Source organism: Streptomyces sp. RK62 (genome assembly GCF_018070255.1).
Classification (GTDB): domain Bacteria; phylum Actinomycetota; class Actinomycetes; order Streptomycetales; family Streptomycetaceae; genus Streptomyces; species Streptomyces nigra.
On sequence record NZ_JAGPYD010000005.1, the window covers coordinates 245408 to 419021 of the forward strand.

A 173614-nucleotide genomic window follows, 5' to 3' on the forward strand; every position below is an offset into this window, starting at 1 on the left:
ACGGCGAACTGACCCTCCTCGGGCACTGGGTGGCCCACTGGGAGAACAACCCCGGCGACCCGGACGCGCCCAGAACGCTGCCGCTGGGCGGGTTCAAGATGGCCTGCGCCTCCTGCGACCTCGCCTACCAGGCGGTCAACCAGCACATCGGGCGCCGGCTCGGCCACCGCGTCCAGGCGTCCGGCACCCACGGCATGTTCTTCCCCGGCTGGCGCATGCCCCAGTGGATGCGGGAACGGCCGCTTCTGGTGCAGCACATCAGGGAGAACGCGGAGGACATCGGCGCCTACCTGGACCAGGGCGGCGTACTCCAGGGCGAGCGGACCGAGGGGGCGCACGAGCAGTACCCCGCCGGGTCGTCGTCCGAGTACGAGTCCGGCGACGAGGCCATGGACACCGACGACTTCCCCGGCTCCCCGGCGCGCGGCACCTCCCCGCGGCTGCCGCGGACGGTGGCGCCCGACGAGCCCACCGCCACCCCGCCGGTCCCACGCGGTCCGCGCGACCACCGCCCTCGCTTCGTGGTGCGGTCCGGCTTCGACGCCCGCCGCTTCTCGTACGGGGGCGAGCCGGTCACCGATCTAACAGTGCGCCTGGCGATCCGGGGACCCGAGGACCAGGCCGAGCAGGTACGCCGCCGACTGGACGACGGCGTACGGCGGTTGCTCAACGACCCCGCCCACCGCCTGACCGGCGGCGACCGGCTGCACGTGACCGTCGAGCATGTGGACCCCGCCGACTCACCGCACCTCACCGTGGATCTCGTCGGCCGGGACCGGGCGATGGACCAGACGACCTGGTGGGCGGACGCGTCACCGGCTCACCTCGTCCACGAACTCACCCACCAGCTCGGCCTGCGCGACGAGTACCGGGACGCCGACGCGCCGCACCGCCCCCACGTCCCGGGCAGCCTGCTCGGCGCCCTGGACGAACAGCCCGAGGATGCCTCGCTCACCGCCGCCGGCCTGCGCGACCGGCACCTGGCGCTGCTGAGTGCCCTGATCGGCGAGGTCACACCCCAGCCGCAACGGGAGAGCGAGACGTGGGACGCGGCCCGTAGGGCCGCCACGCCCGTCACCCGACGGTCGGTCTGGGTCGACCCCGTCTCCCTGCCCCGGACCGGTCCGGCCGAAGTCCCGGCGCGCATGCCGCAGGACGCGACCATCACCCCCTTCCGATCGGGCGCCTACGAGTTCACGAACCTGAAGCACACCGACGAGACGTACCGCGACAAGGCCGTCCGCATCATCGACCTGCTGCGCAGGCACGACACGATCCGCGAGTACGTAGGCGGCCGTCCCTGCCGCATCACCCTGCATCTGCGCACCACGGAGACGCCGGCCGACGTGATCGACCGTGGTGAGGCCGGGGTGGACATCAACCTCGCGAGCTACTACTTCGAGAAGTACGACATCGGCCACATCATGGGGATGCTGGCCCATGAGATCGGCCTGCACCCCCTCGCCTCCCGGAACACGAACATCCCCGACGAGGAGGAGATGTTCGCGGGGGTCCCGCTCGCCGTACCCGGCCTGAGCGACCTGAAGACACCGCGCACCATGAGCACCGAGGGCGCGGGCCAGGCCGACCACATCATGGCCGCGTTCCCCAGCAGCACCCGCCACGGGATCTACCGTGACATCGTCGTGAGGATGGCGGACATGCTGGCCCGGGACGTCCGGGCGGGGGAGGAGGGTGCGCGGGACAAGGACGTCACCGACCTGATCGACACCTACCTCATGGACCTGGCGACCATCGCGGTCACCAACGACCGCCGCAAGGACGCGGCCTGGGAACCCCGCTACACGGCGAAGGTGTACAACGCCTACAAGGAGATGTTCGTCGCGCAGCTGCCCGACGACAGCCCCGTCCGGCCGCTGCTGCCCGCGAACAAGAGCTGGTACAACGTCACCGGCAACTTCCTCGGTCTCGGCACCAGCTTCACGTTCAACAACCAGGGCGACAGCATCCAGACCGGCACCGCCGCCACCGACGAAGCCCGTCCACGCCTTCCCCGGGCAGGCACCGGCACGGACCCGCAGCCGACGGAGACGCCACAGCGGCGACGCGACCACCGCCCCCGCTTCGTCGTGCGTTCCGGCTTCGACGCACGCCGCTTCTCCTACGACGGCGAACCGGTCACCGACCTCACCGTCCGTGTCGCGCTGCGCGGCACCGACGCCCGGACGGCCCAGGTGTACGACCGGCTCACCGCGGGTGTGCACGAGTTCCTGAACAACCCGGGGCACCGCCTCCCCAACGGCGACCGGCTGCACGTCACCGTCGAAGCGGTCCGGCCGGAGGACTCCCCGCACCTGACGGTGGACGTCGCGGGACGCGACCGGGTGATGGACCAGACGACCTGGTGGGCGGACGCCGACCCGATCCAGCTCGTCCACGAGCTCACCCATCAGCTGGGCCTGCGCGACGAGTACCGGGACGCCGACGCGCCGCACCGCCCCCACATCCCCGGCAGCCTCCTCGGAGCCCTGGACGAACGGCCCGACGACGCGTCCCTCACCCCCGCAGGCCTCCGAGGACGCCACCTCGCCCTGCTCGCCGCGCTCATCGGACCCGTGACGCCGGCGCCGCACCCCCAGGACGAGGAGCAGACCTGGGACGCGGCCCGTACCGGCACGGCACCGGTCACCCGCCGGTCGGTGTGGGTGGACCCGGTCTCGCTGCCCAGGACCCGGCCGACGGACACCGGACCCGAGATCGCGGCCCGCATGCCGCAGGACGGCACGTTCACGCCCTTCAGGTCCGGCACCTTCGAGTTCACCAACCTGAAGCACACGAACGAGCGGTACCGCGACAAGGCCGTCCGCATCATCGAACTGCTCCGGGACCACCCGACGATCCGGGACTACATCGGTGGGCGCCCCTGCCGCATCACCCTGCACCTGCGCACCACGGAAACGCCTGCCGACGTACGTGACCTGGGCGACGACGGTGTGCAGATCAACCTCGCCAGCTACTACTTCGAGAAGTACGACATCGGCTACGTCATGGGCATGCTGGCCCACGAGATCGGCCTCCACCCGCTCGCCTCCCGAAACCGGGACATTCCGGACGAGGAAGCGATGTTCCGTGGCATCCCGCTCCCGGTGCCCGGGCTGGCCGACCTGAAGACGCCGCGCACCATGAACACCGACAGCGCGGGCCAGGCCGACCACATCATGGCGGCCTTCCCCAGCAGCACCCGGCACGGGATCTACCGCGACATCGTCCTGAAGATGGCCGACCTGCTGGCCCAGGCCGCGCGGGACGGCGTGGAGGGCGCGAAGGCCAAGGACGTCACGGACCTGATCGACTGCTACCTCATGGACGTCGCGTCCATCGCGATCACCAGCGACTACCGGATGAACGCCGCCAAGGAGCCCGGCAACACCGCCAAGGTCTACAACGCCTACAAGGCCCTGCTCGCCCAGCACATGCCCGAGGACAGCCCCGCCCGCCCCTTGCTGCCCGCGGACAAGGGACTCTTCGGCGTCGTACGCGACTTCGCCCAGCTCGCCACCAGCCTGGCGACGAACAATCGCGGCGACAGCATCCAGCAGCCCCTCGCGGGCGACGAGGCACGCCCCCGGCTCTCGCCGGGCAAGGACGCGCCCGCGCAGCAGGCCCGCGCGGTCGCACCCCGCCCGCGCGACGGCCGTCCGCGCTTCGTGGTGCGGGCCGGCTTCGACGCACGGCGGTTCTCGTACGAGGGCGAGCCGGTCACCGACCTCACGGTGCGCCTGGCGATCCGGGGCCCCCAGGACCAGGTGTCGCGGGTGCGCGAACGGCTCGCGGCAGGGGTGCGCGCGTTCCTGAACACCCCCGCCCACCGTCTGCCGAACGGGGACCGCCTGCACGTGACCGTCGAGCACGTGGACCCGTCCGAGAACCCCCACATGACGGTGGATCTGGTGGGCCGGGACCGGCCGATGGACCAGAACAGCTGGTGGGCCGACGCCGACCCGGTCCAGTTCGTCCACGAGCTCACCCACCAGCTGGGCCTGCGCGACGAGTACCGTGACGCGGCGACCCCGCACCGCCCGCACGTGCCGGGCAGCCTGCTGGGTGCCCCGAACGAGCCCCCCGAGGACGCCTCGCTCGCCGCCGGTGGTCTCCGTGGCCGGCACCTGGCCCTGCTCGGCGCCCTCATCGGGGAGGTCACACCCGCCCCGGCGACGGACACCCCGCCGACCTGGGACGCGGCCCGTGCCGCGGCCGTACCCGATCCGCACACGTCGGTCTGGGTGGACCCGGTCTCCCTGCCCGAGCCCGGACCCGGCTCCGGGTCGGGCGACGCGGTCCCGGCGCGGATGCCGCAGGACGCGACCACCCCGGCCGAGCCCGCGTACGTGCCGTTCTCCTCGGGGAACCTCACCTTCACGAATCTGAGGTTCACGGACGACAGATACCTCGCCAAGGCCCTCCGGATCATGGACCTGCTGCGCAGGCACGACACGATCCGCGAGTACGTCGGCGGCCGTCCCTGCCGCATCACCCTGCGTGTGCGCACCACGGAGACGCCGGCCGACGTGATCGACCGCGGTGAGGCCGGGGTGGACATCAACCTCGCGAGCTACTACTTCGAGAAGTACGACATCGGCCACATCATGGGGATGCTGGCCCATGAGATCGGCCTGCACCCCCTCGCCTCCCGGAACACGAACATCCCCGACGAGGAGGAGATGTTCGCGGGAGTCCCGCTCGCCGTACCCGGCCTGACCGATCTGCGCACCCCCCGCACGATGAACACCGAGGGCGCCGGCCAGGCCGACCACATCATGGCCGCGTTCCCCAGCAGCACCCGCCACGGGATCTACCGCGACATCGTCGTGTCGATGGCCGGGATCCTCCATCAGGACGCGGCCGCCGGAGTGGAGGGCGCGCAGCCCAGGGACGTCACGGACCTGATCGACTGCTACCTGATGGACCTCGCCTCGATCGCGGTGACGAACGACCACCGGATGAACGCGGCGACGGAGCCCGGCTACACGGCGAAGGTCTTCAACGCCTACAAGCAGGCGCTCCTCGCCCGGTTGCCGGCCGACTCACCGCTGCGGGCACTCGTCCCGTCGGACAAGAGCATGTTCGGCGTCATCAACGACTTCCGGCGCATCGGCACCTACCTCGCGATCAACAACCGCGGCGACAGCATCCAGCAGACCGACCCGAACTGACCGAGGAATCCCCGCCGATCGTGATTGCGGGAGAAAGTGGCCGATGCCGCGAGGATTCGGGCAGATGAGCCAGGGGTGACACCCCACCTGTTCCGCCCGTCAAGATCCCTCAGTGCCGTCAGACTCCCGAGAGGAAACGCCCGTGCGGGGGCGTGGGCGGGGGTGATACGGGGTGGGTGTGACAGAGCGCGGCGATCAGTGGCGGGACAAGGACCCGTCCCGTCCGGTACCGCGGCACGTGGCCTGCGTGATGGACGGCAACGGCCGCTGGGCGCAGCGGCGTTCGCTGCCGCGCACGGCGGGCCACCAGGCCGCGGAGACCACCGTCATCGACATCATCGAGGCGGCCCGGGCAGCCGGCGTCGAATGGCTGAGCCTGTACGCGTTCTCCACCGAGAACTGGAACCGTCCCGGCACCGAGGTCGACTACCTGATGCGCCTGGTCCGCCGCGTCGTGCGCAAGCACGCGCCGCTGCTGCTCGCCCGCGGCATCCGCTGCCGCTTCCTCGGGGTCGCGGACCCGCGCATCCCCCGTGAACTGGCCCAGGACTTCGACGATCTGGCGACGCTGACCGCCGACAACCAGGGGATGACGCTGACGGTCGCCTTCGACCACGGCGGACGTCGGGACATCGTCGAGGCCGCCCGGTCCCTGATCCGCCAGGGGACACCCGCCGACGAGGTGACCGAGCACCTCTTCGCGGACCACCTTCCGTTCCCCGACACCCCCGACGTGGACCTCGTGATCCGCACGTCCGGCGAGCAGCGCATCTCCAACTTCATGCTCTGGCAGGTCGCCTACGCCGAGTGGGTCTTCCCCGAGGTGCTCTGGCCGGACTTCCGGGCCCCCGACTTCCTCGCCTGCCTGCAGACGTACCGGCGCCGTGACCGCCGCTTCGGCGGCGTGCCATCCCAGACGAACGGAGACCCGTCATGACGACTGGAACCACCACCACGGCCGAGGGAACACCCCTGTTCGGCCCGGAATCCCAGTTCCGTGCCTTCTTCGACGACCCGCGCTGGGCGCCGGCCATGATCCGGGCCACCGTGCTGGAGGCCGCCCACCCCCAGATCGGCGCCGCTCTCGTCGACAACTCCACCTTCGTCGCCCACCCGTGGCGCAGGCTGCGCAACACCTTCCTCAGCATGCGCCGCATGTTCGACGGCGACCCGGCGGTACGCGAACGGGAGGCCGCACGGCTCAACAGGCTGCACGCCCGGATGAGCGGTTCCGACTCCCGGGGCCGCCCCTACGACGCCATGGACCGCGCGACCCGCGCCTGGGTCGTCGCCACCCTCTTCGAGAGCGCCGTCACCATGTGCCGACTGAGCGGCCAGCCGCTCGACCAGGACACGATGGAGCGCATGTACGCCGAGTACCGGGCGTACCTCGCCGCGCTCGACGGCGACGCCGGAGAGCTCCCCGAGGACCTGAACGACTTCTGGCGGTACTTCGACAGGGTCGTCGAGGACGAGCTGGAGAACACCGAGGCCGCCCGAGTCATCCTCTTCCGGCTCTTCGACCACCTGCCCGCCCCGGCACTGCTCGGCGGCGCGCCGACGCTGTGGGCGGCCGGCCGGGCCGTCGTCGGTCCGCTCCTCGGCGCGATCACCGTCGCCTCGCTCCCCGAGTCCTACCGGCGCAAGGCCGGGCTGCCGGAGATGCCCGGTGCCTCGACGCTCATGCAGGGTGCCTACCTCGCCGCCGGGCTGACCCGTTTCCTTCCGGCCGGCTGGTTCGACGCCGAGACCGTCATCGAGGTCCTGTCCCTCTCGCCCGACAGTGACGATCCCCGCGCCCGGACCGTGACCGCGCTGCACGCCCGCATGAAGCAGGCGTCGGCGCTGCTCCGCCTCCTCTCGCCGCTGAGCGCGGACACCGCCCCCGACCCGGCCGCCCCCTCGGGCGAGGCCCGGCGTCCGGCGGAGGAGTTCTTCCGGGAGGTTCTGGACCAGACCGGCGACGGCCACCTCGACTGGCCGGACCTCGCGGCCATGGCACGCGAGCTGGCCACCCGCCTCGACCTGGACGAACCCGAGGAGACCCGGCTCTACGACGCCTTCGCGGCCTGGTGGCGCGAGCTTCAGGCCGCCCTCGACACGGACGGCGACGGCCGGGTCAGCGTCGAGGAGTACGCCGCCGCCGTACCCACGCTCGCCGGCCCCGCGCTCATCCGGGTCGCCGAGGTGCTCTTCGACGCCACCGACAAGGACGGCAGCGGGACCATCGACGCGGAGGAGTACCGGGCCCTCTTCCGCACCGCCTTCCACCGCGACCTCACCACCACCGACGGCACGTACGGGCGCAGCGCCTTCGTGGGCGACTTCCTCGCCTTCATGTCGGGCCGCCGCACGAACACCCCGTACGACCCTCTCCTCGCCGACGCCTGACCGCCTCCGCGAGGAGGCGCCCGGCTGCGCCGGGACGGGGCTCCCGTCCGCCACTCGGACGGAGTGGAGCGGGGGCCCCGACGCGTCGTCGGATTCGGCTGCGCGCGGCGGTCTGTACTCCACGGCCACCACTCCGTCGACAGTCCGGCACATGTCCTTGAGTACGGGGACGGCCGTCCGGGAGGACAGGTGCCCACTGAGCACGACATGGCCGTGCGTGACGTCCACCTGCACTTCGGCAGGGGACTCGCCCAGGGCCTTGACGAGGACCTCCTCGACGATCTCCCTGCGGATCGCCTGATCCGTCCGCAGATACACCCGCAGCAGGTCGCTCCTGCTCACCACGCCGATCAGGCGACCGTCGCCATCGACGACGAGGAGCCGCCGCACGCCGTGCCGCGCCATCATCCGGGCCGCCTCGACCACGCTCCAGTCCTCCCGCACACAGCGCCGGTGACGTCATCAGCCCCGCCGCGTCGGTGGCGCGCGCCTTGGCCCGCCCCGCGGAGGCGTCGGCCTCGTCCTCGCCTCCCACCACCGCTGTGGAGGGAAGCGTCCAGCGGCGCCTGGTGACGCCCCTGGCTCCCTCCTTCGGACATAGCCGCAAGCGCGCGGTGGCCGGCCTCCCAGGCAGGCGTTCGCACGACGGCTGACCGCCGGAGGGGCGTCCGACGCCACCGGCGGCCCTCGGCGACGAAGGCGCGACCTGCGCCTGGGCTTCACCTCAGGCGGTCGTGCCCGATGGCGACCGGGCCTGCGAAGCGTGAGCTTGACTTCAAGCGCTTGAGGTATCGGAGGCTGTCGGCATGGTGAGAGCGACCGGAGAGCAGAGCGGGCACCTGACCGTCCAGGAGATGGCGAGGCGCTCGGGCTTCAGTGAACCCACGCTGCGCTACTACGAGAGGATCGGCCTCCTGGGGGAGGTCGCCCGGGACGCGTCCAGCGGACACCGCCGCTACGCGCCGGCGACCGCGGAACGGGTCGTGGCGCTGGCCTGCCTGCGCTCGTCGGGCATGACGGTGAGCGGCATGCGCCGCTACTTGGACCTGCTCGCAGAGGGAGATTCCGCGGCAGCCGCCCAGCGGGATCTGTTCGCCGCCCAGGCGGACAAGCTCGCCGCCGACATCGAGCAGTCGCAGCTGCGACTGACCTAATCTCCGCCGCAAAGCCGACCTGTGGGACGCGCGGGTCCGTGGGGACGCCGCAGCCGAGAAGCAGGCGGTCGAGGACGTCACACGCGTCATGCACGACATCACACCGAAGGACTGAACACCTTGAGCACAGAAGATCTCATCCGTTCCCGCTCGGACCGTTGCACGGTCCTCGTCACCGGCGGGACCGGGTTCCTCGGCAGTCACTGCGTCGCCCGGCTGATCCGTGAGGGCCATCCGACCCGGGTGACGGTCCGCGCGCCCGGTCAGGAGGCCGAAGTCCGGGCGACGCTCCGGCAGGCCGGCGTCGATCCCGAGGACCGGTTGGAGTTCGCCGTCGCGGACCTCGCCGCCGACCACGGTTGGGCCGACGCCATGGACGGCGTCAGCCTCGTACTGCACCACGCGTCACCCTTCCCGTTCACCCCGCCCGAGCGGGAGGAGGACGTCATCCTCCCCGCCCGCGACGGCACCCTGCGTGTCCTCTCCGCCGCTCGCGGGGCCGGGGTGCCGCGGGTCGTGATGACGTCGTCCTACGCCGCTGTCGGCTACACGCCCAAACCCGGAAACCGCTACGCGGAAGACGACTGGACCGACCCGGACACCGAGGGCCTGCCCGCCTACCACCGGTCGAAGGTGCTGGCCGAGCGGGCCGCCTGGGACTACGTCCGCACCCATACGGACATCGAACTGGCGGTCGTCAATCCGACCGGCATTTTCGGACCCCAGCTGGGCGCCCGGCCGAACGCGTCGGTCGGCTTGGTCGAAGCCATGCTGACCGGGCGGATGCCGGTGGTGCCGATCATGTACTTCGGTGTCGTCGACGTACGGGACGTCGTGGATCTGCACCTGCGGGCCATGCTGCACCCCGACGCGGCCGGAGAGCGCTTCATCGCGGTCGGAGGGCCCGCGATCAGCCTCTTCGGCATGGCCCGGATCCTGCGGAAGCACTTCCCCGCCGCAGCCGATCTGCTGCCCTCCAGGGAGCTGACGATCGAGGAGGTCCGCGAGGCGGCGAAGACCGATCCGGCGCTGCGGGACGCCGCGGTGCTCGGGGGGAGGATCCCTCTGATCAGCAACGACAAGGCCAGGACGGTGCTCGGCTGGAACCCCCGCGACGTCGCCGACTCCGTCGTGGCCACCGCGGACAGCCAGCTCCGGCTCGGGCTGACGCTGCCCGACGCCGCCTGAGAGGTGCGGCCGCACGGACAGACCGCTGCCGACTGTTCCCACCCACTCACCGACCGGGTGGGAACAGGTTCCGCGGCCCGGCGGCCCGGCTATGCCGTGTCGTAGTCCCTCTGCGCGCGCTCGGCCACGGCCGGGTCCTTCGAGTCCGCGATCACCTCCGCGACGCGCAGGGTGCACTCCCACTCCGTCAGCTTGCCCTTGATCACGACCAGGTACGTCTCCTGGTCGGCGAAGCGGTACACCTGACGCCGCTTTTCGATGATCTTCTTGCTCGGCGTATACGTGTGGAGGGCCTCACGGAGTGCCTCCAGCGCATGGTCCCTGGTCTCCAGCCCACGGCGGATGAACTCGGTTCTGTGTACATCGCTGTAGTACTCCGCGATCACGACCCAGTCGCCCATGGACTCCCCCTCTGCGCCGCTGCCAGTCAGCCACAGCGCGGCCTGTGGAGCAAGAGGGGCGACGAGGGAGGGACACACTCGGGAAGCGGTCGCGTCAGGTGAGGTGCCACGTCGCGAAGATGAACAGCGCCGCTTCGATTTGAGCTTGAGTGCGGTCGTCGGTCAGGTCCGTGACGTTGACGCTGACCACTGAGGACCCCGGGTCGGCCGCGAGGCGCAGCGTCACGGGGACGGGGCCGTGCAGGGGTAGTCGTACCAAGTGTCCTGGTCGACGTCCGTCCCCGGCAGAGCGGTTTTGACGGCCAGCCAGTCCGAGTCGCCGAACATGTGTCCGGCGAACTCCGCGACCACTTCGCAGAAGGGCCGCAGGCTGTGGGCGGCCCTTCGTCAGGCCGGGTCGGCGACGTCGGTGACGCCGACCCACACTGGTCACCGGCTCGGTCCCGATGCAGGCGCAGTACCACGGGCGGCAGGGCGTGCTCGATGACGTTGGTGACCAGCTCGGACACCACGAGCAGCACCGACTCCGTGGCGGCCTGGCCCACGTGCCGGCCCCCGAGGATGGCTCGCGTGATCGCTCTTGCCGTACCGCCTCCAGGCTCTTGACCGAGGTGGTGGACGGTGTGATCGCCGCGATGCCGGAGCCGTGAGGCCCGGTGCACGGATCTTCCAGGCCGAGACGGGGTCGCGGCACTGAACCTGCTTCGCCCCGCCGCCGCAGGGCGGTCCGCCGGCTCAGTCGTCGAGGAAGGTGAGGGTTTCGCCGAGCGGGGCCCGGCCTGTGCGGGGGTACTGCGTCGCGGTGTCCTCGTATCCGATCGACATGCCGCAGAACAGCATCAGTTCGTCCGGGGGCCTCAGGATCTCGGCGACGGTCCGGTGGTACTTCGCCCACGCCATCTGGGTGCAGCTGTGCAGCCCCTCCGCACGCAGCAGAAGCATGACGGTTTGCAGGTACATGCCAATGTCGGACCATTGGGCGGGGCCCAGATCGCGGTCGATGTAGCAGAACAGTGCGGCCGGCGCCCCGAAGCACTCCCAGTTCGCGGAGGCGGCACGCTGGCGCGCCTCGATGTCGTGGCGCGGGATGCCCAGCGCTCCGTAGCGCTGCTCGCCGAAGGCGGCCCGACGCTCGCGGTACGGCGACTTGAGGTCCGGCGGGTACTGCTGGTACTCGGGCTCGTCCCAGGGGTCGCCCGCCGCCAGCCGCTCACCGGCGCGCAGACCCAGAGCGAAAGGGGACTGGTCCCCGGGGCGGTCGGTCGCGCGCGGGGCTGCGGTGCGGCGAGGAGTGTCGGCGGCCATGAGGGCCAGCCTACCGCCGGGCATTTCACCCGATACGCCGTGCCGGCCGGGCGTCAGAAGGCCGTGAGGGGCTGGCTGGAGGGGAGAAAGTCACGCCAGTGCTTTGCGGGGAAGAGTTCGTCGGCCAGCTGGAGTATGCGGAGGGGCTGGCGGCTCAACCCCGTGACGGTGAGGGTGCGATGGGCGATGCGGCAGGCCTGGCGCTGCTGGTCGAGCAGGTGGAGACCGGCGACGTCTATGAAGCCGGAGTGCTCGAAGTTCCACGTGAGGTGGGTGACCGTGGGCGGCAACTCGCTCGAGGCGGCGGTGAGCAGGGCGGGCAGGGCCTCGTGGTCGACGTTCCCGTGCGGAGTGATGACCGCGGTGACGCCGTGGTCGGTCGTGGTGATGAGCATGTGACGCTTCCCCCTTCCGGGGGTCATGAGTCCGTCGGCATAGGGGCACTTGTTCCAGCTGCCGTCGTGCCGATGGCGGGTCCGGTTGCCCGTGGGGAGGGCGATGCCCGGGAGGCCCGTGGACCGGCCTCTCGTGCATCTCACCGAGGACCGGTCAATCTCCTGTCCTCTCACTGTCCCACAGCGCACCTCCGGCCCGACAGGCAGCGGTTGCAGGAGAGCTCGCCACCCCTGCGTGCCGGGCCCCTCCCGCGGTGCTCTCGATGCGCAGTCGGCCACATGCCAGGCGGCTGACTTTGCACGGGTCGGTGACGATCTGCATGACGGGGCCCGGCAGGCGCGGTTGGAGAGGGAGTGGGTTCATGGTCATCGCGGTGCGGCGCTACGGTCTGACCTGGACCGACCCCGACGGTGCGGCGCAGGCGTCGGCAGCAGTGTTCGAAAAGTCCGCCGCCATCCGGCGCCGACGCGCGCTCGAAGCCTCGGGCGGTGACGGCACCTGGGCCGAGATCGCCTACACCCGGCCGCAGGCCAAGCCTGTGCGGTTCACGAGCTCCGAGGTCACCCCTGACGCCTGACGGCGCACCCATGCCTCCTGCAGTGCCGTCTGCGCCGTCCGGCCTCCGAATACAGAGAGTCTGAACACGCTGTATGGTTATTGGGGAAATGACGTCGGGCCGCCGTGCGCAGACCACTCTCCCCGCACCGTGACGACGGCCCTCTCCAGGCAGGACACAGCTATGACGCCGATAACCACTCCCTTCGGGATGCGCGCGACCGCCGCCGAGGTGCTCGACGGAGTCGACCTGCGCGGCCGACGGATGATCGTGACCGGTGGGTCCTCCGGGCTCGGCCTCGAGACGGTCAGCGCGCTCGCCGGGGCCGGCGCCGAGGTGACGATCGCCACCCGGAACCCCGACGCGGCCAGGTCTGTCGTCGAAGAGTTCCCCGGCACCCGGGCGGCCGCGCTCGAACTCGGGGACCTGGATTCCGTCCGTGCCTTCTGCGACTCCTGGGATGGGCCGCTTCACGGCCTCGTCGCCAACGCCGGCGTGATGATGCTCCCGACCCGGCAGGTCAGCGCCCAGGGCTGGGAGTTGCAGCTCGCCACGAACTACCTCGGTCACTTCGCCCTGGCCGTCGGGCTTCACTCCGCCCTGAGGAGCGCGGAGGACGCCCGCGTCGTCGTGGTCAGCTCCGGCGCACAGCTGCGAGCCGGGTTCGACTTCGACGACCCCCAGTTCGAAGAGCGTCCCTACGACCCGTTCGTCGCCTACGCGCAATCGAAGACCGCCGACGTGCTGCTGGCCGTCGGGATCAGCCGGCGGTGGGCCGGGGACGGCATCACCGCCAACGCCTGCGCTCCCGGCTGGATCCACACCAACCTCGCCCGTCACCTCGACCAGGCCACCCTGCGAGCGCTCGGCGCCCTGGACGAGGACGGCAACCTCGTCACCCCGGACTACTACAAGACCCCGGCGCAGGGCGCCGCCACGAGCACTCTGCTGGTGGCGTCACCTCTCCTCGACGGCGTGACCGGCCGGTACTTCGAGGACAACCAGGAATCCGAGGTCGTCGACGGCGGGCCCGAGGTGATGGCCGGCGTGGCGAAGTGGTCGGTGGACGCCGAGGCCGCCGACCGGCTGTGGGACTACGCTCTGCCCGTGGTGCGCTGATCCCGCAATCCGCCGCACCCCGCGGAGCGCACACGCGCGAGGACGTACGAGAAGGATCTTGATGAGACCGGTCACACGACGCCAGGCCGACCACCACGCCGCACGCTCGGCCGCGACGGTGGCCCAGGTCATGTCCACTCTCCGGCGGCTCCTGGAGTCCGGCGAAGCCTTCTCCGAGATCAGCGTCCAGCGGATCCTGGAGGAGGCGGGTGTCTCCCGGGCCACGTTCTACGCGCACTTCCAGAGCAAGTCCGACGTCCTGGTCAGGCTCACGAACGACCTGCGGGAGTCGCTGCTCGCGCACGCCCGGCAGTGGAACCCCGCCGCCGGGCCGGACGCGCTCGCGCGCTTCTTCGAAGACGTGATCAAGACGCACCGCCTCCATCAGAGCCTGATCGGAGCGGTGCGCGAGGCCGCTGCCTACGACCCCACGGTGCACGACTTCTACACGGCCGACCTCGAGGGTTTCGACGCGAACGCCCTGCGGTCCCTGCTCGCCGACCAGGCGGCCGGACTCGCCCCGGCCGACCTCGACGCGGCCTCCGCCAGCCGCATCATCGTTTGGGGCGGCGCACAGGCGATCGCCCACCACATCAGCGTCGACGACGGCAGCGGTGACCGCACGTTCGCCCGCGAACTCGCCCGGATCTGGTGGCACGGTGCCTACCGGCGCCCCGGAACCGACGGCGCCGCTCAGACGGACGGCGCGGCCGGCTAGCATCACCGCCGTCCTCGCGCCCACCGCACCGGGTCGTGCCGCGGACGGGTGGTGCGACCGGTGGGCGAGCTCGACCTGCTCGCGAACGGGTGTTTGCCAGGTACAGGGGAAAGTGCTCCGGCCGTAGCTCCCCCCATGGGCGGGTGTGCGTCCGTCGGCGCGGCGAAGCCGGTCAGCACGCTGCTCAGCACACACAACGGCATACCGGCCGAGGGGGCGTACGCGCCGGCTTCCGCCACGGATCGCCCGAAGGCGTCAAGTGAGGAGCGAGCGGCCTGTGGGCTTCAGCCGGAGTTGCCGAGGTGCGGCCGTCTGCTCCCGCTCGATGTCCGGCAGAATCTCGTCCCGTACGCGGGGACGGGCCCGGACATCGGCGAGGTGCCGCAGATACGCGCTCTCGTCGGGGTAGGAGGCGAAGAGCGCGGCGACGTTCTCCCCGGTGCGAACCGGCAGCCTGGGGAACGTGTTGTGCGCCGGCTCCGTGACCAGAGGGCCGAGCGGCGGGGGACCCGTCTCAAGAAGCGCGGGGACCAGGCCGTCCCGGATCCGCGCGGCGCCGTCGTCTCGCCCGGGGGCGAAGGACCACACGGTGGCCGCCACGAACCGTTCGGGCGACGATGCGCCGATCGGAGGCCTTGCCCGGGAGGAGACAGCGAAGTCCGTGTCGGCCGAGGAGGGGCGAAGCAGCAGGACGTCGTCCGAGTCGATCATGGCATTGTTCGCCCGGGCGCCGTGCCTGGCCCAGACGGGTCCGCCGTAGAAAGCGGTGAGGGCGCGATGACGTGCCGTCATGTCGCTGAATCCGCGCAGCCAGACGAAACGGTCCGGATCATCGAGATCCCGGAACTGGCCGAGCACGGTCATCCCGGCCTCCTCCTGCGACTCGACGAACTCCCGGTCGAACAGCTCGACGAACTCGTCGCGTCGGCCGGGACGCAGCGTGTACTGCCGCAGCTCGATCACGGTCGCGCGGTCGGCGAGGTGCGGTGGGGGCACGGGGGTCTCCTGTCATTCGTCGTGGGTCGTGCGTGAGCACGTGGCCGGTCCGGCGGGAGCCGGAGCCGGAGCCGGACGCCGGTCGACGGTAGGGGACTCGTGTGCCAGGTGCTGTCAGGGTTTTCCGAGGAGAATGCGTCCGTGTCTGCCAGTAGGTTGTTGTCGGTGCTGCTGTTGCTCCAGTCCCGGGGCCGCCTGCCCGCGAGGGGGATCGCCGACGAGCTGGGCGTGTCCGTGCGGACCGCGTATCGTGACCTGGCTCGACTCCAGGCGGCGGGAGTTCCGGTCTACGCGGAGCCCGGGCCAGGAGGCGGCTACCAGCTGCTGGACGGATATCGCACCCGATTGACCGGGCTGAGCGAAGGTGAGGCGCGGGCACTGCTCTTCGCCGGACTGCCCCACGCCGCCGCCGACTTGGGGCTTGCGGCCGAAGTGACGGCGGCACGGCTGAAACTGCTGGCCGCGCTGCCGACCGGACTGCGCGAAGAGGCCGCGCGTACCGCCGCCGTGTTCCACCTGGACGCCCCCGGTTGGTACCGAGAGCCCGAGCAGGCGCCGCATCTCACGCTCCTCGTCGACGCGGTACGCACCGGGCACACGGTGGACGTGCGTTACCGCCGCTGGCGGGTGCCGCAGGAAGTGCAGCGCCGCCTTCGTCCCTACGGCCTGGTGCTCAAGTCCGGCGTCTGGTACCTCGTGGCCGCCACGGACCGCGGGATGGCGACCTACCGTGTCGCCCACATCATCGACGCGAGCGTGGGCGACGAGCGCTTCGACCGGCCGCAGGACTTCGACCTGGGCGCGCACTGGGATTCCTATCTCGCGGATTTCCAGGCGCGTCGCTACACGGGCGAGGCCACCATCCGTCTGTCGCCCCGAGGGCGTCGACGTCTGCCCGACAACGTCGCCCCGGAGGTGGTGCGGGCGGTCGACTCCACGGCGACCGCCGTCCCCGGCACCGAATGGGTCGAGGCGGTCATCCCGATCGAAGGCGTCGAGCACGCACGCGGCGAGCTGCTACGGCTCGGCGGGGACGTCGAAGTCGTCGCCCCGGTCGAACTGCGCCGGGCCATGGCCGCCACCGTGCGGTTGCTCGCCCGTACCTACGACGTCATCTGAGCCGCGGGCCCTGGAGATCGGCAGCCGGGCCGGCTCCGCCGTCTCCCGTTCGATCTCCGTTGCCCCGGCCGAGTGAAGGAACGAGGCAGGACGGCTCGCGCCTGACATGCCGCGAGAGGTGAAAGGCGCTGCCCCAGCCTGGCATCGAGCAGTTCGACAACCACCGCTGATCACCGCCTTGACGGGTGACGCGGAAGATTGCATGATTGCGTCACCGCCTCAACCGGTGACGCCACCTAGGTGTCGGCCGGGAGGTGTCCTCACACCTTTCTCGACCCGGACCCAGATATGGAGCCCCAACCATGGCAGTCACCTACACCGCCGTTGTCGACGTCGACGGAGAGGGGCGCAACGGCGGTCACGTCAGCTCCTCCGACGGCCACCTGGACACCAGCCTGGCGATACCGAAGGAGCTGGGCGGCGCGGGTGGCGCGACCAACCCCGAGCAACTCCTGGCCGCCGGATGGGCGGCCTGCTTCCTTGGCGCACTGCGCCGCGCAGCGATCGAGCGCAGGATCCGGCTGACGAGCACCACCATCACGGCGGAGATCACCCTCACGCACGGTGACGACGGGGAGTTCTCCCTGTCCGCCGTCCTCAACCCCGTCGTCGGCGGTGTCGACCAGGCCACCGCCCAGCAGCTCGCCGAAGCCGCGCACCAGATCTGCCCCTACTCCAAGGCGACGCGCGGCAACGTGCCCGTCACCATCAAGGCCGCCGCGGCCTGAGCGGCCACCTGAACGCGGGTCCCGCACACCCCCCCGGATGCGGGGCCCGCACCCCTCTCCGGTCGGCCCAGGCCGCCGTGGCCACACACGCAGGCCGCAACCCTTCACACGTATCCCAGGGCGGACAGTGCCGTCACCCTGGACGACTCATCGCATCATCCGAATCGAAAGTGAGAACTCCGCTGTGGACATGAAGCTCGAAGTCGTCGTTCTGCCGGTCTCCGACGTCGACCGCGCCAAGGCCTTCTACTCCGAGCGCCTAGGCTGGCGTCTCGACGCCGACTTCCCGATCGACGACGGCTACCGGGTCGTGCAGGTCACCCCGCCCGGCTCCGAGTGCTCGGTCATCTTCGGACGCGGTCTGACGGCGCAGGGGCCCGGCACACTCCACGGCCTCCAGCTGACCGTCACCGACATCGTCGCGGCGCAGAAGGAACTGGAGTCCCGCGGCGTGCAGGTCTCCGGACCGTTCCGCGACGCGACGGGCGTCTTCCACCACGCCGGCGACACCCACCGCGTCCCCGGGCTCCACCCGGAACGGGCGAGCTACGGCACCTTCGCCGCCTTCGCCGATCCCGACGGCAACGAGTGGTTCCTCCAGGAGGTCACCGAGCGCGCTCCCGGCCGCTGAGGCCCGGTCCCGGCGCCGTCGGATTCGCCGCAGCGCCGGGACCGCCGATCCGGAGGGGCCGTCGCCCCGCCGCACACCACTCACCTCCAGGAGGCCAGGCATGGCGACCGAGGACTTCCGTACGTACGACGTCATCGTGATCGGAGCGGGTCCGGTCGGCGAGAACGTCGCCGACCGCACCGCGGCAGCGGGCCTGAGCACCGTCATCGTCGAGAGCGAACTCGTCGGCGGCGAATGCTCGTACTGGGCCTGCGAACCCAGCAAGGCCCTGCTGCGTCCAGTGCTGCTGCGCGCCGACGCCGTGCACATCCCGGGCATCGACCCGGCCGTCCGCAACCCGCTGGACGCCAAGGCGGTCCTCGCCCACCGCGACCGCATGTCCGCCGACTGGAAGGACGACGGCCAGGTCGAGTGGCTGGAGTCCGTGGGCGTGGAACTGCTGCGCGGTCACGGGCGCCTGGCGGGCGAGCGCGAGGTGTCCGTCGAGACGCCCGACGGCGAGACCGTACGGCTGCGCGCCCGGCACGCGGTGGCCCTGTGCACCGGCAGCCGGGCGGCGCTGCCCACGGTGCCCGGCATCGAGGACGTGAGGCCCTGGACGAGCCGGGAGGCGACCGCTGCGGTCGCCGCGCCCCGCCGCCTCGCGGTGGTCGGCGCGGGAGTGGTCGGCATCGAGATGGCCACCGCCTGGCAGTCGCTGGGCAGCCACGTGACGCTGCTCGCCCGTGAGGCAGGGCTGCTGCCCCGTATGGAACCCTTCGGGGGTGAACTGGTCACCGAGCGACTGCGAGAGGCGGGGGCGGACGTGTGGTTCGGCGTCTCGGTCACCGCAGTGCGGCGAGTGCCGGCCGGGCAGTCCGACGAAGTACGGGTCACCCTGTCCGACGGAGGCGAGGTCGTCGCCGACGAGATCCTGTTCGCCACCGGACGCGCGCCGCGCTCCGCGGACATCGGACTCGAGACCGTGGGACTCGGCCCGGGGGAGTGGGTCGCCACCGACGACAGCCTGACCGTCACCGCCGTCCCCGGGGACTGGCTGTACGCGGTGGGCGACGTCAACGGCCGGGCGCTCTTCACTCACCAGGGCAAGTACCAGGCCAGGATCGCCGGTGCCGTGATCGGCGCCCGGTCGCGGGGGGAGCGGCCGTCGAGCGGACGCTGGACACCGCACAGTGCCACGGCCGACGGCGCGGCCGTCCCGGGCGTCGTCTTCACGGACCCCGAGATCGCCACGGTGGGCCTGACCGCCGCCATGGCCGAGAGCGCCGGCCGTGACGTCGAGGTCGTCGACTACGAGCTCGGCGATCTCGCGGGCGCCCAGCAGTACCGCCCCGGTTACCGGGGCAGGGCTCGCGTCGTCATAGACCGGGACCGGGAGGTCGTCGTCGGCGCCACCTTCGTGGGGCCGGGAGTGAGCGAACTGCTGTACTCGGCCACAGTGGCGATCGCGGGCGAGGTTCCCGTCGAGCGCCTGTGGCACGCGGTACCGGCCTTCCCCACGATCAGCGAGGTGTGGCTGCGTCTGCTGGAGGCCAGGAGGGACGCATGAGCAGCGCAACGGAACTCGCGCTGATCGCGCCGGGCCTGCCGGCCGCCGAGACCCGGAGCGATCGGATCATGGGGCCGTCTGCGACGGGCTGAGGGTGTACATCACGGAACGGCCCTGCTTATGGCGCCGGATCCGCCCCTTGGCCACCAGGGACTCCAACGTGTTCCGCACCACCTGCGGTGTCGGCCGGCGGTCCGGGTGCTTCTCCAGGAGCCCGTCGCGCAGTTCCCTCGCCGAACACGGCTCGTCGTGCTCGCCGAGCAGCTCCAGCAGCAGGTCACCGAGGAGGGGCCGCCGCTCGGTGGCGGCACTGGTGCGCCTGGGCCTGTCGACGACAGGATCGTCCTGCGACTGCTCGGGCAGCCGGGACGGGGCCGCGAAGCTCTCGTACCGCTGGGCGAGCTTCAGGATGTCGGTCAGGAGGGCCTCCTCCTGCTGCAAAACCGCCAGCCGCTCCGTCAGTTCGCGCTGGCGACGGCGGTTGTCCTCCAGGTCCGACGCGGCTTGGTCCACCAGACGCGACCGGAGGGTGGCGGTTGATCGGCTGGTCACAACCGTTCTAACTCCCTCACATGGATGTTGCTGCGCATGGTACCCACGGTGCCGAAACCTTGCGCACACGTGTCGACCGCGCAGGGCACGCCGGGCATGCTCACTTTTCACGATAGGCGCAGCGGAGCCGATGTATGAGGGAGGCGCAGGTATGTGCCGCCGTCTGCCGCCGGTCCCGGGGCCATGTCCATGCAGCAGGACGCGCGACACGTGTGCCGGGACAGAGCCGGGGGACGGAGCCGGGCGTGGCCGGGCGGTCGTCAGTTGGTGGCGCCCGCCGCCACCGTCTTCTTGCGGGCGCGGTAGGCGGCGGCCTTGTACTTGTTGCCGCACGACTCCATGCCGCACCAATGGCGCCGCATACCCCGTGACCGGTCGATGTAGACGCGGGTGCACTCGGGGTTGTCGCACTCCTTCAGCAGGGGCACGTCCGGTCCGCTGAGCAGCTCGACGGCTTGCCGGGCGACCGTGGCCAGGGCCTGGGCGGGCGTCGCCTCGGTGTGTCGGCCTGCCGGGGTGAGCTGGGGCGTCGCCGGAAGCTCGCGCGCGGCGGCGTTGAGCACGGCGAGGGCTTCGCGGTCGAACTCCTCGCCGAGACGGCGGTCGGTGATCAGATGGTAGAGAGCCTCGCGCACGCGAACCGCTGTCCGGACGTCGTCCTCGTCGGCGGGCGCGATCGCGTCCACGAGCCCGGACTCCAGGTACCAGGCGTTGAGCCGGTCCGGTGTCACGAACATCTCGAAGCGCTTCGACCGCCGGGCCCTGAGGGTGGCCGCGAAGTCGAGCGCCGGATGTCCGCAGACGAAGACATGGTTGAGGTTCACGTCACCATTTTGACAGGTGACCGGGCGGGGGCGCAAGGGCTGATCGCCGTCGTGGTCGGTGGCCCTGGTGAGAAGGGCCCGCCGGGGCCGCGTGCCGCACCCCCGACGGCGCGACGCACGGCGCCCGGTCGGGCCGGAGCTCTTAGGACCGGGCCGGCGTACCCTCCGGCTCCCGGTCGTTGCCCGGGGCGAGCCGGATCTCGCGGCCCGGCCACCGGTGCCGCAGCCAGCGGTCGTGGCTGGCTACGACGATCGCCCCCGGCCCGGTCGCGAGCGCGTCCTCGAGTTCGTCGCAGAGCCGGGGAGAGAGGTGATTGGTCGGCTCGTCCAGCAGCAGCAACTGAGGCGGGCGGGCGACCAGCAGCGCCAGTGCCAGTCGGCGGCGCTGCCCCACCGACAGCCGCCCGACCGGCTTGTCCAGGTCCGCCTCGTGCAGCAGGCCCAGCGAGGCCAGGGGCACCTCCTCCGCCCGGGCCGCGCCCAGCGCCTCCTCGTAGGTGGCGCGGACCGTGCGCTCCGGCCGTTCGAAGACGGTGTCCTGGGTGAGCAGCCCCACCGACAGCCCGCGCCGCCTGTGCACCTCGCCCCGGGTGACCGCCAGCCGACCCGCGAGCACGGCCAGCAGTGTCGACTTGCCCGCGCCGTTGCCGCCCGTGACCAGGAGCCGGTCGGTGGCGGCCACCTCCAGCCCGTCCAGCGTGAGCCGTCCCGGTACCCGCACGTCACGTACGGCGATCAGGGGCAGCGGGCCCTCCTCCGACCGGGCCGCCAGGTCACCGGCGGCGAACCGCAGGGGGCGCGGCGGCTCGGGGACCTGGACGCGCTCCAGTTCCGCCAGTCGCCGCGTGGCGTCGCGGACCCGGCGGGAGATCGAGTTCTGGACCCGGCCCGCCCGGTGGCCGTACCCCATCTTCTCGTTGTCGGTGCGGCCCCGGTCCGGGGCGACCCGGTGCGCGGTCACCCCCGCCGACGTACGCAACTCCTGGAGCTCCTTCTGTTCTTCGACGTAACGCTGTTCCCACCGCTGCCGCTCGGCGTGCTTCTCGGACAGGTAGGCGCTGTAGTCGCCGCCGTAGCGGACGGGGCCGTCCACCGCCGGGTCGAGGTCGATCAGGTCGGTGCAGACGGCGTCGAGGAACGCCCGGTCGTGGCTTGCGAGCACGACGGTTCCGGGCAGCGACCGGACCTGTTCCTCCAGGAAGGCGGCGGCCCGGTCGTCGAGGTGGTTCGTCGGTTCGTCCAGGAGCAGCGCGGAGGGTCGCCGGACGAGCAGCGCGGCCAGGGCGAGCCGTCCGCGCTGCCCGCCAGAGAGCGAGCCCATGGTGCGGTCGTGTTCCACGGCACCGAGGCCCAGACCGTCCAGGACCAGGGCGGCGCGCCGGTCGGCGTCCCAGGACTCACGGTCCTGGGCCTGTTCCAGGCGGATGCCGTAGGCGTCGAGGACGTCCTGGTGGCCGGGGTCGTCCTCGGGCACCCGGGCGAGTTCCCCGGCGAGCCGGTCGAGCTCGGCCAGGTCCTCCCGGGACTCGCGCAGCGCCTCGTCCAGGACCGCCGCGATGGTCGTGCCGGCCTCGAAGGGCATCTCCTGGTGGAGGAAGCCGAGGTCGGAGGGGCGGGTGACACGGCCGGCGTCGGGGTCGTCCACGCCGGCGAGGAGGCGTAGCAGGGTGGACTTGCCGACGCCGTTCTCCCCGATCAGGCCGATGCGGTGGCCGGGGGAGGCGGTCAGGGAGACACCGTCGAGGACCCGGCGCCCGCCCAGGTCGTGGACGAGGTCGTGGGCGAGAAGTGCGGGCTGGGGCACGGTAGGTCCGTCCTTCGTGATCGGTGGTCGGCCCGCCGGGCGCAAGGCCTCGGACGCGGGCCACGTCACACGTCGGCGGATCAGACGCCGGGGGCTCCCACTTCCTGCAGAGTGCCGTCGGCCAGCCGCAGCCATCGGCTGATCCCGATCTCGGCGAGGAACCGCTCGTCGTGACTGACCACCATGAAGGCGCCCTGGTAGGAGTTGAGCGCACCCTCCAGCTGGCCCGCGCTGACGAGGTCGAGGTTGTTGGTCGGCTCGTCGAGCAGCAGCAGGTGCGGGGCCGGCTCCGCGCACAGCACGCAGGCCAGGGTGGCGCGCAGCCGCTCGCCGCCGGAGAGCACACCGACCGGGAGATGGGCGCGCGCCCCCCGGAAGAGGAACCGGGCGAGCAGGTTCATCCGCTCCGCCTCGGGCCGCTCGGGGGCGAACTCGGCGAAGTTCTCCGCGACGGTCCGGTCCAGGTCCAGCAGATCCAGGCGCTGCGACAGGTAGGCGATCCGTCCGTCGTTGCGCTTGATCCCACCGCTGTGCGGGACGAGGTCGCCCGTGACCAGTCGCATCAGGGTGGTCTTCCCGGCGCCGTTGGGGCCGGTCAGTGCGATGCGCTCGGGACCCCGGACGGTCAGGTCGACGCCGTTCGCGGCGAACACGTCCACGTCACCGAGCCGGACCTGCATGCCCTCGCCGAGGAACAGGTTGCGTCCGGCGGGCACCTGGGTGTCGGGCAGCTCCAGGCTGAGCCTGACCTCCTCGCGGAGGGAGCGTCCTGCCTCGTCCAGGCGGGCCTTGGCCTCGCTGACCCGGGCGGCGTGCATCGTGCCGGACTTGCCGGCGGCCTCCTGCGCGCCCCGCTTCATGTTCCCCGCGAAGATCCGCGGCAGGCCGGCGTTCTTGAGGTTCTTCTGGGCGTTGCCGGCGCGGCGCTCGGCGCGTTCGCGGGCCTGCTGCATCTCCCGCTTCTCACGCTTGAGTTCCTGCTCGGCGCTGCGGATGTTCTTCTCGGCGACCTCCTGCTCGGCGCGGACGGCGGCCTCGTACTCGGTGAAGTTGCCACCGTACAGGCGCAGTTCGTCGCTGCCGAGTTCCGCGATGCGCTCCATGCGGTCCAGGAGCGCGCGGTCGTGGCTGACCAGGAGCAGGCAGCCGGTGAAGTCGGACAGGACGTCGTACAGCTTGTGCCGGGCGTCCACGTCGAGGTTGTTGGTCGGCTCGTCGAGCAGGAGGACGTCGGGCCGCTTGAGCAGCTGGGCGGCGAGGCCGAGGGAGACGACCTGGCCGCCGCTGAGAGTGGCGAGGCTGCGGTCCAGCGCCAGGTCGGCCAGGCCGAGGCGGTCGAGCTGGGCGCGGGTGCGCTCCTCGATGTCCCAGTCGTCGCCGATGGTGGTGAAGTGCTTCTCGTCGACGTCGCCGGACTCCACGGCGTCGAGCGCGCGGATCACCTCGGCGACGCCGAGCACCTCGGCGACCGTGAGGTCCAGCGTGAGCGGCAGGCTCTGCGGGAGGTGACCGAGGGTGCCGTTGACCGACACCGAGCCCGTGAGCGGCTGGAGTTCACCGGTGATCAGCTTGAGCAGGGTGGATTTGCCGGAGCCGTTGGGAGCGACCAGACCGGTGCGGCCGGGCGTCACGGAGAAGGACAGGTCCTGGAAGACCGGGGTGTCGTCGGGCCAGGCGAACGAAAGGTTCGAACAGACGATGGCGGCGTCGGACATGACGGAAGACCTCTGAGGAACTGAGGGCGGAGCGCATGGCTCACTGCCCTGGACAGGCGTGGGAAAGGGGTACGACGACAGAGACCACTCGGCAGCGCCCGCGGCGCCGGCCGGTGGCCGTCACATCCGGATCTCACCCGGAGATGTCGTCTTCACCCACCACGTCTGTCACTCCTCGCTGGACGCTCTACGTGATTGCTCAGGATAGCAGTGTGATCTCTCACCTTGGCGTTGACAGCGAAAGGGTCACCTGTCAACATCGTCACCAGTTTAAACGGTGACGCGAGGTGTTTCGGTGATACACACGTGTCGATCCCGTCATTGCACGGCCTCACATGTCGCCGCGTGACGCCTTCACGTAAGGAGCACACTGACCATGGCGGGAAAGCCGAAGCCGGACCCCGAGAGCGGTGCACCTGTCGGCCGGCGGGCGCTGCTGGGCATGCTCGGCGCGGGCGCCGCGGGCCTCGCCGCCGCGCCCTACCTCCAGCGAGGCTGGGAGAACTTCCTCGGTGCAGCCTCCCAGGCCGACGCGACCGGCCTCACCGGCCTGCTGCCCAACCCGGGCGGCTTCCGGTACTACAGCGTCGTCGGCTCGGTGCCGCACAAGGACGAGACGAACTACGGCCTCAAGGTCCGCGGCCTGGTCGACAGGCCGAAGACGTACACCCTGGCCGACCTGCGCGCGATGGCCCAGACCCGGGTCGTCGCCGACGTGCTGTGCACGGACGGCTGGCGGGTGGACGACACACCTTTCGAAGGGGTGAGGCTGGCGGACATCCTGGACGACGTCGGTGTGCGCTCTCTGGGCGCGGCGATCCGCTTCACCTGCTTCGACGGTGCGTACAGCGAGAGCCTCACGTTGGAGCAGGCCCGCCGCTCCGACGTCCTCGTGGCGCTGAAGATGCAGGACAAACCCATCACCCACGAGCACGGCGGCCCCGTCCGCCTCTTCGTGGCACCCATGTACTTCTATAAGTCGGCCAAGTGGCTGTCCGGCATCTCGGTCACCGACAAGGTCGTCCCCGGTTTCTGGGAGGAACGCGGATATGCGATCGACGGCTGGCTCGACGGAGCGGACCGGCACGGCGAGGCGGCCTGACCCGGCCGACCGCGTCCGCCGCTTCAGCACCGCCGAACGCTGGGTCCACCGGACCACCGGCTGGTTGACGCTGGTGTGCCTGGTCACCGCCGCGTGCCTCTACCTCGGTCCGCTCGCCCAACTCGTCGGGCGGCGCCACGTCATGGTCTTCCTGCACGAGTGGTCGGGCATCCTGCTGCCGTCGCCGGCCCTCCTGGGGCTCTTCTCCGCAGACTTCCGCGCGGACCTGCGCCGGCTGAACCGGTTCGCGGTCTATGACCGCCAGTGGCTGCGGGCCGTCCGCCGGGGTCGCAGATCATCGTCGGCGCGCCCGGCCGGTAAGTTCAACGCGGGTCAGAAGATCTACGCGGGCTGGATCGCCGGAGCCGTGCTGGTGATGATGTTCACCGGCCTCCTCATGTGGTTCATGGGGCTGCTGCCCTTCATCTCCCGCACCAGTGCCATCTTCGTCCACGACCTGCTGGCCTGGGCGATCGCCGCGGTCGTCCTGGGCCACATGCGCAAGGCCTTCCAGGACCCGGAGGCACGGCTGGGCATGCGCACCGGGTACGTCACCCGGTCCTGGGCCGAGCGGGAGCACCCGCGGTGGCTGAGCAAGGACGGCGACGCCGGTGTGACCGGGAGGACCCACGAGGTGTGAGGCGGCCTCGGTGAGGACACCGGCGTGGCCAGAAAGGCTCCTGGACGACGGGGGCGTCGGGGACGCCCGGGAGCGGAGCGAACGATCAACCGGCTCAAGAGCTTTCGCGCCGTGACAACCCGCGACGACAAGAGGGCCTACGTCTTCCACGACACGGTCACCGTGGCCGCGATCCGGTTGTGGGGCCGCACACAAGGCATACCCAGGTCGCTGCGGATTTTGCCGCTGATCACCACATGACCGGACGGTTGGCGGACGTGTACTCGTCCGCGACGTTGAAGACGCCGGCGCAGCGCGGGCATTCGGCCTCACCGAACAGGTGGGTTATTCCGTTGGTGAGCACCTCCTGCCCATCGCGGACAGTGATCCGGTGCATCCACCGGCCGGTGCCGGTGAGTTTCTCGCCGACCGCCGGCCTCAGGCCACGTCGGGTCTCCTTGTCTCCGTCCCACACCTGCGAATAGCACCCGAAGTCGCCGATGGCGATCGTCACCCCCACGCCACAGTGGGGACAGTCGACGCCATTGATGTCGTCCTTGAAGCCCCCCAGCGCGTTCGCCCAGTGGTACTCCTCTTCGACTGCCAGCAGGGCACGGAAGGCCACGAGGTAGTCAGCCGGCCGCGACCGCAGGTGCCGATCCAGCACCACACCGAATTCCGCAATCGCCGAGGCACAATCCGCCAGCAGATCATCGCAGCCGTGCGGCCCGGCCGCCCGCTCCAGAATTTTCCCGGCCAGGCCGCGGGCCTCCGCGCTGCGTGGTGCGAGGCGCACCAAGCGCGGCAGGGCGGCGAAACTGGCGGGGGACACCAAGTCATGCTCGAGGACTAGCCTCCATCCCAGCTCCCGCCACGCTTCAGCGTCGGCCTGGCGCTCCACCCGCTCCAAGAGCTCCGGAACGCGATCAAAGTCGAACCAGCAGTCGCGCATCTGTGCCCAGTCCACCACCTGGGCATTGAACCCTCTCGAGGTGGCCAGAGGCGACTGCGCATTCCCACCTCTGCGGTGGTGGCACCTCCGAGCCACCCGTCGGACAAGCCCTAGGCGCATTGACCCGCAGCGTTGTTCACGCGGCTGATCGGTGGGTGACCGCCGAGTGCGGTGGTGCAGGGCCGCACGTAGGCCCATTCGTCGAGGAGGGTGCGGTGAAACGATCGACCTTGCCGTTGGTCTGCGGGCGGTAGGCGCGGGTGAGTTTGCCGGTTGCGCCGAGCTTGCCGAGGGCGTCTTTCCAGCCAGGCCCTTGCGGTAGCCGAGGCGTTGTCCGTGAGGACGCGCTCGATGCGGGTGATGCCGCGGGCGTGGAGGAAGGCGGCTGCGCGGGTGAGGAAACCTGCGCAGGTCGCGGCCTCTCGTTCGGGTGGATCTCGCTGTAGGCGAGGCGGGTGTGGTCGTCGACGACGGAGTGGACGTAGTCGAAGCCCACGCTGCTGCGGCGGGCCCGGCGGGCCCGGCGGGCCCGGCCGGCCTGGCGGTCGAGGGCCTTGTGGCCGCCGCCGTCGGGGATGCGGCCGAGCTTCTTGACGTCGAGGTGGATGAGTTCGCCGGGGTGGTCGCGTTCGTAGCGGCGGATGACCTGGCCGGTGGGCTGGTCCAGGTGGGCGAGCCGGTTCAGGCCGTGCCGGGTGAGGATGCGGTGGCCGGTGGAGGCGGGCAGGCCCAGGATCGGGCCGATGCGGGCGGCTCCCGGGTGACACATGTGTGCCGACGAACCTCCTCCCGTCCCCGAGTCGGACGACCGGTCGCGTGGTGGCCGGTCCGGGCCCATCCAGTACGCCCGGGGAATCAGAGGTGGTCGGCGTCGACCACGGCCTGGGCGAAGTCGGTGGGTGCCTCCTGCGGCAGGTTGTGGCCGATGTCCGCGATCGTGCGGTGCGCGTAGGGGCCGGTGAAGTGGTCTCGGTAGCCCGAACCGTCCCCGGGCGGGGTGAAGGGGTCGAGGGCGGCGTCGAGGGTGACGGTGGGGACATGGATGGAGGGCTGGCCGGCGAGCAGCTTCTCGTGGCGCGCGTACCGGTCGTCCGTGTCCACCAGGCCGATGCGCCAGCGGTAGTTGAAGAGCACGATGGCCGCGTAGTCGGGGTTCTTGAACGCCTCGGCGGTGCGGTTGTACGTGTCGTCGCTGAAGTTCCAGTTGGGGGAGACCAGGGTCCACACGTAACGGCACAGCGCGAGGCGGCTGTCCTCGGCCTCCATGGTGGCCTTCCCCCGAGGGGTCGCGAAGTACCACTGGTACCACCACGTGTGCTCGACGGCCGGGGCGGAGGGCGCGGCCTGTGCCGCACGGTTGGTGATGAGGTAACCGCTGGTGGAGACCAGGGACTTGACCCGCTCCGGCCACAGGGCGGCGATGATGTCGGCGGTGCGCGATCCCCAGTCGAAGCCGGCCAGCACGGCCTTGTCGATCCGCAGGGCGTCCATCAGGGCGATGACGTCCAGTGCGATGGCGGACTGCTCGGCCGTGCGCGGGGTGCGGTCCGAGAGGAAGTTCGTGCTGCCGTGTCCGCGCAGATAGGGGACGACGACGCGGTACCCCAGGCCGGCCAGGAGCGGGGCGACGTCGACGTAGCTGTGGATGTCGTACGGCCAGCCGTGCAGGAGCACGACCACCGGACCGTGCGCTGGGCCGGCCTCCGCGTAGCCGACGTTCAGGACCCCTGCCCTGACCTGTTTCATCTTTGCGAACGAGGTGTGGGTGCCCGGTGCGATGGCTGGAACGGTGGGAACCTGCGAACCGTCGCCCGGCCGCCCGCGCGAGGCGGAGGAGGCGAGCGCGTCGGTCCCCCTGCCGGACAGCGAGACCGCGGCCGCGCCCGTGCCCAGACCGAGAGCCTTGCTGAAAGTACGCCTGTTGATCATGTCGAAACCCTTCGTCATGTGTCGTCCGGTGACCGGCTGGCCTCCGCGGGGCTGCCTCACGCCCGCTGTACGGGCACATTGAGCCGCCGTGGCACGGGAACCCTTGCACAGAACATCGTCACCTGTCCAGCAGGTGACGATGGCGGGAGGGTGAGGCGAGGTCGACACCCCTGCTCCGGCTTCGGGGCTCTGGGACCCATTAGAAGAAGCGGGCCGACGTCTTCGCCGCGGCCGCTCCGGAAGTCGACGGAATGGCGCGACGGCCGATCGGGACACATGTGCGTCAAGCGAGTCCGTCACCTGCTTGACAGGTGACGATGATCAGTGCACGCTGAGGTCAATCGCGGTCCACGACCGAGGAAGTGGAGCATGGTCATGAACAAGGAAGTCGCCACAGACGCCGAAGCGGCGATACGGAACGCCCGCTTCGGCAAGCTTCCCGAGCGGATCCGCTACGAGGACATGACGACGGACACCGAAGCCGTGCCCGGTGGCCGGGGGGACGGTTACGACCCCGAGGGTTCCTGGAAGTTCTACTCGTGTCTCGCCCTCGACCTGGGACTGTAGTGGCGCTGCGGTATCGCCGGGCGGTGCCATGGAGTACGGCCACGCCGGTGATCGGAAGCGGGCGAACGGCGATCGGGGGGTGATCGGAGACAAGCTCATTCTCATACGCACCGCGGCTGTGCCATCCCGACGCATGTGAACACCTGTCGCGCTCGCAGACGGCGGCCACTGCGCCTCCCGGGCACTTGGTGCCTCCGGCGTCGGCTGGTGGTCCTAGCGGCGACCGCCGCGGACATCAAGCGAGATGGAGCCTGTTGTGCGGCTGTCGCTCGAACAGGCCTCCGTCAGCACTCCTCCAGGCCAGCCCTCGGTCCCGCTGTGCATCTCGTCGGGGCGTCGGGCGTAGGCAGCGGACACATATGCTGCCGCAGCTGGGACACGCGCGTATGTCGCTCGGTGACACGTCGGGTCAGACGTCTCCGGGAGGGGCACCGGTCGGCGGACGTCCGTGGACCGCGTGTTCCGTGTCCTCGGAGCCGGAGCCGACCCGCGAGGGCGGTGTCGCAGGCGTCGGCGCGCGACGGGCCTGCCGCGCCCGGTTGAGGCTCCACAGGAGGAGACCGAGGAGTACCAGTCCGGACAGGATCAGACCGGAGCCCGTGGCCCAGCCGCCGAACGGAAGCCCGGGCCGCAGGCCCCACGTCACACCCGCCGCAAGGAGCCCGGCACCGGCCAGTACCGAGGCGGCGAGCCGAAGCGGCGAGGCGACGCTGTCGTCCGCTGCGCGCAGAGCGCGGTCGCGCACCGGATCCACGTATCTGCGGACTCCGGGGAACTCTCGGGAGAGGACCAGCAGCCCGGCGAGAACGAGGAGCAGGCCAGGGCCGGGCAGGACGAGCAGCGCGACTCCCGTCAGCAGCAGTGCGCCACCTGCCACGAGCGCCGTGGCCCGGCGCACCGCGCCACCCTTGAGCATGCCGTCCTCCGTCCTGCCGTGCGTCGTCAGGTCGGCCAGAGACTACCGACCGGACCTTCCGGATATTCCGCCTGCGGTTGCGTCACCAGTCAAGCTGGTGACGAGGGCGTGCGGGGCGCCACACAGCGACCACCGCCTGGTGGAGCCGGCCACTCGCTCACCCTGTCGCCCGCCCCGCTCCCGGCCCTGGTCGTCAGTCACCCCGGCACCGGCGTGAAGGAGCAGACGTCAGGCACCTACGCCCAGCTGATGGCCGAGCGGGGCTTCGTCACCCTCGCCTTCCACGCCGCCCACCAAGGAGAGTCGGGCGGTGTGCCGCGCGGACTCGAGGACCCCGCCCAGCGGGTGGAGGACTTCAAGGCGGCCGTCTCCTACCTGACCACCGGGTCCGAGGTGCACGCCGACCGCATCGGCCTGCTCGGCATCTGCGCCTCCGGCGGATACTCCCTGGCCGCCACCGGAGGCGATCACCGGGTCAAGGCCGTCGGTACCGTCTGCACCGCCGACACCGTCCGCCAGTTCCGCCTGGGCGCCGACGGCACGCAGGACCCGGCCGTCTTCCAGTCCCTGCTGGACGCCGCCGCCCGGGCCCGCACGACCGGGCGCGCGGAGAGGACCCCGGGGTCCTGACGATGTTCCCCGAGACCGCCGAGCAGGCCGCCGCCCTGGGCGGCGAGCACGGAGTCGAGGGCTTCGACTACTACTGCACGTCGCGCGGTGAGCACGAGCGCTCCGCGAAGTTCCTCGCCTGGGAGAGCGTCGACAAGTTCGCCTCCTACGACGCCTTCCACGCCGTTCCCCTCATCGTCCCGCTGTGCGTGGTCTCCCGTACCGCTCGCCGGTGCGTCGACCGCGTGATCGGCGCGGGCACGCGGCAGCAGCTGCCGCGGGGTCGTTCGGGGCGTCCGGGGTGAAGGCCGCAGGTGGACGGCCCTGTCGCCCGGTCAGTTCCTTAGGGCGCCCAGCGCTTGAGCATGTCCTTCATGACGTCGGCCATGGCGAACTGCAGGAGCGGGCCGTAGGTGATGCGGCGGACGCCGAGACGGCGGAACCGCTCGAGGTCGTGCTTGGCGGGATGGGCGGTGGAGTTCACCGGGAGGCCGACGGCCGCGGTCACGGCGCCGAGCAGTTCGTCGTCGTCCTGAATGCCCACCGGGTAGACGCTGTCGGCGCCGGCCTCCTCCATGGCCCGCAGCCGCTCGATCGCGTCATCGAGGACGCGGGAAGCATCCGGCGCGTGCATGAAGAGGTCGGTGCGCCCGTTCACCCAGACCGGGACCCCGGCGTCGTCAGCCGCCGCGCGCAGGTCGGCCACGAAGCGTGCGTGCTCGTCCGTGCTGCGCACGCGGCCACCGTCGGAGTGGACGGTGTCCTCGACGTTGAGGCCGACGCCGCCGACCTCGATGAGCCCGGTGATGAGGTCGGCGGGCTTCTGCCCGTACCCGGCCTCCAGGTCTACGGAGACGGGGACGTCGACGGCCGCGATGATCGGCCGGACAGCGGCGATCACCTCCTCGAAGGTCTGCCCCTCGTGGTCATCGGTCCCTCGGGAGTCCGCGAGGGGATGGCTGCCGATCGTCAGCGCGGGGAATCCGGCGGCCACCGCCGTGCGGGCGGACCAGACGTCCCAGACGGTCGGCAACACGAGCGGCTCGTTCTGGGCGTGCAGTTGCTTGAGGCGTTGAGCGCGGTCGACTGTGGTGTGAAGGTCCATGCGAGGAACGCTACCTCGGGGCTCCAGGGACAACGTGCGCAGGGATGCCGTCCGTTGATGGGAGGGCACACCGATGTGGCGTCCAGTGGTGCCGGGTTCGGTGAGGGCGCGTCGGTCGGCGAGCCGCGCGGCATGCCGCCGCGTTCGGGAGGGTGGGTCAGGCAGGGTCCGGCTGTTCCGTTGCGGACAGCGCCGCCAGCGCCGCGGACACGGCTGCCGCGGCCCGTAGATCCAGCCGAGTGCTGGTGCCCCGGGCGCGGTGCCGGAGCTCGTCGGCCGCGAGGGTCAGCAACTGCGGCAGCAGGTCGGTGCACCGGCGGGCCACCCAGCCGGTCCCCGCCGTGGCGAGCCACCACAGGCGGGCGGACATCGTCGGGCCGGACGATTCCGGCTCGGGCGACGGAGCGGGTCCCGTGGCGAGACCGCGCTCGGCGAGCAGCGCGTGAAAACGCAGGGCCACTTGCCGATGCCCGCGTTCTGCGGGGTGCAACCGGTCCGCGCTCCACATGGCCCGGTCGACGGTCCAGTCGCCCTCGCAGGCGTGCAGATGCAGCGCCCCGTACCGGTCGGACAGGGCGTGGACCACCGCGTTCACGGCCTGTTGCCGCCGTGCCAGCGGACGCGCGAACGCTCCCGGCAGCCCGAGCATCGTGCCCGGGTCGGGCAGGCAGGCCGTGAGCAGCACAGCGCCCTGCCCGGCGCAGGCCGCGTACACCCGGTCGAGCCGGGCGGCGACCGCCCGGATGTCGAACGTGCGGCGCAGGGTGTCGTTGACGCCGACGACGACGGACACAAGGTCCGGGCACAGCCGAAGCGCGACGGGCAGCTGGCGTTCCACCACGTCCGTGGTCTGCGCCCCGCTGACCGCGAGGTTGGTGAACCTGGGCGCTCCGGTCCCCAACCCGGCGGCGAGCAGCGCGGCCCAGCCGCGCCACCCGTCGCCCACCGGGTCCCCCACCCCCTCGGTCAGGGAGTCCCCGAGGGCCACGAAGGTGAGAGGCCCGCCGCTCGTGACGAACGCCGGAGGCCCGGCGCCCGGGCCGGGCCTGCCGTCGCGCGAGGCCGCCCGTCCCGGCGCGGGTCTCATGCCACGCCTCCGGGCACGGTCGGCTCCACCGGAACGGCCGCGTCGTGGGCGGCGAGGAACGCGTCGACCGCCGCCTGCCACCCGAAGCACTCCGCACGCGCACGTGCCTGTTCGCGGCGATCCGCCTCCGGGCGTTCCAGAAGCAGGTCCACGGCGTCCGCGAACGCCTCCCCGTGGTCCGCGGCGACGGCTCCGGCGGAGCCGACCACCTCCGGCAGCGCCGACGACGCGCTCGCCACCACGGGGGTGCCGCACGCCATGGCCTCCAGCGCCGCGAGCCCGAACGTCTCGGCGGGCCCGGGTGCCAGGGCCACGTCGGCGGACGCCTGGAGCGCGCCGAGCAGGGCGGGGTCGCAGACGTGCCCGAGGAAGACGACCGGCAGGCCGCTCACCCGCGCCCGCTGTTCGAGGCGCGCCCGCAGCGGGCCGTCCCCGGCCACGACGAGCACCGCCCGGCGTCCGCGCCGCCGCAGGGCCTGCAGGGCGTCCAGTGCCGTGCCGGGCCGCTTCTCCACGGACAGCCGCGAGCACAGCACCAGCAGCGTCTCGTCCGCGCGCGCGAGACGCCCCCGCAGCCCGGGGTCGCGCAGTGCGGGGTGCCGCTGCGCCAGGTCGACGCCGAGCGGGGCCCTCACCACGTTGCGCGCCCCGATCCGCACGAACTCCCGCTCGGCGAACTCGGTCGTGCACACCACGCGCGCGTACGCGTGGGCCGTACGGACGTTGAGGGCGTCGGCGGTCCGGCGGGCGGCCCACTCGGGCAGGCCCCAGGTGCGCAGGACGCCGTCGGCGGTCTCATGGGAGACCATCACGGCCGGGATCCGGGCGCGCCGCGCCCATCTGCCGGTCCACCGCAGGGTCGTGCGGTCGGACACCTCCAGCCGGTCCGGAGCGAGCAGCTCCAGCAGTCCGGCCACCCGTCGCTTGTCGGCGAGGACGCGGTAGCCGCCGGTGTCCGGCAGCAGCGGTCCGGGCAGCGTGATCACCCGGCCCTGCTCGGTGTCGCGGTCGCTTCTTCGCTCGCCGGGGACCACCAGCACCGGCTCGTGCCCCGCCGCCCGGTACCCCCGGCCGAGTTCGCGCAACGCCGTGCGCAGTCCGCCGGAGGAGGGGGCGACGAAGTTGGCGAGCCGGACGATCCGCAGCGGCCGGCGGTCGGCGCTGTTCGCGTTCATGCCGCGACCGTCCGGCGCCCGGCGAGCACGGCCGCGTAGTGCCCGATGAGCTGGTCCCCGACGGCGGCCCAGGTGCGGCCCTCGACGGTGGCGCGTCCGGCGGCGCCGAAGGCGGCGCGCAGCGCCGGGCCGGCGGCCAGGGCCCGCACGGCGTCCCGTACGGCGGTCGCGTCGTGCGGCGGCACGAGCAGCCCGGTGTGCCCGTGCGCGACGAGGTCGAGAGGTCCGCCCGCAGCGGGTGCCACGACGGGCAGAGCGCTGGCCATGGCCTCCTGGACGGTCTGGCAGAAGGTCTCGAACGGGCCCGTGTGCACGAAGAGATCGAGCGAGGCGAAGATCCGCGCGAGATCGTCGCCGGTGCGGCGGCCGAGGAAGACGGCGCCGGGCAGCGCCTGCTCCAGAGAGGGCCGACTGGGCCCGTCGCCGACGATCACGACCCGGACGCCGTCGAGGCCGCAGGCACCGGCGAGGAGTTCGACCCGCTTCTCGGGCGCGAGCCGGCCGACGTAGCCGACGATCAGCTCGCCGTTCGGGGCGAGTTCGCGGCGCAGCACCTCGTCACGGCGGTCGGGCCGGAATCGTTCGGTGTCGACGCCGCGCGGCCACAGCGCGACCCGGGGCACCCCGTGCGTCCGCAGGTCGCGCAGTGCCGCGCCGGAGGGGGCGAGGGTGAGGTCGGCGGCCCCGTGGACGGAGCGGATGCGCCGCCAGGCGGCGGCCTCTCCGGCCCCCATGTAGGTGCGGGCGTATCCGGCCAGGTCGGTCTGGTAGACGGCGACGGCGGGGATGCCGAGACGGGCGGCGGCCGCCATGCCGCGCACCCCGAGGATGAAGGGGCTGGCCAGGTGGACGACGTCGGCGCGGTGCTCGGCGAGGGTGGCGGCCAGACGGCGACTGGGCAGGGCGACACGGACCTGCGGATAGCCGGGGAGCGGGAGGGAGGGGACGTGGACGACGGGGCACGGCGCCGGGGCGTCCGGCCTGGTGCCCGGTGCGGGGGCCGGGGCGACGACGACGGGGGAGTGGCCGCGCTCGACGAGGTGCCGGGCGGTCTGGAGTGCGCAGTGGGCCACGCCGTTCACGTCGGGAGGGAAGGATTCGGTCACGATGACGACTCGCATACCGGTGTTGTCGCCGGGCTGGACGTGGACGCGTCAACGTCGATCTTTCCGGCCGAGGAACGCCCCGTGAGCGTTGCGATGCGCACCCGTGCAGGTCAGACCGTGTCCATGTCCTCCTGACCCGCGGGTCACCCGATGTTTCTCCGCTGCCGGGCGGAAAAGGGTGCGTTCCGTACTCGGCGCGGGGTCCCCCATGACCGACGACAGGCGGGCCGCGCCCGTCAGCGGCACTGCTCCGGCTCCCTCAGGCAGGGCAGGTGGCCCTTGTCCCGGATGGTCTTCTGGCTGACGGTCTCGTCGAGGTAGGCCAGGAAACCGGCGGCGAGGGAGCCGGCCGGGGCGCGGCCGAAGGTGTAGGCGTACTCGATGTCCTTGTAGGGGTAGCGGCCGGCGCCCAGGTCGATCCGCGCCTCGTTCGGCCAGTCGCCGTCCAGCGGCACCGTGTTCACCCGGGCGCCGCGCTCCTTCGCGAGGCCGACCTCGCTGTAGCCGACGGCGCCGGGCTGCTCCTCGACCTTGTCCAGCACCGCCCGCGTCGAGCCGAGTTCGCAGCGCGTCACGCTGTCGGCGGGCGTCGCGGGCGGCCGGCAGTCCAGCGAGGTGCTCGGCGCCCGCTCCCACCCCTTGAGCACCCGGTCCTGGAAGATCTGCCGTGTTCCGGACTCGTCGCCTCGGCTGACCAGGACGATCGGCAGGCCGGCGAGCTCCTCGCGGCCGGGGACGACATCGCCCCAGCGCCGGTACTCGCCCGCGTAGATGCCCCGTACCTGCCGCGCCGACAGCCCTCGCGGGCCGAGATCGATGCCCGGGTGGACGACGAGAGTGAAGAAGGACAGCGCGACCTCGGTCCCCGTCAGGTTCCAGCGCCCGCCCATCGGCCCGTCGGAGAAGGCGATCACGGACCGGGCGGCGTCCGGCGACCGTTCCCCCAGCTCCGCGAGCTCGGACACGCCGTCCTCGCTGCCCCGCGCCTCGATGACGATGTCGGCGCCCTGACACTTGCTCTCGTACTGCTCGGCGATCGTACGGACGACCGGTTCGAAGGCGGTCGAACCCGTCAGGGTCAACTCGCCCTGCTCGCAGTCGATCGGGTCGCCCGAGCGCAGCACGATGATGCCGGCGAGGGCGAGCACCGCGAGGGCCAGCGCTCCGCTGAGCAGTCGGGCGGGCGGGCTGAACGTACGCTGCTTCTCATCCGGCTTGGGAGCGCTGTTGCGGTGGACCCGGCCGTCGCGAAGGCCGCCGATGAGCTTGACCTCCCCTTCGGCCGGCCCACCGGAGAGCAGCACCAGCAGTTTGAAGTGATCGCCGGGGTTGAGCGGGACACGCGGGATGGTCACGGTGCCGGCGACGTGCTCGAAGCCGTTGGCGTTGGTGAAGTGACTGTTCAGGTGCTCGATGCCGGACGGCTGGGTGACCGAGACGGCCTGGACGGTGCGGCCGGTGAACTCGGCGGTCAGGCCGTGCACTTCGGATGAGGTGTAGTCGTTGTCGGCGACGCTCTGCGAGCCGTCGTTCTCGATGCGCAGCAGCACCAGCGACGCGTCGGCCATGTTCGGTACGTCGAAGTCGCCGAGGCGGGGGTTGAACGAGCCGTCGCCTATCGGACTGTCCATCTGCACGCGGTAGCCGATCCGTTTGCGGCGCGGCACCCGCCGGTCGTAGAGGAACATCGCGATGGGCACGAGGAGTCCCAGGACGGACGTGCCGACGGCGATGACGATCTCGAGGCTCAGCCACTCCACCGGTGGTCCCCCGCCACTCCCAGAGCTCAGATGGTGACGTCACCGTATGCCTGCCCGAACGGCCGGTCACGGCCGGAACGGAAGTGTTCGCCCGACGTTCAACCGATCCCGGGGATCCTGTGGTCGCCATGCCGGGTCGCGCGTGCCGACGCCGTGGTCCCGGCTCCCGGTGGCGGGCCGGTCCGGTGAGTTCGCATGGCCGCCGCCCTCTCGCGCGAGGTTGGTTATGACCGGTCCGAGGCCTCGTCTGCGCATGCCCTGCTGGCTGCAATCAGGGTGAACAGGGCGAGGGGAAGGCAAAGATGGGGGCTCAGTACTACGGCGCCGACAGCGAGAACGGCGACCGCATCGACGACCCCTCCGAGGACGCGCTGTTCATGCTGATCAGCGACCTCAACGACTCCGACAACACCTTCGTGGTCGTCCAGCCCGACGAGGACGACCCTGCCTGGTTCACCTCAGTGGCCGTCCTGAACGAAGGCGGCTTTGAGATCGTCCGCCGTGACACCACCCGCAACGAGCACGAGGTCACCACGGCGACCAGCATCAACGACATCGCCCACGACCTCACCATCTGGATGGCCGCCCGCGACGTCCCCGGACAGCCAACCAAGCAGGTCAGCAAGTTCTGAAACACGGTCCAGGAGGTCTCGGATGGTGGGGAGGCCGCGCGGGCGGACCGTGACGGCCTCCTCAGCGCACGTGGCTGGACGCATCCATTGAGGGGCTTCGGCCGACGAGCCGGAGACGGGCGTGCGCTGTGGACGAGGTGGAGGACGACGGCTGATGTTCCGAGCGGCGGAATGTCGACCGCTACGGCGGCTGTCACTTCCTGGTCGTGCCGGAGCCCCCGCCCATCGATTCCTGGTAGGCATCCGCGTAGGTGGGGGAGTCCTTGATCAGGTCGTCGCAGAACGCGGCGACGTCGGAGCCGACGAGTTCCAGAACCCCCTTGCCCTCGGCGACGCCCTCCTCGAAGAAGTCGACGATGCCGGGGAGGAGGGATTCGTCGAGCAGACTGACCGGCCCGACCTTGAACAGGTACTTCTGCATCTCCTTGTAGACGATCTGATAGTCCGGCGGGAGTGCCTTGACCCTGGCCAGGTGCGCCCGCCACTGCTTCTTGCCTTCGATGATGTCCTGGATGCTCACGTCAGCCTCCCAGCCGGCTCAATTTCCTCGCCACGTTCCTGTTCAACTGCTCGCGCCACCGGTCGCGATAGGTCCGTGCCTCTGCTCCGCCGGCCAGCGCGGCACAAAAGCCTTGGATGTCCTCCCCGAGCACCTCATCGACGCTCTGCCCATCCGCCGCAGCTACTTCGAGCAGCCCCAGGGCGGCGTCGAGGAGAGGCATCAGGTTGCGGCCGCTGAAGTCCCCATAGGGCAAGAGGTGGGTGACGACCTGCTCCCACGCCACCCGGTGGTCGTCCGGCAGGACCTCGGACCGGGCCTCGAACACCTTCCATTCCCTGGTGAGATCGCTGCCGGTGACCTTCTCCCAGAAGTTCATCTCCCGCCCTCCCTGAGCCTGTTGATGCGTGATGAGAGGTACTGCCATTTCGCCCAGAACCTCTCGAGCTCCTCGCGCCCGGCGTCGTTGAGCGCGTAGAACTTGCGCGGTGGACCGACCTCCGAGGGGCGCTTCGTCACCTGGACGAGCCTGTTCCTCTCCAACCGCAGCAGGATCGTGTACACGGTGCCCTCGATGACGCCGGTGAACCCGAGGTCGTTCAGCCGGCGGGTGATGGCGTACCCGTAGGTCTCCTCGCTGCCGATGATCTCGAGTACGCACCCTTCGAGCGTGCCCTTCAACATCTCTGTCAGGTCGTCCACCGCCGGGTACCACTCCTCAACCTTGCCGGTACTACGTGATACCGGGTACCGCTATACGGTATCACCGACTAGCGGAACGGCAACGTCTCCGGTGGGCGCAATCCCACACCTGTGGGCCCGGGTTGGGATCGGGACCCACCCGCGGCCTCATGCCACGGATCCGCGAGCACGCGAAAGCCCCGGCTGGACGGGGGAGGCCGGCCAGGGCTGTCGGCCGGTGGCGTGCGGAGGGGCGGTCGCCTCTCGGCGGAAGGCTCCATGGGGCTCCAGCCGGACGATCGTCCCTGTTCGAGGTAGTCGGCGACCAGGGCGGCGAAGGCGTCCGGGGTGGCCAGGCGGACCCCGAGACTTTCCGCCTTGCATGTGCGTTCACGAGTGCGCGGGCAACCGGTGCGTCGAACGGGGCGGCTGTGCCCCTGAAGCCCCTTGCCCGATCCTCGCCCACCCGACCCCGTGCCGCCGCTCCTCGCCGTATGACGGAGGAGGTCACACAGGCAATGGATCGTCCTGCCCGGCTCTCCGGGTGCCGTCAGGGTATGGGTCATCCGCATCCTGAGCTGAAGGCCGCCCCTGCCCGGCTTGAAGGGGGCTGCGTGTCATCGCCCTGGGTGGCCTGGGTGAGATCGGCCGCAACATGACCGTCCGCGCGGCTCAAAGACGTGACGGTGTGGACCGTGTACCGGCTGCCGCGATGATCACGGCACTGGTGATCGATTGCCAACCAGCGCGAGAGTTCGGCCCCCCTGAGGGCAGTTTGCGCGTGACAGAACCCCTGCGCTGACTCGCAAAGAAAATCTGTCGTGGCGACAGTACAAATGTGTGGGTCGCCGAGCTATGGTGTTGCACGTAACCAGGAGTCGAAGTGAGTGCGGCAGACAGGAACTGCCGCGCAGGCACGTCAAGCAAGGCGCGGCCCGCGGGTCGCGAGCATCCCGCACCAACAGCAGTACACCCCGTGTAGCCGAAGGTAAGGAGCGAAAGCGCCATCAGGATCGCCCGGGCGAGCGAGTCGGCCCGGGTACCGCAGACCCCGGATTGGAAGGTGGTCCCCGGTCACGCATCCGCGATCCCCGCAACGCCGCCCTCCCAGGCGGAACTCCCTGCGGATACAGAAGCCCGGCGCAATGCGCCGGTAGATGGTGTTGAAAGCTCGGGGCCCGGACGCCAGGACGGCGTTCGGGCCCCCCGACGCGTCCCCGGAAGAAGAGGTCTATGCACCCTGCCACGTCGCGTCGCGTCGACAACCTCGACGACGACGACTACCCCGCCTACACGATGGGCCGGGCCGCCGAGATGCTCGGTACCACCCCCGCCTTCCTCCGGGCTCTCGGCGAACACCGCCTGATCACTCCTCTGCGCTCCGAAGGCGGCCACCGCCGTTACTCCCGCTACCAGCTGCGCGTCGCCGCCCGGGCTCGCGAGCTCGTCGATCAGGGCACCCCCATCGAGGCCGCCTGCCGCATCATCATCCTCGAAGACCAACTCGAAGAAGCGCAGCGCATCAACGAGGAGCTGCGCGCACACGGCCACCAGCCGAAGCCCTCGGCCTGACCCCGCGGACATAACCGTCGCTCGTCGTGTCCGCACCGGCTTGGTGCCAGGGCGGCGGACCAGCGTCTCCTACGCGCTGACGAGCCGGACGGGCAGGCACCCGACCGGGCGGCGAAGCAGCCCGTGTACAGCGGCGCCTGCTGCAAGGATCGCGACCGGTATGGGAGATCGCCCAGCCCTCAGCCGAGGCGAGATGCCCACGCTTGTGCATGGAATGCGAACCGCCAGGCGGCGGGACAGCGGCGCCAGGCCGACATCCACTGGGAAACGAGGGTTTGCCAGGGTTCGGGGCAGGTCTTACTGATGTTGAGGGGGACATGCGGGGCGGCTCGACGCCGACACGCCGAGCCGGTCTGAGCCGGACCGCGAGGGCCCCGCCGTGCGCGGGGAGGAGTACGTCGTGGATGTGTGACGCGTCGTCGCGAGAAGACCACAGCTGAGGCAGTGTCCTGCACGCCGGCTGTCGGCTCACCCGTCCGTAATGCCCGCCCGCGAGGAGCAGGGCAAGAAGGGAGCGGCAGGAGGATCCGGCGTCAATTGGTCGAGGGTGGCCGGACCCTGGCCGCCAGCAGCGCCGCGAACACGACGGCCCAGACGTCGTAGCCACCCAGATCTCCACGCGGCCAGTGTCCGTCATCCACGAGCTTCCGGTAGCGCGCCCCAACTCGTACGTGGTGACCGCGTACATACCGATCAGGAAGACGAGTTCCACCAGCCGGCGTGACAGCATCGCCTCGCCCGGCGGGACAACGGTCAGCCGCACGCGGCGAGCGCCGCGATCGCCGTCGCGCCCACGAAGATCCACACGGAGGTCATGAGGCCCTCAGGCTGGATGGGCCGGGCGAGCTGCCTGGTCAGTACGATCGCGGCGATCAGCAGGTACTGGATCAGGCCGATGGCTCAGCTGACCGCGGCCAGTCGATGTGCGGTGCGGTCTACGCGAGTGAGGTCGCACCGATCTTTTCGTGTGGGGATCAGTCGGCTGGAAGGGCATCAGAAAAGTCGTTGCTGGCCCCGGATCGGATCATCGGAATCAGATACGTGGACCGCTCGGTCGTCATTGCCGTGCAAAAGGCTGCTCACGACCGTGTTGGCCACCGCTACGAGAGGCACGGCAACAACGGCACCACCGATTCCGGCCACAAATCCCCCGGCCGCTACGGCGAGAATGACGCCGAGCGGATGCACGCGTACCGCACGCCCAAGGATGAACGGCTGGAGGATATGGCCCTCCAACTGCTGCACGCCGAGCACGATCAGAAGGACCAGGAGGGCGGTGAAGACACCATTGGTGATGAAGGCGACCAGGACGGCGAGGATTCCGGACACCACTGCGCCGACGAGCGGGACGAATGCTCCGGCGAAGACGACGACGGCCAACGGAAGCGCCAGGGGCACGCCGAGAATATAGATGCCCAGACCGATGCATACCGCGTCGATGAGGGCCACGATCACCGTGCCGTGCACATAGGAGGTCAGGGTGTGCCATGCGAGAGGGCCGGCGGCGTCGAGGGAGGGGCGCGCCGCGGCCGGTGCCCACTTGAGGGTCCACTTCCAGATGCGCGGGCCGTCGTAGAGCAGAAAGAGTGTCGAGAACAGTGCGAGGAGGGCTCCGGTGAGGAATTCCAGGACGACCTTGACGCCGTGAATTCCCACATCGGTGAGGTCATTGTTGGTACCGACGCTTTCGTTGAGCATCTCGGTGAAGTCGTTGATACGTTCCTCGGTGATGTGGAACGGGCTGTCGAGCAACCATCGCTTGAGGTCGTCGACGCCGTCCTGCAGGCTGTCGGAAAGGTTGTCCAGGTTCGATACGACCTGCCAGACGACGAACCACCCGACGAGGCCGAGAACGATGAATCCGCAGAGTGTGGTCAAGACGGTGGCGAGTCCTTGCGGCACCTTGTGCCGGCGCAATCGAGCCACGGCGGGCTGGAGAAGAGCGGTGATCAGCAAGGACGCCGCGAGGGCCAGCACGATGACACGCACCGCGCTGACGGCGCGGATCAGCACCCACAAGGTGGCCGCGACGACGAGCAGGCGCCAGCCGGCCTCGGCGGCCACGCGGAGCCCCCACGGCAGGGCCGCAGCCGGCTCGGGCCTCTCGGAGGGAGATGTTCTTCGGGGGGACGGAAGAAGTGCGGCCTCTTCGGGGCTGTAGAGGGTCGTCCTCTTCGTCGGCCGCCCCCGTAGGCCGTCCTGCTGGTGGCGAAGATGACTCAACCACTTCCGAGATCCCACGAAGGCACCGGTTCCTCAGGTGGGGTGCGCTCATCCGCAGCCAGCACCCACGAGCGTACTGTCCTGTCTTCCTCTCGCATTGAGCAGGCGTATCAGACATTGCGCATACCCCGACCTGCGGACTCAAGGGCAATATCACTGAGAATTCATCTCATTGGGGCAATCGCTGTACCGGTGCTCGCGGCCACCGGGAGGCATGGGGCGTCGCCGGTGAAGACCTTTCCCCTGCCACTGACTGCGGGTCCTGCCGACGGGATGCGGTGCCGCTCGCCGCGTGTGCATGGTGGAGTGGTCCGCCGCCCGGGCCGTCTGCGCGATGTGGCGCATCCGATGCTTCGCGGGAGTGACCGGCGGCCGATTCGGATGCCGCCGAGTTCTGGGCGGAATACCGGCGTTCGTTCGGAACGGACGGTTGCCTGCGGCGCTCGTGGCTGTCCTTGAGCTCGATCAGGTGATCAATGTGCGTGACACAGTCCAAGAAGTGACCATCATCGGCTCCGGCCCGGCCGGATACACCGCTGCGATCTACGCGGCGCGCGCTCAGTTGCGGCCGACGCTCTTCGAGGGATCGGTCGCCGCGGGTGGCGCCCTGATGAACACCACCGACGTGGAGAACTATCCTGGCTTTCCCGACGCGGTGCTCGGACCGGACCTCATGACCAGAATGCGGGCCCAGGCGGAGCAGTTCGGTGCCCGGTTGATCGCCGACGACGTCGTGGAGGCCCGTCTCGAGAACGAGGTCAAGGAAGTCGTCGACAGCGCCGGTGGCACCCACCGTTCCAGGGCGGTCATTCTCGCCATGGGGTCGCACTATCGCGAATTGGGTCTTCCGAACGAGAAGCGGCTGTCGGGTCGGGGTGTGAGCTGGTGCGCCACCTGTGACGGCTTCTTCTTCCGTGATCAGGACGTGGTCGTCGTGGGCGGCGGGGACTCGGCCATGGAAGAGGCCACGTTCCTGACCCGGTTCGTCCGCTCGGTCACCGTCGTGCACCGCCGCGACACCCTGCGCGCCTCGAAGATCATGCAGGAGCGGGCCGGTCGCAACGAGAAGATCCGCTTTCTGTGGAACCGGGAGGTCGTGGATGCCCTGGGGAAGGAGAAGGTGTCGGGGCTGCGGGTGCGTGACGTGAACAACGGCGAGGAGACCGACCTGCCGGCGAGCGGTGTCTTCGTCGCCATCGGGCCCGATCCGCGGGTGGACCTGGTCAGGGGACGGATCGCGCTGGACCACGCCGGCTACATCGCGGTCGAGGGCCACTCCACGCGTACGAATCTCGACGGCGTGTTCGCGTGCGGTGACGTCGTCGACCACGAGTACCGGCAGGCCGTCACCGCCGCGGGCACCGGTTGCGCGGCGGCTCTGGATGCCGAGCGGTATCTGGCGGCACTGGACGACTGCTTCACCGGTGAGGAGGCCCGCCTCGAGGCCACCGTCGTGGCCGGACTCGTGCACTGACCCGGACGGCGGGAGTGGCCCACGGTGCCGCTCAGCCTGGTGCGGGGCCCTGGGAGTCCCTATGGACTACGACAATCTGGTCATCGTTCTGGCAGTGGCCGCGGGCGTTCCCTTCCTTCTGGCCCTGGTGCCGCGGGCTCACCTTCCGGGTCCCGTCCTCGAGATAGTGGCCGGTGTCGTTCTGGGGCCTGCGGTGCTGGATCTGGTGCGGCCCGACCAGACTGTTGAGGCTCTGTCCGTCATCGGCCTGAGCTTCCTGTTGTTCCTCGCCGGGCTCGAGATCGACATCAGGCGATGGCAGGGGCCGCTCGCGCGACGTGTCGCGACCGGGACGGCGGGCACGATCGTGCTTGCCGTACTGGTGGGTTGGGCGCTCGGAGTCGCCGGGGTCGTCGAGAACACGCTGCTCGTCGGCGTGGCACTCGTGGCGACCTCGTTGGGGTTGCTGGTGCCGATCCTGAAGGACGCCGACGCCGTCGACCGTCCGGTCGGCCAACTGATCATCGGCGGAGCCTCCGCGGGCGAGTTCTGCGCCGTGGTACTGCTGTCGCTGTTCGTCTCCGAGCACGCCTCCGGCCCTGCCTCGCGACTGCTGTTGCTGCTCGGCCTCGCGTGTCTGACCGCGCTCGTGGTGGTGACGTCCATGCGGGCGGGGCGTTCCATGCGGTTGTCCCGGACCGTTGCCAGGCTGGCGGACACCAGTGCCCAGATCCGGATCCGCTTGACGATGGTGCTGATCGTCGGCCTGTCCGCGGTCGCCATACACCTGGGCTTCGAGGCCATCCTCGGCGCCTTCATCGCGGGGGCCGTGCTGCGCATGGTCGACCCCGACGCAGAGCGAGCGCATCCGCGGTTCCACATCAAGCTGGAGGGTCTCGGCTATGGGTTCCTGGTCCCGGTCTTCTTCGTGACCAGCGGCATACAGTTCGATCTCGACGCTCTGTTCGCCGATGCCGGGACCGTGCTGAGGGTGCCCTTGTTCCTGGCGGCGCTCCTCCTCGTTCGCGGACTGCCGGTACTGGCCTATCGCACCGTGGGACTCTCGCGCGCGGAACTCATGGCCGCCGGACTCCTGCAGGCCACGTCTCTCCCCTTCATCGTGGCCGCGACGACGATCGGCCTGAAGCTCGACGCCATCCAGCCGGACAACGCTGCCGCCTTGGTGGCAGCGGGCCTGGTGTCCGTCATCGTCTTTCCCCTGGTCGCCCTGCCCTTGCTCAGCCGCGGCAGGCGGTCGACCGACGTGCGGTCGGTCGAGAAGCGGGAGTGACGGGAGAACAAGCGCGTCCGGGTGCTCCCGGCGTCGAGATGCTTCGCCCGCTCATGTCCTGAAAAATGGAAGCTGCCCGCTTCGGAGAAGGGGGGCCGACATGTCCGTCGTCTCACGGGGATTCCACGGCCGCGCGCGAGACGCACGGCACCAACTGCCTCCCGGCCAGTACGAGACCACCGGGTTTCCCGTTCTGTCCGCGGGCCCGACGCCGACCGTGCCACTGGACGAATGGGAGTTCACCGTTCGTACGGAGACCGGGGTCAAGCACAGGTGGACCTGGGAACAGCTTCTGGCACTGCCTTCCGAGTCACCCACGGTGGACCTGCACTGTGTCACCAAGTGGTCGAAGTTCGAGACGGAGTGGCAGGGGGTCTCTCTGGACGTTCTCCTTCAGGACGTGGAGTCGAGTGCCGATTACGCACTGGTCCACTCCTACGGCGACTACACCACCAACATTCCGGTGGAAGACCTCCTCGACGGCAAGGCCTGGATTGCTCACCGCTACGACGGCGAGGCACTTCCACCGGAGCACGGCGGCCCGGCGAGGCTGCTCGTCCCGCACCTGTACTTCTGGAAGTCGGCCAAGTGGGTTCGTGGAATCGTGCTGATGCACGAGGAGGAACGGGGCTTCTGGGAGACCGTCGGCTACCACACCTATGGGGACCCATGGCGCGAGCAACGGTACCAAGGAGACTAGGCGAGAGACTCCGCTGGAGGACGGCCCGTCTGACCCGGCGGGAGGACGAGTCCAGCCTCGCGCGGACCCTCGTTCTCGATGTGCCGGGCTGGCCGGGCCATCAGGCGGGACAGCACGTGGACGTGCGGCTCACGGCAGAGGACGGTTACAGCACTCAGCGCAGCTACTCAGTGGCTTCGGCGCCCGACGGTGAGACGGTCGAGCTGACGGTCCAACGGACCGACGACGGTGAGGTGTCCCCCTTCCTCACGGATGAACTGGCCGTGGGCGACCTGGTGGAACTCCGCGGGCCGGTCGGGGGCTGGTTCGTGTGGAGGCCGGAGCAGAAGGAGCCGGTGTTCCTCCTGGCGGGAGGATCCGGTCTCGTGCCGTTGATGGCGATGATTCGTATGCGTCGGGCGGTCGGCAGCCGTACGCCCTTCCGTCTGATCTACAGCGCACGCAGTCCCGAGACCCAGCTCTTCACGTCCGAGTTGAGGAGAGGCGATCCCGGGCTCGACACGACCTACGTCTACACCCGGTCCGCGCCGCCACAGTGGCCGCGGCCGACCGGGCGTATCGATGCCTCCGTCGTGTCGGGCGGGGGATGGCCGCCCGACTTCGAGCCCACCTGCTATGTCTGCGGTTCCACGGACTTCGTCGAAACGGCGGCCGGTCTGCTCGTCGCCCTCGGTCACCACCCGGGCCGCATACGGACCGAGCGTTTCGGCTGAGCCCGGCAGACCACGAGCCCGGCGGACGACACGACATGACGCGGACCGTGCCGCCGCTCCGCGGCACACCGCTCGTCCGCGGGAAGGTCCGGGGCACGTGACAGGAAAGGAAACGGGATCCAGATGACACCCACACCTGACTTCCTCGACGGCAACGCCGCCGCCGGGGACCTCGAGTCGCTGTTCGGAACGGACATGACCATGGCTTCGGGGCAGTGCCACGGCTGCGGTAGGCAGATGATGCTGGCCGAGACGCACGCGTACCTCGGCGGCCCCGGGACGGTGTTGCGTTGCCCGGGCTGCGACGGCGTGCTGCTGCGCATGGTCCGCTCTGCCCATGACATGTGGCTCGACGCTTCCGGCCTGGACCATCTGAGGTTGCCGGTACCCGCGTGACGCACGACAGCCGCTGCCACCGCGAGCTGCGGTGGCAGCGTTGACCAGACGCACGCCGTGGTTCTGCCGCGTCGTCAGCGGCCCGGCAGTCGCTGCATCACCTCCTGGATCACCCAGCCGTTGCCGTCAGGGTCGCTGAACGTGGCAAAGGAGGCATAGGAGGTCCGGTCGGGATGGAGGCCGGCCAGCCGTTCCTGACCCTGGCCGTTGTGCACGATGTCGCCGCCCTCGTGCCCGTGGTAGATGACCCCACCGGCGTCGTGGAAGATGTCGCTCACATCGATGCCGCGGCCGACGAGTTCGGTGCGGGCCTTCTCGATGTCGGACACGACGAGGTACAAGCCCTGGGCCGAGCCCGGTTCGGCGGAGGTCAGACCGGTGCCGAACATGATCGAGCACTCTGACCCGGGCGGGGTGAGGTGCACCGCCCGCCATTCCTCACTGGCGGCCTTGTCGATGTCCACGCGGAAACCCGCGGACTCGTAGAACGCCTTGGCTCGGTCGACGTCGGACACGGGAAGCACGACGACTTCCAGTTTCAGATCCATGAGGATCACAGCTCTCGGTTGTTGCGGATTTCGTCCCGCGCCATCGGTTCGTGCCACCGGTTCGTCCTCGACTCACGACTCGATGGCGCGAGTCGGGCCGATCGCCCGTACGGAGTGCGGCGGTTGAGGGTCGTCGACCCGGTCGACGGCGCGGAACGGGAAGGAGTCGCCGGGGCGGTAGGTCGCTCAGGCGACGTGGATGACCGTCTTCCCGGCCGTGGTCTTCTTCTCCCGGAACACCTGCGGCGCCTGATCGAGCGGACGGACGGCCCCCACCAGGGGACGCAGTCCCCCCTCCCGGCAGATGCGGACGACCTGCACGAGATGATCACGGTTGGGTTCGACGATGAAGTACATCGCCCGACCGTCCTCGGGCCGCAGGGTCGGAGGGTGAGCAATGGTGACGAGGGTGCCGCCGGGTCTGAGGACGGCGGCCGATCGATCGAGCACCTCCCCGCCGACGGCGTCGAAGACGACGTCGACGCGGTCCACCGCTTCGTGCCACGCGGGCTGTTCCAGGTCCACGAACTCGTCCGCGCCCAGCTCCAGTACCTGTTCCCTGCTTCTCGCGCGCCCGGACCCGATCACACGAGCCCCGGCGCCGTGGGCGAGCTGGGTGGCTGCCATTCCCACCCCCCCTCTTGCTCCGTGCACCAGCACGGTCTGCCCCGTCTCGACTCGTCCGTGGACGAACAGCCCCTGCCAGGCGGTCAGGCCCGGCATCACCAGGGCGGCCGCATACGTGTGGTCGATGTCCGCGGGCAACGGCGCCAGATTGCGCGCCTCCACGGCCACATAGTCCGCGAGAGTGCCGTCCCGGTTCCAGTCGGTCAGCCCCAGGACTCGCTGCCCCACCGACAACCCGGTGGTGCCGACGGCGACCTCGGCGACCTCCCCCGACACCTCGTGCCCCGGGATGACCGGGGCTCGGTCTCTGCCGCTCCGGTCGACCCAACTGGCAGGCCAGCCGAGTTCATCGGGTGTGAAGCAGGCCGCGCGCGCCTTGACGATGACGTCGCCCTCGCCGGCGTAGGGATAGGGGGCATCTTCCGCGATCAAACTGTCCACGGCCGCCTCGCGATCGTGAGCTCGTACAGCTCTCATCGGCGCTCCCTTCGATCGCGGGAAGACCAACCACCTTCTCCCAGGATGAGGGCGGGTGGCTCAGGGAGCGAACGGAGGAGCACATCTCAGAAGCCGTCACCATCGGCTGTGTTCGGTGGTGAACAGACAGCGTCCGCGACGGTCCGTGTGCGTCCTGTGCCTCGCTGTTCGCCGAGTGGGCCCCCAAGGCCCGTGTGTGCCAAGCTGACAGGGGCCCCGAAGACGTCTCTCGGCCGGACCGCATCGAGCGGTGGGCCGATTCCGGTACGCGTCGAACGCCGCAGCGCGCGCGTGCACCGGCCGTGCCACAGGGAGGCCGATCAATGCCTTCGCGTGAGACCGTACTCATCACCGGTGCCGGGGGCGTGGGACGACTGGTGATCGAGGACCTGCGCACACACGACGTGCCGGTACGTGTCATGGTGCGCCGTGACGACGACCGTGCGGCCGAGTTCCGCCGGTTCGGCGCGGACGTGGTCCTGGGCGACCTCACCCGGCCCGAGACCGTCGCCGCCGGCCTGCGGGATGTCGGGCGGATGTACTTCGCGATGCCCGTGTCCCGCGATCACCTGCTGGCCGCGACCGTCGTGGCGAGCGTGGCCAAGGAATGCGGAACTCTGGACGCCCTGGTCGGGATGTCCCAGATGACGGTGTCGCAGATGACGGCCACCAGCACCGGCGAGTCCCACCAGCAGCGGTTGCACTGGCTGGCCGAGCAGGTGCTGAACTGGTCGGGGCTGCCCGTGATCCATATCCGGCCCACCTCGTTCCTCGACAACCCGCTCTTCACCTCGGCCGCGGCACAGTCGATCAAGAGGGACGGAACGCTCGCCCTGCCCTTCGGGGCCGGGCGAACATCGCCCGTCGCGGTCAGCGACGTCGCGCGGGTGGCCGCCACCGTGCTCCGGGACCCGCGAGGACACATCGGCAACGTCTACGAGCTGACCGGACCACGGACGATGGACATGGAGGAGATGGCCGAGTCGTTCTCCCGGGCGCTGGGACGTCCGATCACCTACGCCGACGTGCCGCTCGAACAGTGGCGCGCCCAGGTCCTGGCCGGGCTCGGTCTGCCTCAGCACATCGAGGAGCACATCGTCACCATGTGCCGACTGCACCAGGAGAACCGTTACGACCGGGCGACGGACGACGTCGCGCGTCTGACGGGCATACCGGCGCAGACCATCGAGCAGTTCGTCTCCGATCGCAAGGGCCTCTACGTCGACTGAGCCCGGTCGGCGCAGCCAGGCCGGCGGCGCCTTCGTCCAGGGCGTCAGGGCCGGCCGTGCGGCGGGAGATCCTCCGCCGAGATCCGCTCCCCGGCGCGGGCCTCCTCGGTCTCGATCTGCCGCGCGGCGTCGAGAACTCCGTTCAGGCTGCCCGCGGGGATGATCACGGCGCCGGAGGGGTCGGCGAAGGCGTAGTCGCCGGGAGTGACGCACACCCCCGCGAATTCGACGGCCGCGTCCGCCGCGTAGGGCATCACCGTGTCGCCACCCCACCGTGTGGCTTCCCCCCGGCACCAGGTGGAGAAGGGGTACCCACGCAATTGCCCGAAGTCCCGTAGCCGGCCGTCGGCCATGACGCCCGCCAGCCCGTGCCGGACCGCCCTCAGCAGCTTGGTCCCGCCGCCGTGGGACGCCTCCGGGTGACCTCCGCTCGAGAGCACGAGCACCTTTCCCCGCGGCGAGTCGCCGAGCGCCGGGTAGAAGAAGTCCGCGAAGGTCCTGGACGACTCCTCCAGGTCGTCCCGCCAGGGCATGAACGCGATGGTGGCCACCGGGCCGAAGAGGGGCCTGCCCGGATCGGGGCTCGTCAGCGGCAGGATGTGCGCACGGTGGCCGTGCATGCGCGCCATGGCGTCCACGAGCGTGGCGCAGCCGAGGGCACTCAGTTCGTCCCCGAGGGGTGGAACGTCACTCACTCTGCCTCCCGCGGTCGCGACGCGGCAATGGCGGACGACTGACCCGGAGTCCGGATTCCTGACCTGTCTCGCGACGCCACAGCGCCGGAAGGACTCGCCGTCCGGCGCCGGCCGTCCGATGGCCGGCATCCAGGACCGAGCAGGAAGACCGCCACGTGACCCAATTGTCGCGCGCGCGAGCCCGGGGGCAACCGGGGGAGCCCCGGTCCGGTGCGGGGCCGTGCGCGGGGGCTCAGTCCGGGATGACCACACCCTCGGACGAGCCGCTGCCGATGCCTTGCCGATCGCTGGTGCGGGCCAGTGCGCGGCGGGACTCGTCGGGGTACTCCCGCTCCACAGCCGCGTCGAGCAGGGTGAGTTGACCGCGTACCGCACCGCGCCGTTCGTGAGGCATTTCGGCCAAGAGACCTTCCAGCATGGCCCGCAACCGCCTGCACACCTGCAGTGAGCCGACTCCGTACTCACGGATCTCGGTGACGCCGAGTTCGAGGTACTCCTCCCAGCCGCGTCCGGGCATCACCACCCGGGGCACGCCCCGCTTGTCCGCGAACACATGGCGGCCGGACAGTTCCGACCTTCCTACGGTGTGGAGGAAGACCTCGATGTGGTTGAGGACCTGCACAGCCGTCGTCGGGTCGTTCACGGCCGCCGACACGGCGCGGGCGGCGATGTCGACGAGAACGCGCAGGGCGAACGCGGGATCCTGCTCGATGGTCCGCTCTGGGCCCAGGGCCACCAGACCGGCGAGCCGACGCGCGTCCGGCGGTACGCGAGGGGTCCCGTGCACTTCCAGGAGAACGGCGCCGGGAGGGACGAAGTCTACCATCCGGTGGGCCACGACCAGGACGCAGCCGTGACGCGCGGCCATCGCGACGAGTTCGGCCACGCCCACCCCCTGAACGGCCCCGCCGCCGGTGCAGGGCACGATCATCGTCGGCATGCTGTCGGGCGGATGAGCCGGCTCATCGAGGAGCGGGCGATGTCTCTTGTCCCGCAGGTACCTGCCAAGGACGCCGAGTCCCGTACGGCAGACCATCTCGGCGATGGCCACGGGACGCAGGTCGTGAGCGAACCGGTTGAGGTAGACCAGCAGCATCACCAGACTGACGGCCACGGCCAGTCCGGCGACCGTGACGCCCAGATCGGGCACCGTCCCGGGTTCGATCCTGCGGAGCAAGGTGAACGCGAAGGCGAAGGTGCCCGCGAAGGTGGCCAGGACGAGCTTCTGCAACCGGTTGCGATACCACAGCCGCATGTAGCGTGGAGACAGCGTTCCGGTGGCCTGCTGGACCACGAGGACACTGATGGTGACGACGAACCCCAGCAGGGCCACCATTGCTCCCACGATGGCGGTCAGGACGCCTGACGCCGTGGGGGCCGTGTACCGCCACCCGGTCGGCACCCCCCACATGTCGTCCACCGCGAGAGCGACCTCGCCCAGCAGCGCTCCCATGACGAGGCCGAGAACCGGCAGGATCCACAGGCTGGTCCTGGCGTACTGCCTCAGCTGGAACCGGGAAGCCCAGTTCAGCATGGGCGACCTCCGCAGTGGCCGAGGTCAGCGGCGCACCCGACGTGACGAAGCACTACCGGGCGGCACGGTCCCGGTAGGTCTCGAGGATGCGCAGCCAGACCTCGCTGATCGTGGGGAAGGCGGGAACTGCGTGCCACAGCCGGTCCACCGGCATCTCACTGGTGATCGCGACGGTGGCCGAGTACAGCAGCTCCTGGGTTCCGGGACCGACGAAGGTGACACCGACGATGGTGTTGCGGTCGGTGTCGATCAGTACCCGTGCCTTGCCGCTGTAGCCGTCGGCGTACTGGACTGCGCCGGCCAGGCGTCCGATGTCATAGTCCACGACGTCGACGCGTCGTCCGGCGCGCTCCGCCTCGTGAGTCGTCAGCCCCACGCTGGCCACCTCCGGCTCGCAGAAGACCACTTGGGGCACGGCGGCGCTGTCGGCCGTCGGGGCATGCGCTCCCCACCTGCCGTCGTCGAGGGGCTCGTCCTTGGCACGCGCTGCGATCAGGGGGCCGGCGATGCGCGCCTGGTACTTCCCCTGGTGGGTCATCAGCGCACGGTGGTTCACGTCACCGACCGCGTAGAGCCAGCCGTCGGGGACGTCGGTCACGCGGAACGAGTCGTCCACCTCCAGCCAGCTGCCGGGGTTCAGGCCGACGGTCTCCAGCCCGATGTCCTGTGTGTGAGGCGCGCGGCCGGTCGCGAACAGGATCTCGTCGGCTACCAGGGACTGCCCGTCGTCCAAGGTGATCCGGACGGGGCTTCCCTCACCGTTCTCCCGGACCACCCCGGTGACGGAGATCCCGAAGCGCAGCTCCGCACCGGCTTCCCGCAGGGCCTCCGTCACCATCTCACCGGCGAAGGGCTCCATGCGGTTGAGAATGCCCTTGGTCCCGCGGACCAGCATGGTGACCTGGGATCCCAGCGCCTGAAAGGCAGTGGCCATCTCGACGGCGACCACACCGCCTCCTACCACGGCGAGGCGATCCGGCACATGGCGGGCGGCGGTCGCGTCGCGGTTGGTCCAGGGGCGCACCGTGTCCAGCCCCGGCAGATCGGGGAACGCCGTGACAGTGCCCGTGGCGACGCAGACGGCGTGCCGGGCGGTGAGCCGTATGGTGTCGCCGCTACCGGTCTCGACGACGACCTGGCGCGGACCGTCGAGTCGGCCGTGGCCGCGCACCAGATCCACGGAGACGGACTCGAGCCAGTCGACCTGGTCGTCGTCCTTCCAGTACGCAGCCATCTTGTCACGGTGGGCGAACACCGCGGGGACGTCCAGCGGCCCTTGGACGGCCCGCCGCAGTCCGGGGACCCTGCGGGCGTCGGCGCGCGCCACCACTGGACGGAGCAGGGCCTTGCTGGGTTCGCACGCCCAGAACGAGCACTCTCCACCGAGCAGTTCGTTCTCCACGATCACCGAGGTGAGTCCGGCGGCGCTCGTACGATCCGCCACGTTCTCCCCCGCGGGACCGGCACCGACAACCACCACGTCGTAGGCGCGTGAAGTGTCATTCATGCCTGCTCCCGTCCTCATTTCGGCTTCGGTCGCTGCCGACGCGCGGAAGTGGTGGGGCCGCTGCGTGACGCGGTCACTCGTGGGGTCGCGGCAGCGCTTCCCAGTCTCCTCTTCCGGGGGAGACATCGCCTGGTGGGCGGGTGCATCGAGATGTTCCGGGCATGGTGCCACCGCGCCCGTGCGAGCTCTACCCGTCGGCCCAAGAACGACGGCGGTCGCCAACGCCGCCGAGCGCGCCGTCGGCCGGGGACGTGTGTGCGCGAATGTCATGAACCGGTGCCGCGGCACGGCCACGGCCCGCGCGCATCAGCACGACACCCCGACCAGCAGGAGCGCCGGACCGCTCAGGTCCCCGGCCCCGCCGGGAGCGCTGCCCCGTGCTGCTACGAACGATGCGCCCGCCCACATGGGGCACGGTCCGGACATCGGGCGCATCGCTCAGCAGGGGGTGACTTCGGGGTCGACCGGGGGGAGTGCCCAGGGCTCCAGTGTGCCGTCGCAGAGTTCGGCGAGGAACTGCACGGCGCCTCCCTCGTAATGCCACCAGCCGCCGTTGCGAGAGGCGATGGTGACGAGCCGCTGCCGAGGGTTGTCAGTCGGCGTGCTCCACAGGAACTTGTCGCCCTCGTCGGACTCCGCCCACGGGAGCAGGCCGCCTGGTGCCGGATGCGGGCGCAGGCCGATCGACATGTCGGCCTCCGCCCACGCGTGGAGGACTCCTTCAAGATCTTCGCGGATACCGCGGAGATGGTGGTGCTCCTCGCCCGGTTCGGGCAGGCCGACGAGGAGGAAGTCACCGAGGGCGAAGGTGGAGTACCACTCGGCGAGGCGCTTGTAGTCAGCGGGCAGCACGGTGCCCAGGCCGTCTTCGAGCAAGGCCCAGTCGATGGCGGCGGGCGCGGATCGGCGGTTCTCGACGAGTCCGGGGACAGCGCGTTCCAGTGCCGCGATCGCCTCTTCCGGGTCTGTGATGCGGCGCCTCGGCGCCTGGGTGCCGATCAGATCCTCAGTCATGGCGAGCAGCGTGCCATGACCCTCTGACACCAGCAGCTTCGATGTGCCTGGCCTGCCGCACAGGCCGGCGTGTCGCAGGCGGCATCACTCGCCGGCAGGTGGTTCGGGACCGGCCGTTCAACCAGACCGGCCACGAACTGACCAAAGCCCGCCGATGCCGAAGGATACGACCTCATTCGCGACGAAGACGATCGCCGCCAGCACCTCGCGGTCGCAGCGCCGGCGCCGACCGCCGCCCGCGCCTCCGGCACCAGCCGCTAAAACAGCTCCCACAGCTCATCGGGCACCAGCCGCTCAAAGATTCCCACGCCTTGCTCCGCCTACGACCTGCTGGAACACACGGTCTCAGTCCAGATCGCCTGGAGGTCACGGCAGACAATGGTGAGTGTGCCGTCCCAGCAGGCGATCTCGTGACTGCAGCCGTCCCTGTACGGCAGGATCTCGTCGAGAATCACAGCCCCGAGGTCCGTTCCTCGGTCCTCGTCGGCGGGATCGATGATGAAGCTGGACACCCCTGCGTAGCGGATCAGCAGGTCTTGGTCGTGCTTCCAGCAGTTGTGCTGGAACTCGACCTCCATCTCCTCACCGCCGGCACCTCGGATGGCACGAAGCATCAGGTCCTTCACACATCGCCTGCTGCGGAAGTCGTAGTGATCCGTATCAGTGGCGAAGGACCGGGCACCCGGCGGCAGCTCACGACAGATCGAGGGCAGCTGCTTCAGATAGCGAGAGGCGTCCAACACCCCTGACAGGTCGCCGACCTGGGCATCGAGATTGACGTACTCCATCGGCCCGGCTCCCTCACGGCTTCCTACTGGCCGACGGATCGTCGCACAAACTCACCAAACGAGATGACGTCTAAGAGCTCCGAACAGAAGTGGAGCCCGGCTCGCGACGCCTGACCCGCACGCTCGCCGCGTTGTCGAAAGCCCCTGGTAGCCCCGCTACGAGGAGCTTCCGGCGCCTTGCGATCGCACGCACCGGACGCCGAAAGCTGATCGGACTCCCTGCCCCGCACCGGTGCGCGGCTGGGCCACCGGACGGAGCAGGCGCCGGGTCCAGGGGCAGGCCGCGACGTCACGGAAGACGGGGGACGGGCGGCGCATCGATGTCATGTGGAAACCTCTGACGTCAAGGGCCAGTTCGCGTCAGCGATCCCTCGGGCTTCAGCCTCTCTCCAGCCGGAAACGTTAAGTTAACCCAGCAAACAACTTTGCCGGGCTAAGCTGTTTCTTGACCAGCCATTGACCAATACTTGGTCTGCAGTAGAGGTGCGAACCGTCGAGAGGGGGGTGCATGTTCCGAGGTGCGACGACATGGACCGTGGTTGTGGTCGTCGCTGCCGTCCTTTTCGCCCTCCCCTTCTTCGCATCCTCCGGGGAATTCGCAGCCGCGCATACTGGCCGTCAGGCTGAGGCCAAAGATCAGAGGTTAGCCACGCTCTCCGGCAAGGTCCCGCGCGCCGAGGCCGCCGGTAAACGCCACTGCGACCACGCAGGGGACACGGCCGGCCCCCTGCGCACCCGAGACCGGCACCGCGCCGTCGACTTCGCCCCTCAGGGGCCCGGACGTCCCCTGTCGGCCGGGGAGTCGACGGCCGCGTCAGAGTGGATGGCACCAGGCGAGTTCCCCCTGTCGAGTCCTTCGAGAGCTGCCGCCCTTACGGCTTTTCAAGTGTTCCGCTGCTGACAGCAGAGCAGTGCCCCACCGCTGTTCCCCCACCTGCCATGTCAACCGACGCGCCCATCGGCGCGCCAGGTAAGCCCGACGCGCCCCCACGGCGCGCCAGGAGGAGTCACCACACATGCAGCCCCTCATCGACAACGCCCGTATGTTCGGACAGCGCCCTGAGGAGTTCGCCAAGCTGGCCGAAGGCCAGTCCCCACAGGTTCTGTTCATCACCTGCTCGGACTCCCGGGTCGTACCGGCCCTGATCACGGGCGCCCGCCCGGGCGAGCTCTTCGAGCTGCGCACAGCGGGCAACATCGTTCCCCCCTACGCCTCGCAGCACCCGACCAGTGAGGCGGCCACCATCGAGTACGCAGTGGAGGTGCTGGGCGTCCGCGACATCGTGGTCTGCGGGCACTCGCACTGCGGTGCCGTCGGCGCCCTGGTCCGCGGCGAGGATCTGGACGCCGTCCCTGCCGTGCGCGACTGGCTCAACCACGCCGCCCGGCGCCCGTCCGGTACGACCGAGGACCCGGAAGTGGCCGAGGGCGTGCAGAACCACGTCCTGGCCCAGGTGCTGCGCCTGCGGTCCTACCCGTTCATCGACAAGAGGCTGGCCGATGAACAACTGACCCTGCACGCCTGGTACTACGAAGTGCACACGGGCGCCGTGCGCGTCCACCGCACCGAGACCGACGCGTTCGAGGGTCTGTGATCGCCATGCTGACCAAATATCCTCACCTGCGGCAGGACTTCGCCGCCTCCCTGGTCGTCTTCCTGGTCGCGCTTCCGCTCTGCGTGGGAGTGGCCGTCGCCTCCGGCGTCCCGGCCGAACTCGGCCTCGTCACCGGCATAGTCGGCGGCATCGTCACAGGTCTGATGCGAGGCAGCAGCCTCCAGGTCTCCGGACCCGCGGCCGGTCTGACCGTCCTCGTCTTCGAGGCGGTGAACGAGTTCGGACTGCCCGCGCTCGGCGTCATCGTGCTGGCCGCCGGACTGATCCAGCTCGTCATGGGCGCCCTGAAACTGGGGCGCTGGTTCCGGGCGATATCCGTCTCGGTCGTCGAGGGGATGCTGGCCGGGATCGGCCTGGTGATCATCGCGGGCCAGCTGTACTCGGCGGCTGGCCTCGAGGCCCCCGCCTCCGGACCCGACAAGATCCTCGGGCTCCCCGGCGCCGTCGTCGACGCGCTCGGCAGTACCACGGCCCTCACCTCGCTCACCGTCGGCGCGGGCACCATCGCGGTGCTCGTGCTGTGGAAGAAGCTGCCGAGCAAGGCGCAGACCGTGCCCGGCGCGCTCGCAGCGGTCCTGCTCGCCACCCTGGTCACCCAGGTCTTCGACCTCTCCGTCGCCACCGTCGAGGTGAACGGTCTGCCGGCCTCGATCCAGCCGCCCGGCATGGACGCCTTCGGTTCGCTCGCCGACCCCGCCATCCTCGGCACGATCATCGCCTTCACCCTGATCGCCTCCGCCGAGAGCCTGTTCAGCGCCGCGGCCGTCGACCGGATGCACGACGGTCCGCGCACCGAGTACGACAAGGAGCTCATGGCCCAGGGCGTGGGCAACACCGTGTGCGGCGCGCTCGGCGCGCTGCCCATGACCGCCGTCATCGTGCGCAGCTCCGCCAATGTCCAGGCGGGCGCGAGGACCAAGGCGTCCCGGGTCATGCACGGCGTGTGGCTGCTGCTGTTCGCGGCCCTGCTGCCCTCGACGCTGGCGCTGATCCCGCTGCCCGCGCTCGCCGGCATCCTGGTCCACGCGGGCTTCAAGCTGATCCCCTTCCGGGAGATCGTGTCGCTGTGGCGCCACCACCGCGGCGAGGCGCTGATCCTGGTAGCCACCGCCGTCTCGATCGTCGCGGTGAACATGTTCGAGGGCGTCCTGATCGGTCTGGCCCTGGCGGTCGTCAAGACCGCCTGGGAGGCCTCACACCTCAGGCTGGAGATCGTCGACAAGGGCGCGGGCCCGATCCACGCGCACCTGTCGGGCAACGCGACCTTCCTCAGGCTGCCGAAGATCCTCGACAGCCTGGAGTCGCTGCCCCAGGACCGTCCCGTGGAGCTGGACCTCTCCGGTCTGCACCACCTGGACCACGCCTGCCGTTCGGCTCTTGAGAACTGGGCCGAGCGACACAGCGCGGTCGGCACGGAACCTGTGCGGGTCACGGCACCGGAGCTGGTGAAGATCCCCGCCCCGTAGTGCAGCGCCTGCCGGTCCGGGGCCGGCCGTGGCCCCGGACCGGGAACCGGACATCTGGCTACCGCAGCAGACATACAGACCTCTGGGTGACGGCGCTGGAATGTTCCAGGCACCGGTGACGGTGGCCGTGACGGCCGCTTCCGCGGCATCACCCGAGGTGACGTGGCGGTGCGCGTGGACGCGGTGGTCTGCCTCCGGGTCGTCGACGCGGCGAGCGCCCTGGTCAAGGTCGAGGACTACAGGTGCGCCGTCTCCCGGATGGCCCAGCCGGTTTTGACCGGGGCAACATGGAGCCCTGGACCGTCCAGGCTGTGCCGGCAGTCAACGTGAGAGAGCGGGTATGTGGACATTGGATATGAGGCAGCGGTCGACCTCGCCGGCACCGGTCACGGTGAACGAGGCGGCGCCGGCCGGGTCGACGGCGACCGGGACGGTGTCGTAGCGCCACCGTCCGTCCGTGTGGCTCGTCGCCCCAGCCGACGGCAGCAGTGACTCCCACGGCACAGAGAGCGAGTGCAGCGAGCACGGGGCTGGACGCGCGGACTTCGTACGAATAGGTCTCCCAAGGACTGAGGGACAAACCGTGCACAGGAGCGGCGGGGTGTCGCGGGTTCTGTGCCGCGTCGACCCTCGACCAGGTTCGGTCCGCTTCACTGTCTGATCGCGTTGTTGTCGCATCGTGACCAGGCACCTGGAGGTCGGATGCAGGCTGGTCCGGGCGGACCGTCGCATGGGGACTGAGTTTCAGGACTCGGGTCACCTTGACGCCAGGTCAAGTGGCCGCCGCACTGGCAGAGCCGTGCCTCGTGTTCACGGTCGCGGGGCTCGTGTGCACGGGCAAGGCGTACGGCTTCGGCAGCGACAAGTTCTTCCGCGAGGCCGCCGGCGCGGCGCTGGGCATCGGTCTCGGCTCCACCGGCGCCCTGGCCGCGTCCCAGGTCACCAGCCGCGCCGCGCCGCGGCGGCGTTCAGAGCGTTTCACTGCGGTGTCGCGGCGGTCGTGGACTCCTTCGGCTGAGCGGAGAACGGCTGATAAGCCGCCCGGTCCGACAGGAGGGGTGCGGGCTCCGTACCCTCCGGCGGGCGCACAGCGTCATCTCGGCCTTCGGCCGCGCCGTCCGTGCACGCTAGCGGACGTACAGGATCGCCGCGCTGAAGAACACCGGCAGGGTGAGGGTGAGCTGGAGGATCCACGGGGTGCCGGGGCCCTCTTCGTCCGGCTTGCCGGGGTTCTCCGCGCGCCAGGTCATGAAGGTGCGCAGGGCCTTCCAGTGACCCACCTCAGGGCTCCCGCGAGGAGGACGGCGCCGTAGACCGGCAGCCACTTGGTGACGGACTTCTCGTACAGGGCGGCGAACCCCAACAGGACCAGGAACGGTACGACCGGGGCGTACGAGGACACGGCCTGGGTCACGCATCGCGCTTCTCGTCCTCCAGGAGAGGCGCACGAGTGCGCAGCTGCGGCCGCTGACCTCGCCGACCTCGCGTCCGTCCGCGCCTTCGCGACCGGCGTCGCCCTGACCAACCTGCTGCTGCCGAAGATCATGGACCGCGTGGTCACTATCGCCTCCAACGCTCACAAGAACGCCACGCTGGACCTGTCCGATCCCAACTGGGAGCGTCGGCGCTACCGTGCTTCCGCCGCCTAAAGACAGTCGAAGCTCGCCAATCTGCTTTTCACCCTGGAACTGCAAGGCCGGCTGACTGCGGCAGGCGCCGGCGTCCGAGCGCTCGCTGCTCATCCCGGAGCAGCCACCACGGGCCTGAACCGGCATCTGGGACCGGTTATGAAAGCCGTCGCGGCGACGGTGGGCCGCCTCATCATGCAGAGCGAGACCGACGGGGCGCAGCCGACCCTGTTCGCGGCCACCAGAGACCTGCCGGGGGCGAGCTACGTCGGCCCGGACGGACGGGGCGAACAGCGCGGCCGACCGACCCCGGTGTCACGCAGCGCCTCTGCCCAGGACACCGCCAGGAGTTGCCGCCTCCGTGAGCGGTGACGGCGGGCCCGGGGCACCTGTCACGGTTGGCGTCGCTGCTGTCCGCCGCAAGCCGCGGGCGGCGTGCACGGCCGGAATCAGCGGCGCGCTGCTCCCAGGTACGCGGCCGGACGCGGAGCGGACCGCGGTGAAAGGGCGTTTCGAGCTTCGCCCGTGCCGGCAGCCCTGCGTTCTGGGAACTGCACCACCGGCACGGCCGCGCCCGGTAGGCGCTGTCAGGTGACAGCGAGGGCGGCGGCGCGGAGGGCAGCCGCAACGCGGTCGACGGACTGCGTGGGGCGGCGGGCGAGGCCGGCCAGGAGCAGGCGCCGTTGTTCCTGAGGTCCGCCGCGCACCGGCAGGATGCGGACGCCCTCGGGTGCGGCCGGGGCGAGCGCCGCCGACACGGTGGTCAGCCCCAAGCCCGCGGCGACGAGGTGGAGTTTGGCGAGCCAGTCGCGTGCGGTGTGGGCGATCTCGGGGCGTTCGTCCAGGCCCGGCCATACGCCCATCAGGCGGTCCTCGCCGGAGGAGGGGCCCGCGATCCAGCGCTGTCCGCGGAGGTCGGCCACATCGACGAAGTCGCCCCGGGCGAGGGGATGGGAGGCCGGAACCGCCAGGCGCAGGGAACGCTCGGTGAGTGTCTCCACCACGAGCGGGGGCGTCTCGGTGTCCGGCGAGCGGAAGGGCGGCGCGGAGCCGAGCAGAACCAGGTCCAGGCTGCCGGCGCGCAGGGCGCGTACGAGGACGGGGGTGGTGCCCTCACGGCTGATCACGCGCAGACCCGGGTCGGTGCGGCCGAGTTCGGTGAGGGCCCGGGGGAGAAGGACGGCTCCCGCGCTGGGGATCCATCCCAGGCGGACGGTACCGGCCGCTGGGGGCAGGCCGGACAGTTCCCTGGCGGTCGCTTCGATCTCGTCGAGCACGACCGTCGCGTGCCGAAGGACGGTGTGGCCGGCCGCGGTCAGCCGTACGCCTTCGCGCCGGCGCTGCAGTAGTTGCGTGCCCGCTGCCCGTTCGATCGCGGCCACCTGCCGGGACACGGCGGACTGGGTGTAGCCCAAAGAGGTGGCGGCCGCGGTGAAGGTCCCGTGTTCGGCGACGGCGCGGAAGACGCGCAGCGCGGTGAGGGAGACATCCTCGAAGTCCATGACGTTTACGCATACCAGATGTGCCGAACTTTCGTTGGACGCATGGCACGCCGCGTTCTTAGCGTGGCAGGCATGAACGCTTCTCGCATCGCTCTTGTCACCGGCGCCAACCAGGGGCTGGGCCGCGCCCTGGTCGAGGGACTGGCGGCCCGGATGAACGCGGACGATCTCGTCCTGCTCACCGGCCGCAGCCGTCGGCGGGTGGAGGAGGCCGCCCGCGAGGTCGGCCGGTTGCCCGGCACACGTGCCCGCGTCGAGGGCCACGTCCTGGACGTCACCGACACCGATGCCATCGCCCGTCTCGCCGTCGAGCTCAGAGCGCGCCACGGCGGGGTCGACGTCGTCCTGTCCAACGCGGTCGCCCGGCTGTCGCCCGAGGAGTCCCAGGCCGAAAGGGCCGATGAATTCATCGACGTCTCCAACACCGCAACCCACGCGGTCCTGCGGGCTTTCGGCCCCGTCCTGCGCCCGGGCGGCCGGCTCCTGGTCGTGGCCAGCAGCCTGGGCACGCTCGGCCATCTCGACACCCGGCTGCATCACCTCTTCGATGGTGCGAGCCTCGACCAGGTCGAGTACGCCGTGGAGTCCTGGCGCAGCGCGATCCACAACAGGACGGCGCAGGAGACGGGCTGGCCCCTGTGGCTGAACGTGCCGTCCAAGGTCGCACAGGTCGCCGCCGTCCGCGCCGTCGCCGCCGAGCGCCGTGCACGCGACCTGGCCGACGGCACCCTGATCGCCGCCGTGTGCCCGGGCATGGTCGACACGGCCACCTCGCGGCCCTGGTTCAGTGACCACAGCCGGGCCCAGACCCCTGCCCGGGCCGCCGAAGCCGTGCTCGACCTCGTCTTCGCCGAGCACGTGGATCCCGCCCTGTACGGCGAACTGGTCCGGTTCGGGAAGGTTCTGCCCTGGCACGACGGCACACCCCCGGTGGAACAGGACCGGATGCTCACCCCCTGACCCCCTGACTCTCTGAAGACGCCGAGTCGTCGCGCCGGCCTGCGGACGCGGCCGGTCGAAGGCATGGCCCGCTCCGACCACACAGCACATCAAGGAGTTCACCCATGAGCCTCATCACGACCCCCTTCGGTTTCTCCAGCACGACGGACGAGGTGACGCAGGGCGTCGATCTCACCGGCCGTCGTGCGGTGGTCACCGGTGCCTCGTCGGGGCTCGGCGCCGAGACGGCCCGGGCCCTGGCCGCAGCAGGGGCGGAGGTCACCCTCGCCGTGCGGGACGTCGCCTCCGGCGAACGCGCAGCCAAGGACATCACCGCCTCCACCGGACGTCACGAGGTGCACGTGGCGCACCTGGACCTGACCGAACCCGCCTCCGTCACCGCCTTCACCGCCGCCTGGCGCGGTCCACTGCACGTCCTGGTGAACAACGCGGGCGTCATGGCCTGCCCCGAGCGGTACACCGCGCAGGGCTGGGAGTGGCAGTTCGCCACCAACCACCTGGGTCACTTCGCTCTCGCCACGGGCCTGCACCGGGCGCTGGCCGCCGACGGCAACGCGCGTGTCGTCGCGGTGAGTTCCTCCGGGCACCAACGCTCCCCGATCGTGTGGGACGACGTGCACTTCGCCTTCCGCCCTTACGATCCGTGGCTCGCCTACGGCCAGTCCAAGACCGCGAACATCCTCTTCGCGGTCGAAGCGACCCGCCGCTGGGCCGCGGACGGCATCACCGTCAACGCGTGCATGCCCGGCGCCATCCACACGAACCTGCAACGGCACACCGCCGGCCGAGGCAGCGGGCTGGTTCCCGACCATTTGATCAAGACGGTCGAGCAGGGCGCGGCGACCTCCGTCCTGCTCGCCGCCTCACCGCTCCTCGACAGCGTGGGTGGCCGCTACTTCGCCGACTGCAACGAAAGCGACGTCGTCGACCGCCGCACCGGCACCTTGCAGGGGGTCGCCCGCTACGCCGTCGACCCGGACAACGCCGGGCGCCTGTGGGCGCTGTCGCGGGAACTCCTCGCACAGGCTCACTGAGCACCTCTGCCGGACACGACCGCCGGCCACCGTCAGCACGCGGTCGTCACCCGGGGCCTCGACGGGTATCAAGACGAACTCGGGCTTCGGCAACTGCGGCAGGGGCTGGCCCACGGGCAGGATCCTCTCCCGTGGGCGGCCCGGCGATACCCATGGGCCCGCGAGACGGGCGACTCATGCCGAGCATCCGGTCCCGACATCACGCATTCAAGTTCGGTAGCGCCACCTTCTCCGATCAGGACATTCTTGGGGCCCAGCAGGATTTAGGCAGCAGGAGGCTGCAGGGATGTTCGTCTCGTGGACAGCAACGGACCCCGGATCGCGACGGTTCTCCGCGACTGAGCGAAGCTCCGACATAGCGGTTCTGACCGATCACTTTGCCGCACTGCGCTCGCGTGGTCGGGGGTATCTGGAGGTCCGCCTGCCGGGTGGCGAGTTTCCCCTGCTGACCCTGGGGTTCCGAGACGATCAAGCAGTGATCCATCTGTTCGACGCTGCCGAGAAGGCGTCCCTACTCGTCGGCGATGGCACCGCAGCAGTGGATGCGGTCGTGCAGGTGCCGATCATGGGCGATCTAGCTGTGTTCAATGGCGACTGCGTCGTCGCGGTCGATCGCGCGTGGGCCCTCGTTCGCAACTTCATCCAGACAGGTGCGCCTGGCGAGCTGGGTGAGTGGCGGGAGTTGTGATCCCGCACCGATCACCGATCGAGACACCGTAAGGCGACCCCTTCATCACGGCCGCTGATCTCCTCGCCCGACGGCGGTCGCGCGCGATGCCAGGGACGTCACCTGCGCGCAGACACCCCTACGCCCCGTGGTACCCCGCCGAATGCTGGGGCCAGCCGCCGTGGCGACCTGCACGCACAAGCATGACGGCACGCACGCCCTCCCGCTCGATGCTTACCTGACCGGCACTCAGTCCTGCCATGGTGACAAGGGGCCCAACTACGACCACCGGCGGGAATGGCTCCGCACCCGCAACATCGTTCCCCGCATCGCCCGCAGGGGCATCGAGTGAGTCCTCAGCTCAGCTGGGGCGGCACCGCTGGACCGCCGAACGCACCGTGAGCTGGCTGGGCGACTGCCGCCGTCTGCACCGCCGCTACGAACGCAAACCCGAGCACTTCCTCGCCTTCGCCGGCATCGCCGCAACTCTCATCTGCTACCGCCGAGTCACCGAGTGAGGCGACGGTTGGCCGCCGGGTCAGCGCCATTCCGGCGGAATGTTGGCCAGTTGACCCAGCAGATCCCAGTCGGCCGGCTTCAGCTGCGGCCTGTGCCACTGGGCACCGTGACCGACCCAGTAGCCGCGCAGCTCGCGGACTTGCGTCACGGTGTCATCACCGATGCCGGACTCGTTGTAGCAGCACTCGCAGATGATGTATCGAGGGAACCCGTGCTCGTAGAGAGCCTCCCCGTCATCCAGCCCACAGATACGGCAAGCGGTCTCAACCGTGTTCTCCATCCGCACAGACTATCGATCCCACCAAATACAACGACGTCTAACGGCGACCTACCAGTCAGGATCTCACTTGGTGTCAGACTGACGGCGGGCGAGGAGGATTGCCCCCAGGGTGCTGTCGGCCGACGTGCGGGTCCTGTGCTCATCGACGGTGAAATGTGCCTCGTTGAGCCAGCCCATCATCCGGCTGGGCCTGCTGCTGGGCGGTCTCCTCACCGAGCACCTCAACTGGTGCTGGACCCTGCACGTCAACCTCGTCTTCGCGGCTCTCGCCGTCATGGGCGGCATCGTGCTGCTCCGGCCCGACGCGCCGACGCGGCAGCCCTGGCTCGACCTGCCTGGCCCTGCTGGTCTCGGCGGGCCTGTTCGATGTGGGGCTAGGCCTCTCCCGCGCCGAACAACACGGCTGGTCATCCCCCCGGATCTGGGGCTCCCTGACGGCGGTCGGCCTGATCCCCGGGGTCTTCACCTGGTGGCAGACGCACGCCCGACCGATGCCAACTGGACGAGGCGCGCCTATGACTCCACCGCGGCCTACGCTCACTCCAAGCGGGCGAACCTGATGTTCACCTACGCACTGCGGCGGCGCCTTGGGTCCGGCGCCCACACCATCGCGGTGGCTTCCCACCCCGGTGGCGCCGACACCAGCGGCTCCCGGCGCAGCACCGCCGGACGCGGCATCGTCACCAGGGCGCTGTTCGCCGGCGTCGTACGTCCGCTGCTCATTCAAAGCGCCGACCGCGGAGCATGGCCGACCCTGCGGGCGGCCACCGACGCGTCAGTGGCCGGCGGGGAGTACTACGGCCCCAGCGGCTTTCTGGAGAGCAAAGGTCACCCGACCACGGTGCGCTCAGTCGCTGAGACCCACGACGAGGCCGTACAACACCAACTGTGGGACCTTTCGCAGGAACTGACCGGGGGGCGGTACCCGGTTCAGTACTGCGACCGGTCGGACACACCATCTCGTCCGTCGGGGTGGTGACGGTCGTGCCGCTGGAGTCAGAGTCGCCCGGCCTGTTCGAGCGGGCGGGCCGGCCGGGGCTGCTCAGCCTGCCGCGGTTGCAGGTGGTGGAGCAGCCCCGGCCGGTCGGGGTCAGCCTTGGACGGTGGGGCGGACGATGATCTCGTTGATGTCCACGGTGGGCGGCTGATCGAGGGCGAAGCCGATCGCCTCGGCGACGGCGGTTGCGGGGATGGCGAGTTGTTGTGCGGCGGCGCGTGCCGCGGCCTGTGCCTCGACGGCGCCGCCACGGTCGAACAGCTCACTCTCGGTGAAGCCGGGGCTGATGATCGTGACGCGGATGTCGCGGCTCTCCTGGCGCAGCCCTTCTGAGAGGGCCCGAACCGCGTACTTGGTGGCGCAGTACACCGCCGCGGTCGGGTCCACGCGGTGACCGGCCACCGAGGCGATGTTGACGATGTGCCCGCCGCCCTGTTCACGCATCCTCGGCAGTACCGCGGCGATGCCGTAGAGCGTGCCGCGCACGTTGACGTCGATCATCCGGTCCCACTCGTCGACGTGGAGGTCCGCCATCGGTGCCAGCGGCATCACGCCGGCGTTGTTCACCAGCACGTCGATCCGGCCGTAACGGTCGAGTGCCGCGTCGACGAACGACTCGACGCTGTCGCGCCGTGTGACGTCGAGCGCGTGGTGGTCCAGTGCGCCGTTCGCCACGCCGACCTCTCGGGCCAGTTCCGCCAGCCGGTCGGTACGACGTGCTCCGGCCATGACCTGATGGCCCGCGGCGGCCAGGTGACGGGCCGTGGCCTTGCCGATGCCGCTGCTGGCCCCGGTGATCAGGACGACCTTCTTCTCCGAGGGGGTGGACGCAAGCATGAGGGTGATCTCCTTCGTGTGCACGAGGTGGCCTGTGGTGACGGCCACCGGCGTCAGTCCACCCGCCGGGCTGGTGCTCAGGAAGGCCGCGCCAGCCTGGGTGCGCGGCACCAGGGCTGGCGCGGCCGCCGCGCGGTACCGTCGGCCTCATGCACCGTGCGTCCGCCCAGTCCCTCGGAGACTTCCTGCGCGCGAGCCGCGCCCGCCTGGAGCCGTCCGACGTCGGGCTCCCCGCCGGCAGCGGCACGCGCAGGGTCAAGGGCCTGCGCAGGGAAGAGGTCGCCGTACTGGCTGGGGTGAGCGCCGACTACTACATGCGCCTGGAACAGGGCCGGGAGACCCACCCCTCGCCGCAGGTGGTCGGTGCGCTGGGCAGGGCACTGCGGCTGGACGCCGACGCGCGTATCCATCTGCACCGGCTCGCAGGGCTGAGCCCCCTGGCCGAGGTCGGCGGCCTGCGCGACCAGGTGCACCCCGACCTGCTGCGTCTGCTCGACGCCTTCCCGAACGCCGCGGCCTACGTCCTGGGACCCGCGTTCGACATCCTGGCCACCAACGTGATCGCCGACGCCCTCCTCGCACCCTTCGACGGGGAGACCAGCATGCCGCGGATCCTCTTCACCCACCCGCGGGCCCGCGACGTCTTCCCGGATTGGCGGCTGGTCACCAGCGCGACCGTGTACGCGCTGCGCCTGAACGCGGCCCGCTTCAGCGACGTCCCGGAGATCGACGAGCTGGTCCGGGAACTGCTGGAGGCGTCGGCGGAGTTCCGTGCCCTGTGGGAGGACCAGAAGGCCGGTGCTCTCGCCCGGGCGTTCAAAGTCTTCGTCCATCCCGAGGCCGGACGCATCGAGCTGACCTACGAGAGTTTCGACGTGCGGGCCGCGCCCGGCCAGGAACTGCTGGTGGGGTCGGCCGAACCGGGCAGCCGCAGCGCGCAGGCCCTCACCTATCTCGCGTCCATGGCCGCACCCCGCCGCTGACATGGCCTTGCCTCCTGCGTGAGGGGGCGGGAGCCGTCCGCTCGTGTCGTGAAGCGACCGCGGAGCCGACGTGGGGGGCGATGCAGGGGGGCGAGGCCGGGGGAGGAGGTCACGGTTCGATGTCGACCACGACCTTTCCGCTGGCCGTGCCGCTCTCCACGGCCTGGTGGGCGTCCGCCACGTCGGCGAGGGTGTAGCGCGTCCCGTCCAGCAGGGGGCGCAGCCTGCCCTCGTCCACCATTGCCGCGGCTTCGCGCAGGATCTCACCGTGGTGCTCGCGGCCCTGGCCGGTCAGCATCGGCAGCAGGGTGAAGACGCCCGAGTAGGTGGCTCCCCGGAACGACAGGGGTGCCAGCGCATGGGTGCCCCAGCCCAGCGCGCTCACGACATGGCCGGTATAGGTGCGCACCGCCTCGAAGGAGGCGTCCAGGACCGGGCCGCCCACGGTGTCATAGACGATGTCGAATCCGGCGCCGCCGGTGTGCTCGGCGACGTACCTCTCCACGGGAACCGAGGCGTAGTCGATCGGTACCGCCCCCAGTCGGCGCACCACCGGCATCCTGGCCGCGGACACGGTCGCGAACACCTCTGCACCCCTGGCCGCCGCCACCTGGACCGCGATGCTCCCCACGCCACCGGCGCCGCCGTGCACCAGTACCTTGTGGCCGGCCCGTACGCCGGCCCGGTCCACCAGGCCTTCCCACGCCGTGATCACGGCCAGCGGCAGTGCGGCTGCCTCGCGCATGGACAGCGTGGCCGGCTTGTGGGCCAGCAGGCGGGCGTCGACCGCCGCGAACTGTGCGAGCGAGCCCTGCAGGCCGCCGACGCCGCCGGTCAGGCCGTACACCTCGTCCCCGGGAGCGAAGCCGTTCACCCCGGCTCCCGCTTCCACCACCTGGCCGGCCAGGTCCATGCCCAGTACCGCCGGTGGCCGCACGCGGGCGTGTGCCGCCCGGCCTGCGCTGATCTTCGTGTCCAGCGGGTTCACCCCGCTGGCGTGGATCCGTACCAGCACCTGTCCTTCCCCGGGTGTGGGCGGGTCGATCTCCCGCAGCTCGAGCGGACCGGTGAACTCCTCCAGCACGACCGCGCGCATGGCAGCACCCTTCTCCTATGGCTCCGATGCCGGGTGATCCGACTAATCGAACAGACTAGTACGTCTTATTAAGGGGTGCAAAAGCGTGCGGGGCGGGTAGATCGAAACGTACTAGTCTGTCTTGCATGGCGACGCGCGTACGTAAGACGAACACCGAGCAGAAGATCCTCGATTCGGCGGCAGGTCTCTTCCACCGCCACGGACTGAGGGGAGTAGGGGTGGATCAGGTCATCGCGGATTCCGGAGTGGCGAAGTCCACCCTGTACGCGCACTTCCGCACCAAGGACGACCTCATCGCCGCCTACCTGCGGCGCACGGACGAGTCGTGGATGAGGCGGCTGCAGGAGGCTGCCGACGCCGCGGGACCCGACCCCGCACAGCAGTTGGTGAGCCTCTTCGACGCGCTGCTGGCCTCCTTCGACCGCCACGGCTTCTTCGGTTGCCCCTTCGTCAGTGCCGCCGTCGAGGCCGAGCTCGATTCCAAAGCGCACGCGGCCACCGTCGCCCACACCCGGCGCCGCCAGGAGTGGCTGACCGGCCTTGCCGGAGCCGCAGGCGCCGCACAGCCGGCCGAGCTGGCTGCACATCTCGGGCTGCTCATCGACGGAGCCCTGGCCTCCGGACGCCTGCTGCAGGACCGGGCGGTCGTCGACGCCGCCAAGGTGTCCGCCCGGGCGGCCATCCTCGCTCACACCGCCCGAACGGCGAACATATGAGCACTCTGGGATGCCAGTCACCGGCCGATTCGGGCGCATGCGGCGGAGGGGCGCTTTCACGGCCCTTGCCTGCGCCGCGGGCACCGTGATCGGCCGTCGCTACCGGGCGCCACGTCGGTACGACACCCTTTGCCCGGGGGCTGCCACCGCGAGGGACTACCGCCAGACGGTGCCCGCGATCTGGTGCTCCGCGGCGGCGGAAGCTGCCACTTCCGCGTCCCGGTGAAGGACAGCGCGTACGGATACCGCTATGCCGGGCTGCGCCTGTTCCACAGAGCGGGCGGCAAGGTGTTCGTGGTGCCTCGGGAGTGGAGCCCACAGCACGGGACGCTGTACCAGTTGGAACAGAGTGAGTCCGTGCGGATCGAGTACGGGAGGCGCGGAAAAAAGCAGACGGACGAGTGTTCCTCGGGCTGATCCGCCACGCAGGGTGCAGCTGCCCGGAGACCGCGGTGGGGGAGGGCGGCCTGGTCGGTTCGACCGGCCTTCCACACGTGTTCGCTGGGCCTGTCCGCTCACACCGCCGGCGGCGCGATGACGTGGCCACCGGACTGTGCTGTTCGACCAACCGCAGCCCGGTGTGCGCGGCTAGCGCGGGCCCGGCTCAGCTTGTCGTGTGACCCGCTGCGTGCACTGGTCCGAGGCCAGAGTGTCAGTGCCCGGTGATACCTGTAGGGCATGGAAGATGCGATGGCCGTCCTGCGCGAAGCCTTTCCGGCAGAGGTCTGTCACCGTCCTTTGGACAGGGAGGAGCTCCGGGTGTGGGAGCGCAAGCAGGGGGTGGTGTTGCCCGAGCCGTATCGCACTTTCCTGACCGAGATCGCGAACGGTACCGAAGACGGTCCGCCTGACGAAGGTGGTCTGCTGCCCCTGGGAGAGAAACCGGACAGCTGGGCCGACTGGGAAGCGCACTGCTGGATGAGCCCGAAACCGTTCGATGGCGCCGCCCTGCGCCTGCCAGGCCAGCCCTTCCCTCTTGAGAAGGAGTGGCAGTGGGAGTACGACTACTGCGACCACACCTGCCACTCGCCTCTGTTGCACCAGACCTACCAGCACGGCTCCGTGCTGCTGGGCAGCGACAGCCCTGGTGAGTACTGGACGCTCGTGGTGGCCGGGCCGCAACGCGGCCGGGTGTGGTGGCTCAGAGACGGATGCGCCGCACCCTATGCCGACCGCCCCTCCGGTCAGCCGGGGGGCGATTTCCTGCACTGGGTGAGGGACTGGCATGTCGGACAGGGCTGGTGGCGGGCCGAGTAGCGCCTCCACACCCAGGTCGGGGACTCGACCGCTCGAATCCTCCCTCGAATGTGATCACGATCTTGGCGACCAAGACCGTCGGTTACAAGCCCTGCGGCATCTCATCGTGACGTGATCTCAGGGTCGACGTCGTTCGCCAGAGTGAGCGCTCAGCCTGTGCCGGCCTCCAACGGAAGGCGGTCCCGGAAATACTCCGACTCCAGCCACTCCTCCTTCACGAAAAGCGGACGTGTCAGGCGCGCCGCCCCGACCCGCTGTGAGCGCAAAAGAACCCCCAGATCGGTCAGGGAAAGCGAGTCATCAGACGTGTAGAGCACGCAGTTCCCATGCTCCCAGCATGCTCCAGCAAGAACTGCTGACCCTGTTCCAGGTCGCTCCCTGCCAGCGGGAAGCCAGACAGGAAGACCTGCGGACCGGCGACTGCATCCAGCGCAACGCACGCGAGTTTGCCCGCGTCGTAGAACGTTTTCAGCGCGCCCGGGAAGGCCTCCTGCGCATACGGACCGCCAACGCGTTCCTGCGGTTCCGGGACCCCGAGTGCGCGGGCGACCTCGGCTGGTGACATCCCGAACTGCAGAGGCCCCACACCTGCTCCCGACCGCAACTCCCAGCACTCCCGCTCCGCGTTCGCCTCCATTCACCCGCTCCCACGTCCAAGCGGTCCGAGTCCGCTTCTGCTGCTCATGCCGCATCCACAAGGCGAGGATCATGGAGTCTGTTCAGTTCCACAAGTGCCAACGGCACTGTTCCCGGAAGCCGGAGTCACCCTCAATCGATTAGTCGGCACGGTCGAGTGTTGGGTGGGCGAATCGAGTTGGACGTGGCCATTCGAGTCACGGTTTCGCGGGGTGCGTGTCCACGCACCACACCAGGGCGGCTGCCACCGCTGAGTGATGCGTGACCGGTTGGAGTCAGGAAGCGGGCCTGACGCGGCGGTTTCTACAACCACTTCGCGTCCAAGGACGACCTGGCCGCCGAGGTGTGCAACGCCTCGTTGGCGGCGTCCCTGGGCGTGCTGGCGCAGGCCGCCGAGGACGGGGATGCTCCCGCCGGCTCGCCGCAGCGGCGGGTCGTGGACGACCACCTCTCGGCCGAGCACCGCAACGCCCGGACGGCAGCTGCGCCTCCGCTTCCCTGGTGATCGACGCCGCACGCCACGACGAGACCATCCAGCGCTCGTACGCCGCAGGCGTGGAGGGCTGCCTGGCCGGCTTCGCCTCGGAACTCGCCTGCGAGCACGACGGAGAACTCGCTCCGCGAAAGGTCCGCGACCAGGCGGTGCTGCTGCTCAGCCGACTCGTCGGCGCGATGGTCGCTCGCGCCGTACGCGACGTCGAGCCGGGCCTGTCCGACGAGGTCCTGCGGACGTGCCGCGCGCACGCGCTCGATGGAAGGGTGCCGGGCGGAGAGGTCGAGGTCAACTCCTGGCAGCCTGAGTGTCGCTGTCCCGGGCACTCCGCGCGAACGGCACCACCACGATCTGCACGGCGTTCTCGTAGACGACACGTCCCGGATCGGCGGACCGCAGAAGCTGACAGGCGACGCCGTGCGCCGCCAGGATCTGCAGGTAGCCAGGAACGTGAGCGAGGAGATGCGTGGCCGACGGCTTGAACCAGGCCGTGGCGCCGGGGTTCACATGCTCGTCGTAGACCCTGGGGTCGACGGTCGAGGGATCGGAGTAGACGGCGTCGTACCAACGGTTGTTGCGACGTCGGAAGGCTTCCTGCTCCTCTGAGAGCCTGCCCTGCCGCGCGAGGTTGTCCACGAGCCCGAAGACCCCGGTGAACCCACCCAGGCTGTTGCGATGCGGCGACTGGAACCGCAGGTACCGAACGCGCTCGCTGTCGCTGATCCCCTTCGGCACATCCTCGCACCGCCCTGAACGGCGGCGGCACGCTCCTGGCGCTCGAGGGCTCTACCCGCAGACCGGCCAGTCGCTGCCGGCACGGAGGTCTTCCGCCTTGGTGCCGAGAGGCAGCGTCTCCTTGTGCCGGCCGTCGGCTCGCACGACCTCGGCCCGCAGGACGCCGGCCGAGTACTGGTCGAGTTCCACCCCGTAGATCGTTCGCGTCGCGCCACGGGCCTCGATGACGCGTACCTTCCTCAGGGCGAGGCGCTCGTCACCACAGGAGAAGGACAGAACGGTCTCTCGGTCGGCCGCGACGATGAGCCCGACCGCGGGCCCGGCCGCGTACGTGTCCCCCTCGAACCAGCGCTCCAGCGCCGGTGCCGGGCCGATGCCCTCGGCGGGACGCGCCGTACACGACGACGCGCTGGTCGTGGCGGAGTGGAGCACGGAGCAGTACCGCCCGTCGGCGGTCACGTAGAAGAACACCGTGCTCCCGGCCGCCGCACTCACCAGACTCAGGCCCTCACGGTCGGGGGCGTCCCTCCCCGAGGCGATCTCGTCGAGCACGCGCCGACGGTGCCGCTCCACCAGCTCCTGCTGCGACTCCTGCGAGGGCGAGGCGGACGCCTTCCGCTGCGGTTGCGGTGACGTGGAACCACTGTCGCGCGACTCGGCGGGACGGCTCTCCGCCGCGCCCCCCGACCACGACGTGAACATACCCGCCACGATCACGACCACAGCCGCCGCAACGCCCCCCGCCCATCGAGGCCCCATCACGCCGCCCCCTCCCCGCCCCGGCCAAAACGCAGGTCAGTGTACAGGCGCGGGCCGTCGGCAGCCGAACGTGTGCGGAGAGCCGGAGGGCGGCACCTGAGGTGCGACTCCGCAGCCGGTCGGCGTTCCGGGACCGGGCGCCGACCGGCTGCGGCGGGCCCTCAGTGGCGCGGAGCGGGATAGGCCCTGGGCAGCCGCATGCCCCGGTCCTCCATGATGTCCCGCACCCGGTTCGGGTAGTCGGTGATGATGCCGTCGATCCCCATGTCCATCAGCGCCTCGATGGTCGCCGGGTCGTCGCACGTCCACGGGATGACCTTCAGCCCGCGCCGGTGCGCGTCGGCGACCATCTTCCGGTCGGGGTAGAAGCGGAAGCCCGGGTCGGCGACGGTGCCGTTCTGCGGGAACCCGTAGTTCGGGGAGAGCGCCGTCACGCCGGGTACGGTCGCGGCGGCCTTGACGAAGTCACCGTCGTAGTCGTCGGCATCGATGCCCCCGAGCCAGGGCGAGGCGCCGGGCTTGCCGACCTGAAGGAAGTCGTAGTTCGTCAGGGCGACGAGGGGGTACTTCGGGGCGAGCTCGTGCATCGCCTTGAGCGCGCCCCAGTCGAACGACTGGATCGTGACCTGCTTCTCGATGCCGGAGCGGTGGATCTCCTCGTACACGCGCCGGACGAACACCTCGCGCGGGGCGGTCTGTTCGGGTGCGCCGGCCTCGACCTTCGTCTCGATGTTCAGCTTGACCTGCTTGGCCTTGTACCGCTTGACGAGATCGAGGACGTCCTTGAGCTCGATCATGCGGAAGCCCTTGATCTGCTCCTGCTCCGGATAGCCGGGCAGCTGCTGGAACCCGCAGTCCATGGTGCGGATCTGAGCGAGCGTCAAGTCCTTGATGTACTTGCCGACGTACGGGAACTGCGGATCGCCCGGCGTCAGCGGCGCGGTGTCCTTGCACTTCTGCGCGCTGATCTGACGGTCGTGGTTGACGACGACCTTCTGGTCCCTGGTGATCTGGGTGTCCAGCTCCAGGGTGCTGACGCCCAGCCGAAGCGCCTTGCCGAAGCCCTCCAGGGACTCCTCCGTGGTCAGCCCCAGGCCGCCGCGGTGGGCCTGCAGGTCGAAGGCGCCCTGGTGGGGTGACTCGTGGGACGGGGTGGTGTGCGGGTGCGTGGCCGCCTGCGCTGTCGTCGGGAGAGCGAGCAGGGGCAGGAAGGCCAGGCCGGCGACGGTGTGCCGCAGGGACATGGGGTGCCTCGTTCATTTCGTGTATGGGGTCCGACGGGACACGCGACAGGCAAACCCCGGGGCGCGGCACCCGCGGGGACGGCGGATGAGGCGGTGGTGAACGGGCGCCGAACGGTGATCTTTCTGCTTCGGCCGTGAGCAGGCAGGCCTCCGTGCGGCCTGGGGTGCCGTCCGATGCCTGGCCGAGCCGTGACCGATACACGATGAATGGGTGCGGCGGACATAGTGCGCAGTCGAACGACAGGCCGCCGCAACCGGCGCAGTAGCCGTGCGTCTTGATCTCTTCCCAGAGGATCCAGGCGTTCGTGCAGCCCTCGGCCCATCGCTCGTGCAGGTAGGGCTTGAAGTCACCGAGCTTGGTCCTGCGGTTCTGCCACTGCCCCTGGAACAGATCCTCCGGCCTCGCGGCGTCTGCCAGCCGTTGGACGGTTCGGTAGGTCATGTTGAGCTGGCGCTGGATCGAGCGTCGGCTGTGGCCGGTGGTCAGCAGCGCGTGGACGGTGGGGTGCTTGGCGCGGGTGCGGTCGGCGAACCGGTGCCCGGTGGGCCACGGTGTCCCGCTCTCGGCCGGCGCCGGCGCCAAGCGCCGGACACGAAGTCGCAACACCGCCCGCCGTCCCGACACGGGAAGATCGGCGGGAAATCGCAGGTGCAAGACCGCTCAACGGTTCAGCCGTCCGAGGGTGAGACTTCCTGCCCCTGCTCCAAGTCCCTGTGCTGCTCCGCATCGAGGGCGATGGCATTACGCCGAGAGGCTGCGGTCTTGCGGCCCGAGACCGCTCCGATGCCGGCTCCGCGGGCGGTGAGGCGCGGGGAATAGGCAGGGGCCGGGTACGAGAGGTGCACGAGGCGAGTCTGTTCCTGACGCATGTGCATGAGCGACTCGAGGATGTAGCCCACCAGCAGCACGAGCGTGGCGATCGTCATGATCGCGGCGGCCAGAACCGCCGTGGGAAGGCGGGGCACGGTGCCGGTGCGGACGAAGTCGGCGATGACGGGGATGCCCAGGACGACCGAGACGAGGGCCAGCACTCCAGCGATCACGGTGTGCACGAGCGAGGGGCGCTCGCGTCTCGCCAGGTCGAGGATGACCCGCAAGATGCGCCAGCCGTCCCGGTAGGTGCGCAGCTTGCTCTCTCCACCGGCCGGCCGGACTCGGTAGTCCACGGCCACCTCCGCCGTCGGGAGGCGGAGATGGAGGGCATGGATCGTCATCTCGGTCTCGGTCTCGAACTCCCGGGCCAGTGCCGGGAAGGATTTCACGAAGCGCTGCGAGAAGACGCGGTAGCCGCTGAGCATGTCGGTGACGTCGTTGCCGAAGAGGGAGCGCACCGCCCCGGTGAGCAATTTGTTGCCTGCCGCGTGACCCGTCCGGTAAGCCCCGTCGTCCGTGACCCGACGGGCCCCCACGACCTGGTCGTACGGGCCATCGAAAAGCAGATTGACGAGATCCCGGGCTCGGGAGGCGTCGTAGGTGTCGTCTCCGTCGATGATGAGCAGGGCGTCCGCAGCGACGTCGGCGAAGGCGCGGCGGATGACGTTGCCCTTGCCCTTGCGGGGTTCCTGACGGACGATCGCGCCCGCCGCTCGAGCGACTTCGACCGTGCGGTCGGTGGAGGCATTGTCGTAGACGTAGACGATCGACTCGGGGAGTGCCGCGCGCAGGTCGCGCACCACCTTGCCGACGGCCGCCTCCTCGTTATGGCAGGGCACGACGCATGCGATCGTCGGTTCCACGGCCGCTCCTCACTCGAACTCAACCTTCACACAGTAGGAAATACTGCGATATGAGCGCGCCTCGGCCGTGAGGGCGCGCCGGGTCGCTACTTTCACCGTGTGCCGGTCCTCATCTCCGTGGCGCTGCGCGCGCGTGACGCCATAAAGGGCATGTGGCGTGAGGCCGCAAAGTTCGGCGTCGTCGGAGCACTGGCCTTCGTCGTGGACAACGGCGGCTACAACCTGCTCGTCTTCGGCTTGCCAGGTGGCGCGCAGGGCGGGCCGATGGACGCATATCCCGTTCAGGCGTCCGTTCTGGCGACGAGTGCCGCCGCGCTCTTCAGCTGGATCGGGAACCGCTACTGGACCTACCGGCATCAGCACCGCGAGAGGCTGACCCTCGAGCTCGTCCTGTTCTTCGTGGCGAACGGCGTGGGGCTCGTCATCACCGCGGGGACGGTCTATGCCTCCCGGCATCTGCTCGGCCTCGACTCTCCGCTCAGCGACAACACGGCCCGCATCATGGGCTGGGTACTGGCGACCTTGTTCCGTTTCTACGCCTATCGGCGCTACGTCTTCGTCGCATCCTGAGTCGTGAGCACCCCGGCGCTAGCATCCGACATATGGAAAAAATGGGATGGGTGCTGCCGGTGCAGCGCTGGGTCCGGGGACTGGCCGCCGTCGCCGCGCTCTGCTGCCTGGGCACGATCCTCACGTTTGCTCCCGGTTACCTGAGTCCCGATAGCCTCGACCAGCTCCGGCAGGCCAGAGGGATGACACCCCTGACCGACTGGCACCCGCCGGTGCTGAGCCTGTTGTGGCGCGCGCTCATCGCCGCCACCGGGTCGTTCGCGTCCATGGCCGTGCTCCAGTCGCTGGTCTTCTGGGGCGCGCTATGGGTGCTGGCCTGGTGCGTGTGGGATCTGACCGCGAGCCGTCACGGTTCACTCGCGGTGCTGGGGCTCGGTCTCCTGCCGTGGGTGCTGACCTTCGTCGGAGTGGTGTGGAAGGACGTCCACGCGGCGTTCGCGCTGCTCGCGGCATGCGCGGTCGCATTCGTGGGGCTGAGGCTGCGGGACGGTCACTCGCGTCCCGTCGTGCGATGGGGGCTGCTCTGGTTGGGCGTGCTGTTCCTCGCGTACGCCATCCTCGTGCGCAAGAACGCGTTCCTCGCCGCGATCCCGATCTTCGTCCTGCTGGTCCTGGCGCTGTGGCGTGGTCCTGGACGCCATATGTGGGTGAAGTGCACGGCAATCCTCTTGGTCGCCCTCCTCGTACCGGCAGCAGCCATCTCCCTCATCGCGGGCCCTCTCCAGACGCATCAGAGCGCACAGATCGTTCTCGACGACCTGGTCCATGTGCTGACCGTGGAGGAGCTCCGGTCGGCGGACATCCCCCCTGAGCTCAGGGACCGGCTCGTGGCGGCGGCGCGGGAGTGCGACCGGGTCGGTGCCCTGTCGGACGCCTACTGGGCCTGCTACGAACGCCCGGCGGACGGATTGCGCGGGGACTCGGACGAGATGACCTCCCTGTGGCTACGGGAGATGAGCGGGCATGTACCGCAATACATCCAGTACCGACTGCAGCTCTTCGCGAGTCTGCTGTTCGAGACGGGCTATCAGTACAAGGCGGGCGTCACCCCCAACGACCTGGGCATCGAGGTGGCGCACCCTCGGCTGGAGGACACCCTCGGCACCTACGTCAAGGGCATGGCCGAGGACATGCCCTGGCTGTTCCGCGGGTGGTTCTGGCTGGCCGTCGCCATGGTGCTCGCCATTCGGCCCGGCAAGGGCCTGTTCTCGATGCCGGTGCGAGCGCTGGGAATCAGCTCGGCGGCCTACATTCTCGGCTATCTGCCGATCGTGCCCGCGACGGACTTCCGCTACGTCTACTGGCCGGCGATGGCCTGCTCCCTCGGCCTGCTCCTGCTGTGGCTGGGGCGGCGGGCGACGACGCCCCGGCGAACGGCGAGCCCCGGCGCCGTGACAGACCGTACGGTGACGGCGCATCAGCCGACGGACACCGAGAGCCGGTCACCGCGCAGTGACGCTCCAGCCAGTCGTCAGGCAGCCGCAGGCCCGGCACAGGCTGGGCCAGGCGGATGAGACCCGATCCGGTCGGAAGCACCTGGCAGTGCGGACTGCGTCCGTGACCGGCCGGTCCCGAAAGCCGGCACTTGACCGCTTTCGCCACCGTCGCCGGCCGCAGTCACAGGATCTCGCGGGTGCCCTCGACCGCAGCGGCAAAAAGACAGTGGGCCCGTGTGTGCGGGAGTTCCATTGGGTCCCCAGTGCTCTGAACCCATAGGTTCGCCGGGTTGGCGGTCCTGGTCGCGGGGTGTCGATCGATCCAGCCGTAGGCTCCACTGTCATGGGATCAGCGATGTCTTTCATCCATCACCTTGGGGTGTTCGCCTCCGACTTCGAGGCGAGCGAAAGGTTCTACACCGCGGCGCTTGAGCCGCTCGGGATCTCTGCCGGTTACCGGGCAGATGGTGTCGCCGAGTATTGGCATCCGGATCGGGATACGCCCTCGGTGTCGTTGGATCGGGCGGATCAGTCGGCTACGGCGACCCGGGGGATGCACCTCGCGTTCGATGCCGGGAGTCGAGCAGCGGTGGACACGTTCCACTCGGCTGCGGTGGCGGCCGGGGGCGTCTCCCGGCACACTCCGCGGCTTTGGAGTGAGTATCGCGCCTACTGTGCGTTCGTCAGCGATCCCGACGGCAACAACATCGAGGCCGTTCACAAGGAGATCCAGTAGCAGCTCAGCCCTGGTCAAGCTGTCCCAGCCACTGGGCGTCGGCCCCAGCGGATGCCCTTCTCGCGCCGAATGCGGGCGCGTTCGCGTCGGGTTGTGCGGCCAGAACGTCGGGATGGCGGGGCGTTGGCGTTGCGCCAGCACAGGTGCCCACACTCACACGGCCGATCAGACCAACACCGGCCACACCAGCGACGTCGACTACGTCTAGGACGCCACCGGCAACGTCAAATCGATCACCGACCAGGCAAACGGCACGGACACCCAGTGCTTCTCCTACGACGGCTACCGCCGCCTGACCGAATCCTGGACCCCCTCCAGCAACGACTGCATCACCACCCGCTCGACGTCCGCCCTGGGCGGCCCCGCCCCGTACTGGACCAGCTGGACCTACAAGCCAGGCGGCCTGCGCGACACCCAGACAGAACACAAGGCCAGCGGTGACACTAAAACCGCATACGGCTACCCCACCGTCAACGCCGACGGCACCGGCCAGCCCCACACCCTGATCTCCACCAGCACCAACGGAGGCACACCCAAGCCCTACACCTACGACGAACAGGGCAACACGACCAAGCGCTACGGCCCCACCGGAACCCAGCACACTCTCGCGTGGGACATCGAAGGGGAGCTCATCCGCCTCACTGAAGGCACCAAGACCACCGACTACCTCTACGACGCCAACGGCGACCTCCTCATCCGCCGCGGCCCGGGCAAGACCGTCCTGTACCTGGCCGGCCAGGAACTCCACTACGACACCGGCGCAAAGAAATTCACCGCAGAGCGCTACTACCCCGCTGGCGACGCCACCGCCATCCGCACCGAGACCGGTCTCTCCTGGATGGTCGACGACCACCACGGCGCCGCCTCAATGGCAGTGGACGCCACCACCCAGGCCATACACGCCGCTACACCAAACCCTTCGGCGAAACACGCGGCGCCACCACGCCGGCCTGGCCCGACGACAAGGGCTTCCTCGGCAAACCCACAGACGCCGACACCGGACTCACCCAGGTCAGCGCCCGCGAATACGACCCAACCACCGGACGATTCCTCTCCGTCGACCCCGTCCTCGCTCCCGACGACCACGAGTCCCTCAACGGCTACGCCCACGCCAACAACACGCCCGTCACCAAGTCCGACCCCACCGGCCTGAAGCCGGCCGGCCTCTGCGAACGAACCTGCTCGGACGGCAACGGCGGCACCTACCGCGACTACGTGACGATGGGGCCTGACGGAGAATGGGAGCAGCACAGCACGCAGACCACCACCCAGACTTTCCACCACCGGACAGCGAACGGTGGTGTCGGAACCGGCACCATGACCGTCACCGTCCACACCGACGGCGCGACTAGTTCAGCGCAAATAGTCTTCAAGAAGGGGCCCAACCCGAGACCCAAGAAGGACGACGGTAACTGCAACGCCTGCTGGGCGATGGGCGCCAACCCGAATCACGACCCCAACGCCAACGACATCCCAGATTCGGGCAAGCTCAGCACCTGGCAGAAGGTCGCCCTAGGCGTCGTCACAGTTGTAGGGTTGCTAGTCGCCGTGGCTCCGCTAGTTGTTAGCCCGGCCCTTGGGTGCCTAGCCTCTGCGCCCGCCTGCGCCGCAGCGATCGCCGAAACAGCTACCGGTGGTGCCTCCAGCGGAAGCGCGGTAGTGGGAACGGGCGCAGCGGGTATTGCCGCTACTCGCGCGGCAAGGGGTGCCGAAGCGGCACCCTTGGGCCTCCGGCGGGAAGAGTACGTGGCTCGATTGATCGGTGGCGTTGTCGCCAAAGACGCAAAGGGCCAAGACCCCAAAATTGTTATGCCTAACGTAGGGTCCAGCGGCCTAGATGTGATCGGACCGAACGGGGAGTACGTTTTCGTAGGGGGCGGAGGGAAAGTCAAACGTCCTGCAGATTTCGGAAAAGCTCTTAAGATAAACAAACATGCTGCAGACCAGACATGCGTTCCAGCTCACTACTATCTGGACGCATCCAGTACGCCCGAAACTGGAATCAATCAGGCGCGTAAGGTGTTCGGCTCTGATAATGTTCACCTCTTCGAAATGCGGAAGGAGTAAAGATGGGAGACGGTTTCATTCGATGGTATCGGGAGTCGGGGAGCAATTCGATCTTCTCCTGCCAGGTTGTCGCATTCGACCGGAATGGCGTCACTATCGCTCACCCAGACACCGGTGTCGTGGCCGTAGTTAATGTCGATGGCGATGATGTTGCTGTCGACTTCGAGAGGCTCGCATGGCTGATCGGCCTCAGGACTCCGTCCGTCACTGTGAATTGGTGGATCTCGCCGGACACTAACGCGGTGGGCACCTACTCGCATGAGCCGATGGGCTGCGAAGTGCAGACATTCTGGTTGGATGGGGTGAACGCTTCAGAAGTGCAAACCCTTAAGTCTGCAATTATGTCGACGATTTCGCAAGTGTCGACACCGACGCGCGCTTTGGTGTGCGACGTTCGAGGGCTTACGGACGTCGATGACTGGGATTCGGTGGCCCTCTACGAGGGCGCTAAAATCCCTGGTGCTGTCGATTCGTTGCTCCTAGGTCAAGGTGTCGCCGATCGGGTCCTCTCTGCTGCAGGTTTGTGCGGCGAGACGGGGGAGTTCGGTTTCATTGAGGTAATCGCGACCTGAGCGTGTGTTCCGTATCTCTTTCGGCGGGGAGAAAGGCAATGGGGTCTTCCTGCCGAAGGAGACACCATGACATGGGGTACTGAACTTGAGCTCCTGAGCCCCGGCGAGGCCGATGCCCGTCCCCGCCTGTGGTGGATCAAGGGTGACGGCACCTTCCTCATGAGCAACGGCATCACCGCCGCCCCCAACACCCGGGCAGCGGACGGCAGCTGGCACCACATCGTCTACGCCGACGGCTGGGGGCCGGCCACCGACCCGTCGACCGTCCTGGGGCAGCGAAGACCTCCTGTGGGCCGTCGGCTGCCACCCGGCACCGTCCGGGAGACGTGCGACGGCGACCCGGGCGACTGCCCGGCCTCTGGGAGAACGTGGAGCTCGTGGTCGTGCCCGATGCGGCGCCCCGGCGGCCCGAACTGCTGACCCGGCTGCAGGCCCGGGCGGACGCGGCCGGGCTGATCACGTGGGAGGTCAATGTCGACTCCACGATCTGCAGGGCCCATCAGCACTCCGCGGGCGCCCGCCGCAACGGCCAAGCCCAGACGGGGGCGGCCCGGACCGGTGCGGGGCACCCGGATGTCTTCCAGGACGGCGGTGAATTGAGGACTGTCACGGCGCGGGAAGGCCGGCGGGCGGCCTCCTGTCTACGAGATCGTCCGCCGCGACACCACCCGCAACGAGCACGAGGTCACCACGGCCACCAGCATCAACAACATCGCCCGCGACCTCACCATCTGGTTGGCTGCCCGCGACTTCCCGGACGGCCAACCAGGCAGGTCAGCGACTTCCAAAACACGGCCTAGCCGTGGGGTACGACGGCGACGGGCGCGTGAGCGTGGTGGATCACGCCGTGGGTGACGGGCCCGATACGCATGCCGAGGGCGGGCCGGTGCGTCTTACGGCCGACAACCACCAGTGAGGCGTTCGGGGCGGCCTGGAGGACGACCTCCGCAGCGGGAGCGAGGTCGATCCTGTGGGCCACCTCGACCTGCGGATACCGCTTCCGCCACGGCGCGAGGGCATCCAGGAGCTCCTTCTCGACCCGACCCTCCCAGCCGCCGTCCTCGTCACCCATGCGCACGGCCGCGGGGTTGTGCGCGAACACCGGTGGACGGCTCCAGGCATGCACGGCACGCAGCGTGGCCCCACGGGCTGCCGCGGCGGCGAAGGCGAACTCCAGCAGTTCCTCGACGGGCTCGTCCCGGTCCTGGATTCCTACGACCACTTCGCCACCGTCCTGGTCAACGGATCGGGTGCCCTGCGCGGCGTCGCCGTTGCTCGAGCGCACCAGCACCACGGGGACACTCGCCCGGGCGAGGACCTGCTGACCGACGGACCCGAGGAGGAACCCCGCGATGGCGCCGTGCCCACGCGAGCCCAGCACCAGCATCTCGGCATGCTCCGTCTGCCCCAACAGCGCGCGCGGCGCCAGATCGGACACCTGCACGACTTCGATCGGCAGCTCCGGATGCCGGACGGCCAGATCCTCCCTGACCTCGCTCAACAACCCCTGCGCCCATAGCCTCTGGGCTTCCGACTCCTGAGCCGAGGGTACGTCGACCGGACGCCAGATCCAGGCAGTGACCAGCCGCAACGGCACCGCACGGCGCTGCGCCTCGCGGGCGGCCCAGTCCGCTGCCGCACGGCTCTCACGGGAACCGTCCAGACCTACGACGATGGGGCGAAGCATGAGGAGTACCTCCGTGTCCGATACGGCGGGGTCGTGTAATTTCCCGCCGACCCTGGCTCAGAGCGTGGCGCAGGAGCGACGTCGGGCCCATGGGCCGGTGGTCCCGGCTCCGGTCCTGCGGTCCCTCCGACGGGAGGTCTGTTCGGTCCCCATCACGCGGACAACTCCGTGGTTGTTGTCACAGCCCCCGACATCAGGCCGAACGGCCCTCCTGCCGCCCCCGTACGTCCCAGGTCCTACCCGGGGTGGATCCCGCATGCTGGTCTCACACCAGTACTGACCAGGAGGACGACCGGCATGACCGTGCGTGTGGCAATCACCGGATTCGGGCATCGGGCGTAACTGCCTGCGCTTGGTGCTGGAGCGTGCGGGGACGGGCACCGGCACTCCGATCGAGGTGGTGGCGGTCAACGACCTCGCCTCTCCGGCGGCACTCGCCCATCTGCTGGAGTACGACTCGACGTACGGCAGGCTGCACCGCACGGTCGAGCACGACGACACCTCGATCACCGTCGATGGGCACCGCATCGCTGTCACCGCCGAAAGTGACCCCGCCGCCCTGGACTGGGCCGGCCTCGGCGTGGACGTCGTCATCGAGTCCACCGGCCGCTTCCGCACACGCGAGGACGCCGGACTGCACCTCAAGGGCGGAGCCGGCAAGATGCTGCTGTCCGTGCCGGCCGGCACCGGAGCGGCCCGCGCCGTGGGCTTGGTTCTGCCGGAGCTGGCGGAGGGTGTCGTGCCGTGCTGCCCACGGCGTCTGACGGCCGCCCGGTTCGTCACCGACGGGCTGGGCGCTCCCCAGCAGCCGGTGGCCCGCCCGCACCGGTGCTCCAGCGCGGACCGGGCCCGGCTCCAGCTGCCGTACGAGCCATGAGGACGCCTGCAGGAAGCGGCGGAGGGGTGTTCAGTGACGGATGAGCGCCAGTACCTCGTCCCGAACCCGGGTCAGTGTCGTCGGGTCCGTCGCCTCGGCGTTGAGGCGCAGCAGTGGTTCGGTGTTGGAGGGGCGCAGGTTGAACCACCAGCCGGGGGTGGACACGGTCAGGCCGTCGAGTTCGTCGAGGGTGGCTTCCGGGTGTCCGGCGAAGTGGGCGCGTACGGCCGTGAGGGTGGAAGCGGGGTCCGTGACGGCGGTGTTCAGTTCTCCCGACGCCGCATAGCGCTGGTAGCGCTCGACCAGGCGTGACAGCGGCTCCGGCTGCGAGCCGAGGGCGGCGACGACGTGGAGCGCGGCGAGCATGCCGGTGTCCGCGTTGTAGAAGTCGTGGAAGTAGTAGTGCGCCGAGTGCTCTCCCCCGAACACCGCCTGCGTGCGGGCCATTTCGGCTTTGATGAAGGAGTGGCCCACACGTGTGCGGACCGGGGTGCCGCCCAGCTCGCGGACCACCTCGGGCACGGTCCGGGACGTGATCAGGTTGTGCAGCACGGTGCTTCCCGGGTGGTCGGCCAGCAGCCGGGCGGCGATCAGCGCGGTGATCGCCGACGGGCTGACCGCCTCGCCGCGTTCGTCGACCACGAAACAGCGGTCGGCGTCGCCGTCGAAGGCCAGTCCCAGGTCGGCTCCCGTGTCCCGGACGAGGCGCTGCAGGTCGACGAGGTTGGCGGGTTCGAGCGGGTTGGCCTCGTGGTGGGGGAAGGTGCCGTCGAGTTCGAAGTACAGCGGGACGATCTCCACGGGCACGTCCTGGAAGACGGCCGGCACGGTCAGGCCGCTCATGCCGTTGCCGGCGTCCACCGCGATGCGCAGCGGACGGAGCGCGCTGACGTCGACGAGGTCCAGCAGGTGGGAGGCGTACTCCTTCAGCATGTCCCGTCGGCCGATCGAGCCCGCGGGGCGGCGCGCGGCGGGCGGTTCCTCGCCGGACGACCAGCGCTCGACCAGCGTGCGGATGGCGAGCAGCCCGGTGTCCTTGCCGATTGGCGCGGCGCCGGCCCGGCACATCTTGATGCCGTTGTAGCGGGCCGGGTTGTGGCTGGCGGTGAACATCGCGCCGGGCAGATGCAGGGAGCCGCTGGCGAAGTACAGTTCGTCCGTCGAGCACAGGCCGATCTCGGTGACGTCGGCGCCCCGCTCGGCGGCACCCTGCGCGAAGGCACGCGCCAGCCCGGGCGAGCTGGGCCGCATGTCGTGTCCGGTGACGACGGCGTCCGCACCGGTCGTCTCCACGAAGGCGGCGCCGAACAACCGGGCCACTTCCTCGTCGAGCTGGTCCGGGACGAGGCCCCGGACGTCGTAGGCCTTCACCACGGCGGACAGGTCGACGCCGGGTCGGTCGTTCATCGGGGGTACTCCTCGTGGATCATCCATACGCCCGTGTCCTGCGGGACAGTGCGGCCGTCGAGCGGTGCGCTGGACAGCAGTACCCGGGCGCCGTCGTCCAGTGGGACGGGGCGCGCGGAGAAGTTGACCAGGCAGCGCAGCCGTGCCGACCGGTCGAAGGCGAACCACGAGCCGTCCGCCGGGCCTTGAACGCGCAGCACGGTGTCCGCGGCGGGGTGGTCGCGGCGCAGCCGCAGTGCCGCCCGGTACAGCGTCAGCATGGAGTCCTCGTCGTCCTGCTGTGCGGTGACGGTGAGTTCGGCCCAGTCGGCGGGCTGGGGGAGCCAGCAGTCCTCGGGCGCGGCCGCACCGAAGCCGTAGGGCGGGGCGGTGCCGGACCAGGGGAGCGGCACCCGGCAGCCGTCGCGTCCGCGGTGGCGGCGCTCGGAGCGTTCCCACAGGGGGTCGCGGATCCGGTCGTCCGGGATGTCGGCCTGCGGCAGGCCCAGCTCCTCGCCTTGGTAGACGTAGGCCGCACCGGGCAGGGCCAGCATCAGCAGGGCCGCCGCGCGGGCGCGCCGCTCACCGGCGCGGCCGCCACCGTACCGGGTGACGGGACGCACGGCGTCATGGCTGGAGAGGACCCAGGTGACGGGAGCGCCCACGGCCCGCATGGCGCGCACCGACTCCTCGACCACATCGCGCAGTGCCGCTCCGTCCCAAGGGCACTCCAGGAAGGCGAAGTTGAAGACCTGCTGCATCTCGTCCGCAGCGACGTAGCGGGCCAGCCGCTCCCGGTCGAAGATGCCCGCCTCGGCCACCATCACCCGCTCGTGGGGGGCGACTGCGCCTGCAGGCGCGGGGTGGTGGTTGAGCAGGGTGCGCCAGTTCCGGAAGAGCGGGTGCAGTTCCTCCTGGTCGTAGTAGGGCATGAGGTGGTTGCGGTGGACGTCCTGGTGCTGACCGGGGCCGGCGTCCGGCAGGTCGTCGGCCTTGAACAGGGTGTGGGCCACGTCGACGCGGAAGCCGTCGACACCGTGGTCCAGCCAGTGCTTCAGGACTCGTTCGAACTCGGCGGTCACCTGTGGATGGCGCCAGTTGAGGTCCGGCTGCTCCGGTGCGTGCAGGTGCAGGTACCACTGTCCGGGGAGGCCGTCCGCTTCCTCGACACGGGTCCAGGCGGGGCCGCCGAAGGCGGACTGCCAGTCGTTGGGCGGCAGTTCGCCCTTCTCGCCGCGCCCGTCGCGGAACAGGTACCGCTGCCGGGCCGGGGAGCCCGGGGCGGCGGCGAGCGCCGCGCGGAACCAGGGATGCTGGTCGGAGGTGTGGTTGGGGACCACGTCCACCAGGACCTTGATCCCGAGGGCGTGAGCTCTCTCCACCAGGGCGTCGAAGTCGGCCGGTGTGCCGAGGTCCGCGGCGACACCGGTGTGGTCGGCGATGTCGTATCCCCCGTCCGCAAGCGGCGAGGGGTAGAAGGGGGTGATCCACACGGCGTCGACGCCCAGCTCTGCCAGGTGGTCCAGGCGTGCGGTGGCGCCGGGCAGATCACCCGTGCCGTCGCCGTTGCCGTCCGCGAAGGCGCGCGGGTGGATCTCGTAGCAGACCGCCTCCCGCCACCACGGGACGGGACCGTCGGTTCCGGGCACTCCCGTCATCGGGCACCTCTGGCGGATGCGGGGGAGGTCAGGAACACCGTGCGGCCGCTCTGCGCGGACAGGGTCGCGGCCCGGGCCACGGCCACCGCGGACAGCCCGGCCGCGGCGTCGGCCTGCGGGGTGCCGCCGTGGGCCGCGCAGTGGAGCAGGTCCGTCATCGCGGCCCGCACGCTCTCGGCGTACAGGTGCTGTTTGCGGTCTTCGCCGCCCAGGTCCACGACGCAGTCGACCCGGTGCGGGACGTTGCGTGTGACACCCCGGCCGCGGGCCTGGCGGGCGGAGCCGGCATCGCGCGTCACGGACACCGTGATGCGCTCCTGGCCGTGCGGGCGCAGCCCGGGTACCGCGAGCAGCTCCGCGGCCCGTGCGGGCAGCGCCTCCCAGCGGACGGCGCCCGCCTCGTCGGTCCACGCGGTGATCGTGGCGTACGTCGGGATCCAGCCGGTGAGGCGGGCTTCGGCGAATCCGTGGTCGAGCCGCATGAGCTGGCGTTCGGCGCGGTGGGCGTGGGTGAAGGAGTGGGTGTGGGTGGCGACCGCGCCGCCGGGGTGGACGGCGGTGGCCACCACGATGTCGACCGGCCCGTCCTCCCTGCGCACCTCGGTGCCCTGCACCTGGAGCGGCTCGCTGCCCATGAGCGCGTTGGCCGCGTCGAAGAAGTGGACGCCGTGCTCGACGTGGATGCCGCCGCTGTGCGCCGGGTTCCAGAACCAGTGTCCGGCGTCGAGGTCCTCGTCTGAGGCGTCGTTCTCGAAGGCGAACCGGCGCAGCGGGTCCAGGAGTTGTTCCTGGCCGAGGCGCGCCAGCAGCCGCAGGACGGGGTTGTAGCGCAGTACATGGTCGACCGCGAACACGCCGTCGGAGTGGCGGCTGGCCGCCTCGACGCGCGCGGCGTCCTCGACGGTGAGCGCCATGGGCTTCTCGCAGAAGACGTGCTTGCCGGCCCGGAGGGCGGTCACCGCGGCGTCCGCGTGCGCGGCCGGCGGGGTGGCCAGGACGATCACGTCGACGTCCGGAAGTGCGGCCACCTCCTCCACGCCGGCGCGGACGGCCGCGCCGTACCGGCCGGCGAGCGCCTGCGCCCGCTGCCGGTCGGCGTCGGCGCAGGCGGCGACGCGGACACCGGGGATGTCACGCACGGCGTCCAGCACGAACGTGCCGAAGGCTCCGCAACCGACCAGCGCCAGGCCGTACCCGGAGGGGTCGGGGCTCATTCGGACCGGTCCAGGCGGGCCACGCCGATGTGCGCGTCCGCCATGCCGTAGAAGACGTAGCGCACGCCGTCGATCTCCTCGATCGCGGTCGGGAAGACGACGTTGGGCACGGTGCCGGAACGTTCCTCCTCGGTCTCGGGCGCCATCAGCGGCTCCGAGGTGCGGGCGATGACGCGGCTGGGGTCGGCGGGGTCGAGGATCATCGCGCCCGCCGCGTAGTTGACCGTCTGTGCCTGCGCGAAGGGGTCCTCGATGGTGCCGGAGACGCCGTGGTGGATCAGCAGCCATCCCTCGTCGACCCGGATCGGAGCCGGACCGGCGCCTATCTTGAGCTCTTCCCAGGAGTACTCGGACAGGGCGACCAGGCGGTGGTGGCGCGGCCGGGTCAGGGCCCCCAGGTCCTGCTTGACCTCGTCGACGGGCACGTAGGAGATCCAGATACCGGGTCGCTCGTCGCTCAGACCGGCGGGCAGGTGCACGCCCTCGCCGGGACGGAACCAGCCCAGGTCCCACATCGGCCGGTGCAGCATGGCGTAGCACATCGCACCGTCCGGGCCCGGCACGGGCTCGGGGAAGTGCACGACGTCCTTGTTCGGGAACAGGTTGAGGTCGGTGTCGAGGTCGGGCTGGTAGGCGAACTGCAGGGGACCGAGGCGCTCCCAGCGGATCAGGTCCTCCGAGACGGCGAGGGCGGGCTTGGGGCCGAGGGGCCCGTAGGCCACGTACGACATGACGTGCAGGCCCAGGTCCTCGATCCAGGTGGTGCGGGGGTCCTCGACGCCGGCGTTGTTCTTGCCGCGCTCCCAGCCGGCGTCGGGTGCGAGGACCACGCCGCGGCGCTCGACGCCGGTGGGCACCCCGTCGTCCAGGGTGACCTCGGCGAGGCCGACACGGGAGACGTTGCCCTCGGAGACGAGCCGCGGGAGCAGGTGCAGCCTGCCGTCGGGCGTGCGGCCGGACGCCGGGTTGAGTACGCCCTCGACCTCGTTCGCCTCGCCGGGCAGCGGGGACATCACGACGCCGACTCGGGTCAGGGTGTAGGGGACATGGGGGGTGGTGCTGTGGGACACGAAGTTCAGCCCTTCGTTGCTGAGTCGATGTCGGTGGAGTTGAAACGGCTCTGGAAGAGGAGGTAGAGGGCCACCGCGGGAGCGGCAAGGACGCAGGCTCCGGCGAGGATGGCGCCGAAGGGATTGGCGGCGGCGGAGGCCACGGTGCTGATGTAGTTGGCCAGCGAGACGGCCAGCGGCTGCATGTCCTGGTCCTTGGTCACCAGGAAGGGCCAGAGGAACTCGTTCCAGGGCCCGGTGAAGCTGAGCAGCACGACCGACATCAGGGCCGGCTTGCACAGCGGCAGCGCGATGCGGAACAGGATCTGCAGCTCGCCCGCGCCGTCGATGCGGGCTGCCTCGAACATCGCGGCCGGCAGTTGCAGGAAGAACTGCCGGAAGATGAACACGGCGCTGGTGTTGATCGCGAACGGCAGGATCATACCGAGGTAGGAGTCCGCGAGACCGTAGTCGCGGACGATCAGCACGTACAGCGGGATCAGCAGCAGCTGGAACGGCACCACCTGGACCAGCAGGACCAGGGCGAACGTCGAGCCGCGGCCGCGGAAGTGCAGCCGGGCCAGCGCGTAGCCCGCGAGCAGCCCGAACACGGTGGTGCAGATGATCACGCCGCCGGTGAAGATGCCCGAGTTGACCAGCGAACGGCCCAGCGAGATCGCGGAGTCGATCGCCGCGTAGTTGTGCAGGCTCAGGTTGGAGGGGTCGGGGAACGCCCCGGAGGGGCTGGCGTCGGGCTCCTTCTGGAGGGAGCCGATGATCATGTAGTAGAAGGGGAAGAGGAAGGCGAACGCGCCGATCAGCAGGGCGATGCGGGAACCGATCGACCGGGTGCGGGGCCGCGCGGAGTGCTCGGTGATGCTGCGCTCGCCGGTGGGCGGGGCTGCGACGTCGGTGGTCATCTCAGGCCCTCTCCACGAGGCGTCGGTACACGAGCGAGACGGTGGTGATCAGTACGACGAGGATGACTCCGATCGCTGCCGCCTCGTCCGGATGGCCCTGCTGCAGGCCCCGCTGGTACATCAGCAGGACGGGTGAGGTCGTCGCACCGTCGGGACCGCCGCCGCTGGTGAGCAAATAGGGCTCGGTGAAGAGGTTGGCGCCGGTGATGGTGGCCAGGATCAGCACCAGGAGGGTGGCCGGGCGCACCGCGGGAACGGTGATCGAGCGGAAGATGCGCAGCCGTCCGGCGCCGTCGACGGCCGCCGACTCATACAGCTCCTGGGGCACGTTTTGCAGGGCCGACAGGTACAGCACGACGAAGAATCCCAGCTGCTTCCAGGCCACGAAGATGGCCACGACGGGCATGGCGAGGTGGGAGTTGACCAGCCAGGACGGGCTCGGCGCCAGGGGACCGAGGGCCTGGTTGACCAGGCCGTCGCTGTTGAACAGGAACAGCCACACACCGACGACCGCGACGCTGGCCGTGATGTAGGGGATGTAGTACGCCGTGCGGAAGAAGGACCGGAAGGGCAGCTTCTTGTTGAGGGCGTCGGCCAGGACCAGCGAACCGAGGGCGGTCAGCGGCACGTTGATGACCAGGAAGACGGCGATGTTGAGGAACGAGCGCCATACCTCGGGGTCGGTCAGCACCGCCGTGTAGTTGGCCAGGCCCACGAAGGGCCGGTCGACCTGGACTCCGGGTGCGGTGAAGAAGTAGTCGTGGAAGGACATCCACACCGCGAAGCCGAGGGGATACACGAAGATCGCGGCAAGGTAGATCAGGTACGGGGAGACGAACAGCATGCCGATGGGCTGATGGCCGCCCAGCCGCAGTCGCCGCCGCTGCGGGGGCGCGGGGGTCTTCGCCGTGGTGCCGGCCGCGGGCCGGCCCCGGCGTACGTCATACGTGTTGGAGGACATGACGGTCGCTCACTGGTCCTGCGCCAGCTTGTCCACCTGGGCCGCGGCGTCCTTGAGGGCCGCGGCGAGGTCACCCTTGCCGAAGATGACGGCCTTCGTGTACGCGTCGCGGAAGGTCTGCCAGACCTCGACGGAGTTCGGCACGTTGGGAGCCTCGATGGTGTGCTCCGCCTGCTGCGCGAAGATCTTGTACTCCGGGTGCGAGGCGAAGTAGGACGGGTAGGCGCTCGTCAGGCCGGCGCGCATGGGCATCTGCCCGGTCGCCTCCAGTAGCTTGCCGTCCTGGTCCTTGCTGGTGGCGAACTTCATGACGTCCCATGCGGTCCCGCGGTTCTTGCAGGAGCTGTACATGCCGATGGACTTCTCGTCGCTGAAGGTGCCCTTGCCGGTGGCGCCGTCCGAGGTGGGAACCGGTACGGCACCCCACTTGACCTTGTCGCCGTACACGGAGATCGCCCACGGGCCGACGGTGGCCATGGCCGCCTTGCCGTCGGCGAACGCGTCGCCGTTGTACTTCTCGTTCGGCGCCAGGTGCTCGGCGTACATGCTCTTCCACAGCTGGGCGGCCTTGAGACCGTCGGCCGAGGCGAACTGCGCCTTGCCGTCCTCGACCAGCTGCTTGCCGGTCTGCGCCGCGAACATCGGGTAGTAGTCGAACCAGGACTGGTAGAACTCCGAGGACGGGGCCGGCCAGATCGCGGCCTTGGCGGCCTTGGTCGCGACCAGCTTGCGCGAGGTGTCGAGGAAGTCCTGGTAGCTTGCGAGCTCGGGGCGCTCCGGGTCGAGGCCGGCCTTCTTGAAGAGCTCCTTGTTGTAGAAGATCATCACCGGGTTGCTCTTCCACGGCATCTGGTAGTACTTGCCGTCCGGCGACGCATACTGCGACAGCCGGTCGCCGACCCGCGTCTGCAGGTACTTCTTGCCGTCGGGGAAGTCGTCGAGCGGAACCAGACCGCCCTGCTTCTGGAACCCGGGCACGGCGGCCGGGGCGGTGTTGAGGATCAGGCAGGGCGCGTTGCCGGCGGTGATCGCCGCGCCGATGACCTCTTCGGAGCTCTTGCCCGCGGGGATCTCCTGGGCGGTGATCTTCTCCTCGGGGTGGGCGGCGTTCCACTGGCCCACCATCTTCTTGCCCCACGCGACTTCCTGCGCGTTGTTGGAGTACCAGATCGTGATCGGGCCGCGGGAGTCGTTGGAGGCGCCGGAGTCGGATCCGCCGCCGCACGCGCTGAGCGTCAGGGCGGCTACCGGCAGCAGGGCGAGGAGGGCCTTCTTCATTGGAGGTTCCGTTTCTTACGGGGGAATCGCTTGCGGTACGGCTCGGCCGGTGGAGCGTGTCCCCTCCCGTCCCGGGGAGGGGGCGCGGCGGCCTGCCGCGGGTCTCAGCGGACCGGCGCGGGGCCGGTGGAGGCGCGCACCACCAGGGCGGCGGGCTCGAGTTCCACGTCGGCGGTGGTTCCGGTCTCGATCAGTTCCACCAGGGCCTGGGCGGACGCCCGGCCCCAGGAGAGGGGGTTGGCGCGGCAGGTCGTCAGCGGGGGACTGGTGTAGGACGCGAGCGGCACGTCGTCGAAGCCGACCACCGACAGGTCCTCGGGCAGCCGCAGCCCGCAGGCCTGGGCGACCGCCATCCCGGCCGTGGCCGAGAGGTCGTTGCCGTAGACGATGGCGGTCGGCGGTGCCGGCCGGTCGAGCAGCATGCGGGTGGCCCGTGCGCCGCCCTCGGCGGTGAAGCCGCCCGGCAGTAACGTCCCCGCGGGCAGGCCGGCCTCGGCCAGGGCGTCGCTCCAGGCCTGGCGGCGGCGCCGGGCGTGCACGAACTCGTCGGGCCCGGCGACGTAGGCGATGTCGCGGTGTCCCAGGCCGGCGAGGTGGCGCACGGCTTCGCGGACGGCGGGACGGTCGTCGAGGTTGACCGTGGGCAGGCCGGTGGAGGCACCCGCTCCCACGGCGACGGCCGGCAGACCGAGCTCGGCGACGAGCGCCGGACGGCAGTCGTCGGTGCGCAGGTCGGTGAGGAGCACGCCGTCCACACGGTGGTCGGCGGCCAGCCTGCGGTAGGTGTCGACCTCGTTCTCGGGGCGGCTCATCTGCAGCATGAGACCGTCACCGGTCTCCGAGATGACTGTCTCGATGCCCGCCATGAAGGCGGGGAAGAACGGGTCGGTGCCGATGAGCTCGGCCTCGCGGGCCAGGACCAGGCCGACCGCGCGGACCCGGCCCGTGGACAGCGCCCGGGCGCTGGAGCTCGGAGTCCACCCCAGTTCCTCGGCCGCCGAGCGCACCCGCTGCTGGGTGTCCACGGCCACGCCGGGGCGGTTGTTCAGGACGAACGACACGGTCGCACGAGAGACCCCCGCCAGCTTCGCCACGTCGGCGATCGTGGGACGTCGGGCCATGTGCACACCGCTTTCTTCCGAACAGCCGGGCACGGACCCCTCCTCGGACGGGGCACCGCACGGGGCGTCGAGCCGGCGTTTAAACCGGTTTGAATGGACGCCCCGTAGCCTCCGCGCTCGAGTCGCGGAAAGTCAATACCCCGGAAGCAACTGCGCCGTTTGCGGCACTTTCGTCCAGTACAGCCGTTCTGTCCCATCCGGGTCCGGTCGGATCCGTAGTGGCGGGATCCGTAGCGGACGTACCTGTGCGGCGTCACGGTCAGCTGCATATCGTGCGCTTTCACAAACGCCGACAGGTCATAGTCAGGGGCTATGTCGGCCCTGTGACGGGCCCGCTGGAAGAGTTCTCTTGGGTATTTTCCGGGATTGCGGAAGGGGCTTTCCGGTCCGTCCGGTGGTGATTTTCCGGCAGCCGGTCGACTGGTGATTCATCCGCCGCAGGTGTCGCGGATCTTGCAGAACGCGTTGAGGTATTCCAAGTGATACGACGCACTGGCTATCCGTACGACCGCCTCGTCGAATGAAAGCACTGACGACCCCGTCAGGTTCGGGCTGCCGGTGAATGCGCGGGGCGGAATGTAACCGTCGTAGGGCGCGTCTGATCAGTATTTCCCTGTTGGGCGGCAGCACGTCGGTGCTGGACCAGTGGGGATGCGCCAGCGGCGGTACTAAGAGCTCGTAACACGATCACAGTGAGAAACGGTCTAGCCTTGCGGCGTGTCATCGCTTGCGATCACCGCTACCTTCCGCTCATCGGCGCCTGCTGCTGTCGTCTACGCCGCGCTCCTCGATGCGGAGTCCTGGCCGTCGTGGAGCTCCTACTACGAGGTCGAGTGGGACTGGCCCGCAGGGGTCGATCGACCGGTCCGCGCAGGTGACCGCCGCACCATTTGCACTCGCATTGGAGGGGTGCGCTGCCGCGAGCGCATCGTCGAGTTGGTCCCCGACCAGCGGTTCAGCTACGAACAGGCCGCGGGGCCGTTCGAGTCTCATCGGGGTTTTGTGGACCTGGCCCGAGTACCTCACGGCGGCACCGACATCACCTGGTCAGCGATCTACCGGCACCGCCTCCCCCTTCTGGACACGCTCAGAAGACGACGCCTGCAGGCTTTGGTCCACGATCTCGCTTCATACGCCGACTCATTCGTGAGCCGACACTCCTAGAAGCCGGCGCCAGGTTCACGACCCGGCCTTCTTGAGGCGCCGCCAACAGATCGGACTGCAGGCCAACGAGAGGAAGGCATTGTGGAGTTCTAGGCCGTGTATCGAAAGTGGATCTTGGGGTTGTGAATGATCACGGTTCATGGGGCGGGGAGGTCTCACAGACGAGCAGTGGGCGGTGCTCGGGCCGTTGTTGCCGAAGGGGACGAAGGCGGGGCGACCGCCTGTCTGGCCTCGGCGGCAGCTGATCGACGGCATACGGTTCCGGGTCCGGACCGGTGTTCCATGGCGGGACATCCCTGTCGAATACGGGCCCTGGAACCGGGTCTACGACCTCTTCCGTCGATGGCAGCGGAACGGCACCTGGCTCCGCATCCTCACCCGCCTCCGGTCCCTGACTGATGCGAAACCGCGGTCACGTGGGACCTCAGCGTTGACTCCACGGTCTGCCGCGCCCACCAGCATGCGGCCGGGGCTCGCAAGCAGGGTGATCTACAGAAGGAACCGCCGGGTGGCGTGTTCACCGAGCCTCGTGATCATGGGCTGGGAAGATCACGTGGCGGGTTCACCACCAAACTGCACCTGGCCGTCGAACAGGGTCAGAAGCCCATGGCGCTCGTGGTGACGGCAGGACAGCGTGGAGACCCACCGCAGTTCGAACCGGTGCTGAAGAAGGTTCGCGTGCCCCGCCTCGGGCCGGGCCAGCCCCGCGTTCGTCCCGATCGGGTGCGGGCCGACAAGGCGTACGCCTCCCGCAGGAACCGCGCCTACCTGCGCCGCCGCGGGATCCGCTGCACCATCCCGGATAAGGCCGACCGGGCCCGCAACCGCCAGAAGCTCGGCTCCCGTGGTGGCCGGCCGCCCCGCTTCGACCCGGTCGACTACCGACAGCGCCGTGCGGTCGAGTGTGGGATCAACCGCCTCAAGAGACACCGTGCTGTCGCACGCGATACGACAAACTCGCCGTCCGCTACGAGGCGACCGTGCTGGTCGCGGTCATCAGCGAGTGGCTATGACCTTGGGCCGTCACGTGGTGGGATCCACGTTCCATGCCGCGGGCAGATCGCTGCCGCAGAAGACGCAGACGAAATCGTCCTCACGGACGATGTTGCGCTCCTGGCAGTCGGGGCATCGCCGGAACACCACCTCGTGGGTGAAGCCAGGTGGCCGCCGGAGCTGTGCAGCGTCCAGGGCGCGGGCGACTTCCGCCCAGGAGGTGACATCTGGGCAGTAGCCGGTGGACTGGTTGCTGACTTCGCTCACGGTCCACCGGTCTGCCTCGCGCATGAAGCTGATCTCACCAGCGCTCAGGACCATGTCTCCGCAGGCACAGGCCACGTGCTCGCTCCGGCGCGGCGCCAGCCGAAGCACACCGTCCACGCCGACCACGAAGGTGAACGGTTCGGCCAGCTCCACCGCCGATTGCTCCACGATCCAGTCGTCGAAGTCAGCCGTCGAGCCGATACGACGGCCGCCGTCACCAGGCCGGACCGCGGCCTTCAGCTCGACCGGTCCGACATATCGATAACTCCGTCCCCGCCCAGTCACGTCAGCCAACCTAGAGCACTTCCGACACACGCCCTAGACGCCGTTCCCATAGGACGGCGAGGCGGTTCAAGTGTGGGGCAGGGCGAAGGTCTGCTCGACGACGTAGCGGAGCTTGCCCAGGCCCTTGATGTCCGGGGCACCCTTGCGGGAGATCACCGCCAGGATCCGTCGCCTGCGCAGTTCACGACGGACAGCCAGGGAGTCGTACGCCTTGTCTCCGAGGGAGTGGCGTCGGGCCGTCGGCGAGATGCGTGGCGGGGCCCGCGATGCTGCCGCCGGCCTGTCCGGATTCGGGTGACTCATGGCCGGACCGAGGGAGCGCCGGACGCCGGGTGGTTGGCAGTGTGGAAGACGGATGCACCATCCATTCGCAACACACCGATATCCGAGGGAGCAGAGGTCATGAGCGAGATCATCGCGGGGGTAGAAATTCCTGAAACGGCGGCAGTCGCCGAGGCCACCCGTGTCATGCAGGAGATGACAAGCCCTCTCATCTACCACCACTCCAGGCGCGTTTTCGTCTTCGGCGCCGTTCATGCTCAGAGGCTTGGCCTGGACCCTGACCCGGAGCTTCTCTACTTGTCCGCCATGTTCCACGACACGGGCCTGTCGACGCCGTTCTCCGGGGCAGAGCAGCGCTTCGAGGTCGATGGAGCGGACCACGCACGCAGGTTCATGCTCGACCGTGGTTTCCCGGCCACGGCCGCCGACGTGGTGTGGACGGCGATCGCGCTGCACACGACCCCGGGAATTCCCAACCGGATGGGCCCGGAGATCGCCATCACGTACTTCGGTGTTCTGACCGACGTGCTCGGCTTCGGTCTGGACGAGCTGGACCGCAGCCAGGTGGACGAGATAACCGCCACCCATCCGCGGGGCGACTTCAAGAACGAGTTCCTGCAGGCCTACGTCGACGGGCTCAAGCACCGCCCCGAGACCACGAACGGAACCGTGAATGCCGATGTGCTGGAGCACTTCATTCCCGGCTTCCGCCGGACCACCACGGTGCAGCGCATGCTGGGCGCTCCCTGGCCGAGCTGATCAGGACGCCAGACGAGGCAACGTGATGAAACGTGTGAGTCGCTCTCACGGCGGGCGTTCGTCTCGGCCAAGGTGCGGCCTTCGCCGTGCTGTTCGGTGCCACCGTGGTGATGATGGCCACGGCAAGCGCACCGTCACCGATCTACCCGCTGTACCGGGAGCGATGGGGCCTGTCGGTCACGATGCTGACGGTGGTCTTCGCGGTGTATGTCGTCGGTCTGCTCGGCGCGTTGCTGACGGTCGGTTCGCTGAGCGACCACTTGGGGCGCCGCCCTGTGCTGGTCGCCGCCCTTCTGGTGGCGGCGGCCGGCACGGCGATCTTCTGGACGGCCGACGGTATCGTCTCCCTTCTGATCGCCTGGGTGGTGCAGGGCATCGCCACGGGGACGGCCACGGGTGCTCTTGCCGCCGGACTGGTCGACCTCTCACCTGCGACGTCCGCAGGTGGGGCCGACGATGACGGCGGTGGGCACGAGTATCGGCATGGCCACCGGTGCCGGAGTCGTGGGGTTGCTGGTGCAGTCGACTTCACGTCCCGACGCGTATGTCTTTCCGGTCCTTACGCTGACCTTCGCCGTTCTGGCCGCGGTCGTCCTCAGGATCCCCGAGCCCCCCGCCCGTCATGCGTTTCGGCCGACGTAGTTGCGACCAAGGGTCCGGGTTCCTGGGGAGGTCCGGCCGGCGTTCCTCGCCTCGGTTCCCGCCCTTGTCGCGGGGTGGGCCGTCACGGGTCTGTTCCTTTCGCTCACTCCCTCCCTGGTCAGCAACGTCCTGCATGTGCGGTTCGGCGCTGCGGGCGGGCTCAGCATCGCGGCGCTGTTTCTGGCCAACAGCGTGGGCGCCTTTCACTCCGTTCGGCAGACGGCACAGCACGCCACGTTGCTAGGGGTGGTTCTCCTGAGTCTGGGTGCGTTCGGACTGGCGGTGGCCATCGCTGTCGCGTCGGCGGCCGCATACGTGGGCGGATCAGTCGTCGCAGGGCTGGGCGTCGGCCTGACGTTCAATGGGAGCCTTCGCGCCATCAGCGCGGTCACCATCGCGAAGTCGCGCGCGGAGGTCTTCTCGGCCATCTACGTCATCAGTTGTGCGGCGTTGAGTCTTCCGTCCCTGGCGGCCGGGGTCGCGGCGCCCTCATGGGGACTGGATACCACGGGCTACCTGTACAGCGGCTTCGTCGGAGCGCTGTCTTTGGGTGCGGCCCTCCACGCCGGACGATCGCGTGCTCACCGGCCGGCGGGAGACCCGATGCGGACGGCCGGGGACGGCGAGCCTCACAGCGAACTGACTCGCTGCTGAGCCCCGGCGAGTCGGTTCCGGGGTGCCCCGGTGAGAGTGCCCCCACTAGGGAACACCGCCGTACGCCGACACCAGCCCCGGAGGAACTCGACCCACGACTTACCGACCGCCGCGTCATGGCGGACTTCCCGAGCTCGGCTCTACGCCGGCTCCGTAGGCTGGAGGAGGTTGCGATCCGTATGGGTGACGGGTATGAGCCCGAACGGTCTGGTGAGGAGGACCTGCTCGGAGCCGAGTGGGAGAGGCATCGGCCCGCGGTTTTCGGTGTGGCCTACCGGCTGCTGGGGAGTGTGGCCGATGCCGAGGACGTGACCCAGGACGTGTGGCTGCGGGCGGCCGGAGCGGATCTGCAGGTCGTCGGTGATCTGCGGGCCTGGCTGGTGACTGTGGCGGCGCGTCGGTCGTACGACATCCTCAAGAGTGCCCGTTTCCGCCGGGAGACGTATGTCGGGCCGTGGCTGCCGGAGCCGTTGCTGACGGGCCCGGACGCGTCGCAGCCGGTACTGGTCGACGAGTTGGTCAGTTCGGCGATGCTCCTGGTCATGGAAGAGCTGAGCCCGCCGGAGCGGGTGTCCTTCGTCCTGCACGACGTCTTCGGTCTCGAGTTCGGCCGGATCGCCGAAGTGCTCGATGTCTCCGTGCCGGGGGCCCGTCAGCTCGCCTCGCGGGCACGACGCAGGGTGGCCAAGGCGAAGCAGTCCACGCCCCAGGCGTCGAAGGCCGAGCGGGAACGGGTCCTTACGGTCTTCCGCGCCGCCTACGAGGCCGGGGACCTGGCCGGCCTTGTCAGGCTCCTGCACCCGGACGCGGTCTACGTCACCGACGGCGGCGGCAAGGTCTTGGCGGCACGCAAGCTCATTCACGGCGGCGGGCGCGTCGCCGAGGTCATGGTGCGTACGGCGCGCCGGTGGCGCCCCGACCGCATCGACTTCGCGGAGGTCGGCGGCGAGCTGGCCCTCGTCTTCCACCGGCAAGGCCGCGTCTACTCCGTCGACACGGTACAGATCACAAACGGTCTGATCACCGCGTACCGCAGAGTCATCAACCCCGACAAACTCGCGCGCGTCTGAGCTGTCACACGCGCAGGGGCTATCTCGTCTCCCTGCTGAGAACGCATCACGGGCGACGAAGGAATACGCGTGAGCAGGTGACAGCGATCATGCAGAACGACATACATCCACCAGCAGCCGCCATGAGCCCTGCGCGCGAGTGCGCTCGCCATCGCCTCTCACAGTAAGGGTCAGCGTGCAAGCCATCACTGTGCGAGACCGTGACGCCGGTCTTGCCGGTATGTCCCTGACGGACATGCCCTACCCCCATGCGGCGGAGAACGACGTCATCGTGCGGGTGCACGCCGCCAGCTTCACCTGTGGCGAACTGGACCGGCCCACAACGTGGACCGATCGCGCCGGCCGCGACCGGACACCGAGTGTGCCCGGGCGCGATATGTCCGGTGTCGTCGCGCAGCGGGGGTACGGCACCACCGGCCTGAGCGTCGGACGGAGCGTGTTCGGCCTGGCTTACTGGACCCGCAACGGCACCAGCGCTGAGTACGTCGCGGTGGAGGCCCGCAACCTCACCCCGCTACCGGCGGACATCGACCACACCGTGGCCGCCGCGCTGCCCATCTCCGGACCGACCGCGTGGCAGGGCCTGTTCGACCACGGCCACCTCACCACAGGCCAGACCGGGCTCATCCACGGTGCCGCGGGCGGCGTCGGTTCGATTGGCGTGCAGCTCGCCCGCGAGGCCGGCGCCCGCGTCACCGGAACCGGTCAGGCCGCCGACCGGGACAGGGCACTCACCCTCGGAGCAGGCACCTTCATCGACCTGCAGGCCGAGAAGCTGGAGCACGCGGGCGAGGTCGACGTCGTGTTCGACGTGATCGGCGGTGACATCCTCGATCGCTCGGCCACCCAGGTCCCCGAGTCGGCGGCACGCTGGTCAGCATCGTCATGCCGCCCAAGGTCCAGCCCAAGGACGGCCGGGCGTCTTTTTCGTCGTCGAAGCCGACCGCGTACGGCTCGCCGAGCTCGCCACGCGCCTGAGGGACGGGCGGCTCCAGCCGTTCGTAGGGGCTGTGCGGCCCACTCGCCGAGGCACCCACCGCGTTCGCCCCCGTCAAGGCGATCATCCGCATCACGGAAGGCTGAATCGAGAGACCCTGTGACAAGAATGCGAACCGCCGCCGGCCTACTGGCTGCTGCCACACTGACAGGGGCCACGGCCTGCTCGGCCTCCGACGAGCCCGCCCACGCCGGCGCCCCGGCGACGGTCGCCGCATCGAGGCGCTCCGTCGAAACCTTCACACCACTGCTGCAACAGGCGCTTGTGAATGTGAAGGACAAGACCTTCACCTCAGCGATCGTCGCCTTCCCACCCGGCGCAAGCGCGCTGCCGCACCGGCACGGCCGGGCGTTCGTCTACGCCTACGTCCTCGAAGGCACCGTACACAGCAAGCTCAGCGACAAGCCGGTGACCACCTACCACCACGGCGAGAACTGGGTCGAGCAGCCGGGCGCCCACCACGTCCTCACCGAGAACGCCAGCCGGACCAAGCCGGCAAAGCTCCTGGTCGTCTTCGTCTCCGACACCGAGGCCAAGCTCAAGGTCGAAGACCCGAAGTCGTAACCCCCGGGGCATGCAGCGGGGCGGCAACACCCTTCACGAACTCCGCCCCCGCCCGAGCACGCCCACATCCACCACCAAGACGCGCCCGACCTGCGTGGCGCGCACCGCACGAAGGAAGCAAAAGGAACCATGACCGACACCCAGCGCGTCAACATCGGCAAGCAGCACCCTGCCGCCTACAAGACCCTCATCGCCCTGTCGGTGGAGGTCGAGAAGGCCACCGCCGCAGCGGGCCTCGACCCCCTACTGGTCGAACTGCTGAGGATCCGCAGCTCCCAGATCAACGGCTGCGCGTTCTGCCTGCGCATGCACACGCAGGACGCCCTTAAGAAGGGCGAGAACCCCGACCGGATCGCAGTGCTTCCCGCATGGGCAGAGACCGGCTACTTCTCCGACACCGACCGCGCTGCCCTGCGCCTCACCGAGGCGATCACACGCGTGCCGGACGGACACGTCAGTGATGAGGACTTCAACGCCGCCGCGGACGTACTCACCGTAGACCAGATCTCGGCAGTCGCCTGGCTGGCAACCGTGATGAACGCCTTCAACCGCGTCGCCATCACCAGCCGCTACCCGGTGGGCATCTGATCTCGACCGAGGGACCGGCGATCACGGGGGTTGGCGAACTCCAGGCAAAATGCCCCGCACCGAGCCTTCTGCAACACTTTTCAGGAACTGCAGACCCGTAAGCGCTCGCGAGCCTCTACCGTGGTCGCAAGTGGGCACCAGCGTGCCGTCGACGATGAGCACGTTGCTGGCGCTGAAGCGCTACCGCTGCTTCAGCGCCAGCAACGGCCCGATGTGATCGATGATCCGGTCGGCGGCTGACTTGGAGATGCCGAACAGCGGGGCGGCTGGCGCAAAGTCAAGTTGATTCGCCAGTATGCGACGACGAGGAGCACGCGGTCTTGCAATGGCAGTGCCCATGGACGCCCTCGGCGAGTCCCGACGGCCCCATCCCGGCGCAGCATAGTCATCAGCTTGCGGAAATCGCGCGGGCGCGCCGGGTGAACGGTGCTATCCAGGATGCTTCCGTTGCCGTGATCACTCAGTCACGGCGAGATCTCCTCAGGGCGGATCACGCCCCCCGACTTTTCATCCGGCCAGTGCGGCGCTCACCCGGGCCAAGCGGTCGGTCGGCAGAGCGAAGTCATTGGCGGGGTTGCGGAACGAGTACCTGCCGTCGTTGATCCGCGTGCCATCCTCGGCCGCTGCCCAGCGCACCGGACCGTTTAGTCCTTGAACTTCCAGCATGGCTGTTGCGAGCGGCCCGGCGGCGTGCGCTCCGAGGCGGGCGCGCAACGCCGCGGCCCGGCGGTCGACGGCCTCCTGCGGTGGGGAGTCATCTCCGAAGGCAGGCAGCAAGAGCAACAGGCGGGCGTGGGGGTCTGTAGTGGTGCCGCCGGGCAGGCCGTTGTCCGCAGCGGCATGCGCGTTGTCGAGGACGACGCGGGTGACGTCGATGAGGCCGGCGTCGTCGAGCCGGTGCAGCACCGCTTCGTGCAGTCGGCCCCAGACACCGGCCCTCGACCAGATCAGGAACCGGCGGTGAGCCGTCGACTTCGACATACCGAAGCACGGCGGGAGTTGGCGCCAGGCGCAGCCGCTGACCAGGACGTAAATGATGGCAGCGAACAGTGTCTCATCAGGCGTGTCCTGCGTTCGCCGCCTTGCGGCCAACCGCACCTTCGGCGGCGGGATGAGCGGCTTCGCGATCTCCCACAGCCCGTCCGGAACAATCCAACTCCACGTAGCCCGCCCCCATGCCGGGGGTCAACGTCCGCCTCACCACGTAGGACACGTCCTAAGGACTGGTCGGCGGGGCGACCACCAACTCGGTGTCTGGGTCATGGTCGATCTGCGGGGGGCCGGCGACGATCATGGTGGCTCGGGCCCACGGCTGTTCTCGCAGCATGAATGGCAGTTCTTCCAGCAGCCAGTTCGTCACGTGCTCCAGCTGCTCGGGGGAGTCACCGTCGCGGACGATCAGCAAGCGCTCTTGCTCATCGAGGTCACCCTGCATCCACACCGAGGCGTCCAACCATGGGGCTAGCTCTTCGCGGATGATGCCGGTCCCCTCGACCCAGATGAAGTCGGCGCCGGCGGGGATGGTGATCGATCCGGGCCGGTTGTGGGAGATCCAGGCATCAGGGCGGAAATTCACCGCCTCACCCCGGTGCAGGGGCTGGAGGATGTTCTCGACGAGCACGGCACCCCAGTCGAAGTAGGAGTGGTTCCAGGCGACGTCGTCGGTGTGCACGATGGCGGAGTTGGGCGCCACCTTGCGTAGCCGCTCGGCCAGGGTCGTCTTGCCTGCGCCGCCCCGGCCGTCGATCGCGATCACCCGCGGACGTCCGGTGACGTCGGGTGATGCATCGCGCAGTTGCCGGAGGGTGGCGTGTACGGTCACCACCCGCCAGTCAACGGCCTCGATCTCGCCTGGATGTAGATGCATCTGTCGTCTGTCTCCGGAGGTGAGGACGCGGGTCCGGCCTGCCCGGACGATCCACCGGTCGGTTACCGCGTGACGTGACTTCTCACTGACATTGATCATGCAGGTGTGCCTGGGCGACTCCCGAATCTGGCTCACCGACCGGAGGACCACGTGAGCTGACCCCGGCAGGTCCTCCGGCCGTCGCCGATGGGTGTCCGCCCGCACGGCGGGCACCCCTCAGCATCGCACTCAACGGAAGGCCCGTTGTCGGGCCCGGTCCGCACCCCTGGCTGAGGTACCTGACAGGAGGGCAGCGTGGTCCGCAGCGGCCATGAGGTGGGGCCCGCCAGGAATTCCAACCCCTCAGCTGCGCTGCCGGCGTCCGTTCCACCGGATCCGAACGGTGCACGTGCCGAAGGCCATCAGGCTCCGCCGGGCTGGGGCGTCGCCGCGCGCAACTGCCGTCGGCCCTTGACGATGAGGTCGAAGACGGCCTCCCGCGGACAGAGGTCGTTGCGGTAGCGGGGCGGGATCACCCAGTAGGTGCCAGGCGGCGCGGTCCGGTGGCGGGCGGGCACACCGAGATGGCTACCGGTGGTCAGCAGAGGGGCGTCGTCAGCCCCCCCACCAACTGGTACCGCGGCCGAAAGCGACGAGGGCGTAGTAGACGGGCCCGGCGCTGAGGTGATCATGGATCACCGGCCCGAAACGGCTGATGCTCCAGCTCGCCCACCAGGCCGCCCAGATCCTCCGGCAGGCACCCGTCCAGACCGGGCTGGAGAACGCGGACTACATGTATTGATCACGAGCGTTGTTAACGCCGCCCGGGCTTGAGGGACTTGGTTCCATGACCCACCCGGAAGCGGCCACAGACGCGGCCCCGAGCCGCAACCAGCGGGCCGCCCTGGGAGGATCGCAGCACCCTCGTCTGGATTGCCGCGGATCAGCGGCGTCGCGAGCGGATGCGGGTGACGTCGGAGCGCCGGTGTCAGGCCGCTGGGCGGTCCGCCACGGAGCGGGCCGCTTGTTCGATGAGGCGCTGCAGGTACAACCCGCGTGTCGCGTCGAGCGCGGTGGCTCGGCCGGTGCGCACGGCGGTGGCGAAGGCGCGGCGCAGGATCGGCCAGCACTCCTCGTGGTCGATGTCGGCCGTGTCGTAGGACAAGGGCTGTTGAGGGCCGAAGAGGTCGATGCGGGTGAGTGCGCGGGGTACGGCGACGGCGCCGGACAGGGACGCCTGGCTGACCGCGCCACTTTCGTGTTCGCACGTCAGCTCGATCCAGCGGCGCGAGTCGCCACTGCTGCGGATGGCCTTGATGGGGCCGACGGCGGTGTCGAGCAGGTCGAGGAGGTGCGGGCCCAGATCGAGCAGCGCACCATGTTCCAGTCGCCAGCCGGTGGCGAACTCCCCGCCCAGGAAGGCGCCGTGAAGGTAGCAGGACCGGGCGCCGGTGATCTCCCGGGCGCGGGCGGCCTCAAGGAACGAATCGGTGGCGGGGTGGTAGCGCTTGGTCAGCACGAGTTGGGAGACGACGCCGGCGGCTCGGACCGCGTCGGCGACGCGTTCGGCGGAGGCGAGGTCGGGACCGAGGGGCTTCTCCAGGAGCAGGGCCTTTCCCCTGCGGGCCGCCTGGGGGGCCAGTTCGGCCTGGACGGCGGGCGGTACGGCGAAGGCGACCGCCTCGCAGCGGTCGAGGAGTTCGTCGAAGGAGGCGGCGACGTGGGCGCCGTAGGGCGCCGCGGTCTCGTGCGCGGCCGCGGGGCGACGGGCCCATACGGCGGTCAGGCGGGTCTCGGGCCCGGCTGCGAGCATGCGGGCGTGCATGGCGCGCGCCCATGGTCCCGCGCCGACGAGGCCGACCTCGACGGGCGGGTGGGTGAAGGGGCCGGAAGGGGTGGTCACGGCGGTGGTCCTGTCTGTGCTCGGGCCCGCGGTCAGGCACGGCCCGTGGAACTGGGAGTGTGGCCGACTCCCGTTACGGATATCGCGCGTCTCACGGGGTGAGGGCGGCCAGTCGGGTGTCGGCGCGGGCGGGGGAGTAGAGGAACTGCACGACCATGGAGGCCGCTCCTATGACGCCGGCGTGGTCTCCCAGGCGGGAGGTGACGACCTGGAGATTGGCGGTGGCGCGAGGGAAGGCGCGCTGGTAGAGCAGTTCGCGGACGCCGGTCATGAACGGGGCCCCGGACAACTCCCCGGCGATCATGAGGACTCCGGGGTTGAGGAGGCTGACGACCGTCACCAGGACCTCTCCGGCCCGGCGGCCGGCCTCGCGGGCGAGCCGGATGGCGTCGGGGTTGCCCTCGGCGAGCAGGCGCTTGACGTCGGAGGCCGAGGCGGCGTCGGTACCCAGGGCGGACAGGTGGCCGGCGAGGGCGCGGCCGCTGGCGACGGCTGCCAGGCAGCCGTGGGAGCCGCACATGCACAGCGCGTCGGGCCGGTCGTGCAGGCGGATGTGTCCGATGTCGCCGGCGCCGCCGTCGATACCGCGGTAGACCTCGTCACCGACGACGACGCCGGCCCCGATGCCGGTGGAGACCTTGACCAGGACGAACGCCGTGCAGTCGCGGTGGTTGGCCTGATGCTCGGCCAGCGCCATGAGGTTGGCGTCGTTGTCGACGAAGACGGGGACGGGGCCGCTCTCCATGCTGGGGCCGACGTGCTCGGCGTAGGCCCTTTGCAGGCGTTCCCGGATGGGGAACTGGTCCCACCCCGGCATGATCGGGGGCTGGACGACGCGCCCGGTGTTCCAGTCGACGGGTCCGGGGACGGACAGGCCGATGCCGCAGACGCGTTCGGCGTCGACGCCGGCCGCGGTGATCAGCTCGGGGAACCAGGCCGCCAGTGCGTCCAGCACTTCGTCGGGGCCGTCGCTGATGCGCATCGGCCCGGTCTGCTCGGCGAGGATCGTGCCGGCGAGGTCGAGTACGGCGGCCCGTGCGTGGCGGGTCTCCAGGTCGACGGCGATCACCGCGGCGTGCGAGGGGTCGAAGACGATCTGCTGGATGGGACGCCCGCCGGTGGAGGGTCCGACGGTGTGCTTGAGCCACCCGGCGCGGTTGAGGAGGTCCAGACGCTGACCCACGGTCGACCGCGACAGTCCGGTGACCTGCTGCAGATCGGAGCGGGTGTTGGCGTGTCCGCTGCGGATGAGCTCCAGCAGCTCCCCGGCGGTGACCTGATTCGTCGTCAGCATCTGGCCCCTCATGTGGTCAGCTCTTGTCGGCACCGCTGGTCAGACCTTCGGTCAGCAGGCGTTCGGCGGCGAAGAACAGAAGTACCACGGGGATCGTCAGCACCACGGACCCGGCCATCAGGACGGTCTTGGGCACCTCCACGCCGTTGGACAGCTGTGCCAGTCCCAGGGAGACGGTCCATTCGCCGGGGTCGGCGGCCAGGAAGAGCAGGGCGAAGAGGAACTCGTTCCAGGCGATCATGAAGACGTACAGGCCGGTCGCCATGAGGGAGGGCAGGGCGAGCGGCAGGATCACCTTGCGGACGGTCTGCAGGCGGCCGGCGCCGTCCAGGGCCGCGGCCTCCTCGATCGAGGAGGGGATGGTGACGAGGTAGTTCTTCAGCATGTAGATCGACACCGGCACCGTCTGGGCGACGTAGACGATGGCGAGTCCGGTCAGGCTGGAGGACAGGTGCAGTTTCGCGAAGATGACGAACAGCGGCACGGCCAGCAGGGTGGCGGGGAAGAGGTAGACGGCCAGGAAGAGCGCGCTGACCTGGCGGTGTCCGAAGAACTTCAGGCGGCTGATGGCGTAGGCGCCGGGGACGGCGGCCAGCAGGGTCAGGGCGACGGTGCCCAGGGAGACGAGGGCGGAGTTGAGCAGGAACTTCAGGAAGCCCTGGCCGCCGGCGTCGGTGGAGCGCAGCACGTCGCGGTAGGTGGTGAGGGTGAGGTCCTGGGCGGAGATCCACAGGGATCCGGGGTCGAGCAGCAGCGCGTCGATGGGCTTCAGCGACAGCAGCAGCATGTAGTAGAAGGGCAGCAGGGTGATCACCGCGAGGAAGGCGATGACGACCCAGCGCAGGACGCCGAAGAACGTCTCCTCGAACCGGGCGCGCGTCATCACGATTCCTCCTGGACCTTGTTGCCGAAGAACTTGAAGTAGAAGCCGAGCAGGATCATGAGCGAGGCGGCCAGGACCAGGGCCTGGGCGGCGGCGGCTCCGACGTCGTAGCGGGCGGTGAGGAAGTCGTACACGCGCACGGCCGCGACGTCGGTGCCCGCGCCGCCGCCGGTGAGCAGGTAGACGTCGTCGAACTTGTTGAACGTCATGATGAAGCGCAGGACGCACAGCAGGGCGATGACCGGCATGAGCTGCGGCAGCAGGATGTGGCGGAAGCGCTGGGTGGGGGTGGCGCCGTCGACGAGAGCGGCTTCCTCCAAGGCGTCGGGGACGGCCTGGAGGCGGGCGAGGATGAAGAGGAAGGCGAAGGGGAAGTAGCGCCAGCACTCGAAGGCGATGACGGTCAGCAGGGCGAGCGGGATGTCGAAGTGCCAGCCCAGCACGTCGACTTCGTAGGCGCGGGTGGAGAGGAAGGCGATGGGGTCGTCCCAGCCGAACAGCCGCCGTCCCCAGTCGTTGACCACGCCGTACTGCGGGCTGAGCGCGACCTCCCAGACGAACGCGACGGCGACGACGGGGGCGACGTAGGGCAGCAGCATGGCGGCGCGCAGCAGTCCGCGACCGCGGAAGGGCTTGCGCAGGGCGAGAGCTGCGATCAGGCCGAGGGCGACCGAGCCGAAGGTGGAGCCCGCGGTGTAGAGCAGGGTGGTGGTGAGGCTGGACCAGAAGCCGGCGGAGGCGAAGACCTGGTCGAAGTTGTCGAGGGTCCAGTTGCCGAACAGGCCCATGCCCTGGATGTCGACGAGCTTGGCGTGCTGGAAGGCGAGCAGGATCGTCCAGGCGATGGGGAGGATCACCACGACGAGGACGACGATGAAGGTGGGGGAGACGAACGCCAGGCCGGCGCGGTTGGCGCGGCGGCTGGCGGTCATGGGCGGGCGGCGTTCGGCGGGGCGCTCGGCCGGCGCGGTGTGGGTGTCGCGGCGCTGCGGTGCGCCGGCGGGGGCTGTTGTCATGAGGGGACCTTCGTGACGTGCATGCGGGCGGCTACTGGAGGGACTTCTGCAGGGCGGAGACGTCGTCGTCGGTTTCGTGTGCCGCCTCGGAGGGGGAGATCTGCCCGCTGGTCATGGCGCCGATGGCCTTGGGGACGGGCAGTTCGCCGTTGGTGGCGCCGACGAGGGCTCCTTCGCCCTGGGTGATGCCCCAGCGGCGCATGTTGCTGACGCCCGCGGCGAGCTGGTTGAGCAGGCTCGCGGGGTAGACCTGGTCGAACGGCTTCTTGGTGTCGACGCCGATCGGGCTGTGCCGCCAGGCGTCGAGGTAGCGCCGGGGCTGGGCGGCGGTGCCGTTGCGGACGGGGATCTTGCCCTCGGGCGCCATGCCGAACCAGGACTCGTAGCCGGTGCCCATCATGTACTCGATGAATTCCCGGGAGGCCGCCGTCTCGGCGGTCTTCGTGGTGACCCAGGAGGTGATCTCACCGAACTGGGCGGCCTCGGCGGCGTCGGGGCCCTTCATGGCGGTGACGATGCCGCTGTTCCGGGCGAGGTAGCGGGGGTCGTCCTTGCACTGCGGGCAGCTGGGCAGGGCGTCCTTGCGCAGGCCGGCGAGTTCGTCGAGCAGGAACGAGGACCAGATGATCATCGAGGACCGGCCGGCGAAGTAGGTGGCGCGGGTGGAGTCCACGGTCTGGGTGCCGGGGGCCCCGTAGTCACGGGCGAGTGCGTCGTAGGTCGTGAACGCCGTCTCGCACTGCGGGGATGCGAGGGCGACCGCGTGCTGGTCGTCGACGAGCTGGCAGTCGTTGGCGAGGGCGAGGCTCTCGAAACTCTGTGAGGTGAAGGCGTCGCTGGGGTCGGTGGCCGCGGAGATGCCGTAGGCGCCCTTGGTGGTCAGGGCCTTGGCGGCGGCCAGCGCCTGGTCGTAGGTGTCGGGGGCGGCCAGGTTCTTCTGCGCGAGCTGGTCCTTGCGGTAGACCAGCAGCTGGAGCCAGGCGTCGGAGGGGACGCCGAGGCTGGTGGCGCCGTCGGAGGTGAGCTGCAGCGCGTTGGCGTTGAAGCTCTTGCGGCCCAGTTCGTCGACGATCCTCTTGGGGATGTCGGTGTTGAGCAGGCCGTTGCTGTACATCTGCCAGACCTGGCCCATGGGCGCGGCGCCGATGACGTCGGGCAGCGTGCCGGAGGCCGCCGCCGACATGATCAGCTGCGGCATCTGGCCCTCGTCCACACCGACGAGATGGACCTTGATCCCGGTCTTCTCCTCGAACCCCTTGATGATCTTCTGGGTGACCGCCACCCGGTCCGGCAGGTTCTCCTGCGACCAGACGGTGATCTCCCGGTCGGGTTTCCCGGGCCCGGTGCTGCCGGCGCAGCCCGTGAGCAGCCCGAGTGTCAGGGCTGCGGTGATGCCCACCGCGATCGCGTTGGATCGCCGGCTCTTGGTGCGCATTGCGTGTCCTCGTTCCGACTTACGTCTACTGCCCACGCATCTCAGCATCACTTATGCGTGTTGACAAGACATAAGTGAGGGCTATTGTCGACGCAACCGCACTCGCAACCCCCTTCCGGAGTCATCCGTGGAACGTGTCGTCCAATTCACCGGCCCCCGTCAGGTGGAGGTCGCCGAGCAGGTCACCGCCGATCTGCCCCCGGGCCATCTGAGGGTCCGCACCCGCTACTCGGGCATATCGGCCGGCACCGAACTCACCGCGTACCGCGGCACGAATCCTTACCTGACGCGCACCTGGGATCCCGAGGCCCGCCTGTTCCGCGAGGGCGCCGCCGGCATCGAGTATCCCGTGGCCGGCTGGGGCTACTCCGAGGTCGGCGAGGTCGTCGAGACCGCCCCCGACCTCGACGGCGTCCCCGGCCTGCCCCGCCCCGGCGACCTGGTCTGGGGCATCTGGGGACACCGCAGCGAAGGCATCGTCCCCGCCGAACGCATGATCGGCCACACCCTCCCCGCCAGCCTCGAGCCCCTCGCCGGCGCCTTCGCCCGCGTCGGCGCCATCGCCTACAACGCCGTCCTGGCCGCCGACATCCACCTCGGCGAGGACGCCGCCGTCTTCGGCCAGGGCGTCATCGGTCTGCTCACCACCCGCCTCGCCCAGCTCAACGGCGCCCGCGTCACCGCCGTCGACGCTCTCGACGGGCGCCTGGAGACCGCGAAGCGCTACGGCGCCCACGCCACCCTCAACGCCCGGACCGACGCCGTCGCCGAACGCATCCGTGAAGCCACCGGCGGCCTCGGCGCCGACGTCGCCATCGAGATCAGCGGCGCCTACCCGGCCCTGCACCAGGCCCTCCGCTCCGTCGCGGCAGGCGGACGCGTCGTGGCCTCCGGCTTCTACCAGGGCGACGGCATCGGACTGCGCCTGGGCGACGAGTTCCACCACAACCGCGTCCAGCTCGTCTGCTCCCAGATCGGCGGCGTCCCCCCGCAACTGTCCCACCGCTGGACCGTCGAGCGCCTCCAGCAGACCTTCCTGCGCCTGGTCGCCGAGGGACAGATCGACGTCACCTCCCTCGTCAGCCATGTCGTGCCCGCCGCCGACGCTGCCGACGCCTACGTCCTGCTGGACGAGCGCCCCTCCGAGGCGCTGCAGGTCGTGCTGGAATTCTGAACGTTTCGAAAGGCCCCCTCATGCTCAAGACCGCGGCACAGGAGCAACTCCTGCCCGGAGACACCCTGCAGGCCAAGTGGGAGTTCGCCCAGCAGGCCGGCTACGACGCCATCGAACTGCGCGGCAAGGGCGAACTGCACTTCGCCTCCCGCCTGGAGGAACTGCGCCGAGCCCGCAAGGACGGCGTGGTCATGCCCACGGTCTGCGTCGACATGCTGCACTTCTTCGGCGCCTTCGACGCCGACCGGCGCCGCGACGCCCTCGACCAGATGAAGTCCCAGCTCACCGTCATCGCGGAGATAGGCGGCGTGGGCGCCCAGACCCCCGCCAGCTACGGCATGTTCTCCCGCCGGCTGCCCCCCTTCGAACCCCCGCGCAGCGAGGAGGAGGACCGCGAGATCCTCCTCACCGGCCTGACCGAACTGGGCGAGCACGCGCGCGCCGAGGGCGTCACCCTCTTCCTGGAGCCGCTCAACCGCTACGAGGACCACATGGTCAACCGGCTGGAGCAGGCCGCCGACCTCATCCGCACCGTCGGCCTGGACTCCGTCCGCATCGGCATCGACAGCTACCACATGAACATCGAGGAAACGGACCCCGCCGCCGCGATCCTCGCCCACGCCGACCTCATCGGCCATGCCCAGGTCTCGGACTCCAACCGCTTCCAGCCCGGCGCCGGACACCTCGACTGGCCCGCCTGGCTGGGCGCCCTGCACACCGTCGGCTACGACGGCCACCTCGCCCTCGAATGCCGGCTGACCGGCGACCCCGTCGAGGCCGTCCGCTCCGTCCCCGCCTTCCTCAAGAGGTCCGGCGCGTGAAGTCCCTCCTGGAACGGCCCGCGCCCACCGCGACCGCGGCCCTGACACTGCGGCGCGGTGCGGCGCGGGTCCTCATCGACAACTGGACCGGCACCTCCACCGTCCCTTCCCGCACCCTCTACCCCCACCAGTGGAGCTGGGACTCCGCGTTCATCGCCATCGGCCTGCGGCACCTCTCCGTCCGCCGCGCCCAGCAGGAACTGGAATCCCTGCTGACGGCCCAGTGGGCCGACGGTCGCATCCCGCACATCGTGTTCAACCCCGCCGTGCCCCACGACGCCTACTTCCCCAGCCCCGACTTCTGGCGCTCCTCGGGCGCGGGCCGTGCGGCGGGCGCACCCGCCGCGCCCGAGACCTCCGGCATCGTCCAGCCTCCGGTACACGCCCTGGCCGCCTGGCTCGTGCACCGCGCGGACCCGGCCGAATCCGCGCGCCGCGGTTTCCTCGCCCGCGTGGCACCACACCTGGCCGCCTGGCACGAGTACCTCCTCACGCGCCGCGACCTCGGTGGCGCGGGTCTGGCCGCCGTGGTCCACCCCTGGGAGCCCGGCATGGACAACAGCCCCAGCTGGGACCGCGCCCTCACCCGTGTCGAACCCACCGCACCGGGTACCTTCCGGCGCGCCGACCTCGCCCACGGACACCCCGCCGACCGGCCCACCGACCTCGACTACGGGCGCTACGTCCGCCTGGCGAGCGACTACCGCGACGCCGGCTACGACGACCGGGCCACCCAATTCGCCTTCGCGGTCGAAGACCCCTGCTTCAACGCCCTGCTCATCGCGGGCGAACACGCACTGGCCGCGATCGTCCGCGAACTGGGCGGGGACGGCACCCGTCACACCGAGCGCGCCGACGCCCTCACCCGGCGCATGGTCGGCCGCCTCTGGGACGAGGAGGCGGGCATCTTCCGCGCACGCGACCTCACCGACGACACCCTGGTCGCCCAGGACGGGGTGAGCGGCCTGATCCCTCTCCTCGTCCCCGACCTGCCCGCACACATCACGACCCGGCTCCTCACCACCCTCAGCGGACCGCGCTTCGACGCCCCCGCCACCCGGCTGGTCCCCAGCCACGACCTCACCGGGCCGGCCTTCGACGCCCAGCGCTACTGGCGCGGCCCCGCCTGGTTCAACACCGCCTGGCTCATCCACCGCGGCCTCCGCACCCACGGCCTGCGCGAACAGGCCGAGAACCTGCGCCAAGGCATCGTCACCGAGGCGGGAGCCTCCGACTTCGCCGAATACGTCGATCCCGCCACCGGCGAGGCACGCGGCGCCCGGCACTTCTCCTGGACCGCCGCGCTCACCCTCGACCTGCTGTGCGCCGACACCGAGGAGCCCACCGTATGACCCCGGCCGACGACCGCGTCCAACTGGTACGCGACGCCACCTTCGTCCGCCTCGACGCGGCGGGTTCCATCAGCGGGACCCGAGGCCGCACACCCGACGGCCTGTTCCTGCGCGATGCCCGCCACCTCAGCCGCTGGCAGCTCACCGTGGACGGCGAGACACCGCTCGCCCTGACACCGGCCACCGCCGACAGCGACGACACCGCCACCTGCGTCCTGACCCCGGCCGGCACCCGCGACGACCCGCCCGCATACACCGTCTTCCGCGAACAGACCGTCTCGGCGGGGGCGTTGGGCGAACACCTGCGTCTGGTCAGCAACCGTCCCGAACCGGTCACCGCCCACGTCGCCCTCACCGTCGACGCCGACTTCGCCGACCTCTTCGAACTGCGCGCCGACGACCGCCACTACGACAAACCCGGCGCCCAGCACACCACCCACGTCACCGCGGACGGAGTGCGCTTCGACTACCGCCGCGCCGAATGGCACTCCTCAACCGCGCTGATCTCCCGGCCCGTTCCCCACGACGTCACACCCGCCGACGACAGCCCGCACTCCACCGCCCGCACCCTCACCTGGCACCTCCCGCTCGACGCCCACGGCGAAGCCGACCTCCACCTCACCGTGCACGCACGCCCGCACGCCCTGCCCGAGCCCCCGACCACGTCCCGGCCGTCCCGTCCGGCGACCACGGCCACGGACGACCTGACCCGCACCTGTGAACGCGGGCTCGCCGACCTGGACCTGCTCACCATCACCGCCACCGGCGTCGACGGTGAGGAGGTGCACGTCCCGGCCGCCGGCATCCCCTGGTTCCTCACCCTCTTCGGCCGAGACTCCCTGCTCACCTCCTACTTCCTCCTGCCCCACCGCCCCCGGACGGCCGCCGCCACCCTCAGTGCCCTGGCCGCCACCCAGGGAACCCGCCACGACCCCGTCAGCCGCGAGCAGCCCGGACGCATCGTCCACGAGACCCGCCACGGTGAACTCGCCCACTTCCGTCAGGTCCCCTACGGCCGCTACTACGGCGCCGTCGACGCCACCCCGCTCTTCCTGGTCCTTCTGCACGCCCACTACCGGCAGACCGGCGACCCCTCCGTGGCCCTGCGCCTGGAACAGCACGCCCGCCGCGCCGTCGACTGGATGCTCACCGACGGGGGCCTCACCCGCCACGGCTACCTCGTCTACGAACCCGACCCCGGCGGCCTGGTCAACCAGAACTGGAAGGACTCCGCCGGCGCCGTGTGCTTCACCGACGGCACCCAGGCCGACGGCCCCATCGCCGTCTGCGAAGCCCAGGGCTACGCCTACGACGCCCTCGTGCGCACCGCGGAACTGGCCGAGACCCTCTGGCAGGACGGAGCCTACGCACAGCGGCTCCGAGAACGCGCCGAGGACCTCCGCCGTCGCTTCACGGCGGACTTCTGGATGACGGGCGCCGACTTCCCCGCGCTCGCCCTCGACGGCCGCGGCCGTCAGGTCGACGCCCTGGCCTCCGACGCCGGACACCTGCTGTGGTCCGGCATCCTCGAACCCGAGGCCGCCCGCCGCGTCGGACGGCGCCTGATGGAACCGGACTTCTTCTCGGGCTGGGCCATCCGCACCCTCGCCGCCGGGCAGAAGCCCTACCACCCGCTGTCCTACCACCGTGGCAGCGCCTGGCCCCACGACAACGCCGTGATCGCTCTCGGCCTGGCCCGCCACGGCCTCGCCGACGAGGTCCGCCAACTCACTCAGGGCCTGCTCGCGGCCGCCGCCCACCACAGCGACCGCCTCCCCGAGGTACTGGCCGGCTACGACCGCACCGCGACCACCCGACCCGTCCCCTACCCCCACTCCTGTTCCCCGCAGGCATGGGCAGCGGCAACACCCCTGGCCCTGCGGACGGCACTGGAGTCCGTCTGACGTCGGGCCGCTCGGATTGACCACCGACGACACGCCGCCGAGCGTGCGGAGACCGGGCCCCACGTGCAGAGCCATATGGGGCCCGGTGGCGTTCAAGAGGAAGACCGACGCACCCCCTCGTGGGTGAAGTGACTCTGCGCTGCGGAACCCTCGCCCGCCAAGGCGACGAGGATCAGTACCGGGCAAAGGGACGCGGACGGGCGAAGCCCCGCCCGAGTGGGGATTTCTCCCCCCGTCAGGCCGCCGTCGCGCCGCCAGGGCCCGGTCCATTGCGGCACTGAACCTTCCGGCGTCAGCGGCGGACGCGCCTTGACGTCCCGGCTCCCCTGTTCGGTGAGCACCTCGGCCGTGCCCGCCTCGACACCGTCGAGCGCCGCGGCGGCCAGATCCGACGGAGAGATCTTTGAGGACATTGACGATCGCGTCCCGCCGATCCGGGCGAGCACCGGGCGCGAACTCCCGGATCATGTCCAAGTGGCCGAACATGCTGGTCTCCGGCTCACGCCGCACCGCGTCCAGCGAACCGGTCACCAGGTCTGTTCTCGAACCGAAGTCTGGTTGTCGATGGACGATCGAGACGTCCGGGGCGCCCTCGACGGCCTCATCGCGATCACACAGACGCACCCGTAGGCGCGGTCGGCGAGACGTCTCGACCGCGCAATGAGAACGAGCGCGGGCAACCCTCTCTGGTCCGGCCGCCGGATGTGGGGGCGCCGGGGTGGTGACAGGCGAACAGGTGGTTCTTCACTCCGTCGCGGTCGGCAGCGGGTGGCGGGGTGGTAGTGCACTTCTCGGTGGCGGCGCGCGGAAGGCGAAGCGGCAGCCGACGCCGAACGCGCGTCCCCAGGGGAAGACCACCGAACCGAGAGGGCCCCTGCTGGTGAGGGCCGAGTCTGTCGGCGGGGAGCCTCCCGGGGCCGAGCCCTCCCTCCTGCGCGATCCCCGACCCGCCCGACCTCCGCCCGAGAAGAGACACGTTCATGCAGCGAAGAGGCACCCTCGCCAGTGCGACCGCGGGCGCCGCCGTTGCCCTCCTGGTCGCCGGCTCCGCCGCCGCGCACAGCGCCCGACCAGCAGGTCACCCTCATCCCGGCACCCTCACCTCCCAGGACATCGCGACCGCCGGCACCGGCTCCCCCCACTACCGCATCCCCGCTCTGACCCGCACCACCAAGGGCACGCTGCTCGCCGCGTACGACGCCCGCCCCACCCTCGGCGACCTGCCCGCCAACATCGGAGTGGTGCTGCGCCGCAGCACGGACGGCGGAACCACCTGGCAGCCCCAGCAGGTGATCCGCAAGGAAGCCGCACCCAAGGGCTTCGGCGATCCCAGCCTCCTCGTGGACCGGGAGACCGGCCGAGTCTTCGTCTTCTACGCGGCCTCCGTGAACCATGGATTCTTCGGCTCGGCCACCGGAAACGACGAGCGCGATCCGAATGTCCTGCAGGCCGACTACAGCTACTCCGACGACGACGGGCTGACCTGGAAGCGCCGGCGGATCACCGCCGAGATCAAGAACCCGGCCTGGGCCGGCATGTTCGCCTCCTCGGGAGAGGGCATCCAACTGCGGCGCGGCGCCTACAAGGGCCGCCTGATCCAGCAGTACGCCATCCGCCACGGCGCTGCCACGTATGCCGTCAGCGCCTACAGCGACGATCACGGCGCGACCTGGAGGACGGGCAGGCCGGTCGGCCCCGGTGGCGACGAGAACAAGACCGTCGAACTGTCCGACGGCCGGGTGATGCTGAACAACCGTCGCGCGCCCTACCGCACGGTGGCGTACTCCTCCGACGGCGGCGTCACCTACACGCCCTTCGAGCAGGACAAGGAGCTGCCCGATCCCGCCAACAACGGTTCCAGCACCCGCTTCGCACCAGACGTCCGCGCCACCCACCCCCGGGCGCGGTGGCTGCTGTTCAGCAACACGGCGACCACCGACAGCCGCAGCAACCTCACCGTCCGGCTCTCCTGCGACAACGGACGGAACTGGCCGATCCGCAGGACCGCCGAGGCCGGCGCGGCCGCCTACTCCACGCTTACCCCGCTGGGCAGCGGCATCGCCGGCGACGACCTGGTGGGCATGCTGTGGGAGCGCGCCGACTATCGGCACATCACCTTCTCGTCCTTCGACTTGCGGTGGCTCGGCGGTGTCTGCGCGCCCGTCAAGGTGACGCCGCCGGCGTCCCTGCCCGCCGGAAAGACGACCGACGTGACCGTCCGAGTCGTCAGCCAGAACGACGAGGAACTGTCCGCGGGTTCGGTCGCTCTCGCACTGCCGTCCGGCTGGAGCGCGCCGTCCGTGACCGTGCCCGCCCTCAAGCGGGGCCAAGGTGCGACCACGAGGATTCCCGTCACCGTCCCCGCCACCGCGACCCCGGGCACCGTGCCGACGACCGCGACCTACCTCGTGCGCGGCACACAGCGGTCCTACGGCGACGGCACCCTCACCGTGCGGACCCCCTGAAACCCGGGCTATGACTCCGGGGGTTCGGGTTCGTCACGCGGGGTCTATGCGGAAGACGTCACCGCCGATGGCGAACACGTACAGTTCGCCGCGGCCGCCCTGCGCGAAGGAGATGACCTCGCCGCCGTTGACCCCGAGGTCGTTCACGGCTGTCACCTTGTCGTCCTTCAGCCACAGCGAACGGACGGTGGCGCCCGGCAGTTCGAACTGGGAGGCCGTGCGGTCACGGTCCCTTCGGGCGGTCCGTCACAGGCGCGGGGGGCCGCCCCGCCCATGGGGCCTTCGCCAGGTCTAGGTCAGGTGGCTGCCGGCCGTTGCCGGACACCTCCCTGCGCGTGATACGCGCTGCTCCTCTCCACCTTCGCCACGTGCAGCGTGTAGCTCTGGTACCACTCGGCACGGCCGCGCTTCTGCGCCGCGCGGTGCTCGGCGTTGCTCCGCCACTCGTCCAGTGCCTTGGCGTCGCGGAAGTACCCGACGGTGATCCCCAGCCCTCCCGGGGTCTGGGCGTGGTCGATCCCGAGGTAGCTGGGGATGTCCTTCACGAGACTCTCCATGCGGGCGTTGGTCTCGGCGTATCCGCTTGTTCCTGGGAGCGCACTGTCGTGAAGACGGCGACGTAGTAAGGGGGTTCGAAGGTCTCCACCGGCAGGACGGGAAGTTGGGAGTGATCGTTCATGTCTCCACACTGAGGCAGGATGCGGTCCGACATCCACTGTCCGGTCGGGATCGGGCACCTCGCCGTCCGGTTCTTCACCCGAAGCCGAGAACGAGCCGGCTGGGCCAGGGCGGCGTGACCACGGCCCAGCGCGCCGGCCCCGGCACCACCGCGGCTACTCGTCGATCGCCGCCCCGAACTGAGCATCGGCCGCTGGTGCGCCGAGCCGGGCACCACCGTAGTTCCAGGTGCCCGCGGCGATGAGCCCCGACGACGAGGCGGGGAGGACCCAGACGAAGCCGTCGTGGGTGTTCTCGCCCGGTGCGGAGGCCAGTAGACCGAAGAGGCCGTCCTTGTTCGCGTCGATGAGCCGAACCTGGCTGCCCCAGCGGTCCGAGGACTCCGCCACGCCGGGGATGTCGGCATGCTGCTGGTCGAAGCTCTTCGCTCTCACGTTCGTGAGCCCGCTGCGGTCGCCGCGCAGCACCCACACCGCGCCCGCGTCGGACACGCCGCCGACGTCCTCACCGGGTGCGCCGACGGCAAGGTCGGGGTGCCCGTCGCCGTCGGTGTCACCGGCGGACAGGTCGGCGCCCCACTGATCACCCGTCTCCGCCACCCCCGGCACGCCGACGGAGTCCTGGGTCCAGTACTGCGCAGGCTCCGGTTCGAGACCGGACAGGTCTCCGCGGCCCAGGTAGAGGGTGATGCCCCCGCCCTTGGGCGAGCCCGTTCCCGTGTCGCCGATGACGAGGTCGTCCTGCCCGGTCCCGTCCCAGTCGCCGGAGACGATCGCCGGCCCGCCGGGGAAGGTGCCGCCGTCGCCCAGGTCCTCGACGTCCGGCGCGCCGTGCAGCACCTGGACCGAGCCGGTGCCCGCGCGCTCGCCGGTCGTGACGCCGGAGACTGCGAGGTCGGCCCAGGAGTCCTCGTTGTAATTGCCGTGGGAGAGACCGCGGAACTCGAATCCGGTGTCCGCCGGCGCCAAGTCCCCGGCTTTCACGCCGAGGTGGGACATGCTGACCCGCTGGCCTGTCTCGCCGGGGGAGGCGGTGAAGAACAGCAGGGCGTCGTCCTCCAGGACGGCTATCGAGTCACGCGGGTCGGCGTCCGGTTGCGCCGGGTCGGGGGCGAAGTAGCGTGCCGCTTCGATCGCCCGGCCGAAGTGCGCACCGGCCCGAAGCGCCTCGCTGTTCTCCAGCCAGGTGCTGTCGGTTCCCCGCAGCCCGTTCGGGGAGCCCCAGAAGACAGTGGCGGCACCCGTGTCGGAAAGCCCCGCCAGGTCCTCGCCGGGGATGCCGACGACGACGTCGTCGTAGCCGTCGTTGTCCAGGTCTCCGGAGGCCACGGCCCGGCCGAAGCCGTCTCCGCTCTCGGCGCCGCCGGGGACGCCTGAGATGTCCTGGTGCAGAACGGTCCTCCTGGTGGTGCTGAGGCCACCGGACGAGCTGTACTGCACGCTCACGTAGCCCGCCCGCGCGGCGCCGCCGACCGTGGCTCCCGGCGCACCGGTCAGCACGTCGTCGTAACCGTCACCGTTGAAATCGCAGTTGCGCTGCTGCCAGCCGATCGACGGGAAAGGCACCGCGGCCTGTGCGGCCGGAGCAGTGACGACCGCCCCGCCACCGAGGGTGAGGAGCACAGCGGCCGTGACGACCGCGCTTCTGATGCGACGCACTGGAGAACCTCCTGGTCCTCGGGATCTTCTACGGCTTCGGCCGTGGTGGACGGTGCGCGGCGCGGTCGTTGGAGGCGGCCGGCCCTACTCAGCAGACATCCGACTCCGGGTCACGGTTGTACGCCCCGTCGAACGTTCCTTGCTCCCAATCGAGGCGGACGGCACGAGGCGGAGTGGGACGGTCGGCGTACCGGCGGACGGCGGAGGGTGGTGGCGCGGAACCGGTCTCGCAGCAATGCCGTATTCGCTATGGTCTGCCCCATCGGCACCGGGCGTGAGGCGCGTCGCACGGCTTCTGGGGAAGCCGACGGGGGCGGACCACCATGAGTACCGCGCGCGGAAGGCTGCATGCCTTCGAGTCGCGTGCGGGCTCGGTGGCCGATCCAGGCGGTCCCGCCGCCGCGTCGCCGGCGTCGCGGGGAGGAGGGCGTGAAGAAGCAGGGTTACCTGGCGACGCCCGCGTTCTTGGGGGTGCATCCGGTCCGCTCTCCACATGGGTCGGTCCACGATCCCGTATCCCCCGGACGCGTGCAGTTCAACTACGCCCGATCATCGGTTCAGTTGACCTCGATCCCGGGCGGGCCGAACGGGTCGAGGGCGAAGACCGGTTAAGGACGGCCGGCGGGCCGGTCCCGGCATCTGCGGCACGCGCCGAAGCCGCCGGTCCAGGACGAACCGGACGGCTGACACGAACGAGAGGACCGGCAGAGCACGAGGACGGCAGTGTCACGGTCGGCAAGAAGATGGAAGGCGACGAGGAGGAGCGCAGGGCCGCGGCCCGTGAGGCGGCGGGCGCCGGGGAGAACCCCGGCGCCCGCAACGAGACCACCGGCGCCTACAAGCCGCGGACGCATCCGCGCCACGGCGGTTCCGTGACGCACGAGAACCGGATGCCGGCCGAGCACCGTGGCAAGCGGCAGCGGCGCCCCGGCGATCCGGCCGAGGAGCGGATCCAGGACCCGGAGGCGGGCCCGGAAACGGTCGTCACCGACGAGGGGCGGCACGAACCGAGCCCGCCTGCCCGACCGGCGACGAATCCACAGACCCCCCCCGCACCCGGGAGCAGCAGTCAGGGCAGGACGTCGGCGCTGGTCACGCAGCGGCCCGGGGCCCCGCGGCGCGGCGGAGCCGGTTGGCGATCGCCAGTCCCAGGCCCGCCTCCGCCGGCAGTGACGCCACGATGATGTCGCACCCCCGCTGGTCGAGCTCGCGCAGGAAGCCGTAAAGCCGCCGCGCGTAGGCCGCCATCGAATCGGGGACCCGCACGACCGCGTGCGCCTTCACCTTGGCGTCGCCGAAAGCGGCAGGAAGGAAGACGCCGACCCGGTGCCCCAGTTCCTGCGCCAGTTCAGCCTCCGTGACGACCTTCTCCGGCTGGACCAGGACGACCTGGGCACGCGGCGCGTAATGCGACGGATGCTGGCCCGGAACCCGGATGCGGCTGGACGCGGGGACCGCGAGTGGGCACCCGAGCACCGATTCGAGATCCTCGCGCGTCACCCCGCCGGGCCGCAGGATGGTCGGGATGTCGCCCGTGGCGTCGACGATGGTCGACTCGACACCGACCTCACAGGGGCCACCGTCCAGCACGAAGTCCACGGCGTCGCCGAGCTCGGCACGGACGTCGTCCGCGGTCGTGGGGCTCACCGAGCCGAAGCGGTTCGCGGACGGGGCCGTGACACCTCCGCCGAAAGCCGACAGCAGCGCGAGCGCGACGGGGTGGTCGGGCACACGCACGGCGACTGTCTCCAGGCCACCGGTGGCCTCCAGAGGCACCCGGCGCCCCCGACGCAGGACCAACGTCAGCGGCCCCGGCCAGAAGTGTTCGGCCAGCAGGCGGGCCCTCGCCGGTACCTCCTGTACCCAGTCGTCCAGCAGCTCCGCCCCGCCGATGTGGACGATCAGCGGATGCGAGGGCGGGCGCCCCTTGACCTGGAAGGTGCGCGAGACGGCGGCGGGATCCTCGGCGTTGGCGCCCAGACCGTAGACGGTCTCGGTCGGGAGGGCCACGAGGCCACCGGCGCGCAGCACATCGGCCGCTTTCTCGATGTCACTGGTTCCTGCCATCACCCTCGCCATCCTAGATGGTCGGCGACCAGCGACCGTCCTGATCGATTTCGGCGCCGACCACGGTTCCGGTGATCCCCGGAGCTGGTCACGATCGACTGGTGGCGCTGTCGGCCTGCCACAGATCCCTTAAGGGTTGTCCTGTAACTCCGGAAACTCTTTGGCGGTGTCTGTTTCGACCTGCTCGGCCGGGATCTTCGAGGGCGGGGGAGTCGGCGTCCGTGACGGTGGCGGCCCCCTGAGGGGCGCACCAGTGGGGTCGGCTCGGGCTTCGCCGTGTCGGTCAGCTGTCGCTGTCAGTCGCGCCGGTGCGCAGATCGAGGGTCCAGTTCTGGCCGACAAGATCATGGCCGTAGCTGTGGTGTCGCTCCTCGTCGGCGAGGGTGAAGCCGAAGCTCCGGTAGATCTTGCGCGCCGTCGTGAGCACGTCGTTGGTCCACAGTGTTACCTGCTCGTAACCCGCTTCACGGGCGAAGGTGATGCACTTCTCCACCAGGTGCGTCCCGAGGCGAAGACCTCTGCCCTCCGGGGTGACGAGCAGAATCCGCAGCTTGGCCACTTCCGGCCGGTCGCCCGCGACGAGGAAGACGCAGCCCACGCGTCGGCCGTTGACCTCGGCAATCCAGCCCGCCTCTCGTGCCGGATCGTGCTTGGTTCCGTAGTCGGCGACGATGGTGGCGACCAGTACCTCGAAGTCGGTGTTCCAGCCGAACTGCTGGTCGTACGCCTCGCCGTGGGCCATCACCACCCACCCCAGGTCGCCGGGACGGTCAGCGCGGCGGATGACGACTTGTTTCTGATCTTGCTGATACATGCACTGCTCTCCCGGCCCGCGATCGAACCACCACTGAAACGACTGTTTCAGTTAGGCTAGCTGCATGTCTCAGGAAGCGCCAACCCCCTCCGCCCGGCGGGCCGAACTGCTGGAAGCGGCCTACCAGTACGCCCTCGCCCACGGCCTGGCCGACCTGTCGCTGCGCCCGCTGGCTGAAGCCATCGGCTCCAGCCCGCGGGTCCTGCTCTTCCTCTTTGAAAGCAAGGACGGCCTGCTGCGGGCGCTGCTGGCGCGCGCCCGCGCCGACGAGCTGGCACTCCTGGACCGAGTCCGGCAGCCCCAAAGCCCGGCCGGACTCGGGCCCGCCGTCGAACGACTCTGGACGTGGCTCGCCGCGAGGGAGCATCGGCCGCTGCTGCGCCTATGGGCCGAGGCGTACACCCGTTCCCTCGTCCAGCCCGACGGGGCCTGGGCGGGATTCGCCCGGGCGACGGTGGAGGACTGGCTCGGCGTCCTGGCCGGCTTCCAGCCGCCACCCGAGCGCGACAGCGAGGACGGTGCCGCCCGCCGGACCCTGGCCCTTGCCGTCCTGCGGGGTGCCCTGCTCGACCTCCTCGCCACCGACGACGATGCGCGGCTCACCGTGGCCGTCGAGCACCAGCTCGCCCTGCTGCAGGGCAGCACCACAGGCGGCTGACGCCTGACCGAGCTCGCCCTCTTGTCGCTCCGGCGCGTACGCGGCGCGGCCTCCATGGGATGTCGGCCAAGCGGATCGAAACGGACACCGGCAAACGGTCTGCGGAGTTACGGGACAGCCTGTACGAGCTCGTGCACGGTAGGCAGGGAGGCGTCGAGGATGGCGGCGGGGCTCGGTGTTCACCTCTGCCGTGTCGACGTCAGGTCCGCGGTCTGCTGGTGGGACAGCAGGCCAGCGACGGCCTGGACGGTGTCGCTCATGTGCTCGCGGCGGCCGAGGTGCGGGCCAGAGCTCGCCAGTTCTTCAGGTGAGCGATGCCGTGCTCGACGCGGATGCGTCGTGAGGAATGTGCTTTCCGCTGCCGCTCGTACATCTCCTCGTACCAGTCCAGAGCGTTCTTCTTGAACTTGCGGTGCGGCGGTGTCACCACCCGGCCGCCGGTCTGCGCGCCCAGGCCCTGGTAGCCGGCATCGGCGAGAATCTCCACCGCGGGCCCGTCGGCCAGGAGCTTGACCAGCCCTAACTGGCGAGCGTGGGTAATGTCCGCGCAGCTTGCGGGCCGTGCTGGGCTGCACCACAGCACGCGGTCTTCGCCGTCCGTGACCACCATGGACTTGACGGCGTTCTGCTTGTTCTTGCCGGAGATGAACGCCTCGCGGTCCTTGCGCCCGGCGGCGGGCCCGACGGACCCGGTCTCAGTGCCGTCGACGATCCCGGTCTTCCCGCTCGCGCCGAGGTGGTCGACGACCTCGGCCAAAGATCGCAGCCTCACGTCAGGGCTGACGGTGCAGCCTCGCTCGGCGAGCAGGGGCCGTACCTCGCCGACGGCGCGGGTGATGGTGGAGCGGTCCACGCCGAACCAGCAGGCGAGCACGTCGTGGGTGGCCCCGTGACGGAGGTGCACGAGGGTGGCCAGGAGCCGGTCGACGAAGACCAGCCGGTGCTTCGCACCGGCGCCCACAGCCCGCTTCCGTGGCCCGGACGCAAGCCTGGCCTGATGCCGTTCATGCCACAACGGGCCCAGCTCGGCCACGAGTTCAGCGATCACGCCGGTCGACAGGCCCGTGATCCTCCGGTCGCTGATGATCGCTGCACGAGACGCGTTCCCCACCACACGACCATGATCGACGATCAGTAGCTCGACGCCTCACCGCCTACCGTGCACGAGCTCGTTAGGCGTCAGGGCGTCGAAGTCGTTTCCGTGGCGGTTTTTTCCACCTTCTTCACTTGCCGGGCGACCAGATTCTCCGGCAGCACGGGCATGAGAGCAGCCTACTTCTGCTGCGGCAGAGTGGTGCCGAAAGTCTCATTGAAGCTGAACCAGGCGAGGACGTTTCCAATGCGTACGAGGCCGTATGCCGTGTGGTTGTCGATCCCCCTCCTGGAGAAGCTCATATTCGCCCTGAGCGACTCGTCACCTGGCACGAGTGGTTCTCCGAGCGAGAGTTTTGCATGCACCAAGGTTCCCAACATGGACTTGTAGACCACAGAGGGACAGTTTTGGAGCGACTTCTCAACCGCGGCGAATACCCGCTCGGCCTCACCGGCGGGATAGCTCGTCAGGGCCACCGACCTGACCCCTACGGTGTTCGTCGAGTCCCTGAGGTAGAAGCGCGTATAGGCGGTCGCGCCTTTCGCCCAGCCATGCAGGAGCACGTCTATCCCGGGCAGGCAGACCTCTGGCGTGGCGACGGTCTTTCCTGGCTCCATGTCCGCTGGCGTTTCGCTGCTAAGACCTACGCCGTACCGGCCCGCTTCCCCCTCGGCCAATCTCGCGGACTCCAGCTCCTTCTGACTCAGCGGCCGCGCTTCGAGCGTGACCGTGGGGCTCGGGCTGGAAGCCTGCGACCCACACCCGCTAACCGCCGCCAGGGCAAGGACCAGCACCGAGGCCGACACGTGGCTTCTCAGCCGACAAAACCCAACCGGCCCACGACCCGTGCGTGCACTACGAAACATCCCAGATGGTGCCGAGTTTCGGCCGTTCCCCCTACCGGCCGGAGCGCGGCGCGTCGGAACCCTACCGGCCGGTCCGACGCCGGCCGCGAGCAGCCCCATCCCTCGCCGACCAGGTGCGCGCAGGACCTCGTGATGCCCCGGATGCGACCTGCCGACCGCCGATGGTGTCCTCCTGCCCGCGCAGGCTAGACAGAGGGGCCCGGCGAAGTGGGGAGGAGGCGGTGGCGGGCGGAGGCCGCTCGAGCTGCGCCCGCGCCTGTGCTCGGGGCTGGCCGGTGTCGACCACGGGGAAGGCCCGTCCACGCTCTCCGAAGGACGGAGCCCAGGAGATGGTCGTGTCTGTCGGTACGGCCGGTGACCCGCAGTACGGATAGTGAGGGTAGTACTTCGCAGTCGTGGTGACGGATCCGTAGCCGCATTATCCAAGTAGCGGTGAGGCGGGACCCGGCACAGACTGGACACAGGGGAGACCGGAAGGTCTAGGCGCGGTGGGGACCGCTACAGGGGGAAGATTACGGTGGTGGCGCTGTCGCGCGAAAGTAATGTTATTCCCTGTCGGAGGCAGCCATGACCGAAGACGTCGCTGCTGTCAGGCTTCGCCTGTACCAGATTATTTACAAGGCCGAAACCGATGATGCGTTCCGAAAGCGCTTGGCAGAGGACCCCGGATCCGTCTTCGCCGAGTACCAGATTCCCGAGAACTCGGTCGAGGAGTACTCCCGGGAAATCATCGAAGCGCGAGACGACGACGGGTGCAGCGACGGCACCTGCTGGTCGTCGGTATGCGGGCCTACCTGCTACGTCACGATCCCGCAGGTCTGAAGAATGGCACGGAAGGCCGCCCCGATGACGGCTGATCGGCCGGAGCCGTGGCTCCTTGACACGGTCGTGGAAGCGGTCGGCGGCTGGCTGTCCGACTGGCGGATCGTGCCGTCCCACGACTCGCTACAACCGTCGATAGCTGCCTCCCCACCGGGGCCGGACCTCCCCCGGCAGGGCTGGAAGCTTCACGTTTCCAGTTACGTCTCGACGGCCGACGAGACCCTTCGACGAGCCCTGCCTCCCCTTGTCACGCTGGGAGTCGCCTTCAAGGTGTTGGGATCCCTGTCCTGGCTCGAACGGCTCAACTGCGGGGCGGCTGGAATCTCGCAGGTCGGAAAATTCATCACCGTCTATCCGCACGACGAGGATTCGGCCCTTGAGATCGCGGCCGCGCTGGCAGCCGCTACACGGGGGATGCGGGGTCCTCACATCCCGTCGGACCGCTCCTACGCGGATGGGAGCGTCGTCTTCTACCGCTATGGAGGGTTCGACGGCACCCGGATGCAGACCCTGCTCGGCGACATCGTCCTCGCCGTGCTGCATCCCGACGGCCGTCTGGTCCCGGATCTCCGGGAAGCGACCCCTTCGGTGCCGGAGTGGGTCGACGACCCCTTCCGCAGGAACGGCATGGGCGCATCGTCCGCCTTAGCGAGAACAGTGGCCTGCCGGTACCAGCCCGTCATGACCTTGGCACACTCACCTCGGGCCGTGGTCCAACTGGCCCTCGACCTGGCCACGCCGCGCGGGTGCATCCTGAAGCGCGCCGCGAAGCGACCTGTGAGCCAGGGCAGCGAGACTGGTGACGGCACCGCAGCGCTGCGGCGTGAAACGGCCGTGCTTCTCAGGTTTTCCGGACGGCGGGTGACCCCAGAGGTCCTCGATGTCGTCGAGGATGATGACGAACTGATCCTTGTCTTGGAGGACCTGGGCGGGGAGACGCTCGACCGTCACGTGCGGGGACTCGCCGGATCGGGTCATAGCTGTTCCACCGCTCGCGTGGTGGAGCTGGGAGCCTCCATCGCGGATGCACTGTCTGTGCTTCACGAAGCCGGCCACATGCACGGGGACCTCAAGTCGGCCAACATCATGCTCCCGGCGGACGGTCCAGTACGGCTCATCGACCTCGAGCTGTCCCATCCCGTCGGCGCCAGGGACCGGCCCGCCGAGGCCGGGACCCGCGGCTACCTTTCGCCCGCGTGCAGGGCGGGAGAGGCGGTGTCACCGGCCGACGACATTTACGCCCTGGGAGCTGTGCTCTACCTGTTGGCCACCGGCGCCGAGCCCTCACGGGCCCCCGACCCGCACGACCTGCTGGCCAGACAACTCGGGCAGCTTCGGCCGGCCGTCGACGGTTCTCTGGCGAAAATCGTGTCGCGGTGCCTGGACCCGGATCCCGAGCGACGGTTTAGCTCGGCGCGCGAGGTGCGACGGGCACTGCTGACGGTCGCGGAGAACCTGTCATCACGGCCACCCGCACCACCAGACACCGTTGACCTCGACCTGACGCGGGCGACGGACCTGCTCGAACTAGCTCGCCGTTCAGGCGACTTCATCTGCGCCCATGCAGAGTTTTCCGCGCAGACGGTGACATGGCGCAGCGAATACTATGTCGGCAAGGGACTCGTGGGCCGCGACATCAACACCGGGATGGCCGGCACGGTCCTCGCGCTGGCTGAGCTGGCCCAGGAACTGCGTGTCCCGAGGCACATGGACGTCCTGCGCGCTGCAGCACGGACACTCGACGCCATGCCAGCCGTCCCCGGGGACCGGCCGCGCGGGCTCTATGTGGGCGAGATGGGCGTCGTCGCCGCACTGCTACGGGCTGGCCAAGTGCTGTCCGACGAGGAACTCGTCGGGTTCGCGGTCGACCGGGCGGGGGCGCAACCCGCGGCAGATCTCGACGACTCCCCCGATCTCTTCCACGGTCTCGCTGGCCGACTGCGAGTGCACTTGATGCTCTGGGACGAGACTGACGACGGACGGAGCCTCGACCGGGCGGTGCACTGCGGCGACACCCTCCTGCGGCAGCGCGAGGGCGGGTACGGCACCGCACACTGGCGTATTCCGCCGGGTTATGGAGATCTCAGCGGCAAAAGCCTCCTTGGCTATGCCCACGGTGCGGCCGGCATAGCCGACGCCCTGCTCGACCTCTATGAAGCCACCGGGGCGTCCCGGTACGAGGAGGCCGCACGCGAGGCCGCCGGACGGATCATGGACCAGGCGATCCGTTGCCTGGAGGACCTCAGCGGGGTCGCCTGGCCCATGGCAGAAGGAGGCCGGGCACACCCGCCGTTCTGGTGCCACGGAGCGACGGGCATCGGCCGGATGCTCCTGCACGCCCGGCGTCTCGGCCTCGAACCGGACCCGACAGAGACACTCCGGCGTGTCTGTCGCTCGGTGGCCCTTGGGGCCCGCTGGAGCGGACCGACCCTGTGCCACGGACTGGCGGGTAACGCCGAGTTCCTGTGGGACGCTGGTCTGGCCCTGGACGATAGGGACCTGCTGGCACAGGCCCGTGGGCTCATCAACATCCTGCCAGCGTTCGCGGTCGATTCCCCGGACGGGCGGGCGTGGATCTCCGAGGCCCCTTGCCAAATAACCCCCGACTACCTCGTCGGCTACGCAGGCATCCCCGTTGTCCTGCTGAGGATGGCGACACCGCGCCGCCGCTACCAGCTCAGTCGGGAGGGTTTCCGGTACGGGGCCTACTAGGGTCCGTATTCAAAGATCATCGGGTGGTGGATCATGGTGGTGTGATACGCCGTCATGAACTCACCGATCAGGAGTGGAAGTTACTCGCTCCGTTGATACCGCGGGCCGCGACGGGCCAGCCGCGGGTGTCGGACCGGCAGGTCATCAACGGGATGGCCTACAAGGTCCGGACCGGGATCTCCTGGCGTGACCTGCCGGAACGCTACGGCCCCTGGCAGACGGTCTCCACCCGCTTCCGCCGCTACGCCCTGGACGGCGTGTGCACCCGTGCCCTGCAGCAGATCCAGGCACATACGGACGCGGCCGGCGATATCGACTGGCTCGTCCAGATCGACTGCATCATTGTCCGCGCCCACCAGCACGCTGCCGCCACCGGCCGAAAAGGGGGATCAACCAGTCGGACGAAACGCCGGCTCAACTTGGCGAACCGGCCCGCGATCCGGGACATGGCCTGGTCGAACATCAGCCGCCAGCGGGCGGGGTCCACGCTTTGGCCAGCGGCCGCCCAATGATCTTCGTTTGTCCACACACCAACCGATGAGCACGCGGTGGCCGTACCCGTTCCTGGCCAGGTACGGCCACAAGATCGCGAAACCAGACTGGAGTACTAGCCGGGCGGTACCTGGGCCGAGAGCCTCCTCGGCCCGTCGGTCACGTCATCGACTGCCGACGGTGCGGAAAGCCACCTCGAGCTCCTCGTGCCCGATCCGTTGGTACAACTCGTCGATCGGCGGCCGCTCCAGCAGGCCGGGGGTGTCCGCGAGTTCGCGCTCCTGCCCGAGCAGCAGTGGACCGCACATCGGGCAGTCGTCGTAATCGTAGAACACCTGTGAGCACCCGATGCGCTCGGCCGCGAACCGGGTACAGAAGACCTCCGGCTGCATGCTGGTCACTTCCTGGAACCTGTCGGCGAACTCGAAGGCCCGCTTCATGTACTCTCGCAGCCGCCCGGTTGACACGTCGACGTGCCGCATCAGCCGGTAGCGCCGCGGCGGCTGGGAGCCGCGCGGAGGGTTGATGGGCTCCTGCGAGGTCTGGTCCTTGTAGTTGAGGAAGAAGTCGTCGCGGTCGAGCAGCACCAGCAGTTCGTCGCGCGGCTCCTGCCGCACCAGCTGGGCTGCCTCTTCGGCGAGATCGAGGTACTGCGCGTCGGAGAGCAGACCTGCGAGGAACAGCTCCTCATACTGGGCCAAGCTGTCGAAGTCCGTGAAGACCTTGACGTCACCCGCTTCCTTGGGCGCGTAGCGGACGGCAAACACGTCCGGGCGGATGTCGGTGCGCTCCGCCACGTGCTCGGCGGTGCGCACAGTCAGTGCCAGTAGTTCGTCGAGCCTGGTCGGTTGGGCTTTGATGGTGCGTGTAACACGAACCCTCATGATGACCTCCGAAGTGAGAGGGTGGACGGGTGAGAAACGCCGTTTCCGACGTGCCGATAGACGCTCAGCTGCGCGAGTGCGCGTTCTGATCGAGCGGCGACTCGGTGTTGGGGCGACCGAAGACGTTGCGTCCGTGCGAGGTGTCGCGACCGCACAGCAGAACGCAAGTGTGGTGTGAGATGTTGAGGTTGGAGCCGTCGATGACCTCGCCGCGCAGGCGACCCGGGTACACGACCGTGTCCGCCCGAGTTACCCGACCGTTGATTGCCAGGCGCCGCCGGTCCGACCGGTTCCCCGACGATCCGTGCATGGTTCGCTCTGTGAAGATGACGAACTGTCCCTTGCGCATCGGCATCGACACGATGTCCTGCTGTGCCTCGTCGAAGTCCAGCGTGACGGCGCCGACTTCCCGCGACAGAGCGTCGAGGATGCGGGTGCGTGCCTCGGCCAGCGTGAGGTGTTCGGTGTCCACACCGTCGAACGCGTGTGAGGTATCGATGTCGAGCACGAGCGAACAGTCCCGGGCCCGCTGCACGAGCGTCTGCGGATCGTCGATAGCGAGGAACGGGTCGTGCCAGAACTCTGACTTGCTCATCGCAGCCATCTCCACGGGGAAGCGGCGGCGGTGGCTGCGACGGGCGAAGCGGATCGGTCCGCGGTCAGCCTCGACATCGTCTAGGGCGATCCAGACGGTCAGGTTCCACAGTCCGCCGACCGCGGCCGACGCCGGCTGCAGCCCAGGCACGTCGTTGCCGATCTCCTCACCGTTGAACGCCCCCCACTCCTGATGCCAGCCGAGCTGCCCCTCGCTGGCGGCCTTGCGAAACACCTTGGTACGCCACAGGACCAGGTCGTCGCCGAGCAGCGAGACCAGCCGGCCGACGACCGCCGGGTCGGTGAACAGAGTGAGGATGTCGGCTTCGACCAGATGCCAATCGCGCACAGAGAAGCGCCCGTACAGTGGGTGCCGCGCGCGCGACTCGATCACTGTGTCGAGCCTTGCGGCGGCCCTGTCGAGCAGGTCGTGGGGCACCGATCCATCGACTGGTCCGAAGTAGCCGTCGCGCCAGAACTGGTCGACCTCGGTGGGGGACAGACTGGGCGCCACCCGGTCGAGCACCGGCCGGACGGGCGGGGCGTCTCGGCCGAGGTCTGGGGAGGGGTGCTGCTGCATGAGGCCTCCTGAGGCGGGGTGAGGGCAATGGCGCGCCGACGCGGCTGGGCGCGGCAGTCATCCGATCGGTTGATCTGAGGCCAGGGCGCTGAGCGCGACGTTGATCTGCCGTCGGCCCGCGTACGGCTGGCGGGCGTGCGCGACCGCGACGTTGTCGAGCATCAGCACGTCGCCGCGCTGCCACGGGAACGCGAACGCCGCCTCGCGCATGACGGCGATAACGTCCTCGACCGCCGAGTCGGGAATGGAGCTGCCGTCGCCGAAGGTGACCGAACGCGGCAGCCCGTCTGGGCCGAACAGGTCGAACAGGGCGGCGCGGGTGTCTGGGTCCAGGCTGGCGGGGTGGTGCAGGAGAAGCTGGTTGAAGAAAGCCAGCTGTCCGCTCAACGGGTGGGCGATCACGGCCGGCCGCAGACCGGCGGTCTGCACCACGGCCCCGGCTTCCCAGGTGGGCGTGACACCGAGGTCCCGGCAACGGGCCGCCACGGCGTCGGGGTGGTTGGTGCCGAAGAACGTTCGCCATGGAACGTCCAGGCCCGGCACGAAGCGTCGCACGTAGCGCAGCCCGCGCGCCTCGAACGCCGCGCGCAGCGGCCGGGGCAGGCGCTGCAGCACGACTGAGGTAGGCACGAGCGGGGTGGCGCCCCCTCGCTCGGACGGCTGCTCGCAGTGGAACCAGATCCGCTGCGGCGCGCCAGCCAGGTGTGCGCCCTCATTGTGGAACAGGATTGTCCGGTCCGCCGGGTAGGGCGTGGCGGGGCGGGCGAACTGGCACGACGGTAGCGGCTCGGGTAGATCGCCGTAGCGCTCGTGGAGCTGTCCGCCGGCGGCGAGCACCGAGGACTCGAAATCGCCGACCCTGGCCACGGAGAAGCCGCGGAACAGCACCGCCGGGAATCGCTGCGCCGTGTCGAGCAGCCACGACCGGTGGCCTGCCAGCCAGGACCCGAGCGACACCTCTTCCAATTCCGACGGTGCGGTGACGACCAGCGGGAGCCCGTGTTCGCCGTCGGGTGGGGGGCCGGTCCGGACCGCGTCCAGGGTGAAGGCAGCGTCGACAGTCATGGCATGCTCCCAAGGGATCGCGGGGATTCCTGGCGGGGCGCGTCGGCGCAGACCTCGCCGGCGAACGAGTGGCGGAATTGGTCGAGCAGAGCCTGGGCGTGCGCCGGGTCGAGGGCGCGGTAGCGCAGGTAGCAGCGCAGCCCGCCGTTCGCCGCGAGCACCGACAGGCGTACCCGGGTCGTGAGCGGCGGGAGCACATCAGTGCGCAGTGGGGTCGCCTGTACCCCCGGCAGGTCCGGAACGCGCGGCAGCTCCTCCTGCAGGCTCAGGCTGGCGTCGACGGCCGGGTTTTCGGGCTCGTGGCGCCACCCGAGCGCCCGGGTCAGGACCGGCGTCGGCACCGGGTCTCGGGACAGCAGGCCGCGCAGCGCTTCGCTGGCGCTGTGGACTGCTGCCCCGGGGCCGTCCAGGTCGACCCCGACCGGCAGGTCCACCGCGAGCGGGCCGACCACGTCGGTCAGCTGCGGCCAAGACCGGGCGGCGCTGGCCACCCCGACGACGAGCCGCCGCTGCCCGGTCACCTCGCCCAGCGCCGAGGCGTACGCGCCCAGCAGGCCGGCGAAGACGGTGGCGTTGCGGCGCCGGCATGCTTCGCGCGCCGACGCGAGCAGGTCGGGTTCGACGAACGTTTCCAGCCGCCCCTCGCTGGCGGGGGCAGGCGCGCCGTCCGGCCAGCGGATCAGTGGGTCGAAGTCGACCAGCGCCGTGCGCCAAGCTGGGAGCTGCGCCCACCGGCCCGCGTCGGCCTGGCGCCGCTCCGCTGCGGCCAGGTCCGGGTACTGCAGCGGCCGGGCGAGGTCGGCACTAACTCCGGCGACCCGGGCGGCGTACCCGGCAGCGAGGTCGGTGAGCACGATGCGGGCGGACGCGCCGTCCACGGCAATCGCGTGTAGGCGCAGCAGCAGGACGTGCTCGGTGGGGGAGATCCGGACGAGCTCCGCGCCGAGCGGTCCGCCGTCGCGCAGGTCGAGCGGCGCCCGGAGGCCGGACCGCAGCGCCGCGAGCACGTCGGCCCCCGCCGTGGCGGGGGTCCGGCCGACGTCGAGGACGTCGCGGCCGGGCTCGACGATACGCTGCTGTACCCCGCACGCATCCTCTACGATCCTCGTCCGCAGCGCGCTGTGTCGATCGAGCACCGCGGTGAGGGACTCGGCCAGCGCCTCGATCTGCAGCCGACCCCGAAGTCGCACCGCGAAGCCCAGCTGCGCCAACTGCGCGGCGTCCGCGCCGGGCGCGCGCAGTCGGCGCCACACTTCCTCCTGCCCGAACGACAGCGGCGCGGCGGGGTCGCTACCGGTCACTGTGCTGGCGGGTACCGGCGCGACCGCGGCGCGCTCCGGTGCCCGTAGCTGCTGCCGGACCGCCGCCGCCAACCCGGCGATGGTGGGGGTGCGGAACACGGCCTGGACCGGCAGATCGACCCCAGTTGCGGCCCGGATGCGCGCTACTAGCTGCGCCGCCAGCAGCGAGTGCCCGCCCAGCCCGAAGAACTCCGCGTGCCGGTTGGTGACCGGGAGACCGAGCAGGTCCGCCTCGATCTCGGCCAGCTCGGCCTCAAGGACGTCCAGCGGCGGCTCGGCGGCGGGGCCGGCCGGATCGGGCTGCGGGTAGGGGATCGGCAGCGCGGCCGGATCGGTCTTGCCGCCGGGTAGCGCGGGCAGGGCGTCGAGGAAGACGACGGTGGTCGGCACCATGTGCCGCGGCAGCCGGCGCTCGAGATGTTGGAGCACCGCCGGGCGCAGCTGGCGCGCGACCGCGGCCAGCATCGGAGCGTTGGTGTCGACGCACGCCCTGGCCGCGGCGGGCGCGGATACGGGGAGGATCGGATCGTCGCCGGCCCGGTCCGCCCGCACGAACACGGCGTCCAGCGAGCCGTCCGGCTCGCCGGTGAACGACACGTTCACCCGGTAGCCGTGTTGCGCCCCGAGGCGCCACAGCTCCTCGGGATGTACGGCAGGCCCCCCGCCGGCCCCCTCGGCGTCGGCGAGCACCGCCGCCAGGCGGCGGCCATCGTGCCGAGGCTCGGCCAGCAGATGCTGCACCCGGGCCCACCGGTCGGTTCGCGCGTTGGCCAGCGGCCCAACGCGGACCACCTCCGCGCTGCCAGTGGCCAGCACCTCAGTCAGCCGGGCCGGCGCTACCGCAGGCAGCGCTGGCCCGGCTGACTGAGGTCGGCCGGGCGCGGGCGTGCCGCGGCGCAGGAGCACGTCGTAACGGAAGTCCGTCAGCTCGTTGGCGCGCCATCCGCGCTTGACCGATACCTGCACGTCGACGGGTTCGCCCAGCGATCCGCCGAGCGAGGTGAAGAAGGAGGGGGCGACGGTCAGCTCGTCTTCCGCAGCGGCGCGGAGCGTGGCAGCCTGCCGCACGTCGGCGGCCAGGGTGTCGGCCTCGGCCTCGGCGAGCTGCAGGGACAGCTGGAACAAGCTGGACAGATGCCAGGCGCGGACGTCGCCAACGAAGACGTGCCCGCCCGGCGCGACGGCGAGGAGCGCGTCGGTGAGCGCCCGGCGCAGGTAGGAACGGGATGGGAAGTACTGCACGACCGAGTTCAGGATGACCAGGTCGAAGGGCGCCTCGGCAGCGACGGCGGCCATGTCGGTGGCCGCGCCGAGGCGGACGTCGACGTGGTCGAGCCCGCGCCGTCGGCACGCCTCGGCCACCCGTTGCACGGCCCGGGCCGAGATGTCCAGCGCGGTGTAGCGGCGACAGTGGGCCGCAAGCGGCAGGGCAAGCAGTCCCATCCCGCAGCCGACCTCGAGAATAGCGGCGGCCGGCACGGCCCGGATGCGGGCGAGCGTGGCGTCGAGCCACTCGTCCATGTCCTGGCGCGGCAGTGGCGCTCCAGTGGAGGTGCTGTCCCAGCCGGTGAAGTCCCGCGCGGCGTCGGCGGTCGCGCCCGCCGAAGTGTAGACAGTCTGGAATGATTCGGCCCAGTCCCGCACCCGGGCGGCGGTCGCGGCCGAGTCGACCTCCGGCTCGTGTGGCACCACGTAGGCGACCAACTGCGGCTGCCCATTGGCGACGGACGCCGTGACGAGGGCTTGCGCCACCTTCGGGTGGGTCGACAGGACGCCTTCGATCTCTCCGAGTTCGACGCGCATCGCCCGGATCTGCACCTGTCGGTCCAGCCGCGAGACGAACTCGAGCTGGCCGTCGTCGTGTAGGCGCACCTTGTCGCCCGAGCGGTAGTAGATCGTGCTCGCGTACCGGGTGCGGACGAACCGGCTCGCGGTCGCGTCGGGGTCGTTGAGGTAGCCCAAAGCCAAGCAGCGCCCGCCGATGTACAGCTCCCCGGGAACGCCGATCGGGCACATCCGGCCGCTGTTGTCGAGGACCAGCACCTCGGTGTTCGGCAGGGGCCGGCCGATGCGGACCTGCCCGTCCCACGACCGCCGATCGCAGGTCCAGGAGGTGGCATTCACGACCGCCTCGGAGGGCCCGTACTGGTTGCTGAAGGCGATGTCGAGGCGGCCCAGCGCCAGCTCCGGCAGCTCGGCCGGCACGGCCTCCCCGCCGGTGATCACATGCCGCAGCACGCTGTGGTCCAGCGCCCGGGCCTGGAACAGCCCCCTGAGCACGGCGGGGATGGCGTCGATGACGGTGATGCCCTTGGCGACGACCAGCTCGGCCAGCCGGTCGCCGTCACCGAGGTCGGACAGCGGGGCGAACACCACCGTGGCTCCGGCGGCCAGCGGCCACAGCAGCGACATGATGCCGCCGTCGTAGTTGAACGAGTAGCAGTGCAGGAACCGGTCCGTGCCGCCCAGCGGCGGCAGGACCTGCTGGTTAGCTCGGATCCGGTCGCACAGTGCCGCGGCCGGCACGAGCACGCCCTTGGGCCGACCGGTGGATCCCGAGGTGAAGGTCAGGTACGCCGGAGCACGAGCGTCCGACGGGGGGCGGCGTGGCGGGTGGTGGGCGCCGTCGGGCCGTGACCACGCGATCGTGGCGCAGCCGCGGCCGTCGAAGAGCTCGTTCGACTCCGGCCCGGTGACCACCGTGCCGATGCCCGCTTCCCGGATGAGAAGATCGAGCCGATCGGACGGGTACTCGGGGTCGAGCGCCACGAACGCGGCACCGCAGCGCAGCACGCCCAGGATCGCCACGGCACTCGCCGGCCCGCGCGGCACGCAGACCCCCACCCGGTCTCCGGCGACGACGCCGCTGCCGCTCAGCGCCGCGGCCAACGCGCCGGAGGCGCGCCACAGCGCCTCGTAGGATAGCTGGTCGCTGCCGTTGGAAAGGGCCACCGCTCCGGGATGCTGCCGAACCCGATGCTCGATCAGGTGCTCGACCCGTTCGCCGTGGGCATAGGTGGCCTCTGGCCCGGTTCCGAGCAGTCGTGCCTGCCTCGCCTCGTGCGCGGGCATCAGCGGCAGCCGGCTGATCGCCGTCGTGGGTCGGTCCACGAGGCGCGAGAGCAGGCTGACGTAGCGGTCGGCGAGCCGGGTGGCCGTGCTGCGCCGGTACAGGGTGGTGCTGTACTCGAGGGCGAACCGCAGCTCGCCGCCGCTCTCGCGCGCCTCCAGGCTCAGGTCGAACATCGCGCCGCGGCGCGGCAGCCGGACCCGCGAGGCGGTCAGGCCAGCCAGCTCCGGTTCGTCCAGCGGCGCGTTCTGCATGGCGAACAGAACCTGGAACACCGCCTGGTAGGTGCTATCCCGGCCTACGTCGAGCAGTTCGAGGAGTCGTTCGAAGGGGAAGTCCTGGTGCGTCTGCGCGCCAAGCACGCTTGTGCGTACCCGCTCAAGGACGGTCCGGAAGCTCGGCTCTCCGGACAGCTGCGCGCGCAGTGGCACCGCGTTCACGAAAAAGCCGATCAACGGCTCGACCTGTCGGTGGTGCCGGTTGGCGAGCACCGTGCCGACCACGAAGTCGGTTTGTCCGGACAGCTGGTGCAGCAGCACCTCGAGGCCGGCGAGCAGAACCATGAACAGGGTGGCGCCGCACTCTTCGCCCAACCGCGTGAGCGCCCGCGTCGTCGCGGCGTCGACGGTGAACTCCAGCGTCTCCCCGGTCCACCGGGCGACCTCGGGGCGGGGGAAGTCGGTGGGCAGCCGCAGGACCGGAGGCGGCTGGCCCACGTGGTCGCGCCAGAACTGCCACTGCCGGTCGTGCACCGGTCCGCGCAGCCACTCCCGTTGCCACACTGCGTAGTCGGTGTAGTCGATGGTCAACGGGGCGAGCCGCACGGGAACGCCGCTGACCCGAGCTGTGTAGTGCGCGGCCAGCTCGGCGACGAGGACACCCATCGACCACCCGTCGGCGACGATGTGGTGCATCACCACGACCACGAGATGCTGGGCCGGGGCCAGCCGCAGCACCAACAGCCGCAGCAGCGGGCCGCGGGCGAGGTCGAACGGGCGGGCGGCCAGCTCGGCGGCCTGGCCGCGGGCGGCTTCGTCCCGCTCGTCGGCGGGCAGGTGAGTCAGGTCGACCAGGGGGACCTCGACTGCTGCGCCGGGCGGGTCCACCACCTGCGTCGGTCGGCCCTCGACAACTACGAACCGGGTGCGCAGCGACGCTTGTCGGGTCATCTCGTCGCCCACCGCGCCGCGGAACGCCGCGAGGTCGAAGCATCCGGACAGGCGGATTGCGTGGGCGATCGTGTAGACCGGATTGCCTGGATGCAACTGGTCTAGAAACCACAGCCGCTCCTGCGCGAACGACAGAGCCAGCGGGTCGCCGGTGTGCCGGCGCGAGATGAGCTCCACGTGGTCTGGGTCGCCGCCGCGCCGGGACTGCACGACCCGGGCCAACCCGGCGACGGTCGGGGACTCGAACAGGTCGACCAGCTTGACGTCGACGCCGAACAGCTCGCGCAGCCGCGACACCAACTGGGTGCCCAGCAGGGAGTGCCCGCCGAGTTGGAAGAAGTCGTCGTGCTGGCCCACCCGGTCGATGCCGAGCAGCTGCTGCACGACGCGCGCCACGTCGATCTGCGTGGGATTGGTCGGCGCCGCGAACGGCACGTCAAGTTCGGGCCGCTCGGGGTACCGGTCGGCGAGTACCCGCCGGTCGAGCTTGCCATTGGGCATCCGGGGCAGCGTCGGCAAGGCGATGACCTTGGCGGGCACCATCGCGGACGGCAACCGTTCGGCCAGGTACCGGCGGGCGCCAGCGGCGGTCGCCGCAGCGTGCTGGGCCCGCCGCGGAGCCGTGGTCCAGCACGCCGCGGTGGCCCGCGGGGAACCGGGGGTCGAGCCCGCCCGTGCGGGTCGCTGGGGCGAGCCGGCACCAGGCCACCCGGCCGGTGGGCGCACCACGTCGAAACGGTCGGCGTCCTCGCTCACCAGCAGAATCGGCGGCGGGCCGCTCCGCATCTGCTCGGTGAGCTCCCAGGGGTCGACCGCGTCAGCATCGCCGGCTTGTCGCAGCTCGCGGCGCAGCTCGCCCACGGTGAGGTCCTCAGCCGCGGCGCTGCGCAGGCGCCGGTGTGCGGCCACCTCGGCGCGCAGCCTCGCGTTCGGCACTCCGGTCACCCGGACCCCGTCGGGGCGGGCACGCAGGCAGCGTACGAGGTCGCCGTCGCCGGCCAGGTCGCGGTAGGGGATCGAGGGCACCGGCGGGCAGGGCGACCCGAGGTGGATCGTGACGTCGTACCGGAACCTGGTCAGCTCGTTGTGGATCCTGCCGGGCTTGAGCTCCGCCTGGGCCCAGCCGCCGCCGCGCCCCGCCCAGTGGGTGAAGAAGCCCGGATCGACCAGCAGTTCCCGCTCCGTCCACGACCGGTAGGCGATCCGGCGGTACACGTCAGCGCACCGCGCCCTGTCGGGCGCTCGGCGCAGCGCGACCGATGCGAGCAGGACCTCGCCGAGGCGCCGGTCGCGGACGTCGCCGACGAACAGCGCGCCCGTGGGGCGCAGCACGGCCCGCGCCCGGTCCAGGACTCGCGCCAGGTACGACCCGCTCGGGAAGTACTGGACGACGGAGTTGAGCACCACGGCGTCGAGCTCGTCGACGTCTAGCCCGTCGAGGTCATGCGCGGCCCGCTCGTGCAGGTCCACGTGGCCGAGGCCGAGCGAGCGCAGCTGCCGCCTCAGGTGGGCCAACGCCGGCGCGGAGAAGTCCAGCCCGACGTAGCGGCGGCAGGCGGGAGCGAGCCGTAGCAGAAGCAGGCCCGTTCCGCAGCCAAGCTCGAGAACGTCGCGGGCGTCGAGTCGGCGGACCCGCGCGAGCGTACCGTCGATCCATTCCCGCATCTCGTCGTCGGGGATCGGCTCTCGCCGATAGCTGTCGCGCCAGCCGACCGTGTTGGTAAGTTCGTCGGGTCCTTCGGGCTCGCCGCAGTAGAGCTCGTCGAACGTGTGCCGCCACGCCCCCAGCGCGTCATCGCGCTTGGCTGCGCTGCCGTCCCGCTCGCTAGCCGGCGGATCGAGCGGGGGATCGGGGCGGTCGGCGGCGACGATGTACGCCTGCAGCCGGCTCTGCTCGGCGCCGTCGGGGACGTTGACGACCGCGGCGTCGGCCACGTCCGGCGCGCTCCGCAGCAGTTGCTCGACCTCGCACGGCGCCACCCGCACGCCGCCGACCTTAACCGTGCTCTCGTCCCGGCCGAGGAATTCCAGCGCACCGTCGGCGCGGTAGCGCGCACGATCGCCCGTCACGTACAGCCGCGCCCCGGACACATCGCGGAAGCCGTCCGGCACGAACTGGGCGGCGGTTAGAGCTTCGTCGTTGAGGTACCCGCGGGCCACCCCGACGCCGCCGATGTGCACCCGTCCCGGCATCCCTACTGGAACCGGGCGGCCGTCGTCGTCGAGCAGGTACACCAACGTGTTCGGGATGGGCTGCCCGATCGGGACCAGAGGTCCGGACATCTTGGGGTCAACCCGGTGGAAGGTGGCGTCCACGGTGGCCTCGGTGGGTCCGTATACGTTGTAGAGCCGGGCCGGGGACCGGCGGGTAAACCGGAGCGCGAGGTCGCGCGACAGGTCCTCCCCGCCGCTCATCACCGCGCGCAGAGCGAGGGCGGTGTCGAACGCCGGCTCCTCGACGATGGTCGACAGCACCGACGGAACGCAGTGGAACACCGTGATCCGCTCGTCGCGCAGCGTCTCGGCGAGGGCGCGGGGGTCGCGTTCCGCGCCGGGCGGCGCGAGGACGAGCGTGCCGCCGCTGACCAGCACCGGGTACAGCTCCCGCGCCGAGGCGTCGAAACCGATCGGGGTCTTGAGCAGCACCCGGTCCGTGGCGGTCATCGCCAGCTCCGCGGCGATCCAGGTGACCACGTTGGCCAGCGCGCCGTGCTCGACCAGCACGCCCTTTGGCCGTCCGGTGGAGCCCGACGTATAGATCACGTAGGCGAGGTCGCCGCCGCCGACCGGGCATCGATCGCCCGGAGCAGGGGTACCGGTGAGCTCGCCGACACCAATCCAGGTGCGCGGGGCGTCCGCCTCGCCGGACCGGTCCGTAATCACCCAGCGGGGCGCGCAGTCGGCCAGCAGGCCGCGCACGTAGGGCTCGGGGTACCCGGGGTCGATCGGCACGTAGGCCGCGCCGGTCGCCAGCACCGCCACCAGCGTCATGATCAGTTCGGGGCTCCGCGGCAGGCGCACCGCGACGAGATCGCCGGGTCCGACCCCCCGTGCCTGCAGTCCCGCCGCGAGCCGGTCGACTCCCGCCATGAGCTCCCGGTAGCTGATCTTCGTATCGCCGGCCTGCACGGCGGGGGCCTGGGGGGTGGCGCGGGCCTGCGCCGCGATTAGGTCGGGTAGGCAGCCTGCGGGCCGATGCGCCAGCGTGCGGTTCCACTCGACCAGAACCGTGCGTCGCTCGGCCGCGGTCAGTAGATCGTGCTCGGTGACCGGGCGCGACGGGTCCTGGCAGGCCAGGCTGAGCAGCCTTTCGAACTGCCGCGCCAGGCGCACCGCCGTGGTGGTGTCGAACAGATCGAGGGAGTACTCGATGGCGCAGTCGAAGCCGCCAGCCTGCGGGGTGGCGAACAGGGTCAGGTCGAACTTCGCGTCGTCACGGTCGACCTGCAGCGCCGTCACGTCCAGCTCGCCCATGGCGAACTGCGGCGCCGGCGCGTTCTCCATCACGAAAAGCACGTCGAACAGCGGGTTGTGCCCGCTGGACCGGGCCAGGTGCAGCCGGTCTACCAGGATTTCGAAGGGCAGGTCCTGGTGCGCCAGAGCGTCCACCGCTCGGGTCCGGACCCGGGCCAGGAGCTCGGTGAACGTCGGTGTGCCGCGCACGTCGGCGCGCACCGGCAGCGTGTTGACGAAGAAGCCGATCAACGGCTCCAGGGTGGCGTCGGTGCGGTTGGCCGCCACCGTGCCGAGCACGAAGTCGTCCTGGTCGCTGAGCCGCGACAGCAACGCCTGCAGTGCCGCCATCAGGACCATGTAGGGCGTGACGCCATGTGTGGTGCACAGCCGGTGGACTGCGGTGCTGGTGGATGCGTCTAGCGCGAACCGGTAGGTGCCGCCGCGGCTGGAGCGGGTCGGTGGGCGCGCCCGGTCGGTGGGTAGCCGCAGGGTCGGCGGAAGGTCGTCCAGCTGGGACTGCCAGTAGCCGACCTGGCTCTCCAGCGCGGGGCCCTGCAACCATCCTCGTTGCCACACCGTGAAGTCAGCGTACTGCGCTGGCAGCGGCGGCAGCGGCACCGGACGGCCCCGCGCGAACGCCGTGTAGATCGTCGAGAGTTCGGCCGCGAAGACGCCCAGCGACCAGCCGTCGGCCTCGATGTGGTGCAGGCACACCGCCAGGACGTGGTCGGCGGGCCCGAGCCGCACCAACCGCAGCCGTAGCAGCGGGGGGCTGGCCAGATCGAAGCGGCTTCGGGCCAGCTCGGCGCAGGTGCGGCGTGCCTCGTGTTCGGCCGTCGCCGGGGGCAGCCCGCTGAGGTCGATGCGCGGGATGTCGACGGCCACGGTGGGGTGGATCAGTTGCACCGGCTCGCCGTCGCGCAGCGGAAATGTGGTGCGCAGGATCTCGTGCCGCGCCAGGATCGTGTCGACCGCGCGCTGGAGCAGGCGCTCGTCCAGGGGGCCGCGAAGCCGCAGCGCGGATGACATGTTGTAGCTGGTGCTGTCGGGGTCGAGGCGGTGCAGCAGCCACAGCCGGCGCTGCGGGAACGACAGCGGAAGGCGCAGGCCGCCGCTGGCGTCGGGCTCGATCTGGGCTCGGCTCATGGCGTCGTTCCGTGGTCGGTGGGCCGCTGGGCTGGCTGTAGCGGTGGCCGGGCGGTCCCGCTGGCCTGCCTGGCGCGCGTCACGGCCTGCGCGAGGCCCTGCACGGTGGGCTGCTCGAAGACATCGCTTACCGTGAGCGGCACACCGAACATTTCCTGCAGGCGCGCCACCAGCTGCACGGCGAGCAGCGAGTGGCCACCGAGGCGGAAGAAGTCGCCGTCGTCGGGGACCGGTCCGGTACCCAGAAGGGCAGCGAAAAGGGCGGCGATGCGCTCGTGGGAGCGCCCCCCGGCGTGGTGGGTCCGGGCGGGGTCGTGGGTGGGGGGTGGTGCGGGTTGCTCTTCGGGTGGGGCGGGCAGCGCGGCCAGGTTCACCTTTCCATTGGCCTGGCGCGGCAGCTCGGCCAGCGGTACCCACAGCCGGGGCACCATCTCCGCGGGCAGCCGGTCGCTCAGGAAGCGCGGCAGGTGGGTCAGGTCGTCTCCGTGGCCGGCCTCCGAAACCACGTAGGCCAGGAGCGCCGGGTCTCCTGCTACGGTCGCGGGGACTACGGCCGCGGCCGCCACAGAAGAATGCCCGAGCAGCACCCGCTCGACCTCCTCCGGTTCGATCCGGTGTCCTCGGATTTTCACCTGCCGGTCGACGCGTCCCAGCAGCTCCACCGACCCGTCGGGTAGCAGCCGTCCGCGGTCTCCGGTGCGGTACTGGCGCGCTCCCGGCTCTCCCTGCGGGTCGGGCACGAAGCTGCGGGCGGTTAGCTCGGGCCGGTTCCAGTAGCCGAGGGCAACTCCGGGGCCGCTGATGACCAGTTCGCCCGCGGCGCCCGCTGGCACCGGTGTGGTGAGCTCGGGGTCGATGATCGTGATCCGGTGACCGGCGATCGGGCGGCCGATGGGAACGAAAGGCGGGTGCGGGCGTGCGTCGTCGGTCCAGACGGTGACGTCGACCGTGGCCTCGGTCGGCCCGTACACGTTGTGCAGCGTGGCGGGACATCGTTCGCGGTGCCGCGCGAGGACGGCCGGGCTGAGTGTCTCCCCGCCGCACACGACGTGCCGTAGCGCGCTGGGCTGGAACGTGGGTCGGCGCAGCAGCTCGTCGTAGAGCGACGGCACCGCGTGGAAAATCGTGACGCCCGCGCGGTGGACCACGCGGTTCAGCTCGTCGGGGTCGACGCGAGGGCCGGGCGGGGCTAGGACGACGCACGCGCCGGCAGTCAGTGGCGCGAACAGCTCGCGCACTGAGGCGTCGAACGACAGTGGGGTCTTCAGCAGCACCCGGTCGGCCGGGGTCGTCGACAGGTGCTGGTTGAGCCAGGCGACGAAGTTGACCACACTGCTGTGGCGGCACACCACCCCCTTGGGGGCGCCGCTGCTGCCCGACGTGTAGATCAGGTAGATGGGGTCGTCGCCGTTGGTCTCGGCGGGTGCTGCTCGGTCGTCAACCGGGGCGCGCAGCAGTTCCTCAACCGTTGCCGTGTGCGGCTGCAGAGGGTCGGCGCACCCCGCGCGATCGACCAGCAGCAGGGCGCACGCGGCGTCGTGCGCGAGCCCGCGCAGCCGCCGGGCAGGCAGGTTCGGATCGAGGGGAACGTAGGCCGCGCCGGCACGCAGCACCCCGAGGATCGCGGCCACCGCCGCGACCGACCGGTCCAGACAGACGCCGACCCGATCACCCCGGCCGATGCCCCGCACCCGCAGCGCCTCCGCGATGCGCACGCTGTCCTGGGCGAGCTCGGCGTAGCTGACCGTCCGTCCGTCGTGTTCCAGAGCGGGGGCGGCTGGCGTCCGACGCACCTGGGCGTCGAACAGCGCGGGCAGCGTGTCCGGTCGCGGACGGCGCGGGCCGACGTCGGCGTCGGGCGGGGCGGCAGCGTTCTGCGCGGTGGCGGCAGAGACAGTACGAGGTCCCGGGTCGATGTCGAGGGTCCGCACGGCAGCATGGGGTGCGTCCGTGACCAGCTCCAGCAGCCGGACGAACGCGTCGGCCAGCCGCCTCACCATCGCTGCGTCGTAGAGGTCGCTGCTGTACTCGAACTCGAGCAGCAGATCGCCACCCGCACCCGCCAGCGGGACGGCGTCGCGGCAGTCGGTTACAAACAGCGTTAGGTCGACCTTGGCCGTGCCGGTCGGGTAGGGCGCCAGAGAGCAGGCGACATCGGCCAGGTGGACCCGGCGGGCCGGCACATGGAAGACCAGCATGTGCTGGAAGAGCGCGTGACGGGACAGGTCGGGCGCGCCGCCGAGGACCCGCACGAGATGGTCGAAGGGCAGGTTCTGGTGCTCGTGGGCGTCGAGGCAGACCGTTCGCATCGCCTGCACGAGCTCGTGGAACGTGGGTTCACCGTGCAGTTCGGAGCGGATCGGCAGCCAGTTGACGAAGAACCCGAAGGTGCGCTGGAACTGGCTGCTCGGTCGATTTGCGACGGCGGTACCGAACAGCAGCCGGTCCCGGCCCGACCAGCGGTGTAGCAAGAGCCCGTACGCGGCCGTGAAGAGCACCGCGAGCGACACCCCGTGGGCGCGCGCGGTCCGGCGCACCGCCGCGTCGAGGCCGGGGGACAGGCGCACCGCATGGCGTCCGCCGCGATCGGTCAGCTGTCGCGGCCGGAGCCGGGTTCCGGGCAAGTCGAGCTGGCGAGGGAACGACCCGACCCGGTCGCGCCAGTGCCGTTCGTCGGCCGCGTGGGCGGCGCTGGCGGCGTAGGCGCGCTGCCACTGCCCGTACGCCGCGTAGTCGGCCACCTCGTCCGCCGGCTGGCTCGACGACCCGGTTGGCACGCCAGCCAGCCGGGCCGCGTAGTCTGCGGCGAGCTGGCGCGTCGCCTCGGCCAGCGACCATCCATCGCAGATGCTGTGATGGAACGCGGCCACGAGCGCGATGTGGTGGGGGCCTAGCCGCAGCAGCTCCCAGCGCCACAGCGGAGCGTGGGCTAGATCGAAGCCCCGGCCTCCGATCGCCGCGCAGCGCGCCTCGTAGCGCGCCGATCTCTCGTCCGGCGTGAGGCAGCTCAGGTCGACGATCGGCATCGGCGCGCGCAGCCGGTCGGCCACCACCGCGACCGGCCGGCCGTCCTCACGGGCGAAGCAGGTGCGCAACGCGGCATTGCGCTTGACCACCGTGGCCGCCGAGCGTTGGAGCGCGCTCACGTCGACGGGGCCGGTGAGATGCAGTGCTGACGAGACATTGTAGGCCGCGCTGCCGGGGCGCAGCGCGTCGAAGAACAGCAGCCGCTCCTGGCCGAACGAGGGGGCGTAACGGCGGGGTGGTGCCGTCGCCGGGGACCGGGCCGGGGCGGGCGGTTGCCCGGCGAGCCGGGTCAGCAGCTCAGTGCGGTGCTGGGCGAGGGCGGCGCGCAGCGGGGCGTCCAGGGCGCCGGGCGGCCCGCTCACCACCAACCGACCGTCGCGGCTCGACAGCCGCACGCTCGCCCGGGTCAGCGCGGCGAGCAGCTCGACGAGCGTCATACCTCGATCACCTCAACGGACGCGCCGTGCCGCTCGGCCCCGGCCGGCTGGCTCGCGGCGGCGAGCAGGAGCCCGGACAGCAGCGCCTCAGACACCCCGCCGACCGTCTGTTCGTTCAGCAGCAGGTCCCGGATCGGGACCGCCACGCCGTAGCGCGCTTCGAGCACGTTGCGTAGCTCGAGAGCCATGAGTGAGTCCAGCCCCAACTCGGTCAGCGTGGTTGTCGGCTCGATCTGCGCGGCGGGCAGTCCGCTGATCCTGGCGATCAGCTGGGCCAGGGCGGCCAGGACCGCGGCCTGCTGCTGCTCGGTCGGGATCTGCAGCAGGTCCGGCAAGGCCGGATCGATGCGGGTTGGGGCCACCGCAGTATTGGTGCCAGCCGTGGCCAGGTGGTCGGACGCCTGGCAGTGGCGCAGCGCCAGCCGACGCACGGCCTGCCAGTCGGCGTTGCCGCCGAGCACGAGCGGGCTGCGGGCCCCGGCGGTGAGCAGGGCGGACAGGTGGCGAAGCCCATCGGCCTCGGACAGCGGCGTGACCCCCTGGGCACGCAGCCAGTCCGCGATGCGCTCGCCAGCCGCCATTCCACCGGTGGCCCACGGCCCCCACGCGATGGCCACCCCGATTACGCCGCGCGCGCGGTGCGCCAGCATGAAGCTGTCGGCGAACGCGTTGGCGGCGGCGTAGGCGACCTGGCCTGGCGAGCCGGCGACGGCCGCGAGGGAGGTGAAGCAGACGAACACGTCGAGCGGCGTGTCCGCGGTGACCTCCGCCAACGCCATCAACCCGGCGCACTTGGGCCGCAGCGCCGCCGACAGCGCCGCCCCGTCGACGGTGGCGTAGGTCGCGTCGGCAAGCACTCCGGCCAGGTGGAACACGCCGGCCAGCGGAGGGCAGCCGGCGTCGCGGCTGACGTCGAGGGCCTTGCGTAGGCTGATCGGGTCGGCGACGTCGGCAGCACAGCGGTACAGCCGGGCGCCGAGGTGCTCGGCCGCCCGGTGGTCGGGAAGGTCGGGGTCGATCGGAGAGCGGGCGACGAGGATCAGGTGACGCGCGCCGACGGCGGCCAGCCAGGTGGCCAGCCGTCCGCCCAGCCCTCCGCCGGCCCCGGTGACCAGGTACGCCCGGTCGGGGTCGGGCCGGAACGCTGCGACTGCTGGGTCGGACACCTCGCTGAGGTTGGGCCGCCACTGCTCGCCCCGGCGCACCGCCAGCTCGGGCTCGTCGTGGCTCAGCAGCCGGGCGACGGCGTCCGGGCGCACCGGCTCCGCAGGGTCCAGGTCGAGCAGCGTCACCCGTAGCGCTGGGCACTCGCGGTCCAGGGTGCGGCCCAGCCCCCACAGCACGGCTGTGGCCGTTGGCGACGGGTTGCGGTCCTCCGGCAGAACCTGGCCGCCCCGCGTGACCAGGCGCAGCTCGGCCGCGGGCGAGGCGATGTCGGCGGCGGCCCGGGCCAGGCCGACGGCGACCGCCGCCGCCACCTCGGCCTGGTGTTGGACGGTTTGCGGCGAGCCGGTCCGCTGGTCGGTGAGGACGCACGCGAGACCGTCGACGCGGGGGTGATCCGGACCGTGCCAGGCGACGATGGCGGCGCGGATCGCGTCCGGGTCGACACCTGCGCCGGTCGATGCGGCCTGCGGCAGCGCCTCCAGCAGGCACGACAGCGGGTACACGGTCGCGGTCGCTCCCGGCGTGAGGTGGCGGCGCACCCCGTCGGCGAGCTTGACGTCATCGGCGACGAGTAGCCAGGACTGGGCCGGGTCCGGGCCGGTCGTGCTTGCCGACTCCGGCACCCGCTGCCAGCCCCGGTCGTAGGTGCGGCCACCGGCATGGTCGAGCGCCAGAACCGCCCGCGGCCGGTCGAACTCCACTCCCCGCGCCTCGATCACGACCCGTCCCTGCTCGTCGAGGCCGCGCACGTCGCCCCGCCAAGCGCGCGTAGATGCCGGACCGGAGCGGTCGAGCACCGCGTGTGCCCAGATGCAGGGGGCGCCGGTCGGAGTAATCGTCAGCTCGCCCATCCGGCGGGGCAGGCCGAGGGCGTACCCGCTCGCGGCGTGCGCCGGCGCCAGCGCCATGGCCAACAGAGCGAGCAAGCAGCTGTCCAGGGTCGCGGGGTGCAGCCCGTAGGCGTACCTCGCGTCGTCGCACCTGTCGCCCGGCGGTGGGCGCAGGCGGGCGACCGCCGCGCAGTTCCCCACCCAGATCCGCTCGACCGCCCGGAACCGCGCGCCGTAGTCGGCGCCCTGCTCGCGCAGCAGCCGGTAGAAGTCCCGCTCGTCGAGCGTGAGCGGAAGGCCGGACAGCACGGCAGCCAGTGAGGCGGGAGGTGCGGTGGTCGGGGCGCCGGGGCGCCGAGCGGCCTGCGGAGCGGGCGGCGCCCCCAGCGCCTCCCGCACCCGGTCGAGCCCGGATAGCGTTGCCATCACCTCGTCGCGATCGGCGACGAAGTCGAGCAGGCACGCCACCTCGTCCACTCCGATCCCGTCCAGCGCGTGGGCCAGGCGGGTGCACGATTCCGGCGACCCCATGAAGGACAGGTGCTCGAAGACCCGGTCGAACTGGTGGGCCACCAGCGTGTCGAGTTCGGCTGGGGACAGCCGGTCGACCGCGATCTGTCGGCCGAAGGCGGCGGCCGCCCCGGCCAGCAGCCCGGCGTTTGCCCGCATGTACCGGTGGTAGTGCGGCTCGGCGCGGCGGCGCGCCCGCGGCTTCGAGTCGTCCAGCAGCGTGTGCAGCATCACCGTCACCACGCCGGTGCCGGGATCGTGGCTGGCGTCGGCGCGGGCCTTCCGGTAGGTGCGCACACAGTCGGCGAGCCCGTCCAGGCCCAGGTCGACGAGGTATGTGAGCACGTTGACGCCCAGCTCGCCGGCGAGCCGGAACGTCTCCGGATTCCGGGCGGCGGTCAGCCAGGTGGGCAGCTCCGCCTGGAGCGGGGTAGGAAACACTCGCACCTGGATCGGCTGACCGGTGCCGGAGGTTCGGCTCAGCCGTTCCCCGCGCCACAGCAGCCGGGTGGCCGCTAACCCCTGCCGGGTCAGCGCGTGCCGATCGGGGTAGCCGGCTGGCGCGAGGGCGAAGTCATCAGGATTCCAGCCGGAGGCGAATGAGACGTCGACCCGTCCGCCGGAGAGGTTGTCGACGACGGACCACTCCTCGGCCACGCGCAACGGGTCGTGCAGCGGCATTACCACGCTGCCAGCGGCGAGCCGGATGCGCCGGGTCTGACCGGCCAGCGCGGCGGCCAGAACCGCGGGGTTGGGATGCAGCGCACCGAACGGCACGAAGTGCCGCTCGGGCAACCAGACCCGGGTGAACCCGCTCGCGTCGGCGAACCGCGCAGCCTCCAGCACGAGTTCGTACCGCCCGCGGGCCGCGCCGTCCGCTCCGGAAGCGCCGGATTCCCCGGAGGAGAAGAACATGATGCTGAAGTCCATCGGCGAGCTCCTTCAACCTTCATCCCTCAGGGTGGGCGAGCCCGTTGGCCCGCGCCACTCGGCCCTCGACGTTGACCACTTCCGCCGCTGGCTCGGCCGTCGCCTCACCTGCACTAAGGATCTGAAAGGCGAGCGAGCCGTCGGTCTGCGCGCTGAGCCGTAGCCGTACCCGGGCCGAGCCGTCGTCGAGGATGAGCACCCGGCGGTACTCAACGTTGTGGAAGCGCAGCCCGGCCGTGCCCAGCCGGTCGCGGGCGGCCGCCGACACCGCTTCCAGCAGCGTGACGCCTGGAACGACGACGGCGTCGTGGACGCGGTGGTCGGCCACATACGGCAAGCGCTGGGTGTCGATCACCAGCTCCCAGCTCGTGCCTTCCGTCCCGACCGGTCTCAGCAGGCCAGCCGCGGAGGCCGGGTCCGTCCGGCGCGCGCCGGTGGCCGGGTCAGCGGCGCGGTCGTCCAAGCGGTCGGCCAACCAGAACGGCTGTCGATGGAACGGATAGGTGGGCAGGCTGGGGAGCCGGGTTCCGGCCATGACGGGCACCGCCCCGAGTTCGAGCGGCACACCGGCGGTGAACAGCAGCGCGAGCGCGTCCAGCAGCCCGCTGCCCTCCGACGCGCCCGCTGCGGTGGGCAGCCCCGGCCCGGCCCCGCCCGCCGGCGTCGCATCGCCCAACTGCAGCACCACGGAGGCGCCGCGGGCCCGGAGCCAGGCGAGGGCGTCGGCGGCGGCGCCGTCTGCACGCCGAGGGCGCCACAGTTCGGCCCAGTCGACCTCGTCGCGTGAGCGGCCCTCGCCGGAGCCGGCGTAGCCGGAGACGAACAGTGGGGTCGTCGGGGCACGCAGCCGCCCCGCCGCCCCGCGCCAGCCAGCCCCGCACGCTCGCAGCCTCGTGAGCGCCAGTCCGTCGTGCGCCGCGAGGACGTCGGCGGCCACCATCGCGAGCAGGTTCCCGGTGCCCACGCCCGCCACCAGGTCCGGACGGACCCCCCAGGCGTGCCAGGCGGCGATGAGCCGGTAGAGGGTGCGAAACGCGACGACCTGAGCCTCGGTCGTGGCCGACGGGCCCAGCCGCTGGTCGGCGGCTGCCGCAGCAGGGACGGAGGCAAGCCAATCCGGCGCGCGGACGCCCGTCAGATTTCCTACCAGAAGTCCTACGCGGGGACGGTCGCCCGAGGAGCGCCAGACGCAAGCGGCGTGCTTACCTAGAGTGTTCGAGACGATTGCCTCAGCCATCGCCTCGGCCGACGGCGCGCGCACGGCCATTCGGTGACCGAAGGTGGCCCGCCCTACGGCCATGGTGTGGCAGATGTCGCTGAGCGCCACATCGGGGTGCGTCTTTAGGTGGGCCGCGTGTCGTTGCGCTAGGGCCGCTAGCGACTGTTCGGTGCGGGCGCTGAGCGCCAACAAGTAGGGTCCGCTGGTAGCGGCGGGCGGCCGTGCTGCGCCGGTGTCGGCAACGGAGGCCACTACCACGTGGCAATTCGTCCCACCGAAGCCGAACGCGCTGACACCTGCGACGCGTCGGGGGCCCGGGCGGCCCCAGGGCTGCAACTCGGTCGGCACGAAGAGCCGGTCGGTGACGTCGGGCACGTCATCGGCGAACCGGTCGAAATGTAGATTGGGCGGCACCAGCCCGGTGCGCACGACGTGTACCGCTTTGATCAGGCCGGCCACCCCGGCCGCCGCCTCGAGATGGCCGAGGTTGGACTTGACCGAGCCCACCGCGCAGCGCGCGCCAGTCGAGGACGCCGACCGGAACACCTGAGCAAGGGCAGCCAACTCGACAGGATCTCCTGATGGGGTACCCGTTCCGTGCGCCTCCACGTAGCCGACCTCGCCGGGGTCGACGCGCGCGTCGGCCAGCGCGGTGCTAATGACCTCTGCCTGCGCCTGGGCCACCGGGACCGTGATGGCTGGTGCGGCGCCGACGTGGTTGGTCGCCGTTCCGAGAATGACGGCCCAGACCGGGTCGCCGTCTCGCACCGCGTCCGCCAGTCGCCGGAGTACGACCATCCCGCAGCCTTCTGCGCGCACGTATCCGTCGGCCGAATGATCGAAGCTGCGGCAGCGCCTCTGCGGGGACAGCATGCGGGCGCGCGCGAAGCTGGTTGAGGCTGTCGGGCTCAGGATTAGGTTGACGCCGCCGGCGAGGCAGAGGTCCGCCTCGCCGAGTTTCAGGCTGCGGCAGGCCTGGTGGACTGCGATGAGCGACGAGGCGCAAGCGGCGTCGATGGTCATGCTCGGCCCGCGCAGGTCCAGCGCATAGGAGATGCGGTTGGCGGCGAGGCTCTTCGCGTTGCCGATCGCCATGTACGGCCCGACCGGGTCGGATACCTTGTCCGCGAGCAGGCCGTAGTCATTCGTGGACAACCCCACGAAGACGCCGACGGGTCGGCCGCGTAGCGTATTCGCATCGATCGCGGCATGCTCCAGCGATTCCCAGGCCACCTCCAGCAGGATCCGATGCTGGGGGTCGACCGCCGAAGCCTCGCGCGGCGTGATTCCGAAAAAAGCCGGTTCGAACAGATCGACGTCGGGGATGTAATTGCCCGGCACCTCCATGTCGCGCAGTTCCGCGCGGCTGGTGCCAAGATTCCGATCACTGCTATTCCGGCCCGTTGTGGGTGACCCCACCAAATCAGCACCGCAACACAACTGCTCCCAGAACACCTCCGGCGACGGTGACCTGGGAAACCGGCAGCCCATACCCACGATGGCCACCGCGTCAAGATCGGGCACGACTCGCCCCTCTCAGCACGTGTACACAGGCACGCCAGTATTCGAGCGGAACTCTGCGGCGTACGCGTGATGGCGGTGCGCCTTTTCGCAGGGCCATCACGCACCTCCTGACCAGAGCGGATCCCATCAGGAAGTGCAGCATAGTGAAGAAAGTCCATTTTGTTGGGATGCGCTGGTTTGGTGTCAGTGGTTGGCGGCGGTGGGCCTACGTGGTGTGGTTGCTGATGGACAGGGTGGCGAGAGCTGCCGTGTTGTCCAACAGCGGCTTTCTGATCAGTAGTTGGTGGTCTCGCCTGGGTTGAGCAGTTTGGTAGGTGGCTGTGGCCAGGAAGTGCCGTTGCTTCAGCAGCTGGCGATCGTGGAGATGGCATCTGGGGTGTCTGATCTGCGGGTTTGTCAGTTTGTATTACCCCGGTTCGAATGGGGACTCGATTTCATGAAAGGATCGAGTCATGGCACGACCTTCCCGTCCGCCCAACTCAAGGTGAAGAAGGAGAACGTCGAACTCAAGCGGGCCAACGAGACCCTGATCAGGTCGTTGAGCCGGACCGGATTCGCCATACGAACTGGATTCCCCATGAGGCAACCCCAGGTTGACAGCATGCTTGACCGTCAACTCGAAGGTGGCCCCCGAATTGTGGGTGCAGCCGCACCGCCGAGTGCCAGTGCCGACGCACTCCGCCGGAGGTGCGCCACTCGGGCCTGTAACCCCAAGGTCACGCCCGAGATCGAACGTGAATCCGAAAAGAGAAACCTGCCCGACGGAAGGCAAGAATCATACGCCGGACGAGTGATCTTGCCCATGGGCTTTCCCAATCCTCCAGGTCCTTGGACCTGGGGGTTCTCGCTCTGATAGTCAAGGAACGAGGTTTTGCGCTTTCGACAACCGAACCATTCATCCACATACTGTCATCATCGTCACTCTACGGTGAAGTGAGGTTGACCCGTCGTGGACAGATCCACTGCACTGCAACTTGCGTGCGATGAGTTGGAAGAGCGCGAGCTCCGCCGCAGCCGGATCGAGATCATCGATTATCTGCCGAGTGATCCATCCCAGGGAGTGCTAGCACCCCCTGGAAGCATCACGGTGTACATCACGCACGCAGGGGACCCCCTTCTGCAGCGAGTGCGTGACGCCGCATCAGGATCGTCCGATCTCGACGTCCAGCTCTCGCTGGAAATCCGTGGAAGGTTGCGGGGACGGGAGCAGTTGACCTATTACCAGGCGTACCGGCTTCTTCGGGATACCGAGAGCTTCGCCAGCATCCGATACGGGTGTCGGACACTTGCGACAAACCTCTTCCCGCCCCCGGGTCCTCAATTTATGGTGCTGGAGAACCCCTACAACGGTGGGCGCCTCGACCCTGATGAGCTCACCCTCGTTGAGCACCGGGTGCCGGGCAGCAGGGGCAGGCTCGCTGCGCTTGCGCTGCGACACACCGCGCCGTTGACTGAGGCCGAGCGAGCGGCGGTCGAGCAGGTTCCCGAGGATCAGCTCGAGATGAACCTCAGCGTGCGTGGTGACTGCTGTGACAACTTGACGGACTACGCTTGGCAGCTCCTTACGGCCATTCAAGTTCTAGCGCCTCTCCCAACCGAAGAGGTCTCACTCTCCGAAGAAGAGCTTGAGCGCATGGGTCCCGCGGCGTCCGCCCGAAAACTACTCAGCCGGCGACGCGAGCTGCTCGGACACGCCCACAGATGAAGGCTGCGCTATGAACTCACTCGCCGAAATAGTGCTCGCCTTCCTCTTTTTCGCCTGGCTGGCGGTGACATGCTTGTGCCAGGTACAGTCGCGCCTACAAGATCGGTTAAGACGGTCTGACCTGTTCGGCTTGATTCCACGCTGGCATTTCTTCGCACCGCGACCAGCGATGCAGGATTTTGTGCTCGTCTTCCGCGACCGGGCGCCCAGTGGCGCCCTCTCGCCCTGGCGAGAAACCCCCCATCCGTCAATCAGCCATCCGCTTCTTTGCGCGGTGTGGAATCCTGGCCGCCGCCACATTAAGGCAGTTACCGACACCACCATTGAGCTCATGAAGCTGGTCGCCGAAGAACGACACAATAGGGAAATCGAGCTATCCGTGCCGTACTTGGCGCTACTCAACTACGTCTCAGAGCTTCCTCGGCTGGATGAGAACTGCCTCACGCAGTTCGCTCTGGTGGCGTCACAGAGCTCGGCTGTGAACAAATCCCCCACAGTCATCTTCGTCTCGTCATTGCACGCGATCGGCTGAGTGTGACCTTTGGATTCTGAATTTGCCTTCCGGCTCACGGTCAGCCTGGCAGCTGTCGGTGCGGCCATCTCGTCGCTAGAGTACGTGGCTCGTCCACGATTGCTGGCTAACCATGCACTCGCCAGTTGGCCCGTGGCCCGGACTGGCCGACCCTGGAACGTGACGCCGACGGTCGAGAGAATGCTGGAAACGCTCTTCGCGTACCCAAGCTTCCTTGGAACGGTCACCCTGAGGTTACTCGGCGCAGCCGCAGTAGTGGTCGGCCTGCCACTACCACTTGGCGTCTCCGCAGCCCTCGTCGCGGTAACCTCATTACTTCTGGCTCGGCGCTCGCCCTACGGAACGGACGGGGCCGACCAGATGACCTTGATCATCTTTATTGCCGCCTCGCTCGCCGAGGCGATCGGCACCCCGAGGGCGCGTGAGCTTTTCCTGTGGTTCGTGGCAGCACAGGCATGCCTCGCCTACGTCACGGCCGGCGTTGCCAAGTCCGTGTCCCCGGTATGGAGAGACGGTCGTGCTCTGCCAGGCATCCTCGGTACCAACAGCTACGGCCACCGCAGAATCGGACTGGTCCTCGCGTGTCATCAGAGAACGGCCTGGATCTTGGGGTGGGCAATTATCGTGCTCGAATGCGCATTCCCCTCTGCGTTGCTGGGAATCCGGCCGCTCACCTATGTACTGCTGGCAGCCATGCTGTCATTTCACGCGACAGCAGCTTTTCTGATGCGACTGAATACTTTTTTCTGGGCCTTTACGGCAACCTATCCGAGCATCGTGTTCTGTGCCCTGCGTTAATGACGCCCGCGAAGGTGTCGGCAGTGGCTGAACTTTTGCGTGTGTCACGAACGCGAAAGGAGCAGTAGCCTCCAGCACTCCATTCCCAGAACCGACGCCACCGCGCACCCCTCGGTCATGAAGCGGACACACGACGCCGCATGCCTCCCTCGACCCGAGCGAACCCATGCCCGCCGAGTAGCCGAGGGGGATCCCACCCCTCGGCTCTCACAGAACCGTGGGCAACAGTCGCCCGTTTCAAGGCTCTTGTCGTTCTGGTTATCAGGTCGATACCGCACCCGTGGTCAGGCGCCAGTGAGCCAACATGGGGGTATCGCCGGGCAATCTCCGGCATCTTCGCGAGGGCCTTCCGTTGGCGGCGGTCGACGCACGGCTTGCTCTTTGGCCGTGGGCGAGTGGTTCAGTAAGCCGTTCCGAGGAGGGGGGCGTGCGCTTCATCGTGCTGGACGCGGAGGAACGGCCACGGAGCCGGAGCAGTCAGCGGGCCTGCCTTCTGGAACCGGTTCCCCTGTCCGATGACGACCATCTGACGCTGTACCGGCTGTGGTTCGCCGACGGCAGCGGACCAGTCGAGGAACTGGGGAGTGTCAAGACTGGCTACGCCGACCTGGTGCGAAATGAGAGGCCGCTCGAAGAGGGGGAGTTCCGTCAGCTGACGGGACAGGACCGGCGGCTGTACTGGTTTTCGCTGGGGCAGGACGCGGCCTACTACGAGAACATCAGCGGGCTCGGTCCCTCGGTTCGGATGGAGGTTCTTGAGGGGCTGTGTGACATCGCGTTCCGCCCGGAGGTTGCCGAGGATGCCGGGCATTGGAACATGGCGCAGACGTCGCTACTGCGCAGCGTTGAACTGCAGACGGTCGAGAGCCAGTTCCGGACGAATCGCCCGGGGTGGCTCCCGACTGACGGCCTGTCACTTCGAGTACGTGACCTGCCCGAGCCCGTCCACCCCGACCCTTGGAGCTCCCGTGCCCGACCCGCTGCTGCCCCTGCTCCTTGCCGTACCGGTTGTGGTCCTCGCCTGCCAGGCCGGCGGCCGCGCCGTACGGCTCCTCGGCCAGCCGCCGGTCATCGGCGAGATCTTGGCCGGCATCCTGCTCGGCCCCTCCCTGCTCGGCTGGCTCGCCCCCGGCATCCAGCACCACCTCCTTCCGCCCCCGGTCCTGCCCATCACCGCCGCCCTGGGCAACCTCGGCCTCCTGTCGTTCCTCTTCCTGATCGGCCTGGAACTCGACCTCCGTACCCTGCGCACCACCCGAGGCGCGGTCGCCGCCGTCAGCCTCAGCGGCGTGCTGCTCCCCATGGCCCTCGGCGCCGCGCTGGCCTCGGCCATGTACCCGCACCTGGCACCACCCGGAGTCGACCGGCTCCCGTTCACCCTGTTCATCGCAGTCGCCCTCAGCATCACCGCATTCCCGGTCCTCGCACGGATCCTCGCCGACCGCGGCCTGGAGACCACACCCGTGGGCACGTTGGTCATGGCCTGCGCCGCCACCGACGACGCCCTCGCCTGGTGCCTGCTCACCGCCGTCGTCGCCCTGTCCACCGCCGGCACCGCCCTGTCGGCCGTGACCACCCTTGCCCTGAGCGTCGTCCTCGCGGCCGGCCTCACCCTGCTGCGTCCGGCGATGCGCGCCTTGCTGACCCGCGCCGGCCGCACCTCCGACGACCTCGTCCTGGCGCTGCTCTTCGCCGGGCTGTGTCTCAGCGCCTACACCACCGACCAGATCGGCGTGCACCCCGCCTTCGGCGCCTTCCTGTTCGGCGCCGTCGCCCCGCGCCGACTCCCGGCCGTCCAGCGCAGCGCCGCCCGCATCCGCGCCGTGATGCTGCCCCTTTTCCTCCCGCTGTTCTTCGTGGACACCGGCCTGCACACCGACTTCTCCAACCTCCCGGCCGGACACTGGGGCTGGGGGGCGGCTCTCCTGGCGGTCGCCGTCATCGGCAAATGGGGCGCCACGGCCGGAGCGGCCCGGCTCGCCGGCGGCGACTGGCGCTGGTCGGCAGCGGTCGGCACGCTCATGAACTGCCGGGGCCTGACCGAACTCGTCGTTCTCGGCATCGGCCGCCAGATCGGCGTCATCACCGAGGAACTGTTCACCCTCCTGGTGATCATGACCGTCGTCACCACCGCGGCCACCGCCCCGCTGTTCAAGCGGGTGGCGGGCGACGACCCGAGGATGGCCCCGCCAATCCCACAACACGATCCGGAGCGCAACACAGCCCGAGAGGTTACCGGATGACCCCGGCTCCGCACTCGATTTTGGAGGCGTACTCGGCGCAGCGCCGCCCGAGTGTCCGAGCCGGTGCCCGGCCGCGACGAACAAGAGCGCCTCGTGCAGGCTGCGGCCACCCCCCCCCGACCATCGGCGGCTGCGGCCCTGGCGCCTGATCCCGGTGATCGGGGACGAACGCGGCCGTCTCGGCGACGTGCTCGGCGAAGCCGCCGCCTCGCCGGAGCAGGCCCGACGCGCCGCCGCGAGGCCACGGCGCGCCCCGCTGCTCCTGTCGATCGTGCACCGCCCAGAGCCCGATCATCGTCGCGGGGAGTCGGGAGAAGTCGTGACGGCCACGCTGTGGGATAGTGCCCGCGCCCGAGGACGTCGGGAACGGGCTCGGTCCTCCCGTGACGTTCAGGTGCTGCCCGAGCTGGTATGCAGTAAGAGCCTCAAGGGCGGGTTGTCACTGGACCTGATCGCGCAGGCGACGGGGCGGCAGTGCGTGAAGCGCGTGGACGAGGAGACGACGCGCATCGCCACCAAGCAGGACCTCGAGCTCTTGGAGCTGGAGGAGGACACGGTGGCGGCAAACCTGGTGCTGACCGCGAGTTCCCTGAACGCCGCCGGGCAGCTCCTAGAGTAGGGCGTCGACCTTGGCGCTCCTGGTCGGACGCGCAGAACCACCTCGGTGGTGGCATGGTGACCGCCTTCGCCATGGACGACACGCTGGTGAACTACGTTGAGCAACGGCTTGACCACTCCTTCATGGCGAGCGCGTCAGTGAACTCGCCCAACCGCCCCGTTCGCTCATGCCCCACGGCGGATCAGGGGTCTGACAATTGCCGCGCGCGAACTCGTCGTTGGCGCGGCAGAACGCGGCCGTCGACAGGTGGGTTCCTCACCAAATACGTCCAGGATTCTCGGAACTCGCGCGCCTTGTCATGTGGGGGACGTTAGAGCACGACCGAACAACCGCTACCCGCCGGCCAAATGTATTGCGGCAGCTACCACGTGGCCCTGCGCCGTGCGGCCGACGCGCTTGCAACCGAGGATCAGGCTAGTACCGCCCGCGTGCTGATCTTGTCTGCCCTGCACGGTTTCGTCGCTCTGGAAGAGATCGTCGCGCCCTACAACCTCCGTATGGGCGACGAAGGTTCGGTCACCGCCGATAGGCTCCGCCAGCAGGCCGCCGACCTGGGTGTTCTCCACGCCGACGTCACCGTCCTGGGCCCCGCGCGTACGTCGAAGCCTGTCGTGCCGTATGGCCGAAGCTGACCGACTTGCTCGCAGAGGCACGTGGCATCGGTGGGCAGCTCGCCAAGCTGGCTGACTTCTACGCTCCCGACCGCCGCTCCCGGACGCCGACGTCATCCGCCCTCCCGGACGACGGCACGAGCAGCGGAAGCGCCATCGAGGAGATCGAGCGCCAGGCGGACGCACGCAAGAACTTGGACGAGCAGCGAGCAGCCCGCAGGCGGGCGTGTTACGCCACCTGCTCCCGGCTCGTGATCGAGTACGTCGGCCGGGCACACGGCACCGTCACCTTCCCCGGCGACGTGGCCAGGAGCGCCGCCCGGGCCGGAGCCGCCCGTCGCTTCGCTGCCCTCTACCGCGTCCAGGTGCATGGGCGTCCCGGCGATGCCCGCACCGTGGACGTACACGGCACCCCCCGGGACATGGCCCGCTTCTTGTCCGCGCTCCCGCGAGCGATGGAAAAGACCGAGTCCAGAGCCTCCGAGGCCGCCCGTCTGTACGGACGCTGGGAGCGCCATTCCAACGCCCACCCCCACCTGGCCGACATGGCCACCACCCAGCGCCGGACCCGTGCCCGCGACTTCCGCGCTGCAGCCTTTCAGGTGGTGACCGACGTCCTCCTCGACCGTCCAGACACAGTCCCCGTCGGCATCGCGCACTACTACTGGTTCGATCCCGCGGCCCTTGCCGACCCCGACGAGACTGCGCGCCTCCTCGCGACCGCAGAACGCCACCCCATCACGCCCCCATCCACGGCGTAGCCACGCCCCCCAAAGCGGCGCAGAGGGGTTGTCCGGCTAGCGGCTTGCCCCAGCACGGTCCTCTTACGGCCGAAACCTGCGTGTGGCGCACGCCACCGATCTCACCCACTACCGTGTCCTGCCAGCGGGGGCCACCCTCTGTGACCTGCCCAAAGCCTTTCAGACCCTGCACAATTGCGGAGGCGAAGGCGGTTGTTGAGCACTTCCGCGGACTCCAACAGTCAGGGCGTACAGACAGCCAACGATCACCGCATGCGTGACTCCGTGGGTCAAAATCTCCCAGTGCCCGCTCTCCTCACCGACCGCTCGGCCAAAGCTGCGACTGATATCCGTGCCCCATGACAGGCTGTCGGTGTGATCATGCAGCCCCCTCACGACGCGGCCGACTTCGCCTTCAGTCCGACCGACGCCCTGGACATACCCGTCGTCGTACGTGACTTCAGCTCGCTGCGGCGGCCCTCCGAAGCTCTGTGGAGGGGTGCCACCCAACCGTGGCCAGGGGTGGCAGACATGCCTTCGTACGGGACCTACCTGGCGACCACGACCTGGCGGCAGGTCCTCCTCGCGGCCAAGGGCGTCGGGCGCGACCTGACCCCCTGGCTGCGCCGTACCCCCTGGCTCGCCGTCAACGAGCTCATCTCCCGTATCGCCCCCCTTCAGGCCTACCTCCAGCTCAAGGACGTGCCCGCACCCGCGCCCGCGGCCGGCCGCAGGCTCTTCGTGAACGCCCTGTACCAGTACGGCAGTGAGCGCAGCGCCCACTCCGCCTTCGGCTACCACTTGGGCATGACGATGGCGCACTGGCTCTGCGCCGGGATGGCTGGCCTGGGAAGCACCTGGCATCTCGAAGCCCGAGGTCCGGGCGGCCTGCCCGGCTTCACCGATCCGGCTGCCAAGCTGCCCGACCTGTGGGGCAACCACCACGCCACTGGCCTCCCCTGGCTGATCGAGGCGAAGGCAGGCCGTGCACTCGGCGCCGGCGTTCTGAAGAACGGGAGAATCCAGCTGGACGGTGGCAGCGCCCTCATGCCCGGCATGGCACACCGGCAGGTCCTCTGCGGCACGTCGCTGCCCGGCAATAGGCCCGGCAAGTGGGAGCAGGACCACCTGTTCCTGGCCCTGCATACGGCCCACCCCCACGGCGGGCCGCAGACCGGCGCCTCCCCGGTCGGCAGTCCGCAAGGCGACGCGGAGGATTACGTCGCCGATGACCCCGAGGCCCTGATGGCCGTCACCCGGCAGCAGCTCCTGACGTACCAGGCCTTGGCCTTCGGGGCCGTGGAGCAGCGGCGCGTCGTCCCGATGCGCCGTGACCGTACGGATCGCGGGCGTCACCGCACCGGTTCCCTGACACTGCTGGAACACGACGAATCCACCACAGGCCTGCGCCGTCGGCTGCGCGCACAGCAGGTGGATACCGAGGGGAGCCTGGCGTCGCACACGGACGCCACTGCGTTCATCGCCGCCCGCATCCCCGGCACCGGCATCCACCTCGGTCTCTCCCGCCGGCTCTACGCAGCGTGTGCGGCCCTGCACCTCGAGCAGACCGACATGCCCGACACCGTGGCCTTCGCCGACGGCCCCCGCCTGAACGACCCCAGCTTCGGACAGGACCAGGAGGACGATGAGGCCCGCGAGCAGTACGCGCGGCGGGCTCGCCAAGCCCACTACGAGCACGAGCAGCGGTATCGGACGCGCGTTCGTGAGGCGGTCAGCACGGCCTTCCGGCTGACTGCGGAACACCCGGAGGACAGCTCGCTCACGGGCCGACTTCTTCCCGTACGCGTGGACGACCCCGACAAGCCTCTGCTCCTCGAAGCCGCCACGACAGAGAGTTACCTGGCCCTCGAGCTGACCGACCCCGTCCTCTCCACGGCGGGCCGCACCGCCTGAGCTTGTTCGTCGTCTACCAGGATCTGTCAAAGCACTTGATGCCGGCTTCGGCTAGGTCGTGTCTGACAAAACGATCACGGTTCGCGGAGCCAGAGGATGAGCGAGGCGAGTCGGAGGCCGGCGAGGTAGCGGGTGGCCAACTTGTCGAGGCGGGTGGCTATGGCCCGGAACTGCTTGAGCCTGCTGAAGCAGCGTTCGACCACGTTGCGGGCCTTGTACCGGTTTGCATCGAAGGCCGGCGGCCGGCCGCCGACTGGCCCTCGGTGCTGTCGGTTGGCGATCTGGTCGGACCGTTCCGGGATGACCGCTCGGATGCCGCGACGTCGTAAGCCGGCCCGAATGGCCCGAGACGAATACGCCTTGTCGGCGATGACCGTCTCGGGCCTGCGACGGGGGCGGCCCGCGGATAGGCGGGCCCCCGCACTGCGTCCAGTACGGTGTCGAACACCGTGGAGTCGTTGACGTTGCCCGGGGTGACGACGATGGCCAGAGGCAGACCCCGGCCGTCGGCCGCAAGGTGGACCTTGGTGGTCAGTCCACCGCGGGACCGGCCGAGTGCCTGGCCAGGCGTCGGATGTTGCGGATCTTCCAGTTCGTCCTGCGGCGGTGCCCCTTTTTGCGGGCGCCGGCCGCGTGCTGGTGGGCGCGGTTGATGGTGGAGTCCACCGAAACCGTCCACTCCACCGCGCCTACCGCGTCATCTCTGATCTGGACATGCTCCAGCAGCTTCGCCCAGGTTCCGTTCGTCTCCCACTGGGCGAAGCGTTCGTAGACGGTCTGCCAGGACCGTAACGCTCGGGCAGGTCACGCCAGGGCGCCCCGGTCCGCAACCGCCAGAGCACCCCGTTTACACCTGGCGGTGATCTCGCCATGGTCGTCCACGACCATCAACCCGCGGCAACAGCGGGCCTATCCGCTCCCACGCCACGTCCGTCAACTCGCCTCGACCAACCATGAGATCAATGATCAGGGGTATGGCTAGTCACCCATGAACCACAAGTGGCTGCCCGGCGTCGCCGCACACGCTTTGAGTAGCTCGTCAAGGTCGAGCAGAGCCGCCTTCTGCTGGTCGTCAGTACACCTCTGTGCCAGGGCGGCGACTTCCTGGCGAGCGACTTGAGCTTCCTGTTCGTTGAACAGCGTGTCTCCGTACGGATCCACCCAGCCGAGCTTGCCCGAGCCATGCCGGTCAAGGTTGTTCAGCACTCTCGCCAACGCTTCACCGTGCTCGCGACCCCCGCAGCAAGGTGTCCCGGGACGACCCCTTTCGCGCGGGTCGCCCCGAGTGCAGTTCCAGCTCGATCCCCATGACCCCTCCTCAGCCTCCGACACCGAAGCTTTGCAGAGATCATTTGTCAGACACGACCTAGGGCATCGATGACCTGGTGGGTGCGGGCAGCGGTGATGTCGTGGACCGCGCCGGGCAAGGCGGGCGAGGCTCAGATCGGACGACCGAAGGGTGTGGTGATCACCTGCACGTTCATGCCGTGGCGTTTGTGTTTGCCCGAGTGGAACGGGCGGTCGGCGGCGATCCGGTCGATCGGCAGCAGCGTGCCATCGATGATGATGAACGCCTTCGCGGACGCGGCTGCGATGGCCTGTTCCGAAGTGGGGGCGGAGGCGGCCAGGACAGTGAGCTCTTTCAGCGCTGACGCTCCAGGGTGAGGACGGCTGCGGCGATTGACGACAGGCGGTTCGGGCTGCAGCGGGCTCTGCGGAAGATCCGCCAGAACTTCAACCTTGCGACACCCCGCTCGACTGGTGCTCGTGCCGCTGACAAGGCCCGGTTCGTCGTGCGCTGAGTCGGCGGGGCGGGCGTCGGAGCGGTGTGGTCACCCAGGGGCCGGCTCCGATGTAGGCGCGGTCGGCGAGGACGGGGACGCCCTGGCGTTCGCAGATCCGGATGATCTTGTGGGTGCGGGCCGCGGTGAGGTCGTGGGTGCGGCCGGGCAGCGCAGGTGAGATCCACAGCAGTCTGCCCGCGGGATCGGTCACGACCTGCACGTTCACTCCGTGACGGCGGTGCTTGTGGGAGTAGTCGGCCCGGCTGTCGCCGACCCGGTCGCACTCGGCGAGCGTGCCGTCCAGGAGGACGTGCTCGGGATCGGTCTCCCGCAGCACCCGCAACAGGCCGGGCGCCCGCTTGGACAGGTGGTGGATGACGGCGGCGACGTAGGCGTGAGCGGTGCCGACCGAGATCCCGAAGCCGGCTGCGATCTGCGCCAGGGTGTCGTGCCGGCGCAGGTACACCAGGCCGACCAGGGCACGCTGGTGCGGCGAGAGCTTGCAGCGGCGGTCACCCTCACGGGTGACGATGCGCGTCCCGACGCCAGCGTCCGTTTGCCTGCCTTGCCGGGCGCCGCCGCACGGTACGGCTCATCGACCCCACCGACGGCCTGGTGCCGTCCCACGGGGCAGGAGCTGAACCCATGACCACCCCAACCACCAACACGGCGACGGCCGCGGACGCTGGCCTGATGAGCGCAAACGAGGCCCTGGGGCTCGCCGACCCCTTTACCCCCATCGGTTTCACCCCGGACCGATTCGCGGAGATCTGCTTCTACCGCTGCCGGGACTGCCGCGCCCGGGGGCCGGTCGGCCGGGCTTTGCTCGGCGGGCAAATTCAGCGACCTGCCCCCGGCGGAACAGGCCGCACACACTTGGCCCACCGACCACTACGACGCTGCGGAGCACGAGTACTCCGACCGCATCACGCTCTACCGCGCCCCGGCCCGCACCACCACCATCCGCCGCATCAGCAAGACGCCCACATTCGCCGCCCGCGCCTGACCTACAGCCCAGCCAGGGCGATCCACCGTTCTCGTCCCGTGTGCCCCGCCCGCTCGAGGTGATGAGTTGTCCCGGCCCCGCACGCACTGCGAGTGCGGGGCCGACCGCGTCGACGCGAGGCCGCCGCCGCGGGTGCTGCCGTCGAGCGCTCCGGCTGCCGCCGCGCTAAGACGTCATCTCAGTTGGTAGCTGACGGCGTAGATTGTTGCTGGCAGGCGTGCTGTGGGGACGGTTGAATGTCTTGGTGAGCGACTACTGGACACCCGCGCATCAAGCGGTCGAGCAGGAGGATGCAGAGGCCCTGGCCCGGTTGCTGGCCGCCGGCTCCGATCCCGATGAGGTCTTCAGCAACATGACGCTGCGGACGCACGCGATCGACGTCGAGGGTGATGGCCTCCTGCAGAGCAGGCAACCGTTGACTGTGCACACCACGGCCGCGTTGCTGGCCTTTGGGGCTGACCCGGAGCTCGCAGACCCGGACGGTCGCACCCCCATGGACAGGGCCAATCACTACGGCCACGACCTGGCGGCGAAACTGCTGCAGACCCACATCAACAGACGAGCCGCCGATAGCAGATGAGGGTGCAGGCGATGCTCGTGAAGGCGAGGAAATGTTCAGCCTTGCGCTCGTAGCGGCGGTGGAGTCGGCGGCAGTCGGCGAGCCAGGACATGGTGCGTTCGATGGTCCAGCGGTGGCGGCCCAGCCGCTGAGAGGTCTCGATCCCCTTGCTGGCGATGCGGTGGGTAATGCCACGCCCTCGTAACCATCGCCGCGGGTGGTCGTAGTCGTATCCCTTGTCGGCGTGGAGCTGTCCCGGCTGCGGCGCCGTCGTCCGCGATGGGAGCGGATCGGTTGTACGCCCTTAACCAGGGGGATTAGGGGGTGGCTGTCGTGCAGGTTTGCCCCCGAGATTCCGACAGACAGGGGCAGACCCGTCCGCTCGGTGATCAAGTGGATCTTCGATCCGTGCTTGCCCCGGTCGACAGGATTCGGACCTGTTAGCTCCCCCTTTTCAGGGCCCGCATGTTCACCGAGTCGATCGCGCACTGGGACCAGTCCAGCTCACCGCGGTAGCCGCGCTCGTCCAGGACCAAGCGGTGGAGCTTCGCCCACACCCTGGCCTTGCTCCACTCGGCGAAACGCCTGTGAGTCGTCGCCCCTGACGGTCCGAATGACGCCGACGGCACCTGCTGCCAGGTGCAGCCCGAGGTGGCCACGAACACGATCGCAGCCAGCGCCTCCCGGTCACCGTGACGACGTCGGCCGCCGCCCTGGGGACGCGTCGGCGCCTGCGGAACCACCCGCTGGAACATCTCCCACAACTACTCCGGCACGAGCCGCTCGACGATCCCCACCATGATCGACAGACTACCGAGCCAGCCAAATGAGATGGCGTCTTAACCGTGGATGATTCCAGGAGCAGCAGCGGGGCCGTCCGACCGCCGGTGAGGGGGGCCTCAGGACCCGTACAACGCTTCGATGTCGGCCGCGTACGCCTGCACGATCGCGGCGCGGCGCAGCTTCAGCGACGGTGTCATGAGGCCGTTGGCCGTGCTGAACTCGTGCGGGATGATCCGGAACGCGCGGATCGCCTCGGCCTGGGAGACCGCCGCGTTCGCCATCGTCACGGCCCGCCGGATCTCCCCGCGCAGTTTTTCGTCGATCGTCGCCTCCCGGGGCCGGGCGTGCTGCTGTGCGCGGAGCCGGCACCAGTGCTGGGACGCCTCGGGATCCAGGGTGATCAGCGCCGCGATGAAGGGACGGTTGTCGCCGACGACGAGGCACTGGGAGATCAGGGGATGTCTCAGCAGCCGCTCCTCCAGCACCCGGGGATTGACGCTCTTGCCGCCACTGGTGATGAGTATGTCCTTCTTGCGCCCGGTGATGACCAGGAAGCCGTCGTCGTCCAGCCGGCCCACGTCGCCCGTCGCGAACCACCCGTCGCGCAGCACCGACCCGGTGGCCGCCGGATCGCCGAGATAGCCGGAGAAGACGACGTCCCCGCGGACCCAGATCTCCCCGTCCCGTGCCACGTGGACGGAGCAGCCGGGCAGGGGTCTGCCGACGGTCCCGTAGCGGGGCTGGCCCGGTGGCTGGCTGGTCACGGCGGCGGTCGTCTCGGTGAGTCCGTACCCGTCGTGGATGGTGACTCCGGCTCCGGCGAAGAACAGGCCGAGTTCCCGGTCGAGACTCGACCCGCCGGAGGTGGCATACCGGACCCGGCCGCCGAGGACGGCCCGCAGCCGCCCGTACACCAGACGGTCGAAGACGGCGTGTGAGGCCTTCAGCAGCGGCCCCGGCCCCGAGCCCTTGCCACTGTCCCGGCGCTCCAGTTCCTCGGCGTAGCGCACCGCGACGTCCGCGGCCCGGTCGAAGAGCGCCTCACGGCCGGCTGCTTCGGCCGAACGCCGAGCCGAGTGGAAGATCTTCTCGAAGATGTACGGCACGGCGAAGACGTACGTCGGCCGGAACGACGCCAGGGCGGGCAGCAACGCGGCGGGGGACAGGTCCGGCTGATGCCCCAGCCGGATGCCGCCGCGCATGCAGACGACCTGCACCATCAGGCCGTAGATGTGGGAGAGGGGCAGGAAGGCGAGGACGGCCGGCTGCTCACCGGGCTCGGCGAGGATCTCCCGCCAGCCCGCGTTCAGGGTGTCGCATTCGACCGCGAGACTGGCGTGGGTGATCAGGCAGCCCTTGGGGTGGGGGCCGGTGGTGCCGGAGGTGTAGGCGATGGTGGCGACCGAGCTCGGCTGCACTGCCCTGCCGTGCTGGTGCACCACGTGGTCGGGGATGCCCCGGCCCGCGTCCGCCAGCCATTGGACGCAGTTCGCGTCCAGTTGCCATATCGCCCGCAACAGCGGCAGCTGGTCGCAGACCGCCCCCACGGTCATGGCATGGTCCTCGTGTTCCACCACGACGGCCACCACCTGCGCGTCCGACAGGATCCAGCGGACCTGGTCCGCCGAGGAGGTCGGGTAGACGGGCACCACCTGGGCGCCGATGGACCACAACGCGTAGCTGAACAGCGTCCACTCGTAACGCGTCCGGGACATCACGGCGACGCGGTGACCGAACTGGATCCCGCTGGCCAGCAGCCCCTTGGCCAGCTCCAGCACCTCGTCACGGAACTCGGCCGCGGTGACCGCACACCACCTCTGCTCGTCCAGGGGGTCGCGCCGGGCCAACTGCTCCAGCTTCGGGTCGCGTTCCGCCACGTCGTACACCGAGTTCGCAAGGCCTCCCGCCGACAGGGTTTCCACCAGTGCCGGAAGGCTGAAGTCACGCACGCTACCCCCAGGATGAGCCGTTCACCGTGCCGCGCCTCGCGGCGGGCAGGGGCGCAACATACCGGCAGGCATCCCGGGTTCCTAGGTGCTGTCGGCCAATTCTCGTTGCATTGGTGCGCGGTGTCCGGTGCCGGGGGTTCTCCCACACCGTTCAGGCCTCCCCACCACTGGTGCTGTGATCCCGGGCAAAGCGGCAGCACCTGCAGGCCGCTTGCCGGGAGGGGATGTGTCAACTTAAGGGCTGATCGCGGTTGCTGAGGTGTCAGTTGTTGCTCGGGGTCAGGCGGCCCCCGAAGACGATCTGGAAGGCTCGTTGGCGATGGCGTAGTCGGTGCAGGCGTCACTGAGGGGGCAGCGGGTGCACAGGGGCTTGGCTGCGGTCGTCTTCATCTTGAGCGGGGTGGTGCGGCTGGCGTCGACGAGCAGGTCTGGCTGTTCCCGGCAGGGGGTGTCCGGGTTGACCAATCCGACCTCCTCTTGGCGGTCCGGCCCCGAAAGGCGTGTGCCGGGAGCTGGTTCCCGCGCAGATGCGGGAACCCGCTCCGCCGCATCCTGGGGGCCGACGCCCGTTGGCCGGCTGTCCTCAACTCGGCTCGCTCTGCCCACCGGTGAAGTCGGTGATCTTGGGAACGAGGAGATAGCGATCTTCGTTCTCGGGAGGGGAAGACCGGCATGACTGTACCCGCACCACGTGACCGACGCCTGTACGGCGACCGGCGGTTCGACCTGCGTACCACCACGTTGTTCTTCGTCCTGCTGGCGCTCGTCCTGTGTCTCGTGGCGTCGGTGGGCCGCATCGTGATGGGCATGGTGGAACGCCGTCCGGAAGGGGCCGGACTGCTCGCCGTACTGATCGTCGCGTCCGTGCTCGCCTCCCGGTCCCGGTGGCGCAGGCTGTCCGCCGGGAGATGCGCGCGCCGCGCGGCTGAGGCGCTGGAGGCCGCGGCCGAGACCGCGTCCGACAACCTCCGCGACATGCGCCCTACGGCGGCGGCGGAGGGCATGCGCGGCACGGCGGCGGCCGAAGGCGTCAGGGGCGCGGCAGCGGCCGTGGCGCTACCGGCTGTCGAGTGCCCGGCAGGCGCGGCGGAAGGGGCCTTCGGGTACGGCGCCGACCCTCTGCGCCCGGAGGTGTCGCCGGCGCCCAGCCCGGCGGCGGCAGCGGGGGAGGAGGCCACCGCCGTTCTCGACCTGCCGGTGGACTGCTTCGAACTCGACCCCGACGCCTTCGAGCGGACCGTGGCCGACCTGTGCCTGCGTGATGGCTGCGGGGACGTCGAAGTGGTAGGAGGGGCCGGGGACTTGGGCGCCGACGTCACGGCCGTCACCCCGGACGGGCGGCGCCTGATCGTCCAGTGCAAGCGCTACTGCGAGACCAACAAGGTGGGCTCCCAGGATCTCCAGCGGTTCGGGGGCACCTGCTTCACCGTCCACGAGGCCGACATTGCCGTGGTCGTCACGACGAGCGACTTCACCGCCCCCGCCCTCGAATACGCCGAACAGTGCGGAATCCTGTGCGTGAACGGCGACGAACTGAGTGCCTGGCACGACGGTACCGGGCCCCGGCCGTGGGACTTCGAGGTCACGACCGCTCCCTGAGCGACCGGGCGAGCTTGAGGGGGCCGGGGTCTTCGGTCTGGGCGTCGAGGGTGTCGAGGGCGCGTGCCGGGTGTCGCCGCCGCGCAGGGGGAGGGGAGTTGGCGCGCTTGTGCTGCCGGACGTGCCTGCTCGTGGTGATTGCGCGGGTGCGCAGGGCCTCGTAGGCGACGACTGCCCTTTCGAGGTCGGCGCGCAGGGCCTCGGCGCGGTCCCAGCACTTGCCCCTGGCGGACCCGGGCAGGCCCTCGCCGGATCCGGGGACGGTCTGCCGCTGGGGGTTCTGGCTGGTGTGCAGCTGTACTCGACGGATGCCGACGGGCGGTATGAGGGGCGCGCCCACACCCTGAGCACGTCCCCTCCCTCCCCGGCGATACGGTCCGGTTGATCATCGAACCGGGGAGGGGGCATGGCGGCGGGCCGGGAAAGGCGTCTGATCGTCGGGGACCGCTACACCTCCCGAAGCCGCTTACTGAGCCTGTGGGAGGGCTCGTTCACCTAGGACGAGCCGGTCACCGGTGCCTGGCTGCGCTATTGCGGGGCAGGTGCCCGGACCGGCATCGTCAGTGTCCATCTGGAACTGCCCTCCGGCATCGTCACGCTTCACTCCCCGGCCGGTGGCGTCTTCTTCCACCGGGCGAGCAAGGGCCCCTGGGCGCCTGAGAGCAGCGTCCCATGTCGGCGTACGTGCTGATGGGTTCAGGCGCGTTCGGATGATCGTGCTCGGGAGGGGCTGCGTGTCGTAGCGGGGGACGGAAGGCCGGGATCGACCCTTGGGCTGTGCGGTCGCGGGTTGGGCGACCGGTGTCAGGAGGCTGAAGCGCATGCTTGTTCTGGGCCGCTCACAGGTCGAGTCCCCGCTCGACATGGACGCGCTGATCGACGCCCTGGCCGCGGCGATGGTAGACCTTAGTGCGGGCCGCGCCTCGGTACCCGACCGTGTCGCCGCCCAGGTGCCGGCACACGATGGATTCCTGGCGGCCATGCCGGGCTTCCTGCCGTCGGCCGGGGTGCTCATGACCAAACTGGTGTCCCTCTTTCCGCACAACGACGGAGCACGACTGCCTACACATCAGGCGGTGATCGTGGCGTTCGATCCGGACACCGGCGAACCCGTTGCCGTACTGGACGGTACGGCCATCACCGCGGCGCGGACCGGCGCCTGCTCCGCGCTCTCGGCAAGGCTGCTGGCCCGTGAGGACGCGACGGTGCTGGCGGTGCTGGGCACCGGCGTGCAGGCCCGTTCCCACGCCCGCGCGATCTGCCGGGTCCGGCCGATCCGGCAGATCCGCGTGGCCGGCCGGGACCCGGCAAAAGCCGCCGCCCTGGCCGAGGAACTCTCAGGAGTGCTGGAGGCCGAGGTCCAGGCCGTGTCCGGCTACGCCGAGGCGCTCGACGGCGCGGACATCGCCGCCGCCACGACGCACGCTGTCGAACCCGTGATCCGCCGCCCCTGGTTGACACCCGGGGTGCACATCACGTCCGTGGGCTACAACCCGGCCGGCCGCGAGGTCGACGACGCCACGGTCGTAGAGGCGCTGCTGTGTGTCGAATCGCGCCGAGCCGTGCTCGCCCCGCTCCCCGCGGGCAGCAACGACCTGCTCGCCCCGATCCGTGACGGCCTCATCACGGCCGAGCACGTGCACGCCGAGCTGGGCGAACTCATCGTCGGCGACAAGCCGGGGCGCACCGCGCCGGACCAGATCACCCTCTACAAGTCGGTAGGCGTGGCCGCGCAGGACGCCGCGGCGACGGCCCTGGTCGTCGCGTCCGCCCGCGAGCGGTCGATCGGCGAGGAGATCACGCTGCGGTGACGCCGCCGTCGGCGCGCGGGACATGGCCGGACGCGTTCGCCCGTACGCGGCTGAGCACGCAAGCGCGTACGCCGACATCCCAGCCACCTGACCCCGCGGGAGGGTGTCCAGCGCCGGTTACGCGCCAGGCACCCCCGGCACCCCGGGCGTTGAGGGCCTCGCTGGTGGCTTACGCCTCCTGCCGAGTGCCGGGCCATGGTCCATCCAGCGGTCCGGAAGGTGCGTGACCAGACCACCCACCCCTTTCGGATCGCCCAGCCCGGCAGCGCCCGGCACAGTAGAGACGCCCCTCTTGGAGGACTTCAGCGGATTGTCCGTGATGGGTCTCCGTGGTCCTCAAGAGCACGCAATGGAGCAGTAGTCGAGGCCGGGTCCCATCCGGCCTTCATTCGCTTTCGTTGATCACCATCTGCGGTTGGTCATCGGCCAGGTCTCGCGGTGGGCCAGGCATCGTTACGGCACGTTCCAAGGCTGCGTCGGGTTGGGCGGGTTGGGGTCGCTGGCCGATCCGGACACCCCATGGCGTGTGTTGTGTTCGGTGGTCGGGTGGGTCGGGGGTTTGTGCCGGGTCTGGGTGTGGTGGTTTCGGTCGTGCTCGGCCTGCCTGTCCAGGCAGCACGACGAGCAACGACACCGATGCCGCCACCGTCACGGCACGGTGCCCGGCCCGCACCGCGCCGTACACCGCAACCAGGTAGGAGACAGCGAGAACCTCAAAACCCGCCGCCTCGTACCCCACCGCGCACACGCCGGTCACGGCCAGCACGGCAAGCGCAGCCCTGCGACGCGCGGCCAGCGCCAGACCGCCCACCGCCAGCAGCACAGCGCCGAACAGCCCACGCTCCCCGCCCGGGTGCTGCCCGGACAACCCGGTGCCCAGCAGCAGTACCGCCACACTGACGGCGATCCCCCAGTTCATGGCACCGGCCGGGACACGAAAACGCCCTGTGCCCATGCGCGCAGCTAGCTGCACCCCGCTGCCGGCGGATCCGGCCTGCGGACGAGCGGCCGACTACCGCACCCGCGGTACCCGCCCGCCGCCTGCCATGTGCGCGGCAGTCGACTGCCCTGCCGGCGGCAGCGCGAAAAGACTGCCCCCGCCGGACGACCAGCCGTGCCACCGACCGGCACGCTCAAGGCACACACACAAACCGCGGCAATCGCCACACATCAAGGAGGAGAACGCCATCACTCTTGAAATGCTCCAACATCCGGCGGACCGTCTGCTCCACACCGTCCAGCAGCCGGCTCGGCAACTGCAGTGCACGACGGGAGTCCAGCACCGCCGCCCGCACAGCGGCCACCAGCGCCCGC

General features: G+C 69.9%; 136 protein-coding genes and 24 pseudogenes. 77 read left to right on the top strand and 83 right to left on the bottom strand.

Features of this window, described 5'->3' with window-relative positions; translation table 11 throughout:
• The 3 genes and pseudogenes from KBY32_RS12015 to KBY32_RS12025 all read left to right on the top strand — a co-directional run.
• Positions 1–5174: pseudogene (locus KBY32_RS12015) on the top strand (hypothetical protein); the annotation flags it as partial.
• Between the two features lie 178 nt (positions 5175–5352).
• On the top strand, positions 5353–6111 hold the full coding sequence (gene uppS / locus KBY32_RS12020; RefSeq protein WP_210979926.1) for a polyprenyl diphosphate synthase: 759 nt from the start codon (positions 5353–5355) through the stop codon (positions 6109–6111).
• Positions 6108–7565 (top strand): oxygenase MpaB family protein, encoded by a 1458-nt coding sequence (locus KBY32_RS12025; RefSeq protein WP_210979927.1) that lies wholly within the window; start codon positions 6108–6110, stop codon positions 7563–7565. Before uppS ends, KBY32_RS12025 begins: the two co-directional genes overlap by 4 nt.
• 177 nt (positions 7566–7742) lie before the next feature.
• On the opposite strand, the pseudogene KBY32_RS35285 reads toward KBY32_RS12025, so the two are convergent.
• Positions 7743–7973 (bottom strand): annotated as a pseudogene (locus KBY32_RS35285) (CBS domain-containing protein); the annotation flags it as partial.
• Positions 7974–8371: 398 nt separating this feature from the next.
• On the opposite strand from KBY32_RS35285, the gene KBY32_RS12035 reads away from it, so the two are divergent.
• The gene (locus KBY32_RS12035) at positions 8372–8719 is read left to right on the top strand and encodes a MerR family transcriptional regulator (RefSeq protein WP_247689331.1); all 348 of its coding nucleotides are present in this window, start codon (positions 8372–8374) and stop codon (positions 8717–8719) included.
• Positions 8720–8839: 120 nt separating this feature from the next.
• Positions 8840–9907, top strand: a complete 1068-nt coding sequence (locus KBY32_RS12040) for an aldehyde reductase (protein ID WP_210979928.1) — start codon at positions 8840–8842, stop codon at positions 9905–9907.
• Positions 9908–9996: 89 nt separating this feature from the next.
• Here the strand turns inward: KBY32_RS12040 and KBY32_RS12045 are convergent, their stop codons facing one another.
• From KBY32_RS12045 to KBY32_RS12060, 4 genes are all read right to left on the bottom strand, one after another.
• A complete protein-coding gene (locus tag KBY32_RS12045; protein WP_210979929.1) occupies positions 9997–10308 on the bottom strand; it encodes a hypothetical protein in 312 nt (103 codons plus the stop codon).
• A 94-nt stretch (positions 10309–10402) separates the two neighbouring features.
• Positions 10403–10534, bottom strand: a complete 132-nt coding sequence (locus KBY32_RS35660) for a hypothetical protein (protein WP_282107987.1) — start codon at positions 10532–10534, stop codon at positions 10403–10405.
• Positions 10535–11043: 509 nt separating this feature from the next.
• Positions 11044–11613, bottom strand: coding sequence for a nitroreductase family protein (locus tag KBY32_RS12055; RefSeq protein WP_247689332.1), 570 nt, complete (start codon positions 11611–11613; stop codon positions 11044–11046).
• Between the two features lie 53 nt (positions 11614–11666).
• Positions 11667–12008, bottom strand: a complete 342-nt coding sequence (locus tag KBY32_RS12060) for an STAS domain-containing protein (protein ID WP_055620484.1) — start codon at positions 12006–12008, stop codon at positions 11667–11669.
• 362 nt (positions 12009–12370) lie between these two features.
• Between KBY32_RS12060 and KBY32_RS12065 the strand changes: the two genes are divergently transcribed.
• From KBY32_RS12065 to KBY32_RS12075, 3 genes are all read left to right on the top strand, one after another.
• The gene (locus KBY32_RS12065) at positions 12371–12586 is read left to right on the top strand and encodes a hypothetical protein (RefSeq protein WP_210979931.1); all 216 of its coding nucleotides are present in this window, start codon (positions 12371–12373) and stop codon (positions 12584–12586) included.
• A gap of 162 nt (positions 12587–12748) precedes the next feature.
• On the top strand, positions 12749–13684 hold the full coding sequence (locus KBY32_RS12070; protein WP_210979932.1) for an SDR family NAD(P)-dependent oxidoreductase: 936 nt from the start codon (positions 12749–12751) through the stop codon (positions 13682–13684).
• A 61-nt stretch (positions 13685–13745) separates the two neighbouring features.
• Positions 13746–14402 (top strand): TetR/AcrR family transcriptional regulator, encoded by a 657-nt coding sequence (locus KBY32_RS12075; RefSeq protein ID WP_210979933.1) that lies wholly within the window; start codon positions 13746–13748, stop codon positions 14400–14402.
• 255 nt (positions 14403–14657) lie between these two features.
• On the opposite strand, the gene KBY32_RS12080 is transcribed toward KBY32_RS12075, so the two are convergent.
• Positions 14658–15398, bottom strand: coding sequence for an NIPSNAP family protein (locus tag KBY32_RS12080; protein ID WP_308293702.1), 741 nt, complete (start codon positions 15396–15398; stop codon positions 14658–14660).
• 141 nt (positions 15399–15539) lie between these two features.
• Here KBY32_RS12080 and KBY32_RS12085 point away from each other — a divergent pair, with 141 nt between their 5' ends.
• From KBY32_RS12085 to KBY32_RS12100, 4 genes are all read left to right on the top strand, one after another.
• Entirely contained in the window at positions 15540–16517 is a 978-nt protein-coding gene (locus KBY32_RS12085; RefSeq protein WP_210979934.1) for a YafY family protein, read from the top strand.
• 302 nt (positions 16518–16819) lie between these two features.
• Positions 16820–17245, top strand: coding sequence for an Ohr family peroxiredoxin (locus tag KBY32_RS12090; RefSeq protein ID WP_055620490.1), 426 nt, complete (start codon positions 16820–16822; stop codon positions 17243–17245).
• Between the two features lie 184 nt (positions 17246–17429).
• Positions 17430–17876 carry a VOC family protein gene (locus KBY32_RS12095; protein WP_210979935.1) on the top strand — a complete coding sequence of 149 codons (447 nt, stop codon included), beginning with the start codon at positions 17430–17432 and terminating at the stop codon, positions 17874–17876.
• A gap of 100 nt (positions 17877–17976) precedes the next feature.
• Entirely contained in the window at positions 17977–19425 is a 1449-nt protein-coding gene (locus KBY32_RS12100; RefSeq protein ID WP_210979936.1) for an NAD(P)/FAD-dependent oxidoreductase, read from the top strand.
• A gap of 66 nt (positions 19426–19491) precedes the next feature.
• Here the strand turns inward: KBY32_RS12100 and KBY32_RS12105 are convergent, their stop codons facing one another.
• From KBY32_RS12105 to KBY32_RS12120, 4 genes are all read right to left on the bottom strand, one after another.
• Entirely contained in the window at positions 19492–19977 is a 486-nt protein-coding gene (locus KBY32_RS12105; RefSeq protein WP_210979937.1) for a hypothetical protein, read from the bottom strand.
• Between the two features lie 260 nt (positions 19978–20237).
• Positions 20238–20801 (bottom strand): ABATE domain-containing protein, encoded by a 564-nt coding sequence (locus KBY32_RS12110; RefSeq protein WP_055620493.1) that lies wholly within the window; start codon positions 20799–20801, stop codon positions 20238–20240.
• 142 nt (positions 20802–20943) lie between these two features.
• Positions 20944–22605, bottom strand: coding sequence for an ABC-F family ATP-binding cassette domain-containing protein (locus tag KBY32_RS12115; RefSeq protein ID WP_210979938.1), 1662 nt, complete (start codon positions 22603–22605; stop codon positions 20944–20946).
• Between the two features lie 80 nt (positions 22606–22685).
• On the bottom strand, positions 22686–24320 hold the full coding sequence (locus KBY32_RS12120; RefSeq protein WP_210979939.1) for an ABC-F family ATP-binding cassette domain-containing protein: 1635 nt from the start codon (positions 24318–24320) through the stop codon (positions 22686–22688).
• A 376-nt stretch (positions 24321–24696) separates the two neighbouring features.
• Between KBY32_RS12120 and KBY32_RS12125 the strand changes: the two genes are divergently transcribed.
• The 3 genes and pseudogenes from KBY32_RS12125 to KBY32_RS35665 all read left to right on the top strand — a co-directional run.
• Complete coding sequence (locus tag KBY32_RS12125; RefSeq protein WP_210979940.1) at positions 24697–25422, top strand: molybdopterin-dependent oxidoreductase; 726 nt, start codon at positions 24697–24699, stop codon at positions 25420–25422.
• A complete protein-coding gene (locus KBY32_RS12130; RefSeq protein ID WP_210979941.1) occupies positions 25370–26062 on the top strand; it encodes a cytochrome b/b6 domain-containing protein in 693 nt (230 codons plus the stop codon). The genes KBY32_RS12125 and KBY32_RS12130 overlap by 53 nt, the downstream gene beginning before the upstream one ends.
• Before the next feature lie 57 nt (positions 26063–26119).
• Positions 26120–26302: pseudogene (locus KBY32_RS35665) on the top strand (hypothetical protein); the annotation flags it as partial.
• On the opposite strand, the gene KBY32_RS12135 reads toward KBY32_RS35665, so the two are convergent.
• From KBY32_RS12135 to KBY32_RS12145, 3 genes and pseudogenes are all read right to left on the bottom strand, one after another.
• Complete coding sequence (locus KBY32_RS12135) at positions 26292–27011, bottom strand: hypothetical protein (RefSeq protein WP_210979942.1); 720 nt, start codon at positions 27009–27011, stop codon at positions 26292–26294. The pseudogene KBY32_RS35665 and the gene KBY32_RS12135 overlap by 11 nt on opposite strands.
• Before the next feature lie 92 nt (positions 27012–27103).
• Positions 27104–27750 (bottom strand): annotated as a pseudogene (locus KBY32_RS12140) (IS481 family transposase); the annotation flags it as partial.
• 98 nt (positions 27751–27848) lie between these two features.
• The gene (locus KBY32_RS12145; RefSeq protein WP_210980049.1) at positions 27849–28922 is read right to left on the bottom strand and encodes an alpha/beta fold hydrolase; all 1074 of its coding nucleotides are present in this window, start codon (positions 28920–28922) and stop codon (positions 27849–27851) included.
• Between the two features lie 375 nt (positions 28923–29297).
• Between KBY32_RS12145 and KBY32_RS12150 the strand changes: the two genes are divergently transcribed.
• Entirely contained in the window at positions 29298–29489 is a 192-nt protein-coding gene (locus KBY32_RS12150) for a hypothetical protein (protein ID WP_055620580.1), read from the top strand.
• Positions 29490–29898: 409 nt separating this feature from the next.
• On the opposite strand, the gene KBY32_RS12155 is transcribed toward KBY32_RS12150, so the two are convergent.
• A complete protein-coding gene (locus KBY32_RS12155) occupies positions 29899–30405 on the bottom strand; it encodes a PGPGW domain-containing protein (protein WP_079033516.1) in 507 nt (168 codons plus the stop codon).
• 108 nt (positions 30406–30513) lie between these two features.
• Between KBY32_RS12155 and KBY32_RS12160 the strand changes: the two are divergent.
• A pseudogene (locus KBY32_RS12160) lies at positions 30514–31253 on the top strand (alpha/beta hydrolase); the annotation flags it as partial.
• 104 nt (positions 31254–31357) lie between these two features.
• On the opposite strand, the gene KBY32_RS12165 reads toward KBY32_RS12160, so the two are convergent.
• The 5 genes from KBY32_RS12165 to KBY32_RS12185 all read right to left on the bottom strand — a co-directional run bounded on the left by KBY32_RS12165 (position 31358) and on the right by KBY32_RS12185 (position 37247).
• Positions 31358–32119: an isocitrate lyase/phosphoenolpyruvate mutase family protein gene (locus tag KBY32_RS12165; RefSeq protein WP_210979943.1), complete on the bottom strand. Its 762-nt coding sequence runs from the start codon at positions 32117–32119 to the stop codon at positions 31358–31360.
• A gap of 157 nt (positions 32120–32276) precedes the next feature.
• Positions 32277–33206, bottom strand: coding sequence for an SGNH/GDSL hydrolase family protein (locus KBY32_RS12170; RefSeq protein WP_210979944.1), 930 nt, complete (start codon positions 33204–33206; stop codon positions 32277–32279).
• Positions 33203–34381: a glycosyltransferase gene (locus KBY32_RS12175; RefSeq protein WP_210979945.1), complete on the bottom strand. Its 1179-nt coding sequence runs from the start codon at positions 34379–34381 to the stop codon at positions 33203–33205. The genes KBY32_RS12170 and KBY32_RS12175 overlap by 4 nt, the downstream gene beginning before the upstream one ends.
• On the bottom strand, positions 34378–35502 hold the full coding sequence (locus KBY32_RS12180; RefSeq protein WP_210979946.1) for a glycosyltransferase family 1 protein: 1125 nt from the start codon (positions 35500–35502) through the stop codon (positions 34378–34380). Before KBY32_RS12180 ends, KBY32_RS12175 begins: the two co-directional genes overlap by 4 nt.
• Before the next feature lie 221 nt (positions 35503–35723).
• Positions 35724–37247 carry a substrate-binding domain-containing protein gene (locus KBY32_RS12185; RefSeq protein WP_308293703.1) on the bottom strand — a complete coding sequence of 508 codons (1524 nt, stop codon included), beginning with the start codon at positions 37245–37247 and terminating at the stop codon, positions 35724–35726.
• Positions 37248–37549: 302 nt separating this feature from the next.
• Between KBY32_RS12185 and KBY32_RS12190 the strand changes: the two genes are divergently transcribed.
• On the top strand, positions 37550–37879 hold the full coding sequence (locus KBY32_RS12190; protein WP_210979947.1) for a hypothetical protein: 330 nt from the start codon (positions 37550–37552) through the stop codon (positions 37877–37879).
• A gap of 193 nt (positions 37880–38072) precedes the next feature.
• On the opposite strand, the gene KBY32_RS12195 is transcribed toward KBY32_RS12190, so the two are convergent.
• The 3 genes from KBY32_RS12195 to KBY32_RS12205 are packed head-to-tail and all read right to left on the bottom strand — an operon-like array spanning position 38073 to position 39080.
• Positions 38073–38399, bottom strand: a complete 327-nt coding sequence (locus KBY32_RS12195) for a DUF1048 domain-containing protein (protein ID WP_210979948.1) — start codon at positions 38397–38399, stop codon at positions 38073–38075.
• Position 38400: 1 nt separating this feature from the next.
• Positions 38401–38757 (bottom strand): DUF1048 domain-containing protein, encoded by a 357-nt coding sequence (locus tag KBY32_RS12200; RefSeq protein WP_210979949.1) that lies wholly within the window; start codon positions 38755–38757, stop codon positions 38401–38403.
• The gene (locus KBY32_RS12205; RefSeq protein ID WP_210979950.1) at positions 38754–39080 is read right to left on the bottom strand and encodes a PadR family transcriptional regulator; all 327 of its coding nucleotides are present in this window, start codon (positions 39078–39080) and stop codon (positions 38754–38756) included. Before KBY32_RS12205 ends, KBY32_RS12200 begins: the two co-directional genes overlap by 4 nt.
• A 1212-nt stretch (positions 39081–40292) precedes the next feature.
• Between KBY32_RS12205 and KBY32_RS12210 the strand changes: the two genes are divergently transcribed.
• Positions 40293–40631: a MerR family transcriptional regulator gene (locus KBY32_RS12210; protein WP_115504997.1), complete on the top strand. Its 339-nt coding sequence runs from the start codon at positions 40293–40295 to the stop codon at positions 40629–40631.
• A gap of 993 nt (positions 40632–41624) precedes the next feature.
• Here the strand turns inward: KBY32_RS12210 and KBY32_RS12215 are convergent.
• A complete protein-coding gene (locus KBY32_RS12215) occupies positions 41625–42854 on the bottom strand; it encodes an AI-2E family transporter (RefSeq protein WP_374224929.1) in 1230 nt (409 codons plus the stop codon).
• A 298-nt stretch (positions 42855–43152) separates the two neighbouring features.
• Between KBY32_RS12215 and trxB the strand changes: the two genes are divergently transcribed.
• From trxB to KBY32_RS12240, 5 genes are all read left to right on the top strand, one after another.
• Entirely contained in the window at positions 43153–44328 is a 1176-nt protein-coding gene (trxB, locus tag KBY32_RS12220) for a thioredoxin-disulfide reductase (protein WP_247689335.1), read from the top strand.
• 61 nt (positions 44329–44389) lie between these two features.
• Entirely contained in the window at positions 44390–45598 is a 1209-nt protein-coding gene (locus KBY32_RS12225; RefSeq protein ID WP_210979952.1) for a cation:proton antiporter, read from the top strand.
• A 100-nt stretch (positions 45599–45698) separates the two neighbouring features.
• Entirely contained in the window at positions 45699–46298 is a 600-nt protein-coding gene (locus KBY32_RS12230) for a sulfite oxidase-like oxidoreductase (RefSeq protein WP_210979953.1), read from the top strand.
• Positions 46268–47011 (top strand): ferredoxin reductase, encoded by a 744-nt coding sequence (locus KBY32_RS12235; protein ID WP_210979954.1) that lies wholly within the window; start codon positions 46268–46270, stop codon positions 47009–47011. Before KBY32_RS12230 ends, KBY32_RS12235 begins: the two co-directional genes overlap by 31 nt.
• Before the next feature lie 123 nt (positions 47012–47134).
• Positions 47135–47407, top strand: coding sequence for a DUF6510 family protein (locus tag KBY32_RS12240; protein ID WP_115504992.1), 273 nt, complete (start codon positions 47135–47137; stop codon positions 47405–47407).
• 74 nt (positions 47408–47481) lie between these two features.
• On the opposite strand, the gene KBY32_RS12245 is transcribed toward KBY32_RS12240, so the two are convergent.
• Together KBY32_RS12245 and KBY32_RS12250 are read right to left on the bottom strand one after the other, a co-directional pair.
• Positions 47482–47955 (bottom strand): VOC family protein, encoded by a 474-nt coding sequence (locus KBY32_RS12245; RefSeq protein WP_062668309.1) that lies wholly within the window; start codon positions 47953–47955, stop codon positions 47482–47484.
• A gap of 186 nt (positions 47956–48141) precedes the next feature.
• The gene (locus KBY32_RS12250) at positions 48142–49059 is read right to left on the bottom strand and encodes an NADP-dependent oxidoreductase (RefSeq protein WP_210979955.1); all 918 of its coding nucleotides are present in this window, start codon (positions 49057–49059) and stop codon (positions 48142–48144) included.
• Positions 49060–49382: 323 nt separating this feature from the next.
• Here KBY32_RS12250 and KBY32_RS12255 point away from each other — a divergent pair, with 323 nt between their 5' ends.
• Positions 49383–50288 (top strand): NAD(P)H-binding protein, encoded by a 906-nt coding sequence (locus KBY32_RS12255; protein ID WP_210979956.1) that lies wholly within the window; start codon positions 49383–49385, stop codon positions 50286–50288.
• A gap of 44 nt (positions 50289–50332) precedes the next feature.
• Here the strand turns inward: KBY32_RS12255 and KBY32_RS12260 are convergent, their stop codons facing one another.
• The 5 genes from KBY32_RS12260 to KBY32_RS12280 form a co-directional block, all read right to left on the bottom strand.
• Entirely contained in the window at positions 50333–50983 is a 651-nt protein-coding gene (locus KBY32_RS12260) for an RraA family protein (protein WP_308293704.1), read from the bottom strand.
• Between the two features lie 232 nt (positions 50984–51215).
• Entirely contained in the window at positions 51216–52517 is a 1302-nt protein-coding gene (locus KBY32_RS12265; protein WP_247689336.1) for a DUF2254 domain-containing protein, read from the bottom strand.
• A 52-nt stretch (positions 52518–52569) separates the two neighbouring features.
• Complete coding sequence (locus KBY32_RS12270; protein WP_210979958.1) at positions 52570–54024, bottom strand: NAD(P)/FAD-dependent oxidoreductase; 1455 nt, start codon at positions 54022–54024, stop codon at positions 52570–52572.
• 438 nt (positions 54025–54462) lie between these two features.
• Positions 54463–55038, bottom strand: a complete 576-nt coding sequence (locus KBY32_RS12275; protein ID WP_210979959.1) for an SMI1/KNR4 family protein — start codon at positions 55036–55038, stop codon at positions 54463–54465.
• A gap of 320 nt (positions 55039–55358) precedes the next feature.
• The gene (locus KBY32_RS12280) at positions 55359–55826 is read right to left on the bottom strand and encodes a hypothetical protein (protein ID WP_210979960.1); all 468 of its coding nucleotides are present in this window, start codon (positions 55824–55826) and stop codon (positions 55359–55361) included.
• 1016 nt (positions 55827–56842) lie between these two features.
• Between KBY32_RS12280 and KBY32_RS12285 the strand changes: the two genes are divergently transcribed.
• The 3 genes and pseudogenes from KBY32_RS12285 to KBY32_RS35295 form a co-directional block, all read left to right on the top strand.
• Positions 56843–57421 carry a carbonic anhydrase gene (locus tag KBY32_RS12285; protein ID WP_210979961.1) on the top strand — a complete coding sequence of 193 codons (579 nt, stop codon included), beginning with the start codon at positions 56843–56845 and terminating at the stop codon, positions 57419–57421.
• A gap of 5 nt (positions 57422–57426) precedes the next feature.
• Positions 57427–58908: a SulP family inorganic anion transporter gene (locus tag KBY32_RS12290; protein WP_210979962.1), complete on the top strand. Its 1482-nt coding sequence runs from the start codon at positions 57427–57429 to the stop codon at positions 58906–58908.
• A 144-nt stretch (positions 58909–59052) separates the two neighbouring features.
• A pseudogene (locus tag KBY32_RS35295) lies at positions 59053–59184 on the top strand (slipin family protein); the annotation flags it as partial.
• 851 nt (positions 59185–60035) lie between these two features.
• Here the strand turns inward: KBY32_RS35295 and KBY32_RS12295 are convergent.
• On the bottom strand, positions 60036–60188 hold the full coding sequence (locus tag KBY32_RS12295; protein ID WP_210979963.1) for a hypothetical protein: 153 nt from the start codon (positions 60186–60188) through the stop codon (positions 60036–60038).
• A gap of 48 nt (positions 60189–60236) precedes the next feature.
• Here KBY32_RS12295 and KBY32_RS12300 point away from each other — a divergent pair, with 48 nt between their 5' ends.
• The gene (locus KBY32_RS12300) at positions 60237–60557 is read left to right on the top strand and encodes a hypothetical protein (RefSeq protein ID WP_210979964.1); all 321 of its coding nucleotides are present in this window, start codon (positions 60237–60239) and stop codon (positions 60555–60557) included.
• A gap of 566 nt (positions 60558–61123) precedes the next feature.
• On the opposite strand, the gene KBY32_RS12305 is transcribed toward KBY32_RS12300, so the two are convergent.
• Positions 61124–62038, bottom strand: a complete 915-nt coding sequence (locus tag KBY32_RS12305; protein ID WP_210979965.1) for a LysR family transcriptional regulator — start codon at positions 62036–62038, stop codon at positions 61124–61126.
• A gap of 72 nt (positions 62039–62110) precedes the next feature.
• Between KBY32_RS12305 and KBY32_RS12310 the strand changes: the two genes are divergently transcribed.
• From KBY32_RS12310 to KBY32_RS12325, 4 genes and pseudogenes are all read left to right on the top strand, one after another.
• Complete coding sequence (locus KBY32_RS12310) at positions 62111–62998, top strand: SDR family NAD(P)-dependent oxidoreductase (protein ID WP_210979966.1); 888 nt, start codon at positions 62111–62113, stop codon at positions 62996–62998.
• 104 nt (positions 62999–63102) lie between these two features.
• Entirely contained in the window at positions 63103–64032 is a 930-nt protein-coding gene (locus tag KBY32_RS12315; RefSeq protein ID WP_210979967.1) for an SDR family NAD(P)-dependent oxidoreductase, read from the top strand.
• Between the two features lie 286 nt (positions 64033–64318).
• Positions 64319–64720, top strand: a complete 402-nt coding sequence (locus KBY32_RS12320; protein ID WP_210979968.1) for a hypothetical protein — start codon at positions 64319–64321, stop codon at positions 64718–64720.
• Between the two features lie 235 nt (positions 64721–64955).
• Positions 64956–65217, top strand: a pseudogene (locus KBY32_RS12325) (transposase); the annotation flags it as partial.
• 20 nt (positions 65218–65237) lie between these two features.
• Here the strand turns inward: KBY32_RS12325 and KBY32_RS12330 are convergent.
• Positions 65238–65498, bottom strand: coding sequence for a hypothetical protein (locus tag KBY32_RS12330; RefSeq protein WP_210979969.1), 261 nt, complete (start codon positions 65496–65498; stop codon positions 65238–65240).
• Between the two features lie 109 nt (positions 65499–65607).
• On the opposite strand from KBY32_RS12330, the gene KBY32_RS12335 reads away from it, so the two are divergent.
• Complete coding sequence (locus KBY32_RS12335; RefSeq protein WP_210979970.1) at positions 65608–66477, top strand: hypothetical protein; 870 nt, start codon at positions 65608–65610, stop codon at positions 66475–66477.
• A gap of 111 nt (positions 66478–66588) precedes the next feature.
• Here the strand turns inward: KBY32_RS12335 and KBY32_RS12340 are convergent, their stop codons facing one another.
• Positions 66589–67332, bottom strand: coding sequence for an SDR family oxidoreductase (locus KBY32_RS12340; protein ID WP_210980053.1), 744 nt, complete (start codon positions 67330–67332; stop codon positions 66589–66591).
• Positions 67333–67481: 149 nt separating this feature from the next.
• On the opposite strand from KBY32_RS12340, the gene KBY32_RS12345 reads away from it, so the two are divergent.
• Positions 67482–68315 carry a helix-turn-helix transcriptional regulator gene (locus KBY32_RS12345; protein WP_210979971.1) on the top strand — a complete coding sequence of 278 codons (834 nt, stop codon included), beginning with the start codon at positions 67482–67484 and terminating at the stop codon, positions 68313–68315.
• A 109-nt stretch (positions 68316–68424) separates the two neighbouring features.
• Here KBY32_RS12345 and KBY32_RS12350 read toward each other — a convergent pair whose 3' ends face one another.
• Positions 68425–69411 carry a zinc-dependent alcohol dehydrogenase family protein gene (locus KBY32_RS12350; RefSeq protein WP_210979972.1) on the bottom strand — a complete coding sequence of 329 codons (987 nt, stop codon included), beginning with the start codon at positions 69409–69411 and terminating at the stop codon, positions 68425–68427.
• 125 nt (positions 69412–69536) lie between these two features.
• Here KBY32_RS12350 and KBY32_RS12355 point away from each other — a divergent pair, with 125 nt between their 5' ends.
• From KBY32_RS12355 to KBY32_RS12370, 4 genes are all read left to right on the top strand, one after another.
• Positions 69537–70127: a TetR/AcrR family transcriptional regulator gene (locus KBY32_RS12355; protein WP_210979973.1), complete on the top strand. Its 591-nt coding sequence runs from the start codon at positions 69537–69539 to the stop codon at positions 70125–70127.
• 678 nt (positions 70128–70805) lie between these two features.
• Positions 70806–71384, top strand: coding sequence for an SMI1/KNR4 family protein (locus KBY32_RS12360; protein ID WP_210979974.1), 579 nt, complete (start codon positions 70806–70808; stop codon positions 71382–71384).
• A gap of 337 nt (positions 71385–71721) precedes the next feature.
• The gene (locus tag KBY32_RS12365; RefSeq protein ID WP_210979975.1) at positions 71722–71946 is read left to right on the top strand and encodes a hypothetical protein; all 225 of its coding nucleotides are present in this window, start codon (positions 71722–71724) and stop codon (positions 71944–71946) included.
• Between the two features lie 432 nt (positions 71947–72378).
• Complete coding sequence (locus KBY32_RS12370; protein ID WP_210979976.1) at positions 72379–72525, top strand: hypothetical protein; 147 nt, start codon at positions 72379–72381, stop codon at positions 72523–72525.
• A gap of 276 nt (positions 72526–72801) precedes the next feature.
• Here KBY32_RS12370 and KBY32_RS12375 read toward each other — a convergent pair whose 3' ends face one another.
• The 4 genes from KBY32_RS12375 to KBY32_RS12390 all read right to left on the bottom strand — a co-directional run bounded on the left by KBY32_RS12375 (position 72802) and on the right by KBY32_RS12390 (position 76988).
• Positions 72802–73248 carry a hypothetical protein gene (locus KBY32_RS12375; RefSeq protein ID WP_210979977.1) on the bottom strand — a complete coding sequence of 149 codons (447 nt, stop codon included), beginning with the start codon at positions 73246–73248 and terminating at the stop codon, positions 72802–72804.
• A gap of 51 nt (positions 73249–73299) precedes the next feature.
• Entirely contained in the window at positions 73300–73950 is a 651-nt protein-coding gene (locus KBY32_RS12380) for a hypothetical protein (protein WP_210979978.1), read from the bottom strand.
• A gap of 218 nt (positions 73951–74168) precedes the next feature.
• Entirely contained in the window at positions 74169–75251 is a 1083-nt protein-coding gene (locus KBY32_RS12385; RefSeq protein ID WP_210979979.1) for a glycerophosphodiester phosphodiesterase family protein, read from the bottom strand.
• A 669-nt stretch (positions 75252–75920) separates the two neighbouring features.
• Positions 75921–76988, bottom strand: a complete 1068-nt coding sequence (locus tag KBY32_RS12390) for a glycosyltransferase family 2 protein (RefSeq protein ID WP_308293705.1) — start codon at positions 76986–76988, stop codon at positions 75921–75923.
• A gap of 99 nt (positions 76989–77087) precedes the next feature.
• Between KBY32_RS12390 and KBY32_RS12395 the strand changes: the two genes are divergently transcribed.
• From KBY32_RS12395 to KBY32_RS12405, 3 genes are all read left to right on the top strand, one after another.
• The gene (locus KBY32_RS12395) at positions 77088–77558 is read left to right on the top strand and encodes a GtrA family protein (protein WP_210979980.1); all 471 of its coding nucleotides are present in this window, start codon (positions 77088–77090) and stop codon (positions 77556–77558) included.
• 32 nt (positions 77559–77590) lie between these two features.
• Positions 77591–79072, top strand: coding sequence for a hypothetical protein (locus KBY32_RS12400; RefSeq protein WP_210979981.1), 1482 nt, complete (start codon positions 77591–77593; stop codon positions 79070–79072).
• Positions 79073–79337: 265 nt separating this feature from the next.
• On the top strand, positions 79338–79730 hold the full coding sequence (locus KBY32_RS12405) for a VOC family protein (protein ID WP_210979982.1): 393 nt from the start codon (positions 79338–79340) through the stop codon (positions 79728–79730).
• 14 nt (positions 79731–79744) lie between these two features.
• Here the strand turns inward: KBY32_RS12405 and KBY32_RS35940 are convergent.
• Positions 79745–79876: pseudogene (locus KBY32_RS35940) on the bottom strand (IS630 family transposase); the annotation flags it as partial.
• A gap of 688 nt (positions 79877–80564) precedes the next feature.
• Between KBY32_RS35940 and KBY32_RS35300 the strand changes: the two are divergent.
• The 5 genes and pseudogenes from KBY32_RS35300 to KBY32_RS35315 form a co-directional block, all read left to right on the top strand.
• Positions 80565–80822 (top strand): annotated as a pseudogene (locus tag KBY32_RS35300) (RHS repeat-associated core domain-containing protein); the annotation flags it as partial.
• A 225-nt stretch (positions 80823–81047) separates the two neighbouring features.
• Positions 81048–81797, top strand: coding sequence for a hypothetical protein (locus tag KBY32_RS35305; RefSeq protein WP_247689337.1), 750 nt, complete (start codon positions 81048–81050; stop codon positions 81795–81797).
• A gap of 2 nt (positions 81798–81799) precedes the next feature.
• Positions 81800–82369 (top strand): hypothetical protein, encoded by a 570-nt coding sequence (locus KBY32_RS12415; RefSeq protein ID WP_210979983.1) that lies wholly within the window; start codon positions 81800–81802, stop codon positions 82367–82369.
• A 66-nt stretch (positions 82370–82435) separates the two neighbouring features.
• A complete protein-coding gene (locus KBY32_RS35310) occupies positions 82436–82789 on the top strand; it encodes a DUF3085 domain-containing protein (protein ID WP_247689338.1) in 354 nt (117 codons plus the stop codon).
• Positions 82790–82800: 11 nt separating this feature from the next.
• Positions 82801–82899 (top strand): annotated as a pseudogene (locus KBY32_RS35315) (IS5/IS1182 family transposase); the annotation flags it as partial.
• Between the two features lie 266 nt (positions 82900–83165).
• Here the strand turns inward: KBY32_RS35315 and KBY32_RS12425 are convergent.
• Positions 83166–84056: a universal stress protein gene (locus tag KBY32_RS12425; protein ID WP_210979984.1), complete on the bottom strand. Its 891-nt coding sequence runs from the start codon at positions 84054–84056 to the stop codon at positions 83166–83168.
• A gap of 297 nt (positions 84057–84353) precedes the next feature.
• Here KBY32_RS12425 and KBY32_RS12430 point away from each other — a divergent pair.
• A pseudogene (locus KBY32_RS12430) lies at positions 84354–84762 on the top strand (glyceraldehyde 3-phosphate dehydrogenase NAD-binding domain-containing protein); the annotation flags it as partial.
• A 201-nt stretch (positions 84763–84963) separates the two neighbouring features.
• Here the strand turns inward: KBY32_RS12430 and KBY32_RS12435 are convergent.
• The 8 genes from KBY32_RS12435 to KBY32_RS12470 form a co-directional block, all read right to left on the bottom strand.
• Positions 84964–86340, bottom strand: coding sequence for a phosphomannomutase/phosphoglucomutase (locus KBY32_RS12435; RefSeq protein WP_210979985.1), 1377 nt, complete (start codon positions 86338–86340; stop codon positions 84964–84966).
• Positions 86337–87977, bottom strand: coding sequence for a glycoside hydrolase family 13 protein (locus KBY32_RS12440; protein ID WP_210979986.1), 1641 nt, complete (start codon positions 87975–87977; stop codon positions 86337–86339). The genes KBY32_RS12435 and KBY32_RS12440 overlap by 4 nt, the downstream gene beginning before the upstream one ends.
• Positions 87974–89191, bottom strand: coding sequence for a Gfo/Idh/MocA family protein (locus tag KBY32_RS12445; RefSeq protein ID WP_210979987.1), 1218 nt, complete (start codon positions 89189–89191; stop codon positions 87974–87976). The genes KBY32_RS12440 and KBY32_RS12445 overlap by 4 nt, the downstream gene beginning before the upstream one ends.
• Positions 89188–90204, bottom strand: a complete 1017-nt coding sequence (locus KBY32_RS12450) for a glycosidase (RefSeq protein WP_247689401.1) — start codon at positions 90202–90204, stop codon at positions 89188–89190. Before KBY32_RS12450 ends, KBY32_RS12445 begins: the two co-directional genes overlap by 4 nt.
• Positions 90205–90266: 62 nt before the next feature.
• Entirely contained in the window at positions 90267–91160 is an 894-nt protein-coding gene (locus KBY32_RS12455; RefSeq protein ID WP_210979989.1) for a carbohydrate ABC transporter permease, read from the bottom strand.
• A gap of 1 nt (position 91161) precedes the next feature.
• Positions 91162–92121 carry a carbohydrate ABC transporter permease gene (locus tag KBY32_RS12460; RefSeq protein WP_210979990.1) on the bottom strand — a complete coding sequence of 320 codons (960 nt, stop codon included), beginning with the start codon at positions 92119–92121 and terminating at the stop codon, positions 91162–91164.
• Between the two features lie 9 nt (positions 92122–92130).
• Positions 92131–93399: an extracellular solute-binding protein gene (locus tag KBY32_RS12465; RefSeq protein WP_210979991.1), complete on the bottom strand. Its 1269-nt coding sequence runs from the start codon at positions 93397–93399 to the stop codon at positions 92131–92133.
• A 104-nt stretch (positions 93400–93503) separates the two neighbouring features.
• Positions 93504–94520 (bottom strand): LacI family DNA-binding transcriptional regulator, encoded by a 1017-nt coding sequence (locus KBY32_RS12470; RefSeq protein WP_210979992.1) that lies wholly within the window; start codon positions 94518–94520, stop codon positions 93504–93506.
• A 717-nt stretch (positions 94521–95237) separates the two neighbouring features.
• Between KBY32_RS12470 and KBY32_RS12475 the strand changes: the two genes are divergently transcribed.
• Together KBY32_RS12475 and KBY32_RS12480 are read left to right on the top strand one after the other, a co-directional pair.
• On the top strand, positions 95238–95684 hold the full coding sequence (locus KBY32_RS12475; RefSeq protein ID WP_210979993.1) for an SRPBCC family protein: 447 nt from the start codon (positions 95238–95240) through the stop codon (positions 95682–95684).
• A 139-nt stretch (positions 95685–95823) separates the two neighbouring features.
• Positions 95824–96697: pseudogene (locus tag KBY32_RS12480) on the top strand (IS5 family transposase).
• Positions 96698–96707: 10 nt separating this feature from the next.
• Here the strand turns inward: KBY32_RS12480 and KBY32_RS12485 are convergent.
• Positions 96708–97229: a hypothetical protein gene (locus tag KBY32_RS12485; protein ID WP_210979994.1), complete on the bottom strand. Its 522-nt coding sequence runs from the start codon at positions 97227–97229 to the stop codon at positions 96708–96710.
• 402 nt (positions 97230–97631) lie between these two features.
• Between KBY32_RS12485 and KBY32_RS12490 the strand changes: the two genes are divergently transcribed.
• The 7 genes and pseudogenes from KBY32_RS12490 (at position 97632) to KBY32_RS12510 (ending at position 102785) form a co-directional block, all read left to right on the top strand.
• A complete protein-coding gene (locus tag KBY32_RS12490; RefSeq protein WP_210979995.1) occupies positions 97632–98270 on the top strand; it encodes an HD domain-containing protein in 639 nt (212 codons plus the stop codon).
• A gap of 86 nt (positions 98271–98356) precedes the next feature.
• Positions 98357–98701 (top strand): annotated as a pseudogene (locus KBY32_RS35945) (MFS transporter); the annotation flags it as partial.
• A 346-nt stretch (positions 98702–99047) separates the two neighbouring features.
• On the top strand, positions 99048–99566 hold the full coding sequence (locus KBY32_RS35320) for a hypothetical protein (protein WP_247689339.1): 519 nt from the start codon (positions 99048–99050) through the stop codon (positions 99564–99566).
• Between the two features lie 179 nt (positions 99567–99745).
• Complete coding sequence (sigJ, locus tag KBY32_RS35325) at positions 99746–100636, top strand: RNA polymerase sigma factor SigJ (RefSeq protein WP_247689340.1); 891 nt, start codon at positions 99746–99748, stop codon at positions 100634–100636.
• A gap of 175 nt (positions 100637–100811) precedes the next feature.
• Positions 100812–101719: pseudogene (locus KBY32_RS12500) on the top strand (NADP-dependent oxidoreductase).
• Positions 101720–101942: 223 nt separating this feature from the next.
• Positions 101943–102197 (top strand): annotated as a pseudogene (locus KBY32_RS35950) (cupin domain-containing protein); the annotation flags it as partial.
• Positions 102198–102326: 129 nt separating this feature from the next.
• Positions 102327–102785 carry a carboxymuconolactone decarboxylase family protein gene (locus KBY32_RS12510; RefSeq protein ID WP_210979998.1) on the top strand — a complete coding sequence of 153 codons (459 nt, stop codon included), beginning with the start codon at positions 102327–102329 and terminating at the stop codon, positions 102783–102785.
• 102 nt (positions 102786–102887) lie between these two features.
• Here the strand turns inward: KBY32_RS12510 and KBY32_RS12515 are convergent.
• The 9 genes and pseudogenes from KBY32_RS12515 to KBY32_RS12555 form a co-directional block, all read right to left on the bottom strand.
• A pseudogene (locus KBY32_RS12515) lies at positions 102888–103245 on the bottom strand (transposase family protein); the annotation flags it as partial.
• Positions 103246–103607: 362 nt separating this feature from the next.
• Positions 103608–103937, bottom strand: a pseudogene (locus KBY32_RS12520) (transposase); the annotation flags it as partial.
• 64 nt (positions 103938–104001) lie between these two features.
• Positions 104002–104751, bottom strand: a complete 750-nt coding sequence (locus KBY32_RS12525; protein ID WP_247689341.1) for a uridine kinase — start codon at positions 104749–104751, stop codon at positions 104002–104004.
• Between the two features lie 302 nt (positions 104752–105053).
• Positions 105054–105209, bottom strand: coding sequence for a hypothetical protein (locus KBY32_RS12530; protein WP_210979999.1), 156 nt, complete (start codon positions 105207–105209; stop codon positions 105054–105056).
• A gap of 410 nt (positions 105210–105619) precedes the next feature.
• Complete coding sequence (locus tag KBY32_RS12535) at positions 105620–106534, bottom strand: Gfo/Idh/MocA family protein (protein ID WP_210980000.1); 915 nt, start codon at positions 106532–106534, stop codon at positions 105620–105622.
• Between the two features lie 91 nt (positions 106535–106625).
• Positions 106626–107828, bottom strand: a complete 1203-nt coding sequence (locus KBY32_RS12540) for an ROK family protein (RefSeq protein WP_374224927.1) — start codon at positions 107826–107828, stop codon at positions 106626–106628.
• Between the two features lie 16 nt (positions 107829–107844).
• Positions 107845–108711: a carbohydrate ABC transporter permease gene (locus KBY32_RS12545; RefSeq protein ID WP_210980002.1), complete on the bottom strand. Its 867-nt coding sequence runs from the start codon at positions 108709–108711 to the stop codon at positions 107845–107847.
• A complete protein-coding gene (locus KBY32_RS12550) occupies positions 108711–109727 on the bottom strand; it encodes a carbohydrate ABC transporter permease (protein WP_210980003.1) in 1017 nt (338 codons plus the stop codon). Before KBY32_RS12550 ends, KBY32_RS12545 begins: the two co-directional genes overlap by 1 nt.
• A gap of 31 nt (positions 109728–109758) precedes the next feature.
• Positions 109759–111162 (bottom strand): ABC transporter substrate-binding protein, encoded by a 1404-nt coding sequence (locus KBY32_RS12555; RefSeq protein WP_210980004.1) that lies wholly within the window; start codon positions 111160–111162, stop codon positions 109759–109761.
• 127 nt (positions 111163–111289) lie between these two features.
• Between KBY32_RS12555 and KBY32_RS12560 the strand changes: the two genes are divergently transcribed.
• From KBY32_RS12560 to KBY32_RS12575, 4 genes are read left to right on the top strand one after another with little or no spacing between them, the layout of a single operon-like run.
• Positions 111290–112336, top strand: a complete 1047-nt coding sequence (locus KBY32_RS12560; protein ID WP_210980005.1) for a zinc-binding alcohol dehydrogenase — start codon at positions 111290–111292, stop codon at positions 112334–112336.
• A gap of 20 nt (positions 112337–112356) precedes the next feature.
• On the top strand, positions 112357–113157 hold the full coding sequence (locus KBY32_RS12565; RefSeq protein ID WP_210980006.1) for a sugar phosphate isomerase/epimerase family protein: 801 nt from the start codon (positions 112357–112359) through the stop codon (positions 113155–113157).
• Positions 113154–114509, top strand: coding sequence for a hypothetical protein (locus KBY32_RS12570; protein WP_210980007.1), 1356 nt, complete (start codon positions 113154–113156; stop codon positions 114507–114509). Before KBY32_RS12565 ends, KBY32_RS12570 begins: the two co-directional genes overlap by 4 nt.
• Positions 114506–116413 (top strand): glycogen debranching N-terminal domain-containing protein, encoded by a 1908-nt coding sequence (locus KBY32_RS12575; RefSeq protein WP_210980008.1) that lies wholly within the window; start codon positions 114506–114508, stop codon positions 116411–116413. Before KBY32_RS12570 ends, KBY32_RS12575 begins: the two co-directional genes overlap by 4 nt.
• A gap of 92 nt (positions 116414–116505) precedes the next feature.
• On the opposite strand, the gene KBY32_RS35330 is transcribed toward KBY32_RS12575, so the two are convergent.
• Positions 116506–116859, bottom strand: a complete 354-nt coding sequence (locus KBY32_RS35330; protein WP_247689342.1) for a hypothetical protein — start codon at positions 116857–116859, stop codon at positions 116506–116508.
• 534 nt (positions 116860–117393) lie between these two features.
• Here KBY32_RS35330 and KBY32_RS12585 point away from each other — a divergent pair.
• A complete protein-coding gene (locus KBY32_RS12585) occupies positions 117394–118878 on the top strand; it encodes an exo-alpha-sialidase (protein WP_210980009.1) in 1485 nt (494 codons plus the stop codon).
• A gap of 33 nt (positions 118879–118911) precedes the next feature.
• Here KBY32_RS12585 and KBY32_RS35335 read toward each other — a convergent pair.
• The 5 genes and pseudogenes from KBY32_RS35335 to KBY32_RS12605 all read right to left on the bottom strand — a co-directional run.
• Positions 118912–119067 (bottom strand): annotated as a pseudogene (locus tag KBY32_RS35335) (sugar dehydrogenase); the annotation flags it as partial.
• Positions 119068–119174: 107 nt separating this feature from the next.
• Positions 119175–119557 (bottom strand): annotated as a pseudogene (locus tag KBY32_RS12590) (antibiotic biosynthesis monooxygenase).
• A gap of 154 nt (positions 119558–119711) precedes the next feature.
• Positions 119712–121214 (bottom strand): FG-GAP-like repeat-containing protein, encoded by a 1503-nt coding sequence (locus tag KBY32_RS12595; RefSeq protein ID WP_210980010.1) that lies wholly within the window; start codon positions 121212–121214, stop codon positions 119712–119714.
• A 1092-nt stretch (positions 121215–122306) separates the two neighbouring features.
• Positions 122307–123281: an L-threonylcarbamoyladenylate synthase gene (locus tag KBY32_RS12600; protein ID WP_247689343.1), complete on the bottom strand. Its 975-nt coding sequence runs from the start codon at positions 123279–123281 to the stop codon at positions 122307–122309.
• Positions 123282–123564: 283 nt separating this feature from the next.
• The gene (locus tag KBY32_RS12605) at positions 123565–124095 is read right to left on the bottom strand and encodes a GNAT family N-acetyltransferase (RefSeq protein WP_055620533.1); all 531 of its coding nucleotides are present in this window, start codon (positions 124093–124095) and stop codon (positions 123565–123567) included.
• A gap of 64 nt (positions 124096–124159) precedes the next feature.
• On the opposite strand from KBY32_RS12605, the gene KBY32_RS12610 reads away from it, so the two are divergent.
• Positions 124160–124753, top strand: a complete 594-nt coding sequence (locus KBY32_RS12610) for a TetR/AcrR family transcriptional regulator (protein ID WP_210980012.1) — start codon at positions 124160–124162, stop codon at positions 124751–124753.
• A gap of 256 nt (positions 124754–125009) precedes the next feature.
• On the opposite strand, the gene KBY32_RS12615 is transcribed toward KBY32_RS12610, so the two are convergent.
• Together KBY32_RS12615 and KBY32_RS35340 are read right to left on the bottom strand one after the other, a co-directional pair.
• Positions 125010–125867 carry a transposase family protein gene (locus tag KBY32_RS12615; RefSeq protein ID WP_308293706.1) on the bottom strand — a complete coding sequence of 286 codons (858 nt, stop codon included), beginning with the start codon at positions 125865–125867 and terminating at the stop codon, positions 125010–125012.
• Positions 125868–126025: 158 nt separating this feature from the next.
• Positions 126026–126652 (bottom strand): hypothetical protein, encoded by a 627-nt coding sequence (locus KBY32_RS35340; protein WP_247689344.1) that lies wholly within the window; start codon positions 126650–126652, stop codon positions 126026–126028.
• A gap of 627 nt (positions 126653–127279) precedes the next feature.
• On the opposite strand from KBY32_RS35340, the gene KBY32_RS12625 reads away from it, so the two are divergent.
• Genes KBY32_RS12625 through KBY32_RS12635 form a run of 3 tightly spaced genes read left to right on the top strand, consistent with a single transcriptional unit; the run spans position 127280 to position 130758 of the window.
• On the top strand, positions 127280–127534 hold the full coding sequence (locus KBY32_RS12625; RefSeq protein ID WP_210980013.1) for a hypothetical protein: 255 nt from the start codon (positions 127280–127282) through the stop codon (positions 127532–127534).
• A gap of 3 nt (positions 127535–127537) precedes the next feature.
• Positions 127538–130246, top strand: coding sequence for a lanthionine synthetase LanC family protein (locus KBY32_RS12630; protein ID WP_210980014.1), 2709 nt, complete (start codon positions 127538–127540; stop codon positions 130244–130246).
• A gap of 23 nt (positions 130247–130269) precedes the next feature.
• On the top strand, positions 130270–130758 hold the full coding sequence (locus tag KBY32_RS12635) for an IS5 family transposase (RefSeq protein WP_210980015.1): 489 nt from the start codon (positions 130270–130272) through the stop codon (positions 130756–130758).
• A gap of 144 nt (positions 130759–130902) precedes the next feature.
• Here KBY32_RS12635 and KBY32_RS12640 read toward each other — a convergent pair whose 3' ends face one another.
• From KBY32_RS12640 to KBY32_RS12670, 7 genes are all read right to left on the bottom strand, one after another.
• Complete coding sequence (locus KBY32_RS12640) at positions 130903–131622, bottom strand: hypothetical protein (protein ID WP_210980016.1); 720 nt, start codon at positions 131620–131622, stop codon at positions 130903–130905.
• A gap of 64 nt (positions 131623–131686) precedes the next feature.
• Positions 131687–132796 (bottom strand): phytanoyl-CoA dioxygenase family protein, encoded by a 1110-nt coding sequence (locus tag KBY32_RS12645; RefSeq protein ID WP_210980017.1) that lies wholly within the window; start codon positions 132794–132796, stop codon positions 131687–131689.
• Between the two features lie 57 nt (positions 132797–132853).
• Positions 132854–133861, bottom strand: coding sequence for a TauD/TfdA family dioxygenase (locus KBY32_RS12650; protein WP_210980018.1), 1008 nt, complete (start codon positions 133859–133861; stop codon positions 132854–132856).
• Positions 133858–144003: a non-ribosomal peptide synthetase gene (locus tag KBY32_RS12655; RefSeq protein ID WP_210980019.1), complete on the bottom strand. Its 10146-nt coding sequence runs from the start codon at positions 144001–144003 to the stop codon at positions 133858–133860. The genes KBY32_RS12650 and KBY32_RS12655 overlap by 4 nt, the downstream gene beginning before the upstream one ends.
• Positions 144000–147467 carry a non-ribosomal peptide synthetase gene (locus KBY32_RS12660; RefSeq protein WP_210980020.1) on the bottom strand — a complete coding sequence of 1156 codons (3468 nt, stop codon included), beginning with the start codon at positions 147465–147467 and terminating at the stop codon, positions 144000–144002. The genes KBY32_RS12655 and KBY32_RS12660 overlap by 4 nt, the downstream gene beginning before the upstream one ends.
• Complete coding sequence (locus KBY32_RS12665) at positions 147464–150904, bottom strand: MupA/Atu3671 family FMN-dependent luciferase-like monooxygenase (protein WP_210980021.1); 3441 nt, start codon at positions 150902–150904, stop codon at positions 147464–147466. The genes KBY32_RS12660 and KBY32_RS12665 overlap by 4 nt, the downstream gene beginning before the upstream one ends.
• Before the next feature lie 19 nt (positions 150905–150923).
• Positions 150924–153647 (bottom strand): type I polyketide synthase, encoded by a 2724-nt coding sequence (locus tag KBY32_RS12670; RefSeq protein WP_210980022.1) that lies wholly within the window; start codon positions 153645–153647, stop codon positions 150924–150926.
• Between the two features lie 949 nt (positions 153648–154596).
• Between KBY32_RS12670 and KBY32_RS12675 the strand changes: the two genes are divergently transcribed.
• The 8 genes from KBY32_RS12675 (at position 154597) to KBY32_RS12710 (ending at position 162809) form a co-directional block, all read left to right on the top strand.
• Positions 154597–155352 carry a hypothetical protein gene (locus KBY32_RS12675; protein WP_210980023.1) on the top strand — a complete coding sequence of 252 codons (756 nt, stop codon included), beginning with the start codon at positions 154597–154599 and terminating at the stop codon, positions 155350–155352.
• A 10-nt stretch (positions 155353–155362) separates the two neighbouring features.
• Complete coding sequence (locus tag KBY32_RS12680; RefSeq protein ID WP_210980024.1) at positions 155363–155884, top strand: hypothetical protein; 522 nt, start codon at positions 155363–155365, stop codon at positions 155882–155884.
• A 180-nt stretch (positions 155885–156064) separates the two neighbouring features.
• Positions 156065–156682 carry a hypothetical protein gene (locus tag KBY32_RS12685; protein ID WP_210980025.1) on the top strand — a complete coding sequence of 206 codons (618 nt, stop codon included), beginning with the start codon at positions 156065–156067 and terminating at the stop codon, positions 156680–156682.
• Between the two features lie 968 nt (positions 156683–157650).
• Positions 157651–158925 carry a cation:proton antiporter gene (locus KBY32_RS12690; protein WP_210980026.1) on the top strand — a complete coding sequence of 425 codons (1275 nt, stop codon included), beginning with the start codon at positions 157651–157653 and terminating at the stop codon, positions 158923–158925.
• 154 nt (positions 158926–159079) lie between these two features.
• Positions 159080–159544, top strand: a complete 465-nt coding sequence (locus KBY32_RS35345; protein WP_247689345.1) for a hypothetical protein — start codon at positions 159080–159082, stop codon at positions 159542–159544.
• A 368-nt stretch (positions 159545–159912) separates the two neighbouring features.
• Entirely contained in the window at positions 159913–160176 is a 264-nt protein-coding gene (locus KBY32_RS35350) for a hypothetical protein (protein WP_247689346.1), read from the top strand.
• A 5-nt stretch (positions 160177–160181) separates the two neighbouring features.
• A complete protein-coding gene (locus tag KBY32_RS12705) occupies positions 160182–160916 on the top strand; it encodes a hypothetical protein (protein ID WP_247689347.1) in 735 nt (244 codons plus the stop codon).
• A gap of 510 nt (positions 160917–161426) precedes the next feature.
• Complete coding sequence (locus tag KBY32_RS12710) at positions 161427–162809, top strand: gamma-glutamyltransferase (RefSeq protein WP_210980027.1); 1383 nt, start codon at positions 161427–161429, stop codon at positions 162807–162809.
• 74 nt (positions 162810–162883) lie between these two features.
• On the opposite strand, the pseudogene KBY32_RS12715 reads toward KBY32_RS12710, so the two are convergent.
• The 4 genes and pseudogenes from KBY32_RS12715 to KBY32_RS12730 form a co-directional block, all read right to left on the bottom strand.
• A pseudogene (locus KBY32_RS12715) lies at positions 162884–163764 on the bottom strand (IS5 family transposase).
• A 23-nt stretch (positions 163765–163787) separates the two neighbouring features.
• Positions 163788–164015 carry a hypothetical protein gene (locus KBY32_RS12720; RefSeq protein ID WP_247689348.1) on the bottom strand — a complete coding sequence of 76 codons (228 nt, stop codon included), beginning with the start codon at positions 164013–164015 and terminating at the stop codon, positions 163788–163790.
• 161 nt (positions 164016–164176) lie between these two features.
• Positions 164177–164443 (bottom strand): annotated as a pseudogene (locus KBY32_RS12725) (transposase family protein); the annotation flags it as partial.
• 8 nt (positions 164444–164451) lie between these two features.
• Positions 164452–165125, bottom strand: a pseudogene (locus KBY32_RS12730) (transposase family protein).
• 718 nt (positions 165126–165843) lie between these two features.
• On the opposite strand from KBY32_RS12730, the gene KBY32_RS12735 reads away from it, so the two are divergent.
• Positions 165844–166179, top strand: a complete 336-nt coding sequence (locus tag KBY32_RS12735) for an ankyrin repeat domain-containing protein (protein WP_210980028.1) — start codon at positions 165844–165846, stop codon at positions 166177–166179.
• Here the strand turns inward: KBY32_RS12735 and KBY32_RS12740 are convergent.
• Together KBY32_RS12740 and KBY32_RS12745 are read right to left on the bottom strand one after the other, a co-directional pair.
• A pseudogene (locus KBY32_RS12740) lies at positions 166151–166913 on the bottom strand (IS5 family transposase). The gene KBY32_RS12735 and the pseudogene KBY32_RS12740 overlap by 29 nt on opposite strands.
• A 144-nt stretch (positions 166914–167057) precedes the next feature.
• Complete coding sequence (locus KBY32_RS12745; protein ID WP_210980029.1) at positions 167058–168890, bottom strand: long-chain fatty acid--CoA ligase; 1833 nt, start codon at positions 168888–168890, stop codon at positions 167058–167060.
• Positions 168891–169562: 672 nt separating this feature from the next.
• Here KBY32_RS12745 and KBY32_RS12750 point away from each other — a divergent pair.
• Positions 169563–170489: a restriction endonuclease gene (locus tag KBY32_RS12750; protein ID WP_210980030.1), complete on the top strand. Its 927-nt coding sequence runs from the start codon at positions 169563–169565 to the stop codon at positions 170487–170489.
• Here the strand turns inward: KBY32_RS12750 and KBY32_RS12755 are convergent.
• Entirely contained in the window at positions 170473–170829 is a 357-nt protein-coding gene (locus KBY32_RS12755; RefSeq protein WP_210980031.1) for a hypothetical protein, read from the bottom strand. The genes KBY32_RS12750 and KBY32_RS12755 overlap by 17 nt on opposite strands.
• A 481-nt stretch (positions 170830–171310) precedes the next feature.
• Between KBY32_RS12755 and KBY32_RS12760 the strand changes: the two genes are divergently transcribed.
• Positions 171311–172300, top strand: coding sequence for an ornithine cyclodeaminase family protein (locus KBY32_RS12760; RefSeq protein WP_210980032.1), 990 nt, complete (start codon positions 171311–171313; stop codon positions 172298–172300).
• 610 nt (positions 172301–172910) lie between these two features.
• On the opposite strand, the pseudogene KBY32_RS12765 reads toward KBY32_RS12760, so the two are convergent.
• Both KBY32_RS12765 and KBY32_RS12770 read right to left on the bottom strand, forming a co-directional pair.
• Positions 172911–173255 (bottom strand): annotated as a pseudogene (locus KBY32_RS12765) (sensor histidine kinase); the annotation flags it as partial.
• A 178-nt stretch (positions 173256–173433) separates the two neighbouring features.
• A partial coding sequence (locus KBY32_RS12770; RefSeq protein WP_210980033.1) for a hypothetical protein occupies positions 173434–173614 on the bottom strand: 181 nt, incomplete at its 5' end.

What these genes read in the sequence shown, in the direction of transcription:
- KBY32_RS12025 (WP_210979927.1), top strand. Translation starts at nt 6,108, where the DNA reads ATGACGACTGGAACCACCACCACGGCCGAGGGAACACCCCTGTTCGGC.
- KBY32_RS12035 (WP_247689331.1), top strand. Translation starts at nt 8,372, where the DNA reads ATGGTGAGAGCGACCGGAGAGCAGAGCGGGCACCTGACCGTCCAGGAG.
- KBY32_RS12045 (WP_210979929.1), bottom strand. Translation starts at nt 10,308, where the DNA reads ATGGGCGACTGGGTCGTGATCGCGGAGTACTACAGCGATGTACACAGA.
- KBY32_RS12055 (WP_247689332.1), bottom strand. Translation starts at nt 11,613, where the DNA reads ATGGCCGCCGACACTCCTCGCCGCACCGCAGCCCCGCGCGCGACCGAC.
- KBY32_RS12060 (WP_055620484.1), bottom strand. Translation starts at nt 12,008, where the DNA reads ATGCTCATCACCACGACCGACCACGGCGTCACCGCGGTCATCACTCCG.
- KBY32_RS12065 (WP_210979931.1), top strand. Translation starts at nt 12,371, where the DNA reads ATGGTCATCGCGGTGCGGCGCTACGGTCTGACCTGGACCGACCCCGAC.
- KBY32_RS12070 (WP_210979932.1), top strand. Translation starts at nt 12,749, where the DNA reads ATGACGCCGATAACCACTCCCTTCGGGATGCGCGCGACCGCCGCCGAG.
- KBY32_RS12075 (WP_210979933.1), top strand. Translation starts at nt 13,746, where the DNA reads ATGAGACCGGTCACACGACGCCAGGCCGACCACCACGCCGCACGCTCG.
- KBY32_RS12090 (WP_055620490.1), top strand. Translation starts at nt 16,820, where the DNA reads ATGGCAGTCACCTACACCGCCGTTGTCGACGTCGACGGAGAGGGGCGC.
- KBY32_RS12100 (WP_210979936.1), top strand. Translation starts at nt 17,977, where the DNA reads ATGGCGACCGAGGACTTCCGTACGTACGACGTCATCGTGATCGGAGCG.
- KBY32_RS12120 (WP_210979939.1), bottom strand. Translation starts at nt 24,320, where the DNA reads ATGTCCGACGCCGCCATCGTCTGTTCGAACCTTTCGTTCGCCTGGCCC.
- KBY32_RS12125 (WP_210979940.1), top strand. Translation starts at nt 24,697, where the DNA reads ATGGCGGGAAAGCCGAAGCCGGACCCCGAGAGCGGTGCACCTGTCGGC.
- KBY32_RS12130 (WP_210979941.1), top strand. Translation starts at nt 25,370, where the DNA reads ATGCGATCGACGGCTGGCTCGACGGAGCGGACCGGCACGGCGAGGCGG.
- KBY32_RS12145 (WP_210980049.1), bottom strand. Translation starts at nt 28,922, where the DNA reads ATGATCAACAGGCGTACTTTCAGCAAGGCTCTCGGTCTGGGCACGGGC.
- KBY32_RS12150 (WP_055620580.1), top strand. Translation starts at nt 29,298, where the DNA reads ATGAACAAGGAAGTCGCCACAGACGCCGAAGCGGCGATACGGAACGCC.
- KBY32_RS12155 (WP_079033516.1), bottom strand. Translation starts at nt 30,405, where the DNA reads ATGCTCAAGGGTGGCGCGGTGCGCCGGGCCACGGCGCTCGTGGCAGGT.
- KBY32_RS12165 (WP_210979943.1), bottom strand. Translation starts at nt 32,119, where the DNA reads ATGGACCTTCACACCACAGTCGACCGCGCTCAACGCCTCAAGCAACTG.
- KBY32_RS12170 (WP_210979944.1), bottom strand. Translation starts at nt 33,206, where the DNA reads ATGAGACCCGCGCCGGGACGGGCGGCCTCGCGCGACGGCAGGCCCGGC.
- KBY32_RS12175 (WP_210979945.1), bottom strand. Translation starts at nt 34,381, where the DNA reads ATGAACGCGAACAGCGCCGACCGCCGGCCGCTGCGGATCGTCCGGCTC.
- KBY32_RS12180 (WP_210979946.1), bottom strand. Translation starts at nt 35,502, where the DNA reads ATGCGAGTCGTCATCGTGACCGAATCCTTCCCTCCCGACGTGAACGGC.
- KBY32_RS12190 (WP_210979947.1), top strand. Translation starts at nt 37,550, where the DNA reads ATGGGGGCTCAGTACTACGGCGCCGACAGCGAGAACGGCGACCGCATC.
- KBY32_RS12200 (WP_210979949.1), bottom strand. Translation starts at nt 38,757, where the DNA reads ATGAACTTCTGGGAGAAGGTCACCGGCAGCGATCTCACCAGGGAATGG.
- KBY32_RS12210 (WP_115504997.1), top strand. Translation starts at nt 40,293, where the DNA reads ATGCACCCTGCCACGTCGCGTCGCGTCGACAACCTCGACGACGACGAC.
- trxB (WP_247689335.1), top strand. Translation starts at nt 43,153, where the DNA reads ATGGTGGAGTGGTCCGCCGCCCGGGCCGTCTGCGCGATGTGGCGCATC.
- KBY32_RS12225 (WP_210979952.1), top strand. Translation starts at nt 44,390, where the DNA reads ATGGACTACGACAATCTGGTCATCGTTCTGGCAGTGGCCGCGGGCGTT.
- KBY32_RS12230 (WP_210979953.1), top strand. Translation starts at nt 45,699, where the DNA reads ATGTCCGTCGTCTCACGGGGATTCCACGGCCGCGCGCGAGACGCACGG.
- KBY32_RS12235 (WP_210979954.1), top strand. Translation starts at nt 46,268, where the DNA reads ATGGCGCGAGCAACGGTACCAAGGAGACTAGGCGAGAGACTCCGCTGG.
- KBY32_RS12240 (WP_115504992.1), top strand. Translation starts at nt 47,135, where the DNA reads ATGACACCCACACCTGACTTCCTCGACGGCAACGCCGCCGCCGGGGAC.
- KBY32_RS12245 (WP_062668309.1), bottom strand. Translation starts at nt 47,955, where the DNA reads ATGGATCTGAAACTGGAAGTCGTCGTGCTTCCCGTGTCCGACGTCGAC.
- KBY32_RS12250 (WP_210979955.1), bottom strand. Translation starts at nt 49,059, where the DNA reads ATGAGAGCTGTACGAGCTCACGATCGCGAGGCGGCCGTGGACAGTTTG.
- KBY32_RS12255 (WP_210979956.1), top strand. Translation starts at nt 49,383, where the DNA reads ATGCCTTCGCGTGAGACCGTACTCATCACCGGTGCCGGGGGCGTGGGA.
- KBY32_RS12265 (WP_247689336.1), bottom strand. Translation starts at nt 52,517, where the DNA reads ATGCTGAACTGGGCTTCCCGGTTCCAGCTGAGGCAGTACGCCAGGACC.
- KBY32_RS12270 (WP_210979958.1), bottom strand. Translation starts at nt 54,024, where the DNA reads ATGAATGACACTTCACGCGCCTACGACGTGGTGGTTGTCGGTGCCGGT.
- KBY32_RS12275 (WP_210979959.1), bottom strand. Translation starts at nt 55,038, where the DNA reads ATGACTGAGGATCTGATCGGCACCCAGGCGCCGAGGCGCCGCATCACA.
- KBY32_RS12280 (WP_210979960.1), bottom strand. Translation starts at nt 55,826, where the DNA reads ATGGAGTACGTCAATCTCGATGCCCAGGTCGGCGACCTGTCAGGGGTG.
- KBY32_RS12285 (WP_210979961.1), top strand. Translation starts at nt 56,843, where the DNA reads ATGCAGCCCCTCATCGACAACGCCCGTATGTTCGGACAGCGCCCTGAG.
- KBY32_RS12290 (WP_210979962.1), top strand. Translation starts at nt 57,427, where the DNA reads ATGCTGACCAAATATCCTCACCTGCGGCAGGACTTCGCCGCCTCCCTG.
- KBY32_RS12305 (WP_210979965.1), bottom strand. Translation starts at nt 62,038, where the DNA reads ATGGACTTCGAGGATGTCTCCCTCACCGCGCTGCGCGTCTTCCGCGCC.
- KBY32_RS12310 (WP_210979966.1), top strand. Translation starts at nt 62,111, where the DNA reads ATGAACGCTTCTCGCATCGCTCTTGTCACCGGCGCCAACCAGGGGCTG.
- KBY32_RS12315 (WP_210979967.1), top strand. Translation starts at nt 63,103, where the DNA reads ATGAGCCTCATCACGACCCCCTTCGGTTTCTCCAGCACGACGGACGAG.
- KBY32_RS12320 (WP_210979968.1), top strand. Translation starts at nt 64,319, where the DNA reads ATGTTCGTCTCGTGGACAGCAACGGACCCCGGATCGCGACGGTTCTCC.
- KBY32_RS12330 (WP_210979969.1), bottom strand. Translation starts at nt 65,498, where the DNA reads ATGGAGAACACGGTTGAGACCGCTTGCCGTATCTGTGGGCTGGATGAC.
- KBY32_RS12340 (WP_210980053.1), bottom strand. Translation starts at nt 67,332, where the DNA reads ATGCTTGCGTCCACCCCCTCGGAGAAGAAGGTCGTCCTGATCACCGGG.
- KBY32_RS12345 (WP_210979971.1), top strand. Translation starts at nt 67,482, where the DNA reads ATGCACCGTGCGTCCGCCCAGTCCCTCGGAGACTTCCTGCGCGCGAGC.
- KBY32_RS12350 (WP_210979972.1), bottom strand. Translation starts at nt 69,411, where the DNA reads ATGCGCGCGGTCGTGCTGGAGGAGTTCACCGGTCCGCTCGAGCTGCGG.
- KBY32_RS12355 (WP_210979973.1), top strand. Translation starts at nt 69,537, where the DNA reads ATGGCGACGCGCGTACGTAAGACGAACACCGAGCAGAAGATCCTCGAT.
- KBY32_RS12360 (WP_210979974.1), top strand. Translation starts at nt 70,806, where the DNA reads ATGGAAGATGCGATGGCCGTCCTGCGCGAAGCCTTTCCGGCAGAGGTC.
- KBY32_RS12365 (WP_210979975.1), top strand. Translation starts at nt 71,722, where the DNA reads ATGCTCCAGCAAGAACTGCTGACCCTGTTCCAGGTCGCTCCCTGCCAG.
- KBY32_RS12380 (WP_210979978.1), bottom strand. Translation starts at nt 73,950, where the DNA reads ATGTTCACGTCGTGGTCGGGGGGCGCGGCGGAGAGCCGTCCCGCCGAG.
- KBY32_RS12385 (WP_210979979.1), bottom strand. Translation starts at nt 75,251, where the DNA reads ATGTCCCTGCGGCACACCGTCGCCGGCCTGGCCTTCCTGCCCCTGCTC.
- KBY32_RS12400 (WP_210979981.1), top strand. Translation starts at nt 77,591, where the DNA reads ATGGAAAAAATGGGATGGGTGCTGCCGGTGCAGCGCTGGGTCCGGGGA.
- KBY32_RS12405 (WP_210979982.1), top strand. Translation starts at nt 79,338, where the DNA reads ATGGGATCAGCGATGTCTTTCATCCATCACCTTGGGGTGTTCGCCTCC.
- KBY32_RS35305 (WP_247689337.1), top strand. Translation starts at nt 81,048, where the DNA reads ATGACCGTCACCGTCCACACCGACGGCGCGACTAGTTCAGCGCAAATA.
- KBY32_RS12415 (WP_210979983.1), top strand. Translation starts at nt 81,800, where the DNA reads ATGGGAGACGGTTTCATTCGATGGTATCGGGAGTCGGGGAGCAATTCG.
- KBY32_RS35310 (WP_247689338.1), top strand. Translation starts at nt 82,436, where the DNA reads ATGACATGGGGTACTGAACTTGAGCTCCTGAGCCCCGGCGAGGCCGAT.
- KBY32_RS12425 (WP_210979984.1), bottom strand. Translation starts at nt 84,056, where the DNA reads ATGCTTCGCCCCATCGTCGTAGGTCTGGACGGTTCCCGTGAGAGCCGT.
- KBY32_RS12435 (WP_210979985.1), bottom strand. Translation starts at nt 86,340, where the DNA reads ATGAACGACCGACCCGGCGTCGACCTGTCCGCCGTGGTGAAGGCCTAC.
- KBY32_RS12440 (WP_210979986.1), bottom strand. Translation starts at nt 87,977, where the DNA reads ATGACGGGAGTGCCCGGAACCGACGGTCCCGTCCCGTGGTGGCGGGAG.
- KBY32_RS12445 (WP_210979987.1), bottom strand. Translation starts at nt 89,191, where the DNA reads ATGAGCCCCGACCCCTCCGGGTACGGCCTGGCGCTGGTCGGTTGCGGA.
- KBY32_RS12450 (WP_247689401.1), bottom strand. Translation starts at nt 90,204, where the DNA reads ATGTCCCCGCTGCCCGGCGAGGCGAACGAGGTCGAGGGCGTACTCAAC.
- KBY32_RS12455 (WP_210979989.1), bottom strand. Translation starts at nt 91,160, where the DNA reads ATGACCACCGACGTCGCAGCCCCGCCCACCGGCGAGCGCAGCATCACC.
- KBY32_RS12460 (WP_210979990.1), bottom strand. Translation starts at nt 92,121, where the DNA reads ATGTCCTCCAACACGTATGACGTACGCCGGGGCCGGCCCGCGGCCGGC.
- KBY32_RS12465 (WP_210979991.1), bottom strand. Translation starts at nt 93,399, where the DNA reads ATGAAGAAGGCCCTCCTCGCCCTGCTGCCGGTAGCCGCCCTGACGCTC.
- KBY32_RS12470 (WP_210979992.1), bottom strand. Translation starts at nt 94,520, where the DNA reads ATGGCCCGACGTCCCACGATCGCCGACGTGGCGAAGCTGGCGGGGGTC.
- KBY32_RS12490 (WP_210979995.1), top strand. Translation starts at nt 97,632, where the DNA reads ATGAGCGAGATCATCGCGGGGGTAGAAATTCCTGAAACGGCGGCAGTC.
- sigJ (WP_247689340.1), top strand. Translation starts at nt 99,746, where the DNA reads ATGGGTGACGGGTATGAGCCCGAACGGTCTGGTGAGGAGGACCTGCTC.
- KBY32_RS12510 (WP_210979998.1), top strand. Translation starts at nt 102,327, where the DNA reads ATGACCGACACCCAGCGCGTCAACATCGGCAAGCAGCACCCTGCCGCC.
- KBY32_RS12525 (WP_247689341.1), bottom strand. Translation starts at nt 104,751, where the DNA reads ATGATCAATGTCAGTGAGAAGTCACGTCACGCGGTAACCGACCGGTGG.
- KBY32_RS12540 (WP_374224927.1), bottom strand. Translation starts at nt 107,828, where the DNA reads ATGCTGACGACGAATCAGGTCACCGCCGGGGAGCTGCTGGAGCTCATC.
- KBY32_RS12545 (WP_210980002.1), bottom strand. Translation starts at nt 108,711, where the DNA reads ATGACGCGCGCCCGGTTCGAGGAGACGTTCTTCGGCGTCCTGCGCTGG.
- KBY32_RS12550 (WP_210980003.1), bottom strand. Translation starts at nt 109,727, where the DNA reads ATGACAACAGCCCCCGCCGGCGCACCGCAGCGCCGCGACACCCACACC.
- KBY32_RS12555 (WP_210980004.1), bottom strand. Translation starts at nt 111,162, where the DNA reads ATGCGCACCAAGAGCCGGCGATCCAACGCGATCGCGGTGGGCATCACC.
- KBY32_RS12565 (WP_210980006.1), top strand. Translation starts at nt 112,357, where the DNA reads ATGCTCAAGACCGCGGCACAGGAGCAACTCCTGCCCGGAGACACCCTG.
- KBY32_RS12575 (WP_210980008.1), top strand. Translation starts at nt 114,506, where the DNA reads ATGACCCCGGCCGACGACCGCGTCCAACTGGTACGCGACGCCACCTTC.
- KBY32_RS12585 (WP_210980009.1), top strand. Translation starts at nt 117,394, where the DNA reads ATGCAGCGAAGAGGCACCCTCGCCAGTGCGACCGCGGGCGCCGCCGTT.
- KBY32_RS12600 (WP_247689343.1), bottom strand. Translation starts at nt 123,281, where the DNA reads ATGGCAGGAACCAGTGACATCGAGAAAGCGGCCGATGTGCTGCGCGCC.
- KBY32_RS12605 (WP_055620533.1), bottom strand. Translation starts at nt 124,095, where the DNA reads ATGTATCAGCAAGATCAGAAACAAGTCGTCATCCGCCGCGCTGACCGT.
- KBY32_RS12610 (WP_210980012.1), top strand. Translation starts at nt 124,160, where the DNA reads ATGTCTCAGGAAGCGCCAACCCCCTCCGCCCGGCGGGCCGAACTGCTG.
- KBY32_RS12625 (WP_210980013.1), top strand. Translation starts at nt 127,280, where the DNA reads ATGACCGAAGACGTCGCTGCTGTCAGGCTTCGCCTGTACCAGATTATT.
- KBY32_RS12630 (WP_210980014.1), top strand. Translation starts at nt 127,538, where the DNA reads ATGGCACGGAAGGCCGCCCCGATGACGGCTGATCGGCCGGAGCCGTGG.
- KBY32_RS12640 (WP_210980016.1), bottom strand. Translation starts at nt 131,622, where the DNA reads ATGAGGGTTCGTGTTACACGCACCATCAAAGCCCAACCGACCAGGCTC.
- KBY32_RS12645 (WP_210980017.1), bottom strand. Translation starts at nt 132,796, where the DNA reads ATGCAGCAGCACCCCTCCCCAGACCTCGGCCGAGACGCCCCGCCCGTC.
- KBY32_RS12650 (WP_210980018.1), bottom strand. Translation starts at nt 133,861, where the DNA reads ATGACTGTCGACGCTGCCTTCACCCTGGACGCGGTCCGGACCGGCCCC.
- KBY32_RS12655 (WP_210980019.1), bottom strand. Translation starts at nt 144,003, where the DNA reads ATGAGCCGAGCCCAGATCGAGCCCGACGCCAGCGGCGGCCTGCGCCTT.
- KBY32_RS12660 (WP_210980020.1), bottom strand. Translation starts at nt 147,467, where the DNA reads ATGACGCTCGTCGAGCTGCTCGCCGCGCTGACCCGGGCGAGCGTGCGG.
- KBY32_RS12665 (WP_210980021.1), bottom strand. Translation starts at nt 150,904, where the DNA reads ATGGACTTCAGCATCATGTTCTTCTCCTCCGGGGAATCCGGCGCTTCC.
- KBY32_RS12680 (WP_210980024.1), top strand. Translation starts at nt 155,363, where the DNA reads ATGAACTCACTCGCCGAAATAGTGCTCGCCTTCCTCTTTTTCGCCTGG.
- KBY32_RS12685 (WP_210980025.1), top strand. Translation starts at nt 156,065, where the DNA reads ATGCTGGAAACGCTCTTCGCGTACCCAAGCTTCCTTGGAACGGTCACC.
- KBY32_RS12710 (WP_210980027.1), top strand. Translation starts at nt 161,427, where the DNA reads ATGCCTTCGTACGGGACCTACCTGGCGACCACGACCTGGCGGCAGGTC.
- KBY32_RS12750 (WP_210980030.1), top strand. Translation starts at nt 169,563, where the DNA reads ATGACTGTACCCGCACCACGTGACCGACGCCTGTACGGCGACCGGCGG.
- KBY32_RS12760 (WP_210980032.1), top strand. Translation starts at nt 171,311, where the DNA reads ATGCTTGTTCTGGGCCGCTCACAGGTCGAGTCCCCGCTCGACATGGAC.